183 protein-coding genes, 2 tRNA genes and 2 pseudogenes (1 of these 187 cut by a window edge) are annotated in these 230,686 nt (G+C 61.7%); 81 read left to right on the forward strand and 106 right to left on the reverse strand.

The window, feature by feature from the left end; all coding sequences use genetic code 11:
- Window positions 1-278: 278 nt before the first annotated feature.
- From Q7P63_05450 to Q7P63_05485, 8 genes and pseudogenes are all read right to left on the reverse strand, one after another.
- Window positions 279-854 (reverse strand): IS5 family transposase, encoded by a 576-nt coding sequence (locus tag Q7P63_05450; protein MDP0499530.1) that lies wholly within the window; start codon window positions 852-854, stop codon window positions 279-281.
- Between the two features lie 26 nt (window positions 855-880).
- A pseudogene (locus Q7P63_05455) lies at window positions 881-1,003 on the reverse strand (transposase).
- A gap of 410 nt (window positions 1,004-1,413) precedes the next feature.
- The gene (locus Q7P63_05460) at window positions 1,414-2,007 is read right to left on the reverse strand and encodes a hypothetical protein (GenBank protein ID MDP0499531.1); all 594 of its coding nucleotides are present in this window, start codon (window positions 2,005-2,007) and stop codon (window positions 1,414-1,416) included.
- 8 nt (window positions 2,008-2,015) lie between these two features.
- Window positions 2,016-3,389, reverse strand: a complete 1,374-nt coding sequence (locus Q7P63_05465) for an RHS repeat-associated core domain-containing protein (protein MDP0499532.1) — start codon at window positions 3,387-3,389, stop codon at window positions 2,016-2,018.
- Window positions 3,390-3,994: 605 nt separating this feature from the next.
- Window positions 3,995-4,309, reverse strand: coding sequence for a hypothetical protein (locus Q7P63_05470; GenBank protein MDP0499533.1), 315 nt, complete (start codon window positions 4,307-4,309; stop codon window positions 3,995-3,997).
- A 5-nt stretch (window positions 4,310-4,314) separates the two neighbouring features.
- Entirely contained in the window at window positions 4,315-5,265 is a 951-nt protein-coding gene (locus Q7P63_05475) for an RHS repeat-associated core domain-containing protein (GenBank protein ID MDP0499534.1), read from the reverse strand.
- A 49-nt stretch (window positions 5,266-5,314) separates the two neighbouring features.
- Entirely contained in the window at window positions 5,315-5,776 is a 462-nt protein-coding gene (locus Q7P63_05480) for a hypothetical protein (protein ID MDP0499535.1), read from the reverse strand.
- 458 nt (window positions 5,777-6,234) lie between these two features.
- Window positions 6,235-19,392, reverse strand: coding sequence for an Ig-like domain-containing protein (locus Q7P63_05485; GenBank protein ID MDP0499536.1), 13,158 nt, complete (start codon window positions 19,390-19,392; stop codon window positions 6,235-6,237).
- 1,056 nt (window positions 19,393-20,448) lie between these two features.
- Here Q7P63_05485 and Q7P63_05490 point away from each other — a divergent pair.
- Window positions 20,449-21,267, forward strand: coding sequence for an AraC family transcriptional regulator (locus tag Q7P63_05490; GenBank protein MDP0499537.1), 819 nt, complete (start codon window positions 20,449-20,451; stop codon window positions 21,265-21,267).
- Between the two features lie 9 nt (window positions 21,268-21,276).
- Here Q7P63_05490 and Q7P63_05495 read toward each other — a convergent pair whose 3' ends face one another.
- Window positions 21,277-23,373 carry a TonB-dependent receptor gene (locus Q7P63_05495; GenBank protein MDP0499538.1) on the reverse strand — a complete coding sequence of 699 codons (2,097 nt, stop codon included), beginning with the start codon at window positions 23,371-23,373 and terminating at the stop codon, window positions 21,277-21,279.
- 293 nt (window positions 23,374-23,666) lie between these two features.
- Here Q7P63_05495 and Q7P63_05500 point away from each other — a divergent pair, with 293 nt between their 5' ends.
- Window positions 23,667-25,403 (forward strand): hypothetical protein, encoded by a 1,737-nt coding sequence (locus Q7P63_05500; protein ID MDP0499539.1) that lies wholly within the window; start codon window positions 23,667-23,669, stop codon window positions 25,401-25,403.
- Between the two features lie 305 nt (window positions 25,404-25,708).
- Here Q7P63_05500 and Q7P63_05505 read toward each other — a convergent pair.
- Window positions 25,709-25,801 (reverse strand) — tRNA-Ser (locus Q7P63_05505).
- A gap of 260 nt (window positions 25,802-26,061) precedes the next feature.
- Window positions 26,062-29,523, reverse strand: a complete 3,462-nt coding sequence (locus Q7P63_05510; GenBank protein ID MDP0499540.1) for a hypothetical protein — start codon at window positions 29,521-29,523, stop codon at window positions 26,062-26,064.
- Window positions 29,524-29,930: 407 nt separating this feature from the next.
- On the opposite strand from Q7P63_05510, the gene Q7P63_05515 reads away from it, so the two are divergent.
- From Q7P63_05515 to Q7P63_05525, 3 genes are all read left to right on the forward strand, one after another.
- Complete coding sequence (locus Q7P63_05515) at window positions 29,931-32,906, forward strand: two-component regulator propeller domain-containing protein (GenBank protein ID MDP0499541.1); 2,976 nt, start codon at window positions 29,931-29,933, stop codon at window positions 32,904-32,906.
- A gap of 14 nt (window positions 32,907-32,920) precedes the next feature.
- Window positions 32,921-33,637: a response regulator transcription factor gene (locus Q7P63_05520; GenBank protein ID MDP0499542.1), complete on the forward strand. Its 717-nt coding sequence runs from the start codon at window positions 32,921-32,923 to the stop codon at window positions 33,635-33,637.
- Between the two features lie 297 nt (window positions 33,638-33,934).
- Window positions 33,935-34,642: a LysM peptidoglycan-binding domain-containing protein gene (locus tag Q7P63_05525; GenBank protein ID MDP0499543.1), complete on the forward strand. Its 708-nt coding sequence runs from the start codon at window positions 33,935-33,937 to the stop codon at window positions 34,640-34,642.
- Between the two features lie 22 nt (window positions 34,643-34,664).
- On the opposite strand, the gene Q7P63_05530 is transcribed toward Q7P63_05525, so the two are convergent.
- From Q7P63_05530 to Q7P63_05545, 4 genes and pseudogenes are all read right to left on the reverse strand, one after another.
- On the reverse strand, window positions 34,665-35,870 hold the full coding sequence (locus Q7P63_05530; GenBank protein MDP0499544.1) for a zinc-binding dehydrogenase: 1,206 nt from the start codon (window positions 35,868-35,870) through the stop codon (window positions 34,665-34,667).
- 143 nt (window positions 35,871-36,013) lie between these two features.
- Window positions 36,014-37,263 (reverse strand): annotated as a pseudogene (locus Q7P63_05535) (OFA family MFS transporter).
- A 339-nt stretch (window positions 37,264-37,602) separates the two neighbouring features.
- A tRNA-Tyr gene (locus tag Q7P63_05540) sits at window positions 37,603-37,689 on the reverse strand.
- A 78-nt stretch (window positions 37,690-37,767) separates the two neighbouring features.
- Entirely contained in the window at window positions 37,768-38,181 is a 414-nt protein-coding gene (locus Q7P63_05545; GenBank protein MDP0499545.1) for a DUF2721 domain-containing protein, read from the reverse strand.
- 84 nt (window positions 38,182-38,265) lie between these two features.
- Here Q7P63_05545 and Q7P63_05550 point away from each other — a divergent pair, with 84 nt between their 5' ends.
- From Q7P63_05550 to Q7P63_05565, 4 genes are read left to right on the forward strand one after another with little or no spacing between them, the layout of a single operon-like run.
- Entirely contained in the window at window positions 38,266-39,012 is a 747-nt protein-coding gene (locus tag Q7P63_05550; protein MDP0499546.1) for an ATP-binding cassette domain-containing protein, read from the forward strand.
- Window positions 39,009-39,800, forward strand: coding sequence for an ABC transporter permease subunit (locus tag Q7P63_05555; GenBank protein MDP0499547.1), 792 nt, complete (start codon window positions 39,009-39,011; stop codon window positions 39,798-39,800). Before Q7P63_05550 ends, Q7P63_05555 begins: the two co-directional genes overlap by 4 nt.
- Entirely contained in the window at window positions 39,781-40,779 is a 999-nt protein-coding gene (locus tag Q7P63_05560) for an ABC transporter substrate-binding protein (protein ID MDP0499548.1), read from the forward strand. The genes Q7P63_05555 and Q7P63_05560 overlap by 20 nt, the downstream gene beginning before the upstream one ends.
- Before the next feature lie 58 nt (window positions 40,780-40,837).
- Window positions 40,838-42,391, forward strand: a complete 1,554-nt coding sequence (locus Q7P63_05565; GenBank protein MDP0499549.1) for an exosortase/archaeosortase family protein — start codon at window positions 40,838-40,840, stop codon at window positions 42,389-42,391.
- Here Q7P63_05565 and Q7P63_05570 read toward each other — a convergent pair.
- Genes Q7P63_05570 through Q7P63_05585 form a run of 4 tightly spaced genes read right to left on the reverse strand, consistent with a single transcriptional unit; the run spans window position 42,279 to window position 48,892 of the window.
- A complete protein-coding gene (locus Q7P63_05570) occupies window positions 42,279-44,702 on the reverse strand; it encodes an O-antigen ligase family protein (protein ID MDP0499550.1) in 2,424 nt (807 codons plus the stop codon). The genes Q7P63_05565 and Q7P63_05570 overlap by 113 nt on opposite strands.
- Window positions 44,662-46,761, reverse strand: a complete 2,100-nt coding sequence (locus Q7P63_05575; protein MDP0499551.1) for a polysaccharide biosynthesis tyrosine autokinase — start codon at window positions 46,759-46,761, stop codon at window positions 44,662-44,664. Before Q7P63_05575 ends, Q7P63_05570 begins: the two co-directional genes overlap by 41 nt.
- Window positions 46,755-47,690: a polysaccharide biosynthesis/export family protein gene (locus Q7P63_05580; GenBank protein ID MDP0499552.1), complete on the reverse strand. Its 936-nt coding sequence runs from the start codon at window positions 47,688-47,690 to the stop codon at window positions 46,755-46,757. Before Q7P63_05580 ends, Q7P63_05575 begins: the two co-directional genes overlap by 7 nt.
- A gap of 23 nt (window positions 47,691-47,713) precedes the next feature.
- Window positions 47,714-48,892: a hypothetical protein gene (locus Q7P63_05585; protein ID MDP0499553.1), complete on the reverse strand. Its 1,179-nt coding sequence runs from the start codon at window positions 48,890-48,892 to the stop codon at window positions 47,714-47,716.
- Between the two features lie 287 nt (window positions 48,893-49,179).
- On the opposite strand from Q7P63_05585, the gene Q7P63_05590 reads away from it, so the two are divergent.
- Entirely contained in the window at window positions 49,180-50,322 is a 1,143-nt protein-coding gene (locus Q7P63_05590) for a hypothetical protein (GenBank protein ID MDP0499554.1), read from the forward strand.
- On the opposite strand, the gene Q7P63_05595 is transcribed toward Q7P63_05590, so the two are convergent.
- From Q7P63_05595 to Q7P63_05665, 15 genes are all read right to left on the reverse strand, one after another.
- Window positions 50,312-52,039 carry a hypothetical protein gene (locus Q7P63_05595; GenBank protein ID MDP0499555.1) on the reverse strand — a complete coding sequence of 576 codons (1,728 nt, stop codon included), beginning with the start codon at window positions 52,037-52,039 and terminating at the stop codon, window positions 50,312-50,314. The genes Q7P63_05590 and Q7P63_05595 overlap by 11 nt on opposite strands.
- Window positions 52,026-52,583, reverse strand: a complete 558-nt coding sequence (locus tag Q7P63_05600; GenBank protein MDP0499556.1) for a putative colanic acid biosynthesis acetyltransferase — start codon at window positions 52,581-52,583, stop codon at window positions 52,026-52,028. Before Q7P63_05600 ends, Q7P63_05595 begins: the two co-directional genes overlap by 14 nt.
- The gene (locus Q7P63_05605; GenBank protein MDP0499557.1) at window positions 52,580-53,722 is read right to left on the reverse strand and encodes a glycosyltransferase; all 1,143 of its coding nucleotides are present in this window, start codon (window positions 53,720-53,722) and stop codon (window positions 52,580-52,582) included. The genes Q7P63_05600 and Q7P63_05605 overlap by 4 nt, the downstream gene beginning before the upstream one ends.
- Window positions 53,723-53,724: 2 nt before the next feature.
- On the reverse strand, window positions 53,725-55,104 hold the full coding sequence (locus Q7P63_05610) for a hypothetical protein (GenBank protein ID MDP0499558.1): 1,380 nt from the start codon (window positions 55,102-55,104) through the stop codon (window positions 53,725-53,727).
- A complete protein-coding gene (locus Q7P63_05615; protein MDP0499559.1) occupies window positions 55,101-56,255 on the reverse strand; it encodes a glycosyltransferase family 4 protein in 1,155 nt (384 codons plus the stop codon). Before Q7P63_05615 ends, Q7P63_05610 begins: the two co-directional genes overlap by 4 nt.
- On the reverse strand, window positions 56,252-57,367 hold the full coding sequence (locus Q7P63_05620; GenBank protein MDP0499560.1) for a hypothetical protein: 1,116 nt from the start codon (window positions 57,365-57,367) through the stop codon (window positions 56,252-56,254). The genes Q7P63_05615 and Q7P63_05620 overlap by 4 nt, the downstream gene beginning before the upstream one ends.
- Window positions 57,360-58,496: a glycosyltransferase family 4 protein gene (locus tag Q7P63_05625; protein ID MDP0499561.1), complete on the reverse strand. Its 1,137-nt coding sequence runs from the start codon at window positions 58,494-58,496 to the stop codon at window positions 57,360-57,362. Before Q7P63_05625 ends, Q7P63_05620 begins: the two co-directional genes overlap by 8 nt.
- Window positions 58,493-59,587, reverse strand: coding sequence for a glycosyltransferase family 4 protein (locus Q7P63_05630; GenBank protein ID MDP0499562.1), 1,095 nt, complete (start codon window positions 59,585-59,587; stop codon window positions 58,493-58,495). Before Q7P63_05630 ends, Q7P63_05625 begins: the two co-directional genes overlap by 4 nt.
- The gene (locus Q7P63_05635; GenBank protein ID MDP0499563.1) at window positions 59,587-60,513 is read right to left on the reverse strand and encodes a glycosyltransferase; all 927 of its coding nucleotides are present in this window, start codon (window positions 60,511-60,513) and stop codon (window positions 59,587-59,589) included. Before Q7P63_05635 ends, Q7P63_05630 begins: the two co-directional genes overlap by 1 nt.
- Window positions 60,513-61,451 (reverse strand): glycosyltransferase, encoded by a 939-nt coding sequence (locus Q7P63_05640; protein ID MDP0499564.1) that lies wholly within the window; start codon window positions 61,449-61,451, stop codon window positions 60,513-60,515. Before Q7P63_05640 ends, Q7P63_05635 begins: the two co-directional genes overlap by 1 nt.
- A 7-nt stretch (window positions 61,452-61,458) precedes the next feature.
- A complete protein-coding gene (locus Q7P63_05645) occupies window positions 61,459-62,019 on the reverse strand; it encodes a transcription termination/antitermination NusG family protein (GenBank protein MDP0499565.1) in 561 nt (186 codons plus the stop codon).
- A 125-nt stretch (window positions 62,020-62,144) separates the two neighbouring features.
- A complete protein-coding gene (locus tag Q7P63_05650) occupies window positions 62,145-63,641 on the reverse strand; it encodes a hypothetical protein (GenBank protein ID MDP0499566.1) in 1,497 nt (498 codons plus the stop codon).
- A gap of 88 nt (window positions 63,642-63,729) precedes the next feature.
- Window positions 63,730-64,806: a class I SAM-dependent methyltransferase gene (locus Q7P63_05655; GenBank protein MDP0499567.1), complete on the reverse strand. Its 1,077-nt coding sequence runs from the start codon at window positions 64,804-64,806 to the stop codon at window positions 63,730-63,732.
- 9 nt (window positions 64,807-64,815) lie between these two features.
- Window positions 64,816-65,649, reverse strand: a complete 834-nt coding sequence (locus Q7P63_05660) for a DUF1295 domain-containing protein (GenBank protein ID MDP0499568.1) — start codon at window positions 65,647-65,649, stop codon at window positions 64,816-64,818.
- Between the two features lie 6 nt (window positions 65,650-65,655).
- Window positions 65,656-66,414 carry an SDR family oxidoreductase gene (locus tag Q7P63_05665; GenBank protein ID MDP0499569.1) on the reverse strand — a complete coding sequence of 253 codons (759 nt, stop codon included), beginning with the start codon at window positions 66,412-66,414 and terminating at the stop codon, window positions 65,656-65,658.
- 46 nt (window positions 66,415-66,460) lie between these two features.
- Here Q7P63_05665 and Q7P63_05670 point away from each other — a divergent pair, with 46 nt between their 5' ends.
- Together Q7P63_05670 and Q7P63_05675 are read left to right on the forward strand one after the other, a co-directional pair.
- A complete protein-coding gene (locus Q7P63_05670) occupies window positions 66,461-67,051 on the forward strand; it encodes a chalcone isomerase family protein (GenBank protein MDP0499570.1) in 591 nt (196 codons plus the stop codon).
- A gap of 27 nt (window positions 67,052-67,078) precedes the next feature.
- Window positions 67,079-67,801, forward strand: a complete 723-nt coding sequence (locus Q7P63_05675; protein MDP0499571.1) for a TVP38/TMEM64 family protein — start codon at window positions 67,079-67,081, stop codon at window positions 67,799-67,801.
- 195 nt (window positions 67,802-67,996) lie between these two features.
- On the opposite strand, the gene Q7P63_05680 is transcribed toward Q7P63_05675, so the two are convergent.
- From Q7P63_05680 to Q7P63_05690, 3 genes are all read right to left on the reverse strand, one after another.
- A complete protein-coding gene (locus Q7P63_05680) occupies window positions 67,997-70,120 on the reverse strand; it encodes a methyl-accepting chemotaxis protein (GenBank protein ID MDP0499572.1) in 2,124 nt (707 codons plus the stop codon).
- Window positions 70,121-70,132: 12 nt separating this feature from the next.
- Window positions 70,133-70,687 carry a TonB family protein gene (locus Q7P63_05685; protein MDP0499573.1) on the reverse strand — a complete coding sequence of 185 codons (555 nt, stop codon included), beginning with the start codon at window positions 70,685-70,687 and terminating at the stop codon, window positions 70,133-70,135.
- 109 nt (window positions 70,688-70,796) lie between these two features.
- Window positions 70,797-71,318 (reverse strand): energy transducer TonB, encoded by a 522-nt coding sequence (locus Q7P63_05690; protein ID MDP0499574.1) that lies wholly within the window; start codon window positions 71,316-71,318, stop codon window positions 70,797-70,799.
- A gap of 209 nt (window positions 71,319-71,527) precedes the next feature.
- Here Q7P63_05690 and Q7P63_05695 point away from each other — a divergent pair, with 209 nt between their 5' ends.
- Window positions 71,528-73,747, forward strand: coding sequence for a chemotaxis protein CheA (locus tag Q7P63_05695; protein ID MDP0499575.1), 2,220 nt, complete (start codon window positions 71,528-71,530; stop codon window positions 73,745-73,747).
- 51 nt (window positions 73,748-73,798) lie between these two features.
- Here the strand turns inward: Q7P63_05695 and Q7P63_05700 are convergent, their stop codons facing one another.
- Complete coding sequence (locus Q7P63_05700; protein MDP0499576.1) at window positions 73,799-75,661, reverse strand: ATP-binding protein; 1,863 nt, start codon at window positions 75,659-75,661, stop codon at window positions 73,799-73,801.
- Between the two features lie 160 nt (window positions 75,662-75,821).
- On the opposite strand from Q7P63_05700, the gene Q7P63_05705 reads away from it, so the two are divergent.
- From Q7P63_05705 to Q7P63_05720, 4 genes are all read left to right on the forward strand, one after another.
- Window positions 75,822-76,475 carry a hypothetical protein gene (locus Q7P63_05705; protein MDP0499577.1) on the forward strand — a complete coding sequence of 218 codons (654 nt, stop codon included), beginning with the start codon at window positions 75,822-75,824 and terminating at the stop codon, window positions 76,473-76,475.
- Window positions 76,476-76,520: 45 nt separating this feature from the next.
- Window positions 76,521-76,754, forward strand: a complete 234-nt coding sequence (locus Q7P63_05710) for a hypothetical protein (GenBank protein ID MDP0499578.1) — start codon at window positions 76,521-76,523, stop codon at window positions 76,752-76,754.
- A 17-nt stretch (window positions 76,755-76,771) separates the two neighbouring features.
- Entirely contained in the window at window positions 76,772-77,659 is an 888-nt protein-coding gene (locus tag Q7P63_05715) for an HDOD domain-containing protein (protein ID MDP0499579.1), read from the forward strand.
- 168 nt (window positions 77,660-77,827) lie between these two features.
- A complete protein-coding gene (locus Q7P63_05720) occupies window positions 77,828-78,505 on the forward strand; it encodes an energy transducer TonB (GenBank protein ID MDP0499580.1) in 678 nt (225 codons plus the stop codon).
- A 12-nt stretch (window positions 78,506-78,517) separates the two neighbouring features.
- Here Q7P63_05720 and Q7P63_05725 read toward each other — a convergent pair whose 3' ends face one another.
- Genes Q7P63_05725 through asnB form a run of 3 tightly spaced genes read right to left on the reverse strand, consistent with a single transcriptional unit; the run spans window position 78,518 to window position 81,034 of the window.
- A complete protein-coding gene (locus tag Q7P63_05725; protein MDP0499581.1) occupies window positions 78,518-78,736 on the reverse strand; it encodes a hypothetical protein in 219 nt (72 codons plus the stop codon).
- A complete protein-coding gene (locus tag Q7P63_05730; GenBank protein ID MDP0499582.1) occupies window positions 78,726-79,046 on the reverse strand; it encodes a hypothetical protein in 321 nt (106 codons plus the stop codon). Before Q7P63_05730 ends, Q7P63_05725 begins: the two co-directional genes overlap by 11 nt.
- Complete coding sequence (gene asnB, locus Q7P63_05735; GenBank protein ID MDP0499583.1) at window positions 79,043-81,034, reverse strand: asparagine synthase (glutamine-hydrolyzing); 1,992 nt, start codon at window positions 81,032-81,034, stop codon at window positions 79,043-79,045. Before asnB ends, Q7P63_05730 begins: the two co-directional genes overlap by 4 nt.
- A gap of 313 nt (window positions 81,035-81,347) precedes the next feature.
- Here asnB and Q7P63_05740 point away from each other — a divergent pair, with 313 nt between their 5' ends.
- From Q7P63_05740 to Q7P63_05840, 21 genes are all read left to right on the forward strand, one after another.
- Complete coding sequence (locus Q7P63_05740) at window positions 81,348-82,421, forward strand: flagellin (GenBank protein MDP0499584.1); 1,074 nt, start codon at window positions 81,348-81,350, stop codon at window positions 82,419-82,421.
- Window positions 82,422-82,639: 218 nt separating this feature from the next.
- Entirely contained in the window at window positions 82,640-83,713 is a 1,074-nt protein-coding gene (locus Q7P63_05745; GenBank protein ID MDP0499585.1) for a flagellin, read from the forward strand.
- Between the two features lie 225 nt (window positions 83,714-83,938).
- Entirely contained in the window at window positions 83,939-84,985 is a 1,047-nt protein-coding gene (locus tag Q7P63_05750) for a flagellin (GenBank protein MDP0499586.1), read from the forward strand.
- A gap of 161 nt (window positions 84,986-85,146) precedes the next feature.
- Window positions 85,147-86,727 carry a hypothetical protein gene (locus Q7P63_05755; protein MDP0499587.1) on the forward strand — a complete coding sequence of 527 codons (1,581 nt, stop codon included), beginning with the start codon at window positions 85,147-85,149 and terminating at the stop codon, window positions 86,725-86,727.
- A 2-nt stretch (window positions 86,728-86,729) separates the two neighbouring features.
- Window positions 86,730-87,683 carry a GNAT family N-acetyltransferase gene (locus Q7P63_05760; GenBank protein ID MDP0499588.1) on the forward strand — a complete coding sequence of 318 codons (954 nt, stop codon included), beginning with the start codon at window positions 86,730-86,732 and terminating at the stop codon, window positions 87,681-87,683.
- 2 nt (window positions 87,684-87,685) lie between these two features.
- Window positions 87,686-89,245, forward strand: coding sequence for an AMP-binding protein (locus Q7P63_05765; GenBank protein MDP0499589.1), 1,560 nt, complete (start codon window positions 87,686-87,688; stop codon window positions 89,243-89,245).
- 13 nt (window positions 89,246-89,258) lie between these two features.
- Complete coding sequence (locus Q7P63_05770; GenBank protein MDP0499590.1) at window positions 89,259-90,143, forward strand: formyltransferase family protein; 885 nt, start codon at window positions 89,259-89,261, stop codon at window positions 90,141-90,143.
- 145 nt (window positions 90,144-90,288) lie between these two features.
- Window positions 90,289-91,056 carry a flagellar hook-basal body protein gene (locus Q7P63_05775; protein ID MDP0499591.1) on the forward strand — a complete coding sequence of 256 codons (768 nt, stop codon included), beginning with the start codon at window positions 90,289-90,291 and terminating at the stop codon, window positions 91,054-91,056.
- 15 nt (window positions 91,057-91,071) lie between these two features.
- On the forward strand, window positions 91,072-91,854 hold the full coding sequence (gene flgG, locus Q7P63_05780) for a flagellar basal-body rod protein FlgG (protein ID MDP0499592.1): 783 nt from the start codon (window positions 91,072-91,074) through the stop codon (window positions 91,852-91,854).
- Window positions 91,854-92,675 (forward strand): flagellar basal body P-ring formation chaperone FlgA, encoded by an 822-nt coding sequence (gene flgA, locus Q7P63_05785; GenBank protein MDP0499593.1) that lies wholly within the window; start codon window positions 91,854-91,856, stop codon window positions 92,673-92,675. Before flgG ends, flgA begins: the two co-directional genes overlap by 1 nt.
- Window positions 92,647-93,297 carry a flagellar basal body L-ring protein FlgH gene (locus Q7P63_05790; protein MDP0499594.1) on the forward strand — a complete coding sequence of 217 codons (651 nt, stop codon included), beginning with the start codon at window positions 92,647-92,649 and terminating at the stop codon, window positions 93,295-93,297. Before flgA ends, Q7P63_05790 begins: the two co-directional genes overlap by 29 nt.
- A gap of 3 nt (window positions 93,298-93,300) precedes the next feature.
- Window positions 93,301-94,452 (forward strand): flagellar basal body P-ring protein FlgI, encoded by a 1,152-nt coding sequence (locus Q7P63_05795; protein MDP0499595.1) that lies wholly within the window; start codon window positions 93,301-93,303, stop codon window positions 94,450-94,452.
- Between the two features lie 8 nt (window positions 94,453-94,460).
- A complete protein-coding gene (locus tag Q7P63_05800) occupies window positions 94,461-94,799 on the forward strand; it encodes a hypothetical protein (GenBank protein ID MDP0499596.1) in 339 nt (112 codons plus the stop codon).
- A gap of 2 nt (window positions 94,800-94,801) precedes the next feature.
- The gene (flgN, locus tag Q7P63_05805) at window positions 94,802-95,311 is read left to right on the forward strand and encodes a flagellar export chaperone FlgN (protein ID MDP0499597.1); all 510 of its coding nucleotides are present in this window, start codon (window positions 94,802-94,804) and stop codon (window positions 95,309-95,311) included.
- 5 nt (window positions 95,312-95,316) lie between these two features.
- Window positions 95,317-96,735 (forward strand): flagellar hook-associated protein FlgK, encoded by a 1,419-nt coding sequence (gene flgK, locus Q7P63_05810; GenBank protein ID MDP0499598.1) that lies wholly within the window; start codon window positions 95,317-95,319, stop codon window positions 96,733-96,735.
- A gap of 22 nt (window positions 96,736-96,757) precedes the next feature.
- Window positions 96,758-97,651, forward strand: coding sequence for a hypothetical protein (locus tag Q7P63_05815; protein ID MDP0499599.1), 894 nt, complete (start codon window positions 96,758-96,760; stop codon window positions 97,649-97,651).
- 52 nt (window positions 97,652-97,703) lie between these two features.
- The gene (locus Q7P63_05820) at window positions 97,704-98,114 is read left to right on the forward strand and encodes a flagellar biosynthesis repressor FlbT (protein ID MDP0499600.1); all 411 of its coding nucleotides are present in this window, start codon (window positions 97,704-97,706) and stop codon (window positions 98,112-98,114) included.
- Between the two features lie 45 nt (window positions 98,115-98,159).
- Window positions 98,160-98,540 carry a flagellar biosynthesis regulator FlaF gene (gene flaF, locus Q7P63_05825; GenBank protein ID MDP0499601.1) on the forward strand — a complete coding sequence of 127 codons (381 nt, stop codon included), beginning with the start codon at window positions 98,160-98,162 and terminating at the stop codon, window positions 98,538-98,540.
- A gap of 20 nt (window positions 98,541-98,560) precedes the next feature.
- Window positions 98,561-102,577 carry a tetratricopeptide repeat protein gene (locus Q7P63_05830; GenBank protein MDP0499602.1) on the forward strand — a complete coding sequence of 1,339 codons (4,017 nt, stop codon included), beginning with the start codon at window positions 98,561-98,563 and terminating at the stop codon, window positions 102,575-102,577.
- Between the two features lie 20 nt (window positions 102,578-102,597).
- Window positions 102,598-103,332, forward strand: a complete 735-nt coding sequence (locus Q7P63_05835; protein MDP0499603.1) for a tetratricopeptide repeat protein — start codon at window positions 102,598-102,600, stop codon at window positions 103,330-103,332.
- Window positions 103,333-103,467: 135 nt separating this feature from the next.
- Window positions 103,468-106,080, forward strand: coding sequence for a hypothetical protein (locus Q7P63_05840; protein MDP0499604.1), 2,613 nt, complete (start codon window positions 103,468-103,470; stop codon window positions 106,078-106,080).
- Window positions 106,081-106,143: 63 nt separating this feature from the next.
- Here the strand turns inward: Q7P63_05840 and Q7P63_05845 are convergent, their stop codons facing one another.
- Complete coding sequence (locus Q7P63_05845) at window positions 106,144-106,908, reverse strand: sulfotransferase (protein ID MDP0499605.1); 765 nt, start codon at window positions 106,906-106,908, stop codon at window positions 106,144-106,146.
- A 100-nt stretch (window positions 106,909-107,008) separates the two neighbouring features.
- Between Q7P63_05845 and Q7P63_05850 the strand changes: the two genes are divergently transcribed.
- Entirely contained in the window at window positions 107,009-108,145 is a 1,137-nt protein-coding gene (locus tag Q7P63_05850; protein MDP0499606.1) for a glycosyltransferase, read from the forward strand.
- A gap of 42 nt (window positions 108,146-108,187) precedes the next feature.
- Here Q7P63_05850 and Q7P63_05855 read toward each other — a convergent pair whose 3' ends face one another.
- Entirely contained in the window at window positions 108,188-109,309 is a 1,122-nt protein-coding gene (locus Q7P63_05855; protein ID MDP0499607.1) for a DegT/DnrJ/EryC1/StrS family aminotransferase, read from the reverse strand.
- Between the two features lie 226 nt (window positions 109,310-109,535).
- Here Q7P63_05855 and Q7P63_05860 point away from each other — a divergent pair, with 226 nt between their 5' ends.
- Together Q7P63_05860 and Q7P63_05865 are read left to right on the forward strand one after the other, a co-directional pair.
- Window positions 109,536-110,711, forward strand: coding sequence for a hybrid sensor histidine kinase/response regulator (locus Q7P63_05860; GenBank protein MDP0499608.1), 1,176 nt, complete (start codon window positions 109,536-109,538; stop codon window positions 110,709-110,711).
- On the forward strand, window positions 110,708-112,096 hold the full coding sequence (locus Q7P63_05865; protein ID MDP0499609.1) for a sigma-54 dependent transcriptional regulator: 1,389 nt from the start codon (window positions 110,708-110,710) through the stop codon (window positions 112,094-112,096). The genes Q7P63_05860 and Q7P63_05865 overlap by 4 nt, the downstream gene beginning before the upstream one ends.
- A 72-nt stretch (window positions 112,097-112,168) precedes the next feature.
- On the opposite strand, the gene Q7P63_05870 is transcribed toward Q7P63_05865, so the two are convergent.
- The 28 genes from Q7P63_05870 to flgB all read right to left on the reverse strand — a co-directional run bounded on the left by Q7P63_05870 (window position 112,169) and on the right by flgB (window position 136,654).
- On the reverse strand, window positions 112,169-114,559 hold the full coding sequence (locus tag Q7P63_05870; GenBank protein ID MDP0499610.1) for an ATP-binding protein: 2,391 nt from the start codon (window positions 114,557-114,559) through the stop codon (window positions 112,169-112,171).
- Window positions 114,560-114,707: 148 nt separating this feature from the next.
- On the reverse strand, window positions 114,708-114,959 hold the full coding sequence (locus Q7P63_05875) for a hypothetical protein (protein ID MDP0499611.1): 252 nt from the start codon (window positions 114,957-114,959) through the stop codon (window positions 114,708-114,710).
- Between the two features lie 19 nt (window positions 114,960-114,978).
- Window positions 114,979-115,686, reverse strand: coding sequence for a flagellar motor protein MotB (locus tag Q7P63_05880; GenBank protein ID MDP0499612.1), 708 nt, complete (start codon window positions 115,684-115,686; stop codon window positions 114,979-114,981).
- A 12-nt stretch (window positions 115,687-115,698) separates the two neighbouring features.
- Complete coding sequence (locus Q7P63_05885; protein ID MDP0499613.1) at window positions 115,699-116,553, reverse strand: MotA/TolQ/ExbB proton channel family protein; 855 nt, start codon at window positions 116,551-116,553, stop codon at window positions 115,699-115,701.
- A 9-nt stretch (window positions 116,554-116,562) separates the two neighbouring features.
- Complete coding sequence (locus Q7P63_05890) at window positions 116,563-117,345, reverse strand: FliA/WhiG family RNA polymerase sigma factor (protein MDP0499614.1); 783 nt, start codon at window positions 117,343-117,345, stop codon at window positions 116,563-116,565.
- A 61-nt stretch (window positions 117,346-117,406) separates the two neighbouring features.
- Window positions 117,407-117,649, reverse strand: a complete 243-nt coding sequence (locus Q7P63_05895; GenBank protein MDP0499615.1) for a hypothetical protein — start codon at window positions 117,647-117,649, stop codon at window positions 117,407-117,409.
- A gap of 20 nt (window positions 117,650-117,669) precedes the next feature.
- Window positions 117,670-118,851, reverse strand: a complete 1,182-nt coding sequence (locus Q7P63_05900) for a hypothetical protein (GenBank protein ID MDP0499616.1) — start codon at window positions 118,849-118,851, stop codon at window positions 117,670-117,672.
- The gene (gene flhA, locus Q7P63_05905; GenBank protein MDP0499617.1) at window positions 118,851-121,004 is read right to left on the reverse strand and encodes a flagellar biosynthesis protein FlhA; all 2,154 of its coding nucleotides are present in this window, start codon (window positions 121,002-121,004) and stop codon (window positions 118,851-118,853) included. The genes Q7P63_05900 and flhA overlap by 1 nt, the downstream gene beginning before the upstream one ends.
- A gap of 7 nt (window positions 121,005-121,011) precedes the next feature.
- The gene (locus Q7P63_05910) at window positions 121,012-122,121 is read right to left on the reverse strand and encodes an EscU/YscU/HrcU family type III secretion system export apparatus switch protein (GenBank protein MDP0499618.1); all 1,110 of its coding nucleotides are present in this window, start codon (window positions 122,119-122,121) and stop codon (window positions 121,012-121,014) included.
- Window positions 122,122-122,127: 6 nt separating this feature from the next.
- Window positions 122,128-122,889, reverse strand: a complete 762-nt coding sequence (locus Q7P63_05915; GenBank protein MDP0499619.1) for a flagellar biosynthetic protein FliR — start codon at window positions 122,887-122,889, stop codon at window positions 122,128-122,130.
- A gap of 5 nt (window positions 122,890-122,894) precedes the next feature.
- Window positions 122,895-123,164, reverse strand: a complete 270-nt coding sequence (locus Q7P63_05920) for a flagellar biosynthetic protein FliQ (protein ID MDP0499620.1) — start codon at window positions 123,162-123,164, stop codon at window positions 122,895-122,897.
- Between the two features lie 5 nt (window positions 123,165-123,169).
- Window positions 123,170-123,928: a flagellar type III secretion system pore protein FliP gene (gene fliP, locus Q7P63_05925; protein MDP0499621.1), complete on the reverse strand. Its 759-nt coding sequence runs from the start codon at window positions 123,926-123,928 to the stop codon at window positions 123,170-123,172.
- The gene (locus Q7P63_05930; protein ID MDP0499622.1) at window positions 123,925-124,395 is read right to left on the reverse strand and encodes a flagellar biosynthetic protein FliO; all 471 of its coding nucleotides are present in this window, start codon (window positions 124,393-124,395) and stop codon (window positions 123,925-123,927) included. The genes fliP and Q7P63_05930 overlap by 4 nt, the downstream gene beginning before the upstream one ends.
- Window positions 124,388-124,648, reverse strand: a complete 261-nt coding sequence (gene fliN, locus Q7P63_05935) for a flagellar motor switch protein FliN (GenBank protein MDP0499623.1) — start codon at window positions 124,646-124,648, stop codon at window positions 124,388-124,390. The genes Q7P63_05930 and fliN overlap by 8 nt, the downstream gene beginning before the upstream one ends.
- A gap of 19 nt (window positions 124,649-124,667) precedes the next feature.
- Window positions 124,668-125,942, reverse strand: coding sequence for a FliM/FliN family flagellar motor switch protein (locus Q7P63_05940; protein ID MDP0499624.1), 1,275 nt, complete (start codon window positions 125,940-125,942; stop codon window positions 124,668-124,670).
- Between the two features lie 30 nt (window positions 125,943-125,972).
- Window positions 125,973-126,563, reverse strand: coding sequence for a flagellar basal body-associated FliL family protein (locus Q7P63_05945; GenBank protein ID MDP0499625.1), 591 nt, complete (start codon window positions 126,561-126,563; stop codon window positions 125,973-125,975).
- A gap of 34 nt (window positions 126,564-126,597) precedes the next feature.
- A complete protein-coding gene (locus Q7P63_05950) occupies window positions 126,598-128,106 on the reverse strand; it encodes a flagellar hook-basal body complex protein (GenBank protein MDP0499626.1) in 1,509 nt (502 codons plus the stop codon).
- Between the two features lie 2 nt (window positions 128,107-128,108).
- The gene (locus tag Q7P63_05955) at window positions 128,109-128,555 is read right to left on the reverse strand and encodes a flagellar hook capping FlgD N-terminal domain-containing protein (GenBank protein MDP0499627.1); all 447 of its coding nucleotides are present in this window, start codon (window positions 128,553-128,555) and stop codon (window positions 128,109-128,111) included.
- A 4-nt stretch (window positions 128,556-128,559) separates the two neighbouring features.
- On the reverse strand, window positions 128,560-129,603 hold the full coding sequence (locus Q7P63_05960; protein MDP0499628.1) for a hypothetical protein: 1,044 nt from the start codon (window positions 129,601-129,603) through the stop codon (window positions 128,560-128,562).
- 101 nt (window positions 129,604-129,704) lie between these two features.
- Window positions 129,705-130,313 (reverse strand): hypothetical protein, encoded by a 609-nt coding sequence (locus Q7P63_05965; GenBank protein ID MDP0499629.1) that lies wholly within the window; start codon window positions 130,311-130,313, stop codon window positions 129,705-129,707.
- Window positions 130,310-130,780, reverse strand: coding sequence for a hypothetical protein (locus Q7P63_05970; protein ID MDP0499630.1), 471 nt, complete (start codon window positions 130,778-130,780; stop codon window positions 130,310-130,312). Before Q7P63_05970 ends, Q7P63_05965 begins: the two co-directional genes overlap by 4 nt.
- Window positions 130,777-132,096 (reverse strand): FliI/YscN family ATPase, encoded by a 1,320-nt coding sequence (locus Q7P63_05975; GenBank protein MDP0499631.1) that lies wholly within the window; start codon window positions 132,094-132,096, stop codon window positions 130,777-130,779. The genes Q7P63_05970 and Q7P63_05975 overlap by 4 nt, the downstream gene beginning before the upstream one ends.
- Window positions 132,093-132,692, reverse strand: a complete 600-nt coding sequence (locus Q7P63_05980) for a FliH/SctL family protein (protein MDP0499632.1) — start codon at window positions 132,690-132,692, stop codon at window positions 132,093-132,095. The genes Q7P63_05975 and Q7P63_05980 overlap by 4 nt, the downstream gene beginning before the upstream one ends.
- On the reverse strand, window positions 132,679-133,710 hold the full coding sequence (gene fliG, locus Q7P63_05985) for a flagellar motor switch protein FliG (GenBank protein MDP0499633.1): 1,032 nt from the start codon (window positions 133,708-133,710) through the stop codon (window positions 132,679-132,681). The genes Q7P63_05980 and fliG overlap by 14 nt, the downstream gene beginning before the upstream one ends.
- A 27-nt stretch (window positions 133,711-133,737) precedes the next feature.
- Window positions 133,738-135,294 (reverse strand): flagellar basal-body MS-ring/collar protein FliF, encoded by a 1,557-nt coding sequence (gene fliF, locus Q7P63_05990; protein ID MDP0499634.1) that lies wholly within the window; start codon window positions 135,292-135,294, stop codon window positions 133,738-133,740.
- 26 nt (window positions 135,295-135,320) lie between these two features.
- The gene (locus Q7P63_05995) at window positions 135,321-135,806 is read right to left on the reverse strand and encodes a flagellar hook-basal body complex protein FliE (protein ID MDP0499635.1); all 486 of its coding nucleotides are present in this window, start codon (window positions 135,804-135,806) and stop codon (window positions 135,321-135,323) included.
- Window positions 135,807-135,823: 17 nt separating this feature from the next.
- Complete coding sequence (gene flgC, locus Q7P63_06000; GenBank protein MDP0499636.1) at window positions 135,824-136,240, reverse strand: flagellar basal body rod protein FlgC; 417 nt, start codon at window positions 136,238-136,240, stop codon at window positions 135,824-135,826.
- 24 nt (window positions 136,241-136,264) lie between these two features.
- On the reverse strand, window positions 136,265-136,654 hold the full coding sequence (flgB, locus tag Q7P63_06005) for a flagellar basal body rod protein FlgB (GenBank protein ID MDP0499637.1): 390 nt from the start codon (window positions 136,652-136,654) through the stop codon (window positions 136,265-136,267).
- 217 nt (window positions 136,655-136,871) lie between these two features.
- Between flgB and Q7P63_06010 the strand changes: the two genes are divergently transcribed.
- The 13 genes from Q7P63_06010 to Q7P63_06070 all read left to right on the forward strand — a co-directional run bounded on the left by Q7P63_06010 (window position 136,872) and on the right by Q7P63_06070 (window position 150,692).
- Window positions 136,872-137,735 carry a protein-glutamate O-methyltransferase gene (locus Q7P63_06010; protein MDP0499638.1) on the forward strand — a complete coding sequence of 288 codons (864 nt, stop codon included), beginning with the start codon at window positions 136,872-136,874 and terminating at the stop codon, window positions 137,733-137,735.
- Window positions 137,728-138,900 carry a chemotaxis response regulator protein-glutamate methylesterase gene (locus Q7P63_06015; protein ID MDP0499639.1) on the forward strand — a complete coding sequence of 391 codons (1,173 nt, stop codon included), beginning with the start codon at window positions 137,728-137,730 and terminating at the stop codon, window positions 138,898-138,900. The genes Q7P63_06010 and Q7P63_06015 overlap by 8 nt, the downstream gene beginning before the upstream one ends.
- On the forward strand, window positions 138,881-140,794 hold the full coding sequence (locus Q7P63_06020) for an ATP-binding protein (GenBank protein ID MDP0499640.1): 1,914 nt from the start codon (window positions 138,881-138,883) through the stop codon (window positions 140,792-140,794). Before Q7P63_06015 ends, Q7P63_06020 begins: the two co-directional genes overlap by 20 nt.
- Window positions 140,795-140,806: 12 nt before the next feature.
- Window positions 140,807-142,063: a response regulator gene (locus Q7P63_06025; GenBank protein ID MDP0499641.1), complete on the forward strand. Its 1,257-nt coding sequence runs from the start codon at window positions 140,807-140,809 to the stop codon at window positions 142,061-142,063.
- Window positions 142,064-142,183: 120 nt separating this feature from the next.
- A complete protein-coding gene (locus Q7P63_06030) occupies window positions 142,184-142,681 on the forward strand; it encodes a chemotaxis protein CheW (GenBank protein ID MDP0499642.1) in 498 nt (165 codons plus the stop codon).
- Between the two features lie 13 nt (window positions 142,682-142,694).
- A complete protein-coding gene (locus Q7P63_06035; GenBank protein MDP0499643.1) occupies window positions 142,695-143,171 on the forward strand; it encodes a hypothetical protein in 477 nt (158 codons plus the stop codon).
- A gap of 14 nt (window positions 143,172-143,185) precedes the next feature.
- Window positions 143,186-143,752 (forward strand): chemotaxis protein CheD, encoded by a 567-nt coding sequence (locus Q7P63_06040; GenBank protein MDP0499644.1) that lies wholly within the window; start codon window positions 143,186-143,188, stop codon window positions 143,750-143,752.
- 105 nt (window positions 143,753-143,857) lie between these two features.
- Complete coding sequence (locus Q7P63_06045) at window positions 143,858-144,238, forward strand: hypothetical protein (GenBank protein ID MDP0499645.1); 381 nt, start codon at window positions 143,858-143,860, stop codon at window positions 144,236-144,238.
- Between the two features lie 16 nt (window positions 144,239-144,254).
- Window positions 144,255-145,973: a sigma-54 dependent transcriptional regulator gene (locus Q7P63_06050; protein MDP0499646.1), complete on the forward strand. Its 1,719-nt coding sequence runs from the start codon at window positions 144,255-144,257 to the stop codon at window positions 145,971-145,973.
- A gap of 52 nt (window positions 145,974-146,025) precedes the next feature.
- Window positions 146,026-147,819: a response regulator gene (locus Q7P63_06055; GenBank protein ID MDP0499647.1), complete on the forward strand. Its 1,794-nt coding sequence runs from the start codon at window positions 146,026-146,028 to the stop codon at window positions 147,817-147,819.
- Window positions 147,820-147,942: 123 nt separating this feature from the next.
- On the forward strand, window positions 147,943-148,506 hold the full coding sequence (locus tag Q7P63_06060) for a chemotaxis protein CheX (protein ID MDP0499648.1): 564 nt from the start codon (window positions 147,943-147,945) through the stop codon (window positions 148,504-148,506).
- A 49-nt stretch (window positions 148,507-148,555) separates the two neighbouring features.
- On the forward strand, window positions 148,556-149,728 hold the full coding sequence (locus Q7P63_06065) for a response regulator (protein ID MDP0499649.1): 1,173 nt from the start codon (window positions 148,556-148,558) through the stop codon (window positions 149,726-149,728).
- 94 nt (window positions 149,729-149,822) lie between these two features.
- The gene (locus Q7P63_06070) at window positions 149,823-150,692 is read left to right on the forward strand and encodes a sulfotransferase domain-containing protein (protein MDP0499650.1); all 870 of its coding nucleotides are present in this window, start codon (window positions 149,823-149,825) and stop codon (window positions 150,690-150,692) included.
- Between the two features lie 83 nt (window positions 150,693-150,775).
- Here Q7P63_06070 and Q7P63_06075 read toward each other — a convergent pair whose 3' ends face one another.
- The 4 genes from Q7P63_06075 to glgB all read right to left on the reverse strand — a co-directional run bounded on the left by Q7P63_06075 (window position 150,776) and on the right by glgB (window position 155,247).
- The gene (locus tag Q7P63_06075; GenBank protein ID MDP0499651.1) at window positions 150,776-152,053 is read right to left on the reverse strand and encodes a DEAD/DEAH box helicase; all 1,278 of its coding nucleotides are present in this window, start codon (window positions 152,051-152,053) and stop codon (window positions 150,776-150,778) included.
- A 188-nt stretch (window positions 152,054-152,241) separates the two neighbouring features.
- Window positions 152,242-152,694, reverse strand: coding sequence for a PIN domain-containing protein (locus tag Q7P63_06080; protein MDP0499652.1), 453 nt, complete (start codon window positions 152,692-152,694; stop codon window positions 152,242-152,244).
- Complete coding sequence (locus tag Q7P63_06085) at window positions 152,695-152,937, reverse strand: antitoxin (GenBank protein ID MDP0499653.1); 243 nt, start codon at window positions 152,935-152,937, stop codon at window positions 152,695-152,697.
- A gap of 90 nt (window positions 152,938-153,027) precedes the next feature.
- Window positions 153,028-155,247 (reverse strand): 1,4-alpha-glucan branching protein GlgB, encoded by a 2,220-nt coding sequence (gene glgB, locus Q7P63_06090; protein MDP0499654.1) that lies wholly within the window; start codon window positions 155,245-155,247, stop codon window positions 153,028-153,030.
- A gap of 248 nt (window positions 155,248-155,495) precedes the next feature.
- On the opposite strand from glgB, the gene Q7P63_06095 reads away from it, so the two are divergent.
- From Q7P63_06095 to trxA, 4 genes are read left to right on the forward strand one after another with little or no spacing between them, the layout of a single operon-like run.
- The gene (locus Q7P63_06095; protein MDP0499655.1) at window positions 155,496-157,631 is read left to right on the forward strand and encodes a hypothetical protein; all 2,136 of its coding nucleotides are present in this window, start codon (window positions 155,496-155,498) and stop codon (window positions 157,629-157,631) included.
- 1 nt (window position 157,632) lies between these two features.
- The gene (locus tag Q7P63_06100) at window positions 157,633-158,460 is read left to right on the forward strand and encodes a segregation/condensation protein A (protein MDP0499656.1); all 828 of its coding nucleotides are present in this window, start codon (window positions 157,633-157,635) and stop codon (window positions 158,458-158,460) included.
- A 41-nt stretch (window positions 158,461-158,501) separates the two neighbouring features.
- Entirely contained in the window at window positions 158,502-158,750 is a 249-nt protein-coding gene (locus Q7P63_06105) for a hypothetical protein (GenBank protein ID MDP0499657.1), read from the forward strand.
- A 34-nt stretch (window positions 158,751-158,784) separates the two neighbouring features.
- A complete protein-coding gene (gene trxA / locus Q7P63_06110) occupies window positions 158,785-159,111 on the forward strand; it encodes a thioredoxin (protein MDP0499658.1) in 327 nt (108 codons plus the stop codon).
- Window positions 159,112-159,353: 242 nt separating this feature from the next.
- Here trxA and Q7P63_06115 read toward each other — a convergent pair whose 3' ends face one another.
- From Q7P63_06115 to Q7P63_06140, 6 genes are read right to left on the reverse strand one after another with little or no spacing between them, the layout of a single operon-like run.
- Window positions 159,354-160,280: a 1,4-dihydroxy-2-naphthoate polyprenyltransferase gene (locus Q7P63_06115; GenBank protein ID MDP0499659.1), complete on the reverse strand. Its 927-nt coding sequence runs from the start codon at window positions 160,278-160,280 to the stop codon at window positions 159,354-159,356.
- Window positions 160,281-160,320: 40 nt separating this feature from the next.
- The gene (locus Q7P63_06120) at window positions 160,321-160,959 is read right to left on the reverse strand and encodes a prepilin-type N-terminal cleavage/methylation domain-containing protein (GenBank protein ID MDP0499660.1); all 639 of its coding nucleotides are present in this window, start codon (window positions 160,957-160,959) and stop codon (window positions 160,321-160,323) included.
- Entirely contained in the window at window positions 160,956-161,318 is a 363-nt protein-coding gene (locus Q7P63_06125; GenBank protein MDP0499661.1) for a prepilin-type N-terminal cleavage/methylation domain-containing protein, read from the reverse strand. The genes Q7P63_06120 and Q7P63_06125 overlap by 4 nt, the downstream gene beginning before the upstream one ends.
- Window positions 161,315-161,797: a type II secretion system protein gene (locus tag Q7P63_06130; GenBank protein ID MDP0499662.1), complete on the reverse strand. Its 483-nt coding sequence runs from the start codon at window positions 161,795-161,797 to the stop codon at window positions 161,315-161,317. Before Q7P63_06130 ends, Q7P63_06125 begins: the two co-directional genes overlap by 4 nt.
- Entirely contained in the window at window positions 161,797-162,345 is a 549-nt protein-coding gene (locus tag Q7P63_06135; GenBank protein ID MDP0499663.1) for a type II secretion system protein, read from the reverse strand. Before Q7P63_06135 ends, Q7P63_06130 begins: the two co-directional genes overlap by 1 nt.
- Window positions 162,335-162,859 (reverse strand): type II secretion system protein GspG, encoded by a 525-nt coding sequence (locus Q7P63_06140; protein MDP0499664.1) that lies wholly within the window; start codon window positions 162,857-162,859, stop codon window positions 162,335-162,337. The genes Q7P63_06135 and Q7P63_06140 overlap by 11 nt, the downstream gene beginning before the upstream one ends.
- A gap of 244 nt (window positions 162,860-163,103) precedes the next feature.
- Between Q7P63_06140 and rho the strand changes: the two genes are divergently transcribed.
- The 4 genes from rho (at window position 163,104) to Q7P63_06160 (ending at window position 167,745) form a co-directional block, all read left to right on the forward strand.
- On the forward strand, window positions 163,104-164,237 hold the full coding sequence (rho, locus tag Q7P63_06145) for a transcription termination factor Rho (protein MDP0499665.1): 1,134 nt from the start codon (window positions 163,104-163,106) through the stop codon (window positions 164,235-164,237).
- A gap of 217 nt (window positions 164,238-164,454) precedes the next feature.
- Entirely contained in the window at window positions 164,455-166,188 is a 1,734-nt protein-coding gene (locus Q7P63_06150) for a hypothetical protein (GenBank protein MDP0499666.1), read from the forward strand.
- Window positions 166,189-166,213: 25 nt separating this feature from the next.
- Complete coding sequence (gene hisF / locus Q7P63_06155) at window positions 166,214-166,978, forward strand: imidazole glycerol phosphate synthase subunit HisF (protein ID MDP0499667.1); 765 nt, start codon at window positions 166,214-166,216, stop codon at window positions 166,976-166,978.
- 50 nt (window positions 166,979-167,028) lie between these two features.
- Window positions 167,029-167,745, forward strand: coding sequence for a hypothetical protein (locus Q7P63_06160; GenBank protein ID MDP0499668.1), 717 nt, complete (start codon window positions 167,029-167,031; stop codon window positions 167,743-167,745).
- A 3-nt stretch (window positions 167,746-167,748) separates the two neighbouring features.
- Here the strand turns inward: Q7P63_06160 and Q7P63_06165 are convergent, their stop codons facing one another.
- The 5 genes from Q7P63_06165 to Q7P63_06185 form a co-directional block, all read right to left on the reverse strand.
- The gene (locus Q7P63_06165) at window positions 167,749-168,642 is read right to left on the reverse strand and encodes a dienelactone hydrolase family protein (protein MDP0499669.1); all 894 of its coding nucleotides are present in this window, start codon (window positions 168,640-168,642) and stop codon (window positions 167,749-167,751) included.
- Between the two features lie 77 nt (window positions 168,643-168,719).
- A complete protein-coding gene (cydB, locus tag Q7P63_06170) occupies window positions 168,720-169,751 on the reverse strand; it encodes a cytochrome d ubiquinol oxidase subunit II (GenBank protein MDP0499670.1) in 1,032 nt (343 codons plus the stop codon).
- Window positions 169,751-171,238, reverse strand: a complete 1,488-nt coding sequence (locus Q7P63_06175; protein MDP0499671.1) for a cytochrome ubiquinol oxidase subunit I — start codon at window positions 171,236-171,238, stop codon at window positions 169,751-169,753. Before Q7P63_06175 ends, cydB begins: the two co-directional genes overlap by 1 nt.
- Window positions 171,239-171,330: 92 nt before the next feature.
- Window positions 171,331-171,510 carry a type II toxin-antitoxin system HicA family toxin gene (locus Q7P63_06180; protein MDP0499672.1) on the reverse strand — a complete coding sequence of 60 codons (180 nt, stop codon included), beginning with the start codon at window positions 171,508-171,510 and terminating at the stop codon, window positions 171,331-171,333.
- Window positions 171,510-171,725 carry a type II toxin-antitoxin system HicB family antitoxin gene (locus tag Q7P63_06185; GenBank protein ID MDP0499673.1) on the reverse strand — a complete coding sequence of 72 codons (216 nt, stop codon included), beginning with the start codon at window positions 171,723-171,725 and terminating at the stop codon, window positions 171,510-171,512. The genes Q7P63_06180 and Q7P63_06185 overlap by 1 nt, the downstream gene beginning before the upstream one ends.
- 129 nt (window positions 171,726-171,854) lie before the next feature.
- Here Q7P63_06185 and Q7P63_06190 point away from each other — a divergent pair, with 129 nt between their 5' ends.
- A complete protein-coding gene (locus Q7P63_06190; GenBank protein ID MDP0499674.1) occupies window positions 171,855-173,675 on the forward strand; it encodes an OPT family oligopeptide transporter in 1,821 nt (606 codons plus the stop codon).
- 70 nt (window positions 173,676-173,745) lie between these two features.
- Here Q7P63_06190 and Q7P63_06195 read toward each other — a convergent pair whose 3' ends face one another.
- Window positions 173,746-177,225 carry a sialate O-acetylesterase gene (locus tag Q7P63_06195; GenBank protein ID MDP0499675.1) on the reverse strand — a complete coding sequence of 1,160 codons (3,480 nt, stop codon included), beginning with the start codon at window positions 177,223-177,225 and terminating at the stop codon, window positions 173,746-173,748.
- Between the two features lie 103 nt (window positions 177,226-177,328).
- Between Q7P63_06195 and Q7P63_06200 the strand changes: the two genes are divergently transcribed.
- The 4 genes from Q7P63_06200 (at window position 177,329) to Q7P63_06215 (ending at window position 188,136) form a co-directional block, all read left to right on the forward strand.
- Window positions 177,329-178,366: a LacI family DNA-binding transcriptional regulator gene (locus Q7P63_06200; protein ID MDP0499676.1), complete on the forward strand. Its 1,038-nt coding sequence runs from the start codon at window positions 177,329-177,331 to the stop codon at window positions 178,364-178,366.
- 199 nt (window positions 178,367-178,565) lie between these two features.
- Window positions 178,566-182,108, forward strand: coding sequence for a TonB-dependent receptor (locus Q7P63_06205; protein ID MDP0499677.1), 3,543 nt, complete (start codon window positions 178,566-178,568; stop codon window positions 182,106-182,108).
- A gap of 61 nt (window positions 182,109-182,169) precedes the next feature.
- Window positions 182,170-184,131 carry a sialate O-acetylesterase gene (locus tag Q7P63_06210; GenBank protein MDP0499678.1) on the forward strand — a complete coding sequence of 654 codons (1,962 nt, stop codon included), beginning with the start codon at window positions 182,170-182,172 and terminating at the stop codon, window positions 184,129-184,131.
- 378 nt (window positions 184,132-184,509) lie between these two features.
- A complete protein-coding gene (locus tag Q7P63_06215; GenBank protein MDP0499679.1) occupies window positions 184,510-188,136 on the forward strand; it encodes an Ig-like domain-containing protein in 3,627 nt (1,208 codons plus the stop codon).
- Window positions 188,137-188,241: 105 nt separating this feature from the next.
- Here Q7P63_06215 and Q7P63_06220 read toward each other — a convergent pair whose 3' ends face one another.
- The 4 genes from Q7P63_06220 to Q7P63_06235 all read right to left on the reverse strand — a co-directional run bounded on the left by Q7P63_06220 (window position 188,242) and on the right by Q7P63_06235 (window position 193,268).
- Entirely contained in the window at window positions 188,242-189,072 is an 831-nt protein-coding gene (locus Q7P63_06220) for a glycine betaine ABC transporter substrate-binding protein (protein ID MDP0499680.1), read from the reverse strand.
- A 44-nt stretch (window positions 189,073-189,116) separates the two neighbouring features.
- Window positions 189,117-189,959 (reverse strand): ABC transporter permease subunit, encoded by an 843-nt coding sequence (locus tag Q7P63_06225; protein ID MDP0499681.1) that lies wholly within the window; start codon window positions 189,957-189,959, stop codon window positions 189,117-189,119.
- A 702-nt stretch (window positions 189,960-190,661) separates the two neighbouring features.
- The gene (locus tag Q7P63_06230; GenBank protein ID MDP0499682.1) at window positions 190,662-191,870 is read right to left on the reverse strand and encodes a glycine betaine/L-proline ABC transporter ATP-binding protein; all 1,209 of its coding nucleotides are present in this window, start codon (window positions 191,868-191,870) and stop codon (window positions 190,662-190,664) included.
- Between the two features lie 54 nt (window positions 191,871-191,924).
- The gene (locus tag Q7P63_06235; protein ID MDP0499683.1) at window positions 191,925-193,268 is read right to left on the reverse strand and encodes a hypothetical protein; all 1,344 of its coding nucleotides are present in this window, start codon (window positions 193,266-193,268) and stop codon (window positions 191,925-191,927) included.
- 832 nt (window positions 193,269-194,100) lie between these two features.
- On the opposite strand from Q7P63_06235, the gene Q7P63_06240 reads away from it, so the two are divergent.
- The 5 genes from Q7P63_06240 to Q7P63_06260 all read left to right on the forward strand — a co-directional run bounded on the left by Q7P63_06240 (window position 194,101) and on the right by Q7P63_06260 (window position 199,961).
- Window positions 194,101-194,958 carry a DUF4465 domain-containing protein gene (locus tag Q7P63_06240; GenBank protein MDP0499684.1) on the forward strand — a complete coding sequence of 286 codons (858 nt, stop codon included), beginning with the start codon at window positions 194,101-194,103 and terminating at the stop codon, window positions 194,956-194,958.
- Window positions 194,955-196,940 (forward strand): TonB-dependent receptor, encoded by a 1,986-nt coding sequence (locus Q7P63_06245; GenBank protein MDP0499685.1) that lies wholly within the window; start codon window positions 194,955-194,957, stop codon window positions 196,938-196,940. The genes Q7P63_06240 and Q7P63_06245 overlap by 4 nt, the downstream gene beginning before the upstream one ends.
- Window positions 196,941-196,945: 5 nt before the next feature.
- Window positions 196,946-197,875: a PEP-CTERM sorting domain-containing protein gene (locus Q7P63_06250; GenBank protein ID MDP0499686.1), complete on the forward strand. Its 930-nt coding sequence runs from the start codon at window positions 196,946-196,948 to the stop codon at window positions 197,873-197,875.
- A 117-nt stretch (window positions 197,876-197,992) separates the two neighbouring features.
- The gene (locus Q7P63_06255) at window positions 197,993-198,859 is read left to right on the forward strand and encodes a PEP-CTERM sorting domain-containing protein (GenBank protein ID MDP0499687.1); all 867 of its coding nucleotides are present in this window, start codon (window positions 197,993-197,995) and stop codon (window positions 198,857-198,859) included.
- A gap of 331 nt (window positions 198,860-199,190) precedes the next feature.
- Entirely contained in the window at window positions 199,191-199,961 is a 771-nt protein-coding gene (locus tag Q7P63_06260; protein MDP0499688.1) for a PEP-CTERM sorting domain-containing protein, read from the forward strand.
- Between the two features lie 87 nt (window positions 199,962-200,048).
- Here the strand turns inward: Q7P63_06260 and Q7P63_06265 are convergent, their stop codons facing one another.
- The 4 genes from Q7P63_06265 to Q7P63_06280 all read right to left on the reverse strand — a co-directional run bounded on the left by Q7P63_06265 (window position 200,049) and on the right by Q7P63_06280 (window position 207,100).
- Window positions 200,049-201,983 carry an endo-1,4-beta-xylanase gene (locus tag Q7P63_06265; protein ID MDP0499689.1) on the reverse strand — a complete coding sequence of 645 codons (1,935 nt, stop codon included), beginning with the start codon at window positions 201,981-201,983 and terminating at the stop codon, window positions 200,049-200,051.
- Between the two features lie 100 nt (window positions 201,984-202,083).
- Complete coding sequence (locus tag Q7P63_06270) at window positions 202,084-203,073, reverse strand: glycoside hydrolase family 43 protein (protein ID MDP0499690.1); 990 nt, start codon at window positions 203,071-203,073, stop codon at window positions 202,084-202,086.
- A gap of 151 nt (window positions 203,074-203,224) precedes the next feature.
- On the reverse strand, window positions 203,225-206,329 hold the full coding sequence (locus tag Q7P63_06275; protein ID MDP0499691.1) for a CusA/CzcA family heavy metal efflux RND transporter: 3,105 nt from the start codon (window positions 206,327-206,329) through the stop codon (window positions 203,225-203,227).
- 21 nt (window positions 206,330-206,350) lie between these two features.
- The gene (locus tag Q7P63_06280; GenBank protein MDP0499692.1) at window positions 206,351-207,100 is read right to left on the reverse strand and encodes an efflux RND transporter periplasmic adaptor subunit; all 750 of its coding nucleotides are present in this window, start codon (window positions 207,098-207,100) and stop codon (window positions 206,351-206,353) included.
- On the opposite strand from Q7P63_06280, the gene Q7P63_06285 reads away from it, so the two are divergent.
- Complete coding sequence (locus Q7P63_06285) at window positions 207,095-207,292, forward strand: hypothetical protein (GenBank protein ID MDP0499693.1); 198 nt, start codon at window positions 207,095-207,097, stop codon at window positions 207,290-207,292. The genes Q7P63_06280 and Q7P63_06285 overlap by 6 nt on opposite strands.
- Before the next feature lie 72 nt (window positions 207,293-207,364).
- Here the strand turns inward: Q7P63_06285 and Q7P63_06290 are convergent, their stop codons facing one another.
- The 3 genes from Q7P63_06290 to Q7P63_06300 all read right to left on the reverse strand — a co-directional run bounded on the left by Q7P63_06290 (window position 207,365) and on the right by Q7P63_06300 (window position 210,132).
- The gene (locus tag Q7P63_06290) at window positions 207,365-208,576 is read right to left on the reverse strand and encodes a TolC family protein (protein ID MDP0499694.1); all 1,212 of its coding nucleotides are present in this window, start codon (window positions 208,574-208,576) and stop codon (window positions 207,365-207,367) included.
- Window positions 208,577-208,742: 166 nt separating this feature from the next.
- Window positions 208,743-209,135 (reverse strand): hypothetical protein, encoded by a 393-nt coding sequence (locus tag Q7P63_06295; GenBank protein MDP0499695.1) that lies wholly within the window; start codon window positions 209,133-209,135, stop codon window positions 208,743-208,745.
- A gap of 91 nt (window positions 209,136-209,226) precedes the next feature.
- Complete coding sequence (locus Q7P63_06300; protein MDP0499696.1) at window positions 209,227-210,132, reverse strand: cation diffusion facilitator family transporter; 906 nt, start codon at window positions 210,130-210,132, stop codon at window positions 209,227-209,229.
- Window positions 210,133-210,293: 161 nt separating this feature from the next.
- Here Q7P63_06300 and Q7P63_06305 point away from each other — a divergent pair, with 161 nt between their 5' ends.
- The 3 genes from Q7P63_06305 (at window position 210,294) to Q7P63_06315 (ending at window position 213,708) form a co-directional block, all read left to right on the forward strand.
- Window positions 210,294-210,638, forward strand: coding sequence for a hypothetical protein (locus Q7P63_06305; protein MDP0499697.1), 345 nt, complete (start codon window positions 210,294-210,296; stop codon window positions 210,636-210,638).
- A 9-nt stretch (window positions 210,639-210,647) separates the two neighbouring features.
- Window positions 210,648-211,157, forward strand: coding sequence for a hypothetical protein (locus Q7P63_06310; GenBank protein MDP0499698.1), 510 nt, complete (start codon window positions 210,648-210,650; stop codon window positions 211,155-211,157).
- A 61-nt stretch (window positions 211,158-211,218) separates the two neighbouring features.
- Window positions 211,219-213,708 carry a DEAD/DEAH box helicase gene (locus tag Q7P63_06315; GenBank protein MDP0499699.1) on the forward strand — a complete coding sequence of 830 codons (2,490 nt, stop codon included), beginning with the start codon at window positions 211,219-211,221 and terminating at the stop codon, window positions 213,706-213,708.
- A 64-nt stretch (window positions 213,709-213,772) separates the two neighbouring features.
- Here Q7P63_06315 and gap read toward each other — a convergent pair whose 3' ends face one another.
- The 6 genes from gap to Q7P63_06345 form a co-directional block, all read right to left on the reverse strand.
- Complete coding sequence (gene gap, locus Q7P63_06320; GenBank protein MDP0499700.1) at window positions 213,773-214,780, reverse strand: type I glyceraldehyde-3-phosphate dehydrogenase; 1,008 nt, start codon at window positions 214,778-214,780, stop codon at window positions 213,773-213,775.
- Between the two features lie 120 nt (window positions 214,781-214,900).
- Window positions 214,901-215,941, reverse strand: a complete 1,041-nt coding sequence (locus Q7P63_06325) for a GlxA family transcriptional regulator (protein MDP0499701.1) — start codon at window positions 215,939-215,941, stop codon at window positions 214,901-214,903.
- 31 nt (window positions 215,942-215,972) lie between these two features.
- Window positions 215,973-216,644: a DUF1573 domain-containing protein gene (locus Q7P63_06330; GenBank protein MDP0499702.1), complete on the reverse strand. Its 672-nt coding sequence runs from the start codon at window positions 216,642-216,644 to the stop codon at window positions 215,973-215,975.
- 97 nt (window positions 216,645-216,741) lie between these two features.
- Complete coding sequence (locus Q7P63_06335) at window positions 216,742-218,616, reverse strand: assimilatory sulfite reductase (NADPH) flavoprotein subunit (GenBank protein ID MDP0499703.1); 1,875 nt, start codon at window positions 218,614-218,616, stop codon at window positions 216,742-216,744.
- A 126-nt stretch (window positions 218,617-218,742) separates the two neighbouring features.
- Window positions 218,743-223,344 carry a glutamate synthase large subunit gene (gene gltB / locus Q7P63_06340; protein ID MDP0499704.1) on the reverse strand — a complete coding sequence of 1,534 codons (4,602 nt, stop codon included), beginning with the start codon at window positions 223,342-223,344 and terminating at the stop codon, window positions 218,743-218,745.
- A gap of 173 nt (window positions 223,345-223,517) precedes the next feature.
- Window positions 223,518-223,853: a glutaredoxin gene (locus tag Q7P63_06345; GenBank protein MDP0499705.1), complete on the reverse strand. Its 336-nt coding sequence runs from the start codon at window positions 223,851-223,853 to the stop codon at window positions 223,518-223,520.
- 77 nt (window positions 223,854-223,930) lie between these two features.
- Here Q7P63_06345 and Q7P63_06350 point away from each other — a divergent pair, with 77 nt between their 5' ends.
- Window positions 223,931-224,848: a glutamate--tRNA ligase family protein gene (locus Q7P63_06350; protein MDP0499706.1), complete on the forward strand. Its 918-nt coding sequence runs from the start codon at window positions 223,931-223,933 to the stop codon at window positions 224,846-224,848.
- 117 nt (window positions 224,849-224,965) lie between these two features.
- On the forward strand, window positions 224,966-226,792 hold the full coding sequence (locus Q7P63_06355; protein ID MDP0499707.1) for an SLC13 family permease: 1,827 nt from the start codon (window positions 224,966-224,968) through the stop codon (window positions 226,790-226,792).
- A 22-nt stretch (window positions 226,793-226,814) separates the two neighbouring features.
- On the opposite strand, the gene Q7P63_06360 is transcribed toward Q7P63_06355, so the two are convergent.
- Entirely contained in the window at window positions 226,815-227,228 is a 414-nt protein-coding gene (locus Q7P63_06360) for an Rrf2 family transcriptional regulator (GenBank protein MDP0499708.1), read from the reverse strand.
- A 113-nt stretch (window positions 227,229-227,341) separates the two neighbouring features.
- On the opposite strand from Q7P63_06360, the gene Q7P63_06365 reads away from it, so the two are divergent.
- From Q7P63_06365 to Q7P63_06375, 3 genes are all read left to right on the forward strand, one after another.
- Window positions 227,342-227,704, forward strand: a complete 363-nt coding sequence (locus Q7P63_06365; GenBank protein ID MDP0499709.1) for a tetratricopeptide repeat protein — start codon at window positions 227,342-227,344, stop codon at window positions 227,702-227,704.
- A 47-nt stretch (window positions 227,705-227,751) separates the two neighbouring features.
- A complete protein-coding gene (locus Q7P63_06370; protein MDP0499710.1) occupies window positions 227,752-228,756 on the forward strand; it encodes a M23 family metallopeptidase in 1,005 nt (334 codons plus the stop codon).
- Between the two features lie 241 nt (window positions 228,757-228,997).
- Window positions 228,998-229,969 carry a hypothetical protein gene (locus tag Q7P63_06375; GenBank protein MDP0499711.1) on the forward strand — a complete coding sequence of 324 codons (972 nt, stop codon included), beginning with the start codon at window positions 228,998-229,000 and terminating at the stop codon, window positions 229,967-229,969.
- A 77-nt stretch (window positions 229,970-230,046) separates the two neighbouring features.
- On the opposite strand, the gene Q7P63_06380 is transcribed toward Q7P63_06375, so the two are convergent.
- On the reverse strand, window positions 230,047-230,686 hold the 3' portion of the coding sequence (locus Q7P63_06380; GenBank protein ID MDP0499712.1) for an MFS transporter. The gene runs 584 nt beyond the window's last position; the window shows 640 of its 1,224 coding nt (coding positions 585-1,224); the start codon falls outside the window, past its right edge; its stop codon occupies window positions 230,047-230,049.

A 230,686-nucleotide genomic window follows, 5' to 3' on the forward strand; every position in this document is an offset into this window, starting at 1 on the left:
CGCGGCACCCGCACGCGACCCAACCCGTCCTGCTTCAGGATCTCCAACTCGGCCTCACTCATAGATGTCATACCTCCAAACCTATGACATCTATGATACATCACGCTAGTCAGACCCCACGGTGCTTGGAGTGACGCTTACTTCTTAGCGGCAAAAAAAGCCTGCCTGGGGAACAGGTAGGCTTCGCGGCTCGGGCAGGGAGGAGGCCGTATCAGGCGAACGCTGTGCGCAGCTTTTCGGCCGCCGCCACCATGTTAGTGAAGGCAGTAGAAGTGGTTTCAAAACTTCATCCTGCGCATCGTTAGCATAACGCAGGCGATCATGAAGAAGGCATGGTAGATATTGAGGTGGTGCTCATGGCGCACGAGTAGCCTGCGGAAAGATCCGAACCAAGCGAAAGTGCGCTCGATTTTCCAACGGTGCTTGTAGAGTCGGAGCTTGCGGCCGTCTTGGGTCATTGGCCTGACACGGCCCTTGCGGTGAGGGACAATAAGATCGAAGCCCTTATGCTTGAGCATCTTGCGATGCTTATCGCTATCGTAGGCGCGGTCTGCGATTAGCTTGAGACCCCAGGGGCGACGGATTTTGAGGTGGTCGACAGCGTCTTCGAGAAGCGTGATTTCGGCCGGACTGGCGCTCGCGAGCCGACATGAAAGAGGAAGACCTTGGCCGTCTGCCACCACCATGCACTTCGTTCCTTTGCCCCGTTTGGTTTTGCCGACTCCGTCGCCCCTTTTTTCGCCGGAAAGAAGCTTGCATCGACGAACGACTGCTCCCAGTCCACCAGCCCTTGCGTATCGAGTTCCCGCAGAAAGGCTTCCCAGATGCTCTCCCAGACCTCCAGTTCCTCCCAATCACGCAAGCGGCGCCAGCAGGTCGAGGCACTCGGATACTCTTTGGGCAGATCACGCCAACGCGCTCCAGTCTTCAACACCCACAAGATGCCTTCCAGCACCACACGGTCGTCGCAGCGCGGCCGCGCCGTCTTCGCCCGTGGCGGCACGTGCTCGCTGATTTTATCCCATTGATCGTCAGTGATAAAGCGATTCGAATGGCTCACTCAGTTTAACGATCTGCCGCAGAGTACAAGCTTTTTCTGCGAGTTTTGAAACCGCTTCTAAAGCAATATCATCGTAGATATTATACAAAGCTGCATCCAGCCTCCTGGTTCTCAGCAATAAATCCAAATAGCTCGCTTGGAAGTTTATACAGAACGCATCCCTATTGAAATCTTGAAGATCAGCCGCAAAATTGGGGTGGTTGCAGTGGAGAACGTGTCGATGGCACAATTTACATTACATAAGCCATACTAGCATACGACATGGCGCAGTTGGAATGTGTAAAGGTTATGCCCCTCCAGTCGCAGCGGGAGCGCTACCCCTTGATTAGCCATTCATTCATTCATTCGTTCATTCATTCATAGACTCCTCGCATCCGCTGACGCCAGTAGGTCGAATTAGGATTAAGCTCCGCAGAAACCCTGTCTATAACACCTCTGCAACCAGCCCTCACGACTAAACCACCATCCTCATTTTCATAAACACCCTCCTCAATCAGATTTATAATAGTAACAAACATACTTTCAATAGAATCATACCGTGAAACATCGCTTCTTGAATAACTAGAACAACGATAAACGGGAGCGAATTCAACCTCGTCCTTATGAATTGGAACACAATAACAATCACCGCCAAAATCGATTAGTAATTCAAACATTTTAGTCTGCCAATGACTTTCAGCATCCCTTTCGAATACATTCATAGATCTTTCAAAGGGTTGGAAGAAAAAACCTGGTAACATACACGCATTCTCACCGACCCAATCATCTGAAATGCCGTTTTTATAAAGATATAGATCTTTCAGCTCCTTAGGTAAGCTCCACCCCCGAGAACTAAAATCCTCTAGCATATCAGACCGCACCGGAACAGCTTCCTCAAGCGCATCAGCTATTGAAAAACCTGCACGCTTATACGTATGAATAAGCAATTGAAATGTATGATTTATCATAGATCTAATCAAGGAACTACCAACACATCAAAGCAATCACCAAGCTTCATGTTATATTCAGCGAAGAAACGACTCAAGTCTCCCCCGTGCAACTGATTTTGGCTACGATCCACCAGCGAAGACACCGCACCCAAGCCTCCCTCAATAGTAGCGGCATATGGATATTCGTGCCAGTCGAAGTCTCCATACTGCCTTGCGCCTTTGTACCATTGCCTGACTCGCCGCTGAGCCAAAGATCTATTCCTATCTCTAAAATCTTCCCACTCCGCAGTATTCCTTGGGCCCACATGCAGGCGCTTGGGCAACCCCAACACTTGAGCACTCAAATCATGTGCAGCAACCTCAGCATAGCGGCTTGCGCTTACATAGAAATCCGGGCAATCACCTGAATCACGTTTCCTCAACCTCGTCAAAACTGACCGCGGACTACTATGTGGATCAGATGCCATCGCGACTTTTATGCGTTCTTCCTGTTTAGAATCCAGTCCATCCGGAACAAGTCGCCGTATTTCGGTAATAACCTGAGACGCGACTGCACTTTGGTAACTACTATAAGCCTGCATTCCAGCAACCGCATAAATTCCAAGGGTTACCTGCATCGTTACGGCTACTTTAACGCCTTGTCCAGCTAGGGAATATTCTTGAAACATCCCACTCGGATCGATCCCTACCACCGGGTTCGCGTGCGCATAGAGGTATTTGTGCAGCGTCTGCGGGTCGGAGCGCGAACCTTCGTAGGTGTCCAGCGTGTGGAAGCGGCCGGTTTCGGGGTTGAGGTAACGGGCGCGCAGGAAGTACATCCCGAGGTCCGCGTCCCATTGCTCGCCGGTGTAGAGGTAGGCGTTGAGGGTCCCGCGGCCGGTGGCGCTCAAGAGGAGGCCGAAGGCGTCGTAGCTGTAGGCGTCCGTCACCAGGCCCGCTTCGTCGGCGAGGGCGCGCACGGTCCCGAGGCCGTCGTAGAGGTAATACGACGTTTCCCAGGCGTTGGAGCGCAGCTGCGTCTGGCTGATAAGGTCGTGCCCGTAGGCATACACCTTCTCGACAGTCAAAGAACCGGTAAAGTCTTCGACCAACTCTTCTAACACCTGGCTGTAGCCCGTCAAGTTGTTGCGGTCCACCAGGTAGTAAGTCGTGGCGCCCCCGACCCTCTTCGCAAAGCGGTCGCCGTAGACATCATACGACACATCAATGACTTCCCCACTGCCGGCGGTGCGGCGGATCAGCTTGTTGCGGTAGTCGTAGACGTCCGTGCCTGCGGGACTCAGCGTCGTGTTGCCGTTGAAATCGTAGGCATCACGCGTCAGCCAGTCGTTCGCGCTGTAACCAAAGGTCTGCGCCCCTACCCCGGACAGCGACGAGGCACGCGTCAGGCGGTTGCCCACCTCATCGTAGGTGTAGCTGACGCTGCCGTCGTTGCTATACGGGTCGCCGGTGACGGCTTCACGCTTCAGGCGGTAAAGCTGGTCCTAGACGTAGTCCACCAACCGCCCGCTCGTATCGGTTTGCCGCGTGCGCAGACCCGAGGCGGCTGACGCCTAGACTCTATCCATAACGATACAAATTACATAGCCATGGCGCTCGCATATCTACCGGCTTCAAATGGTTCACCGAGATAAGCGCTACGAGGCGGGCAAGGCGTTGTTATGTTTAGTGAGATGCAGGCGATTGACCCTAAAAAACGATATCAAAGAATGAAACGCAGACTGCGGAGCCGTTGGAGGCTGAGTCAATCAAGACCTACTGCTCGCAGATGAAACGAGGGGCGTGATGATCAGAATGGGGCGGTTGCCGCCAAGAAGATGCCGATGGCGTTAATTTTACATTGTATCAGTCATATTGGCATACGCCATGACATGGCTGGTGCTGGTAAAGGTTATCCGAGCTCGCCGTAGATGCGGTAAGTTGCGCGGTCTTTGCCTTGAGGCGTTTGGGGCAAGCAGAAAGGAACCCGCTGTGTTAACAATCGAAGGGGCACTTTAATCCTTTGCTATCTTTCCATTATTGAAAATACAGAATACCATCCCGCAGTAAAACCTACCCACGATAAATCGAGAATAAACGAATATGAAGCCATCTCCCCAACCACAAATCCAGCAACAAAAACTATCACATTTACAATCGAAACAAGTGCTGCCACGCGTGGGGCAAAATTCATTCTTTCTTCATTTTTCAAACGTCTATAGCGGACAATGAACAGCACCAGACCTATCCAGCATAGACAATGCGTCACCATCAAGCTGCCGCTTAGCGCAAACGAAAGATAGGGACAAAAAGAAACAAATAAAAGCAACCATAATCTCATAGGTTTCAATAATTAAAACTCCTGACATAGTCGATAAATTTCTCAGGATCCTCCAGCGCTGTGGCATACCTGTTAAAATCATTTATTAAGCCCCCAAATTCGTCAATGGTATCGCATACATTGACCGCGCCACGAAACGATAGCACGCCTATTCCAATTGGGCTATTTCCAGCTTTCCCTCCTTGAAACACTGAGAAACTTGCAGCAACTCCATCACTCGTCATCGAGGGGGTAATACTTATCCGGGCCTCAATACCGCTTCGCTGAATTGCCATCGCCACCGTACGAAGCGATTCGACGACTTGTTCAGGAATTACGGATTTTAATCCGATGAGCGCAACTCGAAGCGCACCAGCAGAGAAATAAGAGGTAAATCCACTAAAGCCAAACCCACTTGAAACCCCTTTGCCCCAAATCATCCCAAACATGGATTCAAGACCCTTAGGTTTAGGCATTACTTTTCCAGGAGCGGAAAAAAACGACACGGTTGCTCCTCCTGCTACGGAAAGATATAAATCAGCTTTATCCCACAATGCGATCCCTCCCAAAGAAAGGGCGTATCCCACGCCCATCGAAGTGGAGCCTCCTATACGACCTCTTACTCCTCCAAAATAAACATCAGGATTGTGCCAGCCATGCTGAATTACTCTGTTCAGCCCTACTGCGCCTACAGTAACGCTTGCCATTGTCCCAATTACGGCAGCTACAACGATCCGTTCCGCCAACGTAAACATCCCGCTCGGATCCACGCCCATCACCGGATTCGCGTGCGCATATAGGTACTTGTGCAGCGTTTGCGGGTCGGAGCGCGAACCTTCGTAGGTGTCCAGCGTGTGGAAGCGGCCCGTGTCGGGGTTGAGGTAGCGGGCGCGCAGGAAGTACATCCCGAGGTCCGCGTCCCATTGCTCGCCGGTGTAGAGGTAGGCGTTGAGGGTCCCGCGGCCGGTGGCGCTCAAGAGGAGCGCCGAAGGCGTCGTAGCTATAGGCGTCCGTCACCAGGCCCGCTTAGTCGGCGAGGGCGCGCACGGTCCCGAGGCCGTCGTAGAGGTAATACGACGTTTCCCAGGCGTTGGAGCGCAGCTGTGTCTGACTGATCAGGTCGTGCCCGAAGGCATACACCTTCTCGACAGTCAAAGAACCGGTAAAGTCTTCGACCAACTCTTCTAACACCTGGCTGTAGCCCGTCAAGTTGTTGCGGTCCACCAGGTAGTAAGTCGTGGCGTCACCGACCGTTTTCGCAAAGCGGTCGCCGTAGTCATCATACGACACATCAATGACTTCCCCGCTTCCGGTAGTGCGGCGGATCAGCTTGTTGCGGTAGTCGTAGACGTCCGTGCCTGCCGGGCTGAGCGTCGTGTTGCCGTTGAAATCGTAGGCATCACGCGTCAGCCAGTCGTTCGCGCTGTAACCAAAGGTCTGCGCCCCCACTCCGGCCAGCGACGAGGCACGGGTCAGACGGTTGCCCACGGGTTAGTTTCGCTCCTGAAAACAAGCAGGGAGATTGCAGTTGGAAAACGACACAATCGCCATCTTTCAAAGAACATTCATAATTTGGCATAGAGACAAATCATCGACTACAGTTAGCCCGTGGGTTCATTTTGACTTAACCGCTGTATTAGCTTACTAAAGATTTCAACTAAAACAGGATCTGCTTTTTCAGCTTCCAGAAGCAATGCATAGTTAAACATTCGGAGCCGAGGGTTGCACTCTCGATATACTCCATAGCCGAATCTCCCTTCCTTATAAGTGCGACATTTCACCGAAATCGCTGATTCAGAATACTCAACAGTTAAAGTTCGCATCCGCTGGTTACTGGCATGCTCAATAATACTCAATCTAGAAACGCCGTCATTTTCTGAGACGACGCAAACCCTAATTTTGCTACTCCCGCGCGAAATGCGGCAATCAGCTATAAGTTGCATACGTTACTTAAGTTGGCTTCCATTTGGATACAAATAAAAGCTCTTATTGGGATAAAATCTAGTCCATTCCAGCTCGGATAGGTAGTAACCTGGAAGAAAACTTGAAGAATTTCTGCTGGATCTTGAAGTATCAAATCCTATGTCATAAATAAGACAACCCCGCGACATAATATTCTCGATCCAAGCGAAGTTAGCAATTTCCATCGCTCCTAAATCACTCCTGCCTCCAGGTGCCCATAATGGCGACATCGGACGTAATTCAGCTAACTCCTGCAAAAATTGATCTCCCTCCTCATCCCAGATGAATGCCTCAGCTTGAAACATTGGTGTGGATGCGTTCGAGATCGCGTGAGCAACGCGTTTCCAATTTTCTCCAATTACGGCCTTACAATCACCCTTTTTACTGCGAATCCGCTGAGCCTGAGAGACTGAAACCGTGCCAGATTTCGTCTCCATCACTTCTTTCCGCATATCAAGCGGTATCGTTACACTGGAAGGAGGCGCTTCAACCTCATCTGGCCACACATTAATAGACGGCCAAGGCACAGAAATGGCTGCCGTTTCCATATGAAGCATGTATGTGAGCGCCACTACCCCCAGCAGGGCGAGGCCAACCGAGGCTGAAGAAAGTGAATACGCCTGAGCAAACATCCCACTCGGATCCACCCCCATCACCGGATTCCCGTGTGCATACAAATACTTGTGCAGCGTTTGCGGGTCGGAGCGGAAGCCTTCGTAGGTGTCCAGGGTGTGGAAGCGGCCGGTTTCGGGGTTGAGGTAGCGCGCACGCAGGAAGTACATCCCGAGGTCCGCGTCCCATTGCTCGCCGGTGTAGAGGTAGGCGTTGGGGGTGCCGTGGCCGGTGGCGCTCAAGAGGAGGCCGAAGGCGTCGTAGGTGTAGGCATCCGTCACCAGGCCCGCTTCGTCGACGAGGGCGCGCACCGTGCCGAGGCCGTCGTAGAGGTAATACGACGTTTCCCAGTGATCCGGAGCCCCCTGCGGTAGCAGCTGCGTCTGGCTGATCAGATCATGCCCGTAGGCATACACCTTCTGGACAGTCAAAGAACCGGTAAAGTCTTCGACCAACTCTTCTAACACTTGGCTGTAGCCCGTCAAGTTGTTGCGGTCCACCAGGTAGTAAGTCGTGGCGTCACCGACCGTTTTCGCAAAGCGGTCGCCGTAGACATCATACGACACATCAATGACTTCCCCGCTTCCGGTAGTGCGGCGGATCAGCTTGTTGCGGTAGTCGTAGACGTCCGTGCCTGCGGGACTCAGCGTCGTGTTGCCGTTGAAATCGTAGGCATCACGCGTCAGCCAGTCGTTCGCGCTATAACCAAAGGTCTGCGCCCCCACCCCGGCCAGCGACGAGGCACGCGTCAGGCGGTTGCCCACGTCATCGTAGGTGTAGCTCACACTGCCGTTATTGCCGTGGGGATCGTCCGCCACCGTTTCGCGCTGCAGCCGATAAAGCTGGTCGTAGACATAGTCGACCACCCGACCGCTCGTCTCGGTTTGCCGCGTGCGCATCCCGCCGCGACTGAGCGTATACGCATAACTATTGTAGGTGCGCCCGTCCGTGTGACTGATATCCAGATTGGTAAGGCGGTAAAGTGAGCCGTAGCTCCAGACATGCGTGATGTCGTTGGCATACGTCATCGCAGCTAGGTTGCCCACCTCGTCATAAGCGTAACTGTGCGCCAACGGCGGTTGCTGCGCCCCGTGATCATAAACTTGCGCCAGTCGACCCAGCTCATCGTAGTCATAGGCGAGTTGAACGCCATTCGCATTATTCGAAGCGACGCCCGTCAACTGCCCCGCGGGGTTGTAGCTATAAGTGAGCGTGCCTTCAGCCGACTGCTTTGAGATGAGGTGGCCTTGCGCATCATAAGCATAAATCTCACGGTGCAGAACTTCGTCCAGGTAGTTGTAAGTCGCGGCAGAAGTCAACTGCCCGGTGCCATCATAGGTATATTCCAGCTTGGCCGTAGCATGGGCATAGATCAGCGACGGGTGCGAAGGGTCAGCCTCCTCCGTCACCAGACGATCCATTCCATCATAGGTGTAGGTGGTGGTGTAGCCGTTGAAATCGGTGCGGGTGGTCAAGGCGCCATTCAGATGATAGGTATAGTGCTCCACCTGCCCCTCCGGCAGGGCACGCCAGGTGCGGCGGCCCATCACGTCATAACCATAGCGTGTGGTGTGCCCTTCCGCATCGGTCTGGGCAGTCACGTTGCCCGCCTCGTCATAGGCATAAGTGGTAACCGGTCGATCGCCCCCAGCCTCCGGGGCGGGTTGCGTCACCGTCAGCAAGCGCCCCAGCGCGTCGTAGCCGTAGTCGGTGCGCTTGCCCTTCTGATCGATCGAGGCGACGCGGCGCCCCAAGGTATCGTAGACCGTCTCCGTCGTCGTTCCGTCCGCATATGTGGTCACCGTCGGGCGGCTGAGCGCGTCGTAAGTCGTTGAAGTGGTGCGGCCGAGGGCATCTTCCACCGCGACCTGGTTGCCCGCCGCGTCGAAGAAGCTCTTCGTCACGCGCCCCAAAGCGTCCGTCACCGCGCCGCGACGGCCCGAGCAACCGCACTGATCGTCGTAGGTATAAAAGGTCGCATGGCCCAGCGCATCCACGCTCGTCTCCACCCGACCCAATGCGTCGTAGTCGTTGCTGGTAAAGGGGTTGTCCTGCAGCTCGGGGGCCGCGAGGACCGCCTCAACATTCCTCAACGCTGCCGGATCGGCCGGCATCGTCTCGTCGGGCAAGATGGTGCGCACCACCCGGCCCAGCGCGTCGTAGATGTAGTAGGTGGTGCGCCCAGCGCGATCGGTGCGCGAAAGGGAGCGACCTTCCGCATCGTAGACCGTGGAATCGAAGCGGCCGTCGGCGTAGGTCGTCTGGATCAGATTGCCACGCGCGTCGTAGGCGTAGGTCGTGGGGCGGCCCAGCTGGTCGATCGTCCGCGCCTGCTTGCCAATCGCATTGTATTCGACGCGGGAAGTGGTGCCGTCGGCATAAGTCGTCTGCACCACGCGGTCGTTCCGATCGTAGGCATACTGCGTCGTCGCCGTTTCTACTTCCAAGGCCGTGCCGGTGGCGTCGTAAACGGTGCGCTGCTGCGTCTGGCTCGTCTGATTGCCGCGGCTGTCATATGTATAGCTGCTGACCCGCAGGACATTGCCGTTGGCGTCGCGCAGCTCCGTCCGCGTGGTGTTGCCCAGAGAGTCGTATTCGTGAGCCGTCGTATTACCCGCCCCATCTGTCATACTCGTGAGGTCGCCGCGGGCATTGTAGGCAAAGGCGGTCACATTACCCGACGCGTCTTCCATGCGCGTGAGATTGCCAGCGGCGTCATATGCAAACTCCGTCACGTTGCCATTCGGGTCTTCGATGGTCAGCGGGTTGCTGTTCGCATCGTAGGTGTAGGTTGTCGTGGCAACGGCCACTTCGCCCTCCGCGTTGGTGAAGTATTGCGTTTCGCTCAGCACGTTGTTGCGTGCGTCGTAGGTGCGCTCGGTCACGTTGCCCAGCGGGTCCTCTTCTCGCGTCACATTGCCGCGCACATCGTAATCCATCCGCGTTGTCAGCCCTGGTCCTTCCAGGTTCTCGGGATCGACGGTGGTGGTCGCGACCACATTGCCCTCGAAGTCGTATTCGTGCACCGTCTCGAAGCCCAGACGGTCCACGATCACTTCCTTGCGCGTCGGAATGTCGTGCTCGAGCGTGATCGGGAAGCCTTCCGCATCCACCTGCCCGATCACCCGCCCCTGCTCGTCATATTCGGTGCGGATCGCCCGTACCCCACGAGGGTCGATGACCTCCGTCAGGTAATACGGGAAGGCGGCGTTTTCATAGCGATATTCGGTAAAGGTGCCATACAGCGGGCTCTCCGGGTCGTTGCCTTCGCGGTCGGTGAACTTCACCAGACGCCCCTCGGTGTCGTAGTCGTAGGCCAATGCGTTTCCGTCCGGGTCTTCGATCCGCGTGATCCGACCAGCACCGTCGCGGGTGAACGCAATCGAACGCCCACTGCTGTGGAAGACGCCATCCTCCGTAATCCTGAGCGTGTTCTGGTTGCGGTCCGTTACCTTACGCAGGCCCAAGACCTCCGCAATCTCCAACCGCGTGCCATCCAGGGCCGTGTAGACATATGCCTCCGGATCCAGCACCCCCGCCCCAAAGTCATCGATCTGGTAGATCCCGTCGCCGTCGTCGTCGACCAGCGGGAAGCTTGGATTGGCGGCAGTCAGTGCCAGAGAGCCGACCGAGCCATGAATGGGCCGAAAACGCAGCACAGCCGCCGTCGGTTGCGGGCCGATGACGGTACCCTGAGGCTCGGTGTAGGCTTCGAACTGCTCCACCTGCCCATCTCCCAGCACCACAGTCACAATTGCCGGACGGACGGGCCGGAAAACCCACCTCCCGGACAGGCCGCTGCTCGTGGCATCCAGATACCACTCGGAGCCGAGAGCGTGGTTTTCATAGACCTGAACCGCTCGGAGCCCCAGATCCCAGCCACGACCGAAATCTCCCTGCAGCTCACCACGGCTGTCGTAGCTACGCAGTATCTGCACAGGGATGCCACTCACCGGCAACTGCAAATCCTCAAATGCTAATGCGAAATGGCCCACCTTCATCTGAGAGTCGACCACCACGGATTGCGCCACCTTGTAGGAGCGCCCGAGAACGTCCACCGCCCGCAGTTGAACCTCGTAGATACCATTGCGAAGCATCGTCGGGTCAAATGTGCCGAGCACCCCCGCAGTCACTTCTTGAGTGCCGGTTGCAAAGACGGTCCACTCGCTGGTGCCCTTAAGCCGGTGTGCCAGCGTATACTGCTCCAGCAGCGCACTGGTGACGGTGCCCACCACCGCTGTCGGCGCCGTCACAATAGAGTCCGCAGCGGGAGAAGTGAGTTCCGCAAAGGGCGGTGCATTATCGTCTGAAACATAAAGAGTAATGCCCATCGGGTCGCTGGCGAAGCCGGAATCGTCGGTAGCGACCGCCGTCAAATGACTTACGGGTGCGAGCACTTCGTTGTCTGGAAGCGATAATGTGAACGTGTCCCCACCGGCGGCACTTGCAAAACCAAGAGACTGGCCGTCGGCGAATAACTCGACTTGCGCAATCGTCCCGTCGGCGTCCGTGGCTCGCACCATTAGGGTCAGGGGTAGTCCTGGCTTCAGCACGGCCTCGTCTGTTGGCGAGAGCCAAGCCACCTCCGGGCCATGCACGACCTCAATCGTCACATAATCGAGGCTGTAGAGCTCGCCGTCGGACACATAAAATTGAAGCACATAGGTGCCCGCTTTTGAAAAGTAAGCTTGGACTTCTGGCCCCTGCGGCAGCTCGATTTCCACTGGCGCAGGACCCGAAATAAAGAGCCACTTTGCCGTAATCCAACCGCCCAAGGGCAGGCCGTCGTCGGCCACCTGGCCCACCAGACGCGCGCCCGCCTGCAGCGTTACCTTTTGATCCGGACCAGCATCGATTTGCGGAGGCTGGTTGGGCAGCGGTTCGACGATAATGGTAACTTCATCAATCCCGGTCAAATCGCCGTCAGAGGCCGACAACGCGAGAACGTAGGTGCCCTCAGTATCAAAACTCACTTGGGTGGCAATAGCGTTGGGTTGGGTGATCGAAACATTGCCTGGCCCGCTCACGAGCGACCATTGTGCCGTCAGAGTCGCCGGCAGGGGCAACCCATCGTCGCTGACCGAACCCTCAAGCGTCACTTGAGCATGCAGCGCCACCGTGCGGTCCGCTCCGGCATCGACAACAGGAGCCGTATTGGCAGGCAGGCGGTAGGATACCGTAACGCTGTCGCTCCCCTGAAGCTCGGAATCGTCTGCCGTGAGGGTAAAGGTATAGTCGCCAGGCACAGAAAAAACGACCTCCGTATCGAGAGCAGAGGGATCAATTATTGCGGCCCCCTGCGCAGGTTCCACGGTCCAACCAGTGGAAACCCCTCCTCCCTCTGGAAGACCATCGTCAGCAAAGACTCCGTGTAGCCAGATGCGATCCTGAGGCCAAGTGACGACCGAAGAATCGCCAGCATCTACAAAAGGAGCAAGATTCGTAGGTATAGGCGGACAACGCCCTGCCCCACGGGCCGCGTAAATAGACTGTATCTCGCTGCCGGACAGAGCTCGGCTATAGATTGCCAGTTCGTCAATTCGGCCGGCCAGAGTGCGTGTGTCAAAAGCTCCAAAGATCAGCGTTTCTGCCACTTCCAACAACATGCTCCCGTCGATCCGGTGGTAAACTTGAATGCCGTCGAGATACAGAGTGACACTGCTTTCGCTCTGATCCAAGACCACCGAAATATGATGCCACTCAGTGCCAAGGCTGGAGCCGACATAAAATGTGGTATAGCCTGATACGGTAGGATACGTGCAGTAGATTCTCGCGCCATTATAGTCCGAAAGCAGGCCGACATTGCCCCAACGGAAGAGGCCATCAACCCCTGCCCCGTCACGTTTAAACCAGAATTCTACTGTCAAGGCACCGGCGTGCTCAACTTGAGCAGCCGCCTCGCCAGAGCTGACCAAAAACGATTGTCCTCCCTGAAAGCCAAACCCATTGAGATAAATGCCCGCGTCGTGGCCTGCCAGATTTTGGCTCCGGGCTTCAAGGTTACCCTTCCGATCAAAATCGCTATTTCCATCCCAGAACGCGACTAGACCTTCAGGAGAATCAACCGAGCACGGCTCATCGATACGAACACTTATGAATTTAGTTACAGAAGCCAAACCGTCGTTTGCCGTTAGTTGCAGAAGATAACTACCGGCCCGCGCAAAAGAAGCCGTCGAAGCCGCTAATCTAACGTCTTTGAACGCAACCAGTCCGGATGGCTCCTCACCATTGGCGATTGGCCCCATCAACACCTTCCACTCCGTAACGACATCCCCGCCCGGTAATCCATCGTCCGACACGCTAGCCCCGAGTCCTATTGATTCACCAACTGAGCCCGCAAGTGGATCCTGGGTTATATCGATCAGAGGAGCTTCATTTAAAAATCCCACCGGGCACCTACCGGATCCACCTGCTTTGTAAAGTGCTCCGATCTCAGCGGCATCCAGTGCGCGACTATAGATGGCGAATTCATCAAGCTCTCCGTTTAGTCGTCTATGGTCGTATGCCCCTACCAAAAGCGTCTCGGAAAGACGCGTTCGCAAATCCGGGTTTGCCAGTGTGTAAACTTGCTTCCCGTCCACGAAAGCCCGCAATCTTTGCTCTGGTTCACTGAGGACAACAGCCATGTGATGCCAGTCGGTGCCCAATGCAACTCCTGCGTAAGGTGAAGAGGATCCGCCTGCAACAGGATAGGTAAAGTATAGCCGCGCCCCGTTATAATCAGACAATACCCCAAAATCTCCCCAACGAAACAGACCGTCCGTTCCTGCACCGCTCCTTCGCATCCAAAACTCGACAGTAACTTCGCCGGTTTCAGCAATACTTTCCAGCAGGGCACCTACATCCGCTTCAAGTTCCTGACCATTGGCAAAGTGAAACCCAGTGGTATAAATGCCTGGCATGAAGGCCAGCGGAGCAACAACATCAAGCTCTATGGCACCAAGCTGATCCCAGCGACGAGTCCCATCCCAGAAAGCGATGAGATCTGGAGGTGAGTCAAATGTGCATAAATCATCAACCCGGACCGTAACCTCATCCCTTCCTGAAGCTAACCCATCGGACACTTCCAACTGCAGCCGATATGTGCCGGGACGGGTGAAATTTACTTGGGGATCCAGCACATTCCTATCACTAAAAGATACCAGTTCGCGGGGATCTTCAACTCCTGTAGAATTAGGGGCTTCAAGAACGTCCCATTCCATCCACAACTGGTTCAGCGGAGCACCATCGTCGCTTACATCACCATTCAGCGGCAGCGGATCTCCAACAGTCGTTACCATTAGATCTTCCTCTATCGTCACCATCGGTGCACTATTTGGCAGATATACCGGGCAGCGCCCCATACCCTTACCTTGATAAAGCGACACAATCTCCGCTCCTGTTAAGACACGGTCATAGATGGCAAATTCATCCAGCGACCCCGTCATTCTGCGGTGATCATAGCCGCCTAGCCGCAAAACATCGGATAGCATAAGATTGAGGTTGGCATTCACGACTTTGAAGATGCGAACCCCATCAAGATAAACCTCAAACGAATGATCTTCCTTCTTGAGGAGAAACGCCACATGGTGCCATTCCATCCCCAGTGCGACCGATACGTAGGGGGTAGCAATCCCGGTTGTTGTGGGGTAGGCGCAATAAAATCTGCTTCCGCTGTAATCTGAGAGTGCACCCAAATCCCCCCACCGGAAGATGCCATCAACGCCTGCCCCGGCTCGTTTAAACCAAAACTCGACGGTAACCTCCTCACTTTCGGCGATCTGCTCCGCAAGATGCGGAACTCTCGCCTCAAGCTCTTGCCTGGAATCGAAGGAGAATCCTCCCAAGAACTTACCTTCTGAATAGTGGCCACATTCGCCACCGTCCAAAGGAACATCACCAATCAAATCATGGTACCCATCATTGCCATCCCAAAAGGCGATCAGACCGGAAGGAGAGGGTTCGCAGTCTTCCGAAATCCTGATTTCCTGCCGCTGGCGGGCTACAGCTATTCCGTCGGACACCTCGAGCTCCAACAGGTAAACACCTTGGCGTAAAAAGGTCGCACGCGTGCCCGGCGATGTGGGCTCATCAACAAGAACGAGATCATCTGGAGACTCTTCCCCGGTGGTCGGAGCGCTCAAGACATGCCAGAAATACGTAAGATTTTCACTGGACTCATCAGGATCAGAAGCCGCCGCCTCTATCCAAACCACAGTATCATAAAAGTCGGCCGCGCTTAATAAAATAGGATCCAACGGCTCAATCAAGGGAGGTCGGTTCAATATTTCGACGGTAAACTCCTGAATGGAAAATTCATCATTTCGGTCTAGCACCATAATGGATACAGGTACGAATGCCGGCGTATCTCCTGTCACCTTGAAAGTCAAAAGGCCCGTCTTCGAATCCAAGACCGCGTCCGAAGGCCCGCTTAAAAGTGTAAATATATGCTCGTAAGGTATGGCGTCTACGTCTTCAACTACCGGGAAGTAGCGGAATTCATCCGACAAGCATTCCCCTTCCACACCAAACGCGAAGGGAGGCCTGCTCAAGAAACGAGGACGCGTCTCAAGCGGAAGTGCTACAACTATACCAAACTCTTGCTGAGATCGCCCCCCATTGTCATCTCTGACTTCAATGACCACCTTGAAAGCGCCTTGGCTTTCGGGTGACCAGGAGATCATCCCGCTCTGTGCGTCGATCATCATCCCTACAGGATGCTCAATGAGGTGATAGGTCAGAAAATCACCATCTTCATCACTCGCTTGGACACGATGTTGATAGTGAGGCGGCGGCACCAGTTCAAGGCTGGTGGTAAGGAAGAAGTTGGAGCCACAGCAGTAACGCTCAGCGAAAAAGATGTCGAAATCGTAGGTTTTACCGACGGTCAGTCCCAATGTGTCGAGGTCTACATTGCCCTCGACTGGGCCATGCACGCCTCCCAGATCGACCACGAGTTTACGGTCTATAAAGACCCAAACGTCATCGTCCCCTCTAAACGAGAACTGTTCGCCTCCACGATAGGTAAAGGTGCTATGGCCTGTCATCGTGAAATAGCGGTTTAGCTCAGTTGAACCGAAATCGAGCAAGCGTGACGTCAAAGGAAAGAATTGGCTGCTCTGGAACTCGTAGATGCCAGAACCCGGAATCTTTTCCGCTAGGAACAGGGGCATCCGCGCAGTTTCATTTACTCCAGGCACATCATGAAACCATTGGTAAAAGCTATCCTCACTCTGTATCGCGTTCTGACTGATCGCAGTATTCAATACCGGCGTTCCATCGTCTCCCAAGGCATCCATAACCAGATTCTTTACCCACCCTGAGAGCGTCCATTGCATGTCGGGGTGCGAGCTAGTAAAGTCCCGAAATGTTGCCAAGATATAAGCACCTTTCTCCTCGGAGACCTCGACAGCTGTAATGGGAGTCGAGGTGAAAAACGGATCATGGTTGATGTGCCGGACCGTAATCACAATTGTAGCTACCACCGAAGCTTCCCCGTCTGAAATCAGGATTTCAAACCCGTCAGTGCCCGAAAAACCCGGCAAAGGATCGTATCGGAAATCGGCTCCCGCGATGAAAGTAATGATCCCTCTCTCAGGAGCTGATCTAACCGTGAATGTGAGGTGATCGCCATCGACGTCATGCGCCGGAATCGTTCCCAACAGCGACTGGTCCTCATCCGTTTCGAGGAAAAGATCTTCCGCCACCGGCGCATCGTTTCGAGGCTCAACCTCGATCGTCACCTTCGCACTGGAAGACGTCTGCCCGTCGGAGACGGAAAATGTAAAGCTGTCGGGCCCGAAGTAGTCGGTCGTTGGCGTGTAGTGAAAGCTGCCATCGCTTACCAGCCCAAGACTCCCATGCTGCACGTCGGAAACAAGTGCGAATGAAAGTGCGTCGCCGTCGACATCGGTGGCCGAAAGCAAACCGCTCAGTACAGTATCTTCTGGCGTCGTGTAAGTAGCCGCGATGGCGTGGGGCGCGTCATTGACCGGGGCAACGGTCACAACCACTTGCGCTTGAGCCGACAATTCACCGTCCGAAACTGCGACGCGAAAGGAATCGAGCCCGTTGAAATTGACCCTAGGCTCGTAGCGGAAGCTGCCGTCCATAGCGACAATTGCCGCACCGAATGACGGACCATCGACCAAAGAAAAACGCAACTCGTCTCCATCCACATCTGTTGCTGTCAAGTGGCCTACCACTGCAACATCTTCGATCGTCTCCAGCGCTGAGTCTGCCATGATGGGCACGTCATTCACCGCCTCTACCTCGATCGAAACGATGGCAGTAGCGACGTATTCACCATCTGACACCTGATAGATGAAGGTGTCTTTACCGTTGAAGTTAAGAGGCGGCGTATAAGTGAAGCCACCTTCTGCCTGGATCACGACCTGACCGTAAGCAGGGCCGCTGACCAAGGTGTAGGTCAAGGCATCACCATCTGCATCCTGCCCTGCAAGCTGCCCAGCCAGAGCCGTATCCTCTGGCGTGGTGAATGCGAGATCCTGCGCTACCGGAACGTCGTTAACGGCAGCGACGGTAATGACCGCAACAGCACGCCCGGAGAGCGCACCATCGGAGACCGAGAAGACGAATGTATCGGAACCGTGGAAGCCAGGCGGAGGCTCATAGACGAAGCTGCCATCTGTTTGTAGACGCAATCTGCCGTGCGCAGGCGCTTCCACCATCTCGAAAGCAAGATCGTCACCATCCGGGTCGAAGGCGACGAGCAACGCGGCCAAAGGCGCTCCCTCGGCAGTTTGGAAAGCCTGGTCTGAGACTACCGGCGTCTGGTTTTCTGGCTCTGGCCCTACGGAACCATTCAAAGGAGCCAATACATCGATACGGCCACTGCTATTGAGGGTCAGACGATCGACGGCAAAATTCCCTCTCAGACGTCCGTTAACCATCAGATGGCGATCAGGAGCAATCACGATGGCGTAGGCGGTGCAGCCCGTGTTCAGCGTCACGTCTCCCCGAGCCTCCAGGCGCACCCAAGCCGGGTTTGCAGAGCTTCCTACTTTGCCGTTGATCGTCAGCGAGTCGCGCAGGCGGATGACCACCGGCCCAGCAACCTCGAGCTGGCTGTTGCCGTTCAGCGTCAGGCTCTCGAAGGAATAGACCTCCGGCGTTTCGGCACCGGTGGTTCCCAGGACGAGGCCGCTTCCGGCATTGACGGTAAAGCGCCCGTAACGGCCTGCGGGAAGGGGCTTGAGGCCGACGTTCGAATTCAAGTTGAGATCACGCAGCGTCAAAGGGTCGCCAAACAGATCGGAGGGTGTGTTGAGCGTTACTTGGCGCGTCCCGCTCGGCGGAGTCCAATCCCCCACCCTCGGCAGTTCCGTGGCGTCCGTCCTCGTGACGATGTGTTGCAGCGTCGCGCCGCTATTCAGGTAGAGCGTATGGCCACTGGGGCTGGCCGCGCCCGCTCCCGGGGCCACACCAGCGAAAGTAGGCGTGCCATTTTGCACGATGGTAGGATCCCCTGGCAGATACCAATCACCCTCCACCTGCGCTCCCCCGTTTACACTGCCGCCTTCGGGCAGCATTTGCTGGAGATCCCCCGAAAGACGCCCATTCAGCGTGGGAAAATGCCTCACCTGCGCACGAACGGTCGCGTCGAGGTTACCGTCGTCTTGAAATGCATCTGGAGTGAGTTCGCTCGGAGTCGGGACCGGCTCTGGAAAAACTGCAAGCGGCGCTTGATCAATGCGCGCGCCTGAATTGAGCGTGAGCCATTTGGCAACAACGGGGCCTACGATGCGGCTGCGATCATTGAGCGTCAGACGCTGGTTCACCACCCGCACCTCGCCAAAGACCTCGGCTCCCGTGTTTAACGTAAGCCCGCCTTCGACAATCTCCAGTCGTAGAAGATCAGGCCGGGCGGCGTCGCCCACCACCCCTTGCATGCTGGTCCAATTCTTGATCCGGAGGTCGACCGGCCCCGCCACGGCAATGGCCCCGCCCGCGTTTAATAAGAGGTTTTCGACATAATAGACAGCTGGCTCGGACGCACCAGCAACTCCCAGGACCAGTGCGCTGCCGGCGTTGATGCTCCAACTACCGTAGCTCCCGGCTGGTAAGGCGTGAGAGCCCGCACCTTGATTGAGCGTCAGACCTTTGATGCTCGCAGCCTCTCCCAACGCGTCACTCGGGAGACTCAAGGTGATCCAACGTGATCCTGCAGGCGGCAAATACGTTGCCGCAGCAGGCCAGACGGGCGGATTGGAATTAATTTTCAGCGTCGCAAGTGTGCTTCCATGGTTCAGCGTTACTACCGACCCGATTGGCTCACCTACACTACCCCCTTCGACGATTTGACCTAGCTTACCACCCTGCGTTACGATAGATGGAGAGCCAACGACATACAAATCACCCGATATTTCAGCTCCAGAATTCAGGATCACGCTTTCGGGATGAACCTGAAGTACATTTCCTTCAATAACGCCGTTCAACTCAATATTCTTATAGACAAGAACTTGGGCTTCCAGGCACACTCCAAAAATGGCACAAAGCAGCGCCATCCACGCGACAGGGAGGATTTTCATAGGATCGGGAAGTAAGCAGCAGAAAAACGATCTAAACGACCAAGGCTGCATTTAGGTTTTCCGATTCTCGAAAAGCAACTGATAAATTTGGCATTTTTGCCTCATCATTTCGTCCCGGAAACCATACAGATATCACGTCTGGATTCGAACCGACACGATCCGGTCATAGAGGCGAAAGGAATTCGCCCTGCGCCATCCACCTGAAGGCCGCTCTGATATGGCGTCACCAGAAAACAAGCGAGGCCGTGCCGCCCAGCATGCCCAGTGTTCCCGCCAAAGATCGTGAAACAAGGAGCATCGCATCATAGGCAAGGTTTTTGAATAGTCGCCACACAACATCACTTCCTGCACGTCAATTCTCTGACGCGGGCAGGCGATAAAAGCAGGTATAAACTTCTACCCGTTTGCGGCGCGCCTCTACTGGGCCTGCCCACACAGGTAGCGGCAGATGTAGCCCCCTCCACTCTGCCACTGCTCCCAGGAGCTCACCATCGGAAACAACCTCGCTTTCCTCCAAGAGCGCCGTTACTGACGGGCTCTTTTTATACATCGAAACACCACATTTTCAGAGCCATAGACTTCCGGATGAAGAAGCCTTAACTCTTCCTCCATAGGCGAGAGGAAGTGCACTTAAACCTCGCAGAGGGAGACACCCGTCCTGAACACTTGGGCCAAGTTATCTGTGCACGCAACATCCGGCGTATTATGCTCGCCTCGATCGATCTCATAAGCCTCCGAACCAGAATTGCTGGCGGTCAACCCAGCGCTGGAGGCGGGATTTAGCTATGACCTATGGATTTTCAGCCGGTTCCGCTTGCTGTTTCAATTCAGCCGCAGCGCCAAGCCCCGGTAGCCTGATGTTCTTTTACCCATCCCCACGCCTGCTGATAGCGGCATATCATGAGAAGGTCATCGTTCGACTAACTCAATTGTTTATCCATAGCAGCGACACGACGGAGCGCTCCTAATACTCTCCGGTAGCGCGTTTGATGTATGAAGCGGCAAAGGTTGCGGGCCTTGACTTTAAGACGGCATGATTTCGAGATTCATTCTCACATGACGCCGATCCTTGAAACGACGTGCCTGGGGAATATCCGCGTATTGCCTCTGCATCTACTCGCCACTTGCCTCGACACCAGCAGCGTATGGCTGGCAGTGGTGCTGGAAGGGAGTTTGCAGCTCCAGATTCCGGAGCTGGGCGCGCGGACGGCAGACGCTGGTCATTGGGCTCTGCTGGCGGATTACAGTGCTCGCTCTCTCCTGCAAGCATCTCCTCGGGCTGAGGGCATCACCATCGGCTACCCGTTTAGCTTGCTGGAGCGGCTTTCGAAATTGCCCCCCAAACTGACCTGCCTTACCTGTCCACAGCGAGACGTAGCTTTTTGCGCGCAAGGCAACAGCGATGGCCGCATCGAGGAACTCGCGCGCTCACTTGCCCAAAGCGGTTGTTCCGGTTGCGGGCCCGAGTTGATGCGCACGGCGCATTGCCACGAACTGCTCGCCCGCGTCATCCAGCAGCCGCAGTGGACGACGCCGGGGTGCACCCATTCCCAATGCCGAGCCCGTGATCTGCGGGCGGTGGAAGCCGTCGCCGCCTATCTGGCCCAAAACCTGGATCTCGACCACAGTCTGGGCGCACTTTGCCGCCGCCACGGCTTGAACGAATTCAAGCTAAAGAAGCTTTTCCGGGCGCACTACGGCGTGACTGTTTTCAGCTATCTTCGCCAGAAGCGCATGGAGCATGCGCGCCGGGTACTGGAAGCGAAGAACGTGTCCGTGCTGGAAGTGGCCGGCGCAGTGGGTTACGCAAACGCCAGCCATTTTGCACGGGCGTTCCGCCAAGTGCACGGGATCAATCCGCGCGACTTGGCTTAGCCGGGGCTTCTACCAGGCAGCGGTTAGCTTCACATACCACGTGCGCGGTTGTACCGGGCCATAGAGGTAGGTAGGGTCACGGTCTTCGCCGTTGTTCTGCTGGTCTTTCTGGCGCTCGTCGAAGAGGTTGTCCACGCCGAGCCCCAGCGTTAACTCGCCTCCGTTGGGCAGGAGGTGGAAGTCCTTCGAGACCCCGAGGTCGAGCACGTAAAACTCGGGAGTTTCGCGCCAGATGTCCGCATCTTCGCCCACTGCGAGCATCTTTCCCGTGTAAGTCAGCATGGCGTGCACGTCGACTAGGTCGTGGTTTTCGTAGGAGAGGCCCAGACTGCCCATCCACTCGGGCTGCTTCAGGTATTCGTCGGTCGTCAAGCCGGTGACACGGACGATCGGCTCGTCGTAGCGCGAGTGAATATACGAGAAGCCGAGGTCTAGCCTCAGGCGCTCATGGAGCTGCCAGTTTACGTTGTTCTCCCAGACGAAGATCTTGGAGTCCGGGCCATTGATGCGCAGCCAAACGCTCGGGTCGCCGCTGAACTCTCCTGAGTCGTCGATTTCGAAGGTGTCCTTGAGCTGCGTGTAGTGGATTTGCGAATGCAGAATCATTTGCCCATCGAGCGCAAGCGGCTGGTATTCCGCCCCGATGCTCCAGGTCTGTGAGCTTTCCTCCTCCAAGCCAGGTTCGTTCACCAGATAGATCGCCCCACCGTTGTTGACCCCGATGTGCTTGTCTTCGTTGAAAGCGCCGGGAGCGTTGAAACCGGTCGACCACGAAGCCCGCACGGTGACCTCGTCCGCAACAGACCAACGAGCGGCAACCCGCGGTGAGACGACGAGGTCTTCGACATTGTCATGATCATCTACCCGGACGCCAGGCACCAGCTCCAGCTTCGACGTCAGCATCCACTGGTCCTGCAAAAATGCGCTACGGTTGCTGAAATCGTCCTCCGTCTCCGGCACGTCATCGGCGTAGAGCGAGCCGTCCTTGAGGTCTTCATAAAGATACTGCACACCGTAGCTGAGGGTATGCTTGCTCCAATAGTGGTTGAGCTGACTGTCGAGGTAGTAGACCGCGTTTTCAGTCAGCCCCCAGGTGCGGCGCGCCATGGCATCGATCTCCGACTGGTGGCTGGCGACAAAATCGTCGGTCACCCCACCCATGTAGCCCGCGTTTTCGTAGGCACGCTGCTCGCTGGTAGCGCGCGCGCCATAAAAACTTGTGCGCTCGATGTAGAGGTAACTGGCTCGCAGATGGTAGTCGAAATTGGGCGTCAGCAGTTGGTGCCAGTCCGCATGGGCCATATGGATTTCATGGGCCAGCGATTCGGCGACGCGGGCCTTCTCCTCCGGCTGGTCCAGCTGGTCGCCTCCACGATGCGCCTGGTCCAGATATTGATAGGCCAGCTTCAAGGTGCCGTTTTCCGCCGGATGCCACCAGCTCTGCAAACCCACGACCTTGTTCTCGAACTCCGGTAATTCGCTGAACCCGTCGGTGGTGAGATCGAGTGCCTCACGGTCTTGATAAAACCCATAGGCGCTGATGCTGTAGGCGCGTTCCGACTGCACATAGTCGGCGGCAAATGAACTCTCCCACTGGGTCGCATCGCCCTTGAGGCTTTCCAGCGAAGCCCGCGTCTCAAAGCCGGTCCGCGCCGGCTCCGTCGTCAGCAGGTTGACCACGCCCGCAATTGCCTCTGGCCCATACAAGACCGAGCTGCCCCCCTTTACCACTTCGATGCGGTCGACAAAGATCGCCGGAAAGAGGTCCGCGCCGTAGACTTTTGCCAACCCGGAATAGAGCGGTGCACCGTCAAAGAGAATCGACGTATAGTCTGTGCTCAGCCCCAGTAGCTGGATCTGGTTCAGCCCACAGTTTTGGCAGTCGCTCTCGAAACGAGCCGACGGGATGAGCTTCAACGCATCCTGGAAAGTAGTTACGTGGTAATCATCGAAGTCGCTTTGCAAAATCAGCTCCGTCGCGACCGGGGCCTCCGTGATCACGCGCGCGGTACGGGTGCCCGTTACCACAACGGGTGCGAGATCCACCACACTGCCCTCATCGGCCGCTTGGGCCTCAACCTGCGAGACAATAGCCGAGGCTGCCATCAAACTTCCTAATGAACATAATAAGCCTTTATGCATAAGCTCATTATGACAACTCTGACAGGCGCTTTCCGCTCCAGGACGGATTCCGTTGACTCCCAGCCGGATTTACGACCGAGCCCTCTGCCAGGGGCAGGTAAATGAAGCCATACAAGCAGCACCCGAGCCGCACACCTACCGGTTCGCGAAAGGAGCGTGCGCGGCTGCTTGGATTGGCACAGCATGCCCCAGCAAACCGCCTTATGTTCTTGAACTTACGAATTGATCTGTGGCTTTCTATTTCCTAGGCTAGCGACATGAAGCTACCCCTCTGGCCCCTTACTCTTGTTGCTGGGATTGCGCTGGGCCTTACGTCCGCCCGCCTCTTTCCGCTGCCCCGTGGATCCTCGGCAAAGGGACCCCCGGTGACGAACCACAGCGCCACCCCATCCGATCAGGCAAAGGAGTTGCGGGCCGCGATCGCAGAGCTTTCCCCTGCCGAGCTGAAGTCGATGCTCGATCGGCTGTTGGAAGACCCAGCGCATCCACTGATCCCGATTATCGTGGAAGCATGGGCGGATCAGTCACCCGACGAGGCACGCGACTACCTGACAACCCTGCCCCCCGGGCGCGCACGCGATCGTGCGATGGGTGTGCTGATGCAATATTGGAGGTGGAAAGACGAGGATACTGCATCCCTCGCGGCTAAAAGCCCTTCACGCACCATCCGGAGGGAGCAATCACTTCGATTACCCGGCACTTTCGCCAGCGATGACACCATAGCGACGCGAGAACAAATGGAGCAGCTGATCGATTTGGCCCAGCAGAACCCGGAAGCGGCATACCAGCAGATCGAATCCCTATCCCCCGGCCAAGAGCGTGGCGCGATGATGAGTGCCCTGGTGAGCAATCTCGTGAATACCGATCTGGATCTCGCGAAAGCCTTTGTCGAGGGGCTACCGGCAAGCCGCGAACGTGAGATCGCGATGATCTCTCTGGTCGCTGGGCTCACGCGCCAGGAGCCCCTGCGGGGTTTGGACTACCTCTCAAGCCTGCCCGCAGGCTCTGATCATAAAAACATGTTGCGGATGGCAGTGAGCCTGGCTGGTGAGCAGGATCCCCGCGCCACGCTCGCATGGGTCCAGAGCTCGACCCGAGGAAAGCTGCGGGACGAAATCCTGCCCACGGCAGTCGGACATCTGGCCCAGAAGTATCCCGCCGAAGCTGCGGCCATGGTTGCGGAGATGCCCTTTGGTGAGGCCTACGAACACTCGGTCTTCCAAATCGCACACACCTGGTCGCAAAGCGATCCGACCGCTACCTGGGGATGGGTGACCCAGTTGCCGGCGGGCCGAGAGCGCGACAGTGCGATCTCCATCGTCAGCGAATCCTACGTCGGGGCCCAACCCGCCGCGGCCGAGCAACTTCTGCTGAACTCACCCGATAGCGCCACACAGCAATCGCTGCTCAGCGCACTCTCGCAGCACAAGGCACAGGAAAACCCGCAAGCCGCGCTGGCCTGGGCTCAGACCTTGCCCGACGCCCTCCAAGGGGCAGCCCAACAGCGTGTATTCTCCAGTTGGGCCGAGCGCGACCCGTACGCGGCGGCTGAATATTTTGTAACCACAAGCGGCACATCCTCCAATGCGGCCTATGGCGACGCCATCGGGCGAGCCTTCGCGCGGCGAGACAACGCAGCGGCAGCGGCCTGGGCAACGAGCCTGAGCGACCCTGGGGTGCAGGCAGCCGCCGTCAACGGCGTCACCGCAGAATGGCTGCGCCATGACTCCCTCGCCGCATCCAGCTGGATCGCAGAATTGCCGGAAGGCCCGGCCCGGCAGGCAGCGGTGGAGAACATCGTGGAAACCATTTCCAGGTCGGACCCCGCGTCGGCGCTGAACTGGGCGAGGCAGCTCACGGACGAAGCCCAACAGACTCGCTACCTGCGTAACGTCTACTACCGCTGGCATGAGCGTGACCCCGCTGCCGCCGAAGCCGCCCTCCAACAACTCGCCCTGCCCTCGCAGATCTACGACGAGGTTGCTGGCCAGTGAGGATGCTAAACGTCTGTCCTACCGTCGCCTTTTAACGGTGCAGATGAAATAGCGACGGGTGTGCAAGGAGGCGCTGGCGACCTCGGCCGCGTGACCTTCAAGGTGCGGATGGAGTGAGGGCCAAGACAACAAGGTTGCTGAAAATCGCGTCAAGGTATGCGCTGCCGCTTTGCGGCAGCCAGGAATCGAACAGGAATACCTAGGCCAGTGAATCCAGAGCCAGGATCAAAATCATCCGTTGCGCTACGGTCAGATTTACCATTTTCTGCGACTCGAAAAAATGCCGCAAGTCACTGGTAATAAAGTGGCGGAGAGAGCGGGATTCGAACCCGCGATACGCTTTAAAGGCGTATACCCACTTAGCAGGCGGGCGCTTTCGACCACTCAGCCATCTCTCCGGGGAAAGTTCAAGAAAATGCAGAGGCCCTTCTGGGAGTGCAACCTTTTTTTGGTTAAAAATGCACTGGGTGGCCGATGCGGGGAATTCTCTCCCGGCTCGGACGGCTCTTGGGGCTCAAAGACTTGCCTTGATGCGGGCCTAAGCCAAGCGATGCAAGTGCCTCTACTGGCAGGCGCGTATCAGGTAAAAAAGAGAATGCCCCCTCAGAAGCCCTCGCATCTTTGAGACTTCTTCAGGGGCATCCTTAACTCACGGATTCTAGAAACGCAGGGTCGTCGAAACGAAGACCTGGCGCGGTTCCTTGATTCGGTAGTTGGCTACCGACCCGTCCCAGAGGGCATAAACCGGCAGGAGGTCGCCTTCGTCGGCAAACAGGTCGCGGATATTCAGCTGAATACTGGCGTCGACCTTGTCGTCGAAAATCTTGAATTCATATTTGAACCAGAGGTCGATGTGAGTGAGGTCGCTCCACCAATCGGCGCCCACGTCCGTGTCGTAAATCGGGCGGGAAGGGTCCGTCGCATAATACTTGGCCTCATCCAGCGTCTCGTTCGTACTCGGGTCGACATCAGTCATCAGGCCGTAGTAGCCGATGATAGCTTTGTCTTCCATCCGGATAGCCCCACCGATGCTGAAGCCTTCCAGCGGCCCTTCAATGAAGCGGTAATTGGTGATGATGTTACCACGCCACTTGCGCATGCCATAAGGGGCGGCCCCTTCGAGTTGGCGCGCTTCGGCCACGGCCGAGGTCACGGTGCTGTCGAAGTAGGTTTGGGAGTTTTGGCTCCAATCGTTATTATTGGGGTGCTGCGGCACGCTGCCAAAGCCCCAGCCTTGCCAGAAGTTGTCGACGCGGATGGTGTTGCTCCCGTCTTCTCCGGCGGGGATTTCGCCCGGGAAGTCTGGAGCGGTCGCATTGGTCCAGACTTGCATCCGCTCGGCGATCCAGGGCTCGTATTCGGGGAATACGGACTGGTAGCTGACGTCTTGCTTGGCGATGACCAGCTTGATGTTCCAATTGCGAAGCGGGTTGTAGATCAGTTCGAATTCGGCGCCCTCGGCCTTGGCGGTCTGGGTCGAGGCGAGCGTCATCTCCGGCCAATCATAGGGCAGCCCTGTCAGTGCCTCCACTTCAGCCTCTTGGGCGTCAGTCAAAGGTGTCTGGAACCAGTTCTCTGGCTCGGTCCCGACATTGGTCGGATCTTCGCCTGCCCGGAGGCGCACCACCGTTTCGGCCCAGCCGCGCAGGTTACCCGAGTCGATGCGTTGCACGCGGTTGATCAGGGTACCGGCTTGGGACGAGCGTTCGTTGATTGATTCCGTCTCGAAGAAGTTGAGCTTCGCGATCAGCTTGTTTTCGAAGAGATTGACGGCGATCCCCCAGTCCTTGCCCTCCCCTTCCGGCTTGGGCAGCAGGCCGCCAAACATGTCGTAGGCGACCCCGCCGGGCGGGTTGAAATTCTCCGACTGGTTGTAGTGAAGGCTGAGCCAGCTAAGTGGCTTGGCCACAAAGCCAGCGGTAGCCGTTGTTTCTTCGAGGGTCTGCTTGCTTTCCTCCAGATTACGGTCGTAAAGGTAATCGATATTCGCCAGGCGGTAGTCGTTCGACTCTGGGTAAAGCTCCGAGCGACTCAGGCCAGCCAGGCTGTTGGCGTAGGCAGACCATTTGTCTCGCCTCATCCCGACGGTTGTGACGAGGCGGTCCTTGAGCAAATAGCCTTGCCAGACGCCTGCCCACGACTCCAGCTCGCGCTTCTGGTGAGAAACGCCCCACTCGTGGTGGACAGAATCCAGGCTCACTTCGTCGTTCTGGAACTGGCCTGTGACCCAGTTGTAGGTCCGCACCCCGGTGGTGAGCGGGCCGGAGGTGGTAAAGCCGGGCACGCCCCAGGAGTCGGAGCTGCCACCTGTTACGCGCTGTTGGGCGTCGCCCAGGTAGAAGATCCGCCTGACGTTGGCCGTGTTGCGGGCGTAGGCAAAGTTCTCACCTTTTGTATCGGGCACCCAGAGGCTTTCCGAGGGCTCGACATACGCCATGCGGAAGCGGTTGTAGTACTCATGCTCGACTTGATATTGCCCCAGCGCCATAAACTGGTGCTTGCCGAGCCAGCGCATCCAGCCGTCCTTGTCGGTGAAATCCAGATTATAAGCGAACATGGCGCGCCCGACATCGTTTTCCTGAGGGGCGGTGACCGCGTCTTGTTGGTAGTCGTCGACAAACGGCTGCAGGTAATGCGGGTTGGGGTTGCCGTCCAGATCCGTCACGTTGGTGTCGATGCCGACGGTCACCGGCCACTGTTGGCCGAGCGGGTAGTATTCAAAAGAGTCGTATTCCTGACGGAACCAACCGGCCGAAAAATAGAGGTTGTCGAGAATACGCTGTTCGAGCTCGATGTTGTAAGTCTCCCCGTCGAACTCCCCGAAGTTGGCGGAGATGATGTTGACCTCCGTCCAGTCGTAGATGTCCTTGTTGGTGAGCGACGGGGCCGTGTAGTTGGAGTAGAAGTTGGAAGGCGCCGCCCCAGGGGATGAGAATGTCATCCGGCGATCGTACATCGCCCGGCGCGCGGGGTCCGCATCCAGCCATTGGCTTTGGTTGATCTCGTTCCCGTTCGCGTCCAGATAGGGGCTGGGGAAATTGGTCCGCGGCTGCAATTGAACAAAATCATACGAGCCGTCGGAGCTGACCCGGAGGTATGGGCGGGAGTTGTTGAGCCAGCGGAGGGAGTTGACGTAGTGCGGCGAGTCCTGATTGTCGAGCAGCCGGTCGCCGGACAAACTCCCAACCGATGCATTGGTCGAATATACGAAGGGATCCGTCACTCCGCTATCCAGATAGGTGACCTGTCGGGTTACAGGATTCCAGACCGGGCGGCCTTCATTGATCCACGGAGTAATCCCATCGATCGGCAGGATGGAGTTGGGAAGCTTCCGCTCATTGTGATAATGCTCGTAGAACGCCTTGATCGTCGTGCCTTTGAACGGCTTGTAGGTAAGGCCGATCGTGGCGCGATCGGTATCATCGTAGGAGGGCTTGCGGCTGAATTCCCGGTTTTCAGTCACCCCGGCAACGAAAATGGCAAGGGTATCGTCCAGCATCGATTGATTGGTGGACGCGCTGATGCGGCCCCCATTCGTCCCGTAGCGGAACGTGATCTCGGTCTCGTCGACACCCGTCGCGGCATAGCCAACCGATTGGTTGACGATACCAGCCGGGCTGCCGAGGCCGAACAGGATGGAATTGGGCCCCCGGTTGATCTCGATCGAGCGGACGTTGTAAGAGTCTGCAGGAAGGCGCTTGAGGCTCGGGTAGTAATTCCAGCCAAAGTCCGGAGCCGCCAGGCCGCGTACCCGATTGGCCGTCACGGCGGATGCTGCCACTCCACCGTCGGTTGCAGAGCCACCCACGTTGTCCTTCAGGCCTCCCCGGTTGACTTCAATGGGTGTGTAATTAAGAGCGCCTTCGGTATTGGCTTCATACAGAAAAACTTCGTTGAAGCTCGTAGCGCCCGTATCCTCCAACTGCTGCTTTGTCACCACCGTAATGGGGGCAGCCAGGTCGGAAAGGTTGGTGTTCAAGCGACTGCCTGCCAGCGTGCTCGAGGCGTAATAGCCGATATCGTCCGCGCCGGAAGAGACCTCAAAGGGGGAGAGTTCGAAGATTTGGTCTTCGTCTGCCTGGTTGGCGGTCGAATCTTGAGACCATACATGGGGTGCCATCAACAGGGGCGCGAGGCAGGATGCCCACCACAGGGTACGCGTTTTCCTGAAAGCACGGCGGTTAGTTCGGAACATATAATCTAGAGAGTTGATAGTGTTTGGGAGTAAGCTTTCCTGCGCCGATGCCTCCCGCCCCGTGGCGTATGAGGCGGGCGGTGCGGGAGAAAAAGGCGAAGGGTAAGGCGGATGGGGTGTCACAGATTATCTGTGGTCCGCAGGGACAGGCTCGATCCTAACAAATACGGTTTGGAGTGGGGAATCCCTGAAAAGAGGTAAGAACAGGCAAATCAGACGAAATTCATGGCCTGTAGGCCTCAAGTCTGACTGTCAACTGCACGCCTTCTTTGCCCCCCATACGCATTTCCCAAGACTGGTGAAGCATTAGCGCAAATCCCCCTCCGTGCGTCGTGTACAAGATTGGTCTGACTCCTGTTCCGGCATTGTGCCGCCAATGGATGCAGCTTTCCGTTGCCCTGCTCCTTGGGGTGTTTTTGTGCCCGTCGCGGCTGGCGGGGACCCCTCCCGGAGGTTATCATTTGAGGGTTTGGACGACCGATGACGGGTTGCCGCATAACTCACTGACTTCAATCGTTCAGGATGCAAATGGCTATTTATGGTTCGCCAGTTTGGGTGGCCTGATCCGCTTCGACGGGGTCAATTTCAAGAATACGGAGCTTGCGTCGCCCTATCGTCCGCGAGGCTACAACATCCGCCTGTTAGTCAAAGACCGGGATGGCAGCTTGCTCTTTGAACCGACAGGGGAGCAGATCCTGCGTTTGAGAGAGGGACAGGTCGAGGAGCACCCGATCACGGATTCTCTCCGGCAGGAGCTGGTCAAGGAGCTCTATTGCGCGCCGGACGGCGCTCTCTGGGTCAGCACGCCCGACGGACGCCTCGGGCGGTGGACAAAAGCAGGCATACAGTGGTTCGAAACCACGCTGGAAGCCTCACTGCCACGCGAACGCGCGACTTTCGCGGTCGACGGCGCCGGACATCTCTGGATCTCTTTCAACGACTTTTTTGGGCTTTACCGTGATGGTAAACTCGAGCCTGCAAACCTGGCGGTCCACAACCCCCAACTCATAGCACCTGGGCCTAATGGGAGTGTCTGGATCTGCGATTCGGATCGCCTCCTACGCCTCCACGGCGATGGCGAATTGACGGTGCTGGCAAATGGGGTGCCATGGGCGCACGCCACGGCGGAACTCAAGCACCTCATGATCAGCTCGAGTGGCGCAGCCTGGATCTCGGCCGGGCGCCTCGGGCTGTGGTCATGGCATGAAGGCGCACTGCATCAGGTGGAAGTCCCCTTCCCCATCGTTAATTATGCCACGGAAGATCGGGAGGGCAGCATCTGGGTATCGTCCGACGGGAACGGGCTCGGGCAACTCCGCCAAAAGCACTATGTTCGTTACGACCGTAGCGCAGGCCTGCAGCAACAAGTATCCAACGCTGTGCTTTGCAGGGGCGACGGCACGACATGGCTCGCCAACAACCTCGGCGGCGTCGCTCAGGTAGAAGGAAAAGTCGTGCGGCCCCTCGGCGTGACGCTTGGCGGGAGCCGTCCATTGGTCAGCACCCTTTGCTTCGACTTGGAGGGCAACTTGTGGATGGCGGGGCGAGACGGCCTCTACCGCTCGTCGCCTCCTTACGATCAAGCCGAACGGCTGCCTTCTCCCGGGAGGGATATCACGCTGCTGCATACTGCCGGGGATGGCAGAGTCTGGTTTGCCTCCTTCGCCGGCGACTTCGGATACTTTGAGAATGGCAATCCAGTCTTTATGACGGAGCAGGATGGCTATCATGGCCAATCGCTGCGTTCGCTGGCGGAAAACAGCCGCGGAGAAATCTGGGCGAGCTCTTACAACGGAGACCTTTTCCACTACCACGCCGGGCAACTCCACTACCAGAATGTAGGCCAACCGATCCACAGTCTTCATGCGGACGACGAGGGGCGGCTCTGGATCGCGACCGTAGCAGGTCTTATGGTGATGTCTGGAGGCGAGCTTGTGCTGCTGGCCGAAGAGCAAGGGCTGGCGGACAGCCTGATTGCCCTGCTCACCGAGGACCAGCGCGGTAATATGTGGTTTGGCTCCCGCAGCGGCCTCTACTACGTTAAAAAAGAGGAACTTTTGGCAGTGCTGGCCGGAGAGCGTCTGCGCGTCGTCTCTTACCCCATCGGTCGGGATCAAGGGCTGCTGGGCATGACTTTTCTGATCAACTATTACCCCTCCGTCCAGACGGGTGTCGATGGAAGACTCTGGTTTGCGACCTCCGATGGCGTCATTGCAATCGATCCCAACGTTTCCCCGACACAGGCATCGCCCCCTGCAATCTTCATAGACGACGTAAAAGTAAACGGGCAGCTGCAAGGCACATCCGCAGGCAAGCTGACCGTCCCTCCGGGGCAGCAGCGCATCGAGCTGGCGTTTTCGATCCCGAATTTCAGCGACCCTCGCAGCGTAATCGTTCGCCATCGGCTCGAAGGAGCAGATCCGGAATGGGTCGAAACGGGCACCGCACGATCGATCAGCTACTCCGGGCTGGCACCGGGGGCCTATCAGCTCACTGTCGCCGCCGGGGTTGGACCGAACAGTTGGACCAAGCGTCCCGCAGTTTTCGTCCTCAATGTCTTGCCGGCTTGGTGGCAAACACTGTGGTTTCGGGCTGGAAGCGCCTTGGCCGCCTCATTGTTCCTGATCGTATTGGTAAGGAAGTGGTCTCAATACCACCTGCGGCAACGATTGCAGCGTCTGGAGCGAGACCGGGCCCTGGAACGAGAGCGGGCCCGAATCGCGCGAGACCTGCACGACGAACTTGGAGGCAGGCTGACTGCACTCCAGCTGTTGGCCTCTCGCCTCCGCAAACTTTCGGAGCCCGAGCGCGAATCGGCGCTGAACCAGCTTGCAGAACGAGCCCGCCGCCTCAACTCCGACGTCCACAGCATCGTATGGCTCATCACCCCACGCGACAGTTCGTTACGCAATCTCACTGAGTTCTTGCGGCGCTACGCGCTCGAGCTGTTCAAGAACACGCCCGTAGAATGCTCTGTCGACGATCCTGCCGCGATCCCCTCGCATCACATTTCGCCCGACGTGCAGCACAATGTCTTCTTCGCCGCAAAGGAAGCGCTGACGAATATCCTGAAGCACGCCCACGCCACCGAAGTCGCCATCTGCTTCAGTATCAACGAGGGTGTCTTCTGCTGCGCCATTTGCGACAACGGCAGTGGCATCCCCACCGAGGCGATCAATGCCCCCCTTGGCAACGGGCTCGCCAACATGAAGACGCGCATGCGCGAAATCAAAGGCGATATGCACCTCTCTACCCCATCCACCGGCGGAACCACGATCCAGTTTCGCCTTCCCCTTGCCCAATCCTAACTCCCCCTCACCCCATGAACACCTCCATTTCCGTCGCGATCGTCGAAGATAACCCTGAAATTTGCGACGAGCTCCAAAATATCATCCGTCGCGAGCCAGACCTGGATTGCCTTGTCTGCTGCCGCAATGTCGCCAGTGCCACCGCAATTTTGCCTACGCTCCAGCCCGACGTGGTCCTGATGGATGTCCAACTACCCGACGGCACCGGAATCGAGATCGTACGACAAGTGAAGCCCCGCATGCCGGAGACCCAAGTCGTGATGCTGACGATTTCCCAAGACATCGACATCATCCTGAGTGCCCTCGGTGCAGGCGCGACCGGCTACCTGCTAAAAAATTCTTCCGATGATGAAATCGTCAACGCCGTCCGGAACGCCCGTCTGGGGGACTCTCCACTCAGCGGCCGCGTAGCTCGCTGCATGGTCAATGATCTCCAGCGTCAATATCACACGGCTCCCGCTCAGCCCAAGCTGACATCTCGCGAACAGGAGGTTCTGGAATCGGTGGCATTAGGGCATTCCGACAAACAGATCGCCGCACAATTGAAAATCACGCTCCAAACGGTCAATAGCCACCTCAAAAATATCTATACCAAACTTGAAGTGCACTCCCGCTCACAAGCCATCGCCCATTACTTCATGGGCAAGCAGGGCGAAGAGCGTTCTCTTCACCCTCCCCATCAGGCCAAACCCGCGCGCCGCACATGGTTTACGCGAGCCGCTCGCGTCTAAGTCGAACTGATTCTGCCGAATAGCGCCAAGACTACAGGAGTTTACGTGCCACTTAAGCCCTTGCCTGCACCACTTGCGCCAAACGGAACGGTCTTGGGCCGGGGAGAGCTTCGCGAAACTGGGCCCGCAGCACCGCAATGGATCGCGCGATGCCTTGGCAAGGGCTTTCCACAATGCTCAGCCAGGAAATCGCGATCGACGCCGGAATTATTCCATTGCTTGGGGTTCACGTGAAACGCTAGGTTTCGTATCATGCCTAACTTAGACGCGACCGGCCCACATTCTCGCCGCACCTTCATGCGACTGGCTCTGGGAGCAGGTTTGGCCTTCTCCTCCCTCCGGCTGGCGGGCGAGACGGCAGGCCAGCAAACCTACCGGGTCAAGGCAGGCGATACGCTCAGTGAAATTGCCCAATCCTTCAAAATCACGGTAGGCGACCTGAAGCGGGCCAACGGCCTTAAAGGCGACCGTATCCTGATCGGGCAGACCCTGATCATCCCGCAGACATCTTCCGAGCAGCCACTCGCGCCTGTAATCAAGGCAAACCGAGCGCTGAAAATCAATCGCTCGCGCTGGCGGTATATTGTCGCGCACCATAGCGCGATCGAGAAGGGAAATGCCGCCATTTACGGGTCTGCCCACAAACGCCGCGGCATGGAAAACGGCTTGGCCTACCACTTTGTGATTGGAAACGGCATTGACTCCGGCGACGGCGAAATTGAGGTCGGGCCTCGCTGGCACCAGCAGATCCGCGGCGGTCATGTGCGGGACTCGCGGGTGAACGATGTGGGCATCGGCATTTGTCTGGTGGGCAACCTCGAAAACCACCCGCCCACGGCCAGGCAGCACAGGTCCTTCGTTTTGCTGGTAGATTACCTCAGAGATCACTGCGTTGCTCGTGACTTCGAGTTCACCGTCCATCGCTGGGTCGACGGGCCGCGACACACGCTATGCCCCGGTAAGCACTTCCCTTATGAGGAGATGAAGAAGCTCTACTCCAGTTAGCACGGAGCCCAAACGCTGCCTTCTACTGTGTCACAATGACTTTCAACCCTTCCTGGCGCAGATTGACCTGGATGGCTTCGTCGATCTCCGCCAGCGGAAAACGGTGGGTGATCAAAGAGCTGACGGGGAGGCCCATGCGCTCGGCCCGCTGCAGGAAGTGGTAGGCGTTGGGGTATTCAAAGCTGTTGTAAACCCAGCTGCCGGTAATGGTGATTTCTTTTTTGCAGACGTCCCGATGGGGGTTGATCTGGCATTCGCCCCCATCGACAAAGTGGCCGATTTCGCAAATGCCACCGCCTCGGCGGATGCACTTGAAGAGGTTGGCAAAGGCTGCGGGAACGCCTGTGACCTGAAAGCCGAAATGCGCCCCCAGCCCCTTGGTCAGGCTCGCCACCTGGGCCGCTACCTCATCGATCCCGGCATAATCGCGGTAATTGAGGGTGTCGTCGGCGCCCAAACTGCGAGCCATCTGCAGGCGATCGTGGTTCCCATCGATGGCGATGATGTTGTTGACCCCGTAGCAGCGCAGAACTGCGATCATGAGCAGCCCGATAGGACCGCAACCTTGGACGACGACGCGGGAGCGAAAACTCAGGGGGACGCCGCATTTCTTGGCGCGCTCAAGGGCGTGACATACGACGGCGGCAGGCTCGATCAGGCAACGCAGCTCCACACTCATATCGTTGACGACGAAGAAGGAGGAGCCGGGGCGGATAATGAGGTATTCGCCGAAATAGCCGTTGAAGTGGTAATCGGGCTGGTCGGGGAGCAGACCATAGACTTTCAGGTCGTCGCAGAGGTTGCTCTTCGCCGGGTTATATTTGGCGATCAGGCAATCCTGCGAAGCTTCGAGGATGCTGGTCACGATTTTGTCTCCCGCTTTGATAGGCTTGCCTACGCTATCCATCTGGATCTCGCTGCCCACTTCCAGCACCGTGCCAGTCCCTTCGTGCCCCAGCACCACCGGAGCCAGGCCGAATGGGTCGGACTTGTAGCAATGCACATCGGTACCGCAAACCCCACAAGCCTCGACCTTGACCAGAATTTCATCGGGCCGGATCGCGCGCAGGGGAAACTCCCGGATTTCCAAGGTCTTGGGCGCAGTCAAGACCGCCGCCCGCCCTTTGGTTGGCTGCGACTGCGAGGAAGGCGCCTTGGCATCAGTCGATACCTTGGCAACAACGTTTCGCACGATTTCTTCGATCATCTGGGGACTGAACTGGCTCATTTGAATAGCTCGTCGAGGGGGGATTTCCGGGAGCTCATCGATACGCCTGTATCGCGGGCTCGATGACGCTCAAGATGCTGGGATTTTCTGTGATAATCTGTATCTTTCTGGACTATGCAAGATCATTGCCCAGCTTGCTGCCATTAAGCACGCGGCACCTTGCGCTGTGACAACTTCCTGACTTCCAGGAAGGTCAGGAGCGCAAATATCAGCCCAACGACAAAGGCGCTTCCAAAAACATACAGGCTCACGCGGTAGCTCTGGGTTTGCTCGTAGACAATGGCGCTGAGGAGGGGGCCCACCACGCCCGCGACGGCCCAAGCAGTGAGCAGCTTGCCCAGGATGGCCGAGAGCTCCCTCACTCCAAACACATCGCCAATAAAGGCGGGCATCAGCGCAAAACCTCCGCCATAGCAAGAGATGATCACACAGACTGCAAACTGGAAGGCGACAGGATGGCTTAGGCTAGGCAGGGCCCAAAAAAGACCAAACTGCAGGATACAAAAGAGACCGAAGACCTGGGCCCGCCCTAGGCTATCGGACAGGCTCGACCACGCGATCCGTCCGAGACCGTTAAAGAGCCCCATCAGGCCCACCATCGTTGCTGCGGCCGGCGCACTGAGGCCTGCAATCTCTTGCGACATGGGAGCAGCAGCCGCGATTACCGCAATACCACAGGTGATGTTGATGAAGAGCATTGCCCAAAGGTAGTAAAACCGCTTTGTGCGCAGCGCTTCCGTGCATGTCAGCTGCAGGGCTTGCGGATGGCGCGGCGCATCTGCCGCTACAGTTACGTTGAGGCCTCCGCCGGGCGCCCATCCTGCGGGCGGCGGGGCAAGGTAACGCGACGAGAGCACCATGATCACCAGATAGGCCACCCCCGAACCTACGAAGTCGCAGGAATACCGACAGTCTCGATCAAGACCACAAAGATCTTGCTGGCAAAGAGCGCACCAAATCCGAAGCCCATCACCGCGAGACCGGTGGCCAAGCCACGCCTGTCGGGAAACCACTTCACCAGGGTGGCGACGGGGCAGATATAGCCGATGCCCAACCCCACCCCAGCCACAACGCCATAGCCTGCGTAGAAAAGCCAAAGCGTGCCCAGATGCACCGCGACACCCGCCAGAACAAGGCCCAGCCCATAAAAGACGGCCGCGATCTGGCCGCTAAGCCGGGGCCCCATGCGCTCGACGCGGGGCCCCAGAAAGGCCGCCGACAGCCCCAAGACCAAGATAGCGAGGCTAAAGGCCCAGGCCGTTTCAGGGGGCTGCCAGCCAAGCTCCTGCAAGAGCGGCTTCTTGAACACACTGTAGGCATAAACACTGCCAATAGAGACATGGACACCCATCGCAGAAGCAGCAATGAGCCAACGGTTTTTAAGCTTTTCCATTCCAATCGTTGTCAGGCGCATACGTGGCCCCCGATTCGGCAAAGATCGCCCTCGCCCTTTCCAACGTATCGCGGCATAGGACAGGCGAATCCTTCAGCTCACAGGGTAACTGAGACTGCGTATTTCGTCTCACTCATTTTGTGAAAGGGCAAGATCTCAACGCGTGGCACATCCTCGTATCCCCTGATCTGTCCAATGCAGTGTGGATGAGTCTCCCACCGGAAACTCGCCGGCCTCCGCGCGGCTTACGCCGCTTCCGCAGTGTATACAGACACAAAAAAGCACGCCATTTTAGCGTGCTTATCAATCGGAAAGTCTTGATCTACAAAGTAGATAAAATGGTGGTGGGAGCAGGATTCGAACCTGCGAACCGATTACCGGGAGAGATTTACAGTCTCCATGCTTTGGCCGCTTGCATATCCCACCATCAAAAGAACGAAAAACCAGATCATGCCGCTTGCATTGAATCGTGCAAGGCAAAATTTTGAAAAAGTGCGTTTTTGTTCAAAGCGACCAATCCTGGCGGTCGAGCCCTTCCATGTCGCTGAGGTGGATTTCCAGCGCGCGCGCGCTGATGTTGATCTCGATCACGCTCAGGATCAGCGAGGCGGCAAGCAGGCCGAGGCTGAAGGTAAAGAAGATGCTGCCGAGGATGGGAAAGCCGTAGAAGAGCCAGCCCATCGAGATGACGCAGCAGAGGAAGGCCATGACTCCGGCCCCTTGCATGTAGCGGATGATGTGGACGCGGCGGCGGAGGTTGGCGATCTGTGCGAGGTTCTTGGGGTCGGGCCGCTCGCGTTGCACTTGATAGAGCGCGCGAATGACGTTCGCGAGGGTGATGAAGCGGTTGGTGTAGGCCAACAGCAGCAGCGAAATGGCCGGGAAAAGCAGGGCCGGCGTAGTCAGATCGAGCCTCATATCTCCTGAGCATGCGGGCGCTTTTCGGCAAAAGCGAGCGATGTTTCCGTTGCGCCCGGGCTTCCGCTCCCCTATTCAGCGCGCATGGGGAAAGGTGTCTCCGTCGAGATCGAAGACGTCGTGCAGACGTTCAGCGAGCAGACTCGGGTGCTGCGCGGCGTTTCCGCGCGCATTGGGGCCGGGGAATTCGTGGGGCTCCTGGGGCCGAGCGGCGCGGGCAAATCCACGCTGTTGCGCATCGTCGCGGGCCTGCTGCGGCCGACGGCGGGGCGCGTGTCGTTTGGAGGTGCGCAGCCGCAACTTAGCTTTATCTTCCAGCAGCCGTCGCTCCTGCCTTGGCTGCGGCTGCACGACAACATTGCCCTGCCCTTGCGCCTGGGCGGCACCGCACAGCCCGAACGGCGGCAACAGGCGGCCGAGCTGGCTCAACGGGTCGGCTTGCGCGAAGCACTAGAGCGCTACCCTCGCCAGCTTTCCGTGGGGATGCAGATGCGGGCTTCTCTGGCCCGGGCCTTGGCCGCACGGCCCAACCTGATGCTGCTCGACGAACCGCTGGCGGCCGTGGACGCTCTGACCCGCACTCAACTGAACGTGGCGTTGCGCCAGTGGCAGGAGGAAGACGGCTGGACGGCTTTGCTCGTGACCCACTCGGTGGAAGAGGCGGTGTTTCTGTGCGACCGTATCCTGATCCTCGATGGGGGTGTGTTGGCCGACACGCTGGCGGTCGAAGGCCCTGCCCACCGCACGCTGGCCTGGCGGCGCGAAACGAGCTATCACCTGCAGGTGGACGCGCTGAACCGCAAGTTGCTGGAACAGGCGGTGCAGGCATGACCGCGCTTTGGCGTAAGTGCTGGCCCGTGCTGGCAGGGCTGACGGTGTTTATCGGCCTTTGGTATGTGCTGGTGTGGGCGCTGGATCTGCAATGGTTTCAGCTACCAACGCCCGACCGTGTGCTGGAGGAGCTGGTCGCACGACGGGATGAGCTGCTTCGGGCCGCATGGTTTACCTGGCGTAGCGCCCTGATCGGCTTCGTCGCGGCAACCGTAATGGGGCTGGCGACGAGCTTGTTCTTTGCCGCCCTGCCCCGCCTGCGGCTGATCGCCTATCCTGTGCTGGTGCTGCTGCAGATGGTGCCCATTGTGGCCTCGGCCGCAATGGTGGTGATCCTGCTCGATACGGGCACGATGGCGACGGTTTTTATCGCCTTCCTCATCAGCTACTTTCCCATCATGGCCAATACGACTCGTGGCCTGGTGGAGGTGCCGCGCGAGCAGCTCGACTTGTTCCAGCTCTACGCGGCCAAGGGCTGGCAGCGCCTCTTCTGGTTGCGCCTGCCCCATGCCTTGCCTGCTTTTTTTGCCGGGCTGCACATTGCATCTACCCTTGTGGTGATCGGCACCGTGACGGGTGAGCTTTTTGCGACTTCCAGCGACGATCAGGGCGGGCTCGGCTATTTGATCTTTGCCTACCGCTCACAGGTAAAAACGCCTGCTCTCTACAGTGCGGCCTTGCTCAGTTCGTTACTGGGATTTTTCTTTGTAGGCGTGGTCAGCGTGCTCCGGCGCTGGCTGCTGTCCTCGTGGTACAAGCTCGAAGTCGATGAAGGTTCAACGGTCTAGCACGCTTATCTTTTTTGTCCTTTCCCTGCTCGCCTGCCTCGGTTGCGGCAAGCCCGCCCCTGCCGAGGAAACAGCGACCGGCCTGACGCCGATCACGCTGCAGACGGACTGGTTTGCCCAGGCCGAGCATGGTGGCTTTTATCAGGCGCTGGCCAAGGGCTACTACGAGGAGGCGGGGCTGGAGGTCACAATCCTGCAGGGTGGCCCCAACTCCATGAGCCTGAACAAGGTGCTGACCGGCAAGGCCCAGTTTGCGATGAACCGAGCGGATGCGATCATCGAATTCGGCTCGCAAGACCTGCCGCTGCAGCCGGTAATGGCCCACTTTCAGCACGATCCGCAGGCCTTGATGCTGCACGCAGACGACCCGGCGCAGTCGATTCGCGACCTCGACGGGCGTTCGGTCATGGCCATCCCGGGGCATACCTGGATCAAGTTTGTGGAGGCGCAATACGGGATCGACCTCAAGATCGTGCCTCACACCTTCAGCCTGGAGCGTTTTCTCTCCGACCCCACCTTCATCCAGCAGTGCATTGTGACCAACGAGCCGTATTTCGTGCGTCAGGCCGGGCAAGAGGTAAAAACCTTTCCCACAGCCACAACGGGCTTCGACCCCTACCACGTCGTCTATGGGCAGAGTGACTGGATCCGTCAGCATCCGGAGCTGGTGGAGCGATTTGTAGAGGCTTCGATCCAAGGCTGGCGCGACTATCTGGAGGGAGACCCCGGCCCGGCCTTTGACCTGATCCTGCAACGCAACGCCCACATGAGCCGCGATCTTCTGGTCTACGGGCACGATTTGATTCTGCACGACAACCTGACCAAGGGGCAAACGGAGCGGGGCGAAACGTATGGCCAGATCGACGCCGCTCGCCTGCAGCAACTGGCCGATCAGTTGCGCCGGCTGGGCATCGTGCCCGAGGGCACGGGTGTGCCGGGTTTCGATCCGGAGCTGTTACCCCCGGCGGCGCGTAAGTAAGGGCGGCCCCTCAGTCCTGCTTGTCAGGCCGCGGAGTCCTGTCATCATCGCGGCCAAGATGGTCGTCTTGCCCCCGCGTCAATCGTGGCCCCTGCTGCTCACCGGCACAGGCTTGGCGCTGCTGTGGGCGCACTTCATCACCGTCTTTGCCGCCGAGTGGGCCATCGACGAGCAATACAGCTACGGCTTTATCGTGCCGCTCTGTACGGCCTACCTGCTGTATCTGCGCTGGCCGGAAAGACCGTCGCCCGATGCCTCGCGGACGGGCTGGCTGCCGTTTGTGCTGCTGAGCCTGGCCCTGCTCTTTGTGCCGCTGGCAGTCATTCGTGGTTCCAACCCGGAGTGGCGGGCGGCGCTGTGGCTGGAGGGGCTGCTGGTCTACGGGCTCAGCCTGCTTGTGCTGTGGCGACAGGGGGGCTGGCCGTGGCTGCGCCATTTCGGCCCCGCCTTGGCGCTGATGCTGGTGGCGATCCCGTGGCCGCGGGACTGGGAAAATACGCTGGTCAACGGTCTGATGCGGGGCGTTGCGGCCGTGGTGGTCGAGATCATGAACCTGATGGGCCACTACGCGATGCAGCAGGGGAATCTCGTCTTCCTGCGGCAGGGTGTGATTGGCGTGGAAGAGGCCTGTAGCGGGGTGCGCTCGCTGCAATCGACCCTGATGGCGGCGGTGTTCCTCGGGTTGCTCTTTCGCTGGCGCTTCAAGCCCTTTCTCGGGCTCGTGCTGCTGGGCGGCATCGTGTCGCTGGGCCTCAACATCTTGCGTACGCTCACCTTGACCTGGCTGACGGTGCAGGATGGGCCGACGGGGGCCAAGGAGTGGCACGACCCGCTGGGGCAAGCGGTGGCGCTGCTGTCGTTTGCGGTGCTTTTCGCGCTCACCTGGCTGCTGCATCGCTGGTGGCGACCGCAGTCGCGCCTTCACCCGCCTCCCGCCGCACGTTCGACGCCCGGTGCCCTGCCCTTGCCCGCATCGGTGGGCCTTGGTGCGGTGTTGTTGCTGGCCCCGTTGGTCAGCGCGGCCTGGTATCACACCGTCGACCATCGCCACGAGGTGGAGGTGGCCGCGCAGGTGGTGGAAACGGTGCCGTTCAAGCAGCGGGAGATCCCGGAGCGCGTGCAGGCCCTGTTGCGCTTCAGCGAGGGCGCCCACTATGTGTGGACCGATGTCGACGGCACACGCTACACCCTCTTTTTCTTCTACTGGGGCGAGGGCCAAACCTCGTCACACGCGGGGGTGCACCGCCCGGAGGTGTGCCTGCCTTCCGCTGGCTACAAGATGGTGGCAGAGGAAGCCCCGTTGGCTTGGGAGGGCGGCCCGTTGACACTCGAGTTCGAGACGTTCCGGTTCAGCTTTGCCCAAAGGCCGCTGTTCGTCTTCTTCTCGGTCTGGGACGAGTATCCGGGCCATCAGGTGCCGATCGCCAACGACTGGCGCGACCGGTTGGCCAATGTCTGGAACCGGGAGCGCGTGCAGGGGCGCTACTCGGTCGAGCTGATCATTGAGCCCGGTCCGCAGGGCGATCTGGCGCGGGCGCGGCAACAGGCGGAGGGCTTTCTGGATCGCCACCTGCAACTGGTATCGGCTGCCCCCAGCGTTGCGCAGCCATAAAGTAGGCGGGCCAGCGTTGCCAGGCTGCCGTAGCGCCCTCCAGTACCTCCGTCGTCTGCGCCTGCCAGTAGTGGAGCGCAGGGGGCACCTGCCCCTCCCATGAGACGAGCTGCAGGACTTCGCGCACCTCCTGATAACGCCCTTCGGCGGCGTAACGCTGACAGAGCGCCTGCGCCGAGGCGTAGTCCTGCGCATCGCGCCGCAGCCTCAGCTCCAGCAGGTTGAGCGGCAGCTTGTCGCCATACGGCACGACAGGGGCAGCCAGCGTAGCCTGCAGCAGGGCCGAAGCCTCTCGCGTTGCGCCCGCGTTGGCCAAGGCCCACGCCTGCATCCACGAGCAACGGCGCTCCAAGGCGGGACTGCGGGCGAGCGCGCCCTCCACCCCGGTCGCCTGGCCGAGCTTCAGGTAGCGCAGCAACAGCGCCTGTTGACGATCTTCCGCCCATTGCGGCCAATTCGCACCCGCCAATTCAGCCGGCAGTGTGGCGGTAAAAGTCGCATCGTCCATCAGCTCCAGCGCGCGCAGGCGGTAGGCGGGGTGCAGTTGGCTCAGCGCGACCAACTGCGGGCGCACGGCGGGCTGAGCCTGAGCGGCTCCCCAGATCTCGCCAAAGAGCCAGTCGCGGCTCAATCCCTGACCGCTACTCAGGGCGAGGCGCCACGCCGCCACCGCTTTTTGCGGAGCAAACGGCAGCCACACCTGTGCCTCGCGTAGCGGGATGACGGTGTAAAATGGGGCCAGCCTTCGCGCGATGCGAAACTGGTTTTCCGCCTCGGCAAAGTCACGCGCCGCGACCGATTGCCGCGCCAGCTCGAAATGCGTGCGCCAGTCGAGCGGGATGCGATTGACCGCAGTCTGAGCAGCTTCGACCGACTGCGCGCGCTCGAGCGTCGGCTGCCGGAAGACGCCCATGGGCGAGAGCCCGACCAGCGCAGCCCAGCCGATCGTGAGCCCAGCGCAGGCGAGGCCCGAAAGCAAGGAGCGCAGTGACAGGCGCGGCGGGATCTCGGGCTTTTCCGTGGCAGGCAGCGCGAGCATGAAAAGAAGGCCGCTGATCGCCACGGTGACGAGGCGGTGCCCGGAAACGTCGATCAGGCTGTGCCCGAGCAGGAGCCATGCAGCCACCGCCGCCGTGCGGTGAAAACTGTCTTGATAGGCTCGCAAGCGCCAGAGCCAAACGGCCAGTGCCAAGACCAATGCCAGCATGAGCAAGGCGGCCGGCACCCCGGCCTCAGCCGCCAGCCACAGCCAATCGTTCTCCGGGTGGCGGGCGTTGACTACGCTGAGGGATGCGTCGCGATATTGCGGGAAGACATCGGCGAAATTGCCCAGCCCTACCCCTTGCCACGGCTGGTCGGCCACAAGCTGCAGGGTGTCGGCATAGATGGCCTTGCGCACCCCGGCCGAAACTTCGTGCGGAGCCATTTGGGTAACCGGTGCCGCCCGCCAGATCGCGATTGCAAAGGCCAACGGCACGACCACGATGCAGGCCACGGCCCACCAGCGTTGGAGGCTGGGGCGGATCGCCCGCAGGATCTGCATCCCGACTAGATACCCCGCGCCGACCAGAGCCAGAAATTGCGCGGCCTGGCTCTCGGAAAGAGCCAACGCAATCGCCATCACCGCCAGCGCCGTGCCCAGCAACAGGCGGGCGGGCACGTGTTCGCTCTTCAAAAAGCAACCGACCGCCAAAACGACGCCTTGCGCCAGAACCAGCGCCCATTGGTTATGGTTGGGCGTAAAGCTGAACACCTGCAGGTTGGGCGCCCAGGGGTTGATCACGCCTTGCATCGTCGCCAAGGCCGCGACAAAGGCCAGCCCCGTCAGCAGCGCAATCCAGGCCTGCAGGATGTTCTTGCGCGAGCGACGCCCCAAGCGCATGCCCCACATCCAGCCGAGCAGGATGACCATGGTAAAGGCGTAGAGCCAGCGTCCGGTCGACCACACCGGTTGCACAGACCACCCCGCCGTTTCCAGGCCGAGCTGCTGCAACGGCTCGCGCCATTGCGCGCCTCCCAAGTGCGGCAAAGGGGTGCTGGCCAGCCCCAGCCAAAGCAAAAACAAACCGCCCAGAATCAACACGGGCCACGGCAAGCCGACTCTGCGACGCGCCAGGCACCAGCCCACGGCGGCCAGGCCCAACAGGATTACATTGAGCCAGCCGTCCGGCAGCCCAGCGAACAGCACCAGCACCGCCGCACTCGTCGCCCAGGACCAGGAGAGGAGTTTGGACTGTCGGGGCGTTCGCGGGGTAAGCGGCTCAACCGGGTCAGGCTCCAGCGCCAGAAGACGGCGGGGCGTAGTAATCATTATACTTCTTGTAGTAATAGTAGTCGCCGCCGCGGACGTCGACATAGTTGAGCACAAAGCCCCCGATCTTGGTGCCGCGCAGGCGCAGGCGCTCCAGCGAACCCTTGATCTGGCGCACCTGCGAGTAATTGGTGCGCACCACAAAGAGCGCCACGTCGACCCGCTGGGCCAGGCTCGTCGTATCGTCGGTCGCGAGGATCGGGGCCGAATCGATCACCACGTAGTCGTAGGCTTCGCGGGCCTCGGCCAGCACCTCATCCATCCGGCGGCTCAGGAGCAGCTCACCCGGGCGCTGGGGATACTCGCCCGAAGCCAGAAAATGCAGACTCTCGGAGCCAATGGTGCGGACGGCGTCCTTGAGCGAAATCTGCCCTTGCAGCACCTCCGCCAGGCCCGGCGCACGCGGCATCTGCAGCGTGGGAGCAATTTGGCCACGGCGCAGGTCGGCGTCGATCAACAGCACGCGCGAGGCCGTAAGCGAGATGGCAGCCGCAAGGTTCATCGCCACGGTCGACTTGCCCTCTTCCGGCACCGAACTGGTCACGAGGATGACTTCAGGGCGGTCTTCATCGGTGCCCATGAAGAAGAGCGACGAGCGCAGGGTGCGGCAGGCTTCGGCAAAGAGGTGACGGGTGTCGGCCGCTTGCAAGATCTCGACGCGGCCATCCTTGCGCTGGCTCTCCGTCGGGATGAGGCCCAGCACGGGCGTATCGAAGCGGTTGCGCAGGTCTTCGGCCGAAATCACGCGGTTGTCGATCAGCCCCAGCCCACCGACCAGGAGCGCGCCAAGGACAAAGCCCAGCATGGCGCCCTCGATCAGGCTGCGCTGAAAGTTCATCCGCGTCTCGCCCATGTAAATCGGACGCTCGAGCACCGAGACGATTTCGGGCGAAATGTCCTGCCCGCTCTCGATCGTCTGCAGCGAGCGCAACAGGCTTTCGTGCTGCGAGCGAAAGCGCGCGAGGTTGGCCTGCAAACGGTCGAACTCGGCGGAAAGGCGGCTGTTTTCCAGCGCCACGCCCTCCTGTTCGGAAATGATGATGTTGAGGTTGTCGAGCTGCACCTGCAGCTCTTCCTTGCGCTCGCCGACTTGTTGCTCGGCCTGTTGGCGATAGATCTCCATCAGCTCCTGCGTCCGGTTGATCTCGTCGGCCAAAGCGATCATCTTCGGGTGCCTCGGCTTCAGGTAGCGGGCAAACTGGTCGCGCTCGGCCTTCATCTGGGCCAGCGAGCGCTTGGCCTCCTGATAAGATTCGGTGGCCGCCGTGCTGATGAGCGCACGGTCTAGCCCCATCGACTGGGGGTTCTGCAGCTGCATGTCGAGCCCGAGCGACTGGATGAGCCGCATCTGGGTGCGCAGCTCGGAGCGGCGACGCTCCAGCGCCGCGAGGTTGGACCCGGCGGAGTCGCCCTGCTCCTGGATAAAGATCAGGTTGTTCTGCTTGCGAAATTCCACGACGGCATCTTCGGCTTGCTGGATCCTGCGCTCCACATCGTCGAGCTGTTCGGTGATGGCCAGCAAGGCGCGTTCGCTCGTCTCGCCCTTCATCTGTTGGCGCCAGTTGATGTATTCCTCCAGCAGGGCATCGAGGTAATACTGGGTGTATTGGCGGTCCTGCCCCGAAGCCAGGATCTGGATGATCGAGGTGTCGGGGATTTGAACGGGGTTGATGCCTACGCCGCTGGCTTCAAGGTCGGGATGGAAGGCCGCGACTCGCTCGCGGGCAGCCTTGCGCACGTCGGAGCTTTCAAGAAAGGCCTTTTGATTGCCGAACCAGTAGCTGAACTGCTCCTGCACACCGGTATTGAGCTGCTGGGCGACAAAGCCGCTGAGCATGATCTTGGCCGCCCAACGGTAGGTAGGCTGATCGTTCTTGGCCTGCCATCCGCGCCAGCCAGCGCCGAGGACCAGCATCACGAGCGGCAGCCACCAGTAGCGCTTGAGCAACAGCTTGGCCAGTTGCCAGTAGTGGCGGATCTGGTCTTGCCAATCGGTGGGGCCGCTGCTACTGCCGCCCTTGGCCTTGTCTTCAAACAGGTCGAAATCGTTGGCTACCATGCGAATTTGCGGTCGGTTACGCGGATGATGTCGTCGGGCTCGAGCACCGGATCGTTCTTGCGGTCGCCCTCTTCGAGGATGCGCTGGACGTCCACCACCACGCGCCGCTTGTCTTCCGGCAGCGAAGTGTCGGCACGGATGAGTACCACGCGCCGCTTGTTGGCAAATTTGGCAAAGCCGCCTGCCTTCAGCACCGCCTCGCTGACCGTCACCCGCGTGTTGTCCGTCGGCAGGTTGTAAACGCCTTCGGAGGTGATCTCGCCGGTAATGTAATAGGTGCCGCCGAGGCGGTTGGACTCGGGGATCACGAGAGTGTCATCGGGCTGGAGCACGCGGTCGGCCCCCAGATTGCCCTTGTCGAGCACCTCCGTCAGGTCGATCACGATCTTTTCCTGGCTTTCCGGGTCGGTGGCATCGCCTCGCAGGATGGTAACCTTGGTCAGGTCGGCACCGACGCGGGTGCCGCCGCTGCGCAGCAGAGCCATACTTGCGGTGAGGACCTCGTCGGCCGGGATGGGCATCGGACCGGGGCGGACGACCATGCCCACCACCTTGACTTCGCCGCGCGCCCCGTCGGCCCGCTCGAAGTCGATCAGCACCGTCGCCTGGTAGTAAAAGTCTTTTTCGAGCGCCTGCTTCACGTCTTGCGCGAAGCCCTTGGGCGTCTTGCCCGCCGCCTGCATCCGGCCGGCCAGCGGCACATCAACATTACCCTGGGCGTCGACAAACAGGCGCATCGTTGGCTCACGCTCTTCGATCACCTGGTAGGTCAGGCGGTCGCCCACCCGCAGCGTCCGGGTGTCGTCGAGCAATTCCATGCGGCTGATCCCCTGGGCGGAGAGGGCCGAAAGGAGGCCCAGCGTCCACGCGACCCAGCAGGCCAGAGCCGGGGCGCATCGCCGCATGCCGAAATGCAAGAGGTGGTTCATCTCCCTCATTAACGTCAGAAACCCTAAAAAGTATAAGTCAATTGTGTCACGGCCATATGCTGCTCGTAGCCGCGATTGGCGCGATCCGACGTTTTGCGGGTGTAGCGGTAGAAGCTGGTCAAGTCGAGTTGCGGGCCGAGCTGGAACTGCCATTCGAGTTGACCACTGAAGCGGCGTGCCGTTTCGGCAAAGCGACCGCCTGAGTCTTCCACCCATTCATGACCAAGGCGCCCCGTCACCGTCGAGCGGTTGAAACCGCTGTAGGTGCCCGCCCACATCACCGTGTGCAGGTCTTTGTAGTTGGAGACCGCACCGAGGCTGGTGGTATGACGGTAGCCGAGCGAATACGACAGGGTCTCGGAGACGGAGTGCTCCGCCTCGATGCCCCAATAGACGCCGCCCAGGTCGCTCCGGTCGCCATTGGTGCCGTTGGAGTCGAACTTTGTCGTATAGTAGCCCACATCGCCCACGAGCGTGAGGAAGTCGGTGGCCTTCCAGGTCGTGATCAGGCTGTAAGACTGTCCGTCGCTGTCGTTCTGCAAGTCTTGCCAATAATCGTTCCAGCTTTGCGAGGCCACCAGCTGAGTCGTCCAGCCCTTGTTCCAGAGGTGCTGCCAGTTGGCGGAGACGGCGTGCGTGGTCAGCTCGGTGTTGGCAAAGGCGCGGGTAAAGGTGTCGAGGTCGTGGCGGCTGAGCGTGAACGTCAGCGTATCGAAGTCCGACAAATCCCACTGGAGGGAGGCCGAGCCGTTACTGGAGATGCGCTCGTAAAAGATCGCTTCCGTCGTGAGGTTGCCGTTGGCATCGACCCCCACCGCATCGACCGGACTGGTGAGGTAGGTGATCTCGTAGTTCAGATGCAGGTACAGCACCTCGCTGAAGCGGACGAGCGCCTCGAAGTTGGTATTCGGGAAGAACGTGTATTTCAGCTTCCGCGAATCCAGCTCGTTGTGCTCGAAAGCGTCGCGGTAGTCCGCCCCCAGGGTAAACGAAATGTTGTTCTCCTTCGTCAGCTCCCACTTGCTTTTGAGGGAGACGCCGGCTGTCCAGAAGAGGTCGGGCAACTGCGAGGTGGCCGAAAAGGTGGGGTTGGAATTCCATTCCAGCCCCGTCGTGGCTTCCAGTGACGCCGAATAGCGGCCCGCCTGGAATGTTTGGCCCCAGCCTTGGGTCACAAGGCAGGCGGCGGTACACCAACACAAAGCGGCCGTTCGAGATGCAGCGTTACTCACGGTAAAAAAGTGGCAAGAATGTCGATAAACCAAAATGTGCCCCTGCCAGCTGCACAACGACATTTTACAGCCAGCGTAGAAGCGGAATCTGCTTCCTTGGAGACTATTCTCTTGATGGCCCCAAAGAATTCCCTATTAGTATAGATAAAATTACCTATCTTCTGGTGAAGAATGCAAGCCATTTCCCTCGCCGCCTTTCTGGTCTAACGACCACGGCAGCTCTCGCCTTGACCTTGTGCCCCTGGGGCGCACAGGCCATGGTTACCGTGCCCCGGCCCAGCGAACAAGATCTCGCGCACTACCAGAAGAACGTGGCCCGGATGAACATGGGGGCGCAAATCGTCAACCTGAGCAGCGAGAGCGAAACGCCTCCTCCGCCTGCGTCCGACCTGGGCAATGAATATACGCCTGTCTGGCTCGGGGAAGACGAAGCCCGGGGTGCCGACCTACCTGCAGGCGAAAGCCTCCGCCTGATCGCGTTGAAGGATTTCCACACCGTCTCCAAGTTTATCCTGCAAAACTACGGTGCGCGGGGCAAGGTGACCGTCTACGGCTCCGAAACCCTGCAGGCGCTGAACAGCCGAGGCTGGACCGAGCTGGGCTCACATAATCTGGGCAATACTAGCGACGTCTCGATCAATTTCCCCTCCATGAACGTCCACTACGTGGCGATGAAGTTCGAGCTGGAGCGGGGCGGTGAAATCGGCGGCCTCGGCGTCTTCGGGGAAGATACGCTGGACCAGGCTTCGGCCCTTTTTGCCGAAAACCCGGAGGAAATCCGCGCGCTGCTCGCCGCCGGTGCCAAGCCCATCCCCTTCGACTTCGCCAGCCTCTTTACCGGCTCGACCATCACCGCCATCAGCTCGGGCAACCCGGCGGATTCGTTGTTGATGATCGACGACGACACCACCACGGGCTTCCGCTTCGACCCGGAAGAGAACAACGTGCTGATGCTCGACCTGCGCTACGATTACATGGTCGACCTCCTGTCGGTCGTGCTCAAGGCCGGCCCCGGCACGCTGGAGCTGTATGCAGCCAACAGCCTGCCCGTGGACGCAGCGGGGCTGAGCGCCGAAGATGTAGGCTACAACTTGCCCGAAGATTATTTCGACACTCTGGAGCCGATCGTCACCAACAAGTTCGACGAGCCGGTGGAGCGCATCCAGATCAACCTCGAATCGCTGGAACGTCGGTTCTACGTGTTGAAGTGGATCCCGGAAGACCCGAACGATCCGCCGCTGGAGATCTTCGAGATCAGCGTCATCGGGCAGGTGCCGGAGGAACTGTCCGAAGTAGCTTTCGTGTCGCGCAGCCAATTTCTCAGCCAGACGCCGACGCAGCAGGAGCCGCCCGACCTGGAAGCTCCGCCGGTCGACAATCCCGACTCGTTCAGCGATTGATCGCCTGCAGGAGCGTGCGCTCCTCCGGGATGAGTTCGTCCGGGTTGACCAGCGCCGCATACTGGCGGGCAGGTGCCGCGTAGCCGTTGGCCTGCAGCACCAGGGCCAGCACCAGCTGTTGCCGGCTCTGCACCTGCTCCCATTCAACCAGACCGCGGACTGCCTCCAGCAGCGCCAACGCCTCGCGCCCGCGGCCTGCCTTGGAAAGCGCGAACGCATACGTCATGCGCGGGAAGAGCAGCTCGGGGTTGGCCTCGACCACCGGCCGAATTACGTCGATCACCTCCTGCGCATCTCCGCCGCCGAGGAGGTGAAAGTAGCACCAGTCGTTCGTCGCGCCCACATCGTTGGGCTTGAGCTTGCGCAGCTCTTCCAGCGCGCGGCGAATCCCCGCCAGATCACCCTGCTGCTTGTAGACCGAATAGAGCTGCAGGTAGGCCCACTCCGCACGGGCGGGTTGCTCCGTCAGGCGGTTCAGGGCCGAGATGGTGACCGGGAGAAGGCCGAGGCGTGCCGTGCGATCGGCGATCTGGCGCAAGGCCACCGGGTCCCGCCCGGCCGCGAGTAACAGGCGCTCGCGCACGCGGTTGAAGGCCCGCTCTTCGTTCAAGGCTCCGTAGCCCTGCAAGAGCCCGAGATAGCGCGGCACTTCCGTCACCGGAGCTTCGGGCTTTTCCAGAATCGCGACCATTTCGCGCCAGCGGCGTTGCTGGGCCAAGGCGTCGACATACACCTCAAGCAGGTCGCGCCGGCTCAAGGCCATCTGCGCGTCGATCACCTCAAGGCTGTAGCCGCTCAGGCCCCGTCCATTGAGCCAGCTGGCCAAGGCGTGGCGCTGCTCCGGCGATTCCGGCGGCACGACCTCTTTTGCCCGAGCAAATGCCTGCGCTGGCGTCAAGCGCCCCAAGGCGTAGCGCAGCTGCACGTCCAGCAGGCGGGCATCCTGATCGGATTGCGCCGCCAGGGCATCCAGCAGCCAGTCAGCTGCAGGCAAATCCTCCGGCTTCAATTCGCGCCCTAGCACCTGCAGTTGGCGGGCATTCAGCCGTTGCTGAGTATAAGCCTCCTGCAGGGCCTGCCAAGCAGCCAGGTCGTCCGTCGTGGCAGGAGAAATGCGTGCCACCTGCAGCGGCAAGATGGCCGCCATCTCACCCTCCGGAGCCGCCTGCAACACCTTGGTGGCCGAGGCAAAAGCGTCTTCCCAGGTATTGGCGTGGGCTTCGAGCCGGGCCTTCAGCTCCCAGTAACGCCAGTCCCGTTCGCTGGGGGTGCCCGCCTTTTGCAGCGCCTCGCGCGCCCGCTCCGCCTGGTCGACGGTTAACGCCGCCAGCCCGTAGCGCACCCAGTTGGCCGGCTGTGGATCCAGCTCCACCAGGTCTTGCCAAAAGCCCACCGCCTGATCCGGGTCGACAATGTCTGCTGCCTGGGCCGTGGCGAGCACCACCTTGGCGTCTTGCGGCCGCAGCGCGTAGGCCGCGCGCACGTCTTCCCAGGCGTTCTGGCTCGCCACCACGTCGGGCTGGTTCAACCGACTCTGGGTGTCCAACACCGCCAGCCCGCTCTGGGCGAGGTCGCGCGCACGATGGAGCTTGAAGGCGCGGTAGCCGAAGTAACCGCCCGCGCCCAGGATCGCGAGGCCGAGCAGGCCGACTACAAGCCAACGCCCACGCGAGGGTGGCGGCGGTTCGGCGGAAGGAGTTGCGTCAGGAGGGTTCATGCCAGCGTCTTTCTTTAATCGGTCGGGCCGGGTTACCCGCCACCACGGTCCAAGGGGCCACATCGCGCGTCACGACGGCCCGGGCAGCCGCGACGGCCCCTTCGCCAAGAGTGACGCCCGGCAACACCATGGCGCCCGCCGCCACCCAGACGTTTTCGCCGGTGCGGATCGGCGCGGTGACGAGCTGGAAGGCCGGGTCTTGCAAATCGTGCGAACCCGCCGCGAGGTAGGCTTGTTGGCTGATCACGGTGCGGCTGCCGAGCTCGATCAGGCCCTTGTTGTCGATCACTGCCGTGTCGGCGACGATCACTTCGTCGCCGCAGCGCAGATTCCACGGAGCCCAGATCTCGGCCTTGGGGTAGATGCGGCAGCGCGCACCGAGTCGCGCCCCAAACAGCCGGAGCCACCACGCGCGCCAGCCGTGTGCCACACGCGGGCTGCAACGAATAAAGATGGTGTAGACAAAGCCCCACAGCCAGCGACCGATACGGTTGCGGCGGGAAAAGCTGGGCGACAAAAACTGGCGCGGCTCGGCGGAACTCATGTGGCGGACAAATCGTGCTGCAGGATCGACAGAAGGCGTTGCGCGGTCGCTTCCATCCGAAAGTGTTCGGTGAAGCAGGCAAGCGCATTTTCGCCCCAGCGTGCGCGTTCCGCCTCGAGCAGGTCGCGCCAGTGCGTGAGCAAGCGTCGCGTGCCCTCCAGCGTGTCGGCCTCGGCCAAACCCGCACCGGCATCGACCACTTCGCGCCAGATATTGACCTGCCGGGTCAGTAATACCGGGGTGCTTACGGCCAAGGCTTCCGCCACCACCAGACCAAAATTCTCCTGGTGAGACGGCAAAATCAAGGCCTCGGCCTGCCGCAGCGCGCCCCATTTGGCGTCGCCCGCGATCGGACCGATCCAGTGGATCCGCTCCGCCGGGAAGCGTTGACGAATGTCTGCCGCAAACGGCTCATCCTCGCCCGGCCCGGCCAGCACCAGGTCAAAAGGCCAGTCGGCCCTTTCTGCATGCGCCTCGGCCAGCAGGTCGACGCCCTTTTTGGCGCACAACCGTCCCAGAAACAGCAAGAAAGGTCGCCCCGCCAGTTGCGGAAAGCGCTCCAGAAAGGCCGCCTGCTCCGCCTTTGGGTCGCCGGTCGGCGTGGCCGTGCCGAGCCCGCAGACGAGTTCGCGCGGGCGGTAGCGCGGGAAGCTGCGACGGGCCAGCTCACGCTCCGCCTCGGCGGTATAGAGCACGCCTTTGGCCTGATTCAACACCGCCCGCTCGATCAGCGTCCAGTAAGGCAGCTTTTTCAGGTATTTGAGCGGGTATCGCCGGTTGAACCAAGGGTCGAGCATGCCGTGCGGGAAGACATAGTACGGCACCTCCTTGCCGCAGACCTGCCAGGCGATGAGGCTCGGGTATTGCCACAGGCCGTGCACCATTACCGCATCGAACTCGGCGGCATGGGCGGCCAGCCAGGGTTGAAAGGCGCGGCTGTGGCCGTAGAAATTTGTCGCCGGCCCCAGGGCCTGCACCGGAAGCGGGAACGCGGGCAGGTAATCCGCCTGCGGATCGTCGACCGTGGCGACCACCTGCTCCACCCCCAGCTCTTGCAGGGCGAGCCCCAACCGGCGAACCGCCTCCACGGTGCCGCCCAGCGCAGGATCCAAACGAGGTATGGCGTGAAGCAGGCGCATGATCAAACGGAGGTGCCAGACAGGGTATCACGTTGGGGCTCTGCCGTCTCCCCCGCTTTCTTTTTCTCTGCCGCCACCGCGCGCCAATACGGCTCCAGGTTTTCCAGCAGCAAGAGGGTGCCTACGCTGAGAAACCACCAGATGGCCAACGGCGGCTGGATGCCGAGCGTGGAAAAGAGGCCGTTAAAGATGACCGAGCCGAGCGCCAGCGCGCCCGCCAGAACAACGCGGCTGTGCTGCAGGCTGAAAAACGCCCGGATACAGACGGCGATGATGAAGAGGCGGAAGCTCATCCAGATCGCGACCAGGTAATAACCGCCCTCCAGCACCGTGTTGGCCAGATCGGCCTCGCCCCACACCTGCGAACGCACCTGCGCGGCGTGTGCGCTGATGTTTTGCACGCCGTTGCTCATCACCCCCAGGCCATAGCCGAAAAAGCCCGGCTGGTAGTGCTCGTAAAGGTAGATCCAGCCAAAAAAGGCGTGGTTCATCCGGTCCATATATTCCTCACCTACCTCGCCTTCCAGCAGGTCGCCCGAACGCACATCGAAGGCCTCGAAAGCCGCCGGGGCCACCATGCGCGCCGCCAGCAAGGCCAGGCCAGCCATCGCACAAATCACGACGATCTCCCGCAGCGATTTTCCCTTGCCCCGTAGCAGCACGAAGCAGATGCCTACCACCACGATCAAGGCGCTGCCGATGGCCGACAGACGCGAGCCGCTGATGAAGTTGGCGATCATGAGCAGAAACAGCAGCGGCAGCGGATGCGAGAGCCACGACCACGGCTTTTCCAGCGCAGGGCGCACCATCAACGTGAGTGCGATGGCATAAATGGCCACGTGCAGAAACCAGCTGTATTGCGCGACAAAGGGGAATGGACCGCTGACCCGCAGCCGTCCGCCTGCGGAAAACGCACTCAGGTCTTCCCCCGCCACCGAGAGGTTGAGCCAGTGACTGGGCGGCAGGGCGAGTTGCAGCAGCGAGAGCGCCACAATGGGATACAATGCCCATGCCATGTAGCGATAGGGACGGGTCGCCTCCAGTGGGCTCGTTTGGCCAAAGGCCGCCACCATACCCAGTGCCACCGCCGGGAACAGCAGGTATTGCTTGGCGCCGAAAACCGCGAGAATCGGGTCTTTGATCGCGGTAAAGAGGATCATCGGCAGCATTACGACGGCCAGCCCTGCCCACGCCGCCAGCACCAGCCCCGCCCTGCCCTTCGGCGGGTTTTGCAACACCAGCAGCATGATGAGAAATGCCAACCCGTCCTTGACCAGGATAAACACGGTCGAGAGCCCACCCGGCAACACCTTGCGGATGATACCTTCGCAAATCAGCACGCCGATGAGCGCGAAAACGAGGTATTGCAGCCCCTTTTTCATGCCGGAGAGATGCGGGCAAGAGTGGTAACGAGTTCTCGACCGGCGCGGTCCCAGCCGCCCACTTCGGCGATGCGACGGGCAGCCGCTTCGCCCATGACGCGCCGAAGCTCTGGATCGACAGCGAGGGTTTCAAGGTGGGTGGTCAGTTCATCCACCCCACGCGCGGGAAAGAGCCAGCCCGAGCGGCCTGCCTCCAGCAGTTCGGCCGCGCCAGAGTGCTCGCTGGCCACCACCGGCAGGCCGTGCGCCATCGCCTCGCCCACCACCAGCGACAAGCCCTCTTCCAGGCTCGGCTGGACAAAGACATCGGCGGCGCGGTAAGCGGCGGTCAGCTCCTCGCCCTTCAAGACGCCACGTAACTGGGTGCCGGTCGGCCACTCCGCCCCCTCCATGCCGGTTGGCGGGGCTTCGGGCCCGACCAGCCACAGCTCCTTGCGGGGCACGCGCAGCCGATCGAAAGCCTGGGCGAGGTAGCGGAGGCCTTTGCGAAAGTTCAGTTGCCCTACATAGAGCACGCGAAAGGGTTTATCGGCGGCTTCGGGCTCAGACTTGAGGGCCACAGGCGCAGGTGCTCCGTAGCGGACCTTCAGCAGCCGGTCCGTCGGGACGCCGCGCGCACGAAAACTCTCCAGCACAAAATCGGACGGGCCCAGGATGCAATCCGCCTCCGCATAATCACGCAAACGCCGGTCGCGTTCAGCGGGGTGAAAGGGCGGCGCAGGCAGCTTCAGGCGTGCGCACTCGTCGGCCAGGATCTCGTATTGATGCAGCCAATGGCTGTTGACCGCCTCGCAGACGAGCACGCGCTGGCCCTTCCAGCGGCGGCAAGTGGCGTTGCCCGTGCCGGCATAGAAAAGCGCACCGTTGGCCTCGGTCAACGCCCGGCTGGTGGCGGCGTCGAGAGCCCGTTTGCTCTGGACGCTAAGGGCTTCGCGCTGCCCGTAGGAAAGGAATGGCAGCCGCGCGGAGAGGACGTATGCGCTTTGCCACAGATCGACCCGCTTAAGCCGCCCGCTCGGCAGCTCCACCTCGGAACGAGGGCTCAACCGCGAAAAACCGGACACGAAGGTCCCCAGCACGCCCGCATCCGCCAAGGCTCGGGCGTAGGGGTAATGGTGGGCCCGGTTCGGCGCGGTGTAGACCCACTTCACCGGCGCGCCTCCTCGATCAGGCGTTGATAGGCGTCGGCCGCTTGGGGCAGGCGCGACACACGAGGCGGTGGTTCACTGGCATCCCACCAGCGCACGATGTCTTCCCCCGGTCGGCAAAGATGGGGCGAAAGCTCGCGGGCGGGCCGCCAACGCGGGAAGCTGACGTCGTCGCGCAATACCCGCACCCGCAGGCCGTGCTCCTGCATGGCGATGAAGCTGCCGCTCTTCTCCAGCAGTGCGACAGGATTTGTTGTCAAGCCGAGATCGAGCTGTTGCAGGTAGCGGGAAATGCTGGCGGGGTCGTGACGGGCACAGCGTTCCAGGGGCCAACCGTGTGGTCGCTCCTGTTGCCAGCGTTGCCAGCGTGCCTCACCGGCGGCCCCCAAGCGGCCGGCCGCCATCAGCTTGACGGGGCGGTTGAGGTGGCTGGAGAGGCGTTGCAGGTCGGCAAAAAGCGCCTTCTCGTCCCACGGCTCGTAGAGGGAGCCGAAAAAGCCGACACGGAAATGGGGGTCGTCGCGGGGCGGCGACGGGTAAAGCGGGATATTGCCGCACAGGGGTAGCAACTCCGCCTGCACGCCGAGGCTCTTGAGCAGGTATTGATAAGGCGAGGCCTGCGTATGGACCCAATCGGGGCGCAGCGTGCGGATCATGCGACGCCAGCTATGCCACTGGCCTTGACCTGCGATACGCTCCCTGGGCGTGCTCTCGCGCTTGGCCCCGAGCCAGATTTCGTGCGCCATCAGCTGGACCTTGGCGGGGCCGGCGAGGTGGCGAAACCAGTTGCCCAAGCCGCCAACCCAGCCGCGCGGGTGAAAACCGTAGGGCGTCAACTGCCAACTGAGCACCGTAGGGCGGTGCGATTGCCACCACTCGACCGCGCGCTCGCGGCGAGCCAGCTCGGTTGAGGCGGCGCTGAGGCGTAGCTGCACGATACCGTGGTCGATCCGGCCCTTGGGCTCCGACACTCCCGAATCGCGCCAAGCCAGCCAGCCCACCGCATAGCCGCGCGCCGCCAACGCGCCGCCCACCTGGCGCACGTAGTCGCCCACTCCGTCCTTTCCTGGTTCAGCCCCGGCGGTGAGAAATACGATGTCGAGCTGATCAGCCATGCGGTGCAGTATCGTGCCTCAGCCAGTGCGCGTAAACTTCTAAAGTACGAGCGGCATGTTGTTCGGCGGAAAGATTTTGCACTTCCCCAGCCTGTGCGGACAGGACGGCAGGCAAAAGGTCTGGGGTTTTCAGTAACGCCACCGCCCGGGCCACCATCCCCGCCACATCACCCGCCGCAAAAAGCTGGGCGTGCGGCACAAATTCACTCGGTCCCGGCACGTCATAAGCGAGCACGGGCAGCCCCGCATGCATCATCTCCAGCGCGCCGTAGCCAAAGCTTTCCAGATAAGACGGGAAGAGCCCGAGCGAGGCATCCGCCAACAGACCCGGCAGAGCTTCCGGCGAAAACTGCGGATGCACCTCCAACTGAGCCCGCAAGCGGGCTGGAAAGAAACCGCGCACCTCCGCCTCGGTCTGGAAAAGCCCCTTAGTGCCCAGCAGGCGCAGCCGCACACCGGGAATCGCCGCGCTGAGGCGCTCGAACATCTTTACCAGGTCCAGACAGCCTTTACGAAAATCGAAGGTGCCGACGAACGCGATGACCGGCGGGCGAGCCTTGGGGCGGGCCGCGACAGCCTCCAGCGCAGCCCGTTCGGCCTGAACGCAGCCCGGCAGGACCACGGCCACCTGGCGCGGGTCGAGCCCCAACTGGCCCAGGCGAGCGGCGTCGCGGTGGTTGTTGACCATCACGCCACCGGCGCGGCGAAGCGTCTCGGCAGTCTCACGGATCTGGCCCTCTTGCTGCCAGCGATAGCGCCACGGCTGCAGGGCCTTCTTCATGCGCACAAGCGGGCGCGGGTCGTCGGGCAGCCGCATATCGGCCAAATGCAGGAGCAGGAGCGAAACCCGGGCAACCGACAGCCGGATCGGAATTTGCGCCGGATCGAGCGGGAACGGCAGATGATCGAAATCCAGCACATCAAACGAACCGTGAGCCTCCACGTAACGGCCCAACAGGACTTCCCACGGTTCACCGGGCAGGGCGTGGGTCTTTTGGCGCAGGGTATCAGCCGACTCCACCGCAACGGACACCCCTTGCGCGCGCAACCCGCTGGCGAGGTCCATCGGCAGGCGGGGGCCGCCCAGACGGCGGTCGAGCTGCCCTTGCACGAGCAAAAGCACTTTCATTGCCCCACCCCTTCGTCCAGGGCCGCGAGGTAGAGCGCCAGGTGTCGCTGGGCGACCGCTTCCCAGCCAAACAGCTCGACCCATTCGCGCGTGCGGGCGGCGTAGGCGTGCTGGTCGGCCAGAACCTTCTGCAGGCCGATGGCTAAGGCGGCAGGATCGTCTTGCCGGACGACTTCGCCCGACACCCCGCGCGCGATAAATTGCCCCATGCCCCCGGTATCGGAAGCGACGACCGGAGTGCCGCAAGCTTGAGCTTCGAGCAGGGTAAATCCCATCAATTCGGCAAACGACGGCAGACCGTCGACCCGGGGAGCGGAGACCGAGGGCAGCACCGCCACAGCCGAACGCCGGTAAAGCGCCACGAGCTTCACGTCGTTGGCGTCGTGGATGAACTTGACCGGCAAGCCTTGGGCCAGCTCGCGCAGACGCTGCAGGTAAGCCGGATCGGCCACGCGCCCCACGATCCGTACCGGCGGGCAATCGCGGAAGTGGCGGCAAGCCTCCAACAAGACGTGTACGCCCTTGTGCGGCAGCAGACGGCCCACGTAGAGGATGCCTTCGCGAGGGGCACCGTAGGCTGGCGGCGTAAAGCGGTCGAGGTCGACCCCACCGGGGATTTCCACCGTGCGCAGCCCCGGCTTAGTCTGTAGCAATTGCACGCCGACGTGGCTTTGCCCGATGCCCGAGGCGTAGCCTGCCGTCACGGGTAGGCGACGATGCAAGACAGTGCCGCCCCCGCCCCCGTGATCGGTCACAAAGATCGGTTGGCGGCTCAGGCAGGCCTGTACTACCGCAAGATCGCCCATCAAGGTCGAAACCTGGTGGACGTGCACAATGTCGGTCGCAACCAGCGCCCGGAGAGCCGAAAACGAGAGCGGATTGTCGCGGGTAAAGCGGCCGGAGGTGCGCGCAGGGAAAATGCGGTAAGATACCCCGTCCTGCACAAAGTCGCGCCGCCCTCCGCAGCTGACGACTTCGACCGTCGCACCTTGGCGGGCCTGAAAGCGCGCCAGCTCGTGCACATAGCGTTCGCCCCCGCCCATCACCGAGTCGGGGTGGAAATACGTGGGGCTGAAGTGCCGGATGCGCATCAGGAGATCAAGCCTCGCTCCCGCAGGCGTTTCAAGGCCTCTTCACGTGCCTCGCGGCCCGTCGTCTGGATCACACGATCTTCCCGGCTCGCGCGGGCCCACTGGCCCCACCAGCGCAGGCGCGTCACCAGCCCCTCCGGCGCATCCACCTCGCCCCGCGTAGCCGGGCGCAGCGCCCGCAAAGTCAGGCCCGAGGTGATCATGGCCGCGTGCAGGTTGTTGATATACTCCAGCGTGAGGCGGCGGGCCGGGATCAGGTGCTGCAGGGTGAGGCTCGGAAATGCCCCCACGCCCAGCCCGACGTCGCAGGCGGTCAACGCGAGGTCGGTATCGCCGTCGGAGAGCAGGCTGTCGCCGCTCCGGTCGAGCGCCTGCCGCGCCGGGTCGGCCAAGGTGCGCTGCTGATAGGCCTGCGCGACCGCCCGCCTCAGCACCATGCCCGCGCCACAGGGCACTTTGGCATTGAGGTAGTCGTTGCTCCAGTAAACACGGTCGAAGGTGCGCTCGGCCAGCAAGCCCCGGTAGCGTTCGAGCCAGTCGGGAGGGCTTTGCTCGAAGACGAGGCACACGTTGCCGCCCCACGCGCCCACCCATGGGCAGGCTTCGCCGATGCGGACGGCTTCGGCCAGGTAATCGGGCGCCAGCACGTTGTCGTCGTCGACCATCAGCAGCAGGTCGGCCTTGGCGGCGGCAAAGCCGGCAAGGCGGGCAGGCGTCAGCCCCGGTTGATCGAGCCGGATGACGCGGGCAGCCGGATGCCACACGAGGTCGACCTGCGAGGCCAGCGGCCGGTCCGACGCGCTGTCGATGACGATCAGCTCCCACGCGGAGGGCTCCAGCGTCTGTTGTCGCAGAGCCGCCAGGACCGCTTCGAGGTAATCCGCGCGGGGGTTGCGCGTGCAAAGGATGATCGAGATCCGGGGCATCAGCGGTAGGTGCGGCTTTCGTGCGAGGTAAACCAGCAGTGCACGCCGTATTTGAGCGATTTGGCGGCCCGCTGCCAGCCTTCCGGCTTCGTCCAGGCCGACTGCAGCGAGTTGAGCGCGTGGTGGAAGCCTGTGCCGAAATTACGGTGCTGAAAGGCCATACAGCTCCATTCGAAATAAACGGAGCTGAGGGTGTCGGTACGTTCGGGCAGCGGCATGTCGGCGGCCTCCTGCGGGTCTAGCCCCCGGCGCTCCAGCGCTTCGGCCACGCAGAGGCGCACCATGCGCTCGTGCTTCTCGCGGCGGCGGTGATTCGTGCTGCGCAGGTGGAGACGGTATTCGAGCAACACGTCCATCAGGTTGTGGACTTCGCCCTGCTCGGCGAGGCGCAGGAACAGGTCGAGATCTTCCATTTCTACCGATTCGCGGTAGCCACCAAGGGCCTCCAGCGTGCGGCGGCGCAGCATGATGGTGGGGTGATACAGGGCGCTGCCATGGCCTTCCAGCAAGCGGGCGTCGATCTCGCCATGGCGCTCCGGCGGCAGGCCAACGCTGAGCACACGGCCGCGAGGGTCGACCACTTTGACGGCGGTGCCAAGGCAGACCACCTGCGGGTGCGCCTCCAGGTATTTCAGCTGATACTCAAAGCGGTGAGGGTAACAGATGTCGTCGCCGTCCATCCGGGCCAGCCATTCCCCTTGCGCGGCTTGCCAGGCGACGTTGAGGGCCTTGGGCAGTCCCCGGTTTTCCTGATGGATCACCCGGATACGGCTGTCTTTGGCGGCCCAGGCATCGAGCAGCTCTCCCGCGCCATCGGTCGAGCCGTCGTCAACCGCCACGAGCTCATCGTAGGGCCGCGTCTGCTGCTGCAGGCTGCGAAGGGCTTGGTCGAGGTATTCGCGGCCATTGTAGACCGGCATGATGACGGAAAGCGTCATGGAAAGATCAGAGTTGCGACCATTTTTGGCGAGGGCTCGGGGCGTCGAGCGAATCGAGGTCGTCGCGGGCAAATTCAATCGTTTGCGGCTGGCCGAGGAAGTCGAGCAGCACGGCCACCCGTTCCTGAGCGGGGAGGACGGAATTGACGACCGCTTCGAATCCCTTGAACGGCCCATCCAGCACGATCACGCGCTCGCCTGCCACCAGCACCGGCTCATCCATTTCCGCCGGCTGGTCGCCTTGGATCTGGGCCTGTAGCTGCTTGATCACGTGCTCGGGCATGCGGGGCACGGCGTCACCGTAGGCCACGAGGTCGCGCACGCCTTTGATGGCCTTGAGCTGGCGGTAAACCTCCGGCATGCGCTCGATCCAGACGAAGAGGTAGCCCGGGAACAGCGCTTCGACAAAGCGCACCTTGCCGCGCGCGGTGTGCTTGAGATACGCCAGTCGAGGGCAAAAAGTCGGTACACCCGCCTGCAAACGCAAGAGCTGGGCTGCCAGGTGCTCGCGTTTGGGCTGAGCCTGCACGACATACCAGCCGGGCGGACACTTCGCTAAATCAGGCATACGGCGTTCGACTAGAACAGGAACCGGACCACCGGGCAAGCGCTTCGGGCAGCCCTTCTGGCCTCCGCGCACGAAAAAGCCCCGGCAGCATCCTCCCGGGGCGAAAAGCGTTCCTGACTGTAACGCTAGTCGTTGACCATCAGCTTGGCGCCCACCGCGAAATCCCAGAAGACGCGGGTGGCATCGTTGCGGCGCATGAAGCTGAACCAGCCGGTAGTGCCCTCGTAATCGTAGATCCACATCATCGGGTAAAGCTCGGGGGTGGTGTAGACCCAGCCAAGCGTCTGGTCGTAATACACCATCGACGCGCCGCCGTCGCCTTGGCTCCACAGCCAGTGATGGTCGGGATGGTAGATCCAGGGGTAGTGTTGGCTCCAGTAGTGGCCAAACCACGGGTTGCGCATCAGGCCGTCGTGGTCGAGCGGTTCGCTGCCGGGGTAGTAGGCCAGCGCCGGGTCGATGGCTTCGTCGCTGAGCTTGACGAAGTAGGTGGCGGAAATGTTGCCGCCATCGAAGTCCGTTTCGCCTTCCACCCGCGCGGCGAAGTTCTTGCTCGCGTTGAGGTAAAGCGGGAATTCTTCGCCCTGGAAAGTCAACACGAGGTGCTGCGCCTCGACCTCCCACACGCCCTCGGCCTGATAAGGCCCGGTCATCCCTTCGGTCATGTGGGTCGGGTAGACCGTGAAGGTGCCGTCGGCGCGCAGGTCGATCAAGTCGCGCTCGACCTCGCCGCCGCTGTAGGCGTTGGTGATCAAGTCGTCCCACAGGTAGAGCGCCGCTGCTGCCCAGGTGCCCACCACGTCGTCGGCAACAAGGCTCGTCGGTTGGCGGAGGAACACATCTTGGGTCACGAAGGTGTCGAACGTTTCTACCTCGATCCCCGCCAACAGCATGATGTCGTGCGCCGCATTGACGATGCCCATCTGGTCCGGGTTGCTCGGCATGACGAAATAGCCGCCACTGAAATTCCAGCCCACATCGCGAAACGTCAAGCCGAGCTGGTCCTCTTCATCCTCATCGGTGGTCGAGGTAAGGGCGTAATCGAGCGTGCCGTCGGCGCGGATCGTCACCATGTAGGTGCGGGCGTAAAAATCGGCGATCGTATGGAGGATCAAACCGTCGATATGGACCTCGTAGCCGGCACCGATCCAAGTCCCTGCCATGGCCTCGGCAGAGAGCGTTTCCGGGACCTTCAGCGCGACCTCGAAAAAGATGTCGCGGTCAAAGGGCTCGATCTCGTCGTCGGGAAGGGAAGTCTGGGTCGCCGGCCACAGGAGCACGTCGCCCTCGGTATTGACCCATTGGCGGATGGGCGTGCCCTCAAGGTTGGCAAAGAAAAAGCCGGTAGCGGGGCCGTGACCGAGCGTGAAGCTGCCGGATTCGGATTCGAATTCTCTGTCGTTCAGCAGATCGATCTCCGTCTGCGTAAAGGTCGAGCCGTCGACCTCGATACCGACACTATAGAAGCTGAAGAACGTGATGTTCGTCGCGTCGCCTGTCGGTAAGTCAAAGCCTTGACCGAGAGACTGCCATTGGCCGTCCAGGTCCGGCTCTGCGAGCAACGGCGAGGTGGAAACGAGAGCGAGCGCAGCGAGAGAGGAGGCGCGGGTGATGAGTGACATAGCGGCGCCAGTAATGGATCCGCCACGACGCGTTGGCAAGATCAAGCTGTAGCCATGAGGTTTTTACAGCACGTTGGCAGATCCACCACTAACGCTTTTCGAAGCGATAGTGACTGACGTGCCACTGCCAGCCGTCGGCGTAGTTGAACAACTCGCTGCAGGCGAGGTAGAACATGCGCCAGCGTTGGAACCAAAGCTTTGCCTCACGTTCTCCTCCGTAAGTTTCCTCGAAGAGCGGCATGATCTGCGCCCGTGCCGCATCGTGCCTTTGCAGCCAGGCCTCCAGCGTGCGGGAATAATGCTGCCCGTTGACGCGCCAGTGGCCGGCAATCCGCAAGTCGTCCTGGTAGCGCAGCAGCAGGTCGTCGCTCGGCATGCTGCCACCGGTAAAAAAGTAGTGGGCCATCCAGTCGTCTTCGCGGCCTTCGTCTTCAAAATGGTAGGCAAAGGTGTGATGGACGAAGATGTGCACGAAGAGCTTGCCACCCGGGTTGAGCCATGAAGCGATGCGCTTCATCAACTGGCGGTAATTCTTCATGTGCTCGAACATCTCGATCGAGACGACGCGGTCGAAGGTGCCTTCGGGGGCAAAGCCGTTCATGTCGGCCGTCACCACACGGAGGTTCTTCAGGTGCCGCATCTCGGCCTGGCCCTGGATGTAGGCCCGCTGGGTGCGGGAGTTGGAGACGGCGACGAATTCGCTTTCCGGGAAGCGCGTGGCGGCATAGAGGCAAAAACTGCCCCAGCCGCAGCCCAGCTCGAGCACGCGCTGGCCCGGCCGGATGTCTGCCCGCTCGACCACTTGCTCCAGCGCCGCGGCCTCCGCCTCTTCCAGCGTGGCGGTGCCCGCCGGCCAGTAGCAGCAACTGTATTTGCGGTGGTGGCCCAGCACTTGGGCAAAGTATTCGCTCGGGAGCTCGTAGTGTTGCTCGTTGGCCTTGTCGGTCGCGAGCGCGATGGGGCTGTCTTCAAGCTCGGCCGCAAAATCGTCGACCGAAACGTCGTGCCCCACCCCGCGCTCTTCCACGAGCTTGGCGGCCAGCTTCTGGCGGATGGCCCAGCGCACCAGCACATCCGGGAAGGCGCCGCGTTCGGCGAGCGCGGTCAAGTTGAGGCTGGTAGTGGGTGTGGGGGCTTTGGCTTCGAGGGATGAGGTAGTGGACATGGGCGGAGATCAGGACGGTTGCACGGGGCGGGCGGGTTTACGGGGAAACCATGGAAAAAAGGCGTGCGTCTCCTGCTGGTAGCGGCGGTAATCTTCGCCTCGGTGCTCCAGCGACTGCTGTTCGGCAAAGGGAATCCCCGTGCCTTTGACCAGCAGGATGAACATCAGCACAGGGCCCAGCAGCGTCAGCGGCCACCAGGGGGCCAGAGACGTATCCAGAAGGGCGAGGCCGGCGACTGGGTAGGCCAGCCAGTGGCACCATTCAAAAAAGTAGTTGGGGTGGCGGGAGTAGCGCCAGAGGCCTTTGCGGCAGGTGATGCCCTTGTTTTGCGGGTTGCTCTTCCAGGCGTGGAGCTGGTTGTCGGCCACCCGTTCGAGCGCGACAGAGGCGATCACGATAACCGCACCGACGATTTCCCAGCTCGAAAGGCCGGGCTGCGGATTTTTCATCAGCAGCAGGATGGGTGCGGTGAGGAAGATGTTGGCGAGCCCTTGGGCCTGGAAAAACCAGATGAAGTGCAGATCGGCGTGTTTGCCCCAGTGGCGGCGCAGCGCCCGGTAGCGCGGGTCTTCGCCCTCCTTGCTCAATACGCGGCGGGTGAGGATGTGTGTGCCGAGGCGCGCGGCCCAGAGGGCTGGGAGGATCGCCCACAGCAGGCGGTGCGCCAGCGGGCCATCGGTCACGAGGCCGAAAAAGAGCACCGCAGCGGCGAGGCTGTAAGGCCAGCCCACATCGACAATCGTCGCATCCTGGCGGCGCCACTGATAGACCCAGAGCAAGCCGTAGGTGACGACGAAGCCGAGCGCCGCCCAAAGAATCAGCAGTAAGTCCGCGCGATCCATCTTCTACTATAGCTTGGGTTTGGGCAAAATGCTGCTCATTCCGCCATCCAAATTCCAGATTTGCCCGGTTACCCAGCCAGCGTCGGGGCCGATCAGCCAGTCGATCAGTGCGGCGGCCTCAGTAGGTTGCCCAATTCGCCCCAGCGGGTGCAGGCGGGCGGAGAGTTGCTGGGCCGCGTCGCTGGCCAAGAGTGGACCAGCAGCAGGCGTATCCATCATGCCCGGGGCAATGGCGTTGATCCGCAGGCCGAGGCTCGCATAGGTCGCAGCCGAGGCACGGACCAGACCTTCAATCCCGGCCTTCGCCGCCGCAATCGCTTCGTGGTTGGCCAAACCGGATCCAGCGGCAACGCTGCTCACAAAGACGATGACACCATGCTTCTGCCGGCGCATCGGCTCCAGGGCAGCACGCAGGGCAATGAAAGCGCTGGTGAGGTTCGTTTCGAGCACTTCGCGAAACTCGTCGTCCTTCATCAAGTGGGCAGGCTTGAGGGCAATATTACCAATCGCGTGGACGTAGGCGTCGACTCCATCAAGCGCATCCACTGCGGCACGAAAAGCCGTAGCCCAAGCTTCGCCATCGCGCGCATCGGCGGCAAAGGCAGGCAGATCGGGGTGATCGGAGCGGAAGGCCTCCCAGCGCTCCGACTCCCGCCCCAGCCCAGCGACTTGGTCGCCCTGCTCCTGCAAACGAGCCGCCAGGGCTCGACCCAATCCGCCGGCGATCCCGCCGATCACCACTTTCCTGCGCTTCCGCTCATTCATCGCCGATAAAATCCGCCTGCCGGGTCCGCTTTGCAAAGCAGGCCTCTTGGAGACACAATCGGCTATTATGAGCGGTTGCTTTTGGACGAGGACGGCAAAGGGGGCGCTTTTTGCATTCTGCACTACGGCCTTCTTCTTCTACACCCCTATCGTGCAAGCTACGGTGCTGCGAGAGGTCTTGGGCGAAAAACTGGAGCGGCGGGCACAGGCGCATATCAACTGGCTGTTATTTACCGTATGCGAAGGCACGCTCTACACCCATGCGGGCGCGCCGGTCTCGTGGCCTGCCCTGGAGCGCCCCTTTCTGCTGGAGTTGAATTATGCGCGGGATATTTCGACTGACCAACTGGAGGAACTCAGCGAAGAGGTGCTGCGCCGTAACCACAACGCGCCGACGCTGGAGGCGCTCCAGTCGCAGATCCAGCTCTTTTATGATGCGCTGGTGCCCATCGCAGAGGGAGATCGCTATGCGCTCCTTTTCCAGCCGAATAAAGGGACGACTCTGCTCTTCAATGGCGAACCGCAGGTGATGATCCCCGGAGAAGATTTTGCGCGCGTCTACTTTAGCATCTACTTGGGGGATCAGCCTGTGCATGAGGGGTTTCGGGACCGCCTCCTCGCAACTCAGCAAGATTGATGGCGCAGAAATTGCAGCATTTTCAATATGCGCGCGCCTCGTGAGCCTTCCGAATGGATGTTGACCCTTTCCGCCTTGCTGCTGGTGGGGGTGGTCGTGAGCTACTTCGCCGTACCCAGCTTTCAGGACTGGGCTCAAAATGCCTGGGAGGTGCTGATGTCGGACGACAAGCAGCGGATCAAGGAATGGGTCTCCCAATATGGAGCCTGGGGCCCCGCCTTGCTCATCCTCCTGATGGTGGTGCAGATGTTCCTGCTGGTGATGCCCACCGTCTTGCTGATGGTGATCGCTGTGCTGGCCTATGGGCCGATCTGGGGCACCGTGATCAACGTGGTCGCGATCCTGACCGCCTCGACTGTAGGCTATGCGCTGGGCCGCTCGCTCAGCGAAGAGTCGATGGAGCGCCTGGTGGGTCGAAAAACGGTCAAGAAGATCACGACCGAGGCCAATCGCTACGGCCTGTGGGCGGTGGTGATCGCCCGGCTCTCCCCTTTTCTCTCCAACGATGCGATCAGCTTCATTGCGGGCATCCTGCGGCTGGGCTTCTGGCAATACCTGCTGGCGACGGTAGCGGGCATCTTGCCGCTCGCGCTCATGATCGCCTACTTTGGCCAGAACAACGACAGCATGAAGGTGGGGCTGATCGTGGTATCGGTCGTGGGCCTGCTCGTGCTGGGCGTCAAGATCTGGTTCGACCGTAAGAGCGAGCGGAAAGAAAGTTCCGGCACGCCGGCAGCGTCGGCCTCCTGAGAGGGTGCAAATTTTGCCGCCCGCGCCTACCCCATCTTTCCGACCTTAATGTAGAAGCACTTACGCAAGCTGGCGTGTCGCCCGCTTTAACACAGGCCTACAGTCCAATTACTCCCGTTTCACAAAACAACCTCCATCGGTTACCGATGGAGGTTGTCTTTTTATAAATCCTGAATGCTTCGCGGAACGGCGGGCCTACTTGTGCTTTTCGTCGCCGTTGAGGCGGAAGAACGAGGGCGTTTCCGGCTTGTGCTCGGCCTTGAGGGCGCGGGGCTTGGACTGGCGCTTGGGCTCTTCGTCGAAGTGCAGTTCGGTTTCCTTCTGGTGCTGGAGGCGCTTGGGGGCCGGGGCTTCCTTCAGCGCATTTTCGCGACCGGCAGGCTTGGAGCCAAAGAAGGGCTTTTCGTCAAAGTCATCGTCGTCGCGGTCGCGGTGATCGTGCTCGGCTTCTTCCCAGTCTACGTTGCTTTGAGCTTGGGCGCGGGGCTTCGTCCGCGAGCCTTGGGCTTTGGCGGAGGCGACCATCTCTTCGTTCTGGCGCAGGCCGATGACGTGGAAGAGGTCGGTAACCGCTTCTTCCATCGAGCGGGACTGATCCATCAGCATTTGGCTGGCGCTGGAGGTTTCTTCGGCCAGACCGGCGTTCTCCTGGGTCAGCTTGTCGATGTCGCTTACGGCACGCTCGATCTGGGTGATGCCCGACGATTGCTCCTTCGAGCTGGCGGAGATCTGGCCGACGAGCTGGTCGACGTTGCGGGTGCGCTCCACGATCTGGTCGAGGCTGTCGCCCACCTTATTGCAGATACGCACGCCGTTGGCGCTCTTCTGGAGGCTGTCTTCGATCTTGGCGGTGGTCTCGCGGGCGGCCTCGGCACTGCGGTGGGCAAGGCTGCGGACTTCATCGGCCACGACGGCAAAACCGGCACCGGCTTCACCCGCGCGGGCGGCTTCCACCGCCGCGTTGAGGGCGAGCAGGTTGGTCTGGAAGGCAATCTCGTCGATCGTGCGGATGATCTTGGAAATGTTGTCGCTGGACGACTGGATGGCGTTCATGGCCTCCGTCATCTGCTGCATGTCCTTGGAGCCGGTTTCGGCGGCGGAGCGCGCTTCGGTCGCGAGGCGGGAGGCCTCTTCGGCGTTGGCGGCGTTGCTGCGGGTCATGCCGGCCATTTCTTCGAGGGAGGCGCTGGTCTCTTCGAGCGAAGCGGCCTGGCGGCTGGCACCATCGGCGAGGACTTCGCTGCTGCGGGAGATCTGGCCCGAAGCTTCGCGCGTCTCACTGGAGCTGTGGAAGATGTGGTTGGCGACTTCCTGAATCCGGCGGGTAGTGCTGCGGACGATGAAGAAGCTGAGCACAAAAATGACGGCGATACCGACAACGCTGACGATGCCGACGAGGATCTTGCCGCCATTGGTCGTGTCTTCAACGCTTTGGTTGAGGGCCACCTGGGCCTGCGAGACGTTTTCCTGAAGCTGGAGGATTCCGGCGGCAAACTGATCGCGCAGGGGGCGGAGCGACTCGGCGGTCTCCTTGTTCGCCATCAGGACGGAGTCCTGCAGCTCGCTGACGGCGGCCGTAAGAGCGAGGAGCTGGATCTGCCACGACTCGAAGCGCTGGTAGGTGTCGGCGTCGAAGAGGGTTTCATCGAGTTCGCGGAGCTCTTCGAGCTGGCGCTTGAGCTCGCCGATGTCTTCGGAAAGCTTGTTGAGCTTCTCTTTGACTTGCGTCACGGTGGCGACTTCGCCGGTGCGCAGGAAGTCCTTCATGAGGGACTCGATGGCGTAGAGCTCGCCCAGCGAGGTGGCGGACGAAAGTGCCGAGCCGACGTTGCCCGAGGAGCGGGCGTCGGCCAGGTAGGAATTGACTTCGCCTTGCAGGAACGCGATCTGCGGCCCGATCTGCTCGTCGCGCAGGGAGGCGATCTTTTGCTTGGCGACGGAAATCTTTTCAAAAACCACGGTGTAGGTCTCGAGGGTCTTTTCGAGCCCGGCGACCGTGGTGACGTTCAGCTCGGAGCTGTTGGCACGCAGATTGGCAATCTGATCGTGCAGCTCCACCTGCTGCTTCTTGGCTTCTTCGAGGTCTGCGGCGCGGTCGGTGGCGAGATATTCGTTGGTCGCCGCGCGCGTGCGCTGGATTCCGGCCTCCAATTGATTGACCGCATTGATTTCCTCGGTACTGGCCAGTGCCGCATGGAAACCTCGGTTCAACTGGAGGATCCCTACATAACTACTGGCTGCGATGCCGCAGACCAGAATCACTACCAATACACAAAGGGCGACAATGCGTTGCCCGAGACTCAGATTCTTCCAGCTCATTGAGAAAAGCGTTTAGGATTTAAATTGGATGGGAACAACCACGACTACGTTGACAGAGTTCCCGTCTTTTTTGGCCGGGCGGAACTTCCACTTGTCCACGGCTGCCAAAGAGGCGGAATTCAGACGGTCGTCTGTCGATTTCATGATAAAGGAGCGGGCGACATTGCCCTTTTCGTCTACCACCAGCCCTACCGAGACCACGCCCTTGGTGCTGCCGAGGTTACTGGTATCGGGCCCCACGGTATGGATCGGCTCGGCCGAGCTGTCGACCTTGACGAGGGCGGACAGGCCGCCGCTGGTATCGGCCCAGTTCTGGACGGCCTTCTGGTCGGCGGCGCTCAGCGTGCCCATTTCGAGCACGCGGACGGGCTTGTCGAGCGAGTCGGAAGCCAGGTGGTAGAACACCTTCTCCCCTGCCACCAGCTTCAGCTCCGCAGACTGGCGGCTGCCGTCTTCCATCGGCAGCATGATGCCGGCGGAAAGGCAAGAGACCATGGCCAGGTGCAATGCAGCGCCCAGAGCCATCGTCTTGATGGTGGTGAAGGTGGAGAACGTGTTTCGTTTCATAGTGTTGTTCAGTCCGTTAAAAAATCTTCTACAACGTGTGGGCCATCAGGGTGCTTCGGGGGTAACGCTCAAGGAGATTCATAACGGGAAACATCACGCGCGGAACGTCTTACGACTTGTACTGCATGGGCACGAAAACGATGACGTTGACGGGGTCGCCACCGTTTTTGCCCGGGCGGAATTTCCATTGGTTTACGGCCGCCAGAGATGCCGCGTTAAGGCGCTCGTCGGTCGATTTGGCAATGAAGGCGCGCGCCACGTTGCCCTTGGAGTCGATCACCAGACCGATGGAGACGACGCCCTTGATGCCGGAGAGGCCTTTGGTGTCGGGACCCACGGTGTGGATCGGCTCCGGCGGCTGGTCGGCCTTGGTCACGGCCGAGTGGTCGGTATCGGAAGAGGCCCAGGCCAAAACGGCGGACTGCCCTTCAGGGGCAAGCTCTTCCATCTTCAAGGTGCGCACGGAGGCGTCTTTGGCGTCACCGGCGAGGTGATAGTAGACTTTCTCGCCTGCGAACAAGAGGATGTCCGCATCCTCGGAGCTCCCGTCGGCCTTGGCCAAAGCAGTGCCTGCCTGGACGGCAGAGACCAGGGCGAGACAACAGGCCAAGAGCAAGAGCGGGTTAAACATACGTGTATGGGGGTAAGCAGGTCTTTTCATTGGGGTGAATCACGGAGAAGCGGTTTCCATAGAATTTCGTGTACCGAGGCTAAAACTTTAGCCGTAATTGTGTAAAAATGACGACAAGAGTCACGGACTCGGAAAAGGGGTAAAACCTGACCGCATCGCGCCGATCTACCTCTAGAGATTTTACCCGTACTCAACTACTTGTATTGCCCATGTCCGCCGCTGACTTTGAAGTCCTCATCAATCGACTCCTGACTGAAATCATGCTGGCCCGCGGAGGTCAGGACGAAGGCATGATCCCCGTCTACGCCCTGCTCTCGGAGTGGGCCGACATGGAGCTGGATATCCACCCGGCGCTCATCGGCTCCCGCGACCGAGCCAAGGCCCACCTCGACCAGCTGCTCGACGACGCCAAGCCGTGGGACGATGCCACCATCACCGAGTTCCGCCAGTGGCTCCAGTGGTGCGAGGCCCACGCCGGCACCGACGCGAAGGGCGCACTGGAGGCCTACCGTTTCGGTTTTGACGGCGAGGCGACCGAGGCAAATACAGCCGAAGAGGTGGAAGCAGCCGCCAGCGAAGATACCCCGGCCGAAGAACAGCCCCAGCGCGTCGACCTCGAGTCTGACCCGGAGCTGCTGAACGAATTTCTCTCCGAGGCCTACGAACACCTCGAAGTCGTCGAGCAACAGGTGTTGACGCTTGAGAACGACCCGGAAGACGCTGAGGCCCTCGCCGCCGTCTTCCGCGCCTACCACACGATCAAAGGTGTTGCCGGCTTCCTCCAACTGGAAGCGATCCAGCGCCTGGCCCACGAAGTCGAAAGCCTGCTCGACCTGGCTCGCAACGCCACGATCAAGCTCGACAGCGTGTTGATCACCCTGATCCTCCAGTCGCGCGACCGCCTGCTGCAGCTGACGGAGCAGATCGAAAAGGCTCTGCGCACCGGTCATCAGCCCGATGTGGCCATCCCTGTCCATGCGCTGATCGAAGAGGTAAAAGTGGCCACCCAGCGTGCGCTCTCGGGCGAAACCGCCCCTGCCCCAGTCGCCGCGCACAAGGAAGAGGAAGCAACTGGCTTTGCCGAAGAGGATGAAGAGCCGGAGCCGCTGGAGCCCGAAATCGAGGCTGTTGCCAAGGCCCCCGTCTCCCTCGCCACCGCCCGCGCCGCCGAAGCCTTGAAGGAGGCCGAGCAGCAGATGAGCGCCAACGGAAATGCCCGCGTCAACGCCACCATCCGCGTCGACTACGAAAAGGTGAGCAACCTGATGGACATGGTGGGCGAGCTCGTGATCGTGGAAAGCCAACTGGCCGCCGCGAGCGAAGAGGCGATGCATGCCAACCAGCATTTCCAGCGCATGATGAACCAGCTCAAGCGCATCACCAAGGACTTGCAGCACACTTCGATGGCGCTGCGCCTGGTGCCGATCAAGCCGAGCTTCCAGAAAGTTGCCCGCATGGTGCGCGACCTTTCCCGTGGCTTTGGCAAGAGCGTCGACTTCATCATGGAGGGTGAAGACACCGAGCTCGACCGCAGCGTGGTGGAGCAGATTGCCGACCCGCTGGTGCACATGGTGCGCAACGCCATCGACCACGGCCTAGAAGCCAACGAGGAAGAGCGTATCAAGGCCGGGAAAACCCCCTCGGGCAAGATCGCCCTCAAGGCTTACCAGATGGGCTCTACCATCGTGATCGAGCTTTCCGACGACGGTCGCGGCCTCAACAGCGAGAAGATTCTCAAGAAGGCGACCGAGCGTGGCCTGATCGACGGCAACCGCGATCTGACGAAGGAAGAGATCTACCAGATGATCTTCCTGCCCGGCTTCTCCACCGCCGAAAAGGTGACGGATATTTCCGGCCGTGGCGTGGGGATGGACGTGGTGCGCCGCAACATCGAATCGCTGCGCGGCACCGTGCAGGTGACTTCCGCCCCCGGCCAGGGCACGACTTTCAAGATCAAGCTGCCGCTCACCACCGCCATCATCGACGGCCTCGTGGTGCGCGTGGGCAACGAAAAGTTTGTGCTCCCGACCGGCAGCGTGCGCCAGACGATCCGCCCGGAGGCGAAGCAGATGCGCGTGCTCTACGGCAAGGCCGAAGTCGTCGTCTTGCGCGACGAGATCACCCCGGTGATCCGCCTCTACGAGGAATTCGGCATCGAGGGCGCCGTGACCGACCCGACCAAGGGCAACCTCGTGATCATCGAAACCTTTGGCAAACACTTCGCCATGCTGGTCGACGAGATGGTCCACAAGCAGGAAGTGGTGATCAAGAGCCTGGGCGCGATGATGCGCCGGGTGCGTGGCGTCTCGGGTGGCGCCATCCTGGGCGACGGCACCATCGCCTTGATCCTCGATCCGTTCTCCATTGTGGCCGTCGCGGCCGACTTGCCGGAGAACGCGACCGCCGGGGCCGCCGTGGTCTCGGCCTAAGAGGCTTTGATGGGAGCCCGGCCCTCGAAGGGATCGGGCTTTCTCGCACCACTAGTAAACGTAAGCCTGTTGGAGCCGGTTTTCGGTTTCCTGCAGGCTTTTTTTCATCCGCTGCATGCGCTGCTGGAGCGAACGCTTGCGCTCTTGCAGCGTCTTCACCTGATACTCGCGGAGGCGGCGAAGGTGACTGGGCGTAGCGTTCTCGGTCGCGCGGTTTTCGACTGGGGCGCGCGGTGCGACCGGGGCGCTTTGGGCAAACGCCGGCTGAGGGCTGCCGATATTCCCCATGATCCCCCCCATCACCAGCACCAGGCCGATGAAGCAGTAGACCACGTTGAAGTCGCGCGTGAAGATGATCCCGTTGTAGAGGAAAAAGATACCGAGCACTTCTGCCGCGATTCCGCCGATGGTGCGGTGCAGACGGGTGGGCCCGGAGCGTTGAGGCCGGGGGGCGACGGTTTTGACAATTTGCGCCTCCCGCAGGCGGTTCTCGTCTTCCACCAGGTTTTGGTAGCTCTTCAGTTGGCGATCCAGCTCGCGCGAGCAGGAATCGAGGCGCTGCTGCAGGTCCTGGTAGTCCTTTTCCTGCTGCTCTATGTCCTTGCGCAGACCTTCCTGACGCAGCTTCCAGAGCTTTTGCACGCGACTGCGCGTCTGGCCATCGCGGTCGAAGCCCGTCAACTCGGCATAGGCCAACACCGGGCGCTGCAGCTCGGGCGAGAGCTGGTAGAGGCCCTCTACCTCGATGAATGCCTCGGGGCGCGCCTTGAGCATCGCCTCCAACGCAGCCGATTGGCCGGGGTAAACTTCTTTCAGCAGGTCGCTGGTGAAGTAGAAGAAAGGGGAAAAGAAGACGATTTGCCGGCGGACCATCTCGTCGGGCAAGATATCCGTCAGCTCGTTGATCGCCCTCACCAGATTGTCGGGGAAAGCCGGGCGCTTGAGGACTTGCTGGGCGTATTCGAGGATTTGCTGGCGAAAGTCCGCGCCCCAGGACGTGACGCCTGCCTCTTGGAGGGCCTCGCGACAGAGGCGGGCGAATTCTTTCCACTCCTCGCCCAGCAGAGGCCGCTTGAGCAAGATTTCGATCCCATCGCGGGCAAGCTGGTGCAGGGCCGCGCCAGCGTGGAGCAAGGGGTGAAAGCGCGAGGGAAAGTCGTCGAACAAGGCCTCCACCAGGCTGAGTTGAGAGGCTTCCGCGCGCGCGGCGTTCTCCTTCTCCGCCAGCGCCAGGAGGGTGGCCGGCATCCCTTGGGCCTGCTCCACCAGCGGGCGGTGCCGGGGGCCGGGGACCCCCAGCGCGTGCAGCAGGGCCTCCGCCGCCGGAGCCGTGAGGGGGCTCAGGACGAGCGGCACCACCGACACTTCTGCGAGCCCGTAGTCTTGCCACGCCTGGGAAAGATCTTCCGCATCGTGGCCGGTGACGACGAAGTCGATGTGCTCGATGATGTTGGATTCATCGGCTCCAAGCATGCGGACGGCCGAGCGCCACTCACGCAGCTTGAACTCAGGCCAGGCGGCAAAATCTTCCAGCACGAAGACGAGCCGGGTGAGCGGAGTCCAGCCGGAGCGCGAACGGCTTTCGAACAAATCGATCAGAATTTGTGCGAGGTCGCCCTCCCCTGCTCGCGCCGACTGGCGAAAGAGCTCCGCGAGGCGCTCCAGATCGGGCTTGAGGCCTTGGACTTGGAGGGCCGACACCAAGGTGGGCCCGCCTTCGAGCAAGGTTTGCTTGTCCAGCGCCAGGACCCAGATGGAGCGCTGCCGCTGCTTCAGCTGGGCCAGCAGCTCTTTGACGAGGCGTGTCTTTCCGATCCCCACCGGGCCCGATAGTTGCAAGCAGGCGCTGCTGCGGGCATAGGGCATCGATAACCCCTCCTGCAGCGCCTGCAACTCGGCTTCTCGGCCGATCAATGGAAGTTCGGCGGGCACAAAATTAGGTTCAGGCGCGGTGGACGCCTGCTAAACCAAAAGTCGGCCTGAAAATCGCTTTCATTACAAAAAAATAACAGGGCGGAAAAACTCTCCTCCTATAAAGGATTCCCGCAAACAACCGATTTACCTATTTGCTCCCATGAAGCTCTCGTTCACGCATCTCGCCCTGCTGGCCCCGGTGCTTCTCGCGGTGGCCTTTGCCGGCTGCCAAAGCAAGAACCCTCAAGACGCGCGGGTGCCGGTCAATAACGTCTACGAGGCGGCCCCTTCCCTGCCCCTCCATGTCCAACGTGTGGCCGTGCTTCCCGTCTACTGGGAAGATTATCAGGACTATACCGACAGCTATGTGGACGAAGTGGTGCTCCAGGCTCTGCGGCAGAGCGCGCGCTTCGAAGTGGTGGAGATCCCGCGTGAGACGTTGCGCGAGTGGTATGGCAGGCCGCAGCTGGGCAGCCAGGAGCGCCTGCCGCGCGATTTACCGCAGCGCATCGGCGATGCCTACGGTGCGCAAGGGCTGCTCGTGGTGGACTTGCAGCACTTCCGCCCCTATCAGCCGATGGAAGTCTCCATGCAGGCGCAATTGGTCGATCTTTTGACTGGAGAAACCTTTTGGAGCGCCGATCATACAGAAACGGCTGGAAATCCCGTCCTGCGCAAGGCGGCTGCCAGCACCGAGGCCAGAACGGTCGAGGCTCCGGTCGAAGCATTCGACCAGCGGGCTACTTACAGCCCCCGACGCTTTTTAGGCGTTGTCTCCCAATCACTTTTCTACACTCTGCCCCACCGTAACTGAGCCATGAGGATTAACAACGATCGACGCGTTTCTTCATACAAAGCCGTGCGGCGTAGCAATGGCAGCGGCAGTGCATCTTCTTCCGCCCCCGCCAGCGAAACGACCGATCAACTGGCCCTCAACCAGGTGCGCGAGATGGTCGACCGCCTGATCACGATGCCCGAAGTGCGCGCCGAAGTGGCCGAGCTGGCCAAGCGCCTCGCCCGTGATCCGAGCTACCCCTCGCCCGATATTGTGGAAGAGCTTTCCAAGATTCTCGCCAAAGCGATCCGTCTATGAATCCTGCCGCGCAGCCAATGCCCCGTTCCGACGAGGTCATCCGGCACAGCATCGACAATGTGCCGCGCCTGGCCTCGCTTCGCAGCATCAGCAACGCGCTGAGCAACCTGCTCAACACGGAATACAGCTTTACGGCCCAGATCGCCGAGATCATCAGCCGCGACCCGTCGTTGACTGCACGCCTGCTCAAGTTGGTCAACTCCGTCTTCTTCGGGATCTCGCACAAGATCACCAATATCGAGGAAGCGGTGTTTTACCTCGGGCTGCGCCAGATCAAGGAGCTCGCGCTCGCCACCCCGGTGATCGAGGACTTCGAGCAGATCCAGCGCAACGTGAAGGGCATCGAATGGCGCCGGTTGTGGCAGCACAGCATCGGCTCGGCCTTGCTCACTCGCGAAATCCTCGCCGTGGCCGACATTGCTTACGAAGACGATACGGACTATCTGATCGGCCTGCTCCACAAGGTGGGCAAGATCGTGATGGCCGCCGCCTTCCCGGATGAATTTGTGGACATCCACCAGCGCACCTGGGCAAACCCGCGCGATGTGGTGGAAGAAGAAAAGCGCCTCATCGGCTGGGACCACGCGCAGATCGCCTCCTATTATCTCCAGAAAAACCGGATGAAGGCGGAGATCTACGAGGGCATCGCCCACCAGTTTGCCCCCACTCGCGCCGGTCGCTATGCGCTGACCGCTGCCGCCATCCAGCTGGCCGACCAGATGCTGGTGCAGGAGGGCATCTACGGGATCGAGAACATCGAGCCTGCACCGGAAGCGATCGACCTGACCGAGCAACCGGGCTGGATGCTGCTCTTTGGGGGTAAGCGCCAGCAGGCCAACCTCGCCATGGCTTCCCTCACCCGCACGCTGAAGCGTCTCCCCATGACGCTCGAGGGCATGGTGTAGAAGAGCGGAACCGGGGCTGTGGACATTTGAGCTTGCCAACGCAAGGATGCGTTGGTTTCTGAAGAAATGCCCTGCTCCCTTACCCCACCCAGACGCTGTGGTCACCCTGCCGCAACGCTACTGGCGATTGCCGCAACCCTGTTCTCCCCCACGGGCGCCGTTCCGGCGGTGGAAGCTGCTCCCGCAGAAAAAACAGAGCCAGCCGGCAAGAAGCCGGCCAAGGTGGATGCCCGTACTATCTACGCCGCCGCCGATGTCACCGAGCAGCCGCAAGTAGAAGTCTCACCAGTTTTTCGTCGGCCCCCGACTATTTCCGTACCGGCGGAGGAAGTGCTTGTCGTGCTAAGCTATGCGGTTATGGACGACGGCAGGGTCGGCCCAGTCATCATCCACGAGTCGAACGATCCGGCGTTCCGAGGCGAAATTCTTCTAGCTCTCAACAGAGCCCGCTACAAGCCAGCAAAGATCGGGGATAAAGACGTTCATGCCTGGCAGACCAAAGCATTTGCCATTCCGGCCAATGCTCCATTCTGGAAGGATGACAAGGAGGATAATCCCATTTATGAGCTGAGCGACGACATAGAAAAACCAACTATGATCGGGCATCCGCGTATCACATATCCGATCGCTCTAAAAAACAGGCGGATCACAGGAAGCGTTAAGCTTAAGTATTTGATAAATAATGACGGGCGTACCGGCATTATGGTGATAGAACACTCCGACCATCCCTTGTTTACCGGAGCAGTCATTTTTGCCATGCGTGATCAAAGATTCAATCCTGGCAAGAAGAACGGCAAGCCTATCAATGTATGGGTCGATCAGGAGTTTCCGTTCGACCTCAGGTAGCGCGCGGCCCACTCAGCGCCGATACACGGCATAGGTGCAGACGATCTGCACCATGGTCACATTCGCCCCACCCGCTCCGGCGCGCACGCGGTGAGATTGGCCGCAGCGGGGGCAGTTACCGACGTAAGCGGTGCCTTCGCGGTTTAAATAGAGGCGCCCGTAGGTGTTGCAGGTGACGAAGTGCGAGCCGAGGAACTTGCGGCCGGTGGCACTGGATGGCTCACGGCTCACGGCGGTCGCGCTTTTCCAGTTGGTCCCAGATGGTGTCGAGGCCGGCCAGCATGCGGATGGCTTCGCCCCAGTCTCCCTCCCGCACAGCGGTGTCGCAGTAGTCGTAAATGCGGTTGAGGCCGAGCGCGACTTCCGGGGCCTTCTGGTAATCGAGGCCGCTACGCAGGTGCTGCAGGCCGATGAGCGCCTGCTCCGTCTCCTGATGGGTGCAATGCTCCAGCGCCCGACGCGTCACGTGGCGGAGGCGTTCCATGGGGGTGGAGGCAGTGGCCTGGACTTTCTGGTAAGCGGCTTGCACGTTGTGTTTCATGGAGTGGTGGCCGAAGCCACGTCGGAGGAGGAGTTCGCGGCGGGCAGGCTTATATCGTGAGACTCTGCCCAGAGCGCGATGTTCAACAATGGCCAAAGGGCGAGGTTGAACATGCGTTCCTGCGAACGTTCGAGCAGGAACTGTACCGCCTCTCCGTTACACAATTCATCTACCAGCTCGGAGCCCAGCAGGGTTTCGCGGGCGAAGGTGCGCCAGGGGCCAGCCAGGCATTCCTGGAAGGGCGTGGGGAACGAAACCTTGGGCCGGGTGAGGATCTCCATCGGCACTTCGTGGCGGAAGCCTTCGCGCAGCACGCGCTTGGGCAGCACGAGGCCGCGCTGGTCGAGCTCTTGCGCGTTAAGCGTCTTCCCCATCTCGCGCGCCTCGTCGTCGGCCCAGTCCAACTTCTGGTGGTCGGGCAACTGGAAGGCGAGGGTCATCAGCTCGGGATCGGTAAAGGGGACGCGGCCTTCGACGCTGGCGGCCATGGTGCTCGAATCCAGGCGGCTGAGCAGGCCTTCGAGGTTGATCTGCGCGTGCAGGTGCAGGTAGCGGTCCATCGGCGAGAGCTCCTTCAGCCCTTCCAATACCTTGAGGTAGTGGAGGAACATGGGCTCGTCGTTCTGGGTGTCGCGAATCGTCGCCGGGTTGAGGATCTGGAACTTGAGGCTGAGCGGTACCCAGGAATTGAGCCGGAAGTAGTGCTCGGTGAGGTTGCCAAACTGGTCGACGCCGTAGAGCCGGCGCAGCGACTTCTGGTAGGCTTCGCGCTCGGCCTGAGGCCAGCCGCCGAGGGTGCCGGCGCGTTCGAAATCCCAGGCGGAGGCATAGGGCAGCGTGTAACCGGCAAAAACTTCATCCGCCCCTTCTCCGCTAAGCGCCACGGTATATTCCTTGCGCAGCGCGCGCGCGAGGCGGTAGATGCCGACCTCGTTGGGCGTGCTGAGGGGCTGGCCTTTTTGCGCGATGAGGTGCTGCCAGTCGTCGAGGTAGTCTTCCTCGCTCAGCAGGGTCTTTTGGCAGCGCAGGTTGTAGGCCTCGGCCGCGAGGTCGACATAGGGGAACTCGTGATAGGCTTGGCCGAAGGTGCCTTCGCGCTCATAACCGACGGTATAACAGTGGTAGTGCCCGAGGGTCAGCTCGCTGGCCTGGCTGGCAATAATGGTCGAATCGAGACCGCCGCTGAGGAAGCCGCCGAGCGGCACATCGCTGATCAACTGGCGCTGCACGGCGCGGCGCACGTGCGCGCGCACTTCTTCGGCCACTTCGCGGATGTCGCGCTGGCGCTTGGCCGAGGCGGGCACGGCGGGCAGCTGCCAGTAGCGGTGCGGCATGGCCACCGGGAGGCGGGGGCTGAGCTCGAGCATGCTCCCGGGCTCAAGCGTGCTGACGCCTTGCACGAGGGTCCGCTGCCCCAGCGTGGTGCGGATGGTGGAGAGGTAATGCGAGAAGGTGACGACGTCCAACTCGCGCTTGATCCCCGGAAATGTCAGTATGGCGCCGAGCGAGGAGGCAAAATAGCAGCGACTGCCGACGAAGGCGAAGAAGAGCGGCTTGATGCCCGCGTGGTCGCGCACCAGCCAGAGGCGGTGCTCGGCGGCGCGGTAGTAGGCAAAGGCAAACATGCCGTTGATCCGGCTGAGCGCCTGGCGCTTCCAGGCCTGAAGGGCGCGCAGGAGCACTTCCGTATCGCCTTCGCTGCGGAACGTGTGCCCTTCGGCCTCCAGCAGCGCGCGCAGCTCGCGGTAATTATAGATCTCGCCGTTGAAGACGAGGACGTCTCCCGTTTCGGCGTCGACCCAGGGCTGGGGGCTGCCCTCGACGTCGATGATGCTCAGGCGGCGGTGCGCAAAGGCGTATCCTGGGCCTTGGGCAAACCCTTCCGCGTCCGGGCCCCGACGCTCCAGGCAGGAGGACGCTTCGCGCACCCACTGCAGTGGCAGCGACTCCCGGGTCGAGGCATCAAAGGCTCCGGCAATTCCACACATAAGTCAGTAGACAATAAAGATACGTAAAGGTTCGGTCCGGCTAGGCATCAGTTTAGATAAACCCGTCGAAATCACGGGTCAAAGGCGGAAAAAGCTTCCCCCTTACGGTCCCTGCAGCGGTGGAAACTTTTTCCCCGCAAGTTGGCAAGAGGTGCCTGCCAAAATTGCAAAAATTTCATCTTATTGAAAATCAACGCATTCCAAGAAGTGGCATCGGTTGCGCTTAAAGAATTTTCAGCGAAATACAGCGGCCCGCCGCCGCATCGCGAATCACTCAACTTCACTCAATACACAACCAACCAGCTTCGGAAATATGAGCGACATCGCACTCTCAGCCGGCATGCGGGCAAATCTGGTCTCGCTGCAAAAGACGTCCAACCTGATGAACAAGACCCAGGAGCACCTCTCCACGGGTCGCAAGGTCAACAGCGCGGTCGATAACCCCACCAACTTCTTCGCCGCCTCCAACCTCAACGACCGCGCCGCCCAACTCGAAGCGCGTCTCGACGGCATGGGCCAGGCGATTTCGACCCTGAATGCGGCCGACACCGCCATGACCTCCATGCGCAGCCTTGTCAGCGCGATGAAGGGTGTGGTCGATGAAGCCCTTTCCAGCTCCGACTCCGACGACCGCGCGGTGCTCGGCAAGCAGTTCAACGAACTGCTCTCGCAGCTCGACGGCTTCTCCCGCGATGGCTCTTATAAGGGCGTGAACCTCCTCAAGTCGTCCGAAAGCGGCCGCACCTCCGGCTCCACGACTCAGCTGACGGTTCAGTTCAACGAAAACTTTGGCGAAAGCACGCTCGGCATCCGCGGCGTGAACATCCAGGGCTCCACCGGCGGCGTGTCGCTCGACACCAATGGCGAAATCGCCAACGCCTCCGACATCACCAGCGCCCGCACGATCGGCACCGCTACCGTGTCGCAGCAATACGCGATCACGCTGAATGTCGACGGCGCCGGCCTCACCAGCGGCGGCACCGGCGTAGCCAACCAATCGGTGGTCGGCATCCGCGCCGCCGACGTCACGGGCACGGCCTCCGCCGGCCAGAACGCCAACGGCACCAGCCACTCGATCAGCTTCGTCGACCCCAACACCTATCAGGAAAACCTCCGCGCGATGGTGCAGGACCTCGAGAAGTTCGACCAGGCCTTGGTAAACTCCTCCAAGCAACTGGCCCAGAACGTCAACATCGTGACGGTGCGCCAGGACTTCACGACCGACTTGATCAACACCCTCGAAGAAGGCGCCGACAAGCTGACGCTGGCCGACCTGAACGAGGAAGGCGCCAACTTGCTGGCCCTGCAGACCGCCCAACAGCTGGGCACGCAGTCGCTCTCGCTGGCCTCCCAGTCCAATCAGTCCGTCCTGAGCCTGCTGGGTTAATCCCGCGGCGCGGCCTGAGACGGGAGGCGGCCTGAATCCCCTCCCCTTCCACTTTTTACCGTCGGCTCGCAGAGCGGCGGTCGTTCTTTGACCATAGACCTTTTCTCATTCGACTGAGTCACCTTTCGGACTGCCTTTCCTTTTGACTTTGGGAAGCCCCACGGTGGGGCCTCCCTTGGAGCTAGAACATCTCCATCCTTACCAGAAAGGTAGCCATCATGAACTCCATCGCCCTTAGCGCCGGTATGCGCGCTAACCTCGTGTCGCTTCAGCAATCCTCCAAGCTGCTGGGCAACACCCAAGAACGTCTGGCCACTGGCCGGAAGGTGAACTCGGCCGTCGACAACCCGACGAACTTCTTCGCCGCCTCCAACCTCAACGACCGTGCTACGCTCCTCGAAGCACGCCTTGACGGCATGGGCCAGGCGGTGAGCACGCTCGAAGCCGCCGACAATGGTATTACTGCCATGCGGGGCATCGTGAGTGCGATGAAGGGCGTGGTTGACGAAACCCTGTCCAGCTCCGACTCCACGGACCGCGCGAACCTGGGCAAGCAGTTCAACGAGCTGCTCGTCCAACTGAAGACTTTTGCGGACGACTCTTCCTACAAGGGCGTCAACCTGCTGAAGTCCGACCAGGCCGACCGCACTTCCGGCGGGACGGAGACGATGACAGTCCAATTCAACGAAAAGTTTGGCGATTCGCAGCTCTCGATCACCGGCATCAACGTGCAGGGTGCGACGGGTGGCGTGTCGCTGGACAGCAGCGGTGAAATCGCCAATGCCTCCGATATCACGGGCTCGCGCACGGTGGGGACCAACACGGTTTCCCAGCAGTACGCGATCACCCTCAACATCGACGGCACCGGCCTCACCAGCGGTGGCACCGGCGCGGCCAATGCGGCCGTGGTGGGCATCCGCTCGGCAGATATCACCGGTACGGCCGCCGCTGGCCAAAACGCCGGTGGCACCAGCCATACGCTGAGCTTCGTTGATGGCGACAACTACCAGACCAACCTGCAGCAAATGGTGCAGGATCTGGAGGCGTTCGACCAAGCCCTCGTCAACACCGCCAAGCAACTGTCCCAAAACGTGAACATCGTGTCCCTGCGGCAAGACTTCACGACGGACATGATCAACACGCTCGAAGAAGGCTCGGACAAGTTGACGCTCGCCGACTTGAATGAAGAAGGGGCGAATCTCCTCGCGCTGCAAACTTCGCAGCAGCTGGGGATTCAGTCACTGTCGCTGGCCTCGCAAAGCCAACAGTCCGTCCTCAGTCTCGTGGGTTAATCCCTCGGACAGTGACTCCGATAAAAAAGCGCCCTCTCGCGGGGGCGCTTTTTTTGTGCCCGGAAAAAATTTTCGCATCTCTCACATTTTTCTCTCAACCGCGTCTAGGGCATCCGATTTATAAGGCGTCGGCAAGAATTGCTGACAGCGGCAGAAGCCGCTTCCTCAAAAACATACATCACCAGAAAGGTAGTTCACATGAACGGCGTTACTCTATCCGCAGGTATGCGGTCCAACCTGGCTTCGCTTCAAAAGACGCAAGCCACTCTCGGCCAAACTCAAGAACGTCTGGCCACCGGTCGTAAGGTCAACTCCGCGATTGACAACCCGACCAACTTCTTCGCCTCGTCGAACCTCAATGACCGCGCCGGCAAGCTCGAAGCTCGCCTCGACGGTATGGGTCAGGCGATCAGCACGCTGAATGCGGCTGACAACGGCATCACCGCCATGCGCGGTATCGTCGGCGCCATGAAGGGTGTGGTTGACGAAGCCCTCGCCAGCTCCGACTCCAACGACCGCGCCAACTCCGGCAAGCAGTTCAATGAACTGATGGTTCAGCTGAACCAGTTTGCCAAGGACGCGTCCTACAAGGGCGTGAACCTCCTGCAGTCGGCCCAGTCTGACCGCACTTCGGGTGGCACGGAAACGATGACGGTGCAGTTCAACGAATCCTTCGGCGACTCGACCCTCGAAATCAAGGGTGTGAACGTCCAAGGCTCCACCGCCGGCGTCACGACCGACTCCAACGGTGAAATCGCGAACTTCTCCGACATCACCGGTTCCCGCACGGTCGGCACCAGCACGGTGTCCCAGACCTACGCCATCACGCTGAACGTCGACAGCTCCAGCATCGCCTCCGGTGGCACCGGCTCCGCCAACGCCGCCGTCGTGGGTATCCGCTCGGCCGACATCACCGGCGCCGAAGGCGCTGGCCAAGGCGCAGACGGCACGGCTGGCTCGATCAGCTTCGTGGACGACAGCACCTACCAAGGTAACCTGCAGCAAATGGTGAAGGACCTCGAAGCCTTCGACCAAGCCCTGGTGAACAACGCGAAGCAACTGTCGCAGAACGTGAACATCGTTTCGCTCCGCCAAGACTTCACCACGGACCTGATCAACACCCTCGAAGAAGGTGCGGACAAGCTGACGCTCGCCGACCTGAACGAAGAAGGTGCGAACCTCCTGGCCCTGCAAACCAGCCAACAGCTCGGTATCTCCTCGCTGTCCCTGGCCTCGCAGTCCAACCAGTCGGTCCTCTCCCTCGTGGGTTAACGACCGAGGTGGAGACAGTATCTCCTCCTTTTCAAGAAGGGCAGGCCTGATCGGGCCTGCCCTTTTTGCTTATAGGGTAAGAACTTAACGCGCTACCTATGCAAAAGGCACTAACCCTGCTCCACAAGTGGTCGATATTCCAACCCGGAAAGCTTTTCCCCATGGAGCGCCTCAGTTCCCAGCAGATTCGCGAGTTCATCAACCCGCTGGCCTTTACGACCTCGCGGAGTGCCACCGCCACGTCTTCCGCCGAAACGGCACGTGAGAAGCGGATCGTCACCTCCAATGCCAACGAATCGCTTTCCCTGATCCTCGGTGCCTCCGGTCGTCTGGACGACCTCCAATACAACCTCCAGTCGATGCGGGAATATGCGGTGCTGGGCTCCCGGGGGAGCCTGCCCGACCATAAATACGACGAGTACTTCGGGGCGCTCCGCTCGTTGACAACCGGTTTCGAGCAGGTGGTGCAGGCCACGAAGTTCAAGAACAAGGAAATTTTCGATGGGCGCGAAGTCGTGCTCAACACCGGCGCCAGCAAGGTCAAGCTCGACATCAAGAGCCTCGGCCTCTCGGGCGACGAATCGCTCGACCTGATCAAGCGCCCTGCCGGGGCCAAGATCGACGTCGGCTACGATGTCGCCACGCTCGTCCGCAACCAGTCTTCGGGCCTCAAGGGCTTGGATATTTCGTCCGCCCGCGGCATCGAACGCACCGACTTCATGCCGGAGCTGAAGGACGGTAACTACAAGCTGGAGATCGTCTATCAGGGGCCGGATTCGCAAATCAAGATTCGCGACCAGTTCGGCAAGTTGCTGGAGACGAAGAAGGGCGTCGACCTGAGCGGATCCGGCCAGGAAAAGGTGCAGATGGGCATCGGGATGGAGCTCACGATCGACAAGCTTCAGGTGCTGCAATCTTACGACAAGTGGGATTACGAGAACGACGGCCCCGTCTCTCTCTACGCCGACCTCGATTACAAGCAGGTCTATTTCCACGAATTGCAGGACGGCAAGGAAGCCGCCAACCAGACGAGCAGTGTAGACTGGGACTTCAAGGCGCGCCGCCGCTACACCGGCCCCGCGCTGAACCTGTTGGGCATCGAAACCAACGGGGTCGACCCGGTGAAGCAGGAGCTGGAGAGCGGCGTCTACAATATGAAGGTGATTTACAAGGGCGCCAAATCGGTGGTGGAGCTTTACGACGCCGATGGCATGCTCAAAAGCCGCGTCGGCGGTCTCGACTTGTCGGCGCAGGGCGAACACGACATCGACCTCGGCACGGGGGTGCGCTTTACCTTCGAGAACAAGGGCTACGGGGCGGATGACCGCAAGACGATCCACGCCACTTTCAGCTACGAATCTGCCGATTCCTACGAACGCGATTTCGACTTTGCTGGCTACGTGAAGAAGATCGACGCCGCGCTCGAAGTCATTGCCGAGCAGAAGGCGAGCTTTGCGCAGGCCCAGGATCAGGTGATGCGCGTGGTGCAGCTGCAACAGGGCTTTGCCACCGGCTCGGCCAACGGTGCTGCCGCTGCCGCCATGCTGGGCGCAGCCGGCGGCTCTTCCAACATCCTCGGCCTGATGGGCTCGATGGGGGGCGGCTCTGGGATCATGGGGATCATTGGAGGCAATCCGGCGGCTTCGGCGCAGCTCAACGCCACGGCGGCGCAAATGCTTTCGACCATCAGCTCGGCCGGTGCCGCTGCCGGGAACCTTTCGTCGCGCGCAATGTCCTACTAGTCGTGGCCGCCGCGTCGCAGTCTACCCCGCTCTACGCCAGCGCTGGCTATGCCCAGAGCTTTGCCGAATGGATGCAACCGGTACCCTTGCCCCGCGCAGGTGGCCATTTACTTGCGCGCGCCTGGCAGGCGACAGGCTGGGATTTGATGGCGCCCTACCCTTTGCTGCAGGTGGCTAACTGGCAGGCGCTGGAAGAGGACCTCGCGGGACTCGACCCGCGTTACGCCAGCCTCGTCGGGGTGACCGATTCGCTGGCGGACGTGACGGAGGCTCAACTGCAGGCACTTTTTCCCGCCCTTTGCCGTCCCTTCAAGCAGCACCAGATCGTGGATCTGCAAAACGAGCCGGCCTCGCATTTCAGCAAACACCACCAGCGCTACGCACGTGCCGCCGCCAAAGTAGTGGAAGTCGAGGAGCTGCCTTCGCCCGTGGAGGTGCTGGACACCTGGTGCGCCCTGTATGACGAATTGATCCGCCGACACGAGATCACGGGGTTGACGCGCTTTTCCCGGGAGAGCTTTGCGGTCCTGCTCGGCCAGCCGGGGTGCCGGGCCTTTGCCGCACGCCACCGCGAGAGCGGCGAGATCGTGGGCATGATCCTGATGGCCGACGCCGGTATCGATACGCATTACCACTTGGGGGCCTACAGCCCGGCGGGCTACGAAGCGAAGGCGTCTTTCGCGCTGTTCGATGCGATTATCGCCCGCTATGCCCAGGAGGGTTTCCGCTTTCTCAATCTCGGCGGAGGTGCGGGGTTCAAGGACGACCCGAACGACGGGCTGGCGCAATTCAAGCGGGGCTGGGCCACGATCCAGCGCCCATCTTACCTGATTGGGCGAATCATTAACCATGCTTACTATGAAAATTGGAGCAATAGTGCCGATGCCTTAGATAGCGCCTATTTTCCAGCCTATCGTGATCCTCATCTTCGCCCATCATTTTCCGACCGCTCCTGACCATGTCTAGCTATCACTATAATCTCGGACTTTCTTTCTCTGCGGTAGCCGAACAACATGGTGACCGTCCTGCGCTCCGCTACCCGAACGGTCGCAACGTCACCTACCGTCAACTTTTGGTGCGGGCGCGGCAGATGGCCCGCCTGATGAGCTCGCGCGGGCTGGGCATGGGCGACGTGGTCTGCATTTTCCCCAACCAGTCGATCGACGCCTTCGCGACGGTCCTGGCCGCCCTGAGCATGGGCGTGATCTATACCCACCTCGACCTCAACCTGCCGGACGCCACCCTGCAGAGCATGATGGAGCAGGCCCGCCCGCAACTGGTGCTGGCCTCGCGCTCCGACCGCCTGCGCGCCTGCGCCCTCTCCAACCATGTGGGGCGTCGACTCATCTGTTTCGAGGATCCTCAGATCCAGACCGAGCTGATGGCACACCCGGCCGATGAGCTGATGGAGACCCCGGCGGTAACGGGCCACCACCCGGCTTACCTGATGTTCGACATCGAGGCGGAGGGCCAGCCGACGGCCTCCATGATCACCCATGCGAACCTGCTGAATTTCGTGGCCTGGGTCCGGGAGCGCTTCATGGTGTCGCCCGACGACGTCTTTACGCACCTCAACCACCTCGCCTACGAAAACGGCGTCTTCGATCTTTTCGGCAGCCTTTTCAATGGTGCCTCGCTCGTGCCGATTGGCCGCGAGGTGCTGCACCAGCCGCGCGAACTGATCAATACGGTCAACGACATGGGCTGCACGATGTGGTATTCGGTGCCTTCGCTCTTGATCTACCTGCTGCGCTTGCACGCGCTGCGCCCGGGCGACCTGCGTGGCCTCTGCACGGTAGCTTTTGGCGGCGAAACGTTCCCCAAGGCTCCGCTGCGCGCGCTGGCCCGCCACCTGGGCGCCGGCATCCGCCTGATGAACGTCTACAGCCTGGCCGAAGCGACGAGCATCGGCGCGGCCTACACCGTCAATCCACGCGACCTGGTCGAAGACCGCCTGTTACCCTTGGGCCATTTCGCCGAAAACTTCCAGGCCCACGTGCTCAACGATCAAGGCCAGCCCGTGCCGGTGGGTCAAGTGGGCGAGCTCTACCTGAGCGGTCCAAATCTCGGGCTGGGCTACTACCGCGATGCCGCCCGCACCGAGCAGGCTTTCTTCCGCTACGTAAACGAGAAGCACATCCCGGAGACGGTCTTCCGCACCGGCGATCTCGTACGCCAGGACCCGGAGACGGGCTACTACCACTTTGTCGGCAGCCGCCGCAACCGTGTGGAGCGCAGCGGCCACGTGATCGAGCTGGAGTTGATCGAAGCCTCGCTGGGCTCGCTGGAGGGCGTGTCGGAGTGCGCGGTCGTCTACCTGCGCGACGCCCAGGGCCAAGGCCGCATCGTCGCCTACGTCAACGCGAAGGATTTCGACGGCGAGGTGCTGATGATGGCCCTGCGCTGCCGCCTGCCGCAACACATGTTGCCGGAGCAGATCGTATCGCTGTCTCCCCTGCCCAAGCACGCCGACGGCAAGGTGAATCGACAACAGCTTGCAGAGATGACGCTCTCCTAGCAAAGTCGGGCCGATGCAGCCTCGGCAATACCTCCTGATCGCCAATCGTGCCTACGCGTGGGAACGCATGGTGCGGCTGGGGCTGAACGTGGCCGGGATTGCTGCCGTGGCGGGCTCTTACCTGGAGCGGCGACTCGTAGCCGAGGGGGTGCCGCATTTTTCCTTCGACCGCAAACGACAGTTGCTCGACTGGCTCAAGCTGCAGTCGGCCGATGTGGTCGTATCCAATGGCTGCCCGTTTATCCTGCCGATTTCGGCACTGACGGAGCCGTTGCCGGGCGTGCGGTTCGTCAACCTGCACCCGTCTTGCCTGCCCGACCTGAAGGGGCCCCACCCAATCAACGGCGCGCTGCTGCATGGCCGCGATGCGGGTGCTTCGTGCCACTTGATGGACGATGGGATCGACACCGGGTCCATCATTTCGCGGGTGCGCATCCCTTTTTCACCGGATCTCGATGCGGGCCTGCTCTACCAGCTGTGCTTCCAGGCCGAGGCTGATGCCTTTGAGCTGGCGCTGACCCGTGATTTCGCGCCTTTGCCCGCAAGCGAAACGCTACCTGGGCCCCGCGAGCTTCCCCTGCTCTATTACCGCGCCGGAGAAGAGGACCTGCGGATCGACTTTGGGGAAAGCGCGCAGCAGATTTGCCGCCGCATCCGGGCGTTTGCCACACGAGGCCGAGGGGCCTTCGCCATCATCGCCGGCGAGCGTTTTGTGATCCGCGACGTGGAGACGATCGAGAATCCTTACGTGCTGGAACAGTTACCGAAGCACGCCGATCGCTCGATCCTGTTCGTCTACGAAGGGCGCGTCGTCGTCCGCCTCGGGTCGGAGTGCCTGAAGCTGAAAGCGATTGAGGGGCCGGTGGAAAAATTGTCTCCCGCCCAGCGTCTCGTCTAGGCCTTTGGCATGCCGCAGGGCATGGAAAACTCTTCCGCCCGGCTGCGGAAAGGGTTGCCGCCAAGAAAAGCGTCACGAGGAGAGAAAACTTTATCGCACTGATAAAGAGCGTATTATAAAACGCGGCACCGTGGTTGCTTATTCGATGAGTATGCAATTAGGCATGGTCCAGAGTGCAGTGGCGATGAACGGCTTGGAGCGCTGGCAACAAGCTGTGTCCCATAATCTGGCCGCAGCGCAAGTGGCGGGCTTCAAGCCTGTCCAAGGCTCCTTTCAAGCCACGCTGGCGGGCCAGCTGCCCGGTTCGACCCGTGCCGAACTGATGAGCGCGCCTTCCGAGGGCCGCTCCCCCACCTACCAACAGACCCGCAACTTCGCGGGCGGCAGCCTCCGCTCGACCGACAACCCGAACGATGTGGCGCTGACCGGCGAGGGCTTCTTTACGATCGAGGCGGCGGGCGGCGAAACGCTTTACACCCGCAACGGCGAGTTCCACGTGAGCCCCGAGAACTACCTCGTGACCAGCAACGGCTCGCTCGTGATGGGCGATGCCGGCCCGATCCAGCTCACGCCCGGCCAAGGGCAGCTGAAGATCACCGCCGATGGCCGCGTCTCTCAAGGCCTGCTGCCGCTCGGCAACCTCCAGATCGCCCAATTCGAAAGCCCGCAAAAGCTGATCCCGACCGGCGGCTCGTTCCGCGTGGATCCGGAGAACGACCCGGGCGCCGCAGCGATGGACCAGAACGCCATCAGCCTCGCTCAAGGATTTGTGGAAGAATCCGGCGTCCAGCCCATCCAGGAGATGGTCAATTTGATCACGATCTCCCGCGCGCACGAAACCCACCAGAAGATCATCCAGAGCTACGATCAGCGTCTGCAACAGACGATCCAGACGCTCGGCGATACCCGCTAACCCTGATCACCGGCCATGAACCTTTCCCTTTACGCCAGCGCCACGGGCATGGAAGCCCAGCAGCTCAACCTGAATAACATCGCGAACAATATCGCGAACGTGAATTCGACGGGCTACAAGCGCTCCAAGGTCGAATTCCAGGATCTGCTCTACCAAAGCCAGGCCCCCAAGGGCGGCGATGTGGGCGGCGGCGGCACTGCCCCGACCGGCATCGAAGTCGGTAACGGTAGCCGCGCGGTCTCCACCACCAAGGTGTTCTCCCAAGGCCAGCTGACCCAGACGGACAACCAGTGGGACGTGGCCATCGACGGCGAGGGCTTCTTCCAGCTGACCCGCGCCGACGGCTCCACGGTTTACACCCGCGACGGCTCCCTCAAGGTCGACCCGACCGGCCAGATCGTGAACAACAACGGTCTCGTCTACACCGGCCTCGGCGCTGTCCCGGCCAACGTCACCGGCGTGTTCGTCGCGCCGACCGGCGAAGTGAGCTTCGAGACGCCCAACGGCATCGTGCCCGGCCCGGTGATCCAGATGACCCGCTTCAGCAACCCGAACGGCCTCAAGTCGCTCGGCGGCAATCTTTACGAAGAAACCCAAGGCTCCGGCGCCCCCGTCGTCGGCAATGCCGGGACGGATGGTTTTGGCGTGCTGCGCCAGAACTACCTCGAAATGTCGAACGTCAACGTGGTCGAGGAGATGGTCAATATGATCGTCGCCCAGCGCGCCTACGAGATCAACTCGAAGGCGATCCAGACCAGTGACGAGATGATGGCCACCGTCAACCAGCTCAAGCGCTAGTGATCCGCATCCTCCAGTCCATTCCGCTCCTGCTCGTCGGTAGTCAGGCCCTCGTTGCCGCTCCGGCGGACAGCCTGATGGCCCTACTCGAGCCGGTCGCCATGGTGGAAGCCGCGTCGCAAAAGAGCGCCGCCCCGGTGATTACGTCCGCCCCCGCCCAAGCCAAGGTGGTCGCCGAAAGCGCCACGGTGATGGAGCTGGGCCACGAGGTGGTCGTGGGCCTGCTGCAGGCCAAGCTGGCCAGCTATTACCGCCTGAGCGGCGACCTCGTGCTGCAGCCGCAGGGCCGAGTCGTCCCCGCTGCCGTCAAGGGCAGCTACGACCTGCAAATCCTTTCCGCTCCGGCCGACTTGAGCCAGAGCGTCTACGTGCGCTACCAAATCACGAGCGATGGCGTGCCGGTGCAACAAGCGAGCCTGCAACTGCGGGCCGAGCACTGGCTCGAAGTCTACGTCGCCCGTCAAAGCGCCCGCCGCGGTGAAGCCCCCCAAATGGCCGACCTGATCCTGGAGAAGGTCGACACATTGCGCTACCGCGAAGAGCTGGTCGACGCCGCAGTCGACCTCGGTGCTTACGAGCTGGCCCTGCCCACGCAGCCCAACCGCCCGCTCGCCTGGCGCAACCTGACGACCCGCCCCCTGATCAAAAAGGGTGCGTTGATCGACGCCCAGGCCAGCAACCTCGCCATGGTCATCACCCTGCCCGCCGTCGCGCTCGAAGACGGGCAGAAGGGTGACTTCATCCGCGTCCGCAACCTGCAAAGCCGCAAGGACATTACCGCCCGCGTCATCGATGAAAATGTGGTGCAAGTCAATTTCTAGCCTCGCGCTCGTCCTCGCCGTCTCTACCGCTTCGGCGGAATCCCTCTGGAAGAAGGCGACGAACGACGAACGCGGCCTCTATACCCGCCAGACGGCTTCCCGGGTGGGCGACATCCTGACGGTGCTCGTCAGCGAAAACGCCTCCCTCTCCGCCAGTGGACCCAACATGCAGAACGCCGGCTCCACCTCGGGCCTCAAGTCGGAAATCTTCCGCCTGATCGACGAGAAGGACCTGCACCCGCTGCACATCGGCACCAACAGCAGCGGCGAGCCGATCGAGGTCGACCTCTCCAGCATCTTCCGGGGTGATTACGCGAGTGGCGATGCGAGCTACGAGCAGACCATGAGCGTGTCTCAAGTGCCCATTTCCGTGACGGTGATCGACACCTTGCCCAACGGCAACCTGGTGGTCGAGGGCGCCAAGATCGTCTCGGTCAACAAGGAGCGCCTCTACGCCGTGCTGCGCGGTGTCGTGCGCCCGCAGGACGTGACCGGCACCAACACCGTCACCTCCGGCCAGGTGGCCAACGCCTACGTGGAATTCGTAAGCGAAGGCAGCCTGAGCGACGCCCAAAAGAAGGGCTGGTTTACCCGCATGATCGAAAGGGCCAACCCGTTCTGAGCCATGAAGCGCCTCTTCGCCATTTTCCTCCTCAGCCTCCTGGCCGGCCTCGCGTCGGCCCAGGCCTCCCGCATCAAAGACCTCACGGTGGTCGAAGGCGGCCGGTCTAACCAATTGATCGGCTACGGCCTCGTCGTGGGGCTGGCGGGCGATGGCGACGGCACGAGCAGCAAGGCCACGCTGCAGTCGGTCGCCAACATGCTTTCCCGCTTCGGCGTCCAGGTGGATACCGAAGACATCAAGAGCGACAATGTGGCCGCGGTCATGATCACGGCCGAGATCGGCGCCTTTACCCGTGAGGGTACCCGCCTCGACGTGGTCGTCAGCTCCATCAGCGACGCGAAGACGATCCAGGGCGGCGTGCTGCTGCAAACCCCGCTGCGCGGTGCCGACAACGTCGTCTACGCCGTCGCCCAAGGGCCCATCGCGGTAGGCGGCTTCCTTGGCGGCTCCGGAGGCTCCACGGTGCAGAAAAACCACCCGACGGTGGGCCGGATCCCCGGCGGCGCGATCGTGGAGCGTGAGGTGCCGACCACCATCGTGCAGCGCGACATGCTCAACCTCTTGCTGCTCAATCCAGATTTTACCACGGCGGTGCGGATGGCGCACTCGATCAACGAGCGCTTCCCCGGCGTGGCCCAGGCGACCGATTCGGCAGCCGTCAATGTGCTGGTGCCGCAAAACATGCGCAACCAGGTGGCCAACTACCTCGCGGTGATCAACTCGCTGGAGGTCATCCCCGACATCACGGCACGGGTGATCATCAACGAGCGCACCGGCACCATCGTCGCGACCCAAAACGTGCGGATTTCGAAGGTGGCGATCAGCCACGGCTCGCTGACGGTCACGATCAGCCAGAGCAACAACGTGAGCCAGCCCAACCCGCTGGCCCCTGCCCCGCCCGCCGGTGGACAGCCCACCCAGGGCGAAGACGGCACCATCGTCGCCCCCGGCGGCAATACCGTCGTGACCGCCAACACCCAGACCGATGTGGCCGAAGAGCGCGGCGGCTTCCGGGTGATCGACGACCTGCCGACGCTCGACCAACTGACTTCCGCCCTCAACGCCCTGGGCGTCTCCACCCGCGACATGATGTCGATCCTGCAATCGCTCAAGGCTGCAGGCGCCCTCCAGGCCGAACTCATTATCCAATAACTGCCGCCATGGACATTACCAACGCCATCAGCCCCATGACGACCGACGCCTCCCTCTTGCGCGACCAGCTCTCGCAGGCGGGCGCGCAGCAGGGCGCCAGCGAGGTCGAACTCGCAAGCGGCCAGTTCGAAGCCATTTTTGCCCGCCAGTTCCTGGACGAAGCCCTCAAGCCGATGTTCTCCGGCGCGCTCTCCGAGAGCGGTGCCGGGCCCGACCTCTACCGCTACATGCTGGCCGACAGCCTCTCGCAGAGCATCAGCCAGCGCGGCGTCTTCGGCATCGGCCATGTGCTGCAACACCAACTGCAATCCACCCCCGCCGCCAACGCGGATACCCTTTCCCACTAACCATGATCGCTCTAGACGAAGCCCAATGGCAGCCTTTGGCCGCCGCCTTGCGGGACGAGGCCCAGGAATACGCCTGGTTGCTCTCCCTCCTCGAGCAGCAGCAAAAGGGCATCCTCGAGCAGAACTACGCCGAATTTCCGGAGCTGACCCACTCGATCGAAGAGCAGCTCCGCACCACGGCCGAAAAGCGCGGCAGCCGCGAATCCCTCGCCCAACAGTTGCGCCGTCAACTGGGGATGGACGAGCGTGCGCCGCTGCGCGAAATCGTCCAACTGGTGCAGGGCCCCGCCCACGGCATGTTCGACGAGCTGCTCAAGGAGCTGCGCAGCCTGACGGAGCGCCTGCAAAACCGCTCGCGCCAAAACAAGCTGCTGCTCGCCCGTGCCAACGAACTTTCCCGGGAACTGCTGAGCTACCTCCAGCCCACGCAGAGCCAGACGACTTACAACCAACGTGGCTACCTGGCCTTCAAGACCAATAGCCGCAGCACCTCCCTGAGTCTGCAAGCCTAGCTCCCATGGCCCTCCTCCAAGGCATTTCTTCCAACGCGCAAGCCCTCAACACCTACGGGCGCGCTCTGCAAGTGACGGGCAACAACATTGCCAACGTCAACACGCAAGGTTATGCCCGCCAAGTCGTCCAGGTCGGCTCCAGCCACAGCTACACGCAAGGCCGCTCGGTCCAGTCGACGGGCCTCTCCGTCACCGGCTACAGCGACGTGCGCAACAGCATGCTCGACGCCCAGATCATGCGCGAGCAGAGCGTGGCCAGCCGCTACGGCAAGGAGACCGAAATCCTCTCCGAGCTGCAGACGCTGCTGGGCGACACCCTCGGCAAGACGGAGGCCCTTTCCACCCTCGACGGCGCTTCGGAAGATACGCTCTCCGGCGGGCTGCGGGGCGACTTGCAGGCCTTCTTCTCTTCCTGGGACGCCCTCGCCGCCGCCCCCAACAACAGCTCGGCCAAGGCCCAGGTGCTGGAGGAAGCCCAAACGCTGATCGAGCGCCTCAACTCGACCGACACCCGCCTCGCCAACATGCAGGGCGACCTCGACCAACAGGCGGGCCTGTTGATCGGCCAGGTGCAAAAGCAAGTGAGCCTGATCGGCGATTACAACCGCCAGATTTCCAGCCTCGGGCCGAAACAGACCGAGCAGGCCAATGAACTGGAAAGCAAGCGCCAGCAGGCCCTCGAAGAGCTTTCCAAGTATCTCGACTTTACGCCGCAGCCGCAGGACAACGGGATGATCAACCTGATGGTCACCACCACCGACGGCTCCAACCTGAGCCTGCTCGAAGGCGCCGGCAGCACCCTGAAGCTGAGCTGGCAAGACGGCAAGCTGGTGGGCGGGCCCGATGGCGGCACCCTGCGCCTCAACAACGGCCAGCTGGCCGCGATCGAGAAGAGCCGCAACGGCATCATCGCCGAAGCCCGGGGCACGCTCGATGCCGTGGCCGGCCAGCTCGTCCAGTCCACCAACGCGGTTTACAACCCCACTGGTGCGGCGGGGCAGAACTTTTTTGCCGCCGATGGCCAGACGGCCGGCAGCCTGCGCCTCGAAACCGGCCTCACCGCCGTCACGCTGCGGGCCAACAGCCCGGGCAGCGCGACCAGCAATGATGCCGCCCTCGCCATCGGCAAGCTCGCCACGCGCGAGTTCTCGGGCGCAGCCGGCGAGGTGATCGAAGGCACTTTCGACAGCTACTTGACGGACTTGACCGTGAAGGTGGGCTCGCGTCTTCAAGGCGCTCAGCAGGATGCCGATACTCAAACGACCATCCTCACTTACCTCGAAACCCAGCGCGACAGCGAGATCGGCGTGAACCTCGACGAAGAGGTGGCGCGCATGCTCCAGTTCCAGCGCTCGTATCAAGCTTCCTCCCGCGTGATGCGGGTCATGGATGAAATGATCCAGGACCTGCTCAACCAGATCTAGTTACTGCTAAACCGTCTGTCCCATGCGCGTCACATCCGACACCCTCTCCCGCAACATCCTCCCGCAACTCAACCAGTTGCAGGCGCGCCGGCAGCAGCTCCAGTCGACCATCGCGAGCGGCGTCAAGCTTTCGAACGCCTCCGATGCGCCCGCCGACGCTGCGCAGGTCGCGCGCATGAGCACGGCCCAGCAGGCGGCGGTCAACTACCGCCGCAATGCTGACATGGCGACGACGCAGATCAAGACGAGCGACCAGCAACTGGCCTTGCTCGGCAAGTTCCACGACCAGACCAATGGCCTGCTGGAAGGATACAACCAGGACCCGAGCGCCGAGCAGCAGGCGGCGACGGTCGAGACGCTCAACGAGCTGATCGAACAGACGGTAACGGTGCTCAATGACAAGTTGAACGACCAGCCGCTCTTCGGGGCCGACGGCACTTCGACGACGCCTTTTGCCATCGCACGCGACGCCGACGGCAACATCACCAGCTTTACCTACGAGGGCGGCACGGGTGACTGGAAGCTGCCCGCCAGCGCCTCGACCCAGATCAGCGCCGCCACCAATGGCGCGACCAACGCCAGCCTCGCCGACTGGGCCAACCAGCTGATCGCCCTGCGCGATGCCGTCGCTACCGGCGAGCGCACCGCCGTCGATACCGCCTCCAACAATTTTGACCTCGCGGAAGACAATCTGATGCTCGCACAAGTCGAGCTGGGCGGTAAACTGGCTCGGGCCGAAGCTGTCCGCAGCTCCGAATCCGAGATGTTCAACCTCCGTCAGGATGGGATCAACCAGCGCACCCAAGCCAACGTGACCGAAGCGATCGTCCAGTTCCAACAGGTGAACCAAGCCTACCAGGCCTCTCTGCAAGCCGCGAGCCTGACGATGAACATGTCGTTGCTCGATTTTATCTAAAACCTGCAAAGTCCATCCGCATTTCACCCGATCTATCCAGAAAGGATCTCTTATGCCCCTCAAAATCAAGCTGAAGCCGCACGAACGAATTATCCTGGGCGGCGCCGTGATCACCAATGGCCGCAACGCCACCGAGTTCACGATCGATAACAAGGTGACGCTCCTGCGCGCGAAGGACATCATGACGGAGGAGATGGCCAACTCCCCGAGCAAGCGCATCTATTTTGTGCTCCAGATGATGTATATCGACCAGCGCCGCACCAAGGAGCAGTACGATACCTACCTGAAGCTGGTGAAAGATCTGCTGAAGGCGGCCCCCAGCTTGACCGATGTGGTGATGGACGTAAGTGAGGCCCTTCTCAACGACGACTTTTACAAGGCGATGAAAGCCGCCCACGTGCTGATCGAGCGCGAAACCTCCTTGATCAATCGTGCGCGCGGCGCAACGGCCCCGCAGGCATAACCGTAAATTTGCGCAACTTCCAACCGATAAGCAGATATGATGACCATGGCTCGCAAACCTGCTGCTTCCAGCTACGAAAAGATCCGCATGCAAACGCTCTCGGGTCGCGACGTGGAGGCTGCAGTGCTGGAAAAGGCCGCTTTCAAGCTGCGCCGTGCCCAGAATCAGATGAAGTCCGGACGCATGGATGAAGTGACGGAGGAAGCCCTCGACTTCAACAAGCGCATCTGGGACGTGCTCCGTGCCGACTGGCAAGACCCGGATTCGCACCTGCCGAAGGAAATGCGGCAAAACCTGCTCAGCCTCGCCGTCTTCATCGTGAAGCAGGGGCTGGAGCTGCGGGCCGACCCGCGCCCGGAGCGCCTCAACTCCTTCATCAACATCAACGAGTCGCTGGCTCAGGGCCTGCGAGCTCGCGCCCAGTAAAGCGCGGCAGCCTGCTCTCCATGGACCCGCTCGACCAGATTCTGCGGCAGCAGGAAAAGGGCGATCTGGCCGGCGCACGGCGTGCGCTCGACCACTATCGTCGCCTGCACCCGGAATCGGTGCGCGCACTGGCCATGGCAGGGCATTTTGCTCTCGAAGCCGGCGAACTGGAAACCGCCGAGGAAAGCTTCCGCGCCGCCCTCCGCCGCCAGGAGCGCAGCCCGCACCTGCATTGCAGCCTGGCCAAGTGCCTCCAGCTGCAAGGGCGCTTGGGCGACGCGATCCGCGCCTATGCGGAGGGCCTGCGCTTGGCCCCCGACAACCAGCAGGCCTTGCAGGCGTTGGTGACGCTGCTCGACCAGAGCGGCGTGCAGGAGCCTTTGGCCGATGCCGCCATCGAGGTGATGCTGGCGCATTACGAAAAGCAGGTCCGCGCCCATCCTGGCAAGGTCGAGCACTTGGCCCAGCTCGCCCACCGCCTGGACCTCTGCCGCCGCTACGACGAGGCGCAAAAGCTTTACGAGCAGGCGCTCGAACGCTGGCCCGATAGCTACAAGCTACACAACAATCTGGGCCTGCTGCACGCGCGTCTCGGGCGCTCCGAGCAGGCGCTGGTCAACTTGCAGCGGGCAGTCGAGTTGGCGCCGGAAGTGCCTGAGCTGCACCTGAACGTGGGCGAAACGCTCAACCGCCTCAACCGGGCCGACGACGCGATCCGCAGCTTTGAACGCGCGCTGGAACTGAAGCCCGACTTCGCAGAAGCCGGCCTCAATCTTTCCGCGCTCTACCGCGACCTCAACGACTACAGCCAGGCGCTGCACTACGCCGAAGTCGTCCGCCAATTTCATCCCGAGCGGGCTGGCGTCTACAACATGCTCGGCATCATCCAGACGGCCCTCGGCAACAGCGAGGCCGCCGTGGAGGCCTATTACGCGTGCCTGAAGCGCTCGCCCGGCTCTTCGCTCTACCACAGCAATTACCTGCTGAGCCTCAATTACGACCAGCGTCAGACCACCCAGACGCTCTACGAGGCCCATCGTGAATTTTCGCAACGCTTCGAGCCTGCGATGGATGAGCCGATCTTCCCGCAACGCATCCTGCCCAACCCGGGCAAGGTGCTGCGCATAGGGCTCATATCGGCCGACTTGCGGATGCACTCGGTCGCGTTTTTCCTGGAGCCGCTGCTCGGCCAGTTCGACCGTGAGCAGGTGGAAATCCACTGCCTGAGCAACGTGGGCCGGGCAGACCACATGACGGCGCTCCTGCGCAGCCACGCGCACCACTGGCACGAAGTCTACGGACGCCCGCCGGAGGAAGTGGCCGCCCTGATCCGCCGACTGGAGTTGGACGTGCTGGTCGACCTGTCGGGGCACACGGGCTACCATGCATTGCCCGTCTTTATGCGCCGCCCGGCCCCGCTTCGCGTCAGCTGGCTGGGCTACCCTAACACCACCGGGCTCAATGCCATGCAGTACCGGCTCGTGGATGCCGTGGTGGAGCCGGAGGGCGAGGCAGACAAGTTTTCGAGCGAGCGCGTCGTGCGCCTGCCGGAGGGCTTCCATTGCTTCCGCCTGCCGCAGGAAGCCCCGGAGGTCTCTCCGCTGCCCGCCGAAACGAACGGCTTCCTGACCTTCGGCTCATTCAACAACTCCTCCAAGATCACCCCGCAGGTGACGGAGGCCTGGGCGCGCGTGCTTCTGGCCGTACCCAACTCGCGGCTCGTGCTGAAAAACAGCGGCTACATGCACCCCAACCGCAAGGAGGAGGTGCTGCAGCATTTCGAGGCGCTTGGCGTAGCCCGCGAACGGGTGGAGATGCTCCCGCGCACGCCCGACATCGCCGCGCACCTGCAGCTCTACAGCCGGGTGGACGTGGCGCTCGACACCTTCCCCTACAACGGCACCACGACCACCCTCGAAGCGCTGCACCAGGGGGTGCCGACGCTCTCGCTGCTGGGTGACCGCCATGCCGCGAGGGTCAGCGCCAGCCTGCTCCAGCAGGTAGACTTGGGCGAATTTGTGGCGGAATCGGTCGATGATTTTGTCGCCCGCGCCGTCTGGTTGTCCCAGAATGTGCCGGTCTTGAGCCAACTGCGCGCCAGCCTGCGCGCGCGCTTCAAGGAGTCGGCCCTGGGCGACTACAGCGCCTTTGCCCGTAAGCTGGAAAACGCTTTTCGCCGCATGTGGATCGACTGGTGCCGCCACGCCGGAGCCGAAGACGATACCTTGGCGGTGGCTGAAGCGGTATTGGCCGAGCGCGAGCAGCAGGTACAGGCCCGCGCCTTGGCCCGGCGAGGGATGTTCGCCCAGCGACGCGGGCGCATCGAGGAGGCGCGGCAGTCTTTCAATCAGACCCTGGAGATCGACGCGACGCTCGGCTATGCCTGGCAGGCGTTGGCCGAGCTGGCCTATGAGGCAGGTGACTACGCTGCGGCGCGCCCGTATTATGAGCGCGCGGTCGAGCTGATGCCGCGTCAGGCCTTGCTGCGGGCCAACCTTGGGAGCTGCTGCCAGCAACTGGGCGACTACGCGTGCGCGATCACGCACTTCCGCCTCGCGGTGCAGATCGAACCCAACCGCCCGGGGGTGTGGATGAACCTGGGCGCTACCTGGCAGGCCGCACTCGACTGGACAGAGGCCGAAGCCGCCACGCGCAAGGCGCTGGAGCTGTTGCCCGACTTCCCGGCAGCGTGGACCAACCTAGGCAGCATCCTCAAGGACCAAGGCCGCTTCGAGGAAGCGATCGAAGCCTATTTCAAGACTCTGCAACTGCAGCCCGACGATGCGGTGGCGCACAGCAACCTGCTGGTCTGCCTCCAATACGTCGAAGGCATGAGCGAAGACGACCTCGCCGCACAGCACGACGCCTGGGTGGGCCGTCACGCGCCCCTGCAGCGGGTGCAACTACCCGCCCGCCGCGTCGAGAAGCTGCGCGTGGCCTACCTTTCGCCCGATTTCCGCCAACACCCGGTCAGTGCCTTTATGGAAGGCGTCTTTGCCCACCACGACCGCGAGCAAGTGGAGGTATGGATGCTGCACGACAGCCACCGCCGCGACGCCTGCACGGAGCGTCTCGCCAAGCGGGCCGACCATGCGGAAAAAGTTGCCGGTCGGCCCGATGCCGAGCTCGCCAAGGTGATCCGTCAGGCCCGGATCGACGTGCTGGTCGAGTTGAGCGGCCATATGGCGCTCAACCGCCTGCCGTTGCTCGCCCAGCGTGTTGCACCGCTGCAACTGAGCTACCTGGGCTATCCATTCCCCACCCACCTGCCCAATCTCGACGGTTGGCTGACCGACTCGACGATTGCCGGCACGCGCGATTGGCAACCCCAGGCCTTGCTGATCCCTGGCGGAGCCCATGCCTTTACCGCGCCGGCCAATGCCCCGGCAGTTGAACCGCTGCCCGCCAAGCAACGCGGCTACATTACCTTTGGGTGCGCCAATCAGGCCGCCAAGCTCAGCACCAGCACGCTCCAGCTCTGGGGGCGCCTGCTGCGCGAGCTGCCCAATGCCCGCCTGATCCTGAAGGCCAAACAGTTCAGCGACCCAGCCTTGGCCGGGGTCTTTGTCGAGCGCCTGGCCAAGCTTGGGCTGCCGCTCGGTCGCATTGAGCTGCGGGGCTATCGCATCGAACAGGCCACCCACCTCGCCTTTTACCACGAGATCGACATCGCGCTCGACCCCTACCCTTACAATGGCGTCACCACAACCTGTGAGGCTCTCTGGATGGGGGTGCCCGTCGTAACCTTGCGAGGAGACCGGCCAGCGGCCCGCCATGCGGCCAGCCTGCTGGAGCAGCTGGGGCACCCGGAGTGGATCGCCTCCGATGCCGACGGCTACCTCGCGACCGCCGCCAATCTGGCGCGCGACGTGGGCGCACTGGCCGCCCAACGTTTCAACCTGCGGCAGGAGTGCCAGCAATCTTCTCTCGGGGACAGCAAACGGCTCGCCCGCGAGCTCGAACGTCTGTATCGTGAGCGTCTTCCAAGGTATCACGCCCCCTCTGCCGGCACCGCGCCGGCCCACGATCAACTTTAGCCCTCCCCCCCTTTTTGCCCGTGACGACTTCCTCCAACGAGAACATTGCCGCCCAACATTACGAAGCGGCCCGGGCTACGCTCGGCGATGCCCAGAGCACCCAAGACCTGCAAACCGCCTTGCGCCACCTCACGGCGGCGGCCGAGGCAGGCCACGCCCGGGCACAGCTCGACCTGGGCACGCTTTACGCAACCGGCCAAGGCGTGGTGGAGCGCGATTACCCGACCGCCCGCCTGTGGCTGGAATCCGCCGCCGAAAAGGACAACGCCGACGCCCACTTCAACCTGGGCGTGGGCTATGCCGCCGGCTGGTTCACCGCCCTGCCCGACTACGAGGAAGCCGCGCGACACTACGCAGCCGCCTCCGATCAGGGTGTGGCCGCCGCCGCGCTCAACCTGGGGATGCTGCATTACCATACGCAGGTAGCCGCCCCCGATCCGGAGACCGCCTACGAGCAGTTTGTGCTCGCGGCTGCAGCCGGCCTGCCCGAGGGGCACTACAGCCTGGGCGTCTGCCTCTCCGAAGGCCACGGCACGGAAGCCTCACGCGATCTGGCCTTCGAGCAATACCTGATCGCGGCGGAAAAGGGCCACGTCAGCGCGCAGTTCAACCTCGGCATGTATTACGCCACCGGCGGGGGCACCGTCGAGCGAGACCTGCTGGAGGCCGAGCGTTGGTTTGTCGCCGCCGCTCAACAGGGGCACCCCCGCGCCCAGGCCGCGCTGGAGCACCTGCACGACGGCAATCAGAGCTGAAGAGATAGATATACTTACGCCTCTAAGTAAAATTACGTAGGGCGTTACTTCCGCATTGTCTAGGGATCAAGCTTGTTAATAGGTTTAGCGTCCTAACCTAATAACATAACAATGCCGCTCCTGCTTACTGGGGTTGTGTCGATCCGACGCAACACGACTTTGGCACTCATTATCGCGCTCAGTTCGCTGCCTTTCACCGTGGGCCTCCATGGTGAAATCACGCCCACTGGCTCGACTTCTCCCGACTCGGGACAGAGTTTTTGGCAAAACGGAGGCGATGGCAGCAGCTATCTTGCCCTCGGTTACCTCTATTCGGATGGTTCTCTCACGATTGACAGCGCGACCGAGAATTACGTTCTCAGCAACGGCCACGCCGACATCGGCGCGCAACGCAATGGCACGGCGACCGTGACCGGCGCACTGGCCCAGTGGAACGTCAACGGCGAGCTGAACCTGGGCCGCAACAACGGCGTCAATGGCAGCCTCCAGATCCTCGACGGCGCGAAGGTCTACAGCAACGCGGGCTCGGTCGGTTATTATACCGGTGCCACCGGCGACGCACTCGTCAGCGGCGAAGGTTCCCTGTGGTCCAACTCGGGCGACTTTTTTGTGGGCCGCGCAGGCTCCGGCACACTGACAATCTCCGAGGGCGGCGCGGTCACCAATACGAATGCCACCCTTGGCAGCTCCAGCTTCAGCCCACGGTCGCAAGGCACCCTTACGGTGACGGGGGCCGGCTCTTCCTGGACGAGCAACGGCACCGTCCGCGTGGGCGACTCTGGCGACGGGGTACTGAAAATCCTCGATGGCGCATCTGCCACCACGCAGGGCAACAACTCCACGATGATCGCTGCCGGGTACAACAGCACGGGCGCAGTCACCGTCAGCGGAGCCGATTCGCTCTGGACGACGAACTCCCTGGTGGTTGCGTCCGGCATGAACAGCACCGGCACGCTGGATGTGCTCGCAGGCGGTCAGGTCAAGAGCACCTATGGCTCGGTCGGTGCGCAATCCGGAGCCAATGGCACCGTGACGATCGACGGCGCGGGCTCCGCCTGGGAAGTCACCGGCAGCTTGAGCGTTGGCCAGAGTGGCAATGGCTGGCTCAACGTGACCAACGGCGGCTCTCTCTCGACAAATGGAGACCTTTCGATTGGCTCTCAGTACAGCTCGAGCACGGCTCTGCTCACGCTGGATGGCGGCACCGTCACCTCCGGAGGGTCTTTCTATGCCGACTCCAGCCGCGTAGTCGGCAATGGATCGGTAGAGGCCAAGGGGCTGTTCGGTCGTGGCTATGCGGCCACCGCCAATACGAGCAAGCTGGTCTTCGACGGCAGCAACGTCGCCTCCTTCAGCAAGGTGGTCGAAGATCAGGAGATCGCATTCCAGATCACGGGCGACGGGATCGGCTCTTATGGCGCCCTCGGCCTGGAAGTGATCAACGGTGCGGAAGTCGGCTTTGTCTACGTCTACACCAACTACTCCAACACTGACTCCATCACGGACAAGGTGGCGGGTGCGGGCTCGGTCCTGAACGCCAGCTCACTTTATGTGGGCTACCAGACAGGCTCCACCGTCACCAGCACGCTGGACATTCTGGACGGCGGTGTCGTCAACGCGAGCTCGGCCACCATCGGCTACAGCTCTTTCACCAATTCCACGGGCATCGTGAATGTGGATGGTGCCGGCTCCGCGCTGAACGCCGGCTACTCACTCGTCGTCGGCGAAACCGGGATGGGCATCCTGAACATCCGTAATGGCGGCGCCGTCTCGGTCGAGGGGTCGACGATCATCAACATGATGTCTGCCAACTCGTCCATCAATCTGGACAATGGCACCTTGTCGACGCAGCACCTGCGGGCCAACCTCAGCCAGCTGAACGGCAATGGCACCATCACCGCGACGGGCTTGCAGGGCAGCGGCTACGGCCAACTGAACTTCAACACCGCCGGCAGCAACCAGGCGACCTATACCAAGACCGCCGGGGCAGACGTCTTGAATGTGATCATCAAGGCCGACGGCACGGGCACCTTGATGAACAGCGCCACCATCTCCAACGGAGCTCAGGTGACGTTCCGGGACGTCAATATCGGCAATAACAACAACTCCGGCACTACGCTGAGCGTCTCGGGCCAAGGTTCGTCGCTCACCAGCACCAACAACTTCATCCTCGGCGACAACATGATCGCCTCGATGGAAGTCACCGGCGGTGCCCAGGTGCAGACGCAATACACCTACATCGGCTACTTCACCCCCACCGGCGCCGCCAATGTGTTGCTGAGCGGCGAAGGTTCGGTCTGGACGAGCATGAACGACATGTCGATCGGCTCGTTCTACAACAACAACACCTTTACCGTGGCCGACGGTGCGCTGTTGCAGGCGGAGACGAACCTCTACATCTCCCGCTATCAGGGCAGCGACAACTTCCTGCGCCTCGACGAGGGCTTTGTCGCCCTCAAGGGCGATCAGCTCGACACCGTCGCGAGCCTGTTGTCTGCCGGCAAGATCGTCGTGTGGAATCCCGAGACCGAAGCCTGGGAAAGCGCCCTCGACAGCGATTACGTCAGCTACGCCTACTACGAAAGCGAGCTGGATGCCTTCGACTTGACGGGCTACAACGGCCTGGGTGGCTACACGATCATCGCCGGCCTCAGCATGGTGCCCGAGCCCGAGCAATATGCAGCGATGCTGGGCCTCGCCGGTCTGGCGTTTGCCGCCTACCGTCGCCGCAGCAACGCCTCCCGCTAAGGCATCGACGAAGGGTTTTTAATCGAGGGCTCTGCATCCAGTCGGGTGCAGGGCCTTTTTCGTTTAAAGCTCGTAGCCGAGGGCCTGGCAGGCCTGCACGTAGTCGGGCAACTGCCGGAGCTGCTGCATCTGTTTCGGGTCCAGCAGCTTGCGCTCGATCGGCTTGATCACGGTAAACTTCGACTCGTCGCCCGTATAATGCGGGTTGGTGTGCCAGCGCTGAAGCGCCGAGCTGTCGTAAGGGATGTCGAGCGCTGTGGCGATCTCGCGCAGCTTTTCGCTGGGGTGGCGGGTAAAATCTTCGTAGCGGGTAAAACCGACGAGTTGGGCGGTTTCGGCGAAGCGGCGGTATGCCTTGAAGAACTCCAGGGCCGCAAGCTGGCCGCGCATCACATCGAGGCGGGCGAGGCTGAGGAACTGGTCCAGCGGATGCCGCACCGTCACATACGAGCGCACCGTGAAGAGCTCGGAAAGCAGTTGCGCAGTGGTGAGCTGGTAAGAGGGCTCCTGCAGGAAGGGCTTGGCGATAAAGTCGAGGTGCGTCCAGTCGCGGATCAACATGGTGCCGCCGCGCTTCTCGATGCGCAGGTAGAGCTCCATCATGAAGTCGGCAAAGCCCATCGCGCCCCGCTCCTGCAGCAGGCGGACTTCCTGCTCGTTGAAGAGCTGGTACCACTGCTGGGCCTGGCGAAACGGGTTCTGGGGGGCGATGGCCTGCTGGTAGGCGGGCGACACCTGGCCGAGCCGCGGGTGGATCTCACTAAAGACGTAAACCCCGGGCATGGCACCGAGGCAGCGCGAGATCAACGTGCCCCCGGAACGGGCCATATGGTGCAACACCCTGATAATTGGCTTCGCCATCGCTCAAGATAAAACTAGAGTTGGCACAATCAGCAATTGCAAAGCCTTCTTTCCTTTGGTTTAGCCCATGCCCTCGCACCCCGAAATCTCCGTTCTCGTCATTTCCTACCGGTTTGCCCCCTATCTGCGGCAGTGCCTCGACAGCATCCTGGGCCAGACGCTCCGCCCTTCGCAGGTGGTGGTGGTCGACGATCATTCGCCCGATGAGTCGTGGGAGATCATCCAGGAATACGCCGCCCGCTACCCGGGCGTCGTGGAGCCCCAGCGCCCGCCTCAAAATATCGGCCCGCGCGAGATCGGTGCCTTTGCCCGCCAGTTCCCCAACCGCGAGCTGTTTTGCTGGATCGACGGAGACGACTACTGGCACCCGCAAAAGCTGGAGCGCGAGTGGGCGGCCATGGAGGCGACCGGCGCGCAGGTCGCCTACTCCAACACGGCGGTCGTGGACGAGCAGGGCAAGATCACCAGCTACTTCCACAACCCAATGCTGAAGAGCATGCCGGCGGGCGACATCTTCATGCCCGTATTGATGCGCAACCTGTTCTCGAATACCCCGAACATGTTCCGCAACCACCTCGGCTACCTGAAGGAGTTCAAGCGCGTCCACTTTATGCCCGACTTGAGCCTCGAAAGCGGCTGGGACTACGAGGAGAAGCTGATGGTGGCCGCCCACCTCAAGATCGCCAGCACCGACCCGCGCGAGCCGATGGTGTTTTACCGCCGCCACTCGACGAGCTACAGCCAAAGCAGCGCAGGCGATGCCAAGCACATCCGCTCCGAGCTGCGCATCCTGCAAAAGCACCGCGACCTGATCGAAAAGCGCAACCCCGGCGAGCGCGCACTGGGCGAGCTGTATGCCGACTTGTTGATCGCCGCCAACCGGCAACACCTCCCGGCCGAGCAGCAGGCGCAATTCGAACCGGGCAAGCTCTATGCGGCCCACAAGCAACGCATCCAGCAAAGCAAGGTGCCGGAAGTGCAACAGCTCTGGAAAAACGAATCGGGCTACTTCCGCGGTTTCAAGTTGCACGAGATCAAGGAGAAGCTGATCGCGGGGCAAGACGAGCTGGCCCTGCTGGCCTTCATCCAGCACCTGCCCGAAGATCCGCAGCTGTTGGAGGCGATCTTCAGCCTCACGCCGGAGATGTTTGGGCGCCTGCAGCGCGCCTACCGGCAGCAAATGCAAAAGGCGCGCCGGGGCTAGCTCCCCAGGCGCGCCATCGCGTAGCCATCGCGAAATTCAGCCTTACGCCACCGCGTCGCCCGTGCGGGCACCGAGGGCTTGCGCCAGTTCTTCGGTGATCGTCACCTGGATCGCGTCTTCGAGCGTATGGTAAAGCGGCAGGCAGATGATCCGGTGCGCCAGGCTCTCCGAGATCGGGCAGGCATGGGCGCAATATTGCGGATATTGCTCGGAAAGTGAGGGCGAGAAGTAGCGGCGGGGGTAGATGAAGCGGCGACCGAGGCGCGACATGACTTCCTCCACTGCAGCTTCGCTCGGCAGCACGACCGGGAAGTAAGCGTGGTTGTAGCCTTCGGCCTCCATCAGGCGCTGGTATTGCACGCCTTCCACGCCGGCCAGAAGCGCGCGGTAGCGTTCGCATAGCTCACGGCGGCGCTGCAGAATCTCGTCGGCAAAAGGCAGATTCGCAAGGCCCATGGCGGCGTGCAGCTCACTGTTCTTGGCGTTGAAGCCGATCACGTCGGTCTGGTCGCCCTGGTGGATGCCAAAGTTGCGGTGTAGGTCGAGCTGGTGGGCCGTCTCTGCATCGCGCACCACGACGGCCCCACCCTCGGTCGAGTGAAAGAGCTTGGTCGCATGGAGGCTCAGCACGGCAGCATCGCCAAAATTGAGGACCGATTCGCCCTGCCATTGCACACCGAAGCAGTGGGCGGCGTCGAAGATGAGCTTGAGGCTGTGGCGACGGGCAATCTCGCTCAGTGCCTCAATGTCGCAGGGGTTGCCAAAGACGTGGGTCGCAAGGATGGCCTGCGTCTGCGGCGTGATGGCAGCTTCGACCGCAGCGGGGTCGAGGTTGTAGGTCTCGGGGTCGACTTCCGCATAGCGCGGGGTGCAGCCTTCCGCCACGATGGCCGAAGTCGTCGCGATGTGCGTAAAGGGCGTCGTGATCACCTCCCCTTTTACGCCGAGGGCGCGCAGGGCGAGTTGGAGGGCGAGCGTGCCGTTGGCCACCCAGCGCAGGTGCGGCACCTGGAGGTATTCGGCGAGGCCTTTCTCAAACTCTGCCGCCAGCGGACCTTGGTTGGTCAGATACTGACGCTCCCAGATGCCCGGCAGATAGCGCTCGAAAGCTTCGCGGGGCGGGAGAAAGGGTTTGGTGACGTAGACAGGTTCGGAAGTGGACATGGTAAGACCTTCTTTGTCTCCCGTTTCACACGGGTATAAATCGACTCGCGCCGCCTCGGGTTTAGCGAGCCGCGCAAGTTTTCCTGCTCGTTTCGCAAAAAAACCTTTAGGTTAACCGATAAAGCGGCGAAAGATTACGTCGATTCTAAGATAGTTGCGATCCGTTGATCCTGACGGAGACGTGTATGGAATCCATCCTCCCTTTCTGACCGATCCTGGCCGACCCATGCCCACCCTAGCGGAAAAGACTGTCTCCCCGGCCCCAACGGCGTCACCCACCGGAGAACAACGCCCCAGCGAGCCCAAACAGCCGTTGGCAACCGTTTTGATCGTAGACGATGCCCCTGCCAATCTCACCTTGCTGGAGGGCTATCTGTGTTTCTTCAACTATGGCGTGCGCATTTGCGAGCGAGCAGAAGAAGCACTGCAGGCGGCCAAGGGCGTCGACATTATCTTGCTCGATGTGTTGATGCCCGGGCTCAGCGGCTTCGAGCTCTGCAAAGAGTTGAAGGCCGACCCGGCCACGCGTGAGATCCCGGTGATCTTCATGACGGCGCTGGGCCAGACGACCAACAAGGTCAAAGGCTTCGAACTGGGCGCCGTCGACTACATCACCAAACCGTTAAACGCGGAAGAGGTGCTGGCCCGGGTGCGCACCCACCTGACCTTGCGCCAACTGCAGAAGGATCTGCAAAACGAAGTGGCAGCCAAGAACCGCGCGATTTCCGACCTCGACGCCTACGCCCACACGGTGGCGCACGACCTGAAGGGGCCGCTGAACAACATCGCCGGCTTCTCGCAGTTGCTCGCCGCCGACGCCGGTCGACTGCCCACCGAGAAGGTGGAAGAATTTTCCCGTCTGGTCCACAAGTCCACCCTCCGCCTGGGGAACATCATCGACGAGTTGCTCCTGCTGGCCAGTGTACGGCAGGAAGATGCACCGTTGGAGCCGGTGGATATGCAGACGATCTTTGAGCAAACCTGCCAGCGCATGAAGCAGGAAATCGACGCCGCACAGGTCGAGTTCGAGCTGCCTACAGCTTGGTCCGCCTGCCTCGGCTACGGCCCTTGGCTGGAGGAGGTTTGGGCCAACTTCCTTGGCAACGCCCTGAAGTATGCCGGGCAGCCTCCGCGCGTGCGGATCGTGGCAGAAACGCGGCCCGAAGGCATTTATTACGCGGTCGAGGACAATGGCAACGGCCTCAGCCCCGAGCAATGTGAGCGTCTTTTCCGCCCGTTTGAGCGACTGGACCGCACCCGCGCCCAGGGGCACGGCCTCGGGCTCTCCATCGTCAAACGCATCGTCGAGAAGCTGGGTGGCGAAGTGGGCGTCGAGTCCCCCGGGCGAGGCACCCGTTTCTACTTTTTGCTGAAGCCTGTCGAACGCCTACCCCAGCCATGACTGCCGCGTCTTCCCCCACCCTTTTTTTTGCCGAAGACGACACGCAGGCCCGCTTGTTGATCGACTTCCAGCTGCGCAGCGGAAATATCGCCGCCCGCAGTTTTGAGACGGGTGACGAGCTCTTTGCGGCCATGACGCCGGAAGTCGAGGTGGTGTTGACCGATCTGCACATGCCGGGCATGAGCGGCCTCGAACTGCTCCGCCAGATCAAACAGCACTTCCCGCAGACGGAGGTGATCCTGCTGACTTCCGTCAACGAAGCGCGCGTCGCCGTCAGTGCCCTGAAGGAGGGTGCGATGGAGTACCTGACCAAGCCTTTCGACCCGGCCCAGCTGCTGCACACGGTACGGCAGGCCCAACAGCTCTTCCGGCTCAAGAAAGAGAACAAGGAGCTGAAGGAGAGCGTGGGCGGCTATACGGGCAGCCCCGACCTGGTGGCGGTGAGCACGGAAATGAAGGGCATCCTCGCCAAGGTGCCGAAGATCGCCCGCAGCGACCATACGGTGCTCCTGACCGGCGAGAGCGGCACCGGCAAGGGCGTGATGGCACGCTATATCCACAGCCAGAGCAATCGCGCTGCGGCCCCCATCATTACCGTCAGCTGCCCCGCCATCCCGCGCGATTTGATCGAATCGGAGCTGTTCGGGCACGAAAAGGGCGCGTTCTCGGGGGCAGTGAGCAAGCGTATCGGCAAGGCCGAGCTGGCCAACGGCGGCACTTTGTTCCTCGATGAGCTGGGCGAATTGCCGCTCGACTTGCAGGCCAAGCTGCTGAATTTCCTTCAGGACCGCTTCTTTTACCGCGTGGGCGGCAGCCAGCCCGTCAATGTCGACCTGCGGATCATCGCCGCCACCAACCGCGACCTCCGGGAGCAGGTGCGAGCGGGCAACTTCCGCGAAGACCTGTATTACCGCGTCAACGTGCTGCCGATCGAGGTTCCTGCCCTGCGCCAGCGCAAGGAAGACCTGCCCGGCTTGGCCGAGCGCTTCCTCAACCGTTGCTACGGGCGCAAGGAGCCCTTCGCCTCCTACTTTACGGCGGAGGCCGCCGATGCCGTCTTGCGCTACGACTGGCCCGGCAATGTGCGCGAGCTGGAAAACATGATGGAGCGACTGGCCACTTTTCACGACAGCGTGGCGCCGATTGCCCTGCAGGAGCTGCCGGCCGAGATTCGCCAGTCCGAAGGACCCGCACGACCCGCCGCGCCCAAGCAAAACATGTCGATCCCCTTTGTCGGTCGGACGCTGCGCGAGCTGGAGGTGCTGGCCATCGCCCACACGATCGAGATGTGCGACGGTAACAAGGCGCAGGCCGCGCGTATGCTCGGCATCAGCGAAAAGAGTATCTACAACAAGCTCAAGCGCGCTGGTATCGGCAACCAGTAAGCGCCCTGTTCTGTCGAATCGCCCTCCCTCCGCCGGCACTGCAAGCCGGAGAGGCGCTGCTACCTAGCACCCTCAGGCCAGGGTGGCAGGGGCTTCGGATGCCGCCTGGTATTTGCGCAGCGCTTCCAGCAGATGGCTCGCGTAGATCGGCTTGGTCAGGAAATCGTCCAGGCCGGCGGCTTCCGCCTCGGCGCGAAGGTTGCCCAGTGCGTTGGCCGTAAGGGCGATGATCCAGGGCTGGTGCCCCTGCCGGCGGCGAATGCGGCGAGATGTCTCGATCCCGTCGAGGCCCGGCATCTGCACGTCCATAAAAATCAGGTCGTAGTCGCGCTGGGTGGCGAGCTGCAAGGCGTCTTCGCCGCAATCGGCCACGTCTGCCGTCAGGTTGTAGCGCTTGAGGATCTGGCAGGCGACGCGTTGGTTGATGCGGTCGTCGTCGACCACCAGCACGGAGAGCGACTGCCGGAAATCGGCCTCGGGCATGATCTGCATGCGGCTGCCGACGCGTGCATCGCCCAGCTCCTGGCTCGCGAGGTCCAGCTCTACATAAAATTCGGAGCCGCGGCGGTAATGGGGGTTGAGGCCGATTTCGCCGCCCATGGCGTCGACAATGCGCTTGCAAATGGCGAGCCCGAGCCCGGTGCCGCCGTAACGGCGCGTGGTGGAGCTGTCGAGCTGGCTGAAGACCTGGAAGAGTTGGTCGCGCTTGCCCGGGTCGATCCCGATGCCGGTGTCGCGCACGGTGAGGCGGAGGCGGTAGATGCTGCCTTCGGTCTGCTTGCCAGTCACCTTGAGGCGGATTTCGCCTTGCTCGGTAAACTTCACCGCATTGCCCAGCAGGTTGACGATCACTTGCTTGAGGCGCACGATGTCGCCGCAGAAGACGGGGGGCAGCGCCGGGTCGATCGCAGCGGCGAGGGTCAGGTGCTTCTGGCGGACCTGCGCCTCGACCGTTTGCAGCGCGCCCCGCACCAGCTCGTCGAGCCCGAAAGCGCTTTCGTGGAAAAAGCCGCGACCGCTCTCCAGCTTGATGAAATCGAGGATGTTGGTGATGATCTCGGTCAGCGTCTGGCTGCAGCTCTGGATGATGCTCACGCACTCCTGCTGCTCCTTGTCCATGCCGCTGCCTTGCAGGAGCGAGGCCATGCCGGAGATGCCGTTGAGCGGCGTGCGGATCTCGTGGCTCATCACCGCGAGGAAATCGGTCTTGGCCTGCGCGGCCTGGTCGGCCAGGCGCTGGAGCTCCTGAGCGCGTTCGAGGGAGACGCGCAGCTCGGCGTTGGCGTCTTCCAGCTTGGAATTTTTGGTGCTCAGCTCGGCCTGCACCGCCTTGAGATCGGTCACGTCGGTGATGATGCCGATGTAGCCGTGGTGGCCTTCGCGTCCGCTGATCGGCGTCACTTCTACGGTCACCCAGAGGTCGTTGCTGCCGAATTTGCTGCGGAGGCGACATTCGTGCTGGCGACGGCCCAGTGAGCGGCTGGAGTTGCGAAAGAGGTCGCCCGCGTCGCTGAGGATGTGGGTGGGCGCTTTGCCTACCAGCTCTTCGAGGGTGGCTTCGACCATGCCCAGCAGGGCTTCGTTGGCCCAGTTGAGCGCGCCTTGGCGGTCGGCAATAAAGACGCCGCAGGTGGTGCGCGAGGCGACGACGGAGAGCTGGCGCAGCTCTTCCACCATGCGCTGGGTGGAATCCCAGAAAATGCGCTTTTGGGCCCGGTTGCGCCGCTGGAGAGCTTCGAGGATCACCCGCTGCAGGCCGCCCGCACACATCCGCTCGTAGTGGCTCCACTCGCGCAGGCCACGGCGGAAAAAGACGAAGAACGAGCCGTCTTCGGTTTCAAAGGGGATCACCGCCATCGACCACGCCTCTGTGCCAGACCATGCCTGAAGCGGCGGGTGCGCGGGCCACAGCACGGGCTCAAGGCCTTGCACCTGGGCGCGCAGGAGGCCTAGCAGCTCTTCGCGCTGGGCGGCATCGGGCGTTTGCCCGTGGATTTCCTCGCTGTCCTGGTAAAAGAGCACGGCGCCTTCGCACTGCAGGAGGGCTTCGGCGGAGGTCCAGAACGCGCTCGACGGGCGAATCTCGTCGGCCTGGCAATCGAGGTCTTGCTGCAACTGCCGGAGCACTTCGTGATCGAGCGCCGGCGGCTGCACGCTGGCCAGGCGCTGCGAAAGCGCCCAGATGGTGGGGGCGAGGGTTTCCTGCCAACGCAGCGCCACCTCGGGCGCGGGTAAATGCGGCACGACAACGTGGCCCCATACCCCTTGGGGCAGAAGAATCGGGAGCTGGAACCAGCCGGGCTCAATTTGCAGCGGGCAGGCATCCGCCTCGGGCTGGCAGCCTTGAGGGTGTGCCTCATCGGCCCGTGCGACCCAGCGGAGCCCGCCATCGCGCTGGCAACGGTGGACGATCCCCACCCATCGTGCGCCCGTTGTTTCCAGGGCCTGTGCGGCAAGTCGCATCCAGCACTGGACGGCGGGCGGATCGCCTATCCCCAGATGTTGACACAAATTTGCCGTGATGGATGCAGACATTTCTTCTACAGAATCGGTATCCTGCACTGCAGGTTTAGGGTCTAACCACTACCTCACCCGAAAAAGAGTGTCGGGCTCAGCGATCGTAGACGCAACGCAATTCGATGCGCTGCCCGTCGCTGCAGGTGATGACCACATGTTTGATGATCCCGTCTTCGGCGATGGTTTCGACCTTGGGCCGGGCTCCTTCGGCTTCGCAAACGACTTGCCGCTGCTGCCCTTTGAGCGTCGGCAGAGACTGGCCCGCCGCCGGCTTGGCGGGGCGAGCACCTGCGGGTGGCTGGTTGCCCCACTCGATGCGCTGGCGGTTGGAGAGAAAATCTTCCATGGCGGATAAAAGGATGACGTTATCGGCGCGGGATGGCGAGGCTCAACTCGATCCGGTCTTGCGAGGGGTCGTCTGGCGCGTAGGCCCCCAGCGGGTCCCGGTCGGCATGGCCGCTCACCTCGTCGACGCGTGAGGGCGGCAAGGCGTAGTAGACCAGGGCTCGTCGAGTGGAATTCGCGCGATCGGCCGTGAGTTCGAAAAGCGTGTAGTCGGGGTCGGGGATCGCGTTGGAGCGAGCCGCAAAGGCGTCGATGCGGACTTGCAGCACGTAGCTGTCCATCAGCCAGGCAAGGTTGCGCATCACCAGATCGCCCCAGGGGGTAAATTCTGCCGTTCCGGGCTTGAAGAGCGGACGCTGCGGGCGGTCGAAGATCGTGACGTTGAGGCCGTTGTCTGTGATCCTGATCAAGATGGGATCTTCGTCTTCGTTCTGCAGGTCGAGCATGCGATAAAATTCGCGCGCCATATCGTGCAGCAGCGACATGTCTACCATCGACGACATGATCTCCTGGCTGTGCGGCTGGGAAACGACCGAGGCATCGCCATCGTCGAGCATGCCGGAAGAGCGCTCCAGCGGGGAATTGAAGGGATTCTGGAAGTACCGCGAGGTTGCGACGAGGATCTCGTTGTCTTGCGACATGATCCACAGCACCATGAACAGCGCCATCAACGCGGTCACAAAGTCCGCGTAGGCCACCTTCCATGCTCCTCCTCCTTTGCCAGCCATCGTGCGTACGGGTTAACCCAGGTCCTTCATCATTTCTTCGAGGCGCTCGGCTTCGATCATGAGCTCTTCCGGGAGGCCCCGGCGGGCGATCTCGAGGGCCATGATCGGCGACAGGCCGCGCGTGAAGCCGATGACGGCGTTCATCATCGCCTTGAAGTAGGACAGTCGGGTCGTGTTACGAAATTCGAGGTTTTTGGCCATGGGGTTCACGAACCCATAGGCTGCGAAAATGCCGAGGAAGGTGCCCGTCAAGGCCGCCGCCACCTTGTGGCCCACCGCGTCGGGGCCTTCGGAGATGGCCGTCATCGTATTGATGATGCCGAGCACCGCAGCGACGATGCCGACGCCGGGCAACGAGTCGCCCACCAGCAGGAGCACGCCGGTCACGTGGTGAGATTCTTCCTCCATCGCCTCCACTTCCTTCTCCATTATGGAGGTGAGCTGCTCGGGCTTGATCTTGCCGTCGATGATCGGGCGCAGCGAATTCACGAGGAACTCCAGCCGCTTGTGATCTTTGGTAAACGAGGGGTACTTGCTGAAAAGGCTGCTGCTGGCCGGGTCGGACATATGCTCGTCGAGTGCGAGCAGGCCGTTGCGGCGGCCCAGCATGAAGAGCTCGTAGAGCATCTTGAAGAGGTCGTCTACCTCGGCCTGGGTCAGCGGCGAGCCCTTGAACGAGCCCAGCAGGTCCGCCATCAGGTGCTTGAGCACATTGATCGGTGTCGAAATGATCAGGATCCCGAGGCTGATACCGCCGATGACGACGAACTCGGAGACGTGGACCAATACCGCCGGGTTGCCGCCTGCGAGGATAAAGCCCCCCATGGCGGAAATAAAGACGATGACAAAGCCGATGATGATGAACATGACGCGGGACTAGCGGTCCATGCGCTGGATGATCGAGCGCAGTTTGGAAATGGCCTTGGAGTGGATCTGGCTGATGCGAGACTCGGAGAGCTCGAAGGCGGCGGCGATTTCGGCCAGGCGCATGTCTTCGAAGTAATACATCGCGAGGATCTTGCGCTGGATGTCGGGCAGTTGCTTGATGCCTTCGCGGATCAGCTCCACCGTCTCCACATCTTCCATGCGGTCGCGCGCGTTGGACTGCGTGCGGTCTTCGATCGCCTCATGGAGAGAGCCGCGTTGGCTGTCTTGCCCCCCTTCGCCAAAAAGCTGGTCCAGATTAACGAGCGTGATCGGCTGGACTTGCTCTTCCAGCAACTGGAGGTCGGCCACCGGCAGGCCGAGGGCTTCCGCCAGTTCTTCGTCCTTCGGTTCGCGCCCCAGCTCTTGCGTTAGCTGGTCTTTGACGATGTTGAGCTGCTTGGCCTGGCTGCGCATCTTGCGCGGCAACCAGTCGAGGCGGCGCAGCTCGTCCAGAATGGCCCCGCGGATGCGCAACGAGGCATAGGCACCGAAGGCCGTTCCTTTTTTGGGGTCGTAGTGGTGCAGCGCCTGCATCAGACCGGAAACGCCGATGCTATAGACGTCGGCCATTTCCAGCGAGGGCGGCAGGTGCATCCTCATCTTGCCCACGATCGACTTTACCAGCGGCAAATACCTTTCAGCCAGCTCCGACGTAGAGTGCACAAGCGTCCCGGAGGCGTTATACACCCCGGCGGCGGTCGAGGGACTGGTGGAGGTATTCTGGGCGCTCATCAGCGTTAAGTAGATTGAGGGTAAAAGCGGACAACCCTATTATCGGCATAAACTACATCCTTTATACCGATTCTTTTCCCTCTCCCTGGCGGCTTTGTTCCTCACGCATCGCACTTTCCGCGATGCTGACATTGAGGGAGTGCACGATCACACGAACGATGATTCCGCCCACGAGGCAGCCAATTGAGCCGTCCAGCAGGGCGCGCATGGGCCCGTTGTTAAGCGCCAGGTTGGCCATGAAGGCGATGGAAAAGCCGAGAAAGCCACCAACCAGCATGCTGGATTTTACAGGAATGAGGCGCATTTTGGTTAGGTATTAGCGGTTCAGGACTGCTCCAACAGCGCGGGCGGGAAGGTGCGCTCCAGCAGGCAGGCGAAGACGTCTTCGCGGATCGCATCGAGCACGCTCTGGCTGTGGGTGATGAAAAAGGGCGTTAGCTCCGATGCCAGCAGCGGGCGCCAGAGGCGGGCAGGCGAGCGGACTTCATCGAGGTGGCTGAGCACCCAGTGCGTGGCGCCGTAGTGGCGAGCCTCGGCCAGTTGATCCTTGATCAGCTCGGCATCGTAGGCGGCGTTGACCACCAGCACGCGGGTGCGCACGTCGAGGCGCTCCAGGCGGGCGACCATCTCCTGCCAGGGCTCGTGGTCGTTGAGCGTCAGGCCCGGGGTGTCGAGGTAGACGCGGCCGAGCTTGTGCTGCAGGTCGGGCGCCGTCACCGGCTCGCGGCGGAAATTGACGCCCATGACTTCGCAGAAGGTGTGGAGCGCGTCGCCGGCGTTGGGCTGGTCGTTCTCCAGCTTGACGACGCGGGGCTGCTCTTGCGCAAAGATCACGTCCTGGGTCAGGCGTTTGCAAAGGGCGGTCGTCTTGCCGCAACCTGGGCTGCCGAGGAAGGCGATGCGGGAGCCGAGCGGAGCCTGCGGGCGGGCCATGAAGATGTCGCGCAAGAGCGAGGTGAACTCCAGCAGGCCCCGACGCAGCGGCAGTTGGCTGATGCGGTCCCAGTCTTCCCGGCCTTCGAAGACGCTGAGCAGCGCCTGATCGAAGCCGAGGCGGCGCAGGACGGGCACAAGGCCGCGGCCAGACTCGACCGGCGGGCGGTGCAGCTCTTCGTCGAGCGTTTCCTTGCGCGAAGCCGAGCGGTAGGCGCTGAGGGCTTCGGCGCCGGTGCGGCGCACGGGGGCAGGCGCAGGAGCGGCTTCAGTCGGGGCAGGAGCCGTTGCAGCGGCAGCCGGCGGAGTGGCCGGCTCGGGTGCGACGGGGGCTTCGGGCGGTGTCAGGACCTCTTCCGGCACCTGCGCGATGATCTCGAGCTTGGGCGACGAAATGAAGCGCGAGAGCCCCTGCCCGCCCACTTGGTTGACCTCCAACACGCGGGCTTTGCTGCCCATGCGCTCGCGGATGACTTCGACGGCTTCTTGTGCGCTCTTGACCGTAAAACGGTATTTCTGCCCCGGCACGATTCCGGGGGCGATCTCAGGATACTGGGCGTCGGTGGCAGACATCAGGCGTTATGCGGTTGAGCGGAAAGCGGTGCGGGGATGTAGCCCACGGCTTCGACCTGGGTCTCGTTGGGGAGCTCCTGATAGGCAAGCACATGTAGCTGGGGGAAGCTTGGCTCAAAGAAACGGCGGAAGGCCAGCCGCAATTCGGCCGTCGTCAGCAATACGGGCACCATGCCCTGCTCCACCATCTGGTCGACCTTCGGCCCGAGGGTCTTGAGGATGTGGTCGGTCAGGTTCGGATCCATCGCGAGGCCCACTTCAAACTGCGTGCGCTTGACCCGCGGGAGGAGTTGCTGCTCCAGCATCGGGTCGAGCGTGATGGCAAACATGCGGTGCCCCTCCAGCTCGTATTGGGCGATGAAGTAGCGGCCCAAGCGGCGGCGCACCTGCTCGGACAAGTCGTCCGGGTTCTTGGTGGCGGGCGCAAAGTCGGCAATCGTTTCGAGGATGACCGGGAGGTTGCGGATCGGAATCTTCTCCGAGAGCAGGTTTTGCAACACGCGCTGGATGAGGCCGATGCTCACGAGATCGGGCAGCAGCTCGTTGACGAGGGTCGGGTTGCGGCCACGGACTTCCTCCACCAGTCGCTGTACGTCTTCACGCTCGATCAGCAGGTGTGCGTGGCCCTTGAGGATTTCCGACAGGTGCGTGATGAGCACCGATTCGCTGTCGACCACGGTGTAACCTTGCACTTCGGCGTTGCGGCGTTCGTCCTCCGTTACCCAGACGGCTTCGAGGCCAAAGGCGGGCTCGATGGTGGGCACACCGCGCAGCTCGACGGGTTCGCCGCCGACGTTCATGGCCATCCAGCGGTTGGGCATCAAGGTACCCTGCCCCACGACGCGGCCACGGATGAGCAGGCGGTAGGCATTGGCCTCCAGCTCCAGGTTGTCGCGCACGGCTACGGTGGGCAGGATTACGCCCAACTCGCTGGCAATGCCTTTGCGGATGCCGGTGACGCGCTCCAGCAGGTTGCCGCCTTTGCTTTTTTGCGCCATCGCCAGCAGGTTGTAGCCCAGCTCGACGCTCACGGGGTCGGTCGAAATCAGCTCGGAAAACGATTTTTCTTCGGTCTTGGCCTCGCCGATTTCCCCTTCGGTCGCCCCAGGCAAGGCGGGTTGGCCAGGCTTGCCGGGCGCGCCGACAGCAGTAGGGCTGTCATCTTCCTTCTGGCCCCAAAAATCGGCACCTTGCTTGGAGAGGAAGCGGGAGAAGAAGACGAGGCCGCCCCCGAGGATCGCAAAGGGCAGGAATGGCAGGCCGGGCAGCACGGCAAAGATCAGCAGCATGATGCCCGAGATGCCGAGCGCGCGCGGGTAAGTCGTCAACTGGCGTCCCATGTGGGTGCCCAGGTTGTCGTTGTCCGACGAGCGGGTGACGAGGATACCGGCGGCGACGGAGGTGATCAGCGCAGGGATTTGCGAGACGAGACCGTCGCCAATCGAAAGGAGCGTGTATTTCTGGAGCGCGTCGGTGAGGCTGAGGCCCTTTTGCATCACGCCGATCGCGATGCCGCCCACCACGTTGACCATGGTGATGAGGATGCCCGCCACGGCGTCGCCGCGCACGAACTTGCTCGCCCCGTCCATCGCGCCGTAGAAGTCGCTCTCCTTCATGATGGCCTGGCGCCGCTTGCGGGCGGTCGGCTCGTCGATGAGGCCGGAGTTGAGCTCGGCATCGATGGCCATCTGCTTGCCCGGCATCGCATCGAGGGTGAAGCGTGCGGTGACTTCGGCGATACGGCCCGCACCCTTGGTGATGACCACGAAGTTGATGATCACCAGGATGAGGAAGATGACCGCGCCGACGACGAAGTTGCCCTGCACCACAAAGCTGCCGAACGACTCGATTACTTGGCCGGCGTAGCCTTCGATCAGGATCAGGCGCGTGGTGGCGATGTTGAGGCCGAGGCGGAAGAGCGTCACCGCCAGGAGCAGCGTCGGGAAGACGTTAAACTCAGGCGGGTCCTTGACGTAGACGACCATCATCAGCGTCAGCAGCGAGATGCCGATGCTGAGCGCGAGGAAAAGGTCCATCACGGCCGGAGGCACCGGCATGATGAGCAGCGACACGACGCCGAGCAGGCCGAAGGTAAAGGCCAGGTCGGCGTTTTTAGCGAGCTTGCCCATGCGGCCTCCGCCGGGTGCTAGCATCGGGGCATCAGCCACGGTTCACCTCCCGGTCGGCCTGTTGTTGGCGCAGGCGTTTCTGATAAAAGTATTGGCGGTGGGTGCGGTAGACGTAGCCGAGGATCTCCGCCACGGCCTGGAACAGCTCCCGCGGGATCGGCGAATCGACTTTGCCCAGCTTGTAGAGCGTGCGGGCCACGGGCCGGTTTTCCACCATCGGCACCCCGGCCTCCGCCGCCGCCTTCTTGATGCGCTGCGCAAAGCGGTTTTCGCCTTTGGCCAACACGACGGGTGCCGCGTCCTTACCGCGCTCGTAACGCAGGGCCACGGCATAGTGCGTCGGGTTGGTCACCACGACGTCGGCCTGCGGCACGGCGGCGAGCATCTTGCCTTGCAGGAGGCGCTGCGCCATCTGACGGCGAGCCCGCTTCACCTCGGGGTTACCCTCCTGGTTCTTGAACTCGTCCATCACCTCCTGGCGCGTCATCTTCAGCTCGTTGAACTTGCTCTGCTTCTGGTAGAGGAAGTGGACGGCGGCGATGGCCGTCATGGCAATGACGAGGTAGACGAGCATTTGCAGCATCGTCTCGTACATGAAGTGCGCGAGGTGCGTGATCGGCACCGGCATATGAAAGACGGGGTCTTTCATGATCTGGCGCACGAGGGCGTAGATCACGGTGCCGATGACGGCAAATTTGGCGAGGTCGACGCCCAGCTGCACGAACTTCTTGGGCGAAAAGAGGTTTTTGGCGCCTTTGGCGGGGCTGAGCTTATCGAGCTTCATCTCCAGCGCCTTGGGGCTGAGGCGGAAGCCCGTCTGCAGGCCACCCGCGATGACGGCGGCACCGGCTGCCGCGCCGAGCAACGGGGCGATGAAGCCGATCCCCTCCTGCATCAGGCGCTGCCCCCAGTAGCCCGCCGCTTCGATCGTGATCTCGAATTCGCTGAGGCGGTAAAAGAGGGTGCGCGTAAAGAGCTGCAGCTGCTCGGCCTTGGCCGGAGCCTGAAACGCAAAGACCGCAAACGCCACCGCCAAGGCAAAGGCTGCGCCGATCTCGGGAGCCTTGGCAAAGTTGCCCTGCTCCCAAGCTTCGCGCAGCCGCTTGGGTGTAGGATCTTCGGTTTTGTCGCCGTCTGCCATGGTGGATCAGGGGGCGAGCCAGTCGAGCATGTTGCCGCCCGCCATCTGGCCGTGTTGGTAGAGCAGCGAAACGAGCAGGCCAGCCGAGGCCATGAGCAACCATAACCCAAGACCGGTGCGGACCGCAAAGCTGACCACAAAAACGTTCACATTGGGCGCCACCTTGCCGAGCACGGCGAAAGCGAGGTTGACCAGGAACATCACCGCGAGGAACGGAGCGGCCATCTGCAGGCCCACGTAAATGATCTGCGCGCTGAGGTCGATCAGGGGGCTTACGGCATAGCCCTGAGCCAGCGCGCTGCCGGGCCGGGCAAAGTGGAGGCTGGCCACAAACGACTCCAGCACGTCGTGGTGGAAACCGCCGACAAAAAAGATCAGGCCCGCGAGGTAATACAACAAGAGGCTCATCGAGCTGTCTTGCGTGCCTTCGACAGGATTAATTGTCAGACTCATACTCAGGCCGATTTCCCGCGAGATGAACTGACCGGCGACCTCCGCAATGCCGAAGAAGAGCCGCACCGCCATGCCCATCAGCAGGCCCACGATCAGCTCTTGCAGAGCCGCGACGATCACGCCGAGGTAAGACACCGGCAACACGGCGGCCGGGGACGTGCCCACCACCAGATGCGTAATCAAAAACGCCAACACCACCCGCACCCGCACTGGGATCATCGCCCCGCCCAAGGGCGGGCATAGCACCAGCACCATGCTGACCCGGAGGAAGATCAGCAGCGCGAGGTAGACGAAATTGGGGTCGAAGGGCAACACGGGCGTCAGGGTGCCATCTCGGCAATCCGGGAGAGCATGTCGGTCGTAAAGTCAACGGAGGTGCGGAGCATCCAGGGCAGCAGGGCCATGCCGACCAGACCGACGCCGATGATCTTCGGCGCGAAGGTAAGGGTTTGCTCCTGAATACTCGTCACGGTCTGGAAGAGACTGATCGCCACGCCGATGCTGACCGCCGCCATGAGCAGGGGCGAAACCAGCGCCAGACACTGGAGGATCATCTGCTGGAGAATGTCTACGGTGTATTCTATCGTCATGTCCGCTAAAAGTTGTAGCTCTGCACGAGGCCCTGAAGGATCAAGGTCCAGCCGTCGACGAGGACGAAGAGCAGGATTTTGAATGGGAGTGAGATCATGACCGGGGGCATCATCATCATGCCGAGGGCCATCAGGGCGCTCGAGACGACAAAGTCGATCACAAGGAAGGGGATGAAGATGATCACGCCCATCTGGAAAGCGGTCCGCAGCTCACTGAGCAGGAAGGCGGGCGCGACGACGGTCAACGGCAGGTCGTCCACACTGGTGGGCCCTTGCTGCGAGACGCCGAGGAAGAACTCGATGTCTTCGCGGCGGGTCTGGTTGAGCATGAAGCCCTTCATCTCGTCGGTCGCGATGTCGAGGGCTTCGCCGGAGGTGATGAGCTGGTCCTGATAGGGCTGCACCGCCTCGACGTTGATGCGCTGCCAGACGGGGCTCATGATAAAAAACGTGAGGACGAGCGCCAGGCCGATGATGACCTGATTGGGCGGCGCGGTGGGGGTGCCGATCGCCTGTCGCACAAAGCCGAGCACGATGACCAGGCGCACGAAGCTCGTCATGAGCAGCACGATGGTTGGGGCCAGCGTGAGCAGCGTCATCAGCACCACGATCTGGATGCCGACGCCGACGTCGTTGACGCCGTCCTGCCCGTTGAGGCTCAGCTCGAGGTTGACGCCAGTGGCGCCGCCGATGGCGTTGTCTTGCGCAAAGCCGAGCAGCGGGAGGAAGCACCAGAGCAGGAGCAATAGCCAGCGCAGCTTCATGACGGCTCCTCCTCGGCGGCGGGCTCTTCAAAAACGGCAGGGAATTCCGGCTCGTCGAGGCGCTTGATAAAGGTGGTGCCCTGGGGGCCCGTCGCCAATAGCAGCCGCTGGCCTTCGGCAGCGACGATCACGAGGTATTGGCGCTGCCCGATCGCACGGGTTTCGAGGATCTGCAGGTTGCCGGTGTCGCCGGGGCCGAAGGTGCGCCCCCCGACAGTGAAGCCTTTTTTGGCCGCGAGGATCCAGAGGCCAGCGCCCGCCAAAACGAGGATCGCGATCACCTGCACCCAGAGGCTCAGGTCGACCGCGTCGTTTTGCCGTGGGCTGGAGCGGGTCGTCGATGGGTAATACAGCTCCTGCTCGGCGGGAGGCGGCTCGCTCGGGGCGGTGGTTTGGGCTTGGAGGGCAAAAGTTCCGGGCACCAGCAAGGCGAGAGCGAGGCAGAGGCACTGCCAGAGCCTAGGCATGGATGTCTCCCACCAGTTCGGTGATCTTGACGCCAAAATTGTTTTCGACCACCACCACTTCGCCGTAGGCAATCAGCTTGCCGTTGACGAGGAGGGAGACGGGTTCCTTGGCATTCTGCTTGAGCTGCAGGACGGCGCCGGGGGTCAGCTCCACGATCTCGCGCATGGGGAGTTCGCAGGAGCCAAGCTGGATGGTGACTTCCACCTTGATGTCCATCACCCGGCTGAAATTCTTTGCGTCGCGTATATCCATCACGGGGTCTTGCTGGTGGTTAGAGGTCGAGGAGTTGCTCGGTTACTTGAACGGCCACCTGGCCGTCCTGCACGCCGACTTTTCCACGATACGGCACGGTGTTATTCATGCGTAGCAGCGTTTTGTCGAGAATACCTTCGGGCATCATGACGACATCGCCTGGCCGGAGCATGAGCAGATCGCGCACGGAGCACTCAAAACCGCTCCACTCGGCACTGATCGGCACCTTGATGTGGTCGTAGGTTTTCCACCAGTGCTGGGTCTTCTCGGTGGTATTGAGCGTGCTGAACTTTTTCGTCTCGTCCTGCAGTTTCTTGAGGACGGGCTGCATGGTGTAATACGGGAGCGCGATCTCCAGCGTCTCGGTGCAATCGCCCATTACGGCTTCGATCACGACTACGAGCAGGATCGTATCGCGCGGGGAGGTCTGCAAAAAGCGGCCGTTGTTTTCGTTGCCGATGATGCTGGAGTTGAGCTCGTAAATGTCTTCCCACTGCGCGCACCATTCCTTCAGGATTACTTCGACCACGTCTTCTATCAGCACAACTTCGAGGTCGGTCAGGTAACGCTCGCCGCGCACGGAGTGGCCGGGGCCGCCGAGCAGGCGGTCGACCATCGTCATGGCGAGGCGCGGGTTGATGTCGACGATCCCCACCCCATTGAACTGCTCGAGCTTGAAAAGCGAGATGTGGGTGGGGCTGGAAATGGAGTTGGTGTGGTTTTGATACTGCGTGGTGAACAGCTTGGCCATCTTGAGCCCCACATCCATCCGCAGGAACATCGAGAGGCGGGCCGAGAGGTGGTGGACGAACTGCTCGTGGCGGATCCGCACTTGGCGCATCTCGCCTTCGGTCATGAAGACCGGGTTGGAAAAATCGAACTCTTCGATCGTGATCTTCTCGCCGCGGTTCACCCGGCGACCGTCGTGGCGAAAGATCAGCGTCTGGGGGGAGGTCCCGGCCTCCGCCATGATCGCGTCGATGTCCGTCTGGTTGAGGATGCTGTCGACGTCGGCCTGGCTAAACGCCTCCTCGTGGATCAGGTCGTCGTCATCGTCGCCACCGCCACTGCTGCGGCTGCTGCCGCTGAGAATGCCCTGAAGGTCTTCCTCGCTGAGGATATCGTCGTCTTCGGAGGCCTCGGGCTCGCGGCTGCTGCCTTGGTTGAGGATCTTGGAAATTTCGTCTTCGCTGATCAGCTCTTCATCCATGGACGCGGCTTCGCCCTCTTCGCTGATCATCTCTTCGTCGAAGTTCAGGTCCTCTTCGTTCGGGTTTTTAGGTTCTTCCGCCATGGTGAGAGTCCGGGGTGAACGAGTGCCGCGTTACTGGGTAACGAAGTCCGTAAAGTAAAGGTTTTCCACGTAAGGCCCGCCCAGGATCTGGTTGAAGGAGGTGATCAGGTCGGTCTTGACGATGTTCTGGATGCCGGGGGTCTGCGTGTCGACGAGGGTGAGCAGGCTCAGGATCTTGAGCGTGGCGTCGATCAGCGCGGGCTTCTTGGCCTCGACCATGCCCGCAAAGCTGGGGTCGTTACCCTCAACGGCAAACTGGACGATAATCAGCGTGCTCGAGGGGCGGGCGAGGTTCGTCTTCATCAAGTCGAACTTCACCATGTTGCCCGAGGCGCTGGACGAAGAGCCGCCATGGCCACCCCCACCGCCTCCGTGGCCGCCGCCACTGCTTTTGGCCGGCGCGGCGTGAGCGGCTTCCGCGCCATGCGCGTCGCCGCCTCCGCCCAACTCGGCCTTGAGGCGCGGGATCAGGACGAACTCCGTCATCACAAAAGAAAGCAGCGGCAGCAGAATGACGACCGCTACGATGGGGATGAACGGGTTGCCGCCCCCACCCCCGCCCGCTTTCTTCGGCGTGGGCAATTCTTCGATCGAGTCCTTGTCTTTAGGTTCCTTGGCCATGACGTTGGGGTGCTTTCTGCTCTAGTAACGCCGGTTAGCGCTTCAGATTAACCGCTTCGTTCAGGATTTCGTCAGAAACGGTGATGATGCGCGAGCCAGCCTGGAAGCTGCGTTGCATGGTGATCATGCGCGCAAACTCCGAGGTGAGGTCGACATTGGACCTTTCGAGGTGTCCTTGCAACAATTGACCGTTGCTGCCTTGTGACGGCGTGTTGGCGAGGAAGGCGCCTTGCTGCCCGGCACCTTCAAAATTGGAATAGAGGCCATTGCCTTGCTGGTTGAGCGCCTGGGGGTCGGTAAAGCGCAGGAGGCGGACGGCACCGCGCTCGAAGCGCTGGCCGTCGCTCATCACCAGATCCAGCTTGCCGTCGACGTCGATCTCGTAGTCCACCACTTGCGGGGCGAAGCTGTTGATGTCGCTCAGCGTGTAGGTGGTCGCGGTGTCGGGGTTGATCTTGAAGAGCCCGTCGAACTGGCTGTAGCCGGCCGTGGCCGCGCCGTTGTAGACGGTGCCGTCGAGCGTCACGGGGTTGGCCGCGAGGGCGGTATTGATGTCGGCCGCGCTCAAGACGCCTTCTTCCACGGCGGTGCGCAGCTGGGCTACATCGCGGTAGCGGGCCTGCAGGCCGGTGGTGTCGGCCCCGGCCAGCGCGGTGTCGATCTCGGTCGTCGTAACCGTGCCGGCACTGAGGGCGGCGCGGAGTTCTTCGACCGACTGGTAGGACTGGCCGCCGACCTGGAGTCCGGCGCCGGCGTTCTGGGCCGTCAGGGCGGCATCAAATTGGGATTCGCCCACGCGCTGGCCGAGGATGGCGTTTTCGAGACCTTGCCAGCTCGTGTAGGTGCTGCCGACCGGCAGGCCGCTGCCCGCAGCCGCGCCACCGAGGGCCTGCTCGCCTTGAGTCAGCGAAAAGGGCTGGCCGGTGCTGGAGAGCGGGATCGAGCTGAGGCCGTTGCTGGGCGTATTGCCGAGGAAGAGGTTGCCGTTGGTCAGCGAAAGGTCGTCGGGGCTCACGTTGAGGGTCGACTGCACGCCTGCGGTAGGCTGCGTGGTGGCCAGAGGGCGGTAGACGAGGCGGCCCGTGCTGTCGGCATAGACCTGGTAGCTGATGCTGCCGCCGCTGAGCCCCTGCAGCTCGAAGCCGTCGGAAGTGGTGAGGTTGCCGTTGGGGCTGACGATAAAGTCGCCTTGGCGCGTGGCGTATTCCTTGCCCGAGTTGGGATCGACGACCTTGAAGAAGCCGTTGCCGGCGATCGCCACGTCGGAGCTTTTGCCCGTCTGGTCGATATAGCCTTGGCCGAAATCCTGGCTGACCTGCGAGACCCCGACGCCAAAGCCGATCTGAGAGGCGGCGGGCTGGACCTGCCCGCCCGCAAGGGCGGTGCGGTTCATATATTGGCTGAAGGTATCGGCAAAGTCGGCCCGGCTGCCCTTGAAGCCGACGGTGTTGACGTTGGCGATGTTGTCGCCGATGACTTCGAGGCCCCGGCTGAAAGAGTTGAGGGCTGAGACGCCGCTGTTGAGGGATGCGAGCAGGGCCATGGTTACGCTTCGGTGGAGGTGGCGGGGTTATGGATCTGGACGATCTGGTCGAGGGTGTAGCTCTTGCCTTCGATCTGGACCTTCACTTCGCCCTTGTTAAGGCTCACGGAGTCGATCTTGCCTTGCAGGGTGGTGCTGGAGTCGACCTGCACCGTCACGTCTTTGCCAATGTAGCTCTGGGCGATGAGGCTGCTCTGGCTTTGCGAGAGCGAGCTCATCTGGCTGTTCATGTCGCCCATCTGTTCGAGGGAGCTGAACTGGGCCATTTGGGCGATGAACTCGGTATTGTCCATCGGGTCGAGCGGGTTCTGGTTGGTCAGCTGCGTGAGGAGGAGGGAAAAGAAGTCCTCCTGGCCCATGCTGTCGCCTTCCTTGGCGCTCAACTGCGAGTTGATGGCGTCGCGGATGGCCGCAGTGTCTTTGGTGGCTAGGGCGGTGGAAATGTCCATGGCTTCAGGACGCGAGGTCGGTGGTGGAAGGGTCTACGAAGACGGGGGAGGAAATACGGAGGCCGTAGCGCTGGCCGTTGCTCTGCACGCGTTCCCAGCCGCGGTTGAGCGTGTTCTTGAGGTCCGCGTTTTGGGTGACGAAGCGGACTTCGAGCTGGGAATCCCGCAGGCGGAGCACGACGCCCATCTCTTCCCCACCCTCCAGGCTCAGGCGTGTCATCACTTGCTGCTGCGGGCTCTGGGCCATCGCAGTCACGATCTGGTTGACGCGCTCGACGAGGGAGTTGGTGAAGGTCGACTCCGCGCTGGCCACAGCGCTGCCGCTTTGGGCAGTGGTGGAGGCGAGGGTCGGCTGGGCGGCTACAGGCATTCTTCCTTCACTGGAAGCACTCGACATACCAGCGCGCGCATCGACAGCTACTACCTGTTGTTTATCTGCATCTTGTGTATGCGAATCAACAGAAGCGACCGGAGTTACGGCTTTGGCGGCGGAAAACTTTTCCGCTGCCTGGGCGGCCGAAAGTGTGGCTTCCTTGCGCGCAGAGCCTTCGTCGGGCTGGCGGCTTTGCAGGCGCATCTGCCGCATATTGGGGGGCGGCAGCAAGGGAGCGGCGGTCGTGGCTGGATTGGCGACTTTTTCGGCCGCGAGCCGGGATTTTTCCGCCACCAATGCCTCCGACTGCGCATCACTCACTTGCGCAGCCGGAGGCTCGGATTTGGCTTCGGAAATTCGTTGTGCCTGGCCGCCGGCTGCCGTTTCGCGCTGGGTGCGCGCCATTTCGCCTTGGCTCAGGCCTTGGCGGGACTGGCCGGGGTGCTGGCGGCGAGCATCCTGTTCGGCGACCTCGCGCTCGCCATCGAAGGCGGTCAACTGGTCACCGCCGGAAAAGCGGGGCGTGGGTGGCGGAGGCGGCTGGTTTTCACCCAGCCAGCCAAAGGCCATCAAGGCGGCAAAACCTTCCGCCTCGGACTCACTGCGACTGGGAGAAGAACGGGTGCCGGAAACTGCGGGAGTGGCCCCCGCCCCGGCCATACTGGATACCTGCATGGTATATGGGGTGTGTGGCGTCCCGCCTGCCTTCTGGCGTGTCGGTCCTGGCTGTGAGTGCGGCGCCGGGGCTTCTGCTCCGGCGACTGATCTGTGGGGAGCTAGCGGCCCGCGCGACGGTAGCGCATCAGCTCCTGGCTGAAGTAGGCGACCCGTTGGGCTTGTTTACCGCTAGCGTTGTCGGTGTTGACCATAGCGGCAAAAATGGCCCCAATGGTGTCTGGCTTCATTTGGAGCAAGAGCTTTACCACTTGTTCGTCGGGCATTTCGGCCAAAATCGGAACCACTTGCTCTGGTGGCATTTGCGAATAAGTGGAGGCGAGAAACTTGAGATTTTTCTCTTCCTCGGCGCTGACTTCCTTGAGGATCTTGGTCAACGAGCTGCGCTCGTTGGCAAGGCTGGCGCGAAAATCGGAAAGCTCGGTCATCTCGGCTGCGATGGCAGCCTTGCGCTCTGCCAGCTCGCGCTCGCGCTTATCGACTTCGACTTCGCGGGCATCCAGCTCGCGCCGCATCTCGTCGAACTGGGTAAACTCGAAGGTCCAATACTCGGGAGTATTCTTCTCGGGCTTCACGACGTGGCCTTCTTCACCTTCGGAGGGGTGTGGCAGGTAGGCCTCGCGCTTCATATAGATCGTGCCCATCACGACGCCGAGGTTGATGACGAGGCCCACCATGGCGAGCACCCAGGTATTGTTGAGGAAATTCATCGGGCGTCACCTCCGGCGAGTTGCTGTTGCCGTAGATAGAGCATCTGCACCATGTCTTCGCGCTCGACCTCTTCGGCGTGCGCCTGCTCCTGCAAAAAGCGTTCGTAATGGCGCTCTTTCAGCTTTTCGACCACTTCCATCTCGCGCTTGGCGGCGAGATAGGCCTGGCGGGCTTTCTCCAGCTCCTGGGCGCGCTGCATGCGTTCGCGCTCGGCCTGGCGGAGGGTTTCCTGCCGTGCCTGGAGGCCCGCAAGCCCTTGGCGGTGCATGCCGACGGGCACTCCGCCGTGGTTGCGCAGCTCCAACAGGGCGCGGCTGGCGTCTTGCTGCTGCTGGCGGGCCTGCTCGACCGCGCGGAAGGCAGCCTCGTGGCGCTGCGTGGCCTGCCCAAACGCCTGCATGGCCTGATCCAGCGCTTGCTGGCGCAGGGTGATGAGGGCCTGGAGACTGAAATGGAAGCGCTTCATACGCCGAGGACGGCGGAGAGGAGTTGAAAGGATTGGTCGCGACCGGTGTGCTCGTGCTGTTGCTGGCGGAGGATTTTCAACAATCCTTCGCGTTTGGCAATCGCTTCGTCGAGGCGCGGGCTGGTCCCCCGGGTGTAGGCCCCGAGGTTGATCATGTCTTCGTTCTTCTTGTAGAGCGAGAGCAGGTCGCGCGCGCGGCCTACCGCCTGTTGCTGCTGCTGGTTGCAGACGGCGCGGATGAGGCGGCTGACCGAGCCGAGCACGTCGATGGCCGGGTAGTGATTGGCCGTGGCCAGCTCCCGGCTGAGCAGCAAGTGACCGTCGAGGATACCGCGCACGGTGTCGGCCACCGGCTCGTTCATGTCGTCACCTTCGACGAGCACGGTGTAAAGGGCAGTAATGGAGCCGTGTTCACCCTGGCCGGTGCGTTCGAGCAGGCGGGGAAGCTGGGCAAAAACGCTGGGCGTGTAGCCGCGGCTGGCGGGCGGTTCACCGACGGCCAGGCCGATCTCGCGTTGTGCCATGGCAAAGCGGGTCAGCGAGTCCATCAACATCATGACGCTGGCCCCTTGATCGCGGAAATACTCGGCAATGGCCGTGGCGAGGAATGCGGCCCGCAGGCGCAAAGGCGCAGCCTGGTCGGAGGTCGAAACGACGACGACGCTACGGGCGAGGCCTTCTTCGCCGAGGTCGTTTTCGATAAATTCGCGCAATTCGCGGCCACGTTCACCCACGAGGCAGACGACGTTGATATCGGCCTGCGCGCCGCGGGCGATCATGCCCATGAGGGTGGACTTACCGACGCCGGAGCCGGCAAAAACGCCGAGACGCTGCCCCACCCCGACGGGCGTAAACAGGTCGATGGCACGCACGCCGGTGGTAAAGGATTCGCGGATGGGCTGGCGCAACATCGCATTGGGGGGGTCGCGATGCAGGGGCACGTGGTCGGCAGCATCGAGTGGGCCCTTGCCATCCATCGGGCGGCCCAGGCCGTCGATCACGCGGCCTACGAGTGCGGGGCCGACGGGCACATGCGATTGGCCCTCGGCCGCCACGGTGCGGCAACCGGGGTGGATGTGCTGCGTGGCCCAGTAGGGCATCAACAAGAGGCGATTGCCGCGAAACCCGACCACTTCGGCCACAATGCGGTGGTCGCGCTGGTCGGACTGGATCTCGATGATGTCGCCGACCCCGGCTTCGGGGCCTTCGGACTCGATGATCAGGCCGCGCACTTCGACGACCCGGCCGGAGCGCTCTACCGTGGTGGCTTTGCGGACGCGGCCTTCGAGCCAGTCCATGCGGTCCATCAGGTTCATCCGGCGTGGATCTCCTTCCAGAGGCGCGCGAGGCGGGTATCGAGGCGGGCGTCGACGAGGCCGAAACGGCTGTGTACGGTCATGTCGCCGGGGCGCAAGCGGTCGTCGTCGCGCAGGTCGAGGTAGTTGAGATTGAGGGTGCCGGCGTTTTCGAGGTGCTCGGTCAGGCGCTCGAGGTCCTGCGGGTTGAGGCGCACCTCGACTCGTTCGCCTTCCGCCGGTTGCATCTCGGCCAGCAGGTTGGCAATGGCGCTCTCCAGCATGGGGCCGTCGAATTGCATTCCTTCGAGCACTTTCTCGACGAGGGAGAAGACGAGCGACGGCAAGCGGTCGGCGGTCCCGGCGAGCAACTGGCCGACTTCGCGCTCGAGGCGTTCCAGCACGTTGCGCTGGAAGTCGAGCACGTCTTCGCGCTGGCTGCTCATCTGGGCGTGGAAATTCTGCTCCGCCGCGCGTTTGCCGCGCTCGTAAGCTTCCGCCACGGCCTTCTCGTGCACGTCGGCATCGACGGGAGGCGGCCCGAAGCGAACGAACTGGACCGCGCGCACGGGGCGCGACAGCCGGAGGTCGAAATGGTGCACGCTAGACGAGGACATCGCCGCCTCCTCCGTCGATCGTGATTTCGCCTTCTTCTTCGAGCTGGCGCACCGTCTGGATGATGCGGTCTTGCGCGGCTTCGACTTCCTTCAGGCGCACCGGCCCGAGCATGTCCATTTCTTCCATCAGCGTCTCGGCCGCGCGCTTGGAAACCGCACCGAGCAGGGCCTGCTGCAGCGGCTTGTTGGCCGCCTTGAGCGCCACCACCAGGTCGTTGCTCTCGATCTCGCGCATGACGCGCTGGAGGTCGCGCTGGGAGAGCGAGATGAGGTTGTCGAAGGAGAACATCTTGCGCTGGATCGCCTGCCCGAGGTTCGGGTTGCGCTCGGAGAGCTTGGTGAGCAGCGTCTTGGAAAGGTTCTTGTCGAGCAGGTTGAGCAGGTCGGCCACCGCGCGGACGCCGCCGCTTTGGCTCATGCCGCTGGTCGGCTCCTTCTGGCTGGCGTGGCGGCGGATGTTTTCGATCACCTTCTGCACGTTGTCGGGCGTGGTCTTGTCCATCGTCCCAATGCGCTCGATGACTTCTTCGCGCGTCTCCTGCGGCACCATCATGAGCACCTCGGAGGCTTTCTTGGAGCTGAGGTAAGACATGACGAAGGCGAGCGTCTGCGGCTGCTCGTTGCGGATGAGGTTGTAGATCATCCGGGTGTCCATCTCGCTCAACTCGCTCATCACCTCGGTGGAGGTGCTGAGGGGGGCGATGCGGCCCATGAGCGTCGAGGCCTTGTAATCGCCCTTGGCCATTTCGAGGGCCTTCTGGGCAAAGGGCGTGCCGCCGAGGATGGCGCCGAAGCTGGTGCCGATGATCTCCGAAAACTCGTCGATGGCCATGCGTTGCACGTCCTCGCCGATGATGCGGAAGTTCGCGATCTCGCGCACGATCATCTCGATTTCGAACTCGTCGAACTGCTGGAGGATCTGCGCGGCCTGCTCGGGCCCGATCACGATGAGGAACAGAGCCAGCTTCTGGAAGCGGTTCAGGCCTTCGTATTTAATATCCTGGATGGCGTCGCTCATGTTCTATGCGCTCCGGTTGGCGGGCACCTAGGCCTTGTTCTGCCCTTCGCTCACCCAGTTCTTGAGCGCGAGGCTGACGTTTTGCGGTTTGGACTGGATCAGCTCGTTGAGCAGCTCCGGCGTCAGTTTCGGGGTCACGTCGCGCGGCTCCGAAGAGGAGGCGGCCTGGGTGGGCACGGGCGTCATGACTTCGAAATCGGTCTTCTGGCGCTGAAGTAAACGGAGGAAGATACCAAACATTACGATTGCGACGCCCAACGCAAGGAAGTTGCGGATAAATTCCTGGTATTGGAAGGCCATTTCGATCAGCCCGGGCGATTGCTCCTCGCCGGTGTCGACGACCATAAAGGGCATTTCCTGCACCGTCACGAGGTCTTCGATGCGTTGATCGGGCGCGATGCCGAGGGCGTTGCCGACCATGCGCTGCAGACGGGAAATTTCTTCCGGCGTGCGCACCACAGGGGCTCCGTCTTCGCCAAGGCGCTGGGCCACGACCACCGCCGCAGTGAGGCGCTGAATCGTGCCAGGGGCCTGGATCACTTCGACGCGGGTCGAATTGATCTCGTAAGAGGCGGAGCGTTCCTTGCGGCTTTCGTTGTTGCTGCTGACGGCTTCGTTGCCGCCGGCAGGGGCGCCACCGGCATTTTCCGGCAGGTTGGCGGCCACACCGGCCCCTTGAGTGGGGCGCGATTCGCTGCTCTGGTTGGTGTTTTCGCTCGCGGTCTCCTGGCGGACGACGGCGCTTTCGGGGTCGTAAATCACTTCGGTGCGGGTGGCCGAGTCGGTATTGACTTCGACGGATACGCGGGCGACGACGCCCCCTACCCCGACCACCGGGCTGAGCATGGTCTCGACCTTCTGGCCGTAGTAGCGCTCGATCTCGCGGCGGAACTTGAGCTGCCCGCTGACTTCGGCCAGGCCTTCGTCGGTGCGGAGGGATTCGCTCAGCACGTTGCCCCGGTTGTCGACCACTGCGACGTCGTCGACGTTGAGGCCTTCGACGGCGTTGGCGACGAGGAAGCGGATGGAGTTGACGGCGTCGAGCGGCAGCGGCTTGCCGCCGGTTTCGACAAAGACGGATGCAGTGGGCTTGGAGCCGGTGGGCGTCACGACGAGGCGGCTTTCGGGCTGCACGATCATCACGCGGGCGGAGCGGATGCCGTTGATCTGCGTGATCGTGCGGCCGAGCTCGCCCTGGATGGCGCGCATGTAGTTGGTGCGCTGCACAAAGTCGCTGATGCCAAAGTTGCCGCGGTCGAAGATCTCGAAGCCCACGCCGCCGCCCTGGGGGAGGCCTTGCGAGGCCAAGTCCATCCGCAGCTGGGAAAGGGCTTCGCGGGGCACGTAGACGGAGTTGCCGCGCAGCTCGTACTTCACGCCATTGTCTTGCACGACCTTGGCGATGGCGGAGAGGTCTTCGTTGTCGAGCTCGCCGTAGAGCAGGCTCATCTGGGGTCGGCCCGACCACCAGAGCAGCGCGCCCATCACGCCGACGATGAACAAGGCGGAGAGGATGACCGATACCTTCTGGTTGGTCCCGAGCTCCTTCCAAAACTGTGTAAACTGCTGGAGTATGTTGTTCATGGGTATACTTCGCCGCTAGGGGTGGGCTAGACCTGCATCCGCATCAGTTCTTGAAATGATTCCACCAACTTGTTTCGGACTTCGACCATCATGGTGAAGGCCAGGCCCGACTCGCGCATGCTGATCATGGCCTGGTGGAGGTTGGTGCTCTCGCCCGTCATCAGCTGGCGCACCTCGTGAGAGGCCACGTCCTGCTTCTGGTCGACGGCGCGCACGAAGTCGCGGGCAAGATTTTCCACCCCGAGGGCCGGGGCGCCGGAAAGATTGGGCAGTCCGCTGCGAGCCGCTCCTTCGACGCCGTCGTTTTTCCACGGGGCATCGGTCGGGCGCTGGGTCGCAGTGTTGAGCTTCGACATCCAGTCCTGGGCGTCGAAGTTGGCACCGGCCTTATCGAGCCCGGGCAGGCCGGCGGTGGGCCCTTGGAGCTGGCGCGCCTGCTCCATCGCGCGCTGGGGGTCCAGCCGGGTGAGGAGCGAAGGGTTGAGGGCGGAAATGGAGGGAATGGCGGCCATGGGTCAGGACGAAAGGGCTAGATTTGCATGGCCTGGAGGGCCATCTGGCGGGAGGTGCGGATCACGCTGAGGTTGGCTTCGTAGGCGCGGGAGACGTTGATGAGGTCGACCATCTCCATGGCGGTTTTCACGTTGGGGAGCGCCACCATGCCGTTGTCGTCGGCGTGCGGGTGGTTGGGCATGTAGACGCGCTCGCCGGGGGTGTTGTCGACCGAGACCTCGGAGACGCGCACGCTGCGGGAGGTGTTTTGCGGCTCCATGCCGCCGATCTTGGGCAGGTAGCTCTCGAAGACGACCTGACGGCGCTGGTAGGGTTGCCCATCCACATCGCGCGTGGTTTGCGCGTTGGCCAGGTTCTGCGCCACGACGTCCATCTGCAGGCGGTGGGCTTGCAGGGCATCGGTGGTGTAGCGGGCGGCGGGGATGAGTTCCATGGTTTAAAGCGGCGGGTTTACGGTTCAGCTCGGCTGGACGCGGCCGGTGATGGCGGTCTCGAGGTGCTTCAGCGAGGTGCTGACGTATTGAGTCATGAACTGATAGCGCAGGGCGTTTTCGTTGATGGCCTGCATTTCTTCTTCGATGGCGACGTTGTTGCCATCGGGGCCCACCGCACGGGCGCTGGTGTCGGTCTCGACCGAGAGCGGAAAATTCTGCCCGTTGCCCAACTGGCCCGACTGGAGTTCACGACGGAAGTTGGCCTCGAAGTCCGAATTGAGGTCGACCCGCTTGTAGCCCGGCGTCGAGGCATTCGCGAGGTTGGCCGCCAGCGCCTGTTGCCGCATCGCCGTGGCGTCGAGCCAGACGCGGGCGGCGGCAAGATTGGGCTGGTTGGCGATGGATTCGAGCATGGCCGTCATTGAGCAAGGGCAATACCAGTTCCGCGATCACACAACTTAAAAACTTGAAAACCAACGTCTTGAAAATCTTTAGGAACTTTCTCCACGACCTGCCCGGAAAGTTTTTCCGCAGCTCGGCGAGCGGGGTTACACCCACCTCGTAAAGTAATCTACGTATTCCACATAATGCCCCTAAAACCTCAGGTGCTTAAGCCGAATTTATACCTGCATGGCACGTCAGCCCGCGGTCACATCTTCATTCAGCATCGGTCCTCTCAGTCAGGAGGAATACGACCGTTTTAGCGAAGCTATTTACCGGCTCGCACGCATCAACCTCGGCCCCCACAAGAAAGAGCTGGTCACAGCCCGGCTGTCCAAGCGCCTCCGTGCGTTAGGCATGACGCGCTTCAGCGACTACTACAACTTTATCACCAGTAAGGCGGGCAGCGAGGAACTGACTAATTTCGTCGACGCGATTTCGACCAATCACACGTTTTTCTTCCGCGAGGTGCTGCACTTCGAGTTCATGGCCTCCCAGGTCGTGCCGGAGCACATCAAGCACCACGGGCGCCGGCCGCTTCGAGTATGGAGCGCGGCGTGTTCGAGCGGTGAAGAGCCCTACTCCATCGCCATCACCTTGGCTGAAACCCTCCCAATGGGTTCGCACGAGAACTTCGAGGTGATCGCTACCGACATCTCGACCAAGGTCCTGAACAAGGCGAAGGAGGGCATCTATCCCGCCTCGCGCCTGCAATCGATGCCGCTGGAGGTGATCAAGCGTTACTTCACCCCGTCGCGTGGGCGCGATGAAGAGCCGCACTTCCAGGCGCGCCCCCAGTTGCGCCAGCGCATTCAATTTCAGCACCTCAACCTGTTTTCCAACTACCCATGGCGCGAGCCGTTTGATATGGTGTTTCTCCGAAACGTCATGATCTACTTCGACCGTGATACTCAGGTAGACTTGATCCAACGCATCCTCCCGTGGATTCGCCCCGGCGGCTACCTCATTACCGGCCAAAGCGAATCGCTGGGCCACAGTGTTCAGGCCCTGAAAGTTCTGCGCCCCTCCATCCATCAGAAGACCCATGGCTGATCTCTCCTCCCCCATCCGCGTTCTGCTCTGCGACGACTCGGCCGTCATCCGGTCTTCCGTGGCTCAAATGCTGCGCCGCGACCCGGAGCTCGAAGTCGTCGGCACCGCCGAGAACCCTTATCAGGCCCGCGACCAGATCCTGAAGCTCGACCCTGAAGTGTTGCTGCTCGACCTGGAAATGCCGCGCATGGACGGGCTGAGCTTCCTCAGCATCATCATGCGCGAGCGCCCGATGCCGGTCGTGATCTTTAGCTCGCTGAGCCAGCAGGGCTCGCACGTCGCCTGGGAGGCGATGCAGCGCGGGGCGATCGAAGTGCTCGGCAAGCCGCGCAGCCCGCGCGAGCTGCAAGACCTGGCGCCGATCCTCATTTACAAGCTGAAGGCTGCTGCCTTGGCCGGTCGCAGCGCGAGCTTCCGCAAGCATGTGGATGCCGCCATCGAGGCTGGCAAGGCCCCTTCCCCGGTGGCTGCCATTAAAAACAGCCAACCCGCTACCGCCTTTTCGCAAAAACCGCAGACCAAGGAGCAGGTCGACTGCTCGCACCTCGACCCGAAGGCGCTCATCCTGCTCGGCGCCTCCACCGGCGGCACCGAAGCGCTGAAAAACGTGCTGGTCGACTTGCCGGCCGACATGCCGCCGATCCTGATCGTGCAGCATATCCCGGCCTATTTTTCCGCCAGTTTTGCCAACCGTCTCGACAGCCTTTGCAAGCTGCGGGTAAAGGAGGCGCGTCACGGCGACGTGTGCCAGCCCGGCCACGTGCTCGTCGCACCCGGTAATTACCACATGACGGTGCACGCTGCGGCGGGCGGCTACCGCGTAAAGCTCGACGACGGGCCGCGTGTATGGCACCAGCGCCCAGCCGTCGACCTGCTGATGAAGAGCGGCGCGCAGACGGCGGGCATGCATGCCATTGCCGGCGTGCTAACGGGCATGGGCCGAGACGGGGCGGAAGGTTTGCTTGCCTTGCGCCGCCGCGGTGCGATAACGTTCGCTCAAGATGAAGCGACCTCAGTAGTTTACGGTATGCCCCGGGCTGCCAAAGAGGTCGGAGCCGCCCAGCGCGTGCTCCCTCTCCATCAAATGGCTGCCTTCCTGCAGGAAGCCACTCGCACCCGTCGCCGCACCTCCCCGCCTACCGAACATGAAGTCTCCAGTGTCTGATTCCGTCCACTACGATCCGCTGCAATTCGTAGTAGATCAGGATCTGCAAGTCGTGAAGCTCGACCCTGTCTTGCTTCCGGCTTTCGGAGGTGAGCAGGCGGCCCCGACGCTGGAACAAGTCTTCAAAAGCATCAACCCGGAATGGCAAGTTCCGGGCCCTTCGTTTTTTCAAGGTGAGAGCAACTCGACCTTCCTGCCTTGGGAGCCGGGCCCGCCGCCGAGCCCTTACGGCATGCGCCTGCAGGCATTGCGGGCCGGAGATTTGATTTGTTGTTCGTTGATGCCTGCCCTCGGTTCCGCCCAGGCGGTGGCCGACGCAGGGCTGCAGGAGATCCCGGAAGGCGACCAGTGGTCGGCTACGCTCTTCATGCGGCTGAAAAAGTCGGAAAACAAGATCAAGATCTACAGCCACCACTTCCCGGGCTTCATGTATCAGCAGCGGGCGGATCTTTCGTTCTCGTATCTCGACCCGAGCTTGCGCGAGATCTTCGGACTCGATGTGAGCCTGCTCCAGCGTAGCGGCAGTTCGTTCCTCGACCTGATCTACGAGAAGGATCGCGATTTTTACCTGCATGAAGTCCAGAAAGGCTCGCAGACGGGTGAGCGCTTTACGCTGACGTATCGGCTCAAACTGCCCCACACCGGCCAGATCATCTACCTGCAGGACTATCGCTCGGCCGTAAAGTCGGCCAACGGGCTGCTGCTGGGATACGAAGGGGTGTGGCTCGACATCACCCGCCAGGCAGTGGCGGAAAAGCGCCTCTCCAGCGCGGGCTGGAAGGAAAGCCTCGCCACCCTCACCAGCGGTCTGCTGCACGACTTCAAGAACAGCATGACGGGGATCGGCACCCTCAGCGAGCTGTATTGCCGCACGATGGACCGTGCGCACCCGTGGCACGAGGGGATGACGATGATCCGCAAGAATGCCCTCGAAGCCCAGAAGATCGTGCAGCGCATGATCGACCTCAATCGCGAGGAGGCTGGGCGACGCAATTACCACAACTTGCGTGAGTTGGTACGCGACCAGATCGAGCTTGTCCGCATCGTGCTGCCCAAGCACATGCATATCGAGACCCAGATCACCGAGCAGGATATCCCCGTCTACCTCGACGAGGTCGCCTTCCGCCAGATGGTGCTCAACCTCGTGATCAATAGCCGCGACGCGAGCCCGCACGACGGCACCATTACCATCCGCATGTTGCCGGCGGAGACGGGCCAGGTGATCGATGGCGAAGCGCCTGCCGGCTTCGTCTGCCCCAAGGACGGGGCGCTGATCGAGATCGCCGATCAGGGCCACGGCATCCCACCGGAAAACCTGCCCCACGTCTTCAACCCGTATTATACGACGAAGGAAATTTCCAAGGGTTCGGGCCTCGGGCTCTACAATACCCGCATTTTTATCCAGGACCATGGGGGCGAGATCACAATCCAGAGCGAGCAGCATATGGGCACCACGATCCGCCTGTTTCTGCCCACGGCCGACTTTACCGAATCGCTCAGCAGCGTGGGCGGCAAACACGAGCGCGGCCAGTCCGAGCGGCGCACGGTGATCATCTTCCAGCAGGCCGATGCGGCGGACTTCACCGACCAGCTGCGCCAGCAGGGCTGCGAAGTCATTTCCTTCCAGCAGGCCAGCCGCCTCTTGCGCTACCTGCCCGATGTGACGTCGCGGCACAATCTGCTCGTACTCCTGGGGCCGCGTTTCACGCCAGCGATGCAAGAGCTTGCACGCCACGTAGAGGCCAATTATCCGTCTCTGCCCATGGTGCACGTGCACCCGGCGCACGACGACGACCAGTTGCCTGCCGAATTTGAGCACCTGCTCGACCTCACCATACCCCCGGGCGGCAATCACCGCCGCCTCGTCATGCAAATCCTTGATCTCCTAGGCTAGCCGCCCTACCCCATGAAAGAGCTGCGTTCAGTCCTCATCCTCGATGACGACAAAATCATTCTGATCGCCCTGCGGGAAACGGTGGCGCCGGAAGGATACGAGGTCGTCACGGCCGATCGCCCGCACGATGCCATCAAGCTGATGGAAGAGCGCGAGTTTTCGATCATCATCTCCGACCAGCGTATGCCGGAGATGACAGGGCTCGAATTTTTCGAGCATGCCAAGCGCCTGCAGCCCAACGCCTCCCGCATCCTCATCACGGGGGTGTTGACGCTCAACACCATCATCCAGGCCGTCAACGAAGGCGAGATCTTCCGCTTCGTGGCCAAGCCCTGGATCCGGGAGGAGATCATTGCCACCCTCCACAACGCCCAGCAGCGCTACACCCTCATTACCGCCAACCAACGCCTGCAGGAAGACGCCCTGCAGCTCAACGACACGTTGACGGAAACCAACGCCAAGCTGGAGGAGAAATACGAGGAGCTGAAGGGCATCCACAAGGAGCTGGATGCCGCGCACCTGGCGCTGAGCAACAATTTCGACAAGTCGCTCCAGCTTTACCTGAAGCTGCTCGACAGCTTCAACCCGCTGCTGGCCGAGGAGACGCGCACCATTGCCGAGCTGTGCCAGCGCATGATCGAGCATCCCAACTTCCCCGATGCCGATGCCCATACGCTCAAGGTCAGTGCATGGCTCAAGAACATCGGGATGCTCAGCGTCCATCGCGACTTGATCCTGCGCTTCCGCAATCGTCGGGGGGAGCTAACGGACGACGAGGTGACGCGGATTGAGCACACGCCTATTTATGCCCAGTCTCTAGCGTCGTTTGTCGACCACCTCAAGGACGTGGGCGTGACCATTCGTGCCCAGTACGAGCGTTGGGACGGCAAGGGCTTTCCCGATGGGCTGGCGGGCAACCTGATCCCCCGCCCCGCGCGGTTCCTGCAGGTGGCCGTCTTTTACGTGGAGTGCGGGCTTTCACGCGAAGATGCCCTGGCGATGATTCTGGACGAGTCTGGCGCGCGCTTTGCTCCGGAGGCGGTGCAAATCTTTGTCGAGGCCACCCGCCCGGCCCGCCTGCCCCGCACTTTGCGGGAGTTGAGCCCGGCGGAGCTGCGCACCGGCATGGTTTTGGCCAAGGATGTCTACAGCGCCGCCGGCCTGCTGCTGATCCCTGCCGGCAAGACGCTGGATCAGCATCTGATCAAAAAGGTGCGCGACATCAATGAGGCCTGCGAACTCAACCACCGCCTGATTGTTTACAATTAAGACCCTCATTCTGAACAAGATTTAAGCGTGGAAAATCACGTTGTCGGTCTCAAGGCGCCAAGGGCTCAACCGATATAGAGACTATCACCCGGTTTATCACCTGCTAACACGATTGCTCCCATGCCGACCACGGACGTAGCACCCACGGAAAAGAAAAAAGTTTTTCAAGGTGGCAAATTTCTCACCTTCCGCCTCTGCGATGAATCTTATGGCATCGCGGTGCTGAAGATCCGCGAGATCATCCGCCTCCAAAAGATCACGCCGGTGCCGCAAATGCCGCACTACACACGTGGCGTTATCAACCTTCGCGGCAAGATCATCCCCGTGATCGACATGCGCCTGAAGTTTGCCCTGCCCAAGGGCATCGAAGACGAGCGCACGTGCATCGTCGTCGTGCAGGTCAATATCCGGGGCGACGAGCAAGTCTCCGTCGGCCTGATCGTGGATGCGGTGGAAGAAGTCACCACCATCTCCGGCGACCATATCGAAAAGAACCCGGAGCTGGGCACCACCCGCAAGAACGAGTACATCCACGGCATCGCCAAGATCGACCAGGAGGTGAAGACCTTGCTGGATATCGACAAGCTGATCGCCGAGGAAGACGTCGTGCGCATGTAAGGAGCCTTGCCTGATGAACCCCATTCTGTTCAGCACCCTGACTTACGCGGCCGAGAAGGTGGTCGACGGCATCGCCTCCATCGGCTCTTCCAGCCGCAAGGCCGATGCCGCCGAATTTGCCCGCCTGCTCGAAGCCCAACAAGCCAGCCAGCCGGAAAGCCCGCTCGCGCGGCTTCTGGCCGACGAGGGGGTGCAGAGTGTGGAGGATCTTCAGAACCTGATCGACCGGCTGATGGCCCAGTTGCGCGCAGCCTTCCTCCAGTCGGGGGCGAGCGGCGACGGCTCCAACCTTACTTTATCTCCTCCCAACGCCCCGGGCGGCTCCTGGAGCCTGACCGACGGGCAGCATAGCCTGGAGTTGACTTCAGGCTCCGCGCTGGCGGCGCAAGCCGACCAATGGCAAGAGCTGCAGGCTCTCGCGGCCCAATGGGAACAAAATCCGGCACTTTCCCGCCAAGAAGTGCTGAAAACGGTCGATATTCACGCCTAACTTTATTGCCTTCCATGTCTGTTTCTTCGGTAGCAACGCCCACCAACCCTGCCAACAACGGAGGCGCCCCCAGCCTTGGGTCGCTCCTCTCCGAACGGATCGTTGTTGGCGTCGGTGACATGGCCGTCTCGAATCGCGCCTACATCACGATCAGCACCTATGCGCTGGGTTCCTGCGTCGGCGTGATCGCTTACGATCCGGCGGTCCAGACGGGGGGCATCCTGCACTTGATGCTGCCGGAGAGCAAACTCTCCCCCGAGCGCGCCCGCCAGCACCCGGCCGTTTTTGCCGACACGGGCATCCCGCAGTTCCTGAAGAACCTGGTGTCTCTCGGCGCACGCCCCGGCCGCATGGTCGTCTTTATCGGCGGCGGCGCGCTGACGCTCAATCAGGACAACGACCTCTTCAAGATCGGCGAACGCAATGTGGCGGCCACCCGCCAGATCCTGGCGCACGAGGGTATCCAGCCCAAGTATTCGTCCGTCGGCGGCAACGCCAACCGCAGCGTGCACCTCGAGATCGGCACCGGCAAGATGACCTTGCGCATGCCGCAGGGCACCAAGTCGGTCGTGCTCGGGTAGAGGTGTGGCTGCCACCCTCTCCACGACGCCCGGCAAAAAAGTATCCCTTTGGTGCAAGGGCGTCGTTGAAAAGCGGCCACAAAGTCCTTTAGCTTGGAGGGAGTTATGTTGCTGAACGAGGTACTCTACATCGATTTGCTGGAGCGGCATCTGCTGGAGGCTTACCTCGACCCCGACAGTGAGCTGGGGCAGCAGATCGAGCGGCAACGGTTTTTCGACTTTGCCCGCCACGAGGCGACTTTGCGCCTCAGCTGGCCGCACCCGGCCGGGATGGGCACCTCTTCCCTACGCGTGGTCATCCGCCATCACCCGGCCCGAGACGACAACGCACAGACGTTTGAAGTGCGCTTGTTGATGCCTGCGCTGGACCTCGACCGATCTTTCCTGCAAATTGCGGGTAGCGAGTATGCCTTGCGGCCTCATGTCGAGGCCACGGGGCAGCACGTTTTCATGGCCTGGCAGCGCGGTCTCAGCACTACCGGCTAACCTACCCCTTGGCGCGATGGCATTCGAAAAGATATTGGTGGTCGATGACGACCTGATCATCCGCAAGACCTTGACGGCCCACCTGCAAAAGCAGCACTACAAGGTCGCCAACGCGGAGAATATTGCCGACGCGCTCAAGATCCTGCAGCAAGACGCTTTCGACCTGATCCTGCTCGACGAGCGTTTGCCCGACGGGATGGGCTCGGACTTGCTGGGAGACGTGAAACAGACGGCTTCGTCCAGCGCCTTCACGGTCATGATGTCGGGCTATGCCACGCTCGACGGCGCACTCCAGTGTATGCGCCAGGGGGCCTTCGACTACATCGTGAAGCCGTTTTCGCTGGAGCAGATCGACGTCGCGCTCAAGCGTGCGGAAAATTACGACCAGCTCGTCCGCGTCAACCAGTATTACACCAAGGAGCTGAACCCGAAGAGCGAGCTGCTCGGCCAGTCGCCCGCCGTGCTGCAGCTGAAGAAGGTGATCCGCAAGGTTGCCGCGACCGAGGCCACCGTGCTGGTGCTGGGCGAAAACGGCACCGGCAAGGAGCTGGTGGCCAACGAGCTGCACCGCCTGAGCAATCTGGCGGACCGGCCTTTTATTAAGGTCAATTGCGCGGCCATCTCCGAGAGCCTGATCGAGAGCGAATTTTTCGGGCACGAAAAGGGCGCCTTTACCGGCGCCGCCGCCCGCAAGCCGGGTCGCTTCGAACTCGCCGACGGCGGCACGATCCTGCTCGACGAAATCGGCGAAATTTCCCCGCGCATCCAGGCCAAGCTTTTGCGCGTTTTGCAGGAGCGTGAATTCGAGCGTGTCGGCGGCACAAAAACGATCTCCGTGAAGGTGCGCGTGATCGCCACCACCAACCGCGACCTGCTGGAGGCGGTGCGGCGCGGCGAATTCCGCGAAGACCTTTATTACCGGCTGAGCGTGTTCCCCATCGATGTGCCTTCGTTACGCGAGCGGGGTGAAGACATCCTGCTGCTCGCCCGGTCCTTTGCCCAACGCTTTGCCCAAAAGCACCGGCAGGCAGGCAAGGGCTTTACGCCGGATGCGGAGCAGCGCCTGATGCAGCACCCGTGGCCCGGCAATGTGCGCGAGCTGCACAATACGATCGAGCGGGCGGTGATCCTGACCGAGCCGAACCAGCCGATCGAAGTCATTTCCCTCCATTTGCCCCGCCCTCGCCAAGCGGCACCTTCGCCCTACGGGGCGCCTCCTGCTGGCGGCTACCCGCCGGCAGGCGTCTACGGCGGCTACCCGCATGGCGTCGGCGATACACCCCCGATCGTCAATGGCGGCACATTTGCGGCGGGCAGCCAACCACCCCCGGGCTACGGCTTCCCCTACCCCGGCTACATGCCGCCCAATGCCGGTTACCCGCAGTATCCGCAGACTCCGCCCCCTCAGCACTACGCACCGCCCCCGGCCCAGATGCCTCCCCCGGAGCCGAGCCGTACCGTGCCCACGATGCCCGACCCGCTCGACTTCGGCGATGACGACGACGAGGCGGCAGACGAAAAGCCGGTGACGCCTCGGGCCGCCGCCACGCCTTCGCCAGAAACTGACAGCGGCGAGCTGATGAGCCTCGAAGATCTGGAACGCCGCCAGATCCTCAAAGCTTTGGAGGTGACGGAAGGCAATCGCGCCAAGGCTGCCGAAATGCTGAAAATTTCTACCCGGACATTGCGTAACAAAATCAACCAATACCGGGATGAGGGGTTGGTTATTGAATAAATAGAGGATTGGCTTGTAAAAAATCGTCAGGTTTGCCGATCTATCTCCTCAGATGGCCACCGTTCTGATTGTCGAAGACGATCTTCTGGCGCGGACGCTCCTCAAGCGGTTTCTTGAGGGTGCCGCGCACCAGGCATGCTTTGCCGATACCGTTTTGGGCGGCTGGCAGCTGCTGCAGGCAACGATCAATGTCGACATGGTGGTGCTCGACAATGTGTTAGGTGAGGAATTCGGGTGGCAGTTTTTGCGCGACTTGCGCAGTGATCCCATCTTTCGCGAGCTGCCCGTGCTTGTCTACACCGCCACTTCCGACCGCGGCTCCGTCATCAAATACCTGAAGATGGGCGTCCAGAACATCCTCGTGAAGCCTTACGTGAAGGGCCGCGTGATGGAAGAGCTGGACAAGGCATTGAATTTTTCGTGGCGCGACAAGCTGTTCGAGCCGGTGGAGCACGTCTGCCATCGCCTGGACCTCGACGAGGATGAGTATTACCGGATGCTCCACCTCAACGCCGAGACGATCCTGGATGTGGTGCACAGCCTCAAGGGCGCTATCGGCACCACCCGGATGCGCAAGAGCACGTCTTACCTGGAGAAGTTTACCAGCATCTCCCGCGTGCTCGGGGTCTCCGCGCTCGACGACCTCACCGACCGTCTGCAAAGGCACTTGCTGGAGGAAGATCTCAATCTTTCGCTGACCGCGCTGCGCCAGGCGGAGGTGATCGCCAAGCTGATGCAGCATCGCTTTGCCGTCCACTTCCAGATCCAAAGCGACAAGGACCTCGGGGAGAGCATCAGTCAGAAGGAGGCCGTTGGGGCCGCCCGCCGCGAAGTCCGCAAACAGGAATGGACGCGGCAGGCGCGCAATGCCGCCCGCGAAGCGTGGCAGCAGATGACGCACGCGCCTTTTCACGATTTTGCCCGGCTCATCACGCACGCGCAAATACCCCCTGCCCGTTGGGATGCCGCAACCTTGCCCCCGGGCCAGCGCTACCTCGGCCCCAGCCTGCGCCCTTGGCTCCACCGCCCGCTGAGTGAAGAAAACACGCTCGACTTCCTGTCGCAGATCCCGGGTCTTCCAGTGCACCTTGGGCGAATCGTCTCGACGGAAAACGACCGCGTCTCGGGCGCGCGGGCCTTAAAAAAAGCGCTCGATATCTTTGGAGCCGCGCCTTTGCTCGCCGCCATGCTGCTGAGCTACTGGCAAGACGAGGCGCGACGCCTGCACAACCCGCTCGACCTGCGCCCGCTGGCCAAATACACCCTCGCCAACGTCATCCTCTATTGGGAGTTGAGCCGTAAGCTGCCGCTGGCCCGCGAGGTGCCGCTGGCCGGCCTGATGCCCTTGCTGGGCCAGTGGCTGTGGGCTACGACCCAACCGGTGCGCTATGCAGTGCTGCTCGCACAGGCGCAGGCCAGCATGACGGCCTTTATGGAGGGTGCTTACCGGATTTTTGCCGAATCGGCCGAGGAAACGGCCTTCCGCTGGCTGATGGAAAACCAGGCCCCGGCCGCCCTCGTCGCCTCCGCCCGCGACTTTCAACGGCCCGAGCAGGCGGAGGGGCACCTGGCCCGGATTGTGGCCTCGATGGCCCAACTGGCGGATGCACTCAACGCCGGCATGTCGTTCGGCTTCCGCGGCTACTTGCAGGAAGATGGGACCGATGCGTTTGTCCATGCCAGCGCCTGGCAGGTCTTGAAAACGTGCGATGTGGAGATGTCGCTCGCCCCGGCCGAGCTGCTGAGCGCGCTCGATCCGCTGTTGAAGCGTATCCCGCGGCAGGTGGAACTGATGTTGGAGCTACCCTCGATGCCGCTCTTGCCGGAGGCCTATGCCACCGTTTGAGGCATTACTGGAGAATTTTGCAGCAGAGACTCAAATTTAGCAGGCCTGAGCCGATATACCTACACAAGTCACTTAGAGTCTACTTTCCAACGAATTCCAACCTGTCCCGATTCTGCCTAAAGCATGAAAACGACCGCCCTACCTGAAAAAATCTCTGGAGAACGCCTTGAGGCCTTGGTCATCGAAGCAGTGGACCGCTTCTTCTCGACCATGGTGGGGACGGAGGCTACGTTTGTCAGCTCCGCTATGATGGTGGAAAAGGAACAGAAAAGCTTCGATGAAGACGAGGCTCCCCCGCCCGCCGGCGAGCTGCCCCTCAAGTCCAAAGGCCTTGTCGTGGCTGCGGTCGGTTTCTGCGGCGAGCTCGACGGCGTCGCCTACCTCTATTTCACCGAGACTCTGGCCGAAAGCGTTACCTGCGGCTTCCTCGGGATGGAAATGGAAGATGTGCGCGGCAACCACGAAGTCGTCAACGACGCTCTCGGCGAAGTGGCCAACATGACCATCGGCACGATCAAGAATACCCTTTCCCAGTTTGGTTACGAATGTCGCCTGACAGTGCCCTCGATCGTGCGCGGCAGCAATTTCACCATCCAGTCTTCTTCCGGCGTGCACCGTCAGCGTTTTGAATTTAGCCTTTACCAGGACACGCTTCTTGTGGACATGATGTTCAAGCGCACCGCCTAGGTCACCCACCATTCCTGTAATCTTCTAATCTTTTCCGACGCCCCCACCCATGAGTCTTAAAATTCTCACAGTCGACGACTCCCGTGCCGTTCGCATCATCGTCAAAAAGGCTTTCCGGAGCTATGACTGCGAAGTGATGGAAGCTTCCAACGGTGTTGAGGGTTTGGCGCTGGCGGCAAAAGAGCAACCCGATATCATCCTGCTGGACGTTACGATGCCGGTGATGGATGGGATCGAGATGCTGACCAAGCTCAAGGCCGACCCTTCCCTCAAATCCATCCCCGTCATCATGCTTACGGCCGAGGCCGGTCGTGAAGCTGTGCTGCGCATCGCCAAGCTCGGCATCCGCGACTACATCGTGAAGCCCTTCAAGGAAGAAGTGCTGATCGAAAAGGCAGGCCGCGTGATCGACCTGCGCCCGGCCGATGAAAAGGTGAGCAAGGCCAAGCGTCTTTCGGACTCGGTGGACATCCTCGTCGTCGAAGACAAGCCGATCATCATCGACCAGATCAGCAAGGGCCTCGCGCACCTGCACTGGAAGATCCACGGCGTCTCCACCACCGGCGGCACGATCGACTTCTGCCAAAAGCAGATGCCCGACCTGATCATCATCAGCCTTTCCCTGCCCGAAGAAGGCGCATTCTCCCTCTTCCGCATCCTGCGCGCCCAGCACAAGACCAAGTATGTGCCCGCGTTTGGCCTCGTGGTGAAGACCGATGTGGAGATGCAGCAAAAGGCCCAGCAGCTTGGCTTCAACAGCATCGTGACCAAGCCGATCGACTTTGCCGACCTCGAGACCAAGGTGGCCAAGGCCATCAATCTCGATACCTCGGAGCGCTACTTTACCTACGATGAGGACTACCTCATCATCCACCTGCCGCACAACACCAACGCCTACATGCTGACCGAAGTTCAGAACTACATGAAGGCCAAGATTGCGGACGCGGTGGACAAGGGCTTCTACAAGGTGATCCTCGACGCCAGCCGCCTGCAGAAGATCGATATGGAAACCATCAAGATGATGGTGCACGCCAAGGAGATCTGCCAGGACCTGACCCTGACCTTGATCCTCGTCGGCAACGACGCGGTGAAGGGCGAATGCGGTGCCTACGAGGAAACCCGCAACTGGACGTTCTACAGCAGCATCGACCAGGCCAAGACGCAGCCCATGGGCGGCGGCAGCGGCAGCGCCCAGCCGGAAGCGGCCGAGATCGAGCTGTAAGGCTCCCTCTTTTCCATCCCTTTCCCATCAGGGCGGTTCCTCACGGAGCCGCCCTTTTACTTCATCCCAACTCCCGCCGCGAAATGCGTTCGACATGCGGGCGGGCGTCCTCATCTTCGGCTCCAGCATGGCAGACAGGCTTTACGTCTTCTTCGGTCACCACAAATGCGCCACCTCCTGGGTGGTCGAGATCTGCCGTTTTGTGGCCGACTACACGGGCCGAAATTTTGGGAGCTACGACAACCCTCGCCAATATGCCGGGGACCTGGCGGCAGCGGTCCAGCGCGAGGGCACCGACATCCTGTGCCTGCGCAACGCGAAGGAGAGCGAACGCCAGCAGCTGCCGGAGTTTCTTGGGTTCCACCTGATCCGCGACCCGCGCGACATCCTGGTGTCGGGCTACTTTTCGCACCGCAACTCCCACCCCACCGAGGGCTGGGCGGAGCTGAGCGCCCACCGCGAACGCTTGCAGCAGCTGTCGCAGAGCGAGGGCTTGATCGCCGAAATGGAGTTTAGCGCCAGCGTTTTCAGGGACTTGGCGAGCTGGAACTATGGAGCCGCTAACGTGCTGGAGATGAAATACGAGCGCTTTGTCCAGAACCCTTATCAGGCGATGCTGGATGCGTTCGACTTTCTGGGCCTCGTGAACTGGCATGAGCCCAAGGCGGGCGATTGGGTGCGCGATGTCGGCGTGCTCTATCACCATAAGCTGAAGCGCCGCCTGCCGTGGTGGCCTTGCAACCCCACGCCGGCGCAGGTGCCGCAATACCTGCTGCTGGGCAAGTGCCACGAAAACCGTTTTTCCCGCTTGGCCGGTGGGCGCCGGGAGGGGCAGGAAGACAAGCAGAGCCATTACCGCAAGGGCGCGGCGGGCGACTGGGTCGAGCACTTTACGCCGGAGGTCACGACTGCCTTTCGCGAGCGCTTCCCTCGCCTGGTCGAGACGCTGGGCTACGCCTGGTAGCCACGTTTGCGGCCAGATACAAGAAGAGGATGGCTCGTTTTGAACCATCCTCGAAAGCTATCTTGAACTTTTACCAGCCAGCCTTAGCGGTGCCAGCGGGGCGTATGCGAGCCGGGGGCCTGGAAGCCGCGGTTGCGCTTCTTCTTGCGCGTCTTTTCGTGCGACATGGCGGGCGTGTAGGCGTAGTCGAAGCCGTCGAGCTGCTTGCGCTCGATCGTCTTGCCGATGAAGCGCTCGATCGCGCCCAGGAAGTCCTTGTCTTGCGCGGTGTAGAGCGTCACGGCGTCGCCTGTCTTGGCGGCACGACCGGTCCGGCCGATGCGGTGCACGTAATCTTCGGCGTTTTCGGGCACGTCGTAGTTGATGACATGGCTGACGCCGCTGATGTCGATACCGCGCGCCACGATGTCGGTCGCGACGAGGATTTCGCACTTGCCGTCCTTGAACTCCTTGAGCGCCTTTTCGCGCTGGCTCTGGGTGCGGTCGCTATGGAGGACGACGGACTTCCCGGGGAGGTGGAGGTTGAGCCAGTTGCCAATGATGTCGGCCCCGGCCTTGGTGCGGGTAAAGATGAGGACGCTGTGATACTCCGTCTGCTCCAGTAGGGAGACAAGCAGGTCGAACTTCTGGCGGTCATCCACCGGGTAGATCGCGTGGTTGATCGTCTCGGCCGGCTTGCGACCTCCGCCGATGCGGATTTGCGCGGGCTCCACGAGCATGCGCTCGGCCAGCTTTTCAATCGCGGGCGGGATGGTGGCGGAGAAGAGCAGGCTTTGGCGCTTCTCGGGGCATTGGTCGAGAATGCGACGCACGTCGGGCATGAAGCCCATGTCGAGCATGCGGTCGGCTTCGTCAAGCACGAGCACTTCGAGGTTCTTGAGCGTCAGCGCCTTCTGCTGCATGTGGTCGAGCAGACGGCCCGGGGTAGCGACGACGATGTCGACGCCCGCATCGAGGGCTTCACGCTGCTTGGTATACTTCACACCGCCGTGCAGGAGGGCGATCTTGAGGTCGAGGTACTTCCCGTAGACTTCGAGCTGGGCGATGACCTGCTGGGCAAGCTCGCGCGTGGGCTCGAGGATGAGGCAGCGGGGGTTTTTCTGGTGCCCGCCCTTCATCAGATTGGAAAGGATGGGGAGGCAGAAGGCGGCCGTCTTGCCGGTGCCGGTCTGCGAGCCGCCGGTCAAGTCCCTGCCTTGTAAAAGGACCGGGATAGCCTGGGCCTGAATCGGTGTCGGGCGCTCGTAACCCTTTTCCAGCACGGCCTTGAGGACGGGCTCGGCGAGGCCGAGTTCGGAAAAGCTGGGGAGCGGAGTGTTGTTTTCGACGGTAGGTGTTTCTTCCGTAGCGGTATCGATCATGGTTACTGTTGTAGTGCGGGGCTCCGGTAACCGGGAGCGGGCGGTCCCCAACCACGAATCGACGCGGGTGCCCATCAAGGCGTGCTCATGAGCACTCGCGGAAATTCGTGGCTGGACATGTATTCTTCGCCAATAAAACCTTCGATCGGCCTTTTGGCAAAGATATTCACAATCCGTGACGGAATCGTTTACTTTTGGGCAGAGGCTAACGGATCGAATACTTTTCGAAACCCCATGGCTTCAAAATCCCTGACGTTTCGTGTAGCTAACTCATCCACGCCGTGGTCCTGCAAACTAATGGCCAAACGCACGTCAAATATGGCGCGCGTAGAAAAGGTTTGTGAAGCCGCTCGCTCCCAGAGGCGGTCATGCACAAGTTGACTGTTCTGATTAAATCCAAGTGTGCGCCAACTTGGATGCTGCCGATAATGTTGAATGATCGCCGCAGCTTCGGAGGCAGACTTGGGGCGATCCAGTAACGTCGCGTTCCTCAGGAGCCTATAAAATTCCACCAAGACAAATTCTGATATCACCACATCGCTGCGAGTATGCTGGTCTTTCAACCACGCCAACGCAGCTGGATGCTCAGGTCGCCCCGCCGCAAAAGCGTAGAAGAGTATGTTTGTGTCAATGGCTAACATTTACAGACGCGGCTCTTCCTCCTGAGCTAACCGCTTCAGCATTTCATCGTCGAAATCCTTGTAGCCGAGATCTTCTGGCTGCGGAAATTGCCAGTCTCGTGCGGCTAGTCGAGGAGGATAATCCGTCACGATGCGCTCCAACCCTCTTCTGACGACCTCAGCAAAGCTCATTTCATAATCCTTAGAAACCCGCTTTGCTTCAGTATATAAGTGATCAGGAATCTGAACCTGCGTTTTAACCATAGCAAAGAACAATGATGGCAATTTGCCATCATTTATCAAGCTCGATATTCAATGTTGAAAGCAGTGGCGGCCGATACGACCGCCACACCCCTATTCTTCCATCTCTTCGCCCATGTATTTGAGGACGATGGTGGCGTTGCCGGGGAGGGTGAGCTTGAGGGAGTGCTGGTGGCCGTCCCACGGCACGGGATCGGACTTACGGCCGCCCATGTTGCCTTCACCCTTGCCTCCATAAACGGCGGCGTCGGAGTTGATGACTTCTTTCCAGTAGCCGTTGTAGGGCACCCCGATGGTGTAGGCGTGGCGGGCGACGGGCGTATAGTGGCCGATGACGAGGAAGGTGTCTTCCTTGCTCGGGCCTTTGCGGATGAAGGCAAAGACGGAGGCCTCGCTGTCGTTCATCGTCACCCACTCAAAGCCCTGGTGGCTGCAGTCGCCGTGGGCAAAGGCGGGCTCGCGACGGTACATGTCGTTGAGGTCGCGCACGATCATCTGGATGCCCGCGTGGTCCTGATACTGCAGCAGGTGCCAGTCGAGGCTCTGATCGTAGCGCCACTCGGCGGACTGGCCGAACTCGCTGCCCATGAAGAGGGTCTTCTTGCCCGGCCACGTCCACATGAGGGCGTAGAGCGCGCGCAGGGTGGCGGCCTTGGCCGTGATGGAGGGCGCGGCCATCTTCATGAGCATGGAGGCCTTGCCGTGCACTACTTCGTCGTGAGAGAAGACTTGCACGAAGTTTTCGTGGAACTGGTAGATCATCCCAAACGTGATGTTGTGGTGATGATACTTCCGGTAGATCGGGTCTTTCTGGAAGTACTGGAGCGTGTCGTGCATCCAGCCCATGTTCCACTTGAAGTCGAAACCGAGGCCGCCGTGCTCGGCCGGTCGGCTGACGCCGCCGAACGAGGTGGATTCTTCGGCGATGGTCACTGCACCGGGGTGGTAGTGGTGCACGAGGCCGTTGACGTGGCGCAGGAAGCTGATCGCCTCCAGGTTTTCGCGGCCGCCGTATTGGTTGGGCACCCACTCGCCTTCCTTGCGTGAGTAGTCGAGGTAGAGCATGGAGGCCACCGCGTCGACCCGCAGGCCGTCGATGTGGAAGCGTTCGAGCCACGACAGTGCGCTACCGACGAGGAAGCAGCGCACTTCATGACGCCCGTAATTGGGGATCAGCGTGCCCCAGTCCTGGTGGAAGCCTTGGCGCGGGTCGGAGTGCTCGTAGAGGGCCGAACCGTCGAAATTGGCGAGCGCGAAGGCATCGGTCGGGAAGTGCGCGGGCACCCAGTCGATGATGACGCCGATGCCGGCCTGGTGCAGCGTGTCGACGAGATACTGGAAGTCTTCCGGCGGGCCGAAGCGCTGGGTGGGGGCGTAAAAGCCCGTCACTTGATAGCCCCAGGAGCCGTCGAAGGGGTGCTCGGCCAGCGGCATGAACTCGATGTGCGTGAAGCCTTGCTCCTTGACGTAGTTCGTGAGCTTGTCGGCGGCTTCGCGGTAGGAGAGCGGGCGGTTGCCGTCTTCGATCACGCGCTTCCAGGAGCCGAGGTGGACCTCGTAGATGCTCATGGGCTCGCGGTGCCAGTCACGCTCGGCCCGCTGGCGCATCCACTCTTCGTCGTTCCATTGGTAATCTTCGACGTTGCAGACGACGGAGGCGTTGTGCGGCGGGGCCTCGAAGGAGGTGCCGTAGGGGTCGGCCTTGAGGTGGAGCTGGTTCTGGCGGTCGAAGATCTCGAACTTGTATTTGGCGCCCTGCATGATGCCGGGGATGAAGATCTCCCACACGCCGGAGCTGCCAAGCGCACGCATCGGGTGGAAGCGACCGTCCCAGCCGTTGAAGCCGCCTACTACGGAGACGCGGGCGGCGTTGGGGGCCCAGACGGCAAAGCTGACGCCGGGCACGCCGTCGATCTCGCGCACGTGAGCACCGAGCTTGCGGTAGATAAAGTGCTCGCTGCCTTCGTTGAAGAGGTAGAGATCGTCGTTACTGATCGTGGGCTGGAAGGCGTAGGGGTCGTAAAACTGGTGGATCTCACCGTTGTAACGGGTTACGCGCAGGCGGTAGCGGAAAGGCTCGCTGCGGTCGCCCAGCACGCCCTCGTAAAAGCCTTCCGGGGCCAGTTGCTGGAGCGGGAAGCGCTCGTCGGTCTTGGTGTCGACGATGTCGCAGGCCTTGGCGTCGCGCACAAAAGCGCGGGCGACCACCCCCGTGGTGCCGTTTTTCTTGAAGGTGTGAAGCCCGAGGTAGTGGTGGGGATTCCACTGCTTGGCTTCGAGGAAAGAGCGAAGTTCTTCTTTACTTAGGATCACGGCGACTGTGGGGATTGAGGTTGTCTCGCGCAATGAGTATAACCGATGCGTAGCAGTGGAAAGCCTTTTCTGTCCAACGCTTTCCCGAAAAATAACACAGGGCGCCCTTTTTGTCGTCCATTGTGTATAACGTATCGTATTTCACCTCCGTGCCGGGCTGGCCCTTATCCCCCAGATGCTGGTAATTCCCTGCAGATGGGCCCGCCTTTTGGCTTGTGCAGCGAAGCGCCTGCCGCACACTGCGCAGGGTGAGGTTGCGCCACCTGCTCATGTTTCTGGCCCTTTGCGGCACCACTTCCGTCCCCTTGATGCACGCCCAGGTCTCCGATTTGGCCTCGGGGGCCGAATTGAGCGCGGACGAGCCGCTCGAACGCGATCTGGAAAACGGGATTGTGACCGCCCGGGGCAATGCCGAAGTCCGGAGTCAAGACATCCGCATCACTGCCGACCTGATCCAGTTTTACGAGCAGGATCGCAAGCTGGTAGCCCAGGGGAAGGTGACGGCGACGGGCCGCGGCCTGCGCCTGCTGGCCGACGAGCTGACCTACGACCTCGACTCGCAACGCTTTACCACCGGTCATTTCCGCGCGGGCTATCCGCCATTCTTTATCGAGGGTGAGAGCGCGGAGGGCACGCCGGAGGAATTTATCGGCGAGATTGCCACCCTGTATTATGGCGAGCCGTCGACCGGGACCCCGCGCCTTCGCGTGAAGTCGGCCCGAGTCGTGCCCGGGCAACGGGTGCGGGCAGAGGATGTGCGCTTTGGCGTGCAGGGCCTCGGCTTCGAAGTCCCGATTGCGACGCTCGACCGTTCCTTTGCCCTGCCCTCATTGCAGGCGACGGCCTCCGGGGGCTACCGGGGCAATCTGGGCGCCTATATCCAATCCGAGCTGCTGGTGCCGGTGGACGACCGCTGGCTGGCCGGTGCCAATTTCGACGCCTACAGCAACCGGGGCGTGCTCTTTGGGCCCATCGTGTCTTACGTGGACGAGGAGGGGCCGTCGCAGAGCGTCACGACCCTCAGCACAGGCTGGATCTACGACTTCGACACGGGCGAACGCGGCGTCGACCGTTTGAACGAGCCGATCGACCCGCAGCGCTACTTCCTGCGTCTCAATCACCAGCAGACGCTCGACCGCCTGAGCTTCAATGCCAAGCTCGACTACGTCTCCGACTCGGAGATCCTGCGCGACTTCCGTTGGGATTTGTATCCCTACTTGCAGGAGGCGGACAGCCATTTCGAGGTGCTCTACACCGCCGATACGTGGTTCCTCACCGGCTTGGCCCAGACAACCGTCTCGCCGTATTTCCCAATGACGGAGCGCCTGCCGGAGGTGCGCTGGCAAAGCCGCCTGCGCCCCATCACGGAGTTCAATTTCTACCACCGCGCGCATGTGCAGGCTGGCTATCAGCGACGTCGTGACATCGTTGGCTTCGACTACAACGAGCGCCTGCCGGAGGAGGAAATCCTCCAGATCGAGACCTCGGATGCGGTCGGCCGCGTGGATGGTTATTACGAGCTGCAGCGCCCCACCCTGCTCACCCCCTGGTTGACGCTGACGCCCAACGGTGCGGCCCGCTACCTCTATTACGGAGACAGCCCTTCGGGCGAACATGCCGACCGGATCCTCGCGCAGGCCGGGGTCGACCTGACGGCGGAAGCCTCTGCGTATTGGGGCTACGAAAATGAGACGTGGGACATCAACGGCCTGCGCCACCTCCTGCGCCCGATGGTGCGTTACAATTTCCGCGAAGCCCATGGTGCCTCGCCGGACGAGCTGTATCAATTCGACGCCTACCTGCCCAATCCTTCGCGCCCGCTCTTCAACCTGGGCGACCGGCGAGATGTGGACACGCTCGACAGCATGCATGTCGTGCGCGTAGGCGTGGAAAACGCGCTGCAAACCCGCAGCAGCGACGGTAGCACGCGCAACCTCGCCCAGCTCGACGTTTTCCAGGACTTCAACCTCGACGACGACACCGACGACGCCCTCTACACCGAGTTGGGCACCCAACCGGCCCCGTGGCTCGACCTCCGCGCCGCCCACAAGTGGCGGACGGAAGATGGCATGGCCGAGGCTTACTACCTCGACGCCAGCATCCTCAGCGCGGACAAGTGGCGCATCACCTTCACCCTCGACCATCTCGAAGACGAGGTGTCGCAATACGGCTTCAGCGGCTATTACCGCCTGACGGAGAACATTGGCGCGCTGGCCTCCCTCCGCTACGACGACGAGCGCGGCCAGTTGACCCGCCAGGTGTATGCGATCCGCCAGCGTTGGGGCAGCTACTGGGAGTTTGACTACGGGGTGCTGCTGACCAATGGCGACCAGCGGCAGGACGACTTCCGCCTGCAGCTGAAGGTGCGTTTCCTCGCCTTCTAGCATGTCCGACACGGCGGACCTCAAGAGCTTTTTCCCGCGCACGGACCACCCGATCCGGCTCTCGGCCTTCGAGGGGCCGCTCGACTTGCTGCTGTTCCTCATCCGGCGGCAGGAGATCGACATCTACGACATCCCGATCGAACAGGTGACGCGGCAATACCTGGCGGTGCTGCGCGCCACCGAGGAGCGTCAACTGGAGGTGGCCGGCGAGTTCTTCGTCATGGCCGCCACGCTGATGCAGATCAAGAGCCGCATGCTTTTGCCACCGGAGCAGCATGTGGATGAAGAGGATCCATCGAGCGAAGACGACGAAATCGACCCTCGTTGGGAACTCGTCCAGCAGCTGCTCGAATACCGGCGCTTCAAGGATGCGGCGGCAGATCTGGCCAAACTGGTCAACAACGCGCAAACGCTCGTCGACCGTCACATCGTGGAAGAGCCGGTGCCGCTGAGTGAGCTGCCGCTGGCCCCCACCGATCACGTGGAGCTGTGGAACACCTTCAACCGGGTGCTGCGTCGCCTGGCGGAAAAGGTGAATGTGGGCGAAATCGAGGATGAGAGCGTAACGGTGGCCGAACGCATGGAGGCTATGCTCGACCGGCTGGAGCGGCAGGAGCACTTCACCTTTACCGAGCTGCTGGGCGAGCAGGAGCGCCCAAGCGTGATGTTTGTGGTGGCCACCTTCCTCGCGTTGCTGGAGCTGACCCGGCTCAAGCGCATCTCGCTGGAGCAGCACGACAATTTTGGGGATATTCTCTGCCAAAAGCGTGCTCCGGATGACGACCTTGCGGAGGCGCTGCCGGAGCCGGCTGGGGACCCAAAGGAATAAAGCGCCTTGCAAAAGCTCATACTTTCACAAGGTTGTCACCAATGAATGAACGTCAGCACGCGGAACAGCGAGCGCATATCCTGGGGATCGGCTTGGACCATGCAGATGGCCACAAGCGGATTACGCGTGCGGAGCAGTTTTCGATCGTGGGCGGGTCTGAGGAAACTCATTCGCGCATGACGGAAACGCTGATGAAAACTTGCGAAGACCTGCGCCGGAAGGGTAAGCGTCTTGAAGAGACCGAAGCCCATCAACTGGCGGAGATCATCGACAAGAACACGCCCCGCTGATTACGTTCGCTGAGCCCCCTTATCAAAAGCAACCATGTCTGAAGCTATTGTAAATCTAACCGAAGCCAACTTTGAGGAAATCGTCACCAAGTCCGACAAGGTCGTGGTCGTCGATTTTTGGGCCCCGTGGTGCGGCCCCTGCCGGACCATCGCTCCGATCCTGGAGCAACTCGCCACCGAAATGAGCGGCGAAGTCCAGATCACCAAGGTGAATGTGGACGAAAACCAGGGCCTCGCGCAAAAGTTCAATGTGCGCGGTATCCCCACCCTGCTCTTCTTCAAGGGCGGCGAGCTGCGCGATCAGTCGGTGGGCCTCGTGCAAAAGGAAGCGATTGCCAAGAAGGTTCGCGAACTCAACTAGTTCGCCCTCCTTTAGAGCATTTCCGGATTAAGCTGAAACAGTGGATGGGAGCTATTTTGAGCCGCAGCGCGAGGCTGAGGCTTCGAAGGCGGGCCCAAAGGCCCATTGAGAAGCCGCAACGAAGCGAACGGCCAAAAGAGCCCCATTACTTCGCTGGTTCAGATTAAAACGGAACTGCTCAAGACATCACTTTACCGGGCCAGCCGTCCTTCGTGGGCGGCTGGCTTTTTTGTGCGCGCCGATCAATGCGCCTGAGTATCGATGATCAGGCCGGCAGCGAGGAGCACTCCGTAGAGCAGCATGAAGAGGGCGCTCTGGGCGAGGCGCTTGAGCCAGCCTTCGCGCTCGGCCGCTTGCCCCATCGTCAGCGCCAGCTTGAGGCCGAGCGGCAGCGACAGCCAGGGCAGCAGGGTCCACAAGCCGAATTGATAATCGAGAATCAGGAATAAAGGCACGATGGCTGCCAGGATCACAAGCACCTGGTATTGCCGCACCCCAAAGTCGCGCCCGAAGCGGACGGCCAGCGTGCGCTTGCCTGTCATCGCATCGGTCCCGACGTCGCGCAGGTTATTGACCACCAGGATATTGGTCGCCAGCGCACCCGGCACGATAGAGATCCAGAAGGCCGGCCCGATGTAGAGGACAGCCGCGTCTTGTGCCCAGTTGTAGCCTATCCAGCTCTGCGCCTGCACATAAAACGTGAGCATGGTGGCGACAAAGCCGAAGAAGAAAAACACGAAGACATCGCCCAGGCCATTGTAACCTAGCGGATAAGGCCCGCCGGTGTAGGCCCAGCCGCAAGCGATGCTGGCCACGCCCACCACCAGCAGCCACCAGCCCCCGAAGGGGATCAGCCCGCAGCCGACCAGAAAGGTGAGGCCGAAGACGAGCCACATGGCGCGGCGCATCTCCTCGGGCTTCACCAGCCCGGCAGCGGTGGCGCGAGTCGGCCCGATGCGGTCGGCCGTGTCGGCGCCTTTGACAAAGTCGTAGTAGTCGTTGGCGTAATTGGTACCCACCTGCACGAGCAGGGCGAAGAGCAGCGCCAAGCTCGCCGCCAGCGGATCGAACTGGTGCGCATGCCAGGCGAGCGCAGTCCCGAGCAAGACGGGAATGATCGCCGCCGGGAGGGTCTTGGGGCGGGCAGCCAACAGCCAAGGGTTTGCCATATGCGCATGGTTACGATCCCCCGGCGCGAACGCAACTCCTTCAGTATCCGTCGCTCAACAATGGCGCGAGCTCCAGCACGCCGCTGTCGTCCCCGGCCTGCCAGCGTACCCGCACGGTGAGTTGCGGCACGGCATCCGAGGCTGGCAAACGCCACCCCTGCTCCGGCTCCCGAGGCCAGGGCTGCCAAACGCCATCGTTCCGGCGACCGACCTCCAGCTCGACGGCGTCCAGCGGCCCCACCAGCACGGTGCGCTCGCCCGCGATCAGCGGTTCCCACTCGGCCAAGGAGTCCGCTGCCGCCGGGGCCTTGCGAATCACCGCCAGAGACGGCTTGGCGCGGGGGCTGCCCCAGGCATCTTCCGCGACCAGGGCCAATGCCTGCCACGCCAACGCCTCGTCTTCGTCCAGCCATGCGCCCTTGAGCAACACGGCGGGTTCGGTCCGTTCGCCGGCCACCACGTCGAGCCAAAGCGGCGCATCGGGCGCGGGCAGTCGATGGTGCCAACCCTCCTCGACTTGCCAGAGCGCCTCCACCACTGACGAGCGGTCGGCCAGGCGCAGTTGACCAAACGAAGCCTGAAGCGTCGCCCGGAACAGGCCGACGAGCACCAGCAGCAGCCCCGCCAGCAGGCTGAGGGCGACCGTCACCTCCAGCAGCGTAAAGCCACGGCGTTTCATGGCCGAACCTCCAGCCACAGGTATTCCGGCCCGCCAGCCAGCTCCTGCAGTGCCACCCAATATTCGGCCTCGCCTACGCCGGGAGTAAAAGTGACCTTCCAACCGTGGCCGCCGGCGCAACATTCCTGCCAGAGCCACGCCTCCCCTTCGCGCACGAGCATCCAGTCGGTCGCAACTTCAGGTGGATGAGCGTGCAACTGCTCCTGCACCGCCCGCACGACCTCCGCCGGGCGGACCGCTTGCGCTGGTGCCGTATCGGCCAAAGCCCGAGCCAGCAGGAGGACAAGCGCCATCAGCGCCACGCCCATCACGCCAAGGGCCAGTGCCACCTCCAGCAGGGTGAAGCCGCGGTGCCTCAAGGCGCCACCTCCCGCTGCTGCGGCAACCCACCCGGTTCCCAGCGGCCTTCCGTGCCGTCGGCCCAGCGCCAAGTATAAGTGTGAACGGGTTGGCCGCTCGCGTTCAGCTCAATAACCTGGGCTTCGCCTCGTGCGGCCCAAACAGAAAACGTATGCCGGTCCGCATCATTAATGGTCAGGCGGACACCGCTCCATGCAAAAGCAGAGGTAGGCTCCGGTTCCCATTCACTTCCGGCCAGGATCAGCTGTTCGGCGTACAGCCCCGTCTCATCGCTCCAAATCGCTACGCAGACCGGGCGGCCCCGCGCTTGAGCGAGTTGGCGAGCATTGGCGAGGTAGGCTTCCCATGCTTTGGGCGCCTCCAAATCTGGCGGCGGCTGCGCGGGGCTGGCCTGCCAGACCCATAGCGCACCGCCCAGCAAGCCGGTGACGAGCGCCAGTACGACCACGATCTCCAGCAATGAAAAGCCGCGCCGCATCACCAGCTCACGATCCAGGGGCCTTCGGCTCCACCTTCTACATACCAGTATACGCCCGTCGGCAAGGGGCGCACCGGGCGGGAGGCTTCCGGCACGTTGGTCAGCTCCGCCAGCTCAATCCAGCCGTCGCGATCGTGGTCCCACACATAGTGCCAGCGGTGATTGCCAAAAGCGTCGGTCCAGCGACCGTCCTCTTCCAGATCGTCGGCAGCAAGCTGGAGGAAATTGCGCGCTTGCGGATTCAACGCACGGGCGGCAGCGGCCATTTCGCCACCATCCAGACCGTAGCCGAGCAGGGATTCCAGCAGGAGGGCTTCCTGCCCCGCCAGCGAGACATCGGCGGTCTCGGCCAAGGCGGGGTAGCGCCCATAATACCCGCGGTATGCCTCCACCGCCAGGCTGAGACGGGCAAACTGGGCGCGGGTGTGTTCGACTTTGGCCGCACGCTGCGAACCACTGATCGCGGGAATCGCGAAACTGAGCAGCACCCCGAGCACCGCCAGCACGCCGACCAGCTCCAGCAGCGAATACCCGCCCTTACTCGCCATACACGAGGTTGTCGCGGTAGAGGTTGGCCTCCGAATAACCCGTCGTCAGCCAGCCGTCGGGCTCGATGCCGCAAGGCTCGGGGTTGCCATTGCTTGCCGCGCTCGCCCCAAGGGAGAGCAGGCGAAAGCGCGGATACGTCCACTCGCTGGCCGTGGTGTAGAGGTAAACGTAAGGCGTGCCCCACGGGTCGAGCAAGGCTTGGCCGTCGTCTGCCAAGGCGGGGACTAGCGGCTTCCAGCGAGCGGGTGCGGCTTCGCCGTTTGGCCCCTGCCCCAGGCGCAGGCTACGGTAGAGCACCGCCGCGCCATCCGCCTCCGAGGCAACCGGATAGGCCCCCCAGTGGCGATGGTAGGCCTGCAGGGCCGCCGCCATGGCCTCGAGCTGCGCCTCGGCCTGGAGGCAGCGCTGGTGTCGTTGCACGGAAAGCCCGCCCCAGCCGACCGCGCCCAGCATCAAGCCGATGATGCCCAAGGCGAAAACCAGCTCCAATAGCGTCCAGCCGCGTGCGTTCATCGGGCCATCAAGGGACGTTTGCACCGGGGAGTCAAGACGGACCCTTGGCACAAATTTCTGTTTCCCGCGCGTTGACACGATAAAAAACATCTCACTAGATAACATCACTGGTGTCTGCCGACTTAGGTGAAAGCAGCGTTGGCGGCACCGCCCCTCTGGAACGTCCTCTTCCTTTCTCGGACGTCTGATTGCAAGCGCCGGTGTGGTGTATTGCACCCCGTTATAGCCTCTTTTATCAGGACCTATGGAGAACCAAGACTCGTCGCGCGACAGCTTAGCCATCGCGGGCATTTTCGAGCCACAGAACAACAAGGCCGGCGTATTGCTGAACCCGGAGCACAACGGCAAGAACCGCCCGTCGGACCCGTTTGTCCCGCGCGAGATGATCCGCCGCTTCAAGATCCAGCGCGGCAGCTTTGTCGAAGGTTTCGGCCAGGAAGACGGCAAGCACCCCAACCCGAAGCTGCGCTTCATCGAGAAGATCGACGGCATCAAGGTCGAAGAGCGCAAGCGCGTGCTGGCCTTCGAGCACCTGACGACGGTGACGCCCAACCAGTGGCTGAAGATGGAGCGCGAGGGCAGCGGCAGCATGGTGGGCCGCATGATCGACCTCTTTTGCCCGATCGGCAAAGGCCAGCGCGGCCTGATCGTGGCCCCGCCGCGCACGGGCAAGACGACGATCCTGCAAGAGATCGCACATGCCGTGGCCGAAAACCACCCCGAGTGCGAGGTGCTGCTCCTGCTTGTCGACGAGCGCCCCGAGGAAGTGACGGACATCAAGCGCAACGTGCCGGGCCGCCTCTTTGCCTCCTCCAACGACGAGGATACCAAGAACCACCTTTATGTGGCCGAGCTGGCCATCGACCACGCCAAGCGCCTCGTCGAAAGCGGCAAGGACGTCGTGCTGCTGATGGACTCGCTGACCCGCCTCGCGCGCGCCTACAACGCGGCCAAGGCCGGCAGCGGGCGCACCATGAGCGGCGGCCTCGATGTGCGTGCGCTCGAAAAGCCGCGCCAGCTCTTCTCCACCGCCCGCAATACGGAAGAGGCCGGCAGCCTCACGATCATCGCCAGCGCGCTGATCGAGACCGGCAGCCGGATGGACGAGCTGATCTTCCAGGAATTCAAGGGCACCGGTAACATGGAAATGGTGCTCGACCGCAAGATCGCCGAGCTGCGCCTTTGGCCCGCGATGAATATCGCCAGCTCCGGCACACGCCGCGAAGAGCTGATCCTGCCGCCCGACGTTTTGAAGAAGGCCACCCTCTTCCGCCGCGCGCTGACCAGCCTCAAGCCCGACGACGCCGTCGAGCGCGCTCTTAGCCGACTCTCGAAGACGACCACCAACGAGCAGTTCATGAAACTGCTGGAGGTGTAGGCCAAGCGCGACATACGCTCGCTATTTCGCAAGTCAATGCCTCTGCTACCGTCTAATTTGGCGCTATTTAAGCGGCATGAGCGCCCCACTTGCTCGCCATCTCACCAATTCGCAGAAAACCCTGCAAATTATTCAGCTTTATCCTTGCGGGGGGTAAAAGACCTCTCCTAAATGCTCCTCTTTCGGAATGGAGAACTTCGCCGCTCAGTGCTTAGACATGGCCCGTGCAATTTTGGGCCAAAACCTGGATTCGATCAACGCAGATGGGACTATTCAGCCCATCGAGGGCGAACAAGCCCGCGCCGATGAAAGCGGGCACGCTGCGCTCGCCATCGGTGAGTTCTACCGCGCGACGGGCGAGACACAGTTCTCGAACTTCGATCTCGTCGACCTCGCGGCTCGGTGTGTGACGGCGCAAGCCTTCACCGAGGAAGAACATGAAAACGGCCTCGGCTACGCTGCGTTGGGCATCCTCTCCTTTGGCCCGGCCAAGGAGCGCAATTTGGTGTGGGAACGCCTGCTTGACCCGACGCGCGAGCGTCTCGACAAGCGGATGCTCGCCCGCACGGACTACGACAACCACCTGCAGTCGTTCAACGTCGCCAAGTCGGTCGTGCGCTACAGCATGGGCTTGTCGAAGAAAGACGAGACGGGCAAGCTGATCGACCGCTTCCTCGAACGCGCTCAATCGCGCAGCTCGGCTGGCTTCTTCGACGACAGCTCTGAAGAGAGCCCGATCAACGGCGCCTTCGACATTTACGGTGTGATGTCCCTCGTGTTCATCCGCCAGTCCCTGCAGCTCCACGCCAATATCCACCTGCGTGACCGCAAGCTGCCCAGCCTGCGCACGATGGCGGAGAAATACCTGAAGCTGCTGCCCGACCTCGTCCGCCAAGACGGCCTCGGCTGGAACTACGGCCGCGGCGTCGGCGCCTACGGGCAGATGCACTGCATCTCGCTGATCCTCCAAGCCCTGCGCGACGGCTGGATCGAACCGGAAAAGCGCGGCCTCTACAACGACCTGCTGCGTCGCCTCTTCCAGTTCTTCTTCCTGACCTACATGGATCAGGAGCACGGCTTCCTCGTCATTCGCGACCATGAGCGCGACACGCAGGATGCCCACACCACGCGGATGGCCAACTTTGACGCCGCGCGCTACCTTTGCCAATGGTCCCGCCTCGCCAAGAGCATCGGCGGCGACCTGAAGGCCCAGCCCTCCCCCGCCCGCACCGGCGGCCGTTGGGTGATCTTCGACAAGAGCAACAAGAAGGAACAAGGCCTCTTCATCTATCAGGATGCCGAGAGCGGCCTGCACCTGCACCTTCCGCTGCTGGCCAACAATGGCCTGAAGAACGCCAACAGCCTCGCCTTCCCGCACTGCCCGGGCGTGTTCGACTGGCCCGTCAACAAGTTCCTGCCGATCCTCGTGCCGGAACTGACCTTCGGCGAGCACAAGATCGTCCCCGCTTTCTACGGCAAGAAGTGCGTCACGGGTATGGGCATGCGCCGCTCTTTCTACTTCCGCTACGAGCAGCCCGAGCTGATCACGTCGGAAGAGAAGATCGTCCCCGGCCTCGGCTCCTGCCGCGTCAACTGGAACTTCTCCGGCAACACGATCTCCAGCGAATTCATCTTCACGGTGAAGTCGCCGATCAAGTGCGACAAGATGCGCTACGTCCTGGCCATCGGCTCGCCGCACAGCGAGAAGCACCTGCCGGGCACCTTTACTCTCGGCGCCAACGGCCTGGGTTGCGAAGTGGAGCACGACGACTTCCAAGGCCAGTGGCAGGAAACCGAAGAGGTGACCAACGAGCCCGAATACCGCGGCTACTGGGGCAACATGCACTACATCCAGACGCTCCTGCGCGATCATCCGCTGCAGATGCGCCCGGGTGTCCAGTACCGCCTCAAGATCTCCTTCACGCCCGACGTGGCGATGCTGGAGGCCTAAGGCTCGGCCCCTCTCGCAATATCCGATGCTTTCGGTCCGCATCATCCCCTGCCTGGACGTCAATGCCGGGCGCGTGGTGAAAGGCGTGCGCTTTCAGGAGCTGCGTGATGCCGGTGACCCAGTCGAAACCGCCAAGGCCTACGAGGCCCAAGGCGCGGACGAACTGGTGTTCCTCGACATCACGGCCTCCAGCGACGGGCGCAGCATCATGCACGACGTCGTCGAAGCCACCGCCTCGCAGTGCTTCATGCCCTTGACCGTGGGCGGCGGCCTGCGGACCGTCGACGACATCCGCGCCATGCTCAATGCGGGCGCGGACAAAGTCAGCCTCAACACCTCTGCCGTCAAAACGCCGGACCTGATCGACAAATCGGCCAGCTTTTTCGGCAACCAATGCATCGTGGTGGCCATGGATGCCAAGCGTGTGCCGGGCGAGGAGCGTTGGGAAGTCTACACCCACGGCGGTCGCAACCCCACCGGGCTCGACGCCATCGAGTGGGCTCAAGAGGTGACGCGCCGTGGCGCGGGAGAAATCCTGCTCACCAGCATGGACGCCGACGGCACTAAGGCCGGCTACGACCTGGAATTGACCCGCCGCCTGAGTGAGGCGGTGGAAGTTCCCGTCATCGCCTCCGGTGGCGCGGGCACGCTCGACCACTTCGTGGATGTGCTGCGACAAGGCAAGGCTTCGGCGGTGTTGGCCGCCTCCATCTTCCACTTCGGCACGTTTACGATTGCTCAGGCCAAGCAGCACTTGCACGCCGCCGGTCTGCCGGTGCGGTTGAGTTAGCCTGTTACTGGTAGTTGCACGCAGGGCCGGATGGCATTATCTTGATGTCGATGGCCCGCTTTCTCCTCAGTTTGTGCCTCGTCTGGTGGGCAATTCCCGCTTGGGCGCAGAGTTCGGACAAGCTGATGGAGCGTTTTCTCGACGGCTTTGGCGGTCGAGAGGCCCTCGATGCGGTGGAGAATGTCCGTTTCATTGGCTTTCTGCACTTTGAGTCGGGCCGCAGCATCCCGTTTATGCTTTTTTATGCCCAGCCGCAAATGAGCCGGCTGGTGCTGCAGTTCCCGGAGTGGCAGCAGCTGGAGTTGACGCGTTTGGGCGAAGCTTGGGAGGGCACCGTGAGCCCGCGTGGAACGGATGTGACCCAACTGGAGGGGGCCAAGGCGCAGGCTATGTTGGCCGAAGCCTTCCCGCTCGGGAGCCTCGTCGCCTACCTGCAAAAGCGCTATTTGCCGCGCTCGATCATGGTCGAAGGTGCTTCGGGCAACGATACCCTGGTGCGCCTGGCGCACGGCGACGGCGTCTTCAGCGAACATCGACTGGCGGAAGATGGCAGCGTACGGCAGATCGCCGTGGTGACGGTCTACGAAGAGGAATTCCCCGACCGTTTCGAGGTGCTGCCGCTGGAGTTTACCGAGGTCGCGGGCGTGCGCTGGCCCACGGAGCTTGAAAACCGCATGAACGGCGAGTTCGTATCCCGGCTCCAGATCGTGGACGTAGCCGTCAATCTGGCCTTGCCGGGCGAAACCTTTGCCCTGCCCGCGCAGTAGCGCCTACTCGGCAGCAGCGGGCGTAGCTTCGGTGGCTGGCGCGGGTTGTGCCGCCGGAACGGGTTCCACGATCGCGGCCTTTTTCAGCAGGTCGAGCATCTTACGGTTGTTCAATCCAGTGGTGTCGACCTTGAGCCGGCGGCCGATGAAGTCGAACGTCATTTCCCAGGACTGGAGCGTCGCCTTCTCGTCAAACTCCTCCTTGCCCTTCTGGTTGGCGGCAGGGTTGGTAAAGGCGTGGGTGGCCTTGCTGAATTCGACAAAGGTCCAGTCCACATCCGTGTCGCGCATCTGCACGAGGAACTTCAGCACTTCCTCCAGCGGCACATAGGGGTCGCGCGAGCCCTGGAGCACCAGCAGGCTGGTCTTGATCTTGCGGTTGTCCTCCGGCAGAGGCGTCGAGAGGCCGCCGTGGAATGACACCACCCCGTTGATCGTGCTGCCGGAGCGGGCCAGCTCCAAGGCGGCCGTGCCCCCAAAACTGAAACCGATGGCCACGATGCGCTGCTTGTCGACCTCGGGCCGATTACGGATCTCCTTGACGGCCGACGTGATGCGGTTGCGCATCATACTGCGGTCACCTGCCCCCACGACCGAAGCTGCTTCGGCCGCCTGGTTGAGGTTGGCCGGGCGGACGCCTTCGCCGTACATGTCGACCGTCATGGCCACGATGCCATTGCGGGCAAACTCCTGCGCCATGGCATCATAATACGGCCCCGGGCCCATCCAGTTGGGCACGATGAGCACGGCTGGGCGCGTCTGTTCGGCGGTGGCATTGGCCGGCAGGACAAGGGTGGAAGCCATCGTGGAGTCACCCACTTTGTAGCGGACCACCTCACTCGTCTGCCCCATCAGGGCAGCCGCCAGCAGGCAGGGAAACAAGAGCAGGAGTTTCATCGTTCTTAGGGGATAGGGGTTTCCACTCTAATAATCGACAAGATACGCGCATTGTTTCACGCGACAAGCTTCGTACTTCAATAGCTCATCTCGTCGAGGCGCACCTTGCCACGGAAAATCCAGTAGATTACCGCAGTGTAACCGAGCACGAGCGGCACGCCGATCGCCGCAATGATCGCCATGATGCCCAACGACTTGTCGCTGCTCGCGCCGTTGTAGATATCGAGGCTGTGCTCCGGGTTGGGCAGCGAATACACCAGGTAAGGATACATGCCGATGCCGAAGAGCCCCATCAGCAGCCCCATGGCGACGACCGAGGAGGCAAAGGCCTGCCCACCCTTGTCGAGGTAGATCGAGCGCGGGATGTTGGCGATGGCGAGGATCACGAGCACTACGAGCACGAAATAGGCGGGCTGGGCGCGCAGCGCGTCGGTGATGTGCGGCACGTAGAGCAAGGTGGCCAGCGTAAAGAGCGCGTAGCAGAGGATAAAGGCGATCATGCAGGGCTGGATCCAGGCCTTGACCCGCTGGTGGTAGTTGCCCTCCGTCTTGAGGTGGAGGTAGATCGCGCCGTGCATGGCAAAAAGTGCGACAGTGGTCACGCCCATCCAGAGCGAATAGGCGTTGAACAGGGTGAAGAAGCCGCCCGCGTATTCGAAGTCGGCATCGAGCGGCACCCCGCGCGCGATGTTGCCCATCGTGACGCCGATGATGAAGCTGCAGAGGATCGAGGCCAGCGAGAAGCTGACGTCCCACGTGAGGCGCCACCAGCGGTATTTGAGCTTGCTGCGGAAGTCGATTGCCACCGCGCGGAAGATCAGGCCGGTCAGCAGGGCGAAGAAGGCGAGGTAGAAGCCGCTGAAAACGGTGGCATACACCTCCGGGAAGGCGGCGAAGAGCGCGCCCCCACCGGTGACGAGCCAGACTTCGTTGCCGTCCCATACCGGGCCGATGGCGTTGAGGTTGACGCGGCGTTCCTCATCGGTGCGCGCGAACAGGTGCAACACCCCTACCCCCAGATCGAAGCCGTCGAGGATGGCGTAGCCGGCGAAAAGGATGCCCACAAGGACAAACCAGATCGTGTTCAAGTCTACAGGTAGCCAGTCCATTACTGCTTGAAAAGTTGCTTGGTGTGGGCGTATTCGGTCTCGTCTTCCTCGATATCCGGCCCGTGTGTAATCTTGATCGTGAGCAGAAAGACGAAAAGCGCGAACAGGAGGAAGTAAATGAAGCCGAACATGAGCAGAGAGGCCAGCACCTGCTCCGGAATCACGACCTTGGAGAGGCCTTCGGAGGTGCGCAGCAGCTCGTAGACGATCCATGGTTGGCGACCCATCTCGGCCGTAAACCAGCCGACCTGGTTGGCGACCTGCGGGCCGAGCACCGACGCGACCATGATGACCATGAAGATGCGCACGCTGCGCCGCGACAGGTCGAAGAGCTTACCGCGCCACCAGAGCCAGCAGCCCCAGAGGCTGACCGCGATCAGCCCCATGCCGATGGCGACCATCAGGTGGTAGAACTGGAAGACGTAGTTCACCTTGGGCCAGTAGTGGTCCTGACGCAGGGCCGGGTAGTCGGCAGGGTCGACCTCCGGGTGGCGCTCGGCCAGGAAATCGTCGGCCGGCAGGTCCTTGAGGCCCTTTACCTCGTGGTTCACGTCGCCGCTAAGGAGAAAGCTGAGCATGCCGGGGATGGCGATGCTGTAGGTCTTCTGCGCGTCTTCGTCGACCCAGCCGACGATGCTGAGGGGGGCGCTTTCCATCGTCTCGTAGTGCCCTTCCATCGCAGCAAGCTTCACCGGCTGGTGCTCCGCCACAACTTCGGCCGAGGCGTGGCCAGCCACGAGCTGCAGCAGCGAGGTGATCGTCGCCATGACAAGTGCCACGACAAAGGAAAAGCGTGCAAAGCGGATGTGCTTACCCCGCAGGAGGTAAAACGCACTGATACTCAGCACCAGGAACGCCCCGGCCAACCAACAGCCAAGGATGACGTGGGTCAGGCGTTCGACCGACGAGGGGTTGAAGACCATGGCCCAGAAGTCGTCGATCACGGCGCGGGTGTGCGGGATATCCTCGGGGCGCAGCAGCGTTCCCGGATCGAGGCGCTGGTCGCCCACCTCCAGCACGAAGCCAGCGGGGGTCTGCATCCAGCTGTTGGCGACGACGATCCAGATGGCGCTGAAGTGGGAGCCGAAGCAGACCATGAGGGTCGCGAAAAAGTGCATTTTAGGCCCCACCTTGTCCCAGCCGAAGAGCAGCACCGCGAGGAAGCCCGATTCGAGGAAGAAGGCGAAAATGCCCTCCGCCGCCAGCGCACTGCCAAAGACGTCGCCGACGAAGCGCGAATAGGTTGCCCAGTTGGTGCCAAACTGGAACTCCATCACGATGCCCGTCGCCACCCCGATCGCAAAGATCAGGGCGAAGATGCGCACCCAGTATTTGGCCGTCTGCCGGTAAAACTCGTCCCGCGTCTTCAGGTAAACGGCTTCGTTGATGACCAGGAAGGTCCCCAAGCCGATACTGAGTGTCGGGAAGATATAGTGGAACGCGATCGTGAACGCGAATTGCAGCCGAGACAGAATCTCCAGATCCATCAGGAGCGAAACTACCGCACCCTATAAGGCTGGCTCAAGGCCGTATAATCCTTTAATACCCCGGCTAATACTCGGGAGTAGCGGGAGCGCGGTTATTCGGCACCGAGAGACTTCAAAATCTTGCGCGCCAAGTGCTCCTTGATCTCTACATGCCGGGGCACTGCTTCCACAATGCCCGTTCGCGGATTGATCCAAAGCGAGTGTGATCCACCTTCACGCTTTAGGAAGCAACCGGCAAAACGTAGCCGCTTTTCCAGTTCGCGGCGGTTCATTAAACCGCCACAACAGTTCTGATGGCGTCGTCCGGGAGACCGCGAGTCATATCATCCACGCGGTCCTCGAAGATCAGAATGATCGCCTGCCGGAGACTTTCCTTCGCTTCGTCGATTGTCTCCCCTTGGCCGTTTGCGCCTGGGACCTCTGGACAGACTGCCCAGTAGCCTCCTTCAGGAGCAGCTTCGATGATGGCAGAAAACTCACCTTTCATGATGATTGAGTATGAGCGCCCGCACCTGCCCCGTCAATCCTGCCGCAAGCTTGGGGATCGACGGATCGCGCGGGGTGCGGTATGTTCTGCTACAACTCGCTTTGTTGATTCACCATTTCGCTCGGATCAGTGGAAAAATCGGAGGACACCCTACCCCAGCTCACCCTACGTGCCTTGCTCACGGGCATGATCATCGGGGCCATTCTCACCCCGGCCAATATTTACAGCGGCCTGCGCATCGGTTGGTCGTTCAACATGTCGATCAACGCCTGCCTGCTCAGCTACGCGATCTGGAAGCTGTTCGAGGTGTTTGGCGCGGCGCCGTGGGGCGAAAAGGAAAATACGATCAACCAGACGACCGCGTCCAGCGCGGCTTCGATCATCTCGGGCGGTCTGGTGGCACCCATCCCGGCCCTGACTTTGATCACGGGACAGCAGATGAGCTGGGCGGTGATGAGCGCGTGGGTCTTCGCGGTCAGCGCGACGGGTATCACGGTGGCGGTGGCCTTGCGGCGGCAGATGCTGATCCGCGAAAAGCTGGCCTTCCCGGCAGGGGTTGCCACGGCGGAGACGATCCGTGAGATCTACGCCAAGGGCAAGGAGGCCTTCCAGCGCGTGGCGGTGCTGTTGAGCGCCGGGGTGAGTGCCATGGCGCTGGAGCTGATGAAGCGCCTCGGGCCGGGCGTCTGGACGCCTACCTTTACCCAAGTCGCGGCCAAGGGCGGGGCGATGGGCGGCACCACGGCGAGCTGGAGCAACCTTTCCTTTGGGCTCGACCCTTCCCTACTGATGATCGGTTTTGGTGCCATTATCGGCATCCGGGCCGGGATCAGCCTATTGATCGGCGCGATCGTCGGCTGGGGTGTATTGATGCCCTATGCCCTGCAGCAGGGTTGGGCGCCGGTGGGCGTGGCCGACCCGAGCGCCAACTGGTTTGGCGGACTGGTCGAGTGGCTGCTCTGGCCGGGCGTGACGATGATGGTGGTGAGTTCGTTGACGTCGTTCGCGTTTTCGCTCTGGGAGGCCTACGGCAAGAAGAAGCCGGCCACCGACTCCGACGAGCCGGGCGTGCTGGTCGACGACGCGGGCCAGCGGATTGAGGAAGACGCACCTGGCGTGGCCGAGGGCATCCCGGCGAGCTGGTTCTGGGGCGGGCTACTGGTTTTCGGCGGGGCGGCAGTGGTCGCGCAGGTCACGATTTTCAACATCCATTGGCTGCCCGCGCTGCTGGCGATTCCCATTTCGTTTGTCTTGGGGGTAGTCGCGGCCCGGGTGGTCGGCGAGACGGGAATTCCTCCGATTGGCGCGCTGGGCAAAGTCTCGCAGGTGGCATTTGCGGCCATTGCTCCGGCCAACGTCACGGCCAACTTGATGACGGCCAACGTCGCGGGCGGCACGGCGGGACAGTGCTCGGACCTGCTGAACGACCTCAAGACGGGGCTGCTGGTGCGCGTGAATCCGCGTTCGCAGATCATCGCGCAGGTTTTCGGCATCCTTGTCGGGTCTCTGGTGGGCTGCGGCACTTACCTGCTGCTGATCCCCGATCCTCAGACGATGCTGATTACCGACGAGTGGCCAGCCCCTGCGGTCGCCACCTGGAAGGCGGTGGCCGAGGTGCTGCAAGACGGGCTGAGCACGATCCCGATGCACGCTCGCTGGGCGATGCTGATTGCGGCGGTTTTGGCGCTGGCGATCGAAGTCGTCAGCCGCCTGAGCCCGCAGAAGGTGCGCAAGTGGCTACCGAGTATCCCGGCGGTGGGGCTGGCGTTCGTGATTCCCGCCTCGCTTTCGATCAGCATGTTTCTCGGGGCGCTGCTGGCGTGGCTGGCGAGCAAGTGGGTGCCCAACCTGGCTGCCCGGTTCACGCTCTCCATTGCGGCCGGCTTTGTAGCGGGCGAGAGCCTTGCAGGGGTGGGCGCGGTGCTGTGGCAGTATCTCGTTTCCTCGTAAAAAAGCAGCAGGGCGACCCCCGAAAAGTCGCCCTGCCCTGTCTGATTATGGTTCTGATCGTGAAGCGACTCTATTCGAGGCGCAACCAGCGTTGCTCGGTAAAGAGCCAGACCTTGTTACCCACGCGGTCGCACCATTGGGCCGTGTCGGCACTGTAAAACAGCGGATAGAGGGAGGCTGAGGTCCAGAGCCAGCCTAGCTCTTCATAGGTGGCGTCATGGAACATCCACCAGCCGCCTGGGCCGCCGTCGATCCACAGCCAGCCCCAGTCGTCTTGCCATACCCAAGGTTGTGAGCGGGCCCAGAGCCAGCCGAATTGGCCGGCGTGGTACCAGGAGGTGCCGGCCAGCGGCTCAGCGCCCGCGAGGTTCTCCCCCACCCACTGGGCCTCCCCGGCCTGTTGCTGGATGTAGGGTTCGAGGATTTCGGCCCAAAGGGCGGCGTGCGCGGCGAGGCCTTCGGGTGTGAAGTGCACGCGGCTGCCGTCAGGCTGACGGTATTCGAGGCCCAGCGTGTCGGAATTGGCCCCCTGCAGCGCGATGCCATCGGCCCACAGCTGTTGTTGTGCACTGCTGATCTGGATATCGCCATTGGGGTTATCGACCGGCCAGACAGAGGCTTGGGCGACGAACCACGGCATGTCCCAACCGGCAGCCGCTTGTGTGCTCTCGATCAGCGTCTTCATGCCGTTGTAATACTCCTCTTGTGAGGTGCGGATGACGCCGGGCTCGTGGCTGGAATCGCTCTCGCCTTGGTGCCAGAGCACGCCTCGGAAGCCGCCGGCGCCGAGCTGCTCGATGCGATGCAGCGTCCACGGATAGAGGCCATTATAGCGGGCGTAGGAGAGATACGTGGTGTAATCGTACTCGTAATCGGGCTGCCATTGGCTGACGGAGGTGCCGCCGTGGCCGGTGCTGGCAATCGCGACCGGCACCTGCAAGTCGGCCGCCAGCGAGTCGAGCAAGGCCGGGTAGTAGCTGCCCTTGGTGCTGAGGCCGTGAATGCCGGGTTGCGGGTCGGCCGCAGGCTGCCAGTGACCGCCGCTGAAGGAGACGGCAAACTCGCTGCTCGGGTAGGTTGGCTCGGTGCCGCTGTTGGTCGAGTTGGACTGGCCGGAGCCGATGAAGACTTCGCCCACGCCGAACTTCTCAACCACTTGCTGCGCAATCTCCGTCGCGTCTTGCTGGAAGGATAGCGTGGCGGTATACCAGCCACCGGCGGGCAGCGTAACGGTTTCCGCGAAGTGGCCGTCGGCGCTGATCGGGATTGTGACCGTATCGGGCAGGCTGCCCGCGAGCGGTGTGCCACCGGAGAAGCTGACGACTACCGCATCGGCACCATTCACGGCACGGCCTGCAATCTCGACCGGCCCCTGCTCCAGCGTCTGGCGCTGGAAGACCTGGTATTGTTGCGGTGAGGCGACGTGGGTTGCGGAGGGAGTCACTTCGATGTCGCGGATCTCACGCGACTGCAACTCGGCCTCCACGATGAGGGCGTCTTCGGCGGCGTCGAGGTAGACGCGGTCGACACCGGTCAGTTGGAGGGTGTTGTAGCCGGTCGAGAGCACCAGCGCCTCCGCAGCGGCGGCGCTTGCACTTGGGACGATTACCGTGCCTGCGCCGTCACGGATTTCGCTGATGCGTGAGGCCTGGAAGGCAAAGCGATAGGTGCCGGCGTTCGCGTCGTCGTTGTTCTGGAGGGTGATGGTGAAGCCGTCGCGTCGGGCTGCCACGGCACTGAGCACATACTCCGTCTGCATGGCGAAGTATTGGTCGCCCAACATGACGTTTTTGCCGATGCTGCCTTCGTTGATGAGTTCCCAGCCGCCGGAGGGATAAGCGGCGCCGGTGTAGAGCAGGTCTTCGCCGCCCGCCGCCAGCCGCTGGAGCTGGAGGTTGCCGGTAAACTGTGCGAAGTAGTCGGCAGCGTCGATCGTGTATTGGCCCGTCTGCTGGGTCACACTAAGGGCCGGGCGTTCGACGGGAGTGCGGTCGAGGCTCATCGCGAGGGAGCCTGAAGCGCGCAGGTTGTCGAGGCTCAGCGGTACGCCTTCGGCAGAATCCAGGAGCGCGACCCCGGCCACGGAGGCGTCGCTGGTGTCTTTCTCGACTGCCACAAGCAGGTCTGGCTCGGCGGCGGCGTCCGCCGGATCGAGCCAGAGGGCGCGGTCGTTGGTGCCGTAGCTTTTGCGAACCACGAGGGTGTGCCACGCTTGATCGGTAATTTCAACGGGGCTCCATTGGATGTCGGCGACATCGTCGGTCACGGAGAGGCCGACTTTGAGCGAATCGGTCGTGCTGCCCTCGCCTACCCAGACGAGGCCGGTCACGCGGTCGGCAATGCTGCCGTTTTGCAGGCCCATGATGGGGGTCGGTGCGAGACCTGCCGTGCTGCCGTCGAGCCGCAGATCGGCCCGCAGGTAGACGCGCGGCCCGGGTTCGGTACCGACAGGTGAGCGCTTGACGAGCTGGGAATCGTAAAAGCCGAGCTGGTAGTGGCCGCTGGCTGTGCTGCCGGCCGGATCGAGGTCGAGCACACCATCGGCCTGCACTTCGAGATCGGGCATGCCGGTGGCATTGGCCCAGCGCGAGATGCGGTCGAGCGGGCCCGCGCGGTAGTCAAAGGTCTCGTCGAGCAAGACGAGATCGTAGTCTTCGCCTTCGTCGCCCGAGAGGTCGGGCTGGTCGCCGGGCCACGGCACGGGGTTGGCATCTTCGCTCAGGTCGTCGAGCGTCTGGACTTCGAGGTTGTCGATCAGGAAATCCACGCTCACGGTCGAGGTGGTGGAGACAAAGCCGATGCGACCGAAATTGGCGGCTTGCAGGCGGTAGTTAAGGGTGTTGTCGAGCATGCCTTGGGCGAAGAACTCGCCGTCGAGAAACACGGTGACGGAGTTGGTGTAGAGTCGGTGCTCGCCATCGTAATCGAGCACGAAGGTGCGGTCTTCGTAGTCGTTGATAAAGATGTCGAGGTGGTGGGGCGCATCGGTGCTGAAACTGCCGCTGATGGAGTCGGAGTCGCTGAGCGAAAGCACGATGTTGCCGTCGTTGTCGACCGTGATCATGAAGGGCCGGTTGCCGCCGTTGGAGAGGTTGATCTTGTCCTGATCATAGTAGGCACCGAGGCTGATCCGGAGGTCTTGGGCGCCGGAAACCGATGCGCTGGTGGCGGCAAAATCGAGACCGTAGCGCAGCAACGATACCTGCTCGCTGGCGGATTCGACGAAGTTGTATTCGAGCCCGAGCCCGACCTTGGTGTCATAGTCCCACAGGCGGAGGAACTGGCCTTCGCCCACGTAGTTGGTGGCCGGGCTGCCGCTGTAGGGGGCGATGGCGATGCCGATGGGGCCGCCTTCCGCCGGGGTGATCGGCAGGCCGGCTTCAGGACCGGTGTTGGTCTTGAGCGGGCGGGGAGAAGCCGAAGCCACGGGTTGCTCGCCCGGCGTAGCGTCTTCGAAGTCGAGGTAGAGCAGCGTCTCGGCCGAGGCCGCAAGCGGCGGCATGACCAGAAGGAGACGCCACCAGGAAGTTGGGGTAGGTAGCGATTTCATAGTGGAGTGATGGGGGAAGTGATTAATATTATTAACTTATACTTATTACCTGTCGATAAAGAAGTGACAGCTTTTCTCGCGGCGCCCAAACTCGCCCCACCCCATGAAACGCCTCTCTCAACAGACCATCGCCCAGGAGCTGGGGGTATCGCAGGCTCTCGTATCGCTCTGCCTGCGGGGTAAGCGCCAAGGTATTGCCGATGCCACCTACGAACGGGTGCGCGCCTACGCGCAGGAGCACGGCTACCGCCTCGGTGGCGAGGGTATGAGCGCCGTGCCCAATGGGCTCGCCACCGTGGGCTACCTGCTCCGCAAGCCGCTGAGAATCGCGCATGGCAGCAATTTCTTCCACCCCGTGCATCAGGGCATGCACGACCAGCTGCGGGAGCACGGGCTGCACACCACGTTTCTGGGCTCGGAAGACGAAGTAGATGTGAGCGCCCTCGTGCAACGCCTTTCCAGCGACCCTAATTATGCTGGCACGATCGTACTTGGGCAGGTGGAGATGGGCTTTCTGCAGCGTCTGGCAGAGGTGCCTCGCCCCTTGGTCACGATCAACGCGCGCTACCCTGGCTTGTGCCACTCGGTGCAGCCCAATGAGGTAGAAGCGGCGGATCTACTGGCCCAACATCTAATATTATTAAATCACCGGGAGATTCTTTACCTCGGCAGCGAACAGCCCAGTGCGATCAGTGAAGCCCGCCTCGCTGCCTTCCAGTGGGCGGCACGCAAACATGGGCTCGACCTACCGCCGGCGCGGTGTTTCCAGGCCCCTTGGTCGCTGCGGCATCATGGGCGCGAGCTGGCGCGGCAGATTCTGGAACGGCAGGGGCGAAGCTTTGGCAGCGCGTGGGTGTGCGTAGGCAGCCTGCTGGCCCGGGGTGTGGTGGATGAGCTGCAGCGGCAAGGCCTACGGGTGGGCGAAGACATCAGCATTGCCACCCTGGACGACAGCCCGGCCGCCGCCGAAGAGGAGCCGTGCCTGACCAGCGCGGGGACCAGCCCGGAAGACTTGGGCCGGGAGGCTGCCAGCCTGATCCTGAATGAGGGGCGCACGCGACCGACACACAAGATCGATCTGGTATTACCGGCCCGATTACAGGCTCGCCAAAGCACGTGGGTGCGACATGAAAGTAAATAATGGCGCCTAATCTTGGTTCTAAAGTTAGAACGAAGGAGCGGTTGCTGTAGAGATGCCGGAATTCGAGAATGCCTCCAGGTTTCGGTTCTGTCCAAAACTGAAGCCCCACCCCAGTAGTCTCCCGTAAGAACGTGCTCCAATGCCTCGAAAGGCCAAGGGCTGTGCTTACCCAAATCCACTGCTCCAACCCTGATTACCCATGTCCACCCCACAATCGCTCTTTTGGCGGCTGCTCGTCCTCGGCGCGCCATTTCTAACGTTATCGAGCCTAGACGCTCAAAACAACGGGGCCAGCGAAGAGGAAGTCTTTGAGCTGACGCCCTTCGAAGTCACCGCCGCCGAAAACAGCGGCTACATGGCCGCAAACACCCTCGCTGGTACCCGCATCCGCACCGATTTGCGCGATGTCGGCTCGGCCCTTTCCGTCTACACGGAAGAGCTGATGGAAGACGTAGCCGCGACCGATAGCCAGTCGCTACTACTCTACGCCACCAGCGCGGAAGTCGGCGGTGCCTACAGCATCTACGCAGGCACCGGCAACGCCACCACAGTCGACGAAACCAGCGCCCTTGCGAGCCCCAACACCAACACCCGTGTGCGTGGCCTGGCCGCCGCCGCCAACGCTCGGAACTTTATCTATACCGACATTCCGTGGGACGGCTTCAACGTCTCGCGGATCGACCTGCAGCGGGGCCCCAATGCGGTGCTCTTCGGGCTCAGCAGCCCGGCCGGACTCCTGAATGCGACTGTCCGCCCGGCGGAGTTTACCGACTATGGAGAGATCGGACTGCGCTATGGCTCCTACGGCAGCTATCGCCTCTCGCTCGACGTAAACCGTGAGATCATTGACGGGCAACTCGGGATTCGCGCGTCTGCCTTGGTAGACCACGAAGACTTCCAGCAAGACCCGGCTTTTGAAGACGATGAGCGGATCTATTTGGCGGCTCGCTACGATCCCAAACTCTTCGACGAGGGTCTCGGGCAGACGATGATCCAGGTCCAGTATGAAGGGGGCAGCATCGACGCCAACCGCCCGCGCATGATCACCCCGGTGGACTACCTCACACCGTGGTTCCGCGACGAGGATTCCGAATGGGGCGGCCTCGGGCAGCAGTTTTTCGACCCCTACCAGGTGGAAGACCAACAGAACATCGCGGGTGACAATCGTGGCCAACGGCGCATCGCCGACCCGGATTTCAACGGCTGGGTAGGCTCCTTTGGCGGCACCTTCGATCAGCCGATCGGTTTCTTCGACAATCAGACGGGTCAACTGAACCGCTACTACATGGGGATCATCCCCAATGGCGGTCGCGACGCAACCGGCGGGATCGACCGCGGCATCAACGCGATCCCCTACCGGCGGCTCGCATCGGTTTCCGGTTTTGCAGAGTATGCCACCCAAGCCCAACTGCCCGGCTACCAGTTTGGCCAGTATCGCAACCAGCACCTGACCGACGCCTCGATCTTCGACTTTTACAACAACCTGATCGATGGCCCCAACAAGGCTGAATGGTCGGACTGGGATGCCTTTAACCTCAGCATTTCGCAAACTGCGCTCGACGGTAAGGTGGGGGTGGAGCTGGTCTACGACCGGCAGCAGTTTGAGCGCGGGCAGCAGGCGCTGCTCTCCGGCCAAGCGGGGATTTACGTCGACATCATGTCGATGCTGGAAGACTTCAGCCCCAACCCGAACGCGGGTCGCGCCTTCACCGTGGGAACAGGCCAATACGGCAATAATTCCTACGAAAGCGATCAGGAAGACATTCGCCTGACCGCCTTCGGGAAGGTGGATGCCGCCGATTTTCTGGACCGTAACAGTTTCCTGGCCAAGCTCCTTGGCCGCCATACCTTCACGGGCCTGGCGGAGCGCTACAAGAAGGAGACCGAAGATCGTAGCTGGATGCTGCACGGGACCGATGATGCCTTCGACCGCTACGCCTATATCGGTGGCAGTGGCGGCTCGCGCTTCAACGAACTTATCCCGGCTGCCGTCATCTATCTGAGCGATCCTTTGACCGGTCGTAGTGCGGCCTCGGGTGCCAACATCGGGCCCATCAGCTCTCGCATCAACGTCAACGACGGCTCCCTGTACCATTTCAACTCGACCTGGAACGCCGACCCTTCCGTCGGCTTCGGCGACCCTTGGTCTCCAGCTGAACACCCGGTGTGGAGCCAGCAACCGGAGAGCTATGGTGAGACCCAATCCGAAAATCCAGACAACTATGTAGGGTGGAGCAATTACGACCTGAACGTGCTGCGCTTCGAAGACGGTGACAATGGCCTCTACACCGCAGCGGCAAAGGAAAAGCGGCAGGTCGACACCTTTGCAAGCGTTTGGCAAAGCTTCTGGTGGGATGGTGCGGTCGTCGGGCTCGTTGGCTGGCGGCACGACAAATACGAGTCGCACTCCGCCCAGGCGCCCGTCGACGGCCAGGCCAACCGCTATCGTCTCATGCTGGGGCCCGATGTCTATCGCTACACCGACGATCCATCGACGATAACGAAGGTTACCAACGATTCGATGACCTACGGCTTGGCCGTGCACTTGAACGACCTGCTCAACGACCGGCTACCGATCAATGTGAGTCTCTACTACAGCGAGTCGGAAAACTTCGATGTCGGGCCCTCGAATGTAAACCTTTATGGAAGCGCTTTTCCGAACCCCTCCGGCGACACGACAGACTACAGCGTCATGCTGGCGACAAAGGACAATCGCTACATGTTCAAGGTGACGAAGTTTGAGACCAACTCCTACAATCAGGAGTTCGAAGGTTTCAGCGGTAACTATCTGGGGGGCGTGCTGGCGCGTGGCATCGCATGGGCCAACGTGTTCGAGTATAACCTCTCCGGCTATACGATGGACACCGCCAACACGGGCAACTCCGGGCGCTACAACTACGCCCCGGCGGCGGGTGAAACCGAAGAGCAAGCTGCCGCCCGCGAAGCGGCTGCTGTCGCGGCCTGGCGGGAGCTGGCGGACCAAGTCGACCCCTCGTTGTATGAGACTTGGGGCATCGATCCGGACGCGGTCGTCAGCCACTCAGCCCTTGCCCCCAATGGCCTGGCCATCACGCAAGACACGCGCTCGGAAGGCTACGAATTCGAGTTTATCGCCAACCCAACCAAGAACTGGCGTATCTCCTTTAACGCCTCGAAGACCGAAGCGACTCGGATCCTCGTGGGAGACCCGCGCACCACGGAGTATGTGGATATGATCGGAGATTACCTGAATAATACTCCGGCCGGCGATCTGCGGGTCTTCTGGGGCAATCCGGAAGCGACGACCATGCTCGCGCAGTGGAACCAGAACTTCGCCGCGAACTGGGCGTTGGTCAAGCTGCAGGAGGGCGCCGCGACGCCGGAGATTCGCAAGTGGCGCTATAACATCGTGACGAACTACTCCTTCACCGAGGGTTTCCTCGATGGCGTGAACATCGGGGGTAGCTATCGCTGGCAAGACGATGTCGTCATCGGCTACCCAGTAGTCCAGGTGGACGGGCGTTCGACCTTTGATATTGGGAACCCTTACAAGGGGCCGACCGAGGATTTTGTCGACTTGTGGGTGGGCTACAAGCGCATGCTCACAAGCAATGTAGAATGGTCGATCCAGCTGAATGTGCGCAACGCCTTCTCCGATGGGGGGCTGGTGCCCGTCTCGGTGCAGCCCGATGGCGAAACCTGGGCGGCGGTCCGGATCAAGCCCGAACGCACCTTCTACCTCACGAACACGTTCTCGTTCTAATTCTAATCTTCGCATAAAACCTCCCGTGCCAACGCGGGAGGTTTTTTTGTTTACTATACCTATGCACTTTATCGCGCCCCACCCGCCCCACCCGTTTCGTTTCATCGCCGCCAGCCTGGCTTGCCTCGCCGGGGCGAGCACCTTGGCGGCCGCCGTTTCCCTGCCCGCCGTCCTCAGCGATGGGGCCGTGTTGCAACGCGATGCCGCCGTGCCGATCTGGGGCTGGGCCGAAGCGGGTGAAGACGTCGCAGTGACCTTCCGGGGCGAGACGTATACCACTTCTGCCAGTGAGGACGGGCGCTGGCGGATCGAGCTGACGCCGCAGCCAGCCGGTGGCCCGTATACGCTGGAGGTCGCAGGCGAGACCATGATCACGCTGCGCGACGTGTATTTGGGCGACGTGTGGCTCTGCTCCGGCCAGTCCAACATGGAGCTGCCAGTCGAGCGGGTAAAGGAGCGCTATGCGACTGAGATTGCGTCGTCGGCCAATCCGCAGATTCGCTACTTCGGGGTGCAGCAGGTCGCAGATTTCGAGGCACCGCGCGACGATGTGCAGTCGGAAGGCTGGTTGACGGCGAGCCCGGAGACGGTGCTACGCTTCAACGCGGTAGGCTACTTCTTCGCCCGCGCCTTACAGGCAGAGGTTGGGGTGCCCATCGGCATCGTCAACGCCAGTGTCGGCGGCACGCCCATCGAGGCCTGGATGAGTGAAGAGGCCCTTACAGCCTTCCCCCGCGAACTGGCTGAAGCCCATCGCTGGCGCGACGACGCTCTCCGCCGCGAGGCACAGGACCGCAATGAGCAGATTCTGGCCGACTGGGACCGCGAGGCGGCGGAGCAAGACCGGGGCCTCAACGGCCCCACCCCATGGTTTGCCCTGGATCTCGACGTCGAAGGCTGGCCGACGCTGCAGGTGCCGGGCTTCTGGGATGAACAAGGGCTGGAGCCGATGCATGGCGTGGTGTGGTTTCGACGGGAGTTTACGGTGCCGGAAAGCATGGTCGGGCAGCCGGCGATGGCCTACCTCGGCACCATTGTCGATGCAGACGAGACCTACCTGAACGGCCAGCGCATCGGCAACACGACCTATCAATACCCGCCGCGCCGCTACGAGATCCCGGCAGGGCTGCTGCGCGCGGGGCGCAATGTGTTGACGATCCGCGCCTTCGCCCACCAGAACCGGGGCGAGTTCACGCCCGACAAGCCATTCGAGATCACGACTGGTGAATCCACCATCGACTTGCACGGGCCGTGGCAATACCAGGTGGGCGCACGACTGGAGCCGCGCGAGGCCCTCACCTTCGTCAACTGGAACCCGCTCGGCCTCCACAACGGCATGATCGCCCCGTTGACTCCCTTCCCGGTCAAGGGCGTGCTCTGGTATCAAGGCGAATCCAACGTCGACGAGGCAAGCATGTACGAAGCTCGTCTACGGGCCTTGGTAATGGACTGGCGCAGACAGCGGCAGGATGCAGACTTGCCCTTCATCTGGGTGCAGTTGGCCAATTTTTTGCAGCCCGACACGGCCCCCAGCGAGAGCGAATGGGCGCGCCTGAGAGATGCGCAACGCCGGGCTCTGGATCTGCCCGCCACCGGCATGGCGGTCGCGATTGATGTAGGCGAATGGAACGACGCGCACTCGTTGAACAAGTCGGCGGTGGGCGAGCGGCTGGCCTTGGAGGCTCGCCGGGTGGCCTACGGTGAAGACGATCTGGTGAGCGCCGGCCCATTGCTCCGGTCGGCCCAGCGGGAGGGCTCCAAGGTGCGCCTGCGCTTCGACCACGTCGGCAGCGGCCTGATTGCCCGTGGCGGCTATGCGCCGCGTCACTTTGCGGTGTCGGGGCCAGACGGCCGTTTCGTGAAAGCCGAAGCGCGGATCGAGGGTGATTCTGTAGTGGTGTGGAGCCCACAAGTTGCGAGCCCTACTCATGTCCGCTACGCATGGGCCGACACGCCGCTCGGAGCTAATTTATATAACCGCGAGGGTCTTCCAGCATCGCCATTCGAAGTGAATGTAGATTGATTGCAAAGTTAGGCCGCGTGGGATTACTCAGCATCATGGAGACGAAGCGCTCGTAATAGGCTTCCTGCTACTTCGATTAAAACAACCACTACAGCCTTTCATGAAATGACAGACAAGAGGTAGCATCTTCATTGAAGATTCATGCCGCAATCCATGAAATTTTCACTGGACGCGGCTAGAAATTAAGGCTACCTGTACCCCATCCTTTGCTTTACTAATACCCCTTTCAGACCCCTACCCCTTTAGCTACTCCACCCGGCCTGCTGCTTAGGAATCTACCTTGCGGCAGCCATGATAGACGTCTCCTCCCCTTAGCAGATCGCAGATCAGCCCAGGTTCCTTGAGCCTGCATTAATAACGTCTGCTTAATTAGATACTATGATACCCCGAACTACCCCCCACCTCCGGTCGCGCTACCGGCACATGCTCTTCCTCGCCAGCAGCCTCGGCCTTTTGAGCCAGGCAGCACTGGCCGAACTGAAAGTCGACATCAACAACACGGGGCGACCCCTGACCGAAGGCCAGGACCCGGCCTTCGCGCCTTGGTCTTCCAACCAGAACTGGTTTACCAGCGGCTCGAACTCCATCTCTGCCACTTTCGGCAATATCGGCGTCACCTTTACCCGTACGGGCTCCGGCGGCACAGCCCTCTCGCCGGGCTACTGGAAGGCGGGCGTGCAAAGCACCTCCTACGATGTGCGCCTGACGGGCGACGGGATCAAGGTGGACAACGGCGACAGCGGATCGCAGATCGAGATGCGCATCTCCGGCCTGTCCTCCGGCACCCATACCGTGCTGCTCTACCACAATTCGTGGGACAATTTGAGCACCTCCGCCCTGGCCCCAGTCGATGTACTGGTCAACGGCACCCTGCTGGTCAACAACTCGCCGCAGTCGGTCCGCACGACCAACAACAGCACGGCGGGCACCTCTTACGTGACCTTTTCTGCCACTTCAGGGCAGGATGTGGTGATCCTCATCCGCGCGGAGACAGGCGGCTCCTACTCGGTCCGCAACCTCTACCTCAACGGCTTCGAGATCGACACGCCCAACGCCAAGGCACAGGCGAATACGCCCAACCCGCCGAATGCGGACGAGCACGTAAATGCCGACAATGGCTCTTACACGCTCACCTGGTCCCCCGCCATTCAGGGCGCGGCTTCTCACAACGTCTACTTCGGCACCAGCCGCTCGGCAGTCGAAAACGCGACCACCGGCTCATCTCAGTTTCTGGGCAACCAGACTTCCACCAGCCGCAGCGTCTCCAACCTCAGCAGCGCGCAGACTTACTACTGGCGCGTGGACGAGGTCTCCAGCGGCGGCGCCGTGACGAAGGGAGGCGTGTGGTATTTCCGCCCGCGTCGCCTGGCGTTCCCGGGAGCGGAGGGCTACGGTCGCTTTGCCCAAGGCGGGCGTGGCGGCGTGGTCGTTGAGGTGACGAACCTCAACGACAGTGGCGCGGGCAGCTTGCGTGCAGCAGTCGAAAACGATGTGGGGCCGCGCACGATCGTCTTTACGGTCGGCGGCCTCATCACGCTCAACTCACCGCTGACGGTCAACCAGCCCTATATCACGCTCGCGGGCCAGACGGCACCGGGTAAGGGCATCTGCGTTCGCGGCTACTCGATGGGCTGGAGCGGTGCGGTCGATAACATCATCCGCCACATGCGGTTCCGCCCCGGCGACATCTCGGGCACCACGCTCAACGGCACCGGCATGGCAGGCGTCGATCACACGATCATGGACCACTGCTCGGTCAGCTGGGGACTCGACGAGGGCATCAGCACCCGCAATGGCAAAAACCTGACCCTGCAGCGCACGCTGATCTCCGAGGCGCTCAACATCGCCGGCCACTCCAACTACCCGGCGGGCACGGCACATGGCTACGCCGCGAGCATCGGCGGCGATGTCGCCAGCTTCCACCACAACCTGCTGGCCCACAACTCGGGCCGCAATTGGAGTCTGGCGGGCGGTCTTGATGGCGCGGGCTACTACGCCGGCAAAATCGACATCTTCAATAACGTCGTCTACAACTGGGACAACCGGACGACCGACGGCGGCGCGCACCAGGTCAACTTCGTCAACAACTACTACAAGCCCGGCGCCGCCACGAGCTACTTCTACGCGCTCAACGCCCAGTACGACTCGTTCCCCGGCACGCAGCAGTATTACTTTGCGGGTAACGTGATGCCGGGCCGTTTCGGCCTGAGCAACCAATCGGCAGGGCGCACGCGCTCGGGCGACGTGCCCAGCTCCTACAGCACATGGGTCAACCAGCCCTTCTTCCCGTCTTATGCGACGATCCACTCGGCCGAAGACGCCTACAAGCTGGTGCTCTCCGACGTGGGGGCCAACCAGCCGGTGTTGGATGCGCACGACCAGCGTGTGATCCAGGAGACCTACAACGGCAGCTACACCTACACGGGCCAAGGGCCGTATGGTGGCGAGCCGGGCCTGCCGAATTCGCAAAACGATGTGGGCGGCTGGGAGAACTACCCGACCACCTACCGCGCCTCGGGCTTTGACAGCGACCGCGACGGCCTGCCCAACTGGTGGGAAGAGATGAAGGGCCTCAACCCGAACTCGAGCCAGGGCAACTTCGCAGATGCCAATGTGGACCTCGTGGGCGATCAGTTCACCGAGCTGGAACGCTACCTCAACTGGATGGCGGAACCGCATGTGATGACGGACGAAAACGTCTATGTCGACGTGCCCATGACACCCCTCGCCGCCGGCTTCCCGAGCAACGCCAGCTTCAGCGTCAATGGCGCACAGGGCGGCAGCGTGAGCATCGTCAGCGGTAATGTGGCCCGCTTCACCCCCACCAACGGCTTCAGCGGCCTCGGCAAGTTCAACGTGGTCGTCTCCCAAGGCGGCACCACAATGACGCGCACGATCGGCGTGGCGGTGATCGACGACCCGAATACCGGCGGCGGCAGCAACAACCCGCCCACCGTCTCGATCACCTCGCCGGCCAACAACGCCACCATCACGGCTGGCAGCAACGTAACCGTATCCGCCAACGCCGCCGACAGCGACGGCACGATCTCGGGCGTAGCCTTCTACCGTGGCCAGACCTTGCTGGGCAGCGACACCAGCCCGCCCTACTCCGTCTCCTGGAATAACGTGACGGCAGGCAATTACGTGCTCGCCGCCATCGCGGTGGACGACGACAACGCGCAGACGACCTCCAGCCCCGTCTATGTGACGGTGACGGGTAACAGCGGCAATTCCACCACCCTGCAGGCCGAGTCGGCCAGCGTGGGCGGCGGCACCACGATCGACAGCAACAACGCGGGCTTTAACGGCAGCGGCTTCGCCAATGCTCCGGTCAGCGGCGGCTACGTGCAGTTCAACAACGTGAACGGCGGCAGCGGCGGCACGGCTACCCTGGAGATCCGCTATGCGCTCGGGGCGACCAGCAGTCGCACGGGGGCGTTGATCGTCAACGGCTCCTCGCAAAACATCACGTTTAACCCGACCGGCTCCTGGACGGCCTGGACCACCATGTCGCTGACCGTGCCTTTGCAAAGCGGCACCAGTAACACGATCCGTTTCGAGTCGAACGGGCAAGACCTGGGGAACCTCGACGAGATCACGGTGACGCCCGCCAGCAGCGGCGGCGGCACCACCACGCTTCAGATCGAAAGCGGCAGCATCGGCGGCGGCACGGCGATCGAAAGCAACAACGGCGGCTTCAACGGCAGCGGTTTCGCCAACTTCCCCAGCTCGGGCGGCTATGCCCAATTGAGCGGGATCAGTGGCAGCAGCGGTGCCGCCACGCTGGAGATCCGCTACGCCCTTGGCGCCAGTGGCAGCCGCACGGGTGCGCTGGTCGTCAACGGCTCGTCGCAAAGCATCACGTTTGACACGACGGGGGCCTGGAACGTCTGGGTGATCAAGACGGTCAACATCAGCCTGCAAAACGGCTCGAACAATACGATTCGCTTCGAGTCCAATGGCCAGGACCTGGGCAATTTGGATGAAATCACGGTGAGTCAGTAGCGGAACTCCGGGAGGTGCCCTCCTCCCGATTCCGCCATAAGGAAACCCCGTCTTCGGCAGCGAAGACGGGGTTTTTCATGCGATCAAAGGAAGCGGTGCGGCGGCTCAGCGCGGCATCCAGCTGTCGATCAGGGGCTCGTGGCGAAGCATCCAGTCGCGCACGACTTCAGAGGGGTCGTCGTTACCCGCATCGTCGATGGCGAGCATCAGGTCGAGCAGCGTGTCTTCGGAGAGGCTGAAGTTGACGAGGAACTGGGTCACTTCCGGGTATTCCTCGCGGAAGTCCTTGCGCACAAGCTTCTTGAGGCCGTCAATCGGGTAGACGCCGCGCGGGTCGTCGAGCACCTTCAGGTCGAAGCGGCCAAACATCCAGTGCGGCTTCCAGCCGGTCACGACGATCGGCTCTTCGTTACGGATGGCGTCGGCCAGGGCGGCCGTCATGGCCGGGCCGGAGGAGGCGACTTGCTCCAGGTCGAGGCCGTATTCGTCGATGGCGACGTTGGTGTTGCGGTAGATGCCTGCACCGGTGCCGATGCCCACGATCTTGCCGTCGAGGTCGTCGGCAATGTCGTTGAGGTCTTCGATGCTGTCCACGTCCATGTAGGTGGGGACGACGAGGCCGGTGACGCCGTTGCCATAAAAAGGCCCGAGGTCTTCGAGCTGGTCGCCGTATTCTTCCCAATAGGGCTCGTGGGTGTTGGGCAGCCAGCCGTCGAGGAAGGCGTCTTGCTGGCCTTGAGCCACGGCGGCGTAGATCGCACCGGGATCGGCCATGGTCAGTTCGACGTCGTAGCCCATGCGATCTTCGACGATCGCTTCAACCAAATGGGTAATGGCCACGCCTTCGGCCCAGTTCGGGTAAGCGATCTTGATCTGGGCGCTGGCCAGGCTGCCAAGGCCGAGCGAGGCGGCGAGCAGGAGGAGGAGTTTTTTCATAACGTATACTTTCTCGTTTTGCGGATGAGAGAAGGAATCTCGGTTCACTTCTTGCCGAAGGCCTGGGTGAGGCGGTCGAGGAAAATGGCGAGGATGACCACGCCGAGACCGCCCTCGAACCCGAGGCCGATTTTCAATTGGGTGATGCCTTGCAGCACGATTTCGCCGAGGCCGCCCGCCCCGATCATCCCGCCGATCACAACCATCGAGAGCGCGAGCATGATCGTCTGGTTGAGCCCCGCGAGGATCGTGGGCAGCGCGATGGGCAACTGCGCCTTGACGAGCATTTGCCACGGGGTGGAGCCGAAGGCCTGCGCGGCTTCCACCACCTCGTGCGGCACCTGACGGATGCCGAGGCTGGTGAGGCGCACCGCAGGGGGCATTGCGAAAATAAGGGTGGCCATGAGGCCGGGAACTTTGCCGAGCCCGAAGAGCATGACGGCGGGGATCAGGTAGACGAAGGCGGGCATCGTCTGCATGAAGTCCAGGATGGGCCGCACGACGCGGTCGACGCCTTTGCTCTTGGCGGAGAGCACGCCGGCGGGGATGCCGATGAGCAGCGCAAAAAATGTCGCAGCCAGCACCAGCGCGAGCGATTCCATCGTCTCGTACCAAAGGCCCATGCTGACCACGAGCAGCATGCCCAGCGCGGTGAAGATGCCGAGGCCGATGCTGGAAAAGCGGGCGGCCATCAGCGTCATGAGGATGATGACCATGGCCCAGGGATACCAGGTGAGCACGCGGGGGTTGAGCGCGGCAAAATCGCTGCTGATCGTGTCGAGCCGCTCGCGCAGATCTTCCGGCAGGCCATCTTCTTCGAAGACCCGGGCCCCCGTGTCGAGCAGCTCGCGGTAGCGGTCGTAGCTGCGCTCGTTGACCACGCTCATGCGCAGCGCAGACTCGTCGACGCGGCCCAGGGTGCGTGCGATACGCTCGCCTTCGTCGATGAGGCTGAAGGCGCGGTAGCGGTCGCGCACGGCCTCCAGTTGCTCTAGCGGAGCCTCCGGGGCCTCGGGCAGCAGTCGCACGGCGGCCAGCACGTCTTCGATCTGGTCGGCGACCTGGTCGTAGCTGCCTGCGCGGAGGCGTTGCAAGCGGCGAAGAGAGTCGCTGACTTCGTCGCGGGCGTCTTTCAGGACTTCGCTGTCGTCGCCCTCCGGCAAGGCCTCCTGCAGGGCTTGCAGGCCGTTGATTGCGGCCACGTAATCCTCCGGCGCGTGCGCTTCAAGTTCTTCGCCCACCGCTTCGATCTCAGCGGCCTGCGCTTCGGCTTCTTCGGGCGTGATGGCGCGCTCCAGCGTCTGATAACGGAAGGCTTCCGCCGCACCGAAAGCGGCGACCAGCGCCAGCGCGACGATCCACGCCTTGCGGCCCAGCTGCTTCTGAAAGCCGAAGCCGATGAAGACGAGCACAATCAGCGCAAATACGATGGCCGGGTAATACAGCGCGTGGTTGAGCAGGAGCACGTTTTCCAGCGCATCGATAACGAAGTTGAGCACCGTGCTGAGCAGGTCGAAAAAGCCTTTGCCATGCTCCAGCACCCACTTGATGAAGGCGTCAAAATATTCTCCAACAGGTATTTCCATGTCTTAATCTCCTGCGATGCCGGCGAGAATGGCGGGGCGGGTCACGATGCCTGCAAGTTTCTCCCCCTCATCGAGCACGGCGATAGGCAGGGCGGAGGTGGAGGCGTAGGGCACGAGGTCGGCAATAGCCGTCTCGGGCGTGGCCGTGTAGAGGTCTTTCTTGATGATGGGGCGCACGGTGTAGCGGCTTTCCTGGTCGAGCTCTTCGGGCACCTTCTTGCGCAGCTCCACCACGTCGTCGATCTTGATGTAGCCGAGGTATTGGCGCTCGCGATTGACGACGATCAGCGTCGAGAGGTTGAGCTGGCGCATCTTGCGCGCCGCCTGGTGCGGCCCGGCGGTATCGTAGACCACCTCCGTCTTTTTCATGATCGTGCTGGCGGTCAGCACCTTGGAGCGGTCGACGTTTTCGACGAAGGCGCGCACGTAGTCGTCGGCCGGTTGGGTCAGGATCTCTTCCGGCGTGCCGACCTGCACGACAGCGCCGTCTTTCATAATCGCGATACGGCTGCCGAGCTTGAGGGCTTCGTCGAGGTCGTGCGTGATGAAGACGATTGTCTTGTGCATGCGGGCCTGCAGCTCCAGCAACTCGTCCTGCAGTTGCACCCGGATCAGGGGGTCGAGCGCAGAAAAGGCTTCGTCCATCAGCAAGATCTCGGGGTCGTTGGCGAGCGCGCGGGCCAGCCCTACCCGTTGTTGCATACCGCCGGAGAGCTCTTGCGTCATCTTTTCTTCGTAGCCTTCGAGGCCGACGGTGCGGATGGCCTGCATGGCCTTCTCATATCGCTGCTCTTTGGGCACATCCTGCACTTCGAGGCCAAAGGCCACGTTGTCGATCACCGTGCGGTGCGGGAGCAGGCCGAAACGCTGGAACACCATCCCCAGCTTTTTGCGCCGCACCTCGCGCAGCTTGGCCGCGTCGAGCTGCGTGACTTCTTCGCCGTCGATCTTGATGGAACCGGCAGTGGGCTCGATCAGGCGATTGAGGCAGCGAATGACGGTCGATTTGCCCGAGCCGGAGAGGCCCATGATGACAAAAAACTCGCGGCGCTTGATCGAGAAGGACGCGTCGTTGATGCCTACGGTGCAGCCGGTGCGCTTGAGCACTTCGGCCTTGCCCTGCCCCTGCTCCACCAGTGGCAAAGCGCGCTCCTTGGGCTTCTTGCCAAAAATTTTGTAGAGGTGGGAGACTTCGATAATCGTATCACTCATGTATCAAAGGGAAGACGCCAGCCCGGCAAGCGGCCGGGCTGGCGAAAGCAGCGATCAGAAGTAGTAGCCGAAGTTGATGTTGAAGCGGGACTGCCAGTCGTCGTCGGCATTGGCCCCGAAGTCGCCACTGTTACCAACGAAATAGTTGCCGTTGGAGAAGGCGTAATCGGCGTAGACATACCAGCCGCCGCGGGCGAAGGCCGCGCCCAGGATGAACATCTCGCTGTCGTTAAAGGCGTCATCCGTCTTCACGATCGAGCTGTATTCGATGTAGGGCAGGATGTAGTCGAGCCACGCGAGGTTGGGCGTCTCGTAGGTGTAGCTGAGCGACACGGCGGGCAGCCAGGCTTCGGTCGCCACCAGCGCCGCGTAATCGTAGGCGCCCATGGGGATGAGGTTGCTGTTGCCCCAGAGATTGCCCGGCTCGATGTCGTAGTTGTAATACGAGAGCTGCGAGGTGAGCGTGAAGTTGCGATACGTGCTCTTGGCGTGGACGGACGCGGCGTAGTGCTCGCCGTCTTCCGTCGCGATCCCGTCGAGCAGGCCGTATTGCAGGGACACGCCGAAGTCGGTCGGCACCGCGAGGTCGGGCATCGAGTAAATGGCGCGCAGGTTGAACTGGTGCTCTTCTTCGAAACCCGTTTCGACGCCGCCGAGGTCGTAAGTCACCGCGTCGTAGCTGTAGCGGGCGCTGTCGCGGCTGGCACCGTTCCACTGGCCTTCGCTGGCGAGGTAGTAGGCGGCGTCGAGCGTCAGGTTGCCCATCTGCTTGGTGTAGAGCACGCCCAAGTCCATGTCGTCGGCCAGACCCACGTAGTAGTGTTGGTCAAAGAACCAGCTTTGCGACACGCCATACGCGCCGGGGCCGAAAGGCACGCGCACCACACCGACCTTGACCGTGCCGGCGTCGCCAAAGTCATAGCCGAGCCAGCCGGTGTGGAGGAAGTTGTAGCCCTCGTACCAGCGGTATTCGATAGCGCCGATCCACTGGTTGTAGTCGAGGCCGATATTGATGCGGAAGGTGTCGAGCGCGATGTCGCCGCCGTCGGAGCCGCCGCGAGTGGGACGCCCCTCGTTGGCGCTGTCGTAATTGCCGTTGACGTAGTTGGCGCGGATGGCACCACCGATGGTCACGGGGCCGATCTGGATTTTCTCGGCGGGCTGATCGGTCTCGGCCAGCTGGGCTTCCGCGACCGTCGCGCGTTGCTCGGCGGCAGATGTCTGCTGCTGGGCGGTAGCGAGTTGCTGGCGCGCATTGGCGAGCTCCTGCTCGAGCTGTTGCACGCGGGTCTGCAGCTCCTGCGTGGTCTGGCCTTGCACGGTGGCCGCCGCGAGACACGCCCCGGCGATGGTCCAGCGCAGGGGGCGAAGATGGGATTTGGTTTGGTTAGCGTTCATCGTTGGGGATGCGTTGCTTGCAGCCGCCGGCCATGCGCGTAGTGCGCCGGCCCGACGGCAAAAAAACGACCGATCGAGACCTGCCTCAATAAGAGGAAGGTGCCCGTGGCGATTGCCGTAAGACATGCAGGCTAGGAGGCCCTGACTGCCGAAACGCTCGGCAGGGGTGACAGGGCAGACAGCAGGGAAGCCGGTCGAACCGGTGAAGGTGCTATTGGTGCCAGAGGAGACAAAAGAGGCGTGCGTAGAAGAGCAAAGGCAGCACGCCCCCGGCCATGCCCGGCGGAGAGACGCGGGGCGGCCAATACTGTGATGTGAGGTATCGCTGTAATCATGCGGATAACGACTTGGGATCGTTTCGCGGTTTAAGCTGAACGAATACCCGCCTCTTCATAATGTCAAGAAATGGTCACATATTTCTAGAGCAATACCACTAAAGACACGACATCGCGAAAGGGATATCGCCGATTAACCTCATTTACGTGCATACCCACATAGTAACCTAAGTTTTTATGTAGATGGATGATACAGAATGCCATCAGGCGCTCTGATACCCCCATCACAGATAGCTTTCCATCATCATAAGGGATCCTCATACATCCTCAAATTCCGCGAATAGGCGATCTAGATTAGCCATTTTCACCTTGTGTATTCGAGCCCATTTCAAGCTTGAGCTAAGCTGAAAACGCTCAGGTAATTTTGGATTTTTCACCTATTCAATCTTACGATTGCTAGTTTGAGAGGCGACAGCGCTCCGACCAAACCAGCCACGCCACATTACCGCTATTTTAGCTTGAACTTCACCAATCAGCGGCTCACTAATGGCACCATTATGCCATTAGCGTCTTCTTTTAAAGCTGCCGGTCTGCTCTTGGGGGCGACTGGCCTCTGCGCCTCCCTCTCGGCCTTGCAGGTCGTGGACTTCAACGAGTTTTCGCTGCCGGCGGAGAGCTACTACCAGGCGGCCCCCGGTGAGCGCGTCGCCATCCAGTCCAAGGGTGCAACCTTTTACCACACTCGCCCTTCCTGGGGCGGCACCTACAACGAGTTCACCTACTCGAACTCGACCGACAACACGACGCCGGGCTTCAGCGACCCGTCGAACCCCAACGACGCGAGCGCCTACACGGGCAGTGGCGATGGCGATGCCAACTACGGCATGGGCTACATCGGGATCGACTACACGGGCGACTACTCGACGATCCCGCTCAGCGTGTCGTTTGAAGCCGCCGTGGCCCCGCAGAGCATCAGCCTTACCAACTCGACCTACGCGGCGCTCTCCATGCTGCAGGGCGATGCTTTTGCCAAGCAGTTTGGCGGGGCGAGCGGAGACGACGCCGACTACTTTCTGCTCACGATCAGCGGCTACGACGCCAGCAATCAACTGACGGGCATCGTCGATTTTTACCTCGCCGACTTTCGCTTTGCCGACAACTCCCTCGACTACATCGTCGACTCCTGGGAAACGGTCGACCTGACCGCACTGGGCCTCGACGTGACGCGGCTCGACTTCAACCTGTCGTCCTCAGACACGGGCATGTTTGGCATGAACACCCCCTCTTACTTCGCCTTCGACAACCTGGCGTTTGAGCCGGGCGTGGCGGTGCCGGAGCCCCGCACGGTGATCAGCTGGCTCGGCCTGGCCGCGCTGGCCATGGTGGGCCTGCGGCGGCGGGCAGCGCGCTCGTGAGGCGAGTGCGTTACGAGGTGGTGCTCCTGCTCGCCCTGGGCGGGAGCGCGGTTTGGGCCGACGACGGGCCGGTCTTCGAGCTGCAACCCATCACGGTCAGCCCCTATCAGCTGCCGTTTGCAGTCGAGGAGTTCCCCGGCTCGATGGAAGTGCTCACCCGCGAAGACTTGGCCGCGACCGGCGTGCAAAGCCTTTCGGAGGCGCTGGAAAGCGTGGCGAACATCCCGATGACGTCGTTCTCGGGCAATGCCGCCAATGCGGAGGTCGACTTGCGCGGCTATGGCGAAAACAGCGGCCTGCGCACCCTCATACTGGTCGATGGCCAACCGCTCAACCGGGTGGATATGGGCACGCCCTCGTGGCTCGAAATCCCGGTAGGCCGGGTGGAACGCGTCGAGGTGCTGCGCGGCCCACAAACCGCACGTTTTGGCAACTATGCCACCGGGGGCGTGATCAACATCGTCACCCGGCTGGATGCTGCCGACGCCCCGCAAACGCAACTGGAGGCCGGGCTGGGCTCCGACGCCACCTTCTGGGCGCGCGCTTCGCATCGCCGCCCATTGCTGAGAGGGGCCATCTCCGTCCAACTGGAGCACAACGAAACCGACGGCTACCGCGAGAACGGCGGCTACGAGGCGGATTCGGTCGGCGTGAATTACGGTCGCCAAAGCGTCGACGGCTCACTGTTGCGGCTGGGGCTGTTTTACCTGGATAGCTTTACAGAATTCCCGGGGCCGCTCTCGACCGCAGATGGCAGGTTCCCGGACAACCCGCGCGCGTTTGGCTACGGCGAGGGGCAGGAGGACCGCTACTTTAGCGATAACCAGAAGGTGACGTTCGACGCGGCGGCGATCAGACCCGTGACCGCATGGGATAGCCGGCTGGAGCTGCGTGGCGGTGCCACCTGGCGGTCGATGGACTACAGCTTTGGTGAGCCGCTGCCGTCGATCAACGAGCAGACGACCGTCTGGGCAACGCCGGAGTGGACTTACGAGGGCTTCGAGCACCAGACGTGGTCGGTGGGGGTAGACCTGCGCCGGGCGGATCTCTCGGTGGAGGTGCGCCAGCAGCTGGCCGGGCGCATCTTTTCGGTGGAGCCGACGCTGGAGCAGCAGATCGCCGCGCCCTTCATCGCCGGTGAGATCAAACTGGCGGAAGACTGGACCTTGATCACGGCCGCCCGCGGTGAGTTTCACCACCTGGAGATGGACTTCGATACGGTCGATCCGGTGACGGGCACCCAGCGCGAAACCGGCCGTAATCGGGGTTTTGCCGCGCAGCTGGGCGTGCGTTGGCAGGCAAGGCCGGGCCTGAGCTTCTGGACCCGCTATGACCGGCTCTATCGCTTCCCGGTGACCGACGAGATCGCCGCCTACCAAGGCTACGCCTTGCCCGACCGTTTCAACTCCGAGCTGGGGCCCGAGCGCGGCCACAACGGCGAGATCGGTGCCGCGTGGGCGGGCGGCGCGGGCACATTGAGTGTCAACGTCTTTGCGCAGCGGCTCGACGGCGAGATCGTCTTCGACGGGCAGCAAAATACGAATCTGGCCGCAACCCGGCGCGTCGGGACTGAGTTGAGCTACCGCCACACATGGTACGGCTGGGACTTGCGCCTCGCCTACACCTGGTTGGAGGCCAAGTTCGTCGATTCACGTTTTGAAGACAACAAGGTGCCGCTGGCTACCCCGCACAGCCTCTCCAGCACCCTCACGACGCCGCGCTGGTTGCGCAGTCGCCTCGCGACCACCGTGCTCTACCGGCACGGGATGATCGAAGGCAGCGACTTCGCCAACACGCAGCCCGAGATACCTGGCTGGACGGTGGTCAACCTGGCACTGACGACCGAACTGACGCCCAGCCTCACCACCTTTATCCGCCTCAACAATATTTTCGACCGGCAATACGCCACCCTCAAGTTCTACGGCGCGTGGTATCCCGCACCCGGGCGGCAGGCGCGCGCCGGCCTGCAATGGACTTTCTGACGCTCATGAAATACGCAACGCTTTCCCTCCTCGCCGCCGCGCCCTTGCTGGCCGGCCCCTACTCTCCCCAAGCCGGCCAGCCCGGCAGCAATGCCGTCCCGCACGACGACCCTGCCTTTATCGCCTGGGCCGATGGCTGGCAGGACTACGTGGCGGGAGCCGATGTGACGGTCAACTTCCAGACGCCAGCCAAGGCACTCGGCCCTGCGCTGGAGGACGACGTCTACGGAATCGTATGTCTGGGCCGCGAGGGCTCGATCGTGCTGACTTTTTCGCAGCCGATCGGCGACGGTGAGGGGCCCGACTTTGCCGTCTTCGAGAACGGCTTTCGCAACAGCTTCCTCAGCGAGCTGGCGTTTCTGGAGCTGGCCTTCGTGGAGGTGAGCAGCGACGGCGAGCACTTCGTGCGCTTCCCCACCCACGCCTTGGCGCCCGACCCTATCGGCGCATTCGGCTGGGTCGATGCGAGCGATTTCCACGGCTTTGCGGGCACCTTTGTCTTGGGCTTCGGCACGCCTTTCGACCTCGCCGACCTCCCGGACGATCCCAACCTCGACAAGCAGGACGTGCGCTATGTGCGGCTGATCGACATCAGCGGCGATGGGTCCACCTTGGATTCGCAAGGCAACCCGATCTACGACCCCTACCGCACCGTGGGTTCGGCGGGCTTCGACCTCGACGCGGTCGGGGTGCTCAACGGCCCTGCGGTCGAGCTGGAGGCCGTCGAGCTGCAGTTGGTCGCGGGTGACGACGGCAGCTACACCCTCGTCTGGCAAGGGCTGGAAGGTGCGACCTACGCCGTGGAGCAGTCTACCGATCTGCAAGTGTGGACGGCCTTGGAAACCCTAACCGGTACGGCAGGTGAGAACCGTCTCCCGGTAACGCCAGCGTCGCAGGGGGCAGCCTTCTTCCGCGTAAAGACAATCGCCCAATAGCCATTAGCCAGGCTTCATTTATTGGCAGTACATTGCCATTAGCGCTTGATTCTTCCACTACAGAGGCCCAGCGTGAAGGGAGCTTTTGGAGCCCAACCGGCTCAGCTCCCTTTTATCATGAAGACACAACTGCTCTACCTCCTCACGCTATCCTCTGCGGCGCTGCTCTCCGCGCAGTCGACACCGTATTCGAGCTTTAACGAAACGACACACCCCACCGATCCCGCGATCGCCAGCAGCAATCCGGGCATCGTCCAGTGGGCGAGCGGCGTGGTCGATTACAGCCCCGCCACCAACGTGCCGCTGTCGTCCAGCTGGCAGAACCCGAGCAACGCGCTGGGCGCCTACAATACCTCCATCGTGTCACTGGGCGAGCTGAGCGCGGCCGACATCGCCAACGGGGTCGCGCCCGGTTCGATCACACTCAGTTTTACGCAGCCAATCTATAATGGCGCGGGGGCCGACCTCGCGGTGTTCGAAAACGGCTTTGCTTTCGGCACGCCCAATGGGCTGTTTGCAGAGTTTGGCTTCGTCGAAGTGTCCTCCAACGGGGTGGATTTTGTGCGCTTCCCCAGCCTTTCGTTGAACGACGCGGCGCTGCCCGGCGGCTTCGGCTCGGCCTTCTCCGGCTTCGACGTCACCAACGTCTACAACCTGGCGGGCAAGCACTCCGCCGGCTTCGGCACACCGTTTGACTTCGACGACCTCGCGGGCGATGCCCTCGTCACGAGCGGCCTGGTGGACCTCGACAGCATCAGCTTTGTGCGGATCGTCGACATCCCGGGCGATGGCTCGTTTGTCGACTCCGAAGGCAACCCGATCCTAGACAACTGGGCGACCACCGGCAGCGGCGGCTTTGACCTGGCTGCCATCGGCGCGTTTTACGCCAGCCCGCTCGCCGCAGTGCCGGAGCCGGAAACGGTGACGCTCTTCCTCGGGCTCGCGGCCTTGGGTTGCGTGCTGTTGGGCCGTCGCAAAGCGTAAGCTTTCTCTACGTCCGTTCATTAGTCAAAATAGTCAAGACGCCTCCTTGCCCAAGGGGGCGTTTTTTTACCTACTGGAAAAGGCAGGGCCTCTACTCTATCAATTTGCACGAAAGGATGAAATTCATGCAGGCAGACTGCATGAAGCGTTCAATTGGAAACTGGGGTAAAACCGTCCGCTCGCACCTTTCATGCTGATAACGTGATGGTTCCACGCGTAACAGACCCGGTGGCATGCGCCGTGTGACATGGCTGGCTCTGGTCGATATCACCTCTCGTGGGTATCGCGATCAGAAGTACAACTTCAACCCAAGTTGAATATGCGTCAGCTCTTGTCTACTACTGTCTTGGCCCTTCTGGCGACCCAACCCGCCTGGGGCACCGTCTCGATCACGGGCGGGAATTTCGCCTACTACGAGGACTTCAACGACTTCGAAACGCTGGACGATCTTCCAGAGTGGACGCTCCGAGCGGCCGGCGCGAGCGAAGACCCGATGTATCTGGGCCTCGACGACGGCTCGATGAATACCGGCGGGGCCTACAGCTATGGTCGCACGGGTAGCTCCGAGCGCTCATTCGGCTTCCTGCCCAACAACAACCTGGCGGCTAGTATCATCATCGAATTCCGCAACGATACCAGCAGCGTCATCAACGAATTCTTTGTCAGCGCAGATGCAGAGCTGTGGCACGGTGAGGCCAGCGGCAGCTCCACCTCGTTGAAGTTCAACTATATCGTGCCCGGCAACGATCCGCTCGACCGCAATTACGATGGGCTCGATTACCACTCCGGCCAAGCCCCGATCAATGGTGCGGCGAATCCCGGCCCGATCGACTCGGTGCAGCTGAGCGATTACGCGGTCGATCGCCCCATTTTGCCGGGTGAGACCTTCCTCTTCGAATTCTTCTTCCCGGTGGCCAGCGCAGGTATGGACGCGCAAGGCATCGGCTTCGACAACTTCGTCTTTGCCGTGGGCCGCTTCGACGGGCAGCCCATCAATTACATGGAGAATATTGCCGCCGTCATCCCCGAACCTTCGACCTACGCCGCCTTGGCTGGCGCGGCCGCATTGGGCCTGATCGCACTGGGCCGCCGTCGCCAATAGACTGATCAACGTAGGGGCGGGGTCGGTACCAAGACTCCCCGCCCCAGCGGCCAGCCCTGGGCGAGGAAAGCGAAGCGGCAATACGGCCTACTTTGCCAACCAGCCCCAGCAGCCGTTGGCAGAGGCGTAGCCGGGCTGGATGTAAGTCCACCCGGTGGGCGTCCAGATCCAAGGGGCTTGGGACACATAAACCCAGCCCATCCAGTCGCCCGTGTAGGCCCAGTCGCCTACCTGCGGGTAATCTAGCCAGGTGCCGGTCGCATCTGGATGCTCGGGGATTTCGGCGGGGCGCTGCAGGTAGCCCCAGACACCTTGGGCCGCGTCCTGCCCGTCCTCGATCCAGATCCAGTTGCCGCCCGCCTTTACCCACGGTGCGTGGGCCACGTTGACGAGGCCCAGCCAGTCGCCCGTATCGGCGAAATCCATGGAGATGTCGTAACCATACCAGGTTTCGCTGGCGGCAATATATTCGCGCAACCATTCCAGAGCCGGGCGCTCGTAGCTGTAGTCGTCGACGAGATAGGCTTCGGTGTCGGTGCGCCAGAGGCCGATCCGGTAGCCCCAGAGCGTAACGCCTTCGATGGCCGGGTGCTCCCAGAACATTGGGAAGATACGCTGATAGTTGGCGAGCTGGACCGCGTCGGAGTTGTTTCCGCTCGTGCCGTCGACATCCATCTCGGTGATGATGATGGGCAGGCCGGTCGCCGCGAGACGGTCGAGGTTGGCCTTCATCGTCTCTACCGTGCCAGTGGTCTCAAACGCGTGGCCTTGGACGCCGATGACGTCGATCAGCCCCTCCGCCTGGAGGTCGGTAATGATTTCGAGATAGTTGGTGGTGGCCGTGTTGTTGCCGATGATGCCGTAATCGTTGAGCACCAGGCGGGTCTCCGGGAAGATCTCGCGCGCCATCCGAAATGCTTCGAGGATCCAGTCGTGCCCGGACTCGCCGTAGCCGCCGAGAGCGTCGTAATAGAGCGCGGTGACGTTGGTGCTGTAGGCGGCGTATTCGCCATTCGGCGGTGCGTGGAGCGGCTCGTTGACCACCTCGAGGTAGTCGATCTGCGGGTAGCGCTCGGCCACGGCATGGAACCATTCTTCGATCTCTTCGCGCTTTTCCTCGACCGGTAGGGTGCTGATCCAACTGGGCTGCTGCGCGCCCCATACGAGCACGTGCATGCGGAAGAGGCTGCCGGTGTCTTGCGCGAGCTGATAGGCTGCGTCCAAATCGGTCCAGTTCATCACGTCGCGCGTGGCTTCGACGCTGCCCCATTTGCCGCCGTTCTCCGCCGTAACTTGATTGAAGTAGGCTTCGAAATTCTTGACCTGACTGGCGGAGTGCACGCTGCCGAGATACTTGGACTTACCGGTCGCCAGCGGCGGGCCAGACGGCACATATTCCTCGGGAATAATGGTGCCCTCCCCTTCGCCGGCGGTCAACTCCGCCACGGTATAGGCGACGCCTTCAGGCCCGAAGGCAAACTTGTCGATGCGCAGGCCGTCTTCGCGCCCGCCGAACTGGAAAGTGGGGCTCAGATTATCCTCCGTCACGAGGTAGAGGATGGGAGCCTCTCCAGTGCTGAGCTTGACCCATTTCCAGGCTTCAGAGCCGACGGTACCGCCGTTGCCCACCAAGTCCGAATCCTGCGCGTAGCCCATCGCTGCGGCCAGGCCGTTGACGACCGACCACGCCGCATCCGCAGCCGGGTCGAGGTCGCCAAAGTCGCGGGGGAGGAAGAGGCTGTCGTCGCTGTAGGTGCCGGGCCCGACGTAGATGCGGGCATACAGCTCGTAGGTACCCGGCTCGGCAAATTCGGGGGCGATAGTAACGATGTTGGCGTCACTGCCGGGTGAATTGCCGGCGCCGGTGTTGAGGATCGCGGCCCAGCTAAGGTCGCCCTCTGTCACGGCGGTCATGTTGGAGCCAAACTGGCCCGATTCGGCCTCGATCGTCAGGAGTTGCTGTGCGCCGAGGCTTGCACCCAGCCACAACGGAAGGGTGCAAAAGAAGGATGAGTGCTTCATCTTTTGGGGTAAGGTGAGGGGTGAGAGTCGCCTCCACCTTACCGCCCTCCCGGGTGGCTCAACGAGTGCCGCGTAATTCTAATTGTGGAACGCCAAGCCTCTACTCTGACCGAGCTTCGCCCACCTCACGGGCCTGCACCAGCCGCTCGTATTCCGCCTCCGAGAGCGGCAGCACGGAGCCGTGCCGGAAGGGGAACGGAAAACTGAAATTTTCACCGGGCTCGAACTCGCCCGAGCCGAGATCGTGCGTGACGTAGGGTTGGTAACCGCGCCCTTTCATATAGTGGTCGAGGATGAGACACCAGGTCGCCGCCTGGCCGTCTTCCGCCGGGGCGACCTGATAGCAGGCCGGCCCCTCGTAGCCCTGCATCCCGGCCAGCGAAAAGCCGTCCACATTTCGCCACGGCCCGGAGAGCTTTTCCGCCGTCTCCATCGTGATGTCCTTGTCCTGCTCGTCCTTGGTGAAGCGGTAATACTGGTCGCCTTCGCGCACGATGGTGGTGTCGATGATGGTGGTGGGCTTTTCGATGAAGATGAAGGGCTTGCCAAAGGTCTTGAAATCGCCGGTACGGGCGCCCCAGATGCGGTGCTTCTGGTATTCGTCGCGAGCGGTGGTCGAAGCCCAGAAGACCACGTAATCGCCGCTTTCTTCGTCGTAAATCGCCTCCGGTGCCCAGGTGCAACCGGCATCCGGCGGCGCCACCTCCACCCGGCGCGGTTCCGACCACTGGACGAGGTCGCGCGACTCCCAGATCACGATGGCGCGGCTACCGTCTTCGACCGCCCGCTTCCAGTCGCCGTTGTGGTAGATGGAGAGATCGGTCGCGATCAGGTAAAAGGTTTTGCCGTCGTGCGAGCGCAGCAGGTAGGGATCGCGCACGCCCTTCTCACCCAACTGGCTGACGAGCACCGGCTCGCCGTCGTTGAGAGCCTTCCATTGGCGGCCTTCTTCGCTCACCGCAAAGTAGATCTGCTCTTCCAGCGCGGTCTTTTCACCTTTGAAGGTGGCAAACAGATAACCGGCCTTGAGGGCGGGCAGCAGGCAAAGGGTGGCAAGGGCGCTGGTGAAGAGGGTACGGGGAACAATCATGGCAGGGGGAGGAGTGAGAAGATGGCTGCCCATACCCTACCCCAATCCGCCATTGCCGCCAGCCCGGTTGATTCGCAACGTCAGACTGCGGGCACAAAAACGCCGAAGGAGCGTTGGCCCCTTCGGCGGCAAAAAAACAAGGTGGTGCTGCCTACGCCTCCGACTGCGGCTTGACCGCAAACCACTTGTAGAGCGCGGGCACCACCAGCAACGTGAGCAGGGTCGACGACACGAGGCCGCCGATTACCACGATGGCGAGTGGGCGCTGCACTTCGCTGCCGGTGCCCGTGGCGAGCAGCAGCGGCAAGAGCCCGAGCAGCGTCGTCCCGGCTGTCATCAGCACCGGACGCACACGCAGACACGCGCCTTCCACGCTCGCCTCGTCCAGCGGACGACCGGCGCGCACGAGGTCGTTGAGATAAGTGACGAGCACCATGCCGTTGCCGAGTGCGATGCCGAAAAGCGCGATGAATCCGATGCTGGACGGCACGGAGAGGTTTTCCCCGGCAAGCCAGAGACCCACCACCCCACCGACGAGCGCGAGCGGGATGTTGAGCAGGATCAGCGCGGTGTTTTTCAGCGAACCGAAGCTCATGTACAGCAACAGCGCGATGAGGATCAGCGTCACCGGCACTACTAGAGCGAGGCGGGCATTGGCCTGCTGTTGCAGCTCGAACTGGCCGCCCCACGAGAGGAGGTAGCCGGTGGGCAGCTCGACGCCTTGGGCAATCGCGGCCTGCGCCTCCTCGACAAAGCTGCCGATGTCGCGCCCGACTATGTTGGACTGGATTTCAATGTAGCGCTGGTTGTTCTCGCGCACGATTTCGCGCGGGCCGACGATCTCTTCGATCTCGGCGATCTCATCCAGCGGGATCAGGGCACCGCCGGCGGTCCGCACGATCAGGTGGCGCAGATCGTCGATCGTCCGGCGCGCCTGCTCCGCGTAGCGCACGTAGATGGCAAAGCGCTGCACGCCGTCGTAGATCTGGCCGGCCTCCACGCCCCCCACGGCGGCTTCGATCAGCTCCTGCACCTCGGAGAGGTTCATGCCGTGGCGGGCGATGGCCTCCCGGTCGGGGCGCACGACGATCTGTGGCGAGCCCGTCACCTGACCGGCCTGCACGTCGGCCGAACCGGCGATGCCCTGCAACACACCCGCGATGGCATCGCCCTTTTCCTTGAGCACGTCGAGGTCGTTGCCGAAGAGCTTGATCGAAAGCTGCGCCTTCGAGCCCCCCACCAGTTCATCGACGGTCAACTGGATTGGTTGGGTGATGTTGACCAGCACCCCCGGCATCCCGGCCAGCTTGTCGCGCATGGCGTTTTCGATGTCGATCTGGGTGAAGCCCTCGCGCCATTCCGCCTCCGGTCGCAGCACCACCATCATGTGCACGCTGTTAATCGGGTCGGCGTGCGCCCCGACTTCGCCGCGCCCGATGCGCGAAATCGCCTGCTCGATCTCGGGGATCTCCAGCAGGCGCCGCTCGGCGATCAGCGAGTTGCGCTTGGTCTCTTCGAGCGAAACGGAAGGCGCCATTGTGAGATTGGCAATGATATCGCCCTCCATCAGGCGCGGCGTGAACTCCGAGCCCAGTCGAGGAAACACGACCGCGCCCACCGCCAGCAGCCCCAGGGCCAGCGCGACGGCGACGATGCGGAAGCGCACGAAGAAGCGCACCACAGGCCGATAGACCGCCACCAGCAGGCGCACGATCCAGATCTCGCGTGGCTGGCTCGTCTCGCCCTCGGCCCGGCGGGGCGGGCTCATGAAGAGCCAGGCGTAAACCGGAGCGCCTACCAGCGCGAAGAGCAGCGAGCCAAACATCGCCAGCGACACCGTATAAGCGAGCGGGCGGAACATCTTGCCCTCCATCCCGTGCAGCGTGAAGAGCGGCAGGAAGACCAGCACCACGATGAGGATCGAAAACGTGATCGGCTGCGCGACTTCGCTACAGGCACGGGCGATGATGCTCCGCTTGGGTTCGCCCGGCGGAGAGGCGCGCAGCAGCCGGTCGGCATTTTCGACCATCACGATCGTGCCGTCGACCATCATGCCGATGGCGATGGCGATACCGCCGAGCGACATGAGGTTGGCCGAGATGCCGAAGTAGTACATCGCGATGGTGGCAAAGAGCACCGAAAACGGGATCGCGAGCGCCACGACGAGACTGGGCCGGAAGCCGCCGATGAAGACGAGCAGGATGATCACTACCAGCCCGATGCCCTGCACCAGCGCGCTCGTCACCGTCTTGACGGACGACTCGACGAGCGTCTTCTGCTCGTAATACGGGTCGATCACCACCCCCTCGGGCAACGCCTCCTGCAGTTCGGCCAGCTTGGTCTCCACGGCGGCAATCACGGTCGACGAGTTGGTGCCGTAGAGCTTGATCACCATGCCGGAGACGACTTCGCCTTCGCCATTGCGCGTTTGCAGGCCTTGCCGGATCTCGCCGCCGATGTCGATTGCGGCCACATCTTCGAGGTAGACGGGCGTGCCGTTTTCGTGCGCCACCACGATGCGGCGTAAGTCGTCGATACCACGCGCGAGCCCTTCCGAACGCACGATGAACATCTCGCCGTTGCGCTCCAGGAACTGGCCGCCCACGTTCTGGTTGTTGGCCTCCAGCCGCTCGATCACCTCGTGCAGCGACAGGTCGTAGCGCAGGAGCGCGTCGGGATCCACGTTGACCTGGAACTGCTTGACGTAGCCGCCGATGCCGAGGACTTCGGTGACGCCGGGAACCGTCTGCAGGTGGTATTTCACGATCCAGTCCTGCATCGAACGCAGCTCTTCGAGCGAGTATTCGCCCGTGGTGTCGATGAGGTTGTAATAGAGCACGAGGCCTTGGCCGGTGGAGATCGGTCCCATCTCGGGCTCGCCAAAGCCGGGCGGAATGGCCTCACGCGCCTCCGACAGGCGTTCGCCCACCACTTGACGGGCGAAATAGATGTCGGTGCCTTCCTCGAAATAGACGCTGACGACGGAGAGCCCGAAGTTGGAAACCGAGCGGATTTCCTCGACCTTGGGCAGGCCGCTCATTGCCGCCTCGACCGGGAAGGTGACGAATTTTTCCACCTCTTCCGGCCCCAGGCCCGAGGTGACGGTGAACACCTGCACCAGCGCGGGCGAAACGTCGGGAAACGCGTCGACCGGCAGCTTTTTGTAGCTCCAGTAGCCGCCGCCGATCACCGCCAGCGTCAAGAGGATGACAATCAACTGGTTGCGCAGGGCCGTCTCGATAAATCGCTTTAACATACGTTAGCCTCCTTTCTGCGCTTAGTGGTGGTGGTGACCGCCGAAAGAGCCCTTGCCCAACTCGGCCTTGAGCGAGATGGCGTTGCGCAGCGCGATGACGTCGCCTGGCTCGAGCCCGCGCACGACCTCGAACGATTCCGCGTCGCCGTGGCCCAGCACGACCGGGCGCGGCTCGAAGCCCTCGTCGGTCTGCACAAAGACGACCGTGGCACCTTCCATCGTGAGGACGGCGGTGCGTGGGATCAGCACCTCCGCGCGGTGCTCGTCGATGGAGACGGCGCCCTTGATGAAGAGCCCCGGGCGCCAATTACGGTCGGGATTCTCGACTACCGCGCGGGCGAGGCCGGTGCGGGTATGCGCATCGATCGTCGGGGCGATGTAGGCGATGGTGCCTCGATAGGGTTCACGGTCGTGCCCGCTCTGGATGAGCACGCTCTGCCCTTCGTGAATCTCGCCCATGTTACGTTGGTAGATACGGAGATCGGCCCAGACCGTCGAAAGGTCGGCAATGGTAAAGAGCGGCACGCCCGCCTCCACCGTCTGCCCCGGGGTGATGTCGTAGGCGACGATGGTCCCGTCAAAGGGCGCCTTTACCTCAAAGGGGCGCAGCGTCTCGGTGCTTTCCAGGGTCGCGAGGACCTGGCCCTTGCTCACTTGGTCGGCCAGGCGCACGCGGATGTCTTGCACGACTCCGGCATAGCGCGGCGTCGCGTAGGCGATTTGTTCGCGGTTAAAGGCGATTTCGCCGGGCAGCACCACTTCTTCGTGCAACGTACCGGGACCGACGGGACCAATCTCGACACCGAATTCGCGGAGCGTGGCCGCATCGATCTGCACCACGCCTTCTTCGTGCTCGTCGTGCCCATGCTCATCATGCTCGTCTGCATGTTCATGGTCGTGATCATCGTGCTGAGCCCAACTGGTGACAGGGCCAAGCGTGGCCAAGGCAAGAAGGAGCGTTGAAAGGCGACGGTGAGTGGAAAGGTGGTTCACAGGGAAAATGCGGTTCATGAATGTATGTGCTAAGGTCACGGCTTAACGGATCGGATTGACTGGGCGGGTCAGCGCCTCCACTTGGGCAAGCGCCTGGGCGTAGCGGCGGAGCGCGTCTAGCTGGGCCTCGCGCACTTCGAAGAGCGCCTGCCGGCTGTCGAGCACGGACAGGATGGTGAACTGGCCACGCTCGTAGCCGCTCTGGGTGTCGGCCAGTGCCTGCTCGGCGGCAGGGCGCAGCTCGTTTTCGAGCGCCTGCACTTCTTCGTAGGCATTGACGAGGGAGCGGTGGGCGGCTGCGAGCGCCTGGAGCAGCTCGCGGCGCACGGTCTCTTGCTCGTGTTCGACGGCGCGCAGTTGAGCCCGGGCGGTGCGGATGTTGCCCTGATTCCGGTCGAAGAGCGGCCAGGGGACTTGCACGCCGACGAGGAAGGCCGCATCGCCGCTGTTTTCGTTGAAGTAGCGTGCGCCGGCGGTCAGTTCGATGTCGGGCGTAGCGCGCGCTTCTTCCAGCTCCAGCGCGGCTTGGCGGGTAGAGGCCTCAGCCCTGAAACGCGCCAGCGCGGGCGTATCCGCGAGCTGACCGACCAGGCCGATCAAGTCGGGCGGATTTTCCACCGCAATCTCGCCTGCCAAGGTGAAATCGGACGCGGGAACCAGCCCCCAGAGGGCGCTCAAAGCTTCCCGAGTGGTCACAGCCTCGCGCTCGGCCTGCTGCAGGGCAAATTGCTGCTGCCGCACGGCGAGTTGAGCCCGGGCGCGGTCGACCTCCGGGGCGCGGGCAGCCTCGACCAGGCGGGAGGTTTCGTCGCGGCTCTCGGTCGCAAGGGCGAGTTGTTCGCGGCGAAGCTCAACCGCCCGCTGTGCCAGCAAGACTTCCACGAAGGCCTGCCTTACCTGCCCCTGCAGCATCGTCAGGCGTTGCTCGGCATCCCAACCGAGCAAGGCACGTTCGTGCTCGGCCAAAGCCGTGCGGCGCTGGCGTTTGCCGCCCATTTCGAGGACTTGGGAGACGCCGAGCGTGATCTCAAGCCCATCGACTCCACTCAGCCCGCCGCCCGTGCCGAGAAAGTTCTCGACCTCGGCGCCGATGGTGGGGTTGGGCCGCAGCGAAGCTTGTTCGACCTGACCAGCCGCAGCTTCGTCAAGCACTTCGAGCCGTTTGAGAGCAGGATCGTTTTCGACTGCGAGGTCGAGCGCCTGCTGCAAGGTGACGGGGGCTTCAAACGAAGACCCGGAAGATTGCGCTATCAAATGCCCCGTTAGCGCGACGGGGATCAAAACATAAAACAGTTTGGAACGAAAGTATCTGGACATGAAAAATCCTGAAAGATGGTTGTAACAAGAACGCACCGGGCGTTCTTCGAATGGCCTTGGCTTCACGCGGAAGCGAAGGGCCGACAACGACTTTCAGGATCGATCAGACTCTTAACACGTGCGTTCGCACGATGACGACACTTTGCGGCGGTGCCTCCGACGGAGGCGCACGCGGGCCGCTCGAAGTCTCAAGGAGGCGGACGGCGGGCAGATTCAACTCCGGCAACCAGTCGACGACCAGCGCACTCGCATCGGGCAGCGGCACCGCCATGCGCGGCGAAAGCTGCGACTCCAGCGACTGCCCCCGTACGCGGATGTCGACACACGGCGGGCAATGATCGTCCGCAAGCTGGAACTCGGCGGCATGCGCTTCCGGTTCGGCGGGGCACTCGCCATGGCACTCCTGCTCCTTCAGCTCGAAATGGGCGGCGAAGCCCGGATGCAGGCACAGAATGGCATCACCGAGGGTGCCGAAAACGGCATTCCACAGTAACATGAAGGCCAGGAGCCCCACTGTTAGCCACTGCTGCATCACGTGCCGATGATTAAAATCGACCAAGCGTGTGTCAACTTCAGATGGAAAGCCGCTATTGGACGGCTGCTGCGTGGTGGGGCTCCAGGTGCACGACGACATCAATCAGGCGCGGGAATTCCTTTTGCAGCCGCGCCTTCACCTGATGGCCCAGCTCATGGCCCGCCTGCACCGTCATCTCTGCATCCACCTGCAGGTGCAGCTCCACAAAATAGCCGACTCCGCTTTTGCGCACGCGGCACTTTTCCACCTGCTGCACTTGCGCGTCGGCTTCCGCCGTTCGGCGCAGCGCGGCGACCAGCTCGTTATCGACCCGACCGTCGAGGACATCGTGCATCGAGAGCTTCACGATCCGGAAGCCGTTTGCGGCGATGATCAGGCAGGCAAAAAGGGCAGCCCAATCGTCCGCCATCGCCCACCCTTCGCCGCCGATGAGCGCCACTGCGATGCCGATGGCCGCCGCGCCCGAGGTGAGCGCGTCGGAGCGGTGGTGCCAGGCATCGCCCTCCAACGCCCGGCTCTCCATTTCGCCCGTGGTCAGCTTCATGATGCGGTTGGCCATCAGCTCTTTCACGACGACGACCATGAGCAGCACCGGCAGCGTAAACCACTCCGGCGCATGGTGCGGGGTGCGAATCTCGCGGATCGAGAAGGCCGCGATCGCCACCGCAGCGCCAAGCAGGGCCACCCCGGAGAGTACGCCCATGACCGACTCGATCTTGCCATGGCCAAACGGGTGCTTGGCATCCGGCGGGCGCAGCGAGAGAAAAAAGCCGCCCCAGGTGAGCAGCGAGACAAAGATGTCGCTGGCCGATTCGATGCCGTCGGCAATCAGCGCGTAGGAGTTGCCCCAGATGCCGACAGCGATCTTGACGCACATCAGCAAGATGTTCATCGCCAGCACGATGCCGCCGACTTTCAGCAGGTTGCGGTGGTCGAAATCAGAGGTGGGCGCGGTCATGGTCTCCTCGGGAGAAACTGGGGTAGATTACAAAGATGCCACTCATCACCCATGGCAAGACTTGATCCGCACATTTGAAGTATCACCGTTTGGCTCCTACTCTTAGGACTGAAGGCACTCACGACAGGTGCCGCTATCTCACCTAAAATTACGATCTCTCCATGAAAATCCTTACGCTCATTACCTTATTCTTTGGCGGTTTCTTCCTCGCAGCTTGCGGCGACAACGCGGGCGGCAGCGTCGAGCTCTCTGATACCGACGTCGTGCCCTCCGGCACCTATACGGGTGTGGCCAAGGAGGTAGACCCGGAAGAGCAGGAAATCTACGTTGAAACCGCTGACGGCAAGACGATCGAGCTCTACTTTACCGAGCGGACGCAGCTGATGCGCAACAACCAGGTGGTCCAGTTCCAGGCTCTGCAGCAAGGCCAGCGTGTCGAAGTGGAGGTCGAGAAGGTCGGCCAACGCCTCGAACCCATCAAGGTGACGATCCTCGCCGCCAACTAGCGCAGCTTCATGGCGGAATTGCCCTCCATGTGGCGGACGGAGCTATGGCACCCCCTCTCCGTTCACTTTCCTGTAGCCCTGCTCACTGGAGCGGGGCTGCTTGCTTTAGCCCTGCCCCTGCTATCCCGAACGCGAGCCGGGAGCGGTCTGAGGTTCAGTTATTCGCTACTGCTCTGGGCAGGGCTGGTCGGCTTCTGGATTGCCTACTACACGGGCCGCCTCGCCTATACAATCGAGGTGAGGCGCATCTGCGACCCCGGGGTGTTGAAGGAGCACCTGTTATGGTCCTACATTTGCGGCGCCATCTTTTCTGCCGCGGCCGCGTTTGACCTTGTGCGGGTCTTCCTCCGTGGTCGCCTGCGCCTTGGGGCGCGGACCGTGGGCTTGCTGCTGACGATTGGCGGGGCGGTGTGCATGGCCTATCTCGGCCATCTGGGTGCAAAGCTCGTCTATCAACAGGCAGCTGGCGTGCACGTGCCGTCCGAAGATTGCGCAGAGTTCAGCGACCCCGCCCCGTAACAGAAAGCGCGGGATTGCGGTTGCGCCGGGCCGGGAATGGGTGGAAACTCTGAGCGTTCCGATGTCTGAGCTATCCAGCGACCTGGAAGTCCATTTGAAGGTGCCCGACTTGTGGCAGCAGGACGCGATTCGCGCCTTGCAGGCAGGTAAGGACGTGGTCGTCGATGCTCCTACCGGTGCGGGCAAGACCTACATTTTCGAGCAGTGGCTGGAGAACAGCTTGCGCGGGCAGGCCATCTACACCGTGCCTACCCGCGCCTTGGCCAACGACAAGCTGATCGAATGGCGCGCCAAGGGCTGGAACGTGGGCATTGCCACGGGTGACCTCGCCGAAAACCTCAACGCCCCCGTGGTGGTCGCGACGCTGGAAGCGCAAAAGAGCCGCCTCCTGGCGGGCGAAGGCCCCGCGCTGCTGGTGATCGACGAATACCAGATGCTGGGCGACATGAGCCGGGGTACGAATTACGAACTGGCCATCGCGCTGGCACCGGAAGACACGCAACTGCTGCTGCTCAGCGGCTCGGTCGGCAACCCGGAAAGCGTGGTGGCGTGGCTGCGCCGGTTGGGCCGCGAGGTCGACCTGATCCAGCACCTGGAGCGCCCGGTGCCGCTGGATGAGATCCACATCGAGGCCTTGCCGGAGAAGGGCATCCCTGCCCGCGTGCGCGGTCTCTGGCCCCGAGCGGTCGCACGCGTGTTGAAAGCCGGCATGGCCCCGCTGCTCGCCTTTGCCCCTCGTCGCAAGGCGGCCGAGCGGCTCGCGATCGACATTGCGCGTCAACTGCCGGAGGAAGACCCGCTGATCCTCACGCCCGAGCAACAGCAGTTGGCGGGCGACGAATTGGCCCGGCTGCTCAAGGCGCGTGTGGCCTACCACCACAGCGGCCTCAGCTACCGCCAACGCGCAGGCCTGGTCGAACCGCTGGCCAAGGCCGGGCAGCTAAGGGTGGTCGTCGCTACGATGGGCCTCTCGGCGGGGATCAACTTTTCCATGCGCAGCGTGCTCGTGACCGACCGCGAATACCGCGCGGGCGACCGCACCCACCAAGTCCGCCCCGACGAGCTGTTGCAGATGTTTGGCCGAGCCGGGCGACGCGGGATCGACAAGAGGGGCTTTGCGCTGGTGGTGCCCGGCGGGCCGCGCCTGAACGAGGGCCGTCCGCTGCACTTGAAGCGCCACAACACGGTCGACTGGCCCAGCTTCCTCTCGGTCATGCACTTGGCCGACGTCGCAGAGGAAAACCCCGTGCTGGCCGCCCATAGCGTCGCCAGCCGCCTCTTCAGCGCCGAGCGCGTGCCGCTGGGGCTGCGTGAATTTGCCAAAAACGGCGCACGCACTCACCCCGACGAGGAGCAGCCGCCCACGCGGGTCCACCGGCAGCAGATCGTCGAGATCCAGACGCCCGACGGCGAATGGGAGCGGCAGCGGGCACCGCAAAAAGGGCACCTCAAAGACGTGGTATTCTTCCACCAGGGGAAGTGGAAACCCGCCCTGAGTGTGCCCGCGACGCTGGAGCAGATCCCGGTTGGCAACCTCTGCCGCATGCGCCAGAACGGAAAAACATTTTACGGTCGGGAGCTACCGCTGGCCCGCCTGGGGCGCGGCGCAAACGAGGGCGAACTGGTCTTGACCCACTGGCTGTGGAAGCAGCTGAAGCAGAGCCTGCCACAGCCGCGCAAGCAGGGCCCCCGCATCAGCCGTGAGCATTGGACGCTGGAACAACTTGAGCGCGAAGTGTTGCCGCAGCTGCCGATGTGGACCATGGGAGGCCGCGCGCTGGAAATTGAAACGCGCGGTGATACGCTGGTCGCGCGGCTGGACTACCGGGAAGCGTTTGCCTACGCTTACCGCGACGGTGCCGGGCGCTACCTGCTGGCCCCACCAGAGCGCACGACCGAGCTGGTGGCCGATTTGCGCATCTCCGGCGAGACCGACCGGGGTTCTCCCATTGCCGGCCCCACCCCGGCGGATGCGTGGTTTCAGCTGGGCCTGATCGACCGCGACGCTCGCCCTACCCGCCGAGGTGTGCTTTTCAGCTTCTTCAACCACGGGGAAGGCCTAGCCATCGCCGCCGCACTGGAAGATGCCACCTACCCCATCGAAGAACTGATCTTCGACGTGGCCAACCTGCGGGCCGGTCACCGCTTCCAGATCCACGAGGAATATTCGGGGCGACTGGGCGGCGTATGTCGCAGCACCTACCGCAACGCGACCTACCACGGTTATCTGCGCAAGGGCGTGCCGCCGGAATATGGAGACGGCGCGGCTGAAACCCTCCGCCGCCTGGATGCCCAGCCCGGCGCGAAGCAAAAGCTGATGAGCGACGAGCTGCTGAGCGGCGACATCGAACGCGCGCGCCTGGAGTGGCGCAGCCTGCTCAACCACATCGCCCACGCCCCCGAGCTGGAATGGGAGCGCTGGCTGGAGCTGCGGGCGCACGCCGGCTGGCTGGTCAGCAGTATGCCCGAAGGCGGCTTCCATCCGGAAGACCTCCCGCCACTGACCAGCGTGCAGCGCAAGCGCCACAAGAGCTTCCTGCGCTTTGATTAAAGCGCCCCGCGCAGGGCCAGTCGCGACCTCCGCGCGGAGCGGTCGAATCAAAAGCGAGCGCTCATTATTCGCGGGTGCAAGACATCAGATACTTGCCCGCGCGCAGCATCTGCGAGACGAAAGACATCTCGTTATCATACCAAGCAACCGTCTTGAGCAGCTGCACGCCGGAGGCCTGAGTAATTTTCGTTTGCGTGGCGTCGAAGAGCGAGCCGAACCGCATCCCAATAACGTCGCTGGACACGAGGGGCGCATCATTGTAGCCGAACGATTCACTCGCGGCCGATCGCATTGCGGCATTGATCCGTTCGACGTCCACCTCCTTTTCCAGCACGGTGTAGAGCTCCACCAAAGAGCCCGAATCCACCGGCACCCGTTGGGAAGAGCCGTCGAGCTTGCCAGCCAGCTCCGGGATCACCAGGCCGATCGCTTTGGCGGCACCGGTCGTGTAGGGCACCACATTGGTCGCCGCCGCTCTTAGCCCGCGCAGATTCTCCGTGGCCCGCGCCGTATCCAGCAGCGGCTGCGAGTTCGTATAAGCATGGATGGTGGACATCTGACCGGTCACGATCCCAAACTCGCGATGCAGCACCTTCGCCATCGGCGCAAGACAGTTGGTCGTGCAGGAGGCGCAACTGATGACCTGATCTTGAGAATCGAGAGTCTCATGGTTCACGTCGTAGACGATCGTTTTCATCTCCTTGCCCGCCGGGGCGGAGACGATCACCCGCCTGGCTCCCGCCGACAAATGAAGCGAGGCTTCGGGCAAGGTGGTAAAGAACCCGGTGCACTCGAGCACGAGATCTATGTCGAGCGCCTTCCAGGGCAGCTTTGAGGGGTCCTTTTCCGCATAGACGCGGATGGTTTGCCCTCCCACCGCGATCAAGCCCTCGGCAGCCGACACCGCCTTGCTCCATTTGCCTTGGGCCGTATCGTATTCCAGTAGATAGGCCAGCGCAGCGGGAGAGCCCAAATCGTTGATGGCAACGACTTCAAAGGCGGGATCTTCGTGAAGAGCACGGCAAGCCAGTCTCCCGATTCTGCCGAATCCATTGATAGCTACTTTAATCATCTTTTCGTCCGGTTTTCGGAGCTGGACCAACGCCAGCACCGGAGGGAGATGATATCAGCAGCGCGCTTTGGCGAAAATGACAACAAACCGGAAAATCCTGCCAGAAAGACCGATTAGAAGCTACACGAGCTCCATTGCCTGCTCCGAGCCCCAGCACGAGGTAAACCGCTCGCGATACTGAGAAGGCGTGACCCCGAGGTGTCTCAAAAACATCTTTCGCATTGTATCCGCACTCGTAAGGCCACACTCCATCGCCACCCTATCCAGAGACAGGCGGCTTTCCTCCAAACGCTGCCGAGCTTTTTCAACGCGCAGTTTTTCGAGGAACTTTGCCGGGGTGTCCCCTGTCTCCTTCGCAAAGACGCGAGCAAAATTTCGAGGGCTCATTCGCGCGCGTTCGGCCAGACTCTCGATCGTCAAAGCCTGATCGTAGTGGTCGGCCAACCAGTCCAGCAACTGCCGCACCGGGAGATAGTCTACATGTTGGTGAGCCAGGGAAACGCTGAACTGGGATTGATTGCCGGGACGCTTCATGAACAACACCAACAGCCTAGCCACCTGCAGCGCCACTTCCCGGCCGTAGTCCTCTTCCACCATCGCCAGAGAGAGGTCGATACCAGCGGAAACTCCGGCCGAGGTGTAGACCTTTTCATCCCGAAGAAAGATCGGATCTTTTTCCACCCGGGTATCGGGATACAAGCGGGCCAACTCCTCGCACTTTGCCCAGTGCGTCGTCACGCGTCTGCCGCTCAAAAAACCGCATTCCGCCAGGACGAAAGCCCCCGCACAGATCGAGCCCATCCGCCTGCAGGCGTGAAACTGGGATTTCAACCAATCAATGGCCGCATCTGGGTACCGGGGCTCTTCTCCGCGGCCGGTCACCAGAATCGTATCGGGAACAAAATCAATTGTATCGAACGTGTAATCGCAATTAACCGGGATACCGCTCGAGCTGCGCACGACCTTTTGCGATCGGTCGGCAGCAATGCAACAAACGCGGTATCCAGAGCTTTCACCAGCGGAAGCAAGGCAATCTGCCGCTTTAGAAAAAACATCTGCTGGCCCCGCGACGTCGAGAAGCGTCACGCCAGGAGCGACCAGCAGCGCAATATGTTTGATACCGTTCAAATGGAGCCCAGTCGTACCGCCCGAGAGCAGCATCCCATGCCCAATGCAACCAAAGGCGGCGGCTCTAGTTCGTCGAGCTGGTGCGCAGCTGGCGGTCGATGTGACGGAGGAAGAGCGTGAGGTTTTCCTTTTTGCCTTCCTCATTCTTACCGGCGAAGCGCAGCACTTGCGACGTGGGCAGCTTTTCGGCGGTCGGGGTCACGTCGATGCGGTATTGCTCGCCTTCCTTCAGCGTTTCAACCTGCACTTCATAGCCTTCGGGAGCGTTGAAATCGAGCAGCTCTACCGGTTGACCGGCGAGGAAGGTAACGGTCGCGCTCTTGGTGGCGCGGCCATCGTCGATCCATGCCAGCAGGCGCGGCTCCATCTCGTAGCGGCCCGGGATGACGGTCACGAGGTTGAGGCTGTACTGCCCTTCGTCGGTCGTAACCGCAATGTGCTTTTGCTGGCGGCCCTGGCGCTCGCCGAACTGGAACACGGCCTTGATCTCGCCGCTTTCACCAGGGGCGTAGACGTCCTTTTCGGGCGCGGCAGCCGTGCAGCCGCAGGAGGTGCGCACGTTGGTAATCGCCACCGGCTTGTCGCCCGTGTTGGTGAACTTGAAGACCCCGACGGACTCCGTCATGTCGGTCGTCGCTTCAATTTCGATATTATCGGACTCGAAGCTGAGCTCCGCGTGCAAAGAGCCGGCCAGGGTAGCCCAGCCCAAAAGAATCGCCGATTTCCAGTGCTGCATGGAGGGCAGATTGCCTCAGCTTCCAACCAACGTCAAGCCGCCCGACAGACACAAAAAAGCCCGTCCGGGGGAGCCGGACGGGCGGGGAGGAAAAATCCTAATAGACGTCTCGCTGGTAGCGCTTCTCCTTCTGCAGCTTCTTCACGTGGGCGATGGCGTCTTCTTCATTCAGGCCGCCGTGCTCCATGTAGACTTCGACGAGGGCTTGGTTGACGTCCTTGGCCATGCGGCTGGCGTCGCCGCAGACGTAGAAGTAGGCCCCTTCTTCGAGCCAGGCATACAGCTCCTTGCCCTTTTCCTTCATGCGGTGTTGCACGTAGACCTTCTTTTCGGTGTCGCGCGAGAAGGCGACGTCCATCTTGGTCAATACGCCGGACTTGAGGTAGTCCTGCCACTCCGTCTGATAGTAGAAGTCGTAGAGGAAGCGTTGGTCGCCGAAGAACAGCCAGTTGCGGCCACGCGCGCCGGTGGCTTCGCGCTCTTCCACAAAGGAGCGGAAGGGAGCGATACCGGTGCCCGGCCCGACCATGATGATGGGGGTGTCGGGATCGGTCGGCAGCTTGAAGTTCTTGTTGTGGTGCATGTAGACGGGGACGGTGTCGCCCGGCTGCACGCGATCGGCGAGGAAGGTGGAGCACACGCCCTTGCGACCGCGGCCAAACGCGTCGTAGCGGACCGCGCCGACCGTGAGGTGCACTTCTTCCGGGTGCTTCTTGATGCTCGAAGCGATGGAATAGAGTCGCGGGGGCTGCGTGCGCAAGAGGTTGAGCAGCTGGTCGACCGTCAGGTTGTCGGCCGGCGGGTATTCGGCAAAGAGGTCGCGGATTTCGCGGCCCCAGAGCCATTCGCCCAGCTTTTCCTTTTGGTCGTCTTCCAGCAGGTTTTCCAGCGCCTTGTTCTTGGCAAAGGGCAGGTACTTGCGGATGAGGCTGCGGCTGAGCGAGGTGACGTCGTAGTCGCGCATCAGCAGCTCGGTCAGCGAGAGCAGCTCGCCGTTGACTTCCTTCAGCTCATCGCCGCGGAAACCAGCGAGGCGGAGCATGTCGTCGGCCACTTCCGGGCAATTCACCGGGATGATGCCGAGGGCGTCACCTGCTTCGTAGCTGAGGCCGGAGCCGGCGAGGTCGAGCTCGATGTGAAGCACTTCCTTGGAAGAGCCTTCGCCATTGAGCACGTAATTCGCCTTCACCTTGGCCGGGAAGGGGTTCTTCTTCGAGTAGCCTTCGTCGGCTTCGAGGCCGGGGAGGCTGAAGTCGCCGGGCAGCTCGATGCTGGGGGCGGCGGCGGGAGCAGGAGCGGCGGCAGCGGCCTTCTCCTTCACGCCACTGACTTCCACCATCTTCTCGAGGGCGTTGTTGAGCCACTCGCGGAAGGGCGCTTCGAATTCGACGTCGCAATCCTGGCGGTCGTAGAGGCGCTCGGCGCCCAAGTCGGCCAGTCGTTTGTCGAAGTCCTTTGCGCATTGGCAGAAGTCGGCATAGCCGGTATCGCCGAGGCCGCAGACGGAGAACTTCACCTTTTCGAGCTTCGGGGCTTGGTCGCCCATCATCAGCTCATAAAATGGTGTGGCGCTCTGCGGCGGCTCACCTTCACCCCAGGTGGAGACGACGATGAGCACATGCTGCGCTTCGGGCAACTGGGCGGCATCGTAGTCGGCCATATCGGCCAGGGTGGTCTTGAAACCGGCGGCCTTGGCAGCCTTTTCGGCTTCCTGGGCACAGGTTTCGGCGTTGCCGCTTTCGGAGCCGAAGAGCACGAGCAGCGGCACGGTGGGGGCAGCGGGAGCGGCAGCGGCGGCCGGGGCGGCAGCCGTTTTCGCACCACCGCCCATCATGGCTTGGCCCAGGGCGGCGAAGTAACCTCCCAGCCACATGGACTGGGCCGGTTGCAGCGTGGGCAGCAGCGCATTCAGCGCCACCTTCTGTTCATGGCCGAAAGGTGCGTTATCGGGAATCTGGATATTCTGCGGCATTGCGCGAGGGATGCGGCTTCAGGACGCCAGAAGACGGCCCGGATGGCGAGAAGTTTTAGGAAGCGTTTCTATGAGGTGTGGGAAGGCGGGAGCCGGGGTAGACCGGCCCCCACGTCGCAGGCCCGATCAGACCTGGATGGACTGCAGCTGGCTGTCGAACGCGAACACGGCGCGGGCCACGTCGGGCGCGGTTTGCGGGGTGACGCGCTGGAAGTAGCCGAGCGACTTCTCCCAGTTGGCCAGGATCTCGGCGGCACGGGGGCTGCCGGTAAGCTTGCGGTGCAGTTCGATGAGCTTGCGCAGGGCGACGATCTCGGTGTTGTCGTCGAGGCGCTCGAGGGAAACCATGTCCGGGTTGAGGTTGGGCTGCAGCTTGTTGTCGGGATCGTAGACAAAAGCCACGCCACCGCTCATACCGGCGCCGAAGTTACGGCCCGTCTCGCCAAGGACGACGATCGTGCCGCGGGTCATGTATTCGCAGGCGTGGTCCCCCACCCCTTCGACCACCGCAGTGGCACCGGAGTTACGGACCGCGAAGCGCATACCGACCTGGCCGGCTGCGAAGAGGTAGCCGCCGGTGGCACCATAGAGGCAGGTGTTGCCCGCGATGGTGTTTTCGTGCCAAGCATACTTTACGTCGTCCTTCGGGCGGAGGATAATCTCGCCGCCGTTCATGCCCTTGCCGACATAGTCGTTGGTGTCGCCAATGAGCTTGATGCGGATACCTTGGACGAGGAAGCAGCCGAGGCTTTGACCGGCGCTGCCGCGCAGTTCGAGGTTGATCGTGCCGGGCTCGAGACCGTGGTTGCCGTGCAGGTAGGCCACTTCGCCGGAGATCTTGGTGCCGACGTTGCGGTCGACGTTCACGACCTTGTACTTCTGCGAGAAGCTGGGCTTGCGATGCGTCACCGTTTCCTTCGCGTCTTGCAGGATCGAATCGTCCAGGGTGCCCTGATTGCCGATGCGTTCGTTGCGGGCGCGGGTGTGGATGCGCGGTTGTTCCCAGGTCGGGTCGACGGCGTAGAGCAGGCGCGAGAAGTCGAGGAAGTCGGACTTCGGGTTGCGCGGGTCATTGATCTGCTCGAGCATGTCGGTGCGGCCGATCATCTCGTCCATCGTGCGGAAGCCGAGCTTGCTCATGATCATGCGCACGTCTTGCGAGACCGCGTTGAAGTAGTTGACGATGTATTCGGGCTTGCCGCGGAACTTGGCGCGGAGGTCGTCGCGTTGGGTGGCGACGCCGACCGGGCAGGTGTTCAGGTGGCAAACACGGAACATGGCGCAACCACCGGCGATGAGCGCCGCAGTGCCGAAGTTGTATTCTTCCGCGCCGAGGAGGGCTGCCGTCACGATGTCGCGGCCGGTCTTCATGCCGCCGTCGGTCCGCAGGGTCACGCGGCTCCGCAGGTCGTTGAGCATGAGGACCTGGTGGGCTTCGGCGAGGCCGATTTCCCAGGCCGAACCGGCGTGCTTGATCGACGAGATCGGCGAAGCGCCGGTGCCGCCGTCGTGGCCGGAGATGAGGATGACGTCGGCATAGGCCTTGGCCACCCCGGCAGCGATCGTGCCGACGCCGGAGCTGGCGACGAGCTTGACGCAGACCTTGGCACGCGGGTTGACCTCCTTGAGGTCGAAGATCAGCTGCGCGAGGTCTTCGATCGAGTAAATGTCGTGGTGCGGCGGGGGCGAGATCAGCGTCACGCCGGGCACGGAGAAGCGGAGGCGGGCGATCAGCGGGCTGACCTTCCAGCCCATGAGCTGGCCACCTTCGCCCGGCTTCGCGCCTTGAGCGACCTTGATCTCGATTTCCTTCGCGTTGGCGAGGTATTCCGCCGAGACGCCGAAGCGGCCGGAGGCGACCTGCTTGATCGCGCTGTTGGCGCTGTCGCCGTTTTCGTAGGGGTGGAAGCGCACGGGGTCTTCACCGCCTTCGCCGGAGTTCGACTTGCCGCCGATCCGGTTCATGGCAATGGCGAGCGTCTCGTGCATTTCGGGCGAAAGCGCACCGAGCGACATGGCGGCCGTGGTAAAGCGGCGGCGGATGTCTTCAACGGATTCGACTTCGTCGAGCGGCACGGACTTCTTGGCCTTGGCAGCGGGATACTTGAAGCGCAGGAGGTCCTTGATCGTGACCGGGGGGTGGTTGTCGGAAGCTTCCTGCCAAGTGAGGTAGCTCGCGTATTCCCCGTTCTTCCGGATCATGTTGTTCATGCCGGAGATGACCTTGCTGCTCCAGGCGTGGTATTCGCCGGGGCCCTTCTTGACGGGCCAGAGCCAGCCTTCGTTCCAAAGCTCCGCCGGGCGGTCCATCGGGAACGCATTCTGGTGGCGGCGCAGCACTTCGAGGGCGAGTTGCTCGTAGCCAATGCCTTCGATGGGGCTGGGCGTGCCTGTGAAGTTGGCGTCGATTACCTCCGAGCTGAGGCCGATCGCCTCGAAGATCTTGGCCCCCTGGTAGCTGAACAGGGTGCTGATGCCCATCTTGGACATGATCTTGAGCAGGCCGGCGTCGATGGCGTGGCGGTAGTTGTGCAGGGCCTTCTCCGCGTTGACCTTGGAGATGCCTTCGTCTTCCTTCGCCTCGCGCAGGAGCTTGCGGATGATGTCGTAGACGAGGTAGGGGTAGACGGCATTGGCGCCGTAACCGAGCACGGTGGCGACTTGGTGGACGTCGCGCACGTCGCCCGTTTCGGCCACGATGTCGCAATCGATCCGGCGGCCCATTTGCACGAGCTCGCTATGGACGGCGCCGACGGCGAGCAGCATGGGGATACCGGCCACGTCCTTGCTGACCTTGCGGTCAGAAATGACGATGATGCGGTAAGGCTTCTTTTCGAGCGCCTGGCGCACTTCGGCCCGCAGCTTTTCCAGCGCCGGCTCGAGGCCTTGCGGGCCTTCGGTGACGGGGAAAGTGGCGTCGACCGTCAGCACCTTGCCCTTGAGGAAGTCGGTCTTCCCGATTTCGCGGAACTCGTGGTCGAGCAAGACGGGGGATTCGAGCGCGAGGAAGTGGTGATCCTTGACGCGGGTCTCGAAGAGGCCCATGCGACCGCCGAGGTGCATCTTCAGCGACATGACGGTGCGTTCCCGCAGCGAGTCGATCGCGGGGTTCGTCACCTGGGCGAAGAGCTGCTTGAAGTATTGGTAGACCAGCTTCGGGCGGCGGCTCATCACGGCGAGCGGCGAGTCTTCGCCCATCGCGCCGATGGGCTCCTTGCCGTGCTCCATGATGGGCTTGATGAGGATGTTTTCCTCATCGAGGTCGTAGCCGTGGGCGACGCGCAGGGCGGTAATGGCCTCATCGTCGACGCTGCTGGTCTCGTAGTCGGCCGTTTTTTCGGCGACTTCGTGCAGGTTGCGCACGTTGTTCTCGCACCAGCTGGTGTAATCGAAGCTGTCGCCGAGGCGTGCCTTGATCTCGTCGTCTTCGAGGATGACGTGTTCCTGCAGGTCGAGCGCGATCATGCGGCCCGGCCCAAGGCGGCCGGATTGCACCACGGGGGTGTCCCACTTGGGGATGAGGCCGACTTCGGAGGCGAGAATGACGGTGCCGTCTTCAAAGACCTTGTAGCGCGCGGGGCGCAGGCCGTTGCGGTCGAGGGTGGCGCCCACGTAGCGGCCGTCGGAGAAGACGATCGCGGCGGGGCCGTCCCACGGCTCCATCATGACGGCGTGGTACTTGTAAAAGTTGCGGACCTTCTTGGGCAGCTCGGGATTTTCCTCCCAGGCGCAGGGCATCATGATAGCGGCGCTTTCGATGGCCGGGCGGCCACCTACCGTCATCAACTGGAGGCAGTTGTCGAAGCTGGCGCTGTCCGACATGTCTTCCTGGACCATCGGGACGAGGTCGGGGAAGCGATCACCCCATACGCCGCGGGCGTTGGAGTACTCGCGGGCGCGCATGTTGTTCCGATTGCCGCGGATGGTGTTGATTTCACCATTGTGCGCGAGCATGCGGAAGGGCTGCGCCTTCGCCCAGTCGGGGAAGGTATTGGTGGCAAAGCGCTGGTGGAAGATGGCGAAGGTCGAAACAAACTTCGGGCTCTTCAGGTCGAGGAAGAACTTGCGGACCTGCGGGGCGTTGAAGAGGCCCTTGTAGGTGATGCTGAGGTGCGAGAAGCTGACGACGTAAAAGTCGGTAATCTTCTCTTCACCGGCCAGGCGGGTGCAATACTTCTGCGCGAGCAGGAGGCTGCGCTCGAACTCGTCGGCCTTTTGGCCTTTGGCGCGTTCGACGAGCACCTGGAGAATCTCCGGGCGGGTCGTCTCGGCCTTGCGTCCGAGGGAGCTGTTGTCGATGGGCACTTCCCGCCAGCAAAGGAACTTGATCCCTTCCCGGTTGATCGCCGCCTCGATGATCTCCTTGCAACGGTTGATCACCTTCTTGCTGCCGCGGGGCAGGAAGAACATGCCGGCACCCAGATCTTCTTTCTTCGGCGCCTTGATGCCTTGTTCGGCGAGATGATCAAAGAAGATCTCGTATGGAAGCTGGGTGAGGATACCGGCTCCGTCGCCCGTTACGGCGTCGGCGTCGATGGCCCCACGGTGGGCGAGGTTGCACAGACCGGTGATGGCCCCGTCGATGATCTCATAGCTGGCTTTGCCATGAAGATTTGCGATAAAGCCCACCCCGCAGGCATCGTGTTCCTGCGCGGGATCGTAGAGCCCCTGCGCTGCGGGCCGCAGCGCGCGGTGGTTAACGGTCGTGCAGTGATTAGGCGCGGACATAAGGAAGGAGGGTTGTAGGAACAAGACCTGCAAAGGCAAGGTCAGAATGTTACCATCGGGTAAAAACCATTACCCGGACACAGATGCCCCGGCGAGGAAGCCCCGCCAGGGCTGGACAAATGGGAGGAGGAACGCACCCGAGGTGCGGACGAGTCAAGAACGATGCGATGCCGCTAGAAGAAGCGGATCGCCTGCGAACGCTGGCGAGCGTGCTCTTCGTCGGAGCAGGCCGCGTTGGTCGGCACGTCCGGCTGCACGTCGTTCTGCTTCACCAGCTCGTTGGCGAGCATGTATTGCTCAACTTCTTCGCCCGAGATGTCGGCCAGCATCACGCCGTCGATCACCACGCAGGGAGAAAGGGGCTGGCCGGAGAGGCGGACCATTTCCTCGTAGTTGCGCGGATCGTTGATGATGTCTTTATCCGTGTACTCCAGTTGGTACTTGCGAAAAATAGCGCGGACGCCGTTGCTCCACCCGCAGGTAGGTTTCAAGTATGCGACGATTTCCATGATGCGTTCACCCTCTAAGGTTCTACCGCTATGTCAAGACTGCGCCCATGAGCGCACTGAGATATTTCTTATATTACGTGAATTTACCCGCAATTAAAGCACAAACCGGCCTTTCTGGCAAATCCTCCGCTGCTGGCTACCGGGGGCGGATCGCCCCTACCCCCACGGGTTTCCTGCATCTGGGGCACGCCCGGACTTTCGGCACTGCCTGGCAGCGGGCGCAGGCGGCGGGGGGCACCCTGCTCTACCGGCTGGAGGATCTCGACCAAGCGCGCTGCCGCCCCGAGTTTGCGGCCGCCGCCGTGGAAGACTTGCGCTGGTATGGGCTGGACTGGCAGGAGGGGCCCGATATGGGCGGGCCGCATGCTTCCTACATCCAGAGCGAGCGGGGTGACTGGCATCGCGAGATCTGGCGGCGTTTGAAGGATGGCGGCCATATCTACCCTTCCCCTCATTCGCGCCGGGAAGTGCAGGCGGCGCAACAGGCCGCGAGCGCCCCCAACGAGGGGGATGCGCCGGAGCCGATTTTCCCGCCCTCGCTGCGTCCTCCCCCTGGAACGGGACAAAACAGGACCCATCCGGGTGAGGAGAATTGGCGCTTTCGAGTGCCAGACGGCGAGGGGGTGGGATTTGAGGATGGGCGCCTGGGGCAAAGTGTTTTTACCGCGGGGGTGGATTTTGGGGATTTCATCGTATGGCGGCGCGATGGCTTTGCCGCCTACGATCTCGCGGTGGTGGCCGACGACCACGCGATGGAGATTACCGAAGTGGTGCGGGGCGAGGATCTGTTACTGGCCACGGCCAAACAGCTGCTGCTCTACCGCGCGCTGGGCTGGGAGGCGCCGGCGTGGTTTCATACTCCACTGGTGCGCGATGCGGAGGGCGTGCGATTGGCCAAACGCCATGCGAGCCTGAGCATCCGCGCTTTGGCGGAGGCGGGCTGGCGCGCAGAACGGCTTTGGCGGGAATTACCGCCCGGCTTTTTCGTCTCTTGATGCGGATTTCATTGCGTTACCGACCTAAGATACTCAAGATAGGCGACTTTTCCCCTCGAATTCCGTTTTCATGCTCCCCGTGATCTGCATCATGGTCCCCAAAGTCTCGCTGTCTTCATGACCTGGGAAATCGCTTTCGTCATCTTTCTGCTCCTCGCCTCCCTGGGCAGCTTCATCTGGGAAAAGATACCGACCGACGTCACCGCGCTGATGGTGTTTGCGGTGCTCCTGCTGGTCGGGCAACTGCCCTTCGCCCACGCCCTGCCTTCAGTGGGGGATCTGCTGGCCGTCTTCTCCAACCCGGCGCCAGTCACGATCGGAGCCATGTTTATCTTGAGCGCAGCGCTTGAAAAGGCTGGGGTGATCGACAAGCTGGCGGGCTGGACCGATGGGATGGCGAAGCTGGGCTACCGGGGCGCGCTCGTGGCAATGATCCTGATGGTGGCGACGATTTCGGCGTTCATCAACAACACGCCGGTGGTGGTGATCTTCATGCCCGTGGTGCTGGGCTTTGCGCGCAAGATCAAGACGCCGGCCTCGAAGCTCCTGATCCCGCTTTCCTACGCCTCGATCTTCGGGGGCGTGTGCACGCTGGTGGGTACCAGCACCAACTTGCTGGCCAGCGGCGTGATCACCGCCGCCGGCGAAGAGCCGCTGGGCATGTTTGAGCTGACGCGGATCGGCGTGCCCTTGCTGGTGATCTGTACGACTTTCCTCGTGGTCTTCGGGCACCGGCTGATCCCTCACCGCGAGACGTTGACCGCGATGCTTTCGGAGGAGGAGCGCAAGGAGTTCCTGACCGAGGCTTATGTGCGCCCGGGCTCGCGCTTCATCGGGCAGACGGTGCGCGAGAGCGGCCTGATCAAGGCGCGCCAGATGCGCGTGGTCGAAATCGTGCGCAACGGCATCGCCGTGCGCGGAGACACCAAGGACGTGCCCCTGCTCGCAGGCGACCGTCTGGTGATCGCCGCCCGCCCGCAAGGGGTGGCCCACGCCACTACCGTCGAAGGCTTGAACTTCAGCGAAGGCGATGAGGGTCTGGAGACGATCTCGGCCCACTCGGGTGCGATTGTGGAGGGCGTGATCGGCCCCCGCTCGTCTCTGGCGGGCCATACGATCCGCGAGATCAATTTCCGCCAGCGCTTCCGCATGGTGGTGCTGGCCCTGCACCGCCGGGGCATGAACCTGCGCGACCAGTTGGAAACCGTGCAACTGGAGCGCGGCGACACCCTTTTGCTGATGGGGACCGATCAGGCGCGCGAAGCCTTGCGCAACAGCGACGACCTCCTGTTGCTCGACCGCCCTCCGACCCATGCCACCGCCAACCAGAAGCGCAATGCCTGGATCGTCAGCCTCTCGCTCTTTGCGGTCATCGCGAGCGTCACGCTGGGCTTGATGCCGATTGCGGTGGCCTCGATCGTGGCCGTAGCGGTGGTGTTCCTTACCGGCTGCCTGCAGCCCAAGGATGGGTATGCCGCCATCGAGTGGAGCATCCTGGCGCTGATCTACGGCATGCTGGGCCTGGGGGCCGCGATGGAGAGCACGGGCGCGAGCAAGCTGCTGGCCGACTTGATGGTGCAGGTAATCTCTTTTGGGCCCGACCCGGCGTGGCAGCCTTTCATCGCGCTGGCGGTGCTTTATTTCTGCACCAGCGTGTTGACGGAGGTGCTTTCCAACAACGCAACGGTCGTCTTGATGGCACCCATTGCGTTGAGCCTCGCCCACATTCTGGGGCTCGATCCACGGCCCTTTATCATCGCGATCTGCGTGGGCAGCTCGGCCAGCTTTGCCACCCCCATCGGCTACCAGACGAATACTTACGTCTACGGCGTGGGCGGCTACAAGTTTGCGGACTTCCTGAAGGTGGGCTTGCCGCTCAACTTCGTCTACTTCATCGCCTCCGTCATCCTGATCCCAATGCTGTGGCCGTTCCAGCCGCGCTGAGGGGCGAAGAAGCCTGGCCGACCTAGATGTAATACATCTCTTCGTTGGCAGAGCGCATCATGTCTTCGACCGAGTAGGCCCGCGTCTGCTGCTCCAGCTCTTTGACGACTTCGGCCCAGATGCGGTGGACATTGGCGGCGCTGGCGCCTTCGCTGCTGGTGGAAAAGCCGAGCAACTCTCCTTCGACCGCGCAGACGATGTCGTAGAGCGAAATTTCGCGAGGCGCGCGTGCGAGGGCATAGCCGCCCTGCTTGCCGCGCTTGCTCACAATCAGGCCGGCGTTGCGCAGCTCGTTCAGGATCTGGACGAGGTAGTTTTGCGGGATGTGCTCCGCTTGCGCCAGGTCTTCGATGTGCGGCAACTCCGCTTGCCCGAAAGCTTGCCCGAGCTGGGCGAGGACTTGGCAGGCGTAACCGACTTTGAGCGAGAGTTTCATACCAGAAGGGCTACCAGAACTTTATCTTGGGCCGCAAACCCAAAAAACAACAGATAGTCGCCCCGCAGCTTTGCATTGCCTGCCTACGGGGATGTGCTAAGGTAGCGGTACCAATGGCGGAGAATCTGCAGTTTGAAATCGCGTTTTGCGAGAGCGTGCTCCGGCAACTGCCGCAGGACGCCGACATTATGGAGATGCTCGCGGGCTATTACACCCGGGCGGGCCGGATCGACGACGGCTTGCAGATGGACGAGCGGCTGGTGGAGCTGTGCCCGGGCAACGCTACCCACCACTACAACCTGGCCTGCAGCCTCGCACTGGCGGGCCGGAAAGACGCCGCCGTGGAGCGGCTGCGCGTAGCCCTGCAAAAGGGCTACAGCGATTACGAATGGATGCTGCGGGATGAGGACTTGCAGGGGTTGAAAGGTTTCCCGCCTTTCATCAATCTGCTGGCGGAATTCGAAATCCGCCGCTAGGTGCCCTACTCTTGGCCGCTCCCATCGTGATCACCCATCTGATTTAAATGCGCAAACTTTCGCTCTCCGCCGCTCTCCTCCTTTTTAATCTCCGCCTCGCTGCGCTGCCCCTCGCCTGGCCCATCGGCGGCCCCTCTATCATTCAGGGCGATCAGCTGGAAGCCTGGGCGCAGGCCACCGCCACGGGCGATCCCAATTCAGCCCTATTTGGCTGCGTACGCAACAGCGGCCATCGCTTCCACGAGGCCATCGACATTGCGGCTACCCAATGGGACAACCGCCGCGAGGCCACCGACCCCGTCAAGGCCGTGATGAGGGGCAAGGTCGTCCACATCAGCCCGATCGCAGGCCACAGCTCCTACGGGCGCTACGTGGTGGTCGAGCACCCCGACCTTTCGCCCGCGCTCTACACCCTTTACGCGCACCTCCGCTCGATCGAAGACGGCCTGCAAGTGGGCCAGCAGGTCGAGCTGGGCGACACTTTGGGCGTGCTCGGGCGCAGCGCCACCTACAGTATTCCGCGCGAGCGCGCCCACGTGCACCTGGAGATCGGTGTGCGCCTGTCGGACAACTTTCAGGCGTGGTACGACCGCCAGCCCTTCGGCTCCAAAAACGAGCACGGGATCTGGAACGGCATGAATCTGGTGGGGCTCGATCCGCAGGACTTCTACCAACACTTCAAAGGCGAGGTGACGGACCTGAAGGCCTATTTGGGCAGCCTGCCTCCGGCGGCCATCCTGCAGCTCCGCACCAACAAGGTGCCCGACTTGGTCAAGCGCTACCCGGCGCTGCTGGAAGGCTCGGTGCCCTCGCAGGTGCTGGGCTGGGAAGTCACGCTCACGGGTTACGGATTTCCGCTCAACCTCCGCCCACTGCAGGCTGCCGAGGCCGAATCGCTGGGCGAATTGGGCACCGTGAAGGTCGTGGCCGTGAATCCGGACGAGCTCGACAAGTTTGGCTGCCGCGATCTGGTGAAATGGAATGGCACCACTGCAAATGTGAACCAGGATGGCAGTGAATGGCTGGCCCTGATCTTCAATTTGCGGGACTGATTTTCCTGCCGCAGCTGCAGCTAGCTGCTACCGTTCAAGTGTTTACAGATCTTTAATTGCAAAACGCCATCTAGGGCACACCCCTAGATGCAAAAAGCAGCCCCAGGATCGAAAGGTATTTTTTGCGGAGAGGGGTTCCGAAGCGATAAATCCCGAGATTCCAAGGGCTTAGAGCAAGCGGCGCACAAAGTTGGCATGGCTTATGTTATATAAAGGGGCAAACCTTAACGCCTCAACAGCCATGAAAAATCAACAAATCTTCGCCCTGACCACGACCATGCTGCTGGCCGGAGGACTCTTTGCCCAATCCAACTTCGACAATGCCCGCCAAAAGGGCCACAGCACTCCCATTTACCGCGCCTACCAGCAGGAACAAGCGCCGATGCAGGCCAGCATGCCCCAGGAAGGCATGGAAGTCGCCGCTCGCGATTATGATCCGCAACTGGGCGCCGAAGTCTACGGCCCCGATGGCAAGATGCTGGGCCGCGTGACTCAGGTCCATCGCGACGCCAACAGCGATACGATGGCCTACGAAGTCGCGGCCATCACGCCGGAAAACACGCTCGGCGACTCGATCCGCGTCGACGCCCGCGATGTGGAATTCCACGACGAAGGCATCGCCGCCTACGCCACGGTGACCCCGGGTGTCCACGACCAACTGGCCGCCCTGCCCGCCAACCAAGGGGATACGCGTTATCTGCCCAACGAGGCGCTTGTCTCCAACGAGGCAACGGCCCCGGCGACCACCGCGCAGGACTTCCCGCGTGAACGCACCACCAGCGTGGCCATGAACGAGAGCAACTTGACGCAGGAACAGCTGATCGAGCGCTCCATGGCCTTGCGCCCGAATGAAGCCCGCCGGATCCAATCGCGCCACAACGGCGTCGGCCTCTTCCGTAACAACGAAGTGGTGGCCGCGCTGAATGAAGGCCAGACGACCCGCACGTATTTCGAAACCGCTTCGCCGGCTGACGATGCCACCTCCGGCACCGTTACCACCGCCGAGCCCTTGGGCCTGAAGGATGCGTTGCATCAGCAACTCAGCAGCAGCCCGGAAGCTCAGGACGATCTGCGCCAAGTCCAGATCAACCGTGATGGCAATGTGATCGTGCTGGAAGGCCAAGTGTCTTCCCAGGAGAGCAAGCAAGCCATCGAGCAGGCTCTGCGGAACTCCACCGCGATGCAGATTCGCAACGAATTGGAAGTTGAATAGACAGCAGTAGCTTAGAAGCAGTTGAATAGAGGTGTCGAAGGCCGTTCCCCCGAGGAACGGCCTTCTTGTTATCTGCTTCAGGAAGGGAGTTTCTTGCGCAGCGGCAGGAAGAGGAGGGACGAGATGAGAATCAGCGCACTACTCGTCCAGGCGGCGGCCGATGGTTGCGCCCAGGCGAGGATACCAAAGCCGAGGAAGGGGGCGAAGGTCGAGCGCAAGCCAGTAAAGCCGCCGTGGATGCTCATGTAGGCTCCGACGAGGTGAGGCGGAGCGACCTTCGTCACCCAGATCTGCCACAGGATCCCGCCGCCGCCCGTCGCGATCCCGAAAAACAGCGAGCCGATGACCAGTTGCCACATCTCCTGCGCATGGAAGAAGATGAGGATGTAGGCCATGAAGCTGAGATTGACCGCAATCCGCGTGTAAATGAGATCGAAGCGGTCGAAGAGGTATCCCCAGACGAAGGTCGAGAGGATGCGGAATACCGCGACGTAAGTGACCAGCAGGAGGCTGATCTCGGTATTGGAGAGCTGGAGGCCGTAAGCGGGATTGGCGAGGTATTCGGCCCGCAGGGGCAGCATCATGAGGTTGCCCAGCCCCATGAACATCCAGCCGATCAGCATCTGGCGAAAGATCGTGTCTTTGCGGACCAGCTCAAGGTGCTCCAGCGGGTTGCGAACGCGCGGCGCGGCATCGCGGCTCGAGGGGATTCGCCAG

The organism is Verrucomicrobiota bacterium JB022, assembly GCA_030673845.1.
In the GTDB taxonomy this organism is placed as follows: Bacteria; Verrucomicrobiota; Verrucomicrobiia; order Opitutales; family Oceanipulchritudinaceae; genus WOUP01.

Excerpts from the sequence above, each read along its gene's own strand:
- Q7P63_06240 (MDP0499684.1), top strand. The coding sequence starts at position 194,101 with ATGCCATTAGCGTCTTCTTTTAAAGCTGCCGGTCTGCTCTTGGGGGCG.
- Q7P63_05965 (MDP0499629.1), bottom strand. The coding sequence starts at position 130,313 with ATGAATTTCCTCAACAATACCTGGGTGCTCGCCATGGTGGGCCTCGTC.
- Q7P63_05685 (MDP0499573.1), bottom strand. The coding sequence starts at position 70,687 with ATGAAACGAAACACGTTCTCCACCTTCACCACCATCAAGACGATGGCT.
- Q7P63_05765 (MDP0499589.1), top strand. The coding sequence starts at position 87,686 with ATGTCTAGCTATCACTATAATCTCGGACTTTCTTTCTCTGCGGTAGCC.
- Q7P63_05730 (MDP0499582.1), bottom strand. The coding sequence starts at position 79,046 with ATGAAACACAACGTGCAAGCCGCTTACCAGAAAGTCCAGGCCACTGCC.
- Q7P63_06310 (MDP0499698.1), top strand. The coding sequence starts at position 210,648 with ATGGCGGAATTGCCCTCCATGTGGCGGACGGAGCTATGGCACCCCCTC.
- fliN (MDP0499623.1), bottom strand. The coding sequence starts at position 124,648 with ATGGATATACGCGACGCAAAGAATTTCAGCCGGGTGATGGACATCAAG.
- Q7P63_06375 (MDP0499711.1), top strand. The coding sequence starts at position 228,998 with ATGAAAAATCAACAAATCTTCGCCCTGACCACGACCATGCTGCTGGCC.
- Q7P63_06140 (MDP0499664.1), bottom strand. The coding sequence starts at position 162,859 with ATGAACGCACGCGGCTGGACGCTATTGGAGCTGGTTTTCGCCTTGGGC.
- Q7P63_05955 (MDP0499627.1), bottom strand. The coding sequence starts at position 128,555 with ATGGACATTTCCACCGCCCTAGCCACCAAAGACACTGCGGCCATCCGC.
- Q7P63_05675 (MDP0499571.1), top strand. The coding sequence starts at position 67,079 with ATGCGCGCGCCTCGTGAGCCTTCCGAATGGATGTTGACCCTTTCCGCC.
- Q7P63_06020 (MDP0499640.1), top strand. The coding sequence starts at position 138,881 with ATGAAGTCTCCAGTGTCTGATTCCGTCCACTACGATCCGCTGCAATTC.
- Q7P63_05750 (MDP0499586.1), top strand. The coding sequence starts at position 83,939 with ATGCGGTCCAACCTGGCTTCGCTTCAAAAGACGCAAGCCACTCTCGGC.
- Q7P63_06225 (MDP0499681.1), bottom strand. The coding sequence starts at position 189,959 with ATGAGCGTGGTCAACGAGCGCAGCTACGACCGCTACCGCGAGCTGCTC.
- Q7P63_06275 (MDP0499691.1), bottom strand. The coding sequence starts at position 206,329 with ATGTTAAAGCGATTTATCGAGACGGCCCTGCGCAACCAGTTGATTGTC.
- Q7P63_05790 (MDP0499594.1), top strand. The coding sequence starts at position 92,647 with ATGAAAATGTGGTGCAAGTCAATTTCTAGCCTCGCGCTCGTCCTCGCC.
- Q7P63_05745 (MDP0499585.1), top strand. The coding sequence starts at position 82,640 with ATGAACTCCATCGCCCTTAGCGCCGGTATGCGCGCTAACCTCGTGTCG.
- Q7P63_05960 (MDP0499628.1), bottom strand. The coding sequence starts at position 129,603 with ATGCAGGTATCCAGTATGGCCGGGGCGGGGGCCACTCCCGCAGTTTCC.
- Q7P63_05460 (MDP0499531.1), bottom strand. The coding sequence starts at position 2,007 with ATGATAAATCATACATTTCAATTGCTTATTCATACGTATAAGCGTGCA.
- Q7P63_05680 (MDP0499572.1), bottom strand. The coding sequence starts at position 70,120 with ATGAGCTGGAAGAATCTGAGTCTCGGGCAACGCATTGTCGCCCTTTGT.
- Q7P63_06345 (MDP0499705.1), bottom strand. The coding sequence starts at position 223,853 with ATGGAAATCGTCGCATACTTGAAACCTACCTGCGGGTGGAGCAACGGC.
- Q7P63_05975 (MDP0499631.1), bottom strand. The coding sequence starts at position 132,096 with ATGAACCTGATGGACCGCATGGACTGGCTCGAAGGCCGCGTCCGCAAA.
- Q7P63_05740 (MDP0499584.1), top strand. The coding sequence starts at position 81,348 with ATGAGCGACATCGCACTCTCAGCCGGCATGCGGGCAAATCTGGTCTCG.
- Q7P63_05920 (MDP0499620.1), bottom strand. The coding sequence starts at position 123,164 with ATGACGATAGAATACACCGTAGACATTCTCCAGCAGATGATCCTCCAG.
- Q7P63_06055 (MDP0499647.1), top strand. The coding sequence starts at position 146,026 with ATGGCCACCGTTCTGATTGTCGAAGACGATCTTCTGGCGCGGACGCTC.
- Q7P63_05640 (MDP0499564.1), bottom strand. The coding sequence starts at position 61,451 with ATGACGCTTTCCGTCATCATGCCGGTCTACAATGGCCGCGAATACCTC.
- Q7P63_06250 (MDP0499686.1), top strand. The coding sequence starts at position 196,946 with ATGAAATACGCAACGCTTTCCCTCCTCGCCGCCGCGCCCTTGCTGGCC.
- flgK (MDP0499598.1), top strand. The coding sequence starts at position 95,317 with ATGGCCCTCCTCCAAGGCATTTCTTCCAACGCGCAAGCCCTCAACACC.
- Q7P63_06030 (MDP0499642.1), top strand. The coding sequence starts at position 142,184 with ATGCCGACCACGGACGTAGCACCCACGGAAAAGAAAAAAGTTTTTCAA.
- Q7P63_06025 (MDP0499641.1), top strand. The coding sequence starts at position 140,807 with ATGAAAGAGCTGCGTTCAGTCCTCATCCTCGATGACGACAAAATCATT.
- Q7P63_06300 (MDP0499696.1), bottom strand. The coding sequence starts at position 210,132 with ATGACCGCGCCCACCTCTGATTTCGACCACCGCAACCTGCTGAAAGTC.
- Q7P63_06010 (MDP0499638.1), top strand. The coding sequence starts at position 136,872 with ATGGCACGTCAGCCCGCGGTCACATCTTCATTCAGCATCGGTCCTCTC.
- Q7P63_06270 (MDP0499690.1), bottom strand. The coding sequence starts at position 203,073 with ATGATTGTTCCCCGTACCCTCTTCACCAGCGCCCTTGCCACCCTTTGC.
- Q7P63_06175 (MDP0499671.1), bottom strand. The coding sequence starts at position 171,238 with ATGGATCTGGAGATTCTGTCTCGGCTGCAATTCGCGTTCACGATCGCG.
- Q7P63_06295 (MDP0499695.1), bottom strand. The coding sequence starts at position 209,135 with ATGTTACTGTGGAATGCCGTTTTCGGCACCCTCGGTGATGCCATTCTG.
- Q7P63_05525 (MDP0499543.1), top strand. The coding sequence starts at position 33,935 with ATGCGACTGGCTCTGGGAGCAGGTTTGGCCTTCTCCTCCCTCCGGCTG.
- Q7P63_05690 (MDP0499574.1), bottom strand. The coding sequence starts at position 71,318 with ATGTTTAACCCGCTCTTGCTCTTGGCCTGTTGTCTCGCCCTGGTCTCT.
- hisF (MDP0499667.1), top strand. The coding sequence starts at position 166,214 with ATGCTTTCGGTCCGCATCATCCCCTGCCTGGACGTCAATGCCGGGCGC.
- Q7P63_06100 (MDP0499656.1), top strand. The coding sequence starts at position 157,633 with ATGTCCGACACGGCGGACCTCAAGAGCTTTTTCCCGCGCACGGACCAC.
- Q7P63_05500 (MDP0499539.1), top strand. The coding sequence starts at position 23,667 with ATGAAGCTACCCCTCTGGCCCCTTACTCTTGTTGCTGGGATTGCGCTG.
- Q7P63_06120 (MDP0499660.1), bottom strand. The coding sequence starts at position 160,959 with ATGAAACGCCGTGGCTTTACGCTGCTGGAGGTGACGGTCGCCCTCAGC.
- Q7P63_05575 (MDP0499551.1), bottom strand. The coding sequence starts at position 46,761 with ATGGTAGCCAACGATTTCGACCTGTTTGAAGACAAGGCCAAGGGCGGC.
- Q7P63_06230 (MDP0499682.1), bottom strand. The coding sequence starts at position 191,870 with ATGAGTGATACGATTATCGAAGTCTCCCACCTCTACAAAATTTTTGGC.
- Q7P63_05635 (MDP0499563.1), bottom strand. The coding sequence starts at position 60,513 with ATGCCCCGGATCTCGATCATCCTTTGCACGCGCAACCCCCGCGCGGAT.
- Q7P63_05495 (MDP0499538.1), bottom strand. The coding sequence starts at position 23,373 with ATGGCAGCCTCGGCTATTGTCTCGCAGGTTGAGGCCCAAGCGGCCGAT.
- gltB (MDP0499704.1), bottom strand. The coding sequence starts at position 223,344 with ATGTCCGCGCCTAATCACTGCACGACCGTTAACCACCGCGCGCTGCGG.
- Q7P63_05855 (MDP0499607.1), bottom strand. The coding sequence starts at position 109,309 with ATGTCCACTTCCGAACCTGTCTACGTCACCAAACCCTTTCTCCCGCCC.
- Q7P63_06200 (MDP0499676.1), top strand. The coding sequence starts at position 177,329 with ATGAAACGCCTCTCTCAACAGACCATCGCCCAGGAGCTGGGGGTATCG.
- Q7P63_05770 (MDP0499590.1), top strand. The coding sequence starts at position 89,259 with ATGCAGCCTCGGCAATACCTCCTGATCGCCAATCGTGCCTACGCGTGG.
- Q7P63_05880 (MDP0499612.1), bottom strand. The coding sequence starts at position 115,686 with ATGGCTGGCAAAGGAGGAGGAGCATGGAAGGTGGCCTACGCGGACTTT.
- gap (MDP0499700.1), bottom strand. The coding sequence starts at position 214,780 with ATGATTAAAGTAGCTATCAATGGATTCGGCAGAATCGGGAGACTGGCT.
- Q7P63_06080 (MDP0499652.1), bottom strand. The coding sequence starts at position 152,694 with ATGTTAGCCATTGACACAAACATACTCTTCTACGCTTTTGCGGCGGGG.
- Q7P63_05995 (MDP0499635.1), bottom strand. The coding sequence starts at position 135,806 with ATGGCCGCCATTCCCTCCATTTCCGCCCTCAACCCTTCGCTCCTCACC.
- Q7P63_06105 (MDP0499657.1), top strand. The coding sequence starts at position 158,502 with ATGAATGAACGTCAGCACGCGGAACAGCGAGCGCATATCCTGGGGATC.
- Q7P63_05890 (MDP0499614.1), bottom strand. The coding sequence starts at position 117,345 with ATGAGCGCCCAGAATACCTCCACCAGTCCCTCGACCGCCGCCGGGGTG.
- flgN (MDP0499597.1), top strand. The coding sequence starts at position 94,802 with ATGATCGCTCTAGACGAAGCCCAATGGCAGCCTTTGGCCGCCGCCTTG.
- asnB (MDP0499583.1), bottom strand. The coding sequence starts at position 81,034 with ATGTGTGGAATTGCCGGAGCCTTTGATGCCTCGACCCGGGAGTCGCTG.
- Q7P63_06165 (MDP0499669.1), bottom strand. The coding sequence starts at position 168,642 with ATGAAACTCCTGCTCTTGTTTCCCTGCCTGCTGGCGGCTGCCCTGATG.
- Q7P63_06070 (MDP0499650.1), top strand. The coding sequence starts at position 149,823 with ATGCGGGCGGGCGTCCTCATCTTCGGCTCCAGCATGGCAGACAGGCTT.
- Q7P63_05945 (MDP0499625.1), bottom strand. The coding sequence starts at position 126,563 with ATGGCCAAGGAACCTAAAGACAAGGACTCGATCGAAGAATTGCCCACG.
- Q7P63_05600 (MDP0499556.1), bottom strand. The coding sequence starts at position 52,583 with ATGAGTTCCGCCGAGCCGCGCCAGTTTTTGTCGCCCAGCTTTTCCCGC.
- Q7P63_06130 (MDP0499662.1), bottom strand. The coding sequence starts at position 161,797 with ATGCGGCGCGGCTTTTCATTGCTGGAGATCGTGGTCGTACTGGCGCTC.
- Q7P63_05580 (MDP0499552.1), bottom strand. The coding sequence starts at position 47,690 with ATGAACCACCTCTTGCATTTCGGCATGCGGCGATGCGCCCCGGCTCTG.
- Q7P63_05885 (MDP0499613.1), bottom strand. The coding sequence starts at position 116,553 with ATGTTCATCATCATCGGCTTTGTCATCGTCTTTATTTCCGCCATGGGG.
- cydB (MDP0499670.1), bottom strand. The coding sequence starts at position 169,751 with ATGGACTGGCTACCTGTAGACTTGAACACGATCTGGTTTGTCCTTGTG.
- Q7P63_05565 (MDP0499549.1), top strand. The coding sequence starts at position 40,838 with ATGGTCGTCTTGCCCCCGCGTCAATCGTGGCCCCTGCTGCTCACCGGC.
- Q7P63_06210 (MDP0499678.1), top strand. The coding sequence starts at position 182,170 with ATGCACTTTATCGCGCCCCACCCGCCCCACCCGTTTCGTTTCATCGCC.
- Q7P63_05625 (MDP0499561.1), bottom strand. The coding sequence starts at position 58,496 with ATGAAAGTGCTTTTGCTCGTGCAAGGGCAGCTCGACCGCCGTCTGGGC.
- Q7P63_05630 (MDP0499562.1), bottom strand. The coding sequence starts at position 59,587 with ATGCGCATCCGGCACTTCAGCCCCACGTATTTCCACCCCGACTCGGTG.
- Q7P63_05655 (MDP0499567.1), bottom strand. The coding sequence starts at position 64,806 with ATGTCCACTACCTCATCCCTCGAAGCCAAAGCCCCCACACCCACTACC.
- Q7P63_05910 (MDP0499618.1), bottom strand. The coding sequence starts at position 122,121 with ATGGCAGACGGCGACAAAACCGAAGATCCTACACCCAAGCGGCTGCGC.
- Q7P63_05715 (MDP0499579.1), top strand. The coding sequence starts at position 76,772 with ATGCCCCGTTCCGACGAGGTCATCCGGCACAGCATCGACAATGTGCCG.
- Q7P63_05510 (MDP0499540.1), bottom strand. The coding sequence starts at position 29,523 with ATGGCACCCCATGTATGGTCTCAAGATTCGACCGCCAACCAGGCAGAC.
- Q7P63_06305 (MDP0499697.1), top strand. The coding sequence starts at position 210,294 with ATGAAAATCCTTACGCTCATTACCTTATTCTTTGGCGGTTTCTTCCTC.
- fliP (MDP0499621.1), bottom strand. The coding sequence starts at position 123,928 with ATGAAGCTGCGCTGGCTATTGCTCCTGCTCTGGTGCTTCCTCCCGCTG.
- Q7P63_06150 (MDP0499666.1), top strand. The coding sequence starts at position 164,455 with ATGGCCCGTGCAATTTTGGGCCAAAACCTGGATTCGATCAACGCAGAT.
- Q7P63_05530 (MDP0499544.1), bottom strand. The coding sequence starts at position 35,870 with ATGAGCCAGTTCAGTCCCCAGATGATCGAAGAAATCGTGCGAAACGTT.
- Q7P63_06265 (MDP0499689.1), bottom strand. The coding sequence starts at position 201,983 with ATGAAGCACTCATCCTTCTTTTGCACCCTTCCGTTGTGGCTGGGTGCA.
- Q7P63_05775 (MDP0499591.1), top strand. The coding sequence starts at position 90,289 with ATGAGTATGCAATTAGGCATGGTCCAGAGTGCAGTGGCGATGAACGGC.
- Q7P63_05795 (MDP0499595.1), top strand. The coding sequence starts at position 93,301 with ATGAAGCGCCTCTTCGCCATTTTCCTCCTCAGCCTCCTGGCCGGCCTC.
- Q7P63_06060 (MDP0499648.1), top strand. The coding sequence starts at position 147,943 with ATGAAAACGACCGCCCTACCTGAAAAAATCTCTGGAGAACGCCTTGAG.
- Q7P63_05520 (MDP0499542.1), top strand. The coding sequence starts at position 32,921 with ATGAACACCTCCATTTCCGTCGCGATCGTCGAAGATAACCCTGAAATT.
- Q7P63_05590 (MDP0499554.1), top strand. The coding sequence starts at position 49,180 with ATGGTTACCGTGCCCCGGCCCAGCGAACAAGATCTCGCGCACTACCAG.
- Q7P63_06335 (MDP0499703.1), bottom strand. The coding sequence starts at position 218,616 with ATGCCGCAGAATATCCAGATTCCCGATAACGCACCTTTCGGCCATGAA.
- fliF (MDP0499634.1), bottom strand. The coding sequence starts at position 135,294 with ATGAACAACATACTCCAGCAGTTTACACAGTTTTGGAAGGAGCTCGGG.
- Q7P63_06195 (MDP0499675.1), bottom strand. The coding sequence starts at position 177,225 with ATGAAATCGCTACCTACCCCAACTTCCTGGTGGCGTCTCCTTCTGGTC.
- flgC (MDP0499636.1), bottom strand. The coding sequence starts at position 136,240 with ATGGAACTCATCCCCGCCGCCCGCTACACCACCGATGCCCTGCAAGCC.
- Q7P63_06325 (MDP0499701.1), bottom strand. The coding sequence starts at position 215,941 with ATGCTGCTCTCGGGCGGTACGACTGGGCTCCATTTGAACGGTATCAAA.
- Q7P63_05895 (MDP0499615.1), bottom strand. The coding sequence starts at position 117,649 with ATGCGCCTCATTCCTGTAAAATCCAGCATGCTGGTTGGTGGCTTTCTC.
- Q7P63_05860 (MDP0499608.1), top strand. The coding sequence starts at position 109,536 with ATGCCCACCCTAGCGGAAAAGACTGTCTCCCCGGCCCCAACGGCGTCA.
- Q7P63_05900 (MDP0499616.1), bottom strand. The coding sequence starts at position 118,851 with ATGTCTGCCACCGACGCCCAGTATCCTGAGATCGCCCCCGGAATCGTG.
- Q7P63_06220 (MDP0499680.1), bottom strand. The coding sequence starts at position 189,072 with ATGAAAAAACTCCTCCTCCTGCTCGCCGCCTCGCTCGGCCTTGGCAGC.
- Q7P63_05845 (MDP0499605.1), bottom strand. The coding sequence starts at position 106,908 with ATGGCCCGTTCCGGGGGCACGTTGATCTCGCGCTGCCTCGGTGCCATG.
- Q7P63_05850 (MDP0499606.1), top strand. The coding sequence starts at position 107,009 with ATGCCCTCGCACCCCGAAATCTCCGTTCTCGTCATTTCCTACCGGTTT.
- Q7P63_05470 (MDP0499533.1), bottom strand. The coding sequence starts at position 4,309 with ATGAGATTATGGTTGCTTTTATTTGTTTCTTTTTGTCCCTATCTTTCG.
- Q7P63_05815 (MDP0499599.1), top strand. The coding sequence starts at position 96,758 with ATGCGCGTCACATCCGACACCCTCTCCCGCAACATCCTCCCGCAACTC.
- Q7P63_06315 (MDP0499699.1), top strand. The coding sequence starts at position 211,219 with ATGTCTGAGCTATCCAGCGACCTGGAAGTCCATTTGAAGGTGCCCGAC.
- Q7P63_06255 (MDP0499687.1), top strand. The coding sequence starts at position 197,993 with ATGAAGACACAACTGCTCTACCTCCTCACGCTATCCTCTGCGGCGCTG.
- Q7P63_05610 (MDP0499558.1), bottom strand. The coding sequence starts at position 55,104 with ATGAAAAAGGGGCTGCAATACCTCGTTTTCGCGCTCATCGGCGTGCTG.
- Q7P63_06160 (MDP0499668.1), top strand. The coding sequence starts at position 167,029 with ATGGCCCGCTTTCTCCTCAGTTTGTGCCTCGTCTGGTGGGCAATTCCC.
- Q7P63_06075 (MDP0499651.1), bottom strand. The coding sequence starts at position 152,053 with ATGATCGATACCGCTACGGAAGAAACACCTACCGTCGAAAACAACACT.
- Q7P63_06045 (MDP0499645.1), top strand. The coding sequence starts at position 143,858 with ATGTTGCTGAACGAGGTACTCTACATCGATTTGCTGGAGCGGCATCTG.
- Q7P63_05560 (MDP0499548.1), top strand. The coding sequence starts at position 39,781 with ATGAAGGTTCAACGGTCTAGCACGCTTATCTTTTTTGTCCTTTCCCTG.
- Q7P63_05665 (MDP0499569.1), bottom strand. The coding sequence starts at position 66,414 with ATGAATGAGCGGAAGCGCAGGAAAGTGGTGATCGGCGGGATCGCCGGC.
- Q7P63_06355 (MDP0499707.1), top strand. The coding sequence starts at position 224,966 with ATGACCTGGGAAATCGCTTTCGTCATCTTTCTGCTCCTCGCCTCCCTG.
- Q7P63_06115 (MDP0499659.1), bottom strand. The coding sequence starts at position 160,280 with ATGGCAAACCCTTGGCTGTTGGCTGCCCGCCCCAAGACCCTCCCGGCG.
- Q7P63_05980 (MDP0499632.1), bottom strand. The coding sequence starts at position 132,692 with ATGTCCTCGTCTAGCGTGCACCATTTCGACCTCCGGCTGTCGCGCCCC.
- Q7P63_05645 (MDP0499565.1), bottom strand. The coding sequence starts at position 62,019 with ATGCCTGATTTAGCGAAGTGTCCGCCCGGCTGGTATGTCGTGCAGGCT.
- Q7P63_05620 (MDP0499560.1), bottom strand. The coding sequence starts at position 57,367 with ATGGCTGATCAGCTCGACATCGTATTTCTCACCGCCGGGGCTGAACCA.
- Q7P63_05865 (MDP0499609.1), top strand. The coding sequence starts at position 110,708 with ATGACTGCCGCGTCTTCCCCCACCCTTTTTTTTGCCGAAGACGACACG.
- Q7P63_06050 (MDP0499646.1), top strand. The coding sequence starts at position 144,255 with ATGGCATTCGAAAAGATATTGGTGGTCGATGACGACCTGATCATCCGC.
- Q7P63_05570 (MDP0499550.1), bottom strand. The coding sequence starts at position 44,702 with ATGATTACTACGCCCCGCCGTCTTCTGGCGCTGGAGCCTGACCCGGTT.
- Q7P63_05755 (MDP0499587.1), top strand. The coding sequence starts at position 85,147 with ATGGAGCGCCTCAGTTCCCAGCAGATTCGCGAGTTCATCAACCCGCTG.
- Q7P63_05800 (MDP0499596.1), top strand. The coding sequence starts at position 94,461 with ATGGACATTACCAACGCCATCAGCCCCATGACGACCGACGCCTCCCTC.
- Q7P63_06360 (MDP0499708.1), bottom strand. The coding sequence starts at position 227,228 with ATGAAACTCTCGCTCAAAGTCGGTTACGCCTGCCAAGTCCTCGCCCAG.
- Q7P63_05605 (MDP0499557.1), bottom strand. The coding sequence starts at position 53,722 with ATGCGCCTGCTTCACGCCATACCTCGTTTGGATCCTGCGCTGGGCGGC.
- Q7P63_06185 (MDP0499673.1), bottom strand. The coding sequence starts at position 171,725 with ATGAAAGGTGAGTTTTCTGCCATCATCGAAGCTGCTCCTGAAGGAGGC.
- flgB (MDP0499637.1), bottom strand. The coding sequence starts at position 136,654 with ATGCTCGAATCCATCGCCAACCAGCCCAATCTTGCCGCCGCCCGCGTC.
- Q7P63_06040 (MDP0499644.1), top strand. The coding sequence starts at position 143,186 with ATGTCTGTTTCTTCGGTAGCAACGCCCACCAACCCTGCCAACAACGGA.
- Q7P63_06370 (MDP0499710.1), top strand. The coding sequence starts at position 227,752 with ATGCGCAAACTTTCGCTCTCCGCCGCTCTCCTCCTTTTTAATCTCCGC.
- Q7P63_05950 (MDP0499626.1), bottom strand. The coding sequence starts at position 128,106 with ATGGCCCTGCTCGCATCCCTCAACAGCGGCGTCTCAGCCCTCAACTCT.
- Q7P63_05830 (MDP0499602.1), top strand. The coding sequence starts at position 98,561 with ATGGACCCGCTCGACCAGATTCTGCGGCAGCAGGAAAAGGGCGATCTG.
- Q7P63_05595 (MDP0499555.1), bottom strand. The coding sequence starts at position 52,039 with ATGAACCCTCCTGACGCAACTCCTTCCGCCGAACCGCCGCCACCCTCG.
- rho (MDP0499665.1), top strand. The coding sequence starts at position 163,104 with ATGGAGAACCAAGACTCGTCGCGCGACAGCTTAGCCATCGCGGGCATT.
- Q7P63_06135 (MDP0499663.1), bottom strand. The coding sequence starts at position 162,345 with ATGGCGAGTAAGGGCGGGTATTCGCTGCTGGAGCTGGTCGGCGTGCTG.
- fliG (MDP0499633.1), bottom strand. The coding sequence starts at position 133,710 with ATGAGCGACGCCATCCAGGATATTAAATACGAAGGCCTGAACCGCTTC.
- Q7P63_05820 (MDP0499600.1), top strand. The coding sequence starts at position 97,704 with ATGCCCCTCAAAATCAAGCTGAAGCCGCACGAACGAATTATCCTGGGC.
- flhA (MDP0499617.1), bottom strand. The coding sequence starts at position 121,004 with ATGCTAGCACCCGGCGGAGGCCGCATGGGCAAGCTCGCTAAAAACGCC.
- Q7P63_05485 (MDP0499536.1), bottom strand. The coding sequence starts at position 19,392 with ATGAAAATCCTCCCTGTCGCGTGGATGGCGCTGCTTTGTGCCATTTTT.
- Q7P63_06330 (MDP0499702.1), bottom strand. The coding sequence starts at position 216,644 with ATGCAGCACTGGAAATCGGCGATTCTTTTGGGCTGGGCTACCCTGGCC.
- Q7P63_05870 (MDP0499610.1), bottom strand. The coding sequence starts at position 114,559 with ATGCGACTTGCCGCACAGGCCCTGGAAACAACGGGCGCACGATGGGTG.
- Q7P63_05555 (MDP0499547.1), top strand. The coding sequence starts at position 39,009 with ATGACCGCGCTTTGGCGTAAGTGCTGGCCCGTGCTGGCAGGGCTGACG.
- Q7P63_06205 (MDP0499677.1), top strand. The coding sequence starts at position 178,566 with ATGTCCACCCCACAATCGCTCTTTTGGCGGCTGCTCGTCCTCGGCGCG.
- Q7P63_06235 (MDP0499683.1), bottom strand. The coding sequence starts at position 193,268 with ATGAACGCTAACCAAACCAAATCCCATCTTCGCCCCCTGCGCTGGACC.
- Q7P63_06065 (MDP0499649.1), top strand. The coding sequence starts at position 148,556 with ATGAGTCTTAAAATTCTCACAGTCGACGACTCCCGTGCCGTTCGCATC.
- Q7P63_06015 (MDP0499639.1), top strand. The coding sequence starts at position 137,728 with ATGGCTGATCTCTCCTCCCCCATCCGCGTTCTGCTCTGCGACGACTCG.
- Q7P63_05705 (MDP0499577.1), top strand. The coding sequence starts at position 75,822 with ATGAAGCTCTCGTTCACGCATCTCGCCCTGCTGGCCCCGGTGCTTCTC.
- Q7P63_05930 (MDP0499622.1), bottom strand. The coding sequence starts at position 124,395 with ATGCCTAGGCTCTGGCAGTGCCTCTGCCTCGCTCTCGCCTTGCTGGTG.
- Q7P63_05550 (MDP0499546.1), top strand. The coding sequence starts at position 38,266 with ATGGGGAAAGGTGTCTCCGTCGAGATCGAAGACGTCGTGCAGACGTTC.
- Q7P63_06035 (MDP0499643.1), top strand. The coding sequence starts at position 142,695 with ATGAACCCCATTCTGTTCAGCACCCTGACTTACGCGGCCGAGAAGGTG.
- Q7P63_05490 (MDP0499537.1), top strand. The coding sequence starts at position 20,449 with ATGACGCCGATCCTTGAAACGACGTGCCTGGGGAATATCCGCGTATTG.
- Q7P63_05695 (MDP0499575.1), top strand. The coding sequence starts at position 71,528 with ATGTCCGCCGCTGACTTTGAAGTCCTCATCAATCGACTCCTGACTGAA.
- flaF (MDP0499601.1), top strand. The coding sequence starts at position 98,160 with ATGGCTCGCAAACCTGCTGCTTCCAGCTACGAAAAGATCCGCATGCAA.
- Q7P63_06365 (MDP0499709.1), top strand. The coding sequence starts at position 227,342 with ATGGCGGAGAATCTGCAGTTTGAAATCGCGTTTTGCGAGAGCGTGCTC.
- trxA (MDP0499658.1), top strand. The coding sequence starts at position 158,785 with ATGTCTGAAGCTATTGTAAATCTAACCGAAGCCAACTTTGAGGAAATC.
- Q7P63_05650 (MDP0499566.1), bottom strand. The coding sequence starts at position 63,641 with ATGTCACTCATCACCCGCGCCTCCTCTCTCGCTGCGCTCGCTCTCGTT.
- Q7P63_06180 (MDP0499672.1), bottom strand. The coding sequence starts at position 171,510 with ATGAACCGCCGCGAACTGGAAAAGCGGCTACGTTTTGCCGGTTGCTTC.
- Q7P63_06215 (MDP0499679.1), top strand. The coding sequence starts at position 184,510 with ATGATACCCCGAACTACCCCCCACCTCCGGTCGCGCTACCGGCACATG.
- Q7P63_05660 (MDP0499568.1), bottom strand. The coding sequence starts at position 65,649 with ATGGATCGCGCGGACTTACTGCTGATTCTTTGGGCGGCGCTCGGCTTC.
- flgG (MDP0499592.1), top strand. The coding sequence starts at position 91,072 with ATGAACCTTTCCCTTTACGCCAGCGCCACGGGCATGGAAGCCCAGCAG.
- Q7P63_06085 (MDP0499653.1), bottom strand. The coding sequence starts at position 152,937 with ATGGTTAAAACGCAGGTTCAGATTCCTGATCACTTATATACTGAAGCA.
- Q7P63_05875 (MDP0499611.1), bottom strand. The coding sequence starts at position 114,959 with ATGGAAGATTTTCTCTCCAACCGCCAGCGCATCGAGTGGGGCAACCAG.
- Q7P63_05545 (MDP0499545.1), bottom strand. The coding sequence starts at position 38,181 with ATGAGGCTCGATCTGACTACGCCGGCCCTGCTTTTCCCGGCCATTTCG.
- Q7P63_05940 (MDP0499624.1), bottom strand. The coding sequence starts at position 125,942 with ATGGCGGAAGAACCTAAAAACCCGAACGAAGAGGACCTGAACTTCGAC.
- Q7P63_05970 (MDP0499630.1), bottom strand. The coding sequence starts at position 130,780 with ATGAAGCGCTTCCATTTCAGTCTCCAGGCCCTCATCACCCTGCGCCAG.